213 protein-coding genes and 3 rRNA genes (2 of these 216 only partly in view) are annotated in these 228,153 nt (G+C 71.5%); 104 read left to right on the forward strand and 112 right to left on the reverse strand.

From position 1 onward, the window contains the following. The 5 genes from FHU36_RS40345 to FHU36_RS40365 form a co-directional block, all read left to right on the forward strand. Positions 1-638: the 3' portion of an NADP-dependent oxidoreductase gene (locus tag FHU36_RS40345; protein ID WP_185089729.1), read on the forward strand. It extends 298 nt beyond the left edge of the window; only the last 638 of its 936 coding nucleotides appear in the window; the start codon falls outside the window, past its left edge; the stop codon is at positions 636-638. A 329-nt stretch (positions 639-967) separates the two neighbouring features. Further along, complete coding sequence (locus FHU36_RS40350; protein ID WP_185089368.1) at positions 968-1,969, forward strand: sigma-70 family RNA polymerase sigma factor; 1,002 nt, start codon at positions 968-970, stop codon at positions 1,967-1,969. Between the two features lie 43 nt (positions 1,970-2,012). Next, positions 2,013-3,128 carry a steroid 3-ketoacyl-CoA thiolase gene (locus FHU36_RS40355; RefSeq protein WP_185089369.1) on the forward strand — a complete coding sequence of 372 codons (1,116 nt, stop codon included), beginning with the start codon at positions 2,013-2,015 and terminating at the stop codon, positions 3,126-3,128. A gap of 302 nt (positions 3,129-3,430) precedes the next feature. Next, positions 3,431-4,456, forward strand: coding sequence for an MBL fold metallo-hydrolase (locus FHU36_RS40360; protein WP_185089370.1), 1,026 nt, complete (start codon positions 3,431-3,433; stop codon positions 4,454-4,456). 25 nt (positions 4,457-4,481) lie between these two features. Then, positions 4,482-5,156 (forward strand): FadR/GntR family transcriptional regulator, encoded by a 675-nt coding sequence (locus FHU36_RS40365; protein ID WP_185089371.1) that lies wholly within the window; start codon positions 4,482-4,484, stop codon positions 5,154-5,156. Positions 5,157-5,270: 114 nt separating this feature from the next. Here FHU36_RS40365 and FHU36_RS40370 read toward each other — a convergent pair whose 3' ends face one another. Beyond that, positions 5,271-6,002, reverse strand: a complete 732-nt coding sequence (locus FHU36_RS40370; protein ID WP_221497295.1) for a YqeB family protein — start codon at positions 6,000-6,002, stop codon at positions 5,271-5,273. A 447-nt stretch (positions 6,003-6,449) separates the two neighbouring features. Between FHU36_RS40370 and FHU36_RS40375 the strand changes: the two genes are divergently transcribed. Then, positions 6,450-6,590, forward strand: a complete 141-nt coding sequence (locus FHU36_RS40375; RefSeq protein ID WP_185089372.1) for a hypothetical protein — start codon at positions 6,450-6,452, stop codon at positions 6,588-6,590. On the opposite strand, the gene FHU36_RS40380 is transcribed toward FHU36_RS40375, so the two are convergent. Both FHU36_RS40380 and FHU36_RS40385 read right to left on the reverse strand, forming a co-directional pair. Continuing rightward, positions 6,591-6,746 carry a hypothetical protein gene (locus tag FHU36_RS40380; RefSeq protein WP_185089373.1) on the reverse strand — a complete coding sequence of 52 codons (156 nt, stop codon included), beginning with the start codon at positions 6,744-6,746 and terminating at the stop codon, positions 6,591-6,593. Beyond that, positions 6,743-7,051: a hypothetical protein gene (locus FHU36_RS40385; RefSeq protein ID WP_185089374.1), complete on the reverse strand. Its 309-nt coding sequence runs from the start codon at positions 7,049-7,051 to the stop codon at positions 6,743-6,745. Before FHU36_RS40385 ends, FHU36_RS40380 begins: the two co-directional genes overlap by 4 nt. Before the next feature lie 112 nt (positions 7,052-7,163). On the opposite strand from FHU36_RS40385, the gene FHU36_RS40390 reads away from it, so the two are divergent. From FHU36_RS40390 to FHU36_RS40400, 3 genes are all read left to right on the forward strand, one after another. Next, complete coding sequence (locus FHU36_RS40390) at positions 7,164-7,655, forward strand: GNAT family N-acetyltransferase (RefSeq protein ID WP_185089375.1); 492 nt, start codon at positions 7,164-7,166, stop codon at positions 7,653-7,655. Positions 7,656-7,771: 116 nt separating this feature from the next. Continuing rightward, positions 7,772-8,530 carry an IclR family transcriptional regulator gene (locus FHU36_RS46665; protein WP_185089376.1) on the forward strand — a complete coding sequence of 253 codons (759 nt, stop codon included), beginning with the start codon at positions 7,772-7,774 and terminating at the stop codon, positions 8,528-8,530. Positions 8,531-8,644: 114 nt separating this feature from the next. After that, the gene (locus FHU36_RS40400) at positions 8,645-9,514 is read left to right on the forward strand and encodes an SMP-30/gluconolactonase/LRE family protein (RefSeq protein ID WP_185089377.1); all 870 of its coding nucleotides are present in this window, start codon (positions 8,645-8,647) and stop codon (positions 9,512-9,514) included. 34 nt (positions 9,515-9,548) lie between these two features. On the opposite strand, the gene FHU36_RS40405 is transcribed toward FHU36_RS40400, so the two are convergent. From FHU36_RS40405 to FHU36_RS40420, 4 genes are read right to left on the reverse strand one after another with little or no spacing between them, the layout of a single operon-like run. After that, positions 9,549-10,601 (reverse strand): amidohydrolase family protein, encoded by a 1,053-nt coding sequence (locus FHU36_RS40405; protein WP_185089378.1) that lies wholly within the window; start codon positions 10,599-10,601, stop codon positions 9,549-9,551. Beyond that, the gene (gene melA, locus FHU36_RS40410) at positions 10,598-11,890 is read right to left on the reverse strand and encodes an alpha-galactosidase (protein ID WP_185089379.1); all 1,293 of its coding nucleotides are present in this window, start codon (positions 11,888-11,890) and stop codon (positions 10,598-10,600) included. The genes FHU36_RS40405 and melA overlap by 4 nt, the downstream gene beginning before the upstream one ends. Before the next feature lie 2 nt (positions 11,891-11,892). Next, positions 11,893-12,849, reverse strand: coding sequence for a zinc-dependent alcohol dehydrogenase (locus tag FHU36_RS40415; RefSeq protein ID WP_185089380.1), 957 nt, complete (start codon positions 12,847-12,849; stop codon positions 11,893-11,895). After that, complete coding sequence (locus FHU36_RS40420; RefSeq protein WP_185089381.1) at positions 12,846-13,691, reverse strand: fumarylacetoacetate hydrolase family protein; 846 nt, start codon at positions 13,689-13,691, stop codon at positions 12,846-12,848. The genes FHU36_RS40415 and FHU36_RS40420 overlap by 4 nt, the downstream gene beginning before the upstream one ends. Positions 13,692-13,958: 267 nt before the next feature. On the opposite strand from FHU36_RS40420, the gene FHU36_RS40425 reads away from it, so the two are divergent. Next, positions 13,959-15,056 carry an alanine racemase gene (locus tag FHU36_RS40425; RefSeq protein ID WP_185089382.1) on the forward strand — a complete coding sequence of 366 codons (1,098 nt, stop codon included), beginning with the start codon at positions 13,959-13,961 and terminating at the stop codon, positions 15,054-15,056. Between the two features lie 46 nt (positions 15,057-15,102). Beyond that, entirely contained in the window at positions 15,103-15,867 is a 765-nt protein-coding gene (locus FHU36_RS40430; RefSeq protein WP_185089383.1) for an SDR family NAD(P)-dependent oxidoreductase, read from the forward strand. A gap of 48 nt (positions 15,868-15,915) precedes the next feature. On the opposite strand, the gene FHU36_RS40435 is transcribed toward FHU36_RS40430, so the two are convergent. From FHU36_RS40435 to FHU36_RS40450, 4 genes are read right to left on the reverse strand one after another with little or no spacing between them, the layout of a single operon-like run. Further along, entirely contained in the window at positions 15,916-16,734 is an 819-nt protein-coding gene (locus tag FHU36_RS40435; RefSeq protein ID WP_221497296.1) for a carbohydrate ABC transporter permease, read from the reverse strand. Further along, a complete protein-coding gene (locus FHU36_RS40440) occupies positions 16,731-17,660 on the reverse strand; it encodes a carbohydrate ABC transporter permease (RefSeq protein WP_185089384.1) in 930 nt (309 codons plus the stop codon). The genes FHU36_RS40435 and FHU36_RS40440 overlap by 4 nt, the downstream gene beginning before the upstream one ends. Continuing rightward, positions 17,657-18,946: an ABC transporter substrate-binding protein gene (locus FHU36_RS40445; RefSeq protein WP_185089385.1), complete on the reverse strand. Its 1,290-nt coding sequence runs from the start codon at positions 18,944-18,946 to the stop codon at positions 17,657-17,659. The genes FHU36_RS40440 and FHU36_RS40445 overlap by 4 nt, the downstream gene beginning before the upstream one ends. Then, the gene (locus FHU36_RS40450; RefSeq protein WP_185089386.1) at positions 18,943-20,232 is read right to left on the reverse strand and encodes an alpha-glucosidase/alpha-galactosidase; all 1,290 of its coding nucleotides are present in this window, start codon (positions 20,230-20,232) and stop codon (positions 18,943-18,945) included. Before FHU36_RS40450 ends, FHU36_RS40445 begins: the two co-directional genes overlap by 4 nt. A gap of 473 nt (positions 20,233-20,705) precedes the next feature. On the opposite strand from FHU36_RS40450, the gene FHU36_RS40455 reads away from it, so the two are divergent. Both FHU36_RS40455 and FHU36_RS40460 read left to right on the forward strand, forming a co-directional pair. After that, the gene (locus tag FHU36_RS40455) at positions 20,706-22,109 is read left to right on the forward strand and encodes an FAD-binding oxidoreductase (protein ID WP_185089387.1); all 1,404 of its coding nucleotides are present in this window, start codon (positions 20,706-20,708) and stop codon (positions 22,107-22,109) included. Beyond that, positions 22,106-23,221 (forward strand): (Fe-S)-binding protein, encoded by a 1,116-nt coding sequence (locus FHU36_RS40460; protein WP_185089388.1) that lies wholly within the window; start codon positions 22,106-22,108, stop codon positions 23,219-23,221. Before FHU36_RS40455 ends, FHU36_RS40460 begins: the two co-directional genes overlap by 4 nt. Here FHU36_RS40460 and FHU36_RS40465 read toward each other — a convergent pair. From FHU36_RS40465 to FHU36_RS40500, 8 genes are all read right to left on the reverse strand, one after another. Beyond that, entirely contained in the window at positions 23,218-24,141 is a 924-nt protein-coding gene (locus FHU36_RS40465; protein ID WP_312892174.1) for an aldo/keto reductase, read from the reverse strand. The genes FHU36_RS40460 and FHU36_RS40465 overlap by 4 nt on opposite strands. Positions 24,142-24,197: 56 nt before the next feature. Next, a complete protein-coding gene (locus tag FHU36_RS40470; RefSeq protein WP_185089390.1) occupies positions 24,198-24,503 on the reverse strand; it encodes an L-rhamnose mutarotase in 306 nt (101 codons plus the stop codon). Further along, positions 24,503-25,492 carry an ABC transporter permease gene (locus tag FHU36_RS40475; RefSeq protein ID WP_312892175.1) on the reverse strand — a complete coding sequence of 330 codons (990 nt, stop codon included), beginning with the start codon at positions 25,490-25,492 and terminating at the stop codon, positions 24,503-24,505. Before FHU36_RS40475 ends, FHU36_RS40470 begins: the two co-directional genes overlap by 1 nt. Next, positions 25,489-26,967, reverse strand: a complete 1,479-nt coding sequence (locus tag FHU36_RS40480) for a sugar ABC transporter ATP-binding protein (RefSeq protein WP_185089391.1) — start codon at positions 26,965-26,967, stop codon at positions 25,489-25,491. Before FHU36_RS40480 ends, FHU36_RS40475 begins: the two co-directional genes overlap by 4 nt. Next, positions 26,967-27,992, reverse strand: coding sequence for a sugar ABC transporter substrate-binding protein (locus tag FHU36_RS40485; RefSeq protein WP_185089392.1), 1,026 nt, complete (start codon positions 27,990-27,992; stop codon positions 26,967-26,969). Before FHU36_RS40485 ends, FHU36_RS40480 begins: the two co-directional genes overlap by 1 nt. 138 nt (positions 27,993-28,130) lie before the next feature. Beyond that, positions 28,131-28,868, reverse strand: a complete 738-nt coding sequence (locus tag FHU36_RS40490) for an SDR family NAD(P)-dependent oxidoreductase (RefSeq protein WP_185089393.1) — start codon at positions 28,866-28,868, stop codon at positions 28,131-28,133. After that, on the reverse strand, positions 28,865-30,166 hold the full coding sequence (locus FHU36_RS40495; protein ID WP_185089394.1) for an L-fuconate dehydratase: 1,302 nt from the start codon (positions 30,164-30,166) through the stop codon (positions 28,865-28,867). Before FHU36_RS40495 ends, FHU36_RS40490 begins: the two co-directional genes overlap by 4 nt. Next, positions 30,163-31,008: a fumarylacetoacetate hydrolase family protein gene (locus FHU36_RS40500; RefSeq protein WP_185089395.1), complete on the reverse strand. Its 846-nt coding sequence runs from the start codon at positions 31,006-31,008 to the stop codon at positions 30,163-30,165. The genes FHU36_RS40495 and FHU36_RS40500 overlap by 4 nt, the downstream gene beginning before the upstream one ends. Before the next feature lie 421 nt (positions 31,009-31,429). Between FHU36_RS40500 and FHU36_RS40505 the strand changes: the two genes are divergently transcribed. Continuing rightward, positions 31,430-32,620, forward strand: a complete 1,191-nt coding sequence (locus FHU36_RS40505) for a cytochrome P450 (RefSeq protein ID WP_185089396.1) — start codon at positions 31,430-31,432, stop codon at positions 32,618-32,620. A gap of 137 nt (positions 32,621-32,757) precedes the next feature. Here FHU36_RS40505 and FHU36_RS40510 read toward each other — a convergent pair whose 3' ends face one another. Beyond that, positions 32,758-34,305 (reverse strand): aromatic amino acid lyase, encoded by a 1,548-nt coding sequence (locus FHU36_RS40510; protein WP_221497298.1) that lies wholly within the window; start codon positions 34,303-34,305, stop codon positions 32,758-32,760. Positions 34,306-34,488: 183 nt separating this feature from the next. On the opposite strand from FHU36_RS40510, the gene FHU36_RS40515 reads away from it, so the two are divergent. From FHU36_RS40515 to hutI, 5 genes are all read left to right on the forward strand, one after another. Next, positions 34,489-35,373: a MurR/RpiR family transcriptional regulator gene (locus FHU36_RS40515; protein ID WP_221497299.1), complete on the forward strand. Its 885-nt coding sequence runs from the start codon at positions 34,489-34,491 to the stop codon at positions 35,371-35,373. 112 nt (positions 35,374-35,485) lie between these two features. Continuing rightward, positions 35,486-37,156 carry a urocanate hydratase gene (gene hutU / locus FHU36_RS40520; protein WP_185089398.1) on the forward strand — a complete coding sequence of 557 codons (1,671 nt, stop codon included), beginning with the start codon at positions 35,486-35,488 and terminating at the stop codon, positions 37,154-37,156. 272 nt (positions 37,157-37,428) lie between these two features. Beyond that, a complete protein-coding gene (locus FHU36_RS40525; protein WP_221497387.1) occupies positions 37,429-38,631 on the forward strand; it encodes an allantoate amidohydrolase in 1,203 nt (400 codons plus the stop codon). Beyond that, entirely contained in the window at positions 38,622-40,163 is a 1,542-nt protein-coding gene (locus tag FHU36_RS40530; protein WP_185089399.1) for a formimidoylglutamate deiminase, read from the forward strand. Before FHU36_RS40525 ends, FHU36_RS40530 begins: the two co-directional genes overlap by 10 nt. Further along, on the forward strand, positions 40,156-41,337 hold the full coding sequence (gene hutI / locus FHU36_RS40535; protein ID WP_185089400.1) for an imidazolonepropionase: 1,182 nt from the start codon (positions 40,156-40,158) through the stop codon (positions 41,335-41,337). The genes FHU36_RS40530 and hutI overlap by 8 nt, the downstream gene beginning before the upstream one ends. Positions 41,338-41,531: 194 nt before the next feature. Here the strand turns inward: hutI and FHU36_RS40540 are convergent, their stop codons facing one another. Together FHU36_RS40540 and FHU36_RS40545 are read right to left on the reverse strand one after the other, a co-directional pair. After that, positions 41,532-42,338: a type IV toxin-antitoxin system AbiEi family antitoxin gene (locus FHU36_RS40540; RefSeq protein ID WP_185089401.1), complete on the reverse strand. Its 807-nt coding sequence runs from the start codon at positions 42,336-42,338 to the stop codon at positions 41,532-41,534. 196 nt (positions 42,339-42,534) lie between these two features. Beyond that, positions 42,535-43,557, reverse strand: coding sequence for a GDP-mannose 4,6-dehydratase (locus FHU36_RS40545; protein ID WP_185089735.1), 1,023 nt, complete (start codon positions 43,555-43,557; stop codon positions 42,535-42,537). A gap of 254 nt (positions 43,558-43,811) precedes the next feature. Between FHU36_RS40545 and FHU36_RS40550 the strand changes: the two genes are divergently transcribed. The 6 genes from FHU36_RS40550 (at position 43,812) to FHU36_RS40575 (ending at position 50,180) form a co-directional block, all read left to right on the forward strand. Beyond that, complete coding sequence (locus FHU36_RS40550; protein ID WP_312892176.1) at positions 43,812-45,059, forward strand: glycosyltransferase family 4 protein; 1,248 nt, start codon at positions 43,812-43,814, stop codon at positions 45,057-45,059. 65 nt (positions 45,060-45,124) lie between these two features. Next, positions 45,125-45,841 carry a class I SAM-dependent methyltransferase gene (locus tag FHU36_RS40555; protein ID WP_185089402.1) on the forward strand — a complete coding sequence of 239 codons (717 nt, stop codon included), beginning with the start codon at positions 45,125-45,127 and terminating at the stop codon, positions 45,839-45,841. Then, positions 45,838-46,878, forward strand: coding sequence for a prenyltransferase (locus FHU36_RS40560; protein ID WP_312892177.1), 1,041 nt, complete (start codon positions 45,838-45,840; stop codon positions 46,876-46,878). Before FHU36_RS40555 ends, FHU36_RS40560 begins: the two co-directional genes overlap by 4 nt. Positions 46,879-46,968: 90 nt before the next feature. After that, on the forward strand, positions 46,969-47,994 hold the full coding sequence (locus FHU36_RS40565; RefSeq protein ID WP_185089403.1) for a DUF1702 family protein: 1,026 nt from the start codon (positions 46,969-46,971) through the stop codon (positions 47,992-47,994). Between the two features lie 34 nt (positions 47,995-48,028). After that, positions 48,029-48,910 carry an RNA polymerase sigma-70 factor gene (locus tag FHU36_RS40570; protein ID WP_185089404.1) on the forward strand — a complete coding sequence of 294 codons (882 nt, stop codon included), beginning with the start codon at positions 48,029-48,031 and terminating at the stop codon, positions 48,908-48,910. Between the two features lie 82 nt (positions 48,911-48,992). Beyond that, positions 48,993-50,180, forward strand: coding sequence for an NAD(P)/FAD-dependent oxidoreductase (locus tag FHU36_RS40575; RefSeq protein ID WP_185089405.1), 1,188 nt, complete (start codon positions 48,993-48,995; stop codon positions 50,178-50,180). Here FHU36_RS40575 and FHU36_RS40580 read toward each other — a convergent pair. Continuing rightward, positions 50,090-50,725 (reverse strand): class I SAM-dependent methyltransferase, encoded by a 636-nt coding sequence (locus tag FHU36_RS40580; protein ID WP_376774196.1) that lies wholly within the window; start codon positions 50,723-50,725, stop codon positions 50,090-50,092. The two genes, FHU36_RS40575 and FHU36_RS40580, sit on opposite strands and share 91 nt — an antisense overlap. A gap of 79 nt (positions 50,726-50,804) precedes the next feature. Between FHU36_RS40580 and FHU36_RS40585 the strand changes: the two genes are divergently transcribed. The 3 genes from FHU36_RS40585 to FHU36_RS40595 are packed head-to-tail and all read left to right on the forward strand — an operon-like array spanning position 50,805 to position 52,549. Next, positions 50,805-51,257, forward strand: a complete 453-nt coding sequence (locus tag FHU36_RS40585; protein WP_185089406.1) for a pyridoxamine 5'-phosphate oxidase family protein — start codon at positions 50,805-50,807, stop codon at positions 51,255-51,257. Then, positions 51,254-51,445, forward strand: a complete 192-nt coding sequence (locus tag FHU36_RS40590; RefSeq protein WP_185089407.1) for a ferredoxin — start codon at positions 51,254-51,256, stop codon at positions 51,443-51,445. The genes FHU36_RS40585 and FHU36_RS40590 overlap by 4 nt, the downstream gene beginning before the upstream one ends. Positions 51,446-51,463: 18 nt before the next feature. Further along, entirely contained in the window at positions 51,464-52,549 is a 1,086-nt protein-coding gene (locus tag FHU36_RS40595) for a zinc-binding dehydrogenase (protein WP_185089408.1), read from the forward strand. A gap of 379 nt (positions 52,550-52,928) precedes the next feature. On the opposite strand, the gene FHU36_RS40600 is transcribed toward FHU36_RS40595, so the two are convergent. Beyond that, on the reverse strand, positions 52,929-54,059 hold the full coding sequence (locus tag FHU36_RS40600; protein ID WP_185089409.1) for a cytochrome P450 family protein: 1,131 nt from the start codon (positions 54,057-54,059) through the stop codon (positions 52,929-52,931). Positions 54,060-54,256: 197 nt separating this feature from the next. Here FHU36_RS40600 and FHU36_RS40605 point away from each other — a divergent pair, with 197 nt between their 5' ends. Then, entirely contained in the window at positions 54,257-54,766 is a 510-nt protein-coding gene (locus tag FHU36_RS40605; RefSeq protein ID WP_312892179.1) for a MarR family winged helix-turn-helix transcriptional regulator, read from the forward strand. Positions 54,767-54,799: 33 nt separating this feature from the next. Here the strand turns inward: FHU36_RS40605 and FHU36_RS40610 are convergent, their stop codons facing one another. After that, complete coding sequence (locus FHU36_RS40610) at positions 54,800-55,990, reverse strand: MFS transporter (RefSeq protein WP_185089410.1); 1,191 nt, start codon at positions 55,988-55,990, stop codon at positions 54,800-54,802. An 82-nt stretch (positions 55,991-56,072) separates the two neighbouring features. On the opposite strand from FHU36_RS40610, the gene FHU36_RS40615 reads away from it, so the two are divergent. Both FHU36_RS40615 and FHU36_RS40620 read left to right on the forward strand, forming a co-directional pair. Beyond that, positions 56,073-56,951, forward strand: a complete 879-nt coding sequence (locus tag FHU36_RS40615) for a LysR family transcriptional regulator (RefSeq protein ID WP_185089411.1) — start codon at positions 56,073-56,075, stop codon at positions 56,949-56,951. A 142-nt stretch (positions 56,952-57,093) separates the two neighbouring features. Beyond that, the gene (locus FHU36_RS40620; protein WP_312892180.1) at positions 57,094-58,545 is read left to right on the forward strand and encodes a serine hydrolase domain-containing protein; all 1,452 of its coding nucleotides are present in this window, start codon (positions 57,094-57,096) and stop codon (positions 58,543-58,545) included. A 43-nt stretch (positions 58,546-58,588) separates the two neighbouring features. On the opposite strand, the gene FHU36_RS40625 is transcribed toward FHU36_RS40620, so the two are convergent. Then, a complete protein-coding gene (locus FHU36_RS40625; RefSeq protein WP_185089413.1) occupies positions 58,589-59,047 on the reverse strand; it encodes a MarR family winged helix-turn-helix transcriptional regulator in 459 nt (152 codons plus the stop codon). On the opposite strand from FHU36_RS40625, the gene FHU36_RS40630 reads away from it, so the two are divergent. After that, positions 58,998-59,714, forward strand: coding sequence for a haloalkane dehalogenase (locus tag FHU36_RS40630; RefSeq protein ID WP_185089414.1), 717 nt, complete (start codon positions 58,998-59,000; stop codon positions 59,712-59,714). The two genes, FHU36_RS40625 and FHU36_RS40630, sit on opposite strands and share 50 nt — an antisense overlap. A gap of 35 nt (positions 59,715-59,749) precedes the next feature. Here FHU36_RS40630 and FHU36_RS40635 read toward each other — a convergent pair whose 3' ends face one another. After that, entirely contained in the window at positions 59,750-61,099 is a 1,350-nt protein-coding gene (locus FHU36_RS40635; RefSeq protein ID WP_185089415.1) for an amidase, read from the reverse strand. Positions 61,100-61,242: 143 nt separating this feature from the next. On the opposite strand from FHU36_RS40635, the gene FHU36_RS40640 reads away from it, so the two are divergent. Next, complete coding sequence (locus FHU36_RS40640; protein WP_185089416.1) at positions 61,243-62,280, forward strand: LacI family DNA-binding transcriptional regulator; 1,038 nt, start codon at positions 61,243-61,245, stop codon at positions 62,278-62,280. A 41-nt stretch (positions 62,281-62,321) separates the two neighbouring features. On the opposite strand, the gene FHU36_RS40645 is transcribed toward FHU36_RS40640, so the two are convergent. Beyond that, positions 62,322-63,077 carry a helix-turn-helix transcriptional regulator gene (locus tag FHU36_RS40645; protein WP_185089417.1) on the reverse strand — a complete coding sequence of 252 codons (756 nt, stop codon included), beginning with the start codon at positions 63,075-63,077 and terminating at the stop codon, positions 62,322-62,324. A 90-nt stretch (positions 63,078-63,167) separates the two neighbouring features. On the opposite strand from FHU36_RS40645, the gene FHU36_RS40650 reads away from it, so the two are divergent. After that, the gene (locus FHU36_RS40650; RefSeq protein ID WP_185089418.1) at positions 63,168-64,313 is read left to right on the forward strand and encodes a MalY/PatB family protein; all 1,146 of its coding nucleotides are present in this window, start codon (positions 63,168-63,170) and stop codon (positions 64,311-64,313) included. 144 nt (positions 64,314-64,457) lie between these two features. On the opposite strand, the gene FHU36_RS47105 is transcribed toward FHU36_RS40650, so the two are convergent. The 8 genes from FHU36_RS47105 to FHU36_RS40685 form a co-directional block, all read right to left on the reverse strand. Beyond that, on the reverse strand, positions 64,458-64,718 hold the full coding sequence (locus FHU36_RS47105) for a DUF4143 domain-containing protein (RefSeq protein ID WP_512699258.1): 261 nt from the start codon (positions 64,716-64,718) through the stop codon (positions 64,458-64,460). Between the two features lie 337 nt (positions 64,719-65,055). After that, complete coding sequence (locus FHU36_RS40655; protein WP_221497302.1) at positions 65,056-65,604, reverse strand: ATP-binding protein; 549 nt, start codon at positions 65,602-65,604, stop codon at positions 65,056-65,058. Between the two features lie 376 nt (positions 65,605-65,980). Further along, positions 65,981-66,988 (reverse strand): sugar phosphate isomerase/epimerase family protein, encoded by a 1,008-nt coding sequence (locus FHU36_RS40660; protein WP_185089739.1) that lies wholly within the window; start codon positions 66,986-66,988, stop codon positions 65,981-65,983. Continuing rightward, positions 66,985-68,136: a Gfo/Idh/MocA family protein gene (locus FHU36_RS40665; protein WP_185089420.1), complete on the reverse strand. Its 1,152-nt coding sequence runs from the start codon at positions 68,134-68,136 to the stop codon at positions 66,985-66,987. Before FHU36_RS40665 ends, FHU36_RS40660 begins: the two co-directional genes overlap by 4 nt. Positions 68,137-68,147: 11 nt before the next feature. Beyond that, the gene (locus FHU36_RS40670) at positions 68,148-69,236 is read right to left on the reverse strand and encodes an ABC transporter substrate-binding protein (protein ID WP_185089421.1); all 1,089 of its coding nucleotides are present in this window, start codon (positions 69,234-69,236) and stop codon (positions 68,148-68,150) included. Continuing rightward, positions 69,233-70,273 carry an ABC transporter permease gene (locus tag FHU36_RS40675; RefSeq protein WP_185089422.1) on the reverse strand — a complete coding sequence of 347 codons (1,041 nt, stop codon included), beginning with the start codon at positions 70,271-70,273 and terminating at the stop codon, positions 69,233-69,235. Before FHU36_RS40675 ends, FHU36_RS40670 begins: the two co-directional genes overlap by 4 nt. After that, entirely contained in the window at positions 70,273-71,814 is a 1,542-nt protein-coding gene (locus FHU36_RS40680; RefSeq protein WP_221497303.1) for a sugar ABC transporter ATP-binding protein, read from the reverse strand. The genes FHU36_RS40675 and FHU36_RS40680 overlap by 1 nt, the downstream gene beginning before the upstream one ends. 14 nt (positions 71,815-71,828) lie before the next feature. Then, positions 71,829-72,986 (reverse strand): ROK family transcriptional regulator, encoded by a 1,158-nt coding sequence (locus FHU36_RS40685; protein WP_185089423.1) that lies wholly within the window; start codon positions 72,984-72,986, stop codon positions 71,829-71,831. Between the two features lie 209 nt (positions 72,987-73,195). Between FHU36_RS40685 and FHU36_RS40690 the strand changes: the two genes are divergently transcribed. Beyond that, complete coding sequence (locus FHU36_RS40690; protein WP_185089424.1) at positions 73,196-74,590, forward strand: alpha/beta hydrolase; 1,395 nt, start codon at positions 73,196-73,198, stop codon at positions 74,588-74,590. Between the two features lie 18 nt (positions 74,591-74,608). On the opposite strand, the gene FHU36_RS40695 is transcribed toward FHU36_RS40690, so the two are convergent. The 4 genes from FHU36_RS40695 to FHU36_RS40710 all read right to left on the reverse strand — a co-directional run bounded on the left by FHU36_RS40695 (position 74,609) and on the right by FHU36_RS40710 (position 78,547). Next, a complete protein-coding gene (locus tag FHU36_RS40695) occupies positions 74,609-75,481 on the reverse strand; it encodes an SDR family oxidoreductase (RefSeq protein WP_185089425.1) in 873 nt (290 codons plus the stop codon). 72 nt (positions 75,482-75,553) lie between these two features. After that, positions 75,554-76,621, reverse strand: coding sequence for an MBL fold metallo-hydrolase (locus FHU36_RS40700; RefSeq protein ID WP_185089426.1), 1,068 nt, complete (start codon positions 76,619-76,621; stop codon positions 75,554-75,556). A 61-nt stretch (positions 76,622-76,682) separates the two neighbouring features. Further along, positions 76,683-77,960 carry an MFS transporter gene (locus FHU36_RS40705; protein WP_185089427.1) on the reverse strand — a complete coding sequence of 426 codons (1,278 nt, stop codon included), beginning with the start codon at positions 77,958-77,960 and terminating at the stop codon, positions 76,683-76,685. After that, a complete protein-coding gene (locus FHU36_RS40710; protein WP_185089428.1) occupies positions 77,957-78,547 on the reverse strand; it encodes a winged helix-turn-helix domain-containing protein in 591 nt (196 codons plus the stop codon). The genes FHU36_RS40705 and FHU36_RS40710 overlap by 4 nt, the downstream gene beginning before the upstream one ends. 74 nt (positions 78,548-78,621) lie before the next feature. Here FHU36_RS40710 and FHU36_RS40715 point away from each other — a divergent pair, with 74 nt between their 5' ends. The 7 genes from FHU36_RS40715 to FHU36_RS40745 all read left to right on the forward strand — a co-directional run bounded on the left by FHU36_RS40715 (position 78,622) and on the right by FHU36_RS40745 (position 86,581). Beyond that, the gene (locus FHU36_RS40715) at positions 78,622-79,275 is read left to right on the forward strand and encodes a B3/B4 domain-containing protein (protein WP_185089429.1); all 654 of its coding nucleotides are present in this window, start codon (positions 78,622-78,624) and stop codon (positions 79,273-79,275) included. Positions 79,276-79,479: 204 nt separating this feature from the next. Continuing rightward, positions 79,480-83,160, forward strand: coding sequence for a multifunctional oxoglutarate decarboxylase/oxoglutarate dehydrogenase thiamine pyrophosphate-binding subunit/dihydrolipoyllysine-residue succinyltransferase subunit (locus FHU36_RS40720; protein ID WP_185089430.1), 3,681 nt, complete (start codon positions 79,480-79,482; stop codon positions 83,158-83,160). 127 nt (positions 83,161-83,287) lie between these two features. Then, positions 83,288-83,467, forward strand: a complete 180-nt coding sequence (locus FHU36_RS40725) for a DUF6104 family protein (RefSeq protein ID WP_101787787.1) — start codon at positions 83,288-83,290, stop codon at positions 83,465-83,467. A gap of 135 nt (positions 83,468-83,602) precedes the next feature. After that, a complete protein-coding gene (locus FHU36_RS40730) occupies positions 83,603-84,436 on the forward strand; it encodes a DUF4097 family beta strand repeat-containing protein (RefSeq protein ID WP_312892182.1) in 834 nt (277 codons plus the stop codon). Continuing rightward, positions 84,433-85,185 carry a PadR family transcriptional regulator gene (locus tag FHU36_RS40735; protein WP_185089431.1) on the forward strand — a complete coding sequence of 251 codons (753 nt, stop codon included), beginning with the start codon at positions 84,433-84,435 and terminating at the stop codon, positions 85,183-85,185. The genes FHU36_RS40730 and FHU36_RS40735 overlap by 4 nt, the downstream gene beginning before the upstream one ends. Positions 85,186-85,489: 304 nt before the next feature. Further along, a complete protein-coding gene (locus tag FHU36_RS40740; protein ID WP_185089432.1) occupies positions 85,490-86,095 on the forward strand; it encodes a TetR/AcrR family transcriptional regulator in 606 nt (201 codons plus the stop codon). 87 nt (positions 86,096-86,182) lie between these two features. Continuing rightward, the gene (locus FHU36_RS40745; RefSeq protein WP_185089433.1) at positions 86,183-86,581 is read left to right on the forward strand and encodes a hypothetical protein; all 399 of its coding nucleotides are present in this window, start codon (positions 86,183-86,185) and stop codon (positions 86,579-86,581) included. 7 nt (positions 86,582-86,588) lie between these two features. Here FHU36_RS40745 and FHU36_RS40750 read toward each other — a convergent pair whose 3' ends face one another. The 6 genes from FHU36_RS40750 to FHU36_RS40775 form a co-directional block, all read right to left on the reverse strand. Beyond that, on the reverse strand, positions 86,589-87,545 hold the full coding sequence (locus tag FHU36_RS40750; RefSeq protein ID WP_185089434.1) for a zinc-binding dehydrogenase: 957 nt from the start codon (positions 87,543-87,545) through the stop codon (positions 86,589-86,591). Between the two features lie 9 nt (positions 87,546-87,554). Continuing rightward, on the reverse strand, positions 87,555-88,433 hold the full coding sequence (locus FHU36_RS40755; protein WP_185089435.1) for a hypothetical protein: 879 nt from the start codon (positions 88,431-88,433) through the stop codon (positions 87,555-87,557). A gap of 42 nt (positions 88,434-88,475) precedes the next feature. Continuing rightward, positions 88,476-88,904 (reverse strand): type II toxin-antitoxin system VapC family toxin, encoded by a 429-nt coding sequence (locus tag FHU36_RS40760; RefSeq protein WP_185089436.1) that lies wholly within the window; start codon positions 88,902-88,904, stop codon positions 88,476-88,478. Continuing rightward, complete coding sequence (locus FHU36_RS40765) at positions 88,891-89,154, reverse strand: hypothetical protein (protein ID WP_185089437.1); 264 nt, start codon at positions 89,152-89,154, stop codon at positions 88,891-88,893. The genes FHU36_RS40760 and FHU36_RS40765 overlap by 14 nt, the downstream gene beginning before the upstream one ends. A gap of 98 nt (positions 89,155-89,252) precedes the next feature. Beyond that, on the reverse strand, positions 89,253-90,692 hold the full coding sequence (locus FHU36_RS40770; protein WP_185089438.1) for a TLP1 C-terminal extension domain-containing protein: 1,440 nt from the start codon (positions 90,690-90,692) through the stop codon (positions 89,253-89,255). A 201-nt stretch (positions 90,693-90,893) separates the two neighbouring features. After that, complete coding sequence (locus tag FHU36_RS40775; protein ID WP_185089439.1) at positions 90,894-91,151, reverse strand: SSI family serine proteinase inhibitor; 258 nt, start codon at positions 91,149-91,151, stop codon at positions 90,894-90,896. Positions 91,152-91,452: 301 nt separating this feature from the next. Here FHU36_RS40775 and FHU36_RS40780 point away from each other — a divergent pair, with 301 nt between their 5' ends. The 5 genes from FHU36_RS40780 to FHU36_RS40800 all read left to right on the forward strand — a co-directional run bounded on the left by FHU36_RS40780 (position 91,453) and on the right by FHU36_RS40800 (position 99,487). Then, positions 91,453-92,553 carry a trypsin-like serine peptidase gene (locus FHU36_RS40780; protein WP_185089440.1) on the forward strand — a complete coding sequence of 367 codons (1,101 nt, stop codon included), beginning with the start codon at positions 91,453-91,455 and terminating at the stop codon, positions 92,551-92,553. A gap of 205 nt (positions 92,554-92,758) precedes the next feature. After that, positions 92,759-93,925, forward strand: coding sequence for a trypsin-like serine peptidase (locus FHU36_RS40785; protein ID WP_185089441.1), 1,167 nt, complete (start codon positions 92,759-92,761; stop codon positions 93,923-93,925). Positions 93,926-94,359: 434 nt separating this feature from the next. Further along, complete coding sequence (locus tag FHU36_RS40790) at positions 94,360-95,889, forward strand: trypsin-like serine peptidase (RefSeq protein WP_185089442.1); 1,530 nt, start codon at positions 94,360-94,362, stop codon at positions 95,887-95,889. A gap of 433 nt (positions 95,890-96,322) precedes the next feature. Then, the gene (locus FHU36_RS40795; protein WP_185089443.1) at positions 96,323-97,822 is read left to right on the forward strand and encodes a trypsin-like serine peptidase; all 1,500 of its coding nucleotides are present in this window, start codon (positions 96,323-96,325) and stop codon (positions 97,820-97,822) included. A gap of 177 nt (positions 97,823-97,999) precedes the next feature. Next, complete coding sequence (locus FHU36_RS40800; protein ID WP_185089444.1) at positions 98,000-99,487, forward strand: trypsin-like serine peptidase; 1,488 nt, start codon at positions 98,000-98,002, stop codon at positions 99,485-99,487. An 83-nt stretch (positions 99,488-99,570) separates the two neighbouring features. Here the strand turns inward: FHU36_RS40800 and FHU36_RS40805 are convergent, their stop codons facing one another. Together FHU36_RS40805 and FHU36_RS40810 are read right to left on the reverse strand one after the other, a co-directional pair. After that, positions 99,571-100,929, reverse strand: a complete 1,359-nt coding sequence (locus tag FHU36_RS40805; protein WP_185089445.1) for an NsdA family TPR-like regulatory protein — start codon at positions 100,927-100,929, stop codon at positions 99,571-99,573. Positions 100,930-101,062: 133 nt separating this feature from the next. Continuing rightward, positions 101,063-102,259 (reverse strand): NAD(P)-dependent malic enzyme, encoded by a 1,197-nt coding sequence (locus tag FHU36_RS40810; RefSeq protein WP_312892184.1) that lies wholly within the window; start codon positions 102,257-102,259, stop codon positions 101,063-101,065. 282 nt (positions 102,260-102,541) lie between these two features. On the opposite strand from FHU36_RS40810, the gene FHU36_RS40815 reads away from it, so the two are divergent. The 4 genes from FHU36_RS40815 (at position 102,542) to FHU36_RS40830 (ending at position 105,643) form a co-directional block, all read left to right on the forward strand. After that, positions 102,542-103,405, forward strand: coding sequence for an ABC transporter substrate-binding protein (locus tag FHU36_RS40815; RefSeq protein WP_185089446.1), 864 nt, complete (start codon positions 102,542-102,544; stop codon positions 103,403-103,405). Positions 103,406-103,408: 3 nt separating this feature from the next. After that, entirely contained in the window at positions 103,409-104,236 is an 828-nt protein-coding gene (locus FHU36_RS40820) for an amino acid ABC transporter permease (protein ID WP_185089447.1), read from the forward strand. Then, a complete protein-coding gene (locus tag FHU36_RS40825) occupies positions 104,233-104,976 on the forward strand; it encodes an amino acid ABC transporter ATP-binding protein (protein WP_185089448.1) in 744 nt (247 codons plus the stop codon). The genes FHU36_RS40820 and FHU36_RS40825 overlap by 4 nt, the downstream gene beginning before the upstream one ends. A 235-nt stretch (positions 104,977-105,211) precedes the next feature. Next, complete coding sequence (locus FHU36_RS40830) at positions 105,212-105,643, forward strand: CGNR zinc finger domain-containing protein (protein ID WP_185089449.1); 432 nt, start codon at positions 105,212-105,214, stop codon at positions 105,641-105,643. Here FHU36_RS40830 and FHU36_RS40835 read toward each other — a convergent pair. Continuing rightward, positions 105,613-105,909, reverse strand: coding sequence for a S24 family peptidase (locus tag FHU36_RS40835; protein WP_185089450.1), 297 nt, complete (start codon positions 105,907-105,909; stop codon positions 105,613-105,615). The two genes, FHU36_RS40830 and FHU36_RS40835, sit on opposite strands and share 31 nt — an antisense overlap. A 90-nt stretch (positions 105,910-105,999) precedes the next feature. Between FHU36_RS40835 and sodN the strand changes: the two genes are divergently transcribed. The 3 genes from sodN to FHU36_RS40850 all read left to right on the forward strand — a co-directional run bounded on the left by sodN (position 106,000) and on the right by FHU36_RS40850 (position 107,749). Continuing rightward, a complete protein-coding gene (gene sodN / locus FHU36_RS40840; RefSeq protein ID WP_221497305.1) occupies positions 106,000-106,401 on the forward strand; it encodes a superoxide dismutase, Ni in 402 nt (133 codons plus the stop codon). A gap of 128 nt (positions 106,402-106,529) precedes the next feature. Then, the gene (locus FHU36_RS40845; RefSeq protein ID WP_312892185.1) at positions 106,530-106,952 is read left to right on the forward strand and encodes an anti-sigma factor; all 423 of its coding nucleotides are present in this window, start codon (positions 106,530-106,532) and stop codon (positions 106,950-106,952) included. A 17-nt stretch (positions 106,953-106,969) separates the two neighbouring features. After that, entirely contained in the window at positions 106,970-107,749 is a 780-nt protein-coding gene (locus tag FHU36_RS40850; RefSeq protein ID WP_185089451.1) for an RNA polymerase sigma factor SigF, read from the forward strand. Positions 107,750-107,984: 235 nt separating this feature from the next. Here the strand turns inward: FHU36_RS40850 and FHU36_RS40855 are convergent, their stop codons facing one another. Next, positions 107,985-108,368 (reverse strand): hypothetical protein, encoded by a 384-nt coding sequence (locus FHU36_RS40855; RefSeq protein WP_185089452.1) that lies wholly within the window; start codon positions 108,366-108,368, stop codon positions 107,985-107,987. Positions 108,369-108,683: 315 nt separating this feature from the next. Between FHU36_RS40855 and FHU36_RS40860 the strand changes: the two genes are divergently transcribed. The 3 genes from FHU36_RS40860 to FHU36_RS40870 all read left to right on the forward strand — a co-directional run bounded on the left by FHU36_RS40860 (position 108,684) and on the right by FHU36_RS40870 (position 110,688). Beyond that, positions 108,684-109,004, forward strand: a complete 321-nt coding sequence (locus FHU36_RS40860) for an alpha-amylase inhibitor (protein WP_185089453.1) — start codon at positions 108,684-108,686, stop codon at positions 109,002-109,004. A 153-nt stretch (positions 109,005-109,157) separates the two neighbouring features. Further along, positions 109,158-110,159, forward strand: coding sequence for a diacylglycerol/lipid kinase family protein (locus FHU36_RS40865; RefSeq protein WP_185089454.1), 1,002 nt, complete (start codon positions 109,158-109,160; stop codon positions 110,157-110,159). A gap of 274 nt (positions 110,160-110,433) precedes the next feature. Next, entirely contained in the window at positions 110,434-110,688 is a 255-nt protein-coding gene (locus FHU36_RS40870) for a WhiB family transcriptional regulator (RefSeq protein WP_101787762.1), read from the forward strand. Between the two features lie 259 nt (positions 110,689-110,947). On the opposite strand, the gene FHU36_RS40875 is transcribed toward FHU36_RS40870, so the two are convergent. Then, positions 110,948-112,456 carry a GAF domain-containing sensor histidine kinase gene (locus FHU36_RS40875; RefSeq protein WP_185089455.1) on the reverse strand — a complete coding sequence of 503 codons (1,509 nt, stop codon included), beginning with the start codon at positions 112,454-112,456 and terminating at the stop codon, positions 110,948-110,950. Positions 112,457-112,517: 61 nt separating this feature from the next. Here FHU36_RS40875 and FHU36_RS40880 point away from each other — a divergent pair, with 61 nt between their 5' ends. The 4 genes from FHU36_RS40880 (at position 112,518) to FHU36_RS40895 (ending at position 115,021) form a co-directional block, all read left to right on the forward strand. Then, a complete protein-coding gene (locus tag FHU36_RS40880; RefSeq protein ID WP_185089456.1) occupies positions 112,518-113,237 on the forward strand; it encodes an aminotransferase class I/II-fold pyridoxal phosphate-dependent enzyme in 720 nt (239 codons plus the stop codon). Then, on the forward strand, positions 113,234-113,953 hold the full coding sequence (locus FHU36_RS40885; RefSeq protein WP_185089457.1) for a GntR family transcriptional regulator: 720 nt from the start codon (positions 113,234-113,236) through the stop codon (positions 113,951-113,953). Before FHU36_RS40880 ends, FHU36_RS40885 begins: the two co-directional genes overlap by 4 nt. 172 nt (positions 113,954-114,125) lie before the next feature. Beyond that, entirely contained in the window at positions 114,126-114,848 is a 723-nt protein-coding gene (gene bioD, locus FHU36_RS40890; protein ID WP_185089458.1) for a dethiobiotin synthase, read from the forward strand. Next, positions 114,845-115,021: a hypothetical protein gene (locus FHU36_RS40895; RefSeq protein WP_185089459.1), complete on the forward strand. Its 177-nt coding sequence runs from the start codon at positions 114,845-114,847 to the stop codon at positions 115,019-115,021. Before bioD ends, FHU36_RS40895 begins: the two co-directional genes overlap by 4 nt. A gap of 254 nt (positions 115,022-115,275) precedes the next feature. On the opposite strand, the gene FHU36_RS40900 is transcribed toward FHU36_RS40895, so the two are convergent. After that, entirely contained in the window at positions 115,276-115,857 is a 582-nt protein-coding gene (locus FHU36_RS40900; protein WP_185089460.1) for a hypothetical protein, read from the reverse strand. 100 nt (positions 115,858-115,957) lie between these two features. Here FHU36_RS40900 and FHU36_RS40905 point away from each other — a divergent pair, with 100 nt between their 5' ends. The 5 genes from FHU36_RS40905 to FHU36_RS40925 all read left to right on the forward strand — a co-directional run bounded on the left by FHU36_RS40905 (position 115,958) and on the right by FHU36_RS40925 (position 121,304). Next, positions 115,958-116,926, forward strand: a complete 969-nt coding sequence (locus FHU36_RS40905; RefSeq protein WP_185089461.1) for a hypothetical protein — start codon at positions 115,958-115,960, stop codon at positions 116,924-116,926. 91 nt (positions 116,927-117,017) lie between these two features. Then, positions 117,018-118,178 (forward strand): sensor histidine kinase, encoded by a 1,161-nt coding sequence (locus FHU36_RS40910; protein WP_185089462.1) that lies wholly within the window; start codon positions 117,018-117,020, stop codon positions 118,176-118,178. Next, a complete protein-coding gene (locus tag FHU36_RS40915) occupies positions 118,169-118,825 on the forward strand; it encodes a response regulator (protein WP_185089463.1) in 657 nt (218 codons plus the stop codon). The genes FHU36_RS40910 and FHU36_RS40915 overlap by 10 nt, the downstream gene beginning before the upstream one ends. Further along, a complete protein-coding gene (locus tag FHU36_RS46670; RefSeq protein WP_185089464.1) occupies positions 118,822-119,595 on the forward strand; it encodes a DUF4097 family beta strand repeat-containing protein in 774 nt (257 codons plus the stop codon). Before FHU36_RS40915 ends, FHU36_RS46670 begins: the two co-directional genes overlap by 4 nt. Before the next feature lie 62 nt (positions 119,596-119,657). Further along, positions 119,658-121,304, forward strand: coding sequence for an acetolactate synthase (locus FHU36_RS40925; RefSeq protein WP_185089465.1), 1,647 nt, complete (start codon positions 119,658-119,660; stop codon positions 121,302-121,304). 7 nt (positions 121,305-121,311) lie between these two features. Here the strand turns inward: FHU36_RS40925 and FHU36_RS40930 are convergent, their stop codons facing one another. Together FHU36_RS40930 and bsaP are read right to left on the reverse strand one after the other, a co-directional pair. Further along, positions 121,312-123,039, reverse strand: coding sequence for a serine/threonine-protein kinase (locus tag FHU36_RS40930; RefSeq protein ID WP_185089466.1), 1,728 nt, complete (start codon positions 123,037-123,039; stop codon positions 121,312-121,314). A gap of 198 nt (positions 123,040-123,237) precedes the next feature. Beyond that, positions 123,238-123,462, reverse strand: coding sequence for a biotin synthase auxiliary protein BsaP (bsaP, locus tag FHU36_RS40935; protein ID WP_446685852.1), 225 nt, complete (start codon positions 123,460-123,462; stop codon positions 123,238-123,240). On the opposite strand from bsaP, the gene FHU36_RS40940 reads away from it, so the two are divergent. Beyond that, positions 123,422-123,802: a thioesterase family protein gene (locus tag FHU36_RS40940; RefSeq protein ID WP_185089468.1), complete on the forward strand. Its 381-nt coding sequence runs from the start codon at positions 123,422-123,424 to the stop codon at positions 123,800-123,802. The two genes, bsaP and FHU36_RS40940, sit on opposite strands and share 41 nt — an antisense overlap. Before the next feature lie 25 nt (positions 123,803-123,827). On the opposite strand, the gene FHU36_RS40945 is transcribed toward FHU36_RS40940, so the two are convergent. From FHU36_RS40945 to FHU36_RS40975, 7 genes are all read right to left on the reverse strand, one after another. Next, positions 123,828-124,040: a biotin/lipoyl-binding carrier protein gene (locus FHU36_RS40945; protein ID WP_185089469.1), complete on the reverse strand. Its 213-nt coding sequence runs from the start codon at positions 124,038-124,040 to the stop codon at positions 123,828-123,830. Positions 124,041-124,097: 57 nt separating this feature from the next. Further along, positions 124,098-124,427, reverse strand: coding sequence for a hypothetical protein (locus tag FHU36_RS40950; RefSeq protein WP_312892187.1), 330 nt, complete (start codon positions 124,425-124,427; stop codon positions 124,098-124,100). Between the two features lie 69 nt (positions 124,428-124,496). Next, positions 124,497-125,762 carry an HD-GYP domain-containing protein gene (locus FHU36_RS40955; RefSeq protein WP_185089470.1) on the reverse strand — a complete coding sequence of 422 codons (1,266 nt, stop codon included), beginning with the start codon at positions 125,760-125,762 and terminating at the stop codon, positions 124,497-124,499. After that, on the reverse strand, positions 125,759-127,114 hold the full coding sequence (locus tag FHU36_RS40960) for an HD-GYP domain-containing protein (RefSeq protein WP_185089471.1): 1,356 nt from the start codon (positions 127,112-127,114) through the stop codon (positions 125,759-125,761). Before FHU36_RS40960 ends, FHU36_RS40955 begins: the two co-directional genes overlap by 4 nt. Before the next feature lie 231 nt (positions 127,115-127,345). Continuing rightward, entirely contained in the window at positions 127,346-128,284 is a 939-nt protein-coding gene (locus FHU36_RS40965; protein WP_185089472.1) for an NAD-dependent epimerase/dehydratase family protein, read from the reverse strand. A 9-nt stretch (positions 128,285-128,293) separates the two neighbouring features. Then, on the reverse strand, positions 128,294-128,560 hold the full coding sequence (gene rsrA / locus FHU36_RS40970) for a mycothiol system anti-sigma-R factor (protein WP_185089473.1): 267 nt from the start codon (positions 128,558-128,560) through the stop codon (positions 128,294-128,296). Next, positions 128,557-129,162 carry a sigma-70 family RNA polymerase sigma factor gene (locus FHU36_RS40975; protein WP_185089474.1) on the reverse strand — a complete coding sequence of 202 codons (606 nt, stop codon included), beginning with the start codon at positions 129,160-129,162 and terminating at the stop codon, positions 128,557-128,559. Before FHU36_RS40975 ends, rsrA begins: the two co-directional genes overlap by 4 nt. Before the next feature lie 232 nt (positions 129,163-129,394). Here FHU36_RS40975 and FHU36_RS40980 point away from each other — a divergent pair, with 232 nt between their 5' ends. Further along, the gene (locus FHU36_RS40980; protein ID WP_185089475.1) at positions 129,395-130,138 is read left to right on the forward strand and encodes a class I SAM-dependent methyltransferase; all 744 of its coding nucleotides are present in this window, start codon (positions 129,395-129,397) and stop codon (positions 130,136-130,138) included. Between the two features lie 83 nt (positions 130,139-130,221). Here the strand turns inward: FHU36_RS40980 and FHU36_RS40985 are convergent, their stop codons facing one another. Beyond that, positions 130,222-130,554, reverse strand: coding sequence for a TraR/DksA family transcriptional regulator (locus FHU36_RS40985; protein ID WP_185089476.1), 333 nt, complete (start codon positions 130,552-130,554; stop codon positions 130,222-130,224). 159 nt (positions 130,555-130,713) lie between these two features. After that, positions 130,714-131,484: an SOS response-associated peptidase gene (locus FHU36_RS40990; RefSeq protein ID WP_185089477.1), complete on the reverse strand. Its 771-nt coding sequence runs from the start codon at positions 131,482-131,484 to the stop codon at positions 130,714-130,716. Between the two features lie 137 nt (positions 131,485-131,621). Between FHU36_RS40990 and aroA the strand changes: the two genes are divergently transcribed. Both aroA and rsgA read left to right on the forward strand, forming a co-directional pair. Next, positions 131,622-132,971 carry a 3-phosphoshikimate 1-carboxyvinyltransferase gene (gene aroA / locus FHU36_RS40995; RefSeq protein ID WP_185089478.1) on the forward strand — a complete coding sequence of 450 codons (1,350 nt, stop codon included), beginning with the start codon at positions 131,622-131,624 and terminating at the stop codon, positions 132,969-132,971. Positions 132,972-133,023: 52 nt separating this feature from the next. After that, on the forward strand, positions 133,024-134,058 hold the full coding sequence (gene rsgA / locus FHU36_RS41000; RefSeq protein ID WP_185089745.1) for a ribosome small subunit-dependent GTPase A: 1,035 nt from the start codon (positions 133,024-133,026) through the stop codon (positions 134,056-134,058). Positions 134,059-134,385: 327 nt separating this feature from the next. Here the strand turns inward: rsgA and FHU36_RS41005 are convergent, their stop codons facing one another. Beyond that, the gene (locus tag FHU36_RS41005; protein ID WP_185089479.1) at positions 134,386-134,832 is read right to left on the reverse strand and encodes a DUF4442 domain-containing protein; all 447 of its coding nucleotides are present in this window, start codon (positions 134,830-134,832) and stop codon (positions 134,386-134,388) included. 99 nt (positions 134,833-134,931) lie between these two features. On the opposite strand from FHU36_RS41005, the gene hisN reads away from it, so the two are divergent. Beyond that, complete coding sequence (hisN, locus tag FHU36_RS41010; RefSeq protein WP_185089480.1) at positions 134,932-135,732, forward strand: histidinol-phosphatase; 801 nt, start codon at positions 134,932-134,934, stop codon at positions 135,730-135,732. Here the strand turns inward: hisN and FHU36_RS41015 are convergent. The 4 genes from FHU36_RS41015 to FHU36_RS41030 all read right to left on the reverse strand — a co-directional run bounded on the left by FHU36_RS41015 (position 135,704) and on the right by FHU36_RS41030 (position 139,253). After that, the gene (locus tag FHU36_RS41015) at positions 135,704-136,498 is read right to left on the reverse strand and encodes a fructosamine kinase family protein (protein WP_185089481.1); all 795 of its coding nucleotides are present in this window, start codon (positions 136,496-136,498) and stop codon (positions 135,704-135,706) included. The two genes, hisN and FHU36_RS41015, sit on opposite strands and share 29 nt — an antisense overlap. Next, positions 136,485-136,958 carry a low molecular weight protein-tyrosine-phosphatase gene (locus FHU36_RS41020; protein WP_185089482.1) on the reverse strand — a complete coding sequence of 158 codons (474 nt, stop codon included), beginning with the start codon at positions 136,956-136,958 and terminating at the stop codon, positions 136,485-136,487. Before FHU36_RS41020 ends, FHU36_RS41015 begins: the two co-directional genes overlap by 14 nt. Positions 136,959-137,169: 211 nt before the next feature. Then, the gene (locus FHU36_RS45295; protein ID WP_246503242.1) at positions 137,170-138,336 is read right to left on the reverse strand and encodes a serine hydrolase; all 1,167 of its coding nucleotides are present in this window, start codon (positions 138,334-138,336) and stop codon (positions 137,170-137,172) included. 32 nt (positions 138,337-138,368) lie between these two features. Continuing rightward, positions 138,369-139,253 carry a phenylalanine 4-monooxygenase gene (locus FHU36_RS41030; protein WP_185089483.1) on the reverse strand — a complete coding sequence of 295 codons (885 nt, stop codon included), beginning with the start codon at positions 139,251-139,253 and terminating at the stop codon, positions 138,369-138,371. A 126-nt stretch (positions 139,254-139,379) separates the two neighbouring features. On the opposite strand from FHU36_RS41030, the gene FHU36_RS41035 reads away from it, so the two are divergent. Next, positions 139,380-139,832, forward strand: coding sequence for an Lrp/AsnC family transcriptional regulator (locus FHU36_RS41035; protein ID WP_185089484.1), 453 nt, complete (start codon positions 139,380-139,382; stop codon positions 139,830-139,832). Positions 139,833-139,898: 66 nt separating this feature from the next. Here the strand turns inward: FHU36_RS41035 and rrf are convergent. The 3 genes from rrf to FHU36_RS41050 form a co-directional block, all read right to left on the reverse strand. Further along, positions 139,899-140,015, reverse strand: a 5S ribosomal RNA gene (gene rrf, locus FHU36_RS41040). Between the two features lie 71 nt (positions 140,016-140,086). Continuing rightward, positions 140,087-143,195: ribosomal RNA gene (locus FHU36_RS41045) — 23S ribosomal RNA — on the reverse strand. A gap of 367 nt (positions 143,196-143,562) precedes the next feature. After that, positions 143,563-145,084 (reverse strand): 16S ribosomal RNA (locus FHU36_RS41050). Together the 16S, 23S and 5S rRNA genes form the textbook arrangement of a ribosomal RNA operon. 476 nt (positions 145,085-145,560) lie before the next feature. Here FHU36_RS41050 and FHU36_RS41055 point away from each other — a divergent pair. Then, positions 145,561-146,754, forward strand: a complete 1,194-nt coding sequence (locus tag FHU36_RS41055) for an AI-2E family transporter (protein ID WP_312892189.1) — start codon at positions 145,561-145,563, stop codon at positions 146,752-146,754. A 51-nt stretch (positions 146,755-146,805) separates the two neighbouring features. On the opposite strand, the gene FHU36_RS41060 is transcribed toward FHU36_RS41055, so the two are convergent. Together FHU36_RS41060 and FHU36_RS41065 are read right to left on the reverse strand one after the other, a co-directional pair. Next, positions 146,806-147,486, reverse strand: coding sequence for a helix-turn-helix domain-containing protein (locus tag FHU36_RS41060; protein WP_185089485.1), 681 nt, complete (start codon positions 147,484-147,486; stop codon positions 146,806-146,808). 311 nt (positions 147,487-147,797) lie between these two features. Further along, positions 147,798-148,649 carry a prenyltransferase/squalene oxidase repeat-containing protein gene (locus tag FHU36_RS41065; protein ID WP_185089486.1) on the reverse strand — a complete coding sequence of 284 codons (852 nt, stop codon included), beginning with the start codon at positions 148,647-148,649 and terminating at the stop codon, positions 147,798-147,800. Between the two features lie 267 nt (positions 148,650-148,916). Here FHU36_RS41065 and erm point away from each other — a divergent pair, with 267 nt between their 5' ends. Further along, positions 148,917-149,741, forward strand: coding sequence for an ErmE/ErmH/ErmO/ErmR family 23S rRNA (adenine(2058)-N(6))-methyltransferase (gene erm, locus FHU36_RS41070; RefSeq protein ID WP_185089487.1), 825 nt, complete (start codon positions 148,917-148,919; stop codon positions 149,739-149,741). On the opposite strand, the gene FHU36_RS41075 is transcribed toward erm, so the two are convergent. Further along, the gene (locus FHU36_RS41075) at positions 149,730-151,121 is read right to left on the reverse strand and encodes a hypothetical protein (RefSeq protein ID WP_185089488.1); all 1,392 of its coding nucleotides are present in this window, start codon (positions 151,119-151,121) and stop codon (positions 149,730-149,732) included. The genes erm and FHU36_RS41075 overlap by 12 nt on opposite strands. Positions 151,122-151,357: 236 nt before the next feature. Between FHU36_RS41075 and FHU36_RS41080 the strand changes: the two genes are divergently transcribed. After that, positions 151,358-152,839, forward strand: coding sequence for a molybdopterin-dependent oxidoreductase (locus FHU36_RS41080; RefSeq protein ID WP_185089489.1), 1,482 nt, complete (start codon positions 151,358-151,360; stop codon positions 152,837-152,839). A gap of 3 nt (positions 152,840-152,842) precedes the next feature. Here the strand turns inward: FHU36_RS41080 and FHU36_RS41085 are convergent, their stop codons facing one another. The 4 genes from FHU36_RS41085 to FHU36_RS41100 form a co-directional block, all read right to left on the reverse strand. Next, positions 152,843-154,489, reverse strand: coding sequence for a carbohydrate binding domain-containing protein (locus FHU36_RS41085; RefSeq protein ID WP_185089490.1), 1,647 nt, complete (start codon positions 154,487-154,489; stop codon positions 152,843-152,845). Between the two features lie 68 nt (positions 154,490-154,557). Then, a complete protein-coding gene (locus FHU36_RS41090) occupies positions 154,558-155,982 on the reverse strand; it encodes a carbohydrate-binding protein (protein WP_185089491.1) in 1,425 nt (474 codons plus the stop codon). A gap of 265 nt (positions 155,983-156,247) precedes the next feature. Continuing rightward, complete coding sequence (locus tag FHU36_RS41095) at positions 156,248-158,077, reverse strand: M14 family metallopeptidase (protein WP_185089492.1); 1,830 nt, start codon at positions 158,075-158,077, stop codon at positions 156,248-156,250. Positions 158,078-158,179: 102 nt separating this feature from the next. Beyond that, entirely contained in the window at positions 158,180-159,241 is a 1,062-nt protein-coding gene (locus tag FHU36_RS41100) for a glycoside hydrolase family 5 protein (RefSeq protein WP_312892190.1), read from the reverse strand. A 177-nt stretch (positions 159,242-159,418) separates the two neighbouring features. Between FHU36_RS41100 and leuE the strand changes: the two genes are divergently transcribed. Next, positions 159,419-160,090 (forward strand): leucine efflux protein LeuE, encoded by a 672-nt coding sequence (leuE, locus tag FHU36_RS41105; protein ID WP_185089493.1) that lies wholly within the window; start codon positions 159,419-159,421, stop codon positions 160,088-160,090. Positions 160,091-160,311: 221 nt separating this feature from the next. Beyond that, positions 160,312-160,941 carry a VC0807 family protein gene (locus FHU36_RS41110; RefSeq protein ID WP_185089494.1) on the forward strand — a complete coding sequence of 210 codons (630 nt, stop codon included), beginning with the start codon at positions 160,312-160,314 and terminating at the stop codon, positions 160,939-160,941. Here FHU36_RS41110 and FHU36_RS41115 read toward each other — a convergent pair. Both FHU36_RS41115 and FHU36_RS41120 read right to left on the reverse strand, forming a co-directional pair. After that, the gene (locus FHU36_RS41115) at positions 160,849-161,877 is read right to left on the reverse strand and encodes a hypothetical protein (RefSeq protein WP_185089495.1); all 1,029 of its coding nucleotides are present in this window, start codon (positions 161,875-161,877) and stop codon (positions 160,849-160,851) included. The two genes, FHU36_RS41110 and FHU36_RS41115, sit on opposite strands and share 93 nt — an antisense overlap. Positions 161,878-161,963: 86 nt before the next feature. Continuing rightward, the gene (locus FHU36_RS41120; RefSeq protein ID WP_312892191.1) at positions 161,964-163,115 is read right to left on the reverse strand and encodes a sensor histidine kinase; all 1,152 of its coding nucleotides are present in this window, start codon (positions 163,113-163,115) and stop codon (positions 161,964-161,966) included. Between the two features lie 401 nt (positions 163,116-163,516). Between FHU36_RS41120 and FHU36_RS41125 the strand changes: the two genes are divergently transcribed. From FHU36_RS41125 to FHU36_RS41155, 7 genes are all read left to right on the forward strand, one after another. Beyond that, positions 163,517-164,134: a DedA family protein gene (locus FHU36_RS41125; protein ID WP_185089496.1), complete on the forward strand. Its 618-nt coding sequence runs from the start codon at positions 163,517-163,519 to the stop codon at positions 164,132-164,134. A 36-nt stretch (positions 164,135-164,170) separates the two neighbouring features. Continuing rightward, positions 164,171-164,974, forward strand: coding sequence for a DMT family transporter (locus tag FHU36_RS41130; RefSeq protein WP_221497309.1), 804 nt, complete (start codon positions 164,171-164,173; stop codon positions 164,972-164,974). A gap of 121 nt (positions 164,975-165,095) precedes the next feature. Further along, positions 165,096-166,319: a glycosyltransferase gene (locus FHU36_RS41135; protein ID WP_185089497.1), complete on the forward strand. Its 1,224-nt coding sequence runs from the start codon at positions 165,096-165,098 to the stop codon at positions 166,317-166,319. Then, positions 166,316-167,017 carry a DUF998 domain-containing protein gene (locus FHU36_RS41140; protein WP_185089498.1) on the forward strand — a complete coding sequence of 234 codons (702 nt, stop codon included), beginning with the start codon at positions 166,316-166,318 and terminating at the stop codon, positions 167,015-167,017. Before FHU36_RS41135 ends, FHU36_RS41140 begins: the two co-directional genes overlap by 4 nt. 45 nt (positions 167,018-167,062) lie before the next feature. Then, the gene (locus FHU36_RS41145; protein ID WP_185089499.1) at positions 167,063-167,836 is read left to right on the forward strand and encodes an isocitrate lyase/PEP mutase family protein; all 774 of its coding nucleotides are present in this window, start codon (positions 167,063-167,065) and stop codon (positions 167,834-167,836) included. Between the two features lie 10 nt (positions 167,837-167,846). Next, complete coding sequence (locus tag FHU36_RS41150; RefSeq protein WP_185089500.1) at positions 167,847-170,834, forward strand: AfsR/SARP family transcriptional regulator; 2,988 nt, start codon at positions 167,847-167,849, stop codon at positions 170,832-170,834. Positions 170,835-170,868: 34 nt separating this feature from the next. Continuing rightward, a complete protein-coding gene (locus tag FHU36_RS41155; RefSeq protein ID WP_185089501.1) occupies positions 170,869-172,383 on the forward strand; it encodes an MFS transporter in 1,515 nt (504 codons plus the stop codon). 129 nt (positions 172,384-172,512) lie between these two features. Here the strand turns inward: FHU36_RS41155 and FHU36_RS46100 are convergent, their stop codons facing one another. The 8 genes from FHU36_RS46100 to FHU36_RS41195 form a co-directional block, all read right to left on the reverse strand. Further along, positions 172,513-173,487 carry a serine hydrolase gene (locus FHU36_RS46100; RefSeq protein ID WP_185089502.1) on the reverse strand — a complete coding sequence of 325 codons (975 nt, stop codon included), beginning with the start codon at positions 173,485-173,487 and terminating at the stop codon, positions 172,513-172,515. 105 nt (positions 173,488-173,592) lie between these two features. Then, positions 173,593-174,468, reverse strand: a complete 876-nt coding sequence (locus FHU36_RS41165; protein WP_185089503.1) for an alpha/beta hydrolase — start codon at positions 174,466-174,468, stop codon at positions 173,593-173,595. A gap of 64 nt (positions 174,469-174,532) precedes the next feature. Then, entirely contained in the window at positions 174,533-175,927 is a 1,395-nt protein-coding gene (locus tag FHU36_RS41170) for an NAD(P)/FAD-dependent oxidoreductase (RefSeq protein WP_185089504.1), read from the reverse strand. Between the two features lie 166 nt (positions 175,928-176,093). Further along, complete coding sequence (locus FHU36_RS41175; protein WP_185089505.1) at positions 176,094-176,885, reverse strand: ABC transporter permease; 792 nt, start codon at positions 176,883-176,885, stop codon at positions 176,094-176,096. Further along, on the reverse strand, positions 176,882-177,733 hold the full coding sequence (locus FHU36_RS41180) for an ABC transporter permease (protein ID WP_185089506.1): 852 nt from the start codon (positions 177,731-177,733) through the stop codon (positions 176,882-176,884). The genes FHU36_RS41175 and FHU36_RS41180 overlap by 4 nt, the downstream gene beginning before the upstream one ends. A 2-nt stretch (positions 177,734-177,735) precedes the next feature. Further along, on the reverse strand, positions 177,736-178,965 hold the full coding sequence (locus FHU36_RS41185; RefSeq protein WP_185089751.1) for a polyamine ABC transporter substrate-binding protein: 1,230 nt from the start codon (positions 178,963-178,965) through the stop codon (positions 177,736-177,738). An 8-nt stretch (positions 178,966-178,973) separates the two neighbouring features. Further along, positions 178,974-180,041 (reverse strand): ABC transporter ATP-binding protein, encoded by a 1,068-nt coding sequence (locus FHU36_RS41190; RefSeq protein WP_185089507.1) that lies wholly within the window; start codon positions 180,039-180,041, stop codon positions 178,974-178,976. A gap of 35 nt (positions 180,042-180,076) precedes the next feature. Next, entirely contained in the window at positions 180,077-181,510 is a 1,434-nt protein-coding gene (locus tag FHU36_RS41195) for a gamma-aminobutyraldehyde dehydrogenase (protein ID WP_185089508.1), read from the reverse strand. Between the two features lie 204 nt (positions 181,511-181,714). Between FHU36_RS41195 and FHU36_RS41200 the strand changes: the two genes are divergently transcribed. Then, entirely contained in the window at positions 181,715-182,209 is a 495-nt protein-coding gene (locus tag FHU36_RS41200) for an Lrp/AsnC family transcriptional regulator (protein ID WP_185089509.1), read from the forward strand. On the opposite strand, the gene FHU36_RS41205 is transcribed toward FHU36_RS41200, so the two are convergent. Genes FHU36_RS41205 through speB form a run of 3 tightly spaced genes read right to left on the reverse strand, consistent with a single transcriptional unit; the run spans position 182,188 to position 185,364 of the window. After that, positions 182,188-182,847, reverse strand: a complete 660-nt coding sequence (locus tag FHU36_RS41205) for a cyclase family protein (RefSeq protein WP_185089510.1) — start codon at positions 182,845-182,847, stop codon at positions 182,188-182,190. The genes FHU36_RS41200 and FHU36_RS41205 overlap by 22 nt on opposite strands. Before the next feature lie 46 nt (positions 182,848-182,893). Further along, complete coding sequence (locus FHU36_RS41210; protein ID WP_185089511.1) at positions 182,894-184,411, reverse strand: purine-cytosine permease family protein; 1,518 nt, start codon at positions 184,409-184,411, stop codon at positions 182,894-182,896. Then, positions 184,408-185,364: an agmatinase gene (gene speB / locus FHU36_RS41215; protein WP_185089512.1), complete on the reverse strand. Its 957-nt coding sequence runs from the start codon at positions 185,362-185,364 to the stop codon at positions 184,408-184,410. Before speB ends, FHU36_RS41210 begins: the two co-directional genes overlap by 4 nt. Before the next feature lie 70 nt (positions 185,365-185,434). Here speB and FHU36_RS41220 point away from each other — a divergent pair, with 70 nt between their 5' ends. Further along, on the forward strand, positions 185,435-186,898 hold the full coding sequence (locus FHU36_RS41220) for a PucR family transcriptional regulator (RefSeq protein WP_312892193.1): 1,464 nt from the start codon (positions 185,435-185,437) through the stop codon (positions 186,896-186,898). 24 nt (positions 186,899-186,922) lie between these two features. Here FHU36_RS41220 and FHU36_RS41225 read toward each other — a convergent pair whose 3' ends face one another. Genes FHU36_RS41225 through FHU36_RS41265 form a run of 9 tightly spaced genes read right to left on the reverse strand, consistent with a single transcriptional unit; the run spans position 186,923 to position 197,930 of the window. After that, positions 186,923-187,804, reverse strand: coding sequence for an RpnC/YadD family protein (locus tag FHU36_RS41225; RefSeq protein WP_185089514.1), 882 nt, complete (start codon positions 187,802-187,804; stop codon positions 186,923-186,925). A 37-nt stretch (positions 187,805-187,841) separates the two neighbouring features. Then, a complete protein-coding gene (locus FHU36_RS41230; RefSeq protein WP_185089515.1) occupies positions 187,842-190,589 on the reverse strand; it encodes a glycoside hydrolase family 38 N-terminal domain-containing protein in 2,748 nt (915 codons plus the stop codon). Continuing rightward, positions 190,586-191,674 (reverse strand): Gfo/Idh/MocA family protein, encoded by a 1,089-nt coding sequence (locus tag FHU36_RS41235; RefSeq protein ID WP_185089516.1) that lies wholly within the window; start codon positions 191,672-191,674, stop codon positions 190,586-190,588. Before FHU36_RS41235 ends, FHU36_RS41230 begins: the two co-directional genes overlap by 4 nt. Before the next feature lie 13 nt (positions 191,675-191,687). Beyond that, entirely contained in the window at positions 191,688-192,575 is an 888-nt protein-coding gene (locus FHU36_RS41240; RefSeq protein WP_221497405.1) for a TIM barrel protein, read from the reverse strand. After that, entirely contained in the window at positions 192,572-193,759 is a 1,188-nt protein-coding gene (locus FHU36_RS41245) for a CehA/McbA family metallohydrolase (RefSeq protein ID WP_185089517.1), read from the reverse strand. Before FHU36_RS41245 ends, FHU36_RS41240 begins: the two co-directional genes overlap by 4 nt. After that, positions 193,756-194,826 (reverse strand): ABC transporter ATP-binding protein, encoded by a 1,071-nt coding sequence (locus FHU36_RS41250; protein WP_185089518.1) that lies wholly within the window; start codon positions 194,824-194,826, stop codon positions 193,756-193,758. The genes FHU36_RS41245 and FHU36_RS41250 overlap by 4 nt, the downstream gene beginning before the upstream one ends. Then, positions 194,826-195,644: a carbohydrate ABC transporter permease gene (locus FHU36_RS41255; RefSeq protein ID WP_185089519.1), complete on the reverse strand. Its 819-nt coding sequence runs from the start codon at positions 195,642-195,644 to the stop codon at positions 194,826-194,828. Before FHU36_RS41255 ends, FHU36_RS41250 begins: the two co-directional genes overlap by 1 nt. After that, a complete protein-coding gene (locus tag FHU36_RS41260; RefSeq protein ID WP_185089520.1) occupies positions 195,641-196,567 on the reverse strand; it encodes a carbohydrate ABC transporter permease in 927 nt (308 codons plus the stop codon). Before FHU36_RS41260 ends, FHU36_RS41255 begins: the two co-directional genes overlap by 4 nt. Continuing rightward, positions 196,542-197,930 (reverse strand): extracellular solute-binding protein, encoded by a 1,389-nt coding sequence (locus FHU36_RS41265; RefSeq protein WP_185089521.1) that lies wholly within the window; start codon positions 197,928-197,930, stop codon positions 196,542-196,544. The genes FHU36_RS41260 and FHU36_RS41265 overlap by 26 nt, the downstream gene beginning before the upstream one ends. 232 nt (positions 197,931-198,162) lie before the next feature. On the opposite strand from FHU36_RS41265, the gene iolC reads away from it, so the two are divergent. The 6 genes from iolC (at position 198,163) to FHU36_RS41295 (ending at position 204,916) form a co-directional block, all read left to right on the forward strand. After that, a complete protein-coding gene (iolC, locus tag FHU36_RS41270) occupies positions 198,163-199,086 on the forward strand; it encodes a 5-dehydro-2-deoxygluconokinase (protein ID WP_185089522.1) in 924 nt (307 codons plus the stop codon). Continuing rightward, the gene (locus FHU36_RS41275; protein WP_185089523.1) at positions 199,083-200,024 is read left to right on the forward strand and encodes a Cgl0159 family (beta/alpha)8-fold protein; all 942 of its coding nucleotides are present in this window, start codon (positions 199,083-199,085) and stop codon (positions 200,022-200,024) included. The genes iolC and FHU36_RS41275 overlap by 4 nt, the downstream gene beginning before the upstream one ends. Next, positions 200,024-200,887, forward strand: coding sequence for a 5-deoxy-glucuronate isomerase (gene iolB / locus FHU36_RS41280; RefSeq protein WP_185089524.1), 864 nt, complete (start codon positions 200,024-200,026; stop codon positions 200,885-200,887). Before FHU36_RS41275 ends, iolB begins: the two co-directional genes overlap by 1 nt. Then, positions 200,884-202,761 carry a 3D-(3,5/4)-trihydroxycyclohexane-1,2-dione acylhydrolase (decyclizing) gene (iolD, locus tag FHU36_RS41285; protein ID WP_221497310.1) on the forward strand — a complete coding sequence of 626 codons (1,878 nt, stop codon included), beginning with the start codon at positions 200,884-200,886 and terminating at the stop codon, positions 202,759-202,761. The genes iolB and iolD overlap by 4 nt, the downstream gene beginning before the upstream one ends. A 322-nt stretch (positions 202,762-203,083) precedes the next feature. After that, a complete protein-coding gene (locus tag FHU36_RS41290) occupies positions 203,084-204,136 on the forward strand; it encodes an AI-2E family transporter (RefSeq protein ID WP_185089525.1) in 1,053 nt (350 codons plus the stop codon). A gap of 414 nt (positions 204,137-204,550) precedes the next feature. Then, the gene (locus FHU36_RS41295; RefSeq protein ID WP_185089526.1) at positions 204,551-204,916 is read left to right on the forward strand and encodes an HAD family hydrolase; all 366 of its coding nucleotides are present in this window, start codon (positions 204,551-204,553) and stop codon (positions 204,914-204,916) included. Between the two features lie 22 nt (positions 204,917-204,938). Here the strand turns inward: FHU36_RS41295 and FHU36_RS41300 are convergent, their stop codons facing one another. Then, the gene (locus FHU36_RS41300) at positions 204,939-205,493 is read right to left on the reverse strand and encodes a DivIVA domain-containing protein (protein ID WP_312892195.1); all 555 of its coding nucleotides are present in this window, start codon (positions 205,491-205,493) and stop codon (positions 204,939-204,941) included. Positions 205,494-205,578: 85 nt separating this feature from the next. Here FHU36_RS41300 and FHU36_RS41305 point away from each other — a divergent pair, with 85 nt between their 5' ends. Next, complete coding sequence (locus FHU36_RS41305) at positions 205,579-206,307, forward strand: ABC transporter ATP-binding protein (RefSeq protein WP_185089528.1); 729 nt, start codon at positions 205,579-205,581, stop codon at positions 206,305-206,307. Beyond that, entirely contained in the window at positions 206,304-206,975 is a 672-nt protein-coding gene (locus tag FHU36_RS41310) for a hypothetical protein (RefSeq protein ID WP_185089529.1), read from the forward strand. The genes FHU36_RS41305 and FHU36_RS41310 overlap by 4 nt, the downstream gene beginning before the upstream one ends. A 491-nt stretch (positions 206,976-207,466) precedes the next feature. Here the strand turns inward: FHU36_RS41310 and rlmN are convergent, their stop codons facing one another. Next, entirely contained in the window at positions 207,467-208,567 is a 1,101-nt protein-coding gene (gene rlmN, locus FHU36_RS41315; protein WP_185089530.1) for a dual-specificity RNA methyltransferase RlmN, read from the reverse strand. Positions 208,568-208,978: 411 nt separating this feature from the next. Here rlmN and FHU36_RS41320 point away from each other — a divergent pair, with 411 nt between their 5' ends. After that, complete coding sequence (locus FHU36_RS41320) at positions 208,979-210,001, forward strand: suppressor of fused domain protein (protein WP_185089531.1); 1,023 nt, start codon at positions 208,979-208,981, stop codon at positions 209,999-210,001. Between the two features lie 364 nt (positions 210,002-210,365). Here the strand turns inward: FHU36_RS41320 and FHU36_RS41325 are convergent, their stop codons facing one another. From FHU36_RS41325 to FHU36_RS41350, 6 genes are all read right to left on the reverse strand, one after another. After that, entirely contained in the window at positions 210,366-211,205 is an 840-nt protein-coding gene (locus tag FHU36_RS41325) for a phosphatidate cytidylyltransferase (protein ID WP_312892196.1), read from the reverse strand. A 56-nt stretch (positions 211,206-211,261) separates the two neighbouring features. Further along, positions 211,262-211,819 (reverse strand): ribosome recycling factor, encoded by a 558-nt coding sequence (gene frr / locus FHU36_RS41330; RefSeq protein WP_185089532.1) that lies wholly within the window; start codon positions 211,817-211,819, stop codon positions 211,262-211,264. A gap of 42 nt (positions 211,820-211,861) precedes the next feature. Then, a complete protein-coding gene (gene pyrH, locus FHU36_RS41335; protein ID WP_217709034.1) occupies positions 211,862-212,560 on the reverse strand; it encodes a UMP kinase in 699 nt (232 codons plus the stop codon). Positions 212,561-212,695: 135 nt separating this feature from the next. Next, positions 212,696-213,526, reverse strand: a complete 831-nt coding sequence (tsf, locus tag FHU36_RS41340; protein WP_185089533.1) for a translation elongation factor Ts — start codon at positions 213,524-213,526, stop codon at positions 212,696-212,698. 1,042 nt (positions 213,527-214,568) lie between these two features. Continuing rightward, complete coding sequence (rpsB, locus tag FHU36_RS41345) at positions 214,569-215,519, reverse strand: 30S ribosomal protein S2 (RefSeq protein ID WP_185089534.1); 951 nt, start codon at positions 215,517-215,519, stop codon at positions 214,569-214,571. Positions 215,520-216,191: 672 nt separating this feature from the next. Then, entirely contained in the window at positions 216,192-216,806 is a 615-nt protein-coding gene (locus FHU36_RS41350) for an ArsR/SmtB family transcription factor (RefSeq protein ID WP_185089535.1), read from the reverse strand. A 424-nt stretch (positions 216,807-217,230) separates the two neighbouring features. Between FHU36_RS41350 and FHU36_RS41355 the strand changes: the two genes are divergently transcribed. Then, positions 217,231-218,484 (forward strand): MFS transporter, encoded by a 1,254-nt coding sequence (locus FHU36_RS41355; RefSeq protein WP_246503348.1) that lies wholly within the window; start codon positions 217,231-217,233, stop codon positions 218,482-218,484. Positions 218,485-218,611: 127 nt separating this feature from the next. Here the strand turns inward: FHU36_RS41355 and FHU36_RS41360 are convergent, their stop codons facing one another. Continuing rightward, on the reverse strand, positions 218,612-219,085 hold the full coding sequence (locus tag FHU36_RS41360; RefSeq protein ID WP_185089537.1) for a GNAT family N-acetyltransferase: 474 nt from the start codon (positions 219,083-219,085) through the stop codon (positions 218,612-218,614). 479 nt (positions 219,086-219,564) lie between these two features. Between FHU36_RS41360 and FHU36_RS47010 the strand changes: the two genes are divergently transcribed. Then, positions 219,565-220,746, forward strand: coding sequence for a peptidoglycan DD-metalloendopeptidase family protein (locus FHU36_RS47010; RefSeq protein WP_185089538.1), 1,182 nt, complete (start codon positions 219,565-219,567; stop codon positions 220,744-220,746). Between the two features lie 221 nt (positions 220,747-220,967). Here FHU36_RS47010 and FHU36_RS41370 read toward each other — a convergent pair whose 3' ends face one another. The 3 genes from FHU36_RS41370 to FHU36_RS41380 all read right to left on the reverse strand — a co-directional run bounded on the left by FHU36_RS41370 (position 220,968) and on the right by FHU36_RS41380 (position 225,381). Beyond that, a complete protein-coding gene (locus FHU36_RS41370) occupies positions 220,968-221,852 on the reverse strand; it encodes a tyrosine recombinase XerC (RefSeq protein ID WP_185089539.1) in 885 nt (294 codons plus the stop codon). Between the two features lie 409 nt (positions 221,853-222,261). Next, entirely contained in the window at positions 222,262-223,530 is a 1,269-nt protein-coding gene (gene dprA / locus FHU36_RS41375; protein WP_185089540.1) for a DNA-processing protein DprA, read from the reverse strand. A gap of 555 nt (positions 223,531-224,085) precedes the next feature. Then, positions 224,086-225,381 carry a YifB family Mg chelatase-like AAA ATPase gene (locus tag FHU36_RS41380; RefSeq protein WP_246503244.1) on the reverse strand — a complete coding sequence of 432 codons (1,296 nt, stop codon included), beginning with the start codon at positions 225,379-225,381 and terminating at the stop codon, positions 224,086-224,088. A 103-nt stretch (positions 225,382-225,484) separates the two neighbouring features. On the opposite strand from FHU36_RS41380, the gene FHU36_RS41385 reads away from it, so the two are divergent. The 7 genes in view from FHU36_RS41385 to FHU36_RS41415 are tightly spaced (at most 11 nt apart) and all read left to right on the forward strand, a layout consistent with a single transcriptional unit that may run on beyond the window. After that, complete coding sequence (locus FHU36_RS41385; protein WP_185089541.1) at positions 225,485-226,075, forward strand: DUF6907 domain-containing protein; 591 nt, start codon at positions 225,485-225,487, stop codon at positions 226,073-226,075. Continuing rightward, positions 226,072-226,245 carry a hypothetical protein gene (locus tag FHU36_RS41390; RefSeq protein ID WP_185089542.1) on the forward strand — a complete coding sequence of 58 codons (174 nt, stop codon included), beginning with the start codon at positions 226,072-226,074 and terminating at the stop codon, positions 226,243-226,245. Before FHU36_RS41385 ends, FHU36_RS41390 begins: the two co-directional genes overlap by 4 nt. Next, on the forward strand, positions 226,242-226,568 hold the full coding sequence (locus FHU36_RS41395) for a hypothetical protein (protein ID WP_185089543.1): 327 nt from the start codon (positions 226,242-226,244) through the stop codon (positions 226,566-226,568). Before FHU36_RS41390 ends, FHU36_RS41395 begins: the two co-directional genes overlap by 4 nt. Beyond that, positions 226,565-227,527 (forward strand): DUF2637 domain-containing protein, encoded by a 963-nt coding sequence (locus FHU36_RS41400; RefSeq protein WP_185089544.1) that lies wholly within the window; start codon positions 226,565-226,567, stop codon positions 227,525-227,527. The genes FHU36_RS41395 and FHU36_RS41400 overlap by 4 nt, the downstream gene beginning before the upstream one ends. Positions 227,528-227,538: 11 nt before the next feature. After that, positions 227,539-227,757 (forward strand): hypothetical protein, encoded by a 219-nt coding sequence (locus FHU36_RS41405; protein WP_185089545.1) that lies wholly within the window; start codon positions 227,539-227,541, stop codon positions 227,755-227,757. Then, positions 227,754-228,140 (forward strand): TraA-like protein, encoded by a 387-nt coding sequence (locus tag FHU36_RS41410; protein ID WP_185089546.1) that lies wholly within the window; start codon positions 227,754-227,756, stop codon positions 228,138-228,140. Before FHU36_RS41405 ends, FHU36_RS41410 begins: the two co-directional genes overlap by 4 nt. After that, positions 228,140-228,153: the 5' portion of a hypothetical protein gene (locus tag FHU36_RS41415; RefSeq protein ID WP_185089547.1), read on the forward strand. The gene runs 2,002 nt beyond the window's last position; 14 of the gene's 2,016 nt are visible here — the first part of the coding sequence; its start codon is at positions 228,140-228,142; the stop codon falls past the right edge of the window. The genes FHU36_RS41410 and FHU36_RS41415 overlap by 1 nt, the downstream gene beginning before the upstream one ends.

A 228,153-nucleotide genomic window follows, 5' to 3' on the forward strand; every position in this document is an offset into this window, starting at 1 on the left:
ACGTCACCGCGCCGGCTCGGACGTTCGCCCGCAAGCCCGCCGCCGTCGACCACGTGCGGGCGGCGGCGATCCCCCTCGCCGCGCTCACCGCCTGGCAGGCGCTGGTGGACACCGCCGGGGTGCGGGCGGGCGACCGGGTGCTCGTGCACGCCGCCGCGGGCGGGGTCGGGCACTTCGCCGTGCAGATCGCCAAGGCGCGGGGCGCCCACGTCATCGGCACGGCCAGCGCCGCCAAGCACGGCTTCGTGCGCGGCCTCGGCGCCGCCGAGCTGATCGACTATCGCACCCAGGACTTCGCCGAGGTGGTGCGCGACGTGGACGTGGTGATCGACACCGTGGGCGGCGCGTACGGGCCGCGCTCGCTGCGCACGCTGCGGCGGGGCGGGACGATCGTCTCGCTGGTGCTCTCCGACCTCGCGGACGGCCTGCACGAGGAGGCCGAGCGGCTGGGCGTCCGCTCCCGGGCCATGCTCGTGGAGGCCGACCACGGCGGCATGCGGGCGCTCGCGGCCCTGGTGCAGGGCGGCGGCCTGCGGCCGGAGATCGCGGCCGTCCTGCCCCTGACGGACGCGGCCGAGGCGCACCGGCTGGGCGAATCCGGCCACACCACCGGCAAGCTCGTCCTCACGACCTCCTGACCACCCGTTACGCCCCCGCCCGCCTTCCACCCTCCGGACTCGGGCACCACAACGCACCACCCCAGACCGCGCACCACCCTCCGCGCGAGGCACCACCCTCCAGATTCCGCATCACACACCACCCTCCAGACCGCGGACCACCCTCCGCGCGAGGCGCCACGCACCACCCTCCAGACCGCGTTCCGTCCTCGCGTGCCACCGTCCGGCCCTCTGGCGGCGGGTTCCACGGGCGGCCGGGCGGCGGGGTGCCTCGGGCGGCCGAGCGGGCCGTCGACGGGCCGGCCGGGCCGCCGTCGGGTTCTGTCAGTCGCGACACGTATACAGGGGGTATGACCGACAGGCCATCGCCCGAGGACTTCCTCAAGCTGGCTGACCCGCTGCGGCGTGAGTTGCTGGCGCACTGTTACCGGATGCTCGGCTCGGTCCACGACGCCGAGGACCTGGTCCAGGAGACCTACCTGCGCGCCTGGCGCGGCTACGCCGGCTTCGAGGGTCGCTCGTCGCTGCGCACCTGGCTCTACCGCATCGCCACCACGGCCTGCCTCACCGCGATCGACAGCCGCGGCAGGCGGCCGTTGCCCACCGGGCTGGGCGCGCCGAGCGCCGAGGCCACCACGCCGCTGACCGAGCGGCCCGAGGTGCCGTGGCTGGAGCCGGTGCCCGACGTGATGGTGGGGGCGGGCGCCGACGATCCGGCGCAGATCGTCACCTCGCGCGAGAGCATCAGGCTCGCGCTCGTGGCGGCCCTGCAGCACCTGCCGCCGCGCCAGCGCGCGATCCTGATCCTGCGCGACGTGCTCAGGTGGCGGGCCGCCGAGGTTGCCGAGGTGCTGCAGACCACCACCGCGGCGGTCAACAGCGGCCTGCAACGCGCGCGAGCCCAGCTCAGCGAGGTGTCGCCGAGTCTCGACGATCCCGTCGAGCCGCTTCCGCCCGAGCAGCGCGAGCGCCTCGAGCGCTACGTCGCCGCCTTCGAGAGCTATGACGTGGCAGCGATCGTGGAGCTGTTCACCGAGGACGCGATCTGGGAGATGCCGCCCTACCCGACCTGGTATCAGGGGGCCGAGACGATCGGCCGGCTCATCGAGGCCAACTGCCCGGCCAAGCGGCCCGGTGACCTGCGGCTCGTGCCGGTCTCGGCGAACGGCCAGCCGGCCTTCGGGATGTACCTGCTCCGGGGTGAGGCCTACCACGCGTTCGCGCTGCCGGTCCTCACGCTGGCCAGGGAGGGGGTCAGCCATGTGGCGATGTTCTTCGACCTGAGCCTCTTCGACACCTTCGGTCTGCCCCGCACGCTGCCGACCCGCGACCGGGCTTTCGCAAAAAAGTAGAACGGGTTACAGTCTGCTCCGGAGCATAGTTCTGGAGGCGACTGTGGGCACACCGGTGATCGTCGAGGCCGTCCGCACCCCCATCGGCAAGCGAGGCGGCCGGCTGGCCGGGCTCAAGCCCCAGCAGGTGCTGGCCACCGCGCTCAACGGGCTCGTCACGCGTTCCGGCATCGACCCGGCGATCGTCGGCCAGGTGTTCGCCGGGTGCGTCACCCAGGCGGGCGAGCAGGGTGGGCACGTCGGGCGTCACTCCTGGCTGTACGCGGGGCTGCCGCACCAGACGGGGGTCACCACCGTCGACGCCCAGTGCGGGTCGTCGCAGCAGGCCGTCCACCTGGCCGCGGCCATGATCAGCGCGGGGGTGATCGAGGTGGGCATCGGGTGCGGCGTGGAGGTGATGAGCCGCGCGCCGCTCGGCAGCAACGTCCTGCCCGCCAACCCCCGGCCCGACGACTGGAGCGTCGACCTGCCCGACCAGTTCACGGCGGCCGAGCGCATCGCGGCCCGGCGCGGGCTGACCAGGGAGCGGCTCGACTGGTTCGGCGTGCGGTCGCAGCGGCTGGCGGCCAAGGCGTGGGCCGACGGGCGGTTCGAGCGGGAGATCGTGCCGGTCGGCGACGTCACCCGCGACCAGGGTCTGCGCGAGACGACCGCCGAGGGGCTGGCCGGGCTGAAGCCCGTCAAGGAGGGCGCCCTGCACACCGCGGGCACCTCGTCGCAGATCTCCGACGGCGCCGCCGCCGTGCTCGTGATGAGCGAACGGGTCGCACGGGCCCACGGCTTACGACCCCGGGCACGCATCCTCGCGCAGGCGCTGGTGGGCGCCGAGCCGTACTACCACCTCGACGGGCCGGTGGACGCGACAGCCCAGGTGCTCGGCGCGGCCGGGATGACGATGGGCGACATCGACCTTTTCGAGGTGAACGAGGCGTTCGCGTCGGTCGTGCTGTCCTGGGCGAGCGTGCACGAGCCCGACCTCGACCGGGTCAACGTCAACGGCGGCGCCATCGCCCTCGGCCACCCGGTGGGAGCCACCGGCGCCCGGTTGCTCACCACGGCGCTGCACGAGCTCGAACGCTCGGACTCGACGACGGCCCTAGTCACGATGTGCGCCGGCGGCGCCCTTGCCACGGCCACCATCCTGGAACGCCTCTCCTGACCACCCAGCCCCGCCGTCCACCCGAACCCCCTCCCGACGCAGCCCCCACCCGACGCCGATCCTGCACCCGCACCGCACCGAGAGCACGCGCTCGCCGGCCAGTCGGCTGCCGCCCGCCGGCTCGACCGCACACCACGCCCCAGCAACACGCCAGGCCCGCGATTCATCGACCGCACCCCACGCCCTGGCAGCGAGCCAGGCCCGTGACCCGTCAACCACACCTCCGCACGACCCCGCCAGCCGGCCGTCCACGGCAGGGCGCGCGGCTCGCACACGGACGCACACGTCACGGGGGACCATCCATGACCAGCAGCAGACGCAGGCCGTACACGGAGCAGCGTCCCCAGGACCTGGGCGGCGGGGTGTGGAGCGTGCCGGTGCCCATCCCGGGCAACCCGCTCGGCTACACGCTCGTCTATGCCGTCGAGTCCCCGCGCGGCCCGGTGCTGGTCGACGCGGGCTGGAATCATCCGGACGCCTGGGAGGCGCTGCGCGGCGGGCTCGGCTCCCTGGGCATCGACGTGGCCGGCGTGCGAGGCGTCGTGGTCACGCACTTCCATCCCGACCACGCCGGGCTGGCCGGCCAGGTGCGGGAGGTCTCGGGCGGGTGGATCGCGATGCACGAGGCCGACGCCGCGCTGGTTCGGCTCATGCGCGGCTTCTCGGACGGCGAGCAGCGCGGGTTCCAGGCCGACATGCTGCGGAGGGCGGGCGCTGGCCCCGGAGAGGTGGACGTCGCGACCGCGGACCGGCCCCGGCCGCCCGCGCAGCCGGACCGGGAACTGGCCGACGGCGATCTGGTGGACCTGCCGGGCCGCAAGCTCCGGGCCATCCATACGCCCGGCCACACCCCGGGCCACATCTGCCTGCACCTGGAGGACGCCGACCGGCTCTTCACCGGCGACCACATCCTGCCGGACATCACGCCACATGTGGGCATCTATCCCTTTGACCGGGACGACGTGGACCCCTTGGGCGACTTCCTGAGCTCGCTGGACCGGGTCGGCGAGCTGGGCCCGCTCGACGCCCTGCCGGCCCATGAGTGGATATTTCCGGATGCGGGGGCTCGGGCGGCTGTGATCCGGCGGCATCACGAGGACAAGCTCGACCGGCTCGCCGCCCTCCTCTCCGAACGGGCGCAGCCGCTGACCATCTGGGAGGTCGCCGCCATGATGACCTGGAACAGGCCCTGGGCCGACCTCGCCCCCGCGCTGCGCGGCATGGCGGCCGGCGAGGCCGCGGCCCACCTGCGCACGCTGGAGGCCCGGGGCCGGATCCGGCGCGTCAGCGGGCTCGATGCCGTACGCTTCGAGGCCATAGAATCCTAGACATCCGATGTTTAGGGAGAAAAGCGTGGCGGTCACCGACGCGGCCATCGACAAGATCAAGCACATGATCCTCTCCGGCGAGCTGGCTCCCGGAGCCAGGCTGCCGAAGGAGGCCGACCTGGCCGAGCGGCTGGGCCTGTCGCGCAACTCGCTGCGCGAGGCCGTCCGCGCGCTGGCGTTGATCAACGTCCTGGACGTACGGCAGGGCGACGGCACCTACGTCACCAGCCTGGAGCCCAGGCTGCTGCTCGACACCATGTCGTTCGTGCTCGACCTGCACCGTGACGACACCGTGCTGCAGTTCTTCGAGGTGCGGCGCATCCTGGAGCCCGCCGCCACGGCGATGGCCACCGAGCTCATGAGCGACGCCGACATCGAGGACCTGCGCGTGATCCTCGAGTCGCTGCCCGCCACTCCCACGATCGAGGAGCTCGTCGCCAACGACCTGGAGTTCCACGCCCGCATCGCCCAGGGGTCGGGCAACGCCGTGCTGTGCTCGTTCATCGAGAGCCTGTCGGGGCCGACCACCCGGGCGCGGATCTGGCGCGGCCTCACCCAGGAGGGCGCGATGGAGAAGACCCGCGAGCAGCACACCGCGATCTACGAGGCCATCGCCGCCCGGCAGGCCGACGTGGCCCGCTCGTGGGCCACCGTCCACGTGGCCGGCGTCGAGTCCTGGCTGCGCAAGGCCCTCGCCTGACACCGGGCACCGGGCACAGGGCGCCAGGCATCAGGCACCGGGCAAGCGGACGTCGAGCACCGGGGCGGGCCCGGTTCGGGCGGGATCAGGCGGTGAAGCGAGAGCGGGCCCGGGTCAGGCGGGGTCGAGGGCGTCCAGCTCGTCAGGGCGGTCCGTGCGCCTCCACCACTGCCGCTTCTTCTCCTCGCGCACCACGACGCCCAGCTTCGCCAGCTCCAGGCGCAGTTCCTCGGCGTCCTCGGCGTCGCCCTTCTCCAGCGCGCGGGTGCGGGCCTTGAGGATCGCGTGGGCGGCGGCGGACAGGCCGGGGTGGCCCTCCACCCAGCGCTGGAAGTCCTCCTCGTACGGGTCGCCGTCGGCCAGCCAGAGGTAGCCGTGGGCCAGGAAGGCGTCGGCGAGCCGTTCGCGGGAGGGCAGGTCGCCGCCCTGGCGGACCAGCTCACCCGTGTCGTGGCCGAGGATCACGAGGTGCTTGGCGTCGTGGAACACCCCGGCGACCGCCGAGCGCGCCACCTCCCGCCGCGAGTCGCGGCAGGCTACGGCCACCTCGTCCGCGCCGACGGTGACCTTCACGTAGTAGTGCTCGGCTACCAGGGCGAGCAGCAACCCCGCGACGACGCCGACGGTGACGGCGCCGATCGTCAGCGGCGTCGGCGGGATCGACTTGATCAGCCGCAGCGGCCCCTCGAACGGGGTCCACGGCAGCGACGACACCCAACCGACCAGGAGCTTCAGCAGCCACCCGGCTCCGGCGCCCAGGACCGGGGCTCCGAGCCAGAAGAACGCGCGCTGCCCCGCCGTCGGGCCGAGCACCGTCGCCCCCGGAGATGACACACCGGATGGCATCGTCCTGGCTCCCTTCAACCGCGTCCTCCTCCACCCGGAGCCCTCGCGGGCCGCGTCACGCCGCTCACACGATAGCCCCGGGCTTGGCGGCCACTCGTCGGCCGAAAGTAGCGGTGCCGCCGACTTTGGTCGGGCGGGGCTGAACCCGGGAAGCCGCCGCGGGGCTGGGTAGAAGGCCGGTGTGGCCGACCGACTCGAGCGATACCGGAGCAAACGCGACGCCACCACTCGTAGGGGACCAAAGCTGCGAATGGAGCGCCGTTGCGCTCGATGACGGTGACCTCGCCGAGGTAGTGGGCGGCGTTGACTCGGTCGCCGAGTCGTTGTCTGATTTCTCGAACACCCATGCGAGCATCGGTACACGATCCGCCGCGCGGCCCTGGAGGCGCTCGGCCTGTCGTCGGCCCGCTGGCAGACCGCCCCTCGTGGCCGGGGCAGGCGGCCCTGGTGCGGCAGGCGGCTCGCGAGCAGGGTCTGCCCGGCATCGTGGCCAAACGCCTCGACTCGCCGTACGAGCCGGGCCCGTCCGAGGCGTGGGTGCTCGTCCCCGCGCGGCCGTCACGCGGGCGGTCCGCCGGGACCCGCTGATCAGCCGGGCGGGAGAAGATGAGGCGGGGCCGCCCAGGTGGCCTCGGCGCAGCGGAGCCGGGCGGCCTCGGCCGGCTCGGCGTCGCGGACCAGGAACTTCCGGCCCTCCGCGCCCAGGACTGTCACGATGCCCGTGACGAGCACCGCGCCGCTCATGGTGTCGCCGCAGACCACCTGGCGGTCCACGCCGAAGGTCGGCCCGCCGGCGCGGTGTGGCTCCTCGGCGACTGAGCCCACGGTGACCAGCCGGTGCCGCCCTCGACGGTGGTGTCCTCGACCGGGGTCCACGGGTCGCCGGGGGCGGGCGGGGCGGAGTCCCACGCCTCCAGCCGGATCAGGGCGAGGTCGTCCTCATGGGCCGTCTCCAGGAGGATGTCGCCCTCGTTGCCCTCGAAGAAGACCGCCAACTCGCCGAATTGGACGTACACCTCGTCGTCCAGACCGCGCACCAACCGTGCCACCCGTCACCCCTTCCGCGCCGGAGTCCGTCGCCGGAGTCCGTCGCCGGAGCCTAGGGGACGGCGGCGACAAAACCGGATGCCGGCCGCCACGGGTTGCCGCGATACTCGTCGGATGCACATCACCGGCATCTCACCCCACGACGACCCTCTCGGCGGGCGGCTGCTCGGCCTGCAGCACGCCGCGTACGCCGTGGAGGCCGAGCTCATCGGCGACGACCGGATCCCGCCGCTGCGGGAGAGCCTGGAGGATCTGCGGGGTGAGCCGCTGACCTGGGTGGGCGCGTTCGACGACGGCGGGCGGCTGGTGGGGGCCGTGGCCTGGACGGAGTCAGCGGACGAAGTGGACCTCGACCGGCTCGTCGTCGACCCGGCGGCCCACCGGCGCGGCATCGGCCGGGCCCTGGTCGAGGAGGTGCTGGCTCGGGCGGGCGGTCGGCGGATCGTCGTGTCCACCGGCAGGGACAACAAGCCCGCCCGCGCGCTGTACGAGCGGCTGGGGTTCCGGGGGCGCGGCGAGCACGAGGTGATCCCGGGACTGTGGATCGCGAGCTATCTCTACGAGCGGCCCGCTCCGGGCCGCCCGCGAGGAGACGACGCAGGCTAGTCCCGTCTTCCGCCCGACGGGGTTGGTGAGGATCGTCGGCCCGCGCCCTCTCGATAGGTAGTGTTATTCCGCGTAACGCTATAGCATTCCATAGTCCGGAATATCGAGGAGGCCCCGTGAGCGGCACGCAGTCGCCGGTGACCAGCGTCGACCGTGCTCTGCTGATCCTGCAGGAGATCGGCAGACACAGCAGAGGGATGACCATCGACGAGTTGTCCGCCCGGCTCGGGCTGCCGAAGAGCTCCCTTCACCGCCTGCTCAGCGCACTCAAGCACCGCGGCTTCGCCGCACAGCCCGAGCCCGGCGGGCCGTACTTCCTCGGCACGGAGATGCTGGCCACGGCGTTCCGCTTCTACGAGACCATGGACGTGCGCGCCGTGGTCCACCAGTTGCTGCTGCGGCTGAGCAAGGAGTTCGCCGAGACCGTGCACATGGCCACACTCGACGGAGCCGAGGTGGTCTACCTCGACAAGGTCGAGACCGTACGGGCCATCACGATGACCTCCGTGGTCGGGGGGCGCAACGCCGCGCACGCCACCGGCGTCGGCAAGGCTCTGCTGGCGTGGACCTACCCCACCGACGAGGCGATCAAGGCGTGGGCGGAGCGATACGCCCCGCTCGCCGGGCCCACCCGCGCCACCATCACCAACCCGGCGAAGCTGGCCGCTCACATGGCGCAGATCCGCGAGCGCGGTTACGCGCTCGACCTGGAGGAGAACGAGCCGGGCGTGCGGTGTGTGGCCGCGCCGGTGTTCATGGGCAAGCCGACCCCGGTCGCCGCGGTGAGCGTGACGGCGCTCAAGGACCGCATGCCGCCGACCCGCATGGAAGAGATCGGCGCCGCCCTGCACAAGGCCATCGCCGAGCAGTTCTGACAACCCTTTCTCACTGCCGTGCGGGCGATCTGCGCAGCTCACCAGGAAATGTGTTCTGCATGACGGAATGGGGCGAGTGATGATCTCCAGTGGAAACTCCCTCGGGAGACGCCGATGATCAGGGTGTCCGAACTTGAGGTCGTCCCCGTGCCGGCGGCGCGGCTCGGAGAGGGCCCCCGCTGGGACGGGCGCACCGGCACGTTGCTGTGGGTGGACATCCCGGCGGGCCACGTGCACCGCCTGGACCCGGCCGACGGTTCGCACGCGGTGCTCGATGTCGGGCAGCCGGTCGGGGTGGCGGTCCCGCGCGCCGCGGGTGGGCTGGCGCTGGCCGCCCGCGACGGCTTCATGTTGCTCGCCGCCGACGCGTGGGAGGCGCCGGCCGTCCCGGAGCACCTCGTACCGGTGACCGCCGCCGAACCGCCGGGCAACCGGATGAACGACGGCGCCTGTGATCGCGCCGGCCGCTTCTTCGCCGGCACCAAGGCCGAGGACGACACCCCCGGAGCCGGTGGGCTCTACCGGCTCGGCCCCGACCGGCATGCGGAACGGGTGCTGGACGGCGTCACCATCTCCAACGGCATCGCGTGGAGCCCGGACGAGCGGCTGTGCTACTACGTGGACACCGCCACCGGCCGCGTGGACGTCTTCGACTACGACCCGGGCAGCGGGTCGCTCGGCGGGCGCCGGACGTTCGCCGAGATCACCCGCGGCCTGCCGGACGGCATCACCGTCGATGCCCACGGCCATGTGTGGGTCGGGCTGTGGGAGGGGGGCGCGCTGCTGCGGCTGCGCCCCGACGGGCAGGTGGACCTCACCGTCGAGGTTCCCGCCCGCAACGTCACCAGTTGCGCCTTCGGCGGGCCGGGCATGGACGAGCTGTACGTGACCACCGCGTGGGACGGCACGAGTGGCGGCGAGCTGCTGCGCTGCCGCACCTCCGTCGAGGGCCTGCCTGCCAACCCCTACCGCGAACTCTCCTGACGCGCGCCGCCGTCCGAGCCCGCCGTCCGCGCGTTCACGCCAGCCTCGGCACGAGGCGCAGCGCGTTGGCGGCATAGACCTGGCCGAGCACGTCGTCGGGCAGGTCGAGCCCGCTGATGGTCCAGCGGCCCATCAGCGGCGGGTCGTCCAGGGAGTGCGCGAACGCCTCGTCCGCGGTCTCCAGGAAACGGAAGTGGATCCGGTACACGCGCGGGTCCGGCGGGATCTCGTCGGTGCCGAACAGCACCCGGCCGGGGTGGCGCATCACGAGCGCGCGGGCGGCCCGGGGCGCCCGGCCCAGCTCGGCCAGCCGGGCGGCGATGTCGATGTGGAAGTGGGGATGCTCGTCGAGCATCCGGCCGACCCAGGCCAGGTTCTCCGGCCAGCAGCCGGCGTGCACGCCGATGACGGTGGTGGCCGGATGGGCGGCGATCATCCCCTCCATGGCCTCCATGAGCCGCTCGAACGGCGGGAACCCCGGTCCGGAGAACGCCCAGTCGGGCCGGGCGGTGAGCTGTTCCAGCCGCTCGTTGCGCTCGTCGACCGGCTCGAAGAAGGCGACCGGGTCGGCGGTGTGCAGCGCGATCGGGATGCCCAGCTCACCGGCGGCCGCCCACAGCGGCGCCAGCCGCTCGTCGTCGAGCATGACCAGCTCGCCGCGGTGGTCGCGGACGTGCAGGCCGACGTCCTTCCACACTTTCAGCCCGGCTGCGCCCTCGGCGGCCGAGGCGCGCAACTGGGCCGCCAGCCGCTCGCCGAAGCCGGGCTCGGCGGTCGCCGACCAGTCGACATGGCAGAACGTGGCGAACCTGCCGGGGTGGGCGGCGTCGTAGCGTTCCAGGTTCGCGGCCAGCTCCCGGCCCCAGCGACCGTCCAGGTTGACCATGCCGCGCAGGCCGAGCCGGTCCATCATGTCCACCAGTGCCGGCACGTCCTCGACCATCCAGCCGCCGTCCTCGGTGAGCCAGCGGCCGAGGTGGACGTGCGCGTCCACGGCGGGCAGGCGGGCCCGCTCGACAGGGGTGACGGGGACGCGCAATGCGGAGACCGGCCGGTAGCCCGACAGCGGGACACCGGGGGTGGTCATGCCCGGATGCCCTCGGGCAACAGGTCGCCGTGCGCGGCGATCAGCTCGTCGACCAGCTCGCGGACACGGTGGACCGGCAGCGTGGCGGCGGTGTTGGGGTCGAGCAGCGCCGCCTGGTAGACGTGGTCGCGGCGGCCCTCCAGGGCGGCGCGCACGGTCAGCTCGCCGACGTTGAGGGTGAGAGTGTTGAGCGCGGCGAGCTGGACGGGCAGCTCGCCGATCCTGATCGGCTGCACGCCCGCGCGGTCCACGTGGCAGGGCACCTCGACGGTGGCGTCGGCGGGCAGGTTCGCGATGAGGCCGCCGTTGCGGACGTTGCCGTGCAGCAGGCGGGGGGTGCCGGTCTCCATGGAGTGGATGGCCAGGCTGGCCAGCTCCTCGCCGCGCTCGATGGTGACGCCCTTGCCGTCGTCGAGGGACCGCTTCTGCTGCTCGTACTCGGCGTGGCCGTCGGCCAGCCAGTCCAGGTAGACGCCCACCGGGATCCGGTAGCGCTCGACCTGGTCGGCGTGCGGCAGGAACCAGGGCAGGTACTCCGCGCCGTGCTCGCTTGACTCGGTCGGGAAGTAGCCGAAGTTGCGGTAGATCTCGACCCGGACCCGGCGGCGCAGCTCGGGGTTGGCCTCGATGACCTCGTCCAGCCTGCGGTAGAGGTTCTCCCCGGCGCGTTCGAAGCGCAGCACCCACGCCTGGTGGTTGACGCCCGCGGTAGTGAAGGACACCTCCTCCTCGGGTACGCCGACCATCCTGGCCAGCGTGGACTGGGTGTCGCGGGCGGCGTGGCAGACGCCCACCACGTTGCGGAACGGGGTGCCCTCGTAGACCGCGCGGGGGATCATCGACATGGGGTTGGTGTAGGTGAACAGCGTGGCGTCCGGGGCCAGCTCGGCCAGGTCGTTGCCGATGCCCACCATCACCGGGATGGTGCGCAGCGCGCGGAAGACGCCGCCGATGCCGAGCGTGTCGGCGACGGTCTGGCGCACGCCGTAGCGGGCCGGGATGTCGAAGTCGCGCCGCACGGCGGCCATCCCGCCGACGGCGATCTCGTTGATGACGTGGTCGGCGCCGTCGAGCGCGGCCCGGCGGTCGGCGTGCGCCTCCACGGTGGCGCCGATCCCCAGCTCGGCGACCATCCAGGTGGCCATCGCCTCCGCGGTGGCCAGCCGCTCGGGGTCGATGTCGTGCAGGACGATCGTGGACTCGGACAGCTCGGGGAAGGTCAGCAGGTCCGACAGCAGGTTCTTGGCGAAGGTGATGCTGCCGGCGCCGATCAGGACGATCCGGGTCATGGCTACCTCGGTTCGGGGGTGGGATCGGGTACGAGCAGGGCCTTGACGGGGGTGGCACGGCCGTTCATCAGCGCGGTGAAGACCTCGGCGCCCTGGGCCAGCGGGAAGGTGGCGACCCAGCTCAGGTCCCACTGGCCGGCCAGGTCCACGGCCGCGGCGAAGTCGGCGTCCTGGTAGGCGAAGGAACCGAGCACCCGCTTCTCGCCGCGCACCAGGTGGGCCGCGTCGAACCCGGCGGTGCTGTCGGCCAGGCCCAGCCAGACCGCCACCCCGCCGGGGCGCAGGCAGGCCAGCGACTGCTCGTGGGTGGCGGCGGCCCCCACCGCGTCGAAGATCACGTCGTACTCGCCGGTCAGCTCCGGTGTGGCCGCGTCGGCGCCGAGCCGGGCGGCGATCTCGCGGCGTTCGACGGACCGGTCGGCGATCTCGATCCGGGCGGCCTTGCCGGACGCGGCGACGAGCATGCAGGCCAGGCCGATCGCGCCGGCGCCGATGACGCCCACCCGGGCGCCCGCGGGGGCGCCGGCCAGCGCCCAGGCGTGCACGGCGTTGGCCGCCGGCTCGACGATGCCGGCGGCCGTCCAGCCGAGCTCGTCGGGCAGCCTCACCAGCGCGCCCGCGGGCACGGCGACCCGCTCGGCGAACGCGCCGGGCGTGTGCACGCCGATGATGCGCCGCTCGCGGCACACGTTGCGGCCGCCGAGCGCGCACAGGTCGCAGCGCCCGCAGGACAGGATGGGGTTGACCACGACGCGCGTGCCGTCGTCGGTGCGGCCGGCGAACTCGTGGCCCATCACCAGCGGCGGCACGCGGAAGCCGGGGGTGCGCACGCCGTGCAGCTCGCTGCCGCAGATGCCGGAGGCGGCCACGTGGACCAGCACCTCGCCGGGGCCCGGCGTGGGCTCCGGCACCTCGCGCATCTCGACGGTGCCGGGCGCGGTGAACACCAGTGCCCTCACCGCATGGTCCCGGCGGCCACGACGGGATTGCGCAGGCCGCCGATGCCCTCGATGCTGACCTCGACGACGTCGCCGGGGTGCAGCGAGCGCGGCGGGTCCATGAACTCGCCACAACCCCACGGGGTGCCGGTCAGCACCACGTCCCCGGGTTCGAGGGTGAAGGAGCGGGAGCAGAACGCCAGCAGCTCGGCCACGCCGAAGAGCATCTCGGCGGTGGTGGAGTCCTGCACGGTCTCGCCGTTGACCACCGTGCGCAGCCGCAGCGCCTGCGGGTCGCCCAGCTCGTCGGGCGTCACGATGACCGGGCCGAGGGGGCAGAAGGTGTCCAGGCTCTTGCCCCGCGTCCACTGCCCGTCGGCGAACTGCAGGTCGCGGGCGGACACGTCGTTGGCCACGGTGTAGCCGGCCACGCCGGCCAGCGCCTGCGCCGGACCGGCGTGCCGCAGCGGCGTGCCGATGACGGCGGCCAGCTCCACCTCCCAGTCGACGCGCTCGGCCAGCTCGCCGTCGATGACGATCGGGTCGCCCGGACCGATCACGCTGGAGGGGAACTTGGCGAACATGAGCGGGCGCGCCGGCTTGTCCATGCCGGCCTCGCGGATGTGGTCCAGGTAGTTCAGGCCGATCGCGACGATCTTGCCGGGGCGCAGCGGCGCGACCGGCACGGCGTCCGGCAGCGGCCCGACCGCGCCGCGGGCCGCCCGCAGCGTCTCCTGCGGGCCCGCGGCCAGCACCGCCTCCAGGGCGGTCCCGGCCGGCACGTCCAGGGCGTGCCAGCGCCCGTCTCTCTCCACGGCGGCGAGCCTGGCGCCGTCGCCGACGCGGACCGTACCCAGTCTCATCTCTCACTCCATTCCGTATCGCGAAATGCTATTCTGAATCAGCGCTAGGACATCACCCGCATCCAGGGCCTGTCAAGACCGAATGGCGGCATACGGGCCGAAACGAAGGCCGCGGGACGGGCCGGGAGGCGGCCCGGCGACCCTTGGAGGGCTCGCCAGGCGGCCAAATGGAGCCCTCACCACATGTTCCGCATCATGGAATACTAGACCGTAAAACGGAACAAATGCTAGCTTCGAGCCGTATCCGCACGCGTCCGAGAGGACCCCATGTACCCCGAGCTGGACACCCCGGCCCTGCTGATCGACCTGGACGTGGTCCGCGCCAACGTGGCCGAGATGGCCAAGGTGGCCGCCACACACGGTGTGGCGCTGCGCCCGCACATCAAGACCCACAAGATGCCCGAGCTGGCACGCCTGCAACTGGAGGCCGGCGCGACCGGCATCACCTGCGCCAAGCTCGGCGAGGCAGAGATCATGGCGGACGCCGGCGTCGACGACATCCTGCTCGCCTTCCCCCTCTGGGGTGAGCCCAAGCTGCGCCGTCTGGCCGCGCTGCGCGAGCGCGCCCGGGTGCGGGTCAGCCTCGACTCCCCCGACGTCGCCGCCGGTCTCGGCCGGCTCGGGCTGCGGACCGGCTCGCCCGTCGAGGTGCTGGTGGAGGTGGACACCGGCCAGCACCGGCTGGGCCGTCCACCCGGCCGCCCCACCGCCGACCTGGTCGCCGAGATCGCCGCGATCCCCGGCATCGAGGTGGTCGGGCTGCTCACCCTGGCCGGGCACGCCTACCACGCGCGCACGCCGGACCAGCTCGCCGAGGTCTCCCGCCGCGAGGGGACCGACCTGGTCGCCACCGCCGAGCTGTGCGCGCGGGACGGCATCGAGTTGCCCGTGATCAGCGTCGGCTGCACACCCACCGCCCGGTACGTCGCCGCAGTCGCGGGGGTGACCGAGATCCGGCCCGGCACGTACATCTTCAACGACACCGCGATGATGCGGCTCGGCGTCGCCACGGAGGAGACGGCGGCCTCCCGGGTGCTGGCCACCGTGGTCGCCAGGCCGTCGCCGGACCGGGTCGTGCTCGACGCCGGCACCAAGTGCCTCACCTCCGACGGGGCCGGCACGCCCGCCTGGATCCGCGCCGCCGGGCTGCCGTGGCTGCGGATGGACTTCCTCAACGAGGAGCACGCGGTCGCCCGCCTCGACCCGGAGCACGCCCGTGACGGCGAGCTGCCCGTGGGGACGCGGGTGCAGCTCATCCCCGGCCACGCCTGCCCGGTGACCAACCTCTTCGACGTCGCCCACGGCGTGGAGGCCGGCCGGGTCACCACCGAGCTGCGCGTCGCCGCCCGCGGTGCCGTGCGCTGAGGCCGGAACCGGGCAACAGACCGATGACAAGGAGAAAGGGATCGTCATGCGAGGACTTGCGGGCAAGCGGGTGCTGGTCAGCGGCGGCAGCAGCGGCATCGGGGCCGCGACCGCCCGGCGCTTTCTGCAGGAGGGCTCCCGGGTCGTGATCGGCGGGCTCGACCCCGGCGAGGTGGACCGGACGGTGGCCGAGCTGGCCCCGTTGGGCGAGGTGAGCGGCCTGGCCGGCGACGTCAGCTCCGAGACGGGCGTGGACCGCCTGGTCGGCGGCGCGGTCGCCGCGCTGGGCGGGCTGGACGTCCTGGTGAACAACGCCGGCACCGCCTGGCGGGAGCCGTTCCTCGACATCACCGCCGAGCACTGGGACAAGATCATTTCAGTGAACCTGCGCGGCATGTTCCTCGTCGCCCAGGCCGTCGCCCGGCGCCTGGTGGCGCAGGGCGGGGGCGGGGTGATCCTCAACATGTCCTCCACCAACGGGATCGGCGGCGAGGCCGACTACGCGCACTACAACGCCTCCAAGGGCGGGGTGCTGCTGCTGACCAGGACCATGGCGGTCGAGCTGGGCCGGCACGGCATCCGCGTCAACGCGCTGTGCCCCGGCTACATCCGCACGCCGCTCAACTCCGCCATCGCGGCCGGTCTGGGTGAGGAGTTCGTCTCGGCCTACGAACGCGAGCACATCCCGCTCGGCCGGGCCGGCCTGGCCGAGGAGGTCGCCGCCGGGTACGCGTTCCTGGCCTCCGACGACGCGGCGTTCGTGCACGGCACGGAGCTGGTGATCGACGGCGGCCAGCTCGCGGTCATGTGACCGGCGCGGGCGGCGGCGGCCGCCCACGCCGGTCGGCGGGACGGCCCTTCAGCCCTTGACCGCCCCGGTCAGCGCCTGGATGAAGCGGCGCTGGCCGAACAGGAACACCCCGAGCACCGGCAGCGTGGTGAGCACGGTGCCCGCCATGACGGCGGGCCAGTCGGCCCGGTGCTGCCCCTGGAACGTGGTCAGCCCCACCTGCACGGTGTACTTCTCCTCGGAGTTGATCACGACGAGCGGCCAGAACAGGTCGTTCCACGCCGTGATGAAGGTGATCACGGCCAGGGCCGCCAGGGCCGGCTTGGCCACCGGCAGCACCACCCGGAAGAACACCGCGAACCGCGAGCACCCGTCGATCCGCCCGGCCTCCTCCAGCTCCTTGGGGAAGGACTGGAAGAACGACGTCATCAGGTAGATGCCGACCGCCGAGCTGAGCTGGGGCACGATGAGCGCGCCCAGCGTGTCGGTCAGCCCGGCCGCGTTGAAGATGAGGAACGCCGGGATCACGGTGAGCTGGAACGGGATCAGCGCCGTGGCGATGACCAGGACGAGCACGAGCCGGGAGCCGACGAAGCGGATGCGGGCGAAGGCGTACCCGGCCATGCCGCACAGCACCACCTGGGCCACCACGATCGCGCCCGAGACCAGCACGCTGTTGAGGAACCAGCGAGGGAAGTCGGAGCCCTCCAGGACCGTGCGGTAACCGCCCAGGTCGACGGCCTCCGGCCAGATCGGCGGGGGGAACCGGTTGAGCTCCGCCTGGCTCATCAGCGAGCTGAGCACCATCCAGACGAACGGCAGCACGGTCACGATGGACATCGGCACCAGCAACAGGTGCCATCCGCTGGGCAGGAAGCGCCGTCTCACCGCATCGCCCCCTTCCGGCGGGCCACCAGCAGTCCGGTGACGACGAGGAGCAGCGTGCCGGCGAACAGCGTGTAGGCGACGGCCGCGCCGTAGCCGGCGGTGAAGTAGGTGAAGGCGAGCTGCCAGATGTAGTAGACGATGGTGACGGTGGCGTTGGCCGGGCCGCCCTTGGTGGTCGTCATGACCAGGTCGAAGAACTGCAGCACGTCGATCACCCCCCAGATGGCGAGGAAGACCGTCATGTGCCGTACGGACGGCACGATGACGTGCCGGAAGACGGCCCACCGGCCCGCCCCGTCGATGGCGGCGGCCTCCAGGATCTCCCTGTTGATCTCCTGGAGCGCCGCCAGGTAGATCACCACCGTGAACCCGAACCGGGTCCAGAAGAAGATCACGGTCAGCACCAGCATGGCCTGTGACGGGCTGCTCAACAGGCCCTGCGCAGGCAGGCCGACCTTGACCAGCATGCCGTTGAGCAGGCCGAAGTCGCGGTCGAAGATGTAGCCCATGAGCAGCCCCGCCGAGGTGGCCGAGGCGATGTAGGGCACCAGGAAGCAGGTCCGGTAGAAGCCGATGCCGCGCACCTTCCGGTTCAGCAGCACGGCCACGAGCAGCCCGGCCACCAGCGAGGCGGGCAGGTAGAGGAACAGCAGCAGACCGGTGTTGCGCAGTGCCTGGTGGAAGACCGGGTCGGCGACCAGGGCCCGGTAGTTGTCCAGCCCGACGTTGCGGCCGCCGGACATGAGGTCGGAGTCGGTGAAGGACAGGGCGAACGCCCACGCCATCGGCACCAGCGAGAAGCCCAGGATGATCAGCGTCGCGGGGCCGGCGAACCCCCATCCGGTGAGGTTGTCGGCCAGCTTGCGCCGGTCCCGCGGCCGGGCCCGGCCGCTGGTGCGGCCGAGCGCCTGCGCGGTGCTCGTCATGATCCGGGTACGGCCAGCGCCGCGTCGGTCTTGGCCGCCGCCTCCGCCAGCGCCGCCTTGGCGTCGGCCTTGCCCAGCAGGGTCCTGGCGATGGCGTCGGCGACGAACGACGAGACGCGGGGATACTTGGTGGTCGGCGGCCGGACCCGTTTGGCGTTGGCCAGGTTGGCCGAGATGACGTCGATGCCGGGATACTTCTTCAGGTAGTCCTGGTAGCCGGGCAGCTCGCTGATCGAGGCCCGGATCGGCAGGGATCCGGTGTCGGTCATCCACTGCAGCTGCTGCTCGGCGGCCGTCAGCCAGGCGAGGAACGTGGCGGAGGCCTTCACCCGGCGCTCGTCGTGCTCGAAGACCACCCAGTTGTCGGGCCCGGAGATCGTCTCGTGGTTGCCGTTGGTGCCGGGGAGGGGGACGACGCCGTACTCCAGCCCGGCGGCCTGCAGGTCGGGCAGCACCCAGGGGCCGGACAGGAAGAACGCCAGCCGGCTGGACTCGAAGAGCTTCTGGCCCTTCTCGGCCGGGCTGGAGTCGAGGTAGACGGACTTGTCCTCCACCGCCATGCCGCGCAGCAGGCCGAGCGCGCGCTGCCCGGCGTCGCCGTGGAAGGCCGCCTTCTTGCGGTCGGGGGTGAGGATGTCACCGCCGGCCTGCCAGACCATCGGCCACAGGCCCCACACGGCCTCCTCGCCGCCGCTGATCGCCCAGGTGGTGCCGAAGACGCCCGCCTCGGCGTCGGTGGCCCGCTTGGCCATGGCGCGGAAGTCGTCCCAGGTCCAGTCGGGTCCGGGCGGCTTCAGCCCGGCCTTGGCCAGCAGCTTCTCGTTGTAGAGCACGACCATGTTGTCGACCACCGCGGGGAAGCCGATGACCTTGCCGTCGACGGTCACCGCCTCGCGCTCGCTGGCCCAGAAGTCGTCCCAGCGGATCGCGGGGTCCTTGACGTGCTCGGTGAGGTCGGCCGTCTTGGGGTTGCGCGCGATGTTGGGCGCCCAGGAACCGTACAGGTAGGCGATGTCGGGGTGGGCGTCCGAGGTCAGCGCTGCCGTGATCTTGGGCAGCATGCCGTCGGCCGTCACGCCGCCGGAGGTGGTCTTCACCCTGATGCCGGGGTGGGTCTCGTTGAAGCGGCCGACGAGCTTCTCGATGGACTTGGCGGAGGTGTCCTCCTGGCCGTGCCACATGACGATCTCGACGGGTCCGTCCGCCTGCTCCTGCGTGCCGCCGCCACAGCCCGCGGCGAGCAGGACCGTGGCGGCCACCGCCGCGGTCACGGTGCTGATTCTCATCGAATGCCCTCCGGAAGCACGTCGCCGTGGGCGGCGATCATGTCGTCGACAAGGTCGTGGATCTGCTGGAGCGTGAGGGTGGCCGAGGTGTTGGGGTCGAGCATGGCGGCGTGGTAGACGTGGTCGCGGCGGCCCTCCAGGGCGGCGCGCACGGTCAGCTCGCCGACGTTCAGGAACGTCTGGTTGAGCGCGGCGAGCTGCGGCGGCAGGTCGCCGACGCGCGTGGGCCGCACTCCTGCGCGGTCCACCAGGCAGGGCACCTCGACGCAGGCGCCGGGGGGCAGGTTGCCGATGAGGCCCGCGTTGCGGACGTTGCCGTGCACCACCCGGGGGGTGCCCGTCTCGATGGAGTGGATCACCTCCGAGGCCAGCTCCATGACGGGGGTGATCTCCACGCCCTGCCCGGCGGCCAGCCGTGCCCTGGTCTCCTCGAAGGTGTCGAGGTTCTCGCCGGACCAGCGCAGGTAGATCTCGACGGGGATGCGCAGGCGCGCCACCTCCTCGTCGTGGCGCAGGAACCACGGCAGGTACTCGGAGCCGTGTTCGCTGGACTCGGTGGGGAAGTGGCCCAGGCGGCGGTACATCTCCACCCGGACGGTCCTGCGCAGCTCGGGGTCGCGGGCGATGGCCTCGTCCAGGGCCGGGTAGAGGCTCTGGCCGCGGTGCTCGAAGCGCAGCACGAACGCCTGGTGGTTGACGCCGGCGGTGACGAACGAGATCTCCTCCTCCGGCACGCCGACGAGGGAGGCGAGCCGGGCCTCGGTGTCGCGCACCGAGTGGCACAGGCCGACGACCCGCTGGAACGAGGTGCCCTCGTAGACGGCACGCGGGATCATCGACATGGGGTTGGTGTAGGTGAGCAGCAGCGCGTGCGGCGCCAGCTCGACGAGGTCCTCGCCGATGGCCACCATCACCGGGATGGTGCGCAGGGCGCGGAAGATGCCGCCGATGCCGAGCGTGTCGCCGATCGTCTGGCGCAGGCCGTAGCGGCGGGGAACCTCAAAGTCGATCTCAGTGGCGGCGTGACCGCCGACGGCGATCTCGTTGATGACGTAGTCGGCGCCGTCGAGGGCGGCGCGCCGGTCGAGGCGGGCCTCCACCTTGGCGGGCCTGCCCAGCTCGCCGGCCATCCAGGTGGCCATCGCCTCGGCGGTCGCCAGCCGGTCGGGGTCTATGTCATGCAGGACGAGGGTGGACTCCCCCAGCTCCGGAAAGCTCAGGATGTCCGAGAGAACGTTCTTGGTGAATTCGACGCTGCCGGCGCCGAGGAACACGATACGTGCCATGGGGCTCTTCCCTTGCAGAGCACGGCGGGCTCGAAGCCCGCTGAACTGGCGAGTATAGCCTTATGTCCGTTTTTCCAACTGGCGTTCCGCTTGGCGGAACACTTGTCACAGAACGGCGACGCGGCACCCCGAACCGCCGCTCGCCCATCACGGTGCCGTCCACACCGAACCGCACGGGTCACCGCGGGCCCGCGAGGGGACGGCATCCCGTCCACCTCGGACCCGGCGGGCTGCCGCACGCCGCCATCCTTCCTCCATGAGGTTCTATTCCGCATCGCAGAATGTGGTTCTGAATCTGAAACAGGACATCATCTCGGCCTGGGTGTGTCAAGAAGCTGTTATGCCTGGTGCCGACGACCGGGGCGATGCTTGTGTTCCGTAGAATGGAATAGTAGACCGCTATAAGGAATATTGCTAGGTTTCCGGCACGTGTGCGGCAGCACCGCCGCGAGCGTTCCAGAGGAGACCCGCCCATGAAGACCGCCCCAGCACGAGAGCCCGTGGACGCCTCCGCGCTCCGCGAGCTGCGCGCCATCGTCGGCGCGGACCACGTGCGGCACGCCGACGGCGACGTGACCGCCTACGCCCGGGACGCCACCCCGCTCTTCCACGCCAGACCGGACGCCGTCGTCCACCCGGCCTCCACGGAGGAGGTCGCCGCCGTGCTCCGGCTGGCCGGCGCGCGATCCATCCCCGTCGTGCCGCGCGGCGCGGGCTCCAACCTGTGCTCCGGGACCGTCCCCCTCGCCGGCGGCATCGTGCTGGTGCTGACCAGGCTCGACCGCATCCTGGAGGTCAGCGGCGACGAACTGCTGGCCGTCTGCCAGCCCGGCGTGACCTGCGCGGCGCTCGCCGACGCCGCCGCCGCGCGCGGCCTGCTGTACGCCCCCGACCCGGGCAGCAGGAGCGTGGCCACCATCGGCGGCACCGTCGCCACCTGCGCGGGCGGTCTACGCGGCCTCAAGTACGGCGTGACCCGCAACTACGTGCTCGGCACCGAGACGGTGCTGGCCACCGGCGAGGTCATCCGCACCGGCGGCCGGCTGTGGAAGGACGTCGCCGGCTACGACCTGACCCGCCTGCTCACCGGCTCCGAGGGCACCCTCGGCGTCATCACCGAGGTGACGCTCGCCCTGCTGCCCGCCCCGGCGGCCGGCGGCAACGGCCTGGCCTACTTCCCCGGCCTCGCCGACGCCGGCCGCGCGGTCGCGGCCATCATCGCCGCGGGCATCGTCCCGGCGACGCTGGAGTTCCTCGACGCCAAGTGCGTCGAGGCGGTCGAGCGGTTCGCCGGGCTCGGCCTCAGGCGCGACGCCGGCGCGTTGCTGATCTTCGGGGATGACGGCGAACCGGCGGCCGTCGCGCGGCAGCTCGACCGCATGGCCGAGCTGTGCCTGGCCGCGGGCGCGATCGAGGCCACCGTGGCCGGCCGGGCGGCCGAGTCGGAGGCGCTGCTGGCCGCCCGCCGGTGCACGCTCCCGGCGCTGTCCCGGCTCGGCTCGATCACCATCCTGGAGGACGCCGGCGTGCCCCGGCCGCAGATCCCCGCCATGGTCGGCCACATCGACGCCATCGCCGAACGGTACGACCTCACCATCGCCACCTTCGGGCACGCCGGAGACGGCAACCTGCACCCGACCTGCGTCGTCGACGCGGGCGACGACGAGGCGGTCGAACGCGCCCACCTCGCCTTCGCGGAGATCTTCCGCACCGCGATGCGCCTGGGCGGCACCATCACCGGCGAGCACGGCGTCGGCGCGGCCAAGCTCCCCTACCTCGCCGAACGGCTCGGCACCGCTCAGGTGGACCTGCTGCGCCGGATCAAGGCCGCCTTCGACCCCGCCGGCGTCCTCAACCCCGGAAAGGTGGGCTCGTGACCGGATTCACCCCCGACCTGCTCAACCGCTGCATCTCCTGCGGCTTCTGCCTGCCCGCGTGTCCGACGTACGCGCTGACCAAGGACGAGACGTCCTCGCCCCGCGGCCGCATCAACCTCATGCGCGCGCTGGAGGAGGGCAGCCTGCCCGCCGACGACCTGCGGCTGGGCGAGGAGGCGAGCTTCTGCCTGGGCTGCCGGGCGTGCGAGACGGTCTGCCCGGCCGGCGTCCGGTACGGGGCGCTGCTGGAGGAGTGGCGGGACCGGCAGTGGCAGGGCGCAGCCCGGCCGCCGGTCGTACGGCTGCTGATGTTCGCGGTGAACGCCCGCTGGCGGGTGCGGCTCATGGGCCTGCTGCGCCGCCACGCCCGCACCCCGGACAGGCCGGCCGGGCCGCACCTGATGCTCGGATGCTTCGAACGGGCGCTCTTCCCGCGGGTCAGCCGGGCGGCGCTGCGGCTGCTGCCCGAGCTGGCCGTTCCCGCGGCCCAGGGCTGCTGCGGCGCGCTGCACGCGCACAACGGCGACTCCGAACGCGGCCGGGCGCTGGCCGCCGAGCTGGGCCGGCGGTTGCCCGGCGTGATCGTCACCACCTCCGGCGGCTGCGCCGCCCACCTGGCCGACGTCCTCGGCCGCGACCGGGTCAAGGAACTGTCGGAGTACGTCACCGGCCGGCCCGCCGCCGGCCCGCCGCCGGAGCCGCCCGCAACGGACGACGCCGGCCCGGCTCCCCTGCCCGCGCGACCGCTCCGGATCGCCCTGCAGGACTCCTGCCACCTGCGCAACGGCCTCGGCGTGTGGCGCGAGCCGCGGGCGCTGCTGGAGCGGATCGGCGAGTACGTCGAGCTGCCGTCGGCCGGCACCTGCTGCGGCGCCGCCGGCAGCTACGCCCTCGTCCGGCCCCGCGACAGCAGGCGCGTCCTCGACGCCAAGCTGGACGAGATCGAGGCCGCCGGACTCGACTGCGTGGCCGTGGTCAACCCCGGCTGCCACCGGCAACTCGACCAGGGCCTGCGCCGCAGGAAGTCGGCCGTGCGCGCTGTCCACCTCGCCGAGCTGCTGGCCGGCCCGATCGATCACCTCGAAGCCGCGCCGCGGCCCACGAACCGCTAGATCAGGCCCTCCGCCTCCAGCTCCCGCCACAGGTCGTCGGGCACCGGGCGACTCCAGAGGGCGGCGTTGGCCTCGACCTCCGCCGGCGAGCGGGCGCCCAGGACGACCGAGGCGACCGCCGGGTGGCGCAGCGGGAAGGCCATCGCCGCCTGCGGCAGCGCCACGCCGTACCTCTCGCACACCGCGGCGATGCGGCGGGCCCGATCCAGGACGGCGGCCGGGGCCGGCCGGTAGTCGAACGTCCCCGACGGCCGCGACGTGGCCAGCAGCCCGCTGTTGAAGACGCCCGCCGCCAGCACCCGCACGCCCCGTTCCAGGCAGGCGTCGAGCAGCGGCAGGCCCGACTGGTCGAGCAGCGTGTAGCGGCCGGCCAGCATGACCACGTCGACGCCGGTCTCCCGGACGAAGCGCAGCGGCGCCCGCCACTGGTTCATGCCGACGCCGATCGCCTGGACGACGCCCTGCTCGCGCAGCTCGGCCAGCGCCGGGTACGCCTGCGTGAGCGCCTGGTCCAGGTGGTCGTCCGGGTCGTGGATGAGGGCGATGTCCACGCGCGGCAGCCCGAGCCGCTCCAGGGACTCCTCCAGCGACCGCCGCACGCCGTCGCCCGAGAAGTCCCACACCCGTTCGTGGCCGGCCGGCACGTCGAAGCCCTCGTCGTCGCGCCCGCCCCGAGTGGTCGGCCGCAGCAGGCGGCCCACCTTGGTCGACAGCACGTAGCCGGTACGGCCGGCGAGCGCGGCGCCGAGGCGGCGTTCCGACAGGCCGAGCCCGTAGTGCGGCGCGGTGTCGAACAGCCGGACCCCGTGGGACCACGCGGCCTCAATGGTGGCGCGGGCCTGCTCCTCGCCGACCGCCTCGTACAGCCCGCCGATCGGCGCCGCGCCGAACCCGTGGCGGGGCAGCTCCAGCCCTCTCACGTCCGGCCTCCTCATGTCCGGCCCTCTCATGTCCGGCCCTGTCATGTCCGACCCCGTCACGCCATCTCCCAGACCAGGCGCAGCCCGCCGGATTCCTTGTCGAAGTCGCCGTCGAGCAGCCGGTTCATCCTCGCCTGCCACGCCCGGTCGGCGGGGTGGTCGCGCAGCGCGGCCTGCAGGGCGGCGTAGTCGTCCACCTCGACGAAGTGGAACAGGTCCAGCCCGTCGCGGTAGATGCGCCAGGAGTGGACACCGTGCTCGCGCATGGCCTGCTCCAGCTCGGCCGGGATCCGCGCGTGCTCGGCGTCGTAGATCTCCTCGCAGCCCGGCCGGAGCCGGGTGCGCAGCGCGAGCCGTTCCACTAGTCCTGTGCCTTTCCGCCCGCGACCCGGCTGATCATGAGCGCGATGAGGATGATGGCGCCGTAGACGACCGGCTGCCAGAACCCGGAGACGCCCTTGAGGGTGAGCAGGTTCTGCACCAGGCCGATCACGAGCACGCCGGTGAGCGCGCCGAGGATCGTGCCCTTGCCGCCGTCCATGCTGACGCCGCCGATGACCGCCGCGGCGAACACCATGAAGATCCAGCCCACGCCCTGGTTGGAGCCGATCGCGCCGAGCCGCCCGGTCTCCAGGATGCCGGCCAGCGCGGCGAGCATGCCGCCCAGGATGAACACGCCCCACAGCACCCGGTCCACCCGGATGCCGGCGGCGCGGGCCGCGTCGGCGTTGCCGCCGATGGCGTACAGCGAGCGGCCCACCCGGAAGTAGGCGAGCCCGGCGATGCCCGCCGCGAACAGCACGGCCGCGATCCAGATGGACGCCGGCAGGCCGAGCCACACGGCGCTGCCCAGGTAGAGGATCGAGTCGGGGAGCTGGAAGAGCGTCTTGCCCTCGGTCGGGCCGAGCTGGAGGCCGTGCACGATGATCAGCATCGCCAGCGTGACGATGAACGCCGAGAGCTGGAACTTGATGATCAGGAACCCGTTGAACGCCCCGATGGCCGCCCCGACGAGCAGGCAGAGCGGGATGACCAGCATGCCGGGCAGCCCGAGGCCGAACCCGCCGGCGGAGGCCGGGACCACCAGCATCACCGCGATGGCGGGGGCCATGCCGACCGTCGACTCCAGCGACAGGTCGAACTTGCCGGAGATGAGGATCATCGCCTCGGCCAGCACCACCAGCGAGATCGCCGCCTGCTGCTGGAGCACGTTCGTCAGGTTGCCCGCCGTCAGGAACGTCGGGTCCAGGAACGCGCCCACGACGAGCAGGAGCAGGATCACCGGGACGAGGGTCAGGTCCCGGAACCGGGCGAGCCGCACCCGAGGGGTGGGCGCAGTCAGTGTCGTCACTGTTCGATGCCTTCCATCACGGCCACGAGCTCGTGGTCGGTCCACCCGCGCGGCACGTCCTTCACGATCCGGCCGTGGAACATCACCAGCACCCGGTCGCAGATGCGCAGGTCGTCCAGCTCGTCGGAGACGACCATGGCTCCCGCGCCGCGTTCGACGGCGTCCTCGACGGAGCCGAGCAGCGCCTGCTTGGCCTTGACGTCGACGCCGGCCGTCGGGTTGATCACCACGAGCGCGGACGGGTCGTCCACCAGCGCCCGCGCGAACACCACCTTCTGGGCGTTGCCACCGGACAGGTCGCCGACGGGCTGGTCGGGTCCTTCGGTCTTGATCTGCAGATCCTCGATGAGCTGCAGCGCCTTGGCCCGCCGCCGGGCCGGCGACACGACGCCGAACCGGCCGAGCCTGCGCGCGATCGGGATCGTGGCGTTCTCGGCCACGGACAGGAGGGGGACGAAGCCCTCGTGGTGGCGGTCCTCGGGCACGAAGCCGAGGCCGGCGCGCAGCACGGCGGGCACGTCACCCGGCCTGACCGCGGTGCCGTTGACGGTCACCGTGCCGGAGTCCGGTCTGCGCAGGCCGACGAGGGTCTCGGCGAGGCCCACCTTGCCGCTGCTGGCGGACCCGGCCAGGCCCACCACCTCGCCCGACCTGACGGAGACGTCGATGTCGCGGTAGCGGCCGGCCAGCGACAGGCCGGAGCCGGCCAGCACCACCCGCTCACCGGCCGTGCGGGTGCGGGACTCGTAGGCGAGGGTGGCCTCACCCGTCATCGCGGAGACCAGCTCGTCGTGCGGGAGCCCGGCGACGGGCCTGGTGACGATGTGCCGGGCGTCACGGAAGACCGTGACGCTCTGGCAGATCTCGTACACCTCGTCCAGATGGTGGGAGATGTACATCATCGTCACGCCCTGCTCGCGCAGCGCGCGCATGCGGGTGAAGAGGCGGTCGATGGCCGGCCCGTCCAGCCGCGCCGTCGGTTCGTCGAGGATGATGAACCGCGCGCCGAAGGACAGCGCGCGGGCGATCTCCACGAGCTGCCGCTGCTCGACGCCCAGGTCGCCGGCCAGCGCCTCGGCGTCGACGTCCACCTCGTAGGTGGCCAGCAGCTCGCGCGCCCTGGCCCGCAGCTCCCGCCACCTGATCATCCCCCGGTCGGTCTGCCGGTTGAGGAAGAGGTTCTCGGCGACCGTGAGGGCCGGGATGATGGTCGACTTCTGGTAGACGCAGGCGACGCGCTGCCGCCAGGCGTCGCGGTCGGCGAGGGCGGGCGCCGGCTCGCCCGCGAACCGCACCTCGCCCTCGTCGGGCCGCTGGAGGCCGGTGAGGATCGACACCAGGGTCGACTTGCCCGCGCCGTTACGGCCGACGAGGGCGTGGGTCTCGCCCTCGGCGATCGCGATGCCCGCCCCGTTCAGCGCGACGGTCGGCCCGAAGCGCTTGACGATGTTCCGGGCTTCAACGTGGTAGTTCATCACTTGACCTGGTTGCCCCAGAGGTTCTTGTCATCCACGTTGTCCTTCGTCACCAGCGGGGCCGGAAGCTGGTCCTCCAGGCCGTTCGGGAGCTGGATGATCGTGCTGTCGTGGTCCGTCGCCCCGGGCTTGAAGGTCTTGCCCTCGACCGCCGCCTTGGCGTAGAAGAGCGCGTACCTGGCGTACAGGTCGGCCGGCTGCGACACCGTCGCGTCGATCTCGCCCTTGCGGATCGCCTCGAACTCCTGCGGGATGCCGTCGTTCGACACGACGAAGACGTGCTTGGGGTCGTCCGGCGGCACGAGCAGACCCTTCTGCTTGAGCACCTGCAGCGTCGGCGCCAGGTGGACGCCGCCCGCGTGCATGTAGACGCCCTTGACGTCGGGGTTCTGCTCCAGGCGGGTCTGCAGCATGGACGCGGCCTTGCTGCCCTCCCATTCGGTCGGCTCCTCGAAGACCGTGATCCCGGGGAACTTCGTCTTCATGCACTCGCGGAACGCCTCGGCCCGGTCGCGCCCGTTGATGGAGCTGAGCGCCCCCATGAGCTCGACGACCTTGCCCTTGCCGCCGAGCTTCTCGCCGAGGAACTCGCAGGCCTTCGTCCCGTACGCCCGGTTGTCCGCGCGGACGACCATGTAGACCTTGCCCTTGTCGGGCCGGGTGTCGACGGTGACGACCGGGATCTTCTTGTTCTCCAGGGTCTGCAGGGTGGTGGCGATCGCACCTGTGTCCTGCGGGGCCATGATGACGGCCTTGGCGCCCTGGCCGGTCAGCGCCTGGACGTTGTTGACCAGCTTGGTCACGTCGTTCTGCGAGTTGGTGGCCGGCATCAGGTCGACCTTGAGCTCGCCCGCGATCTGCGGGACGTACTTCATGTAGGAGTTCCAGAAGTCGGAGTCGGCGCGCGGGTGGTCGATGCCGACCTTGCCGCCTCCGCTCCCTTCGCTGGCTGTGGGTGTGCTTGAGCCGCACGCGGCGACGACCGCCAAGAGGGCCGCGCCTGCGACCGCCGGGCCGAGCTTCATCGTAGGGAGCTACCTTCCTCGGGCGGGCCTGGCCTGGTGCGGGCCGGCCCTGTTGTTGCCTTGGTTCAGTTCGCCTTGGTTCAGTTCGCCGGGGTTCAGTTCGCCGGGTTCACTTCTCCGGATTCACTTCTCCGGGGTTCACTTCTCCGGCCGGAGCCGGAGTCCTTGCATGCCGCCGTCGACCGCGAGCGCCGTGCCCGTGGTCGCGCCGGCCTCCGGGCCCGCCAGGTAGGCGATCGCCGCGGCGACCTCCTCGGCGCTGACCAGCCGCCCCATCGGCTGCCTGGCGTTGAGCGCCTGCCGTTCGGCCTCCGGGTCGTCGGCCGCCTCCAGCAGCCTTCCTACCCAGGGCGTGTCGGCCGTTCCGGGATTGACGCAGTTGACGCGGACGCCCTCGCGGATGTGGTCGGCGGCCATCGCCAGCGTCAGCGACAGGACCGCCCCCTTGGTGGCGCTGTAGAGCGCGCGCATGGGCAGCCCGGCGGTGGCCGCGATCGAGCACACGTTGACGATCGAGGCGTGGTCGGACCGCCTCAGGTGCGGCAGGGCCGCGCGGGAGACCCGGACCATGCCGAGGACGTTCACCTCGAAGACCCGCCGCCACTCCTCGTCCGGGTTGTCCTCGACCGTGCCCTGCGCGCCGATGCCGGCGTTGTTCACGAGCACGTCGATGCCGCCGAGCCGCTCGGCCGCCTCGGCGACGGCCGCCCGGACCTGGGCGTCGTCGGCGACGTCCACCTTGATCCCGACGAACGGCTCGGCCGTCGGGGGATTGAGATCGAGGCAGGCCACGCGCATGCCCCGTTCGGACAGGAGGGTCGCGGTGGCCAGGCCGATGCCCGAGCCGCCGCCCGTCACGATCGCTCTCAGAGTCATGCGTCCTTCCAGACCTCGCCGCCGGGGAAACTGTGGGCGGCGATCGACTTGGCGTGCATCTCGGCGCTGAAGCCCGGCGTGCTCGGGGCGACGTACCTGCCGCGCTCGATGACGACGGGGTCCACGAAGTGCTCGTGCAGGTGGTCGACGTACTCGATCACCCGGTTGTCCATGGAGCCGGTGACGGCCACGTAGTCGAACATCGACAGGTGCTGCACCAGCTCGCACAGCCCCACGCCACCGGCGTGCGGGCAGACCGGGATGCCGAACTTCGCGGCGAGCAGCAGGATCGCGATGTTCTCGTTGACGCCGCCGACGCGGGCGGAGTCGATCTGCAGGTACGAGATCGCGCCGGCCTGCAGGAGCTGCTTGAAGACGATGCGGTTCTGCACGTGCTCGCCGGTGGCGACGGCGACGGGCCTGATGCCCTCGGCGATGGCGGCGTGGCCGAGCACGTCGTCGGGGCTGGTCGGTTCCTCCACCCAGTGCGGGCGGAACTCGCTCAGCGCGTTCACCCAGGCGATGGCCGAGGCCACGTCCCAGCGCTGGTTGGCGTCGATCGCGATGGGGAAGTCGGGGCCGCACACCTCGCGGGCCACCCGGAACCGCCGCACGTCGTCGTCGAGGTCGGCGCCGACCTTGAGCTTGATCTGGCCGAAGCCCTCGTCGAGGGCCTCCTTGCAGAGCCGCCTGAGCTTGTCGTCGTCGTAGCCGAGCCAGCCGGGTGAGGTGGTGTAGGCGGGGTAGCCCTCGGCCCTGAGCCGGGCGATCCGCTCCCGCTTGCCGGGTTCGGCCGCGCGCAGGATCTCCAGGGCCTGCTCCGGTGTCAGGGCGTCGCTGAGGTAGCGGAAGTCGACCAGGCCGACGATCTGCTCGGGCGTCATCTCCGACAGCAGCAGCCAGACCGGCTTGCCCTCGCGCTTGGCGCGCAGGTCCCACAGGGCGTTGACCACGGCGGAGATCGCCATGTGCATGACGCCCTTCTCCGGCCCCAGCCAGCGCAGTTGCGAGTCGTCCACCATCTCCTTGTAGAGCGCGCCGAGGTCCTCGGCGTCCCTGCCGACCACGTACGGCTCCAGCGCGCTGATCGCGGCCGTCTGCACGTCGTTGCCGCGCCCGATCGTGAACGCGAACCCGTGCCCGGAGAACCCGTCGTCCGTCCTGAGCACCACGTAGGCGGCGGAGTAGTCGGGATCGGGGTTCATCGCGTCGGAGCCGTCGAGTTCGCGCGAGGTGGGGAAGCGCACGTCGTGCGTCTCCATCGCCACGATCCGGTACGGGGCCTTCGCCGCGGTCATGCCTGCCCCACCGTCTGGCGCTGGCGGCCCAGCCCCTCGATCTCCAGCTCCATCACGTCACCCGCGCGCAGGTACGGCTGGCCGGGGATGCCCAGCGCGACGCCCGCCGGCGTGCCGGTGTTGATGACGTCACCTGGCTCCAGCACCATGAACCGGCTGAGGTAGCGGACGATCTCCGCCACGTCGAAGATCATGTTCTTGCTGTCGCCGTCCTGGCGCAGCTCGCCGTTCACCCACAGGCGCATGGCCAGGCGCTGCGGATCGGCGACCTCGTCGGCGGTGACGAGCCACGGGCCGAACGGGTTGAACGTCTCGCACGACTTGCCCTTGTCCCACTGGCCGCCCCGCTCAAGCTGGAACTCCCGCTCGGAGACGTCGTTGGAGATCGCGTAGCCGGCGACGGCGTCGAGGGCCTCCTCCCGGCTGCCGAGGTAGCGTGCCGGCTTGCCGATGACGACGGCGAGCTCGACCTCCCAGTCGGTCTTCACACTCCCGCGCGGCACCAGCACCTCGTCGTACGGGCCGACCATGGTGTTGGACGCCTTCATGAACACGACGGGCTCGGCCGGCACCTCGGCCCCCGACTCGGCCGCGTGGTCGCTGAAGTTGAGGCCGATGCAGACGATCTTGCCCGGCCGGGCGAGGGGCGCTCCGACGCGCAGCCCCTCCGCTTCGACGATCGGCAGTTCGTCGCGTTCGAGCGCCTGGCGGACGCGCGCCACTCCCCCGGAAGCGAGGAAAGCCCCGTCGATCTCGGGCTCTCCGATGTCGCGCAGGTTACCGGCGCTGTCCATCACCACCGGTCGCTCCTGCCCGACAGGTCCTACTCGCAGCAGCTTCACACCGCATCCTTCACTCATACATCGGATGTCTATAGGTCCGATGCTGATAGGCATGGCAGGGAGATGTCAAGCCCCTCACACCCCCATACATCCGATCCGTGATGGGATAGAAACCCAGCAGGGGGCCACAACAGGCATGCCTGGGCGGCAAGAGATCGGAGGAGGTGGCGAGCGGAGCCGGTCCAGCCCGTGGGCCCCAGACCGGCAAGGTCATCGGAGGAGTCGCCGATTCCCCGCCGTGGACAGCCACCCCGCACGGACCCCTCACCGGACCCACGACGCCCACGACCGCAGCGATCACCAAACACCCGACGACTACTTCCGGCCTGCCCGGGGCGATTGACTGGCAGGATGTGCCGTAATAGAACAACGTTCACTAAGCTTTCTCGACCAAGCGCTTGATCGACCCCCTTCGAGGTGAATGGCTGTGCGGATCGACCTCGTCGACCAGGACCACTACGCGGACTCCGGTCCACCCCACGAGCAGCTTCGCTGGCTGCGCGAGAACGACCCCGTCCACCGGCACGAGGGCGAGCCCGCGTTCTGGGCGGTCACCCGCTACGACGACGTCGTACACGTCTCGCGGCACTCCGAGCTGTTCTCCTCGCACCGCAAGCTCGCCCTGTTCGACGAGATGCCGGAGGAGCAGCGGGCGCTCCAGCGGCTGATGATGCTCAACCAGGACCCGCCCGAGCACACCCGGCGGCGCTCCCTGGTCAACCGCGGCTTCACCCCCCGCACCATCGGCGCCCTCGAACAGCACATCCGCGAGATCTGCGACGACCTGCTCGACAAGTGCGCGGGCGAGGCCGACTTCGTCACCGACGTGGCCGCGCCCCTGCCGCTGTACGTCATCTGCGAGCTGCTCGGCGCCCCCGTCTCCGACCGGGACAAGCTCTTCAACTGGTCCAACCGCATGATCGGCGCGCAGGACCCCGACTACGCCCCCGCCTCCGAGGACGAGGGCGACCCGGCGATGGAGGTGTACGCGTACGCCAACCAGCTCGCCGCCCTGCGCAGGGAGAACCCCCGCGACGACATCGTCACCAAGCTCATCCAGCCCGACGACAACGGCGAGACGCTCACCGAGAGCGAGTTCGACCTGTTCGTGCTGCTGCTGGTCGTCGCCGGCAACGAGACCACCCGCAACGCGGCCTCCGGCGGCATGCTCGCCCTGTTCGACCACCCCGACCAGTGGGACCGCCTGGTCGCCGACCCGTCGCTGGCCCGCACCGCCGCCGACGAGATCGTCCGCTGGGTCTCGCCGGTCAACCTCTTCCGCCGTACGGCCACCCGTGACGTGGTGCTGGGCGGCAAGCAGATCAAGGAGGACGACAAGGTCGTCGTCTTCTACTCCTCCGCCAACCGGGACACCTCGGTCTTCCCGGACGCGGAGGTCTTCGACATCGGCCGCGACCCGAACCCGCAGATCGGCTTCGGCGGCGGCGGCGCGCACTTCTGCCTCGGCAACCACCTCGCCAAGCTGGAGCTGCGCGTCCTGTTCGAGCAGCTCGCCCGCCGCTACCCCCGCCTGCGCCGCACGGGCGAGGCGAGGCGGCTGCGTTCGAACTTCATCAACGGCATCAAGGAGCTCCCGGTCGTCCTGCGCTGACGCCACCGGCCACGACCGGCCACCACCACCTGCCCTGCCCGCCCTGGCCCGGGTGGGGCTGGTCAGGACCGCGCCGGTCAGGTCAGGGCAGGGCCGCGCCGGTCAGGTCAGGGCTGGTCAGGTCGGGGCAGGGCTGGTCAGACGGTGGCGAGGGCGTCCAGCAGGGCCACCGCCCGCTCGACGTCCGCGCTCAGCGGCCGGTCCTCGGTCCGCGGGTCGAGCTGGGAGGCCACCGCGGCGAACGCCGCCCCGACGGGCGTCGCCGGGTCGGGCACCGGGCACCCGGACCTCACGGAACCGGATGCCGCAGAACCGGACGCCACGGAACCGGACGCCGCCCGGCCGGGCTTCGCGGCCTCGGCCGGGTGGGCGCGCTGCCGTACGGCGCGGACGGCGGCCACCAGCTCGCAGGCCAGCACCAGCCGGTACGACTCGGCGGCCCGCAGCGTCTGGCGGGCCGACTGCGCGGCGAAGCCCGCGTGTTCCTCCACCCCCCGCGACAGGACGGCGTGCCCGAGCGCGGCCGGCTGGGCGACGCCCCGCAGGTCGGCCAGCGCCGAGTTGGCCGAGTACTCCAGGATCATCACCCCCGACGCCGCCGGCGCCCCGTCGGCGAGGAACGGGCGCAGGCCGGTGAACGCCGGCTCCACCAGGGTCGCCAGCCGGGCCGCTGACAGCTGGGCCGACTGCAGCAGCGCCACGCGCAGGTGGTCGAGGGCGAGCGCGAGCGTCGCCTGGTGGAAACCGCCGTGATGGTGGACGGACCCGCCTCCGGCGGCGCGGATGAGAGGGTTCTCGGCCGCCGCGTTGACCTCGATCTCCAGCACCCGTTCGACCCGCGCCACCGCCTCCACGGCAGGCCCGTGGACCTGCGGGAAGCACCGGTAGCCGAACGGGTCCTGGACCCGGCCCCCCCGCCGGGGCCCGCCGAGCAGGCGGCGCATCTCGGCGGCCACCTCCGCGATCCCGGGGTGCGGCCGGCCGGCGTGCACCTCCGCGTCGTACGGCTCGCTCCCGCCGTCCACGGCGTGCAGGGACAGGGCCGCGACCACGTTCGCCGCCCGCAGCGAGGCGGCAATGCGCGCCCAGGCGAGCGCGGCCTGCCCGATGGTCAGGGCGCTGCTGCTGATGAACGCCAGCGCGTCACCCGGCTCCAGCGTGACAGGCGCGGGCGGCGCGCCCCGGCCGCCGGTCCACGGCCGCTCGCCGATGAGGGTGAGCCCGGTCTCGGCCAGCGCGGTCAGGTCGCCGGTGCCGATGGCGCCGACCTCGTGCACCCGCGGGAGGTGCCCGGACCCGAGAGCCTGGACCAGCGCCTCGGCGAAGGCCGGCTGCAGCCCCGCCCCGCCGGCGAGGATCTGGTTGGCCCGCACGGCGAGCATGGCGCGCACCTGGTCGGCGGGCACGTACGGGCCGATGCCGCCCGCGTGGCTGCGCAGCAGGCGCAGACCGTGGGTGTCGCCGTCGGCGGCGGCGACGTCCTCGGTGCGGTTGGCGCCCACTCCGGTGGTGCGCCCGTAGACGGGGCGGTGCCGCGCGATCTCCTGAGCCGCCCGATGCGCCGCTGCGGCCCGGTCCAGCCCCGAAGGGTCCGCCCGGACGGCGACCTCGCCGTGGCTGGCCAGGTCGGCGATGTCGGAGGGCCGGACCCGGACCCCGTCCAGTGTGATCGCCCGCGACGCCACCGGCCCCTCCACGTGTTGACATAACAGTATTCAGCCACGATTCTGCATGAAGATATGCATGCCGAACAAGAGGCGAGAACCGGCGGTCCGTGGGCATGACCTGGGGAGCGGGTTCGACGCGGGCCAGGGCCGGCTCTCCGGCCAGGCCGGGGCCTGGCTGCCGGAACGAGGAGGAAGCGGACGGTGAGTGATCCGATGGCCACGGGCGTGGCGGTCGCATCCGACGACGCCTCGCGGGTGGCGGCCCGCCTGCGGGAGCTGGTCGAGGGCCACCGGCTCTCGCCCTCCCAGCGGCGGATCGCCCGCTACCTCCTGGACCGCCCCGAGCAGGCGGTGTTCCTGACCAGCGTGGACATCGCCGAGGCGGTCGGCATCAGCCAGCCGTCCGTGACGCGGTTCGCCTTCGCCCTGGGGTTCACCGGCTTTCCCGAGTTCCGCGACCACCTGCGCGCCGCGCTGCGCGACGGCCAGGAACCTGCCGCCGAGCCGGCGCTCAACCCCCTGCAGGCCATGGTCAACTCCGAGATCCGCAACCTGGAGCTGCTGCGTGACAGCCTCGCCGACACGCGTCTGGCCGAGGTCGCGGCGCAGCTCGCCGCCTCCCGGCCGCTGCCTGTCGTGGGGTTGCGCGTCTCGGCGCCGCTCGCCCACCTGTTCGGCTACCTCGCCGCCAAGGCCCATCCCGACGTCCGCGTGATCGACACTCCGGGTTCGACGCTGGAGGACCGGCTGAGCCGCGCCGCCCAGGCCGGGGCGTCGTGGACGCTGGCCTTCGGGCTGCCCCGCTACCCTCGCGAGCTGCGCGAGGGCCTGATCTGGGCCCGGCGGGCCGGACTGCGGGTGGCGCTCGTCACCGACCACTCCGTCGGCGCCCTCGCCGAGCACGCCGACGTCGTCCTCACCGCGCCCGTCAGCTCGCAGTTCGCCTTCGACTCCCAGGCCGCGCCCAGCGTGCTGTGCGCCGCCCTGGTCCATTCGATGGTCTACGCGCTGCCCACCGAGGAGCAGTCCTCGATCGAGGAGTTCGAGAACAGCGCCGCCGAGCGCAGGCTGTTCCTGCCCGAATGACGGCACCACCACGACCACGCAGCCACCACCGACCACGACAACGACCACGGACAACCACCACCCACAACGAGCACCGACAACGAGCACTGACAACGCAAGGAGATCAGCAGCGATGAGCGACGACGTCCGGCGGGTGATCCGCTCCCCGCGCGGCACGGACCTGTCCTGCCAGGGCTGGCAGCAGGAGGCCGCCTACCGGATGCTGCACAACAACCTGGACCCCGAGGTCGCGGAGCATCCGGACAAGCTCGTCGTCTACGGCGGCACCGGCAAGGCGGCCCGCGACTGGCCGTCGTTCGACGCCATCGCCCGCACACTCCAGGGGCTCAAGCAGGACGAGACCCTGCTCGTGCAGTCGGGCCGCCCGGTCGGCGTGATGCGCACGCACGAGTGGGCGCCGCGCGTCCTGCTCGCCAACTCCAACCTCGTCGGCGACTGGGCCACCTGGGAGGAGTTCCGCCGGCTGGAAGCGCTCGGGCTGACGATGTACGGGCAGATGACGGCCGGCTCGTGGATCTACATCGGCACCCAGGGCATCCTGCAGGGCACCTACGAGACGTTCGCCGCCGTGGCCGCCAAGCGGTTCGGCGGCTCGCTGGCCGGCACGATCACGCTCACAGCCGGGCTCGGCGGCATGGGCGGCGCCCAGCCGCTGGCCGTCACCATGAACGACGGCGTCGCCATCTGCGTCGACTGCGACCCGTCCCGCATCTCCCGCCGCATCGAGCACCGCTACCTCGACGTGCAGGCGTCGTCGCTGGACGAAGCACTGCGGCTCGCGGTCGAGGCCCGCGACGCACGCCGCCCGCTGTCGATCGGGCTGCTCGGCAACGCCGCCGATGTGCTGCCCCGGCTGCTGGCGATGGACGCCCCCATCGACGTGGTCACCGACCAGACCTCGGCGCACGACCCGCTGGCCTACCTGCCGCTCGGCACGGCGTTCGAGGACATGCGCGACGAGGTCGCCAAGGACCCGGCCGGGTTCACGCAGCGGGCCCGCGAGTCGATGGCCAGGCACGTCGAGGCCATGGTGGGCTTCATGGACCGGGGCGCCGAGGTCTTCGACTACGGCAACTCGATCCGCGGCGAGGCCAAGCTGGCGGGCTACACCAGGGCGTTCGACTTCCCCGGGTTCGTCCCGGCGTACATCAGGCCGCTGTTCTGCGAGGGCAGGGGGCCGTTCCGCTGGGCGGCGCTGTCCGGCGACCCGCGCGACATCGCGGCCACCGACCGGGCCATCCTCGACCTGTTCCCGGAGAACGAGTCGCTGGCCCGGTGGATCAAACTGGCCGGGGAACGTGTCGCCTTCCAGGGACTGCCCGCCCGCATCTGCTGGCTCGGCTACGGCGAACGCGACAAGGCGGGCCTCAGGTTCAACGAGATGGTCGCCTCCGGCGAGCTGCGCGCCCCGATCGTCATCGGCCGGGACCACCTCGACTGCGGGTCGGTCGCCTCGCCGTACCGGGAGACCGAGGCCATGCTCGACGGCTCCGACGCGATCGCCGACTGGCCGCTGCTCAACGCCATGGTCAACGTCGCCTCCGGCGCTTCCTGGGTGTCGATCCACCACGGTGGCGGCGTCGGCATCGGCCGGTCGATCCACGCCGGTCAGGTGGCCGTGGCCGACGGCACCGAGCTGGCCGCCCAGAAGCTGGAGCGCGTCCTGACCAACGACCCCGGCATGGGCGTGATCCGGCACGTGGACGCCGGCTACGACCGGGCCGCCGAGGTGGCGGCCGAGCGCGGTGTGCCGATCCCGATGGCGGGCGGCGACTCCCGGTGACGGACCGCACCCCTGACGGGCACGCCCTCCCGGTGACGGACCACACCCCTGACGGGCACGCCCTCCCGGCCACGGACCACACCCCTGACGGGCACGCCCTCCCGGCCACGGACCACACCCCTGACGGGCACGCCCTCCCGGCCACGGACCACACCACCGACCAACACACCCCACAGACCGAGCGCACCACCACCGACCAACACACCCCACAGACCGAGCGCGCCGCCATCGACCAACACGCTCTGCAGAACGCCGAGCGGACCGCCACCGACCTGCGGCGCCGGTTCGAGCAGGTCTGGGAGGCGCTCGCCCGGGTCGGCGACGGCGGGGCCGCCGGCTACCACCGCTTCGCCTGGACGCCGGTGGACCTCGCCCTGCGCGGCTGGTTCGAGGAGCAGGCGGCGCGGCGCGGCATGACGTACGAGCGGGACCGCAACGGCAACCAGTGGGCCTGGTGGGGCCCGCCGGGGCCCGGCGCGGTGGTGACCGGCAGCCACCTGGACAGCGTGCCGGGTGGCGGCGCCTTCGACGGGCCGCTCGGCGTGGTGTCGGCGTTCCTCGCCGTGGACGAGCTGCGCGAGCGCGGCGTCACGCCGGCCCGCCCGCTGGCCGTCGTGAACTTCACCGACGAGGAGGGCGCCCGCTTCGGCGTGGCCTGCGTCGGCAGCCGCCTGCTCACCGGCGTGCTCTCCCCCGCCGACGCCCGCGAGCTGCGCGACGCCGACGGCGTGACCCTGGCCGAGGCGATGCGCGCGGCCGGCGCCGACCCCGGCGCGCTCGGCCGCGACGAGGAGGCGCTGGCGCGCATCGGCGCGTTCGTGGAGCTCCACATCGAGCAGGGCCGCGGGCTCGCCGACCTGGACGCCCCGGTCGGCGTGGCCAGCGCCATCTGGCCGCACGGCCGCTGGCGCTGCACCTTCCACGGCGAGGCCAACCACGCCGGCACCACCCGCCTGGCCGACCGGCACGACCCGATGCTGCCCTTTGCCTCCACCGTGCTCGCCGCCCGGGACTCCGCCGAACGGCTCGGCGCGCTGGCCACGTTCGGCAAGGTCCGCCTCGACCCCAACGGCACCAACGCGATCCCGTCCCGGGTGGACGCCTGGCTCGACGGGCGTGCCCCCGACGCCGAGACGGTGCGGGCCATGGTGGCCGAGATCACCGCCGCCGCCCGTACGGCGGCGGCAGGGCACGGCGTGCGCGTCGAGGTCGTCGCCGAGTCCACCACCCCGGTCGTCCGGTTCGGCGACGAGCTGCGAGACCGGATCGTGGCGGTCCTCGGCGGGGTTCCGGCCCTGCCCACCGGAGCCGGGCACGACGCGGGCATCCTGTCGGCGTCCGTCCCGAGCGCCATGATCTTCGTCCGCAACCCCACGGGGGTGAGCCACAGCCCCGCCGAACACGCCGGCGTCGACGACTGCGTCGCCGGCGTGGCGGCCCTGGCCTCGGTGCTGGAGCAACTGGCATGCCGGTGACCCGCTACTACGCCGACCACGCCTGGCTCGGCGGTGGCCGTACGGTCGCCGGGGTGATCATCGAGGTCACCGGCGACCGCATCAGCGCACTCCACCCCACCACGTCCCCTCCTCACCCCGCGCCCGACCTAACCCCCCGACCCACCTCCCAGCCCGTGTCCCGGCCTGCCTCCCACCCCACCCCCCAACCCGCGCCCGAACTCTCCGGACTGCCGGCAGCACGCCGGGGAACAACCGGCCCGCCGCCGGGCACCGTTCACCTGCGCGGCGTCACCCTGCCGGGGTTGGCCAACGCCCACTCGCACGCCTTCCACCGGGCGCTGCGCGGGCGCACCCAGCGCGAGCGCGGCACCTTCTGGACGTGGCGGGAGCAGATGTACGGCGTCGCGGCCCGCCTCACCCCGGACGGCTACCACGCCCTGGCCCGCGCGGTCTACGCCGAGATGGCCCTGGCCGGGGTGACCTGCGTGGGCGAGTTCCACTACGTGCACCACGACACCGGCGGCCGGCCGTACGCCTCCCCCAACGCCATGGGAGAGGCGCTCGTCGCGGCCGCCGCCGACGCGGGCCTGCGGATCACCCTGCTCGACACCTGCTACCTGCGGGGCGGCATCGGCGCTGCGTTGGAGGGGCCGCAACTGCGGTTCGGCGACCGTGACGCCGAGGCGTGGGCCGAGCGGGCCGCCGGGTTGCGGGGCGGCGGGCACGCCAGGATCGGCGCCGCCGTCCACTCGGTCCGCGCCGTCCCCGCCGACCAGCTCGCCACGGTCGCGGGCTGGGCTCGCGAGCGGGGCGCGCCGCTGCACTTCCACCTGTCCGAGCAGGTCGCCGAGAACGAGGCGTGCCTGGCCGAGTACGGGCGCACCCCGGCGGCGCTGCTGGCCGAGCACGGCGCGCTCGGCCCGCTCTCGTCCGCCGTGCACGCCACCCACCTCACCTCACGGGACATCGCCCTGCTCGGTGGTTCGCGCACCACCGTGTGCCTGTGCCCCACCACCGAACGCGACCTCGCCGACGGCATCGGCCCGGCCCGCTCCCTCGCCGACGCGGGCGCCCCGCTCTCGCTCGGCAGCGACAGCAACGCGATCGTGGACCTGCTGGAGGAGGCGCGTGGCGTGGAACTGGACGAACGGCTCGCCACCCGGCACCGCGGGCACTGGCTCGCGGCCGACCTGCTGCGGGCGGCCACCTCGGACGGCCACGCCTCCCTCGGCTGGCCGGAGACGGGCCGCCTGGAGGTGGGGGCCCCGGCCGACTTCGTGACCGTGGGACTCGACTCGGTCCGGATGGCCGGTGCGCCCGTGGACGCGCTGCTGGAGTCGGTGGTGTTCGGGGCGACGGCGGCGGACGTCCGGGAGGTGGTCGTCGCCGGCCGGCCCATCGTGTCGGCCGGCCACCACCTCCTGGTCGAGAACGTCCCCGCCGCCCTGTCCGCAGCCATCACCTCCCTCACCACCTCCGGACCCCCGGCCTCGGGCGCAGGACGCTCCGGTGGTACCGCTTCGATCCCGACGGGGGACGCGCATGAGTGACTCCTTCCTCATCGACAACATCGGCTCGCTCGTCACCAACGACCCCGCGCTGGGCGAGGGGATTCTCGGCCTGGTGGAGGACGCGGCACTGGTCGTCGAGGACGGCCTCGTGACCTGGGCCGGCCCGAGGTCGCGGATTCCCGAGGGGGCCGCGCGGGAGCGGTTCGACGCGGGTGGCCGGGCGGTCGTTCCGGGGTTCGTGGACAGCCACGCGCACCTGGTGTTCGCCGGTGACCGAACCCGTGAGTTCGAGGCCCGGATGTCCGGCCGGCCGTACACCGCGGGCGGCATCCGCACCACCGTCGCGGCCACCCGTGCCGCCACGGACGACGAGCTGCGCGCCAACGTCCGGCGGCTCGTCGCCGAGGCGCTGCGGTCGGGCACCACGACCGTCGAGTGCAAGTCGGGGTACGGGCTGACCGTCGAGGACGAGGCCCGGAGCCTGCGCCTGGCCGGCGAGCGGACCGACGAGGTGACCTACCTCGGCGCGCACGTGGTGCCCCCGGAGTACGCCGAGAAGCCGGACGCCTACGTCGACCTGGTGCGCGGCGAGATGCTGGACGCGTGCGCGCCGCACGCCCGGTGGATCGACGTCTTCTGCGACCGCGGGGCCTTCGACGGCGACCAGACCCGGGCCATCCTGGCCGCCGGGAAGGAACGGGGCCTCGTGCCGAGGGTGCACGCCGGTCAGCTCGGGCCCGGCCCGGGTGTGGCGATCGCCGTCGAGCTGGGCGCGGCGTCGGCCGACCACGTGACACACCTCAGCGACGCCGACGTCGAGGCGCTGGCCTCCAGTGAGACGGTGGCGACCCTGCTGCCGGGCGCGGAGTTCTCCACCCGCTCCCCGTACCCGGACGCACGCCGCCTCCTCGACGCGGGCGCCACCGTGGCCCTGGCCGCCGACTGCAACCCCGGCTCCAGCTACACCACCAACATCCCGTTCTGCATCGCCCTGGCCGTACGCGACATGAACATGACCCCGGCGGAAGCCGTCTGGGCCGCCACGATGGGCGGCGCCCGCGCGCTGCGCCGCACGGACGTGGGCCGCCTCTCCCCGGGCGCACGCGCGGACGTGGTGCTGCTGGACGCCCCCTCCCCCGTCCACCTCTCCTACCGCCCCGGCGTGCCGCTGGTCGCCCAGGTCTGGCAGAACGGCACCCCCCGACTCCCTTGACCCGTGAACGGCAGAGCCCTCGCGAGGGGCGCGCTCGGCGCGACTACGCGGGCTTCGGCGGCTGTTCGAGGACGGCCTGCCCGCGTCGTCCTGGTCGCTCACCGACCTGACGGCGGCCGGACCGGAGCCGCCCGCCTGGTCCATGACCGCATCCGACGACGGAGGCGAGATCTCGGCGGACCGCCCGGTGGCGCTCACCGGCGCCTGCGGCGGACGGCGCGGATGCGGGACAGGATGCGGGTCGTCTGGGCCGGGTCGGGTCGCCAGCCCCGGGCGATGAGGGCGTTGGCCACGTGCTCCAGCAGGGCGGCCGCCTGGCCGGGGATCACGTCCTTGCGGACGGGGATGACGTGCCACCCGCGCCGCTGCAGCTCCTCCCGGCGGGCGCCGTCGTGGCGCTGGTCGGCGGCCGAGGTGTGGTGGTCTTGGCCGTCGTATTCGACGGCCAGCCGATAGGGCTCCCAGCCCAGGTCGAGGTAGGCGGAGCGGCCTGCGGTGAGCGGCACGTGGATCTGGGTGCCGGGTCTCGGCAGCCCGCCGTCCACGAGGATGACGCGCAGCCAGCTCTCTCGTGGCGATCTCGCTCCCGGGTCGGCCAGGGACAGCAGGTCGCGCAGATGCCAGGAGGGCGCCCGGCGCCACAGCGCCTCCAGGTCCACTCCGCGCCGGGCGAACTGGTCGAGCGCGGCCACCGCCTCCAGACGCGGCAGCCATCGGGCGCAGTCGAGCGCCGTGCGCTCGGGTGTGGTGACGCGGACGCCCCGGTGCTCGGTGGCGTCCTCGGCGGGCAACGGTGCCGGGTGGGTGACGCAGCCGGGCAGCGCCAGGTGGCCGGGCGCGATCAGCTCGACGGGCCAGTCGGTCTCGGGTGTGCCCTGGCTCAGCACGTGCAGACCCCACACGTGCGCGGCCGTCTGGCGGCAGGCGACGGCCTGCGGCACCGCCCGGGTGACGTGCCGGGCGCGGTCCAGCAGGGTGACCGGGGAAAGGAGCGGGTTCACGTCGCCCAGGGTGACGCGCCGATGCGGCCACCCGGGTCACCGAACGCGGTTCTGTGGATGACTGCGGGGTATCCACAGACTGCCGGGTCACATGCCTACCGCAGGTGGTGGGAGCCGGGTGCGCACGGCGCGTCGGGTATGGAGCGCTGACCGCCGGACGCGTCCGGCCCACCCGCACGCCGGCGCGGGGGCCGGGTCACGGCCAGGAGCTGTCCTGGTCGGGGTCGCCGCCGTCGGACAGCAGCCGGACGTCCGACTCGACCATCATCGACACCAGTTCGTCGAACGACACCGTCGGCTCCCAGCCGAGCTGCATCCGGGCCTTCTTCGGGTCGGCGCACAGCAGGTCCACCTCGGCCGGCCGGTGCAGGGCCCGGTCGGTCACGACGTGGCGCTCCCAGTCGAGCCCCGCGGCCGAGAACGCCGCCTCCACCAGTTCCCTGACGGACTTCATGCGACCGGTGCCGATCACGTAGTCCTCGGGCCGGTCCGCCTGCAGCATGAGGTGCATGGCCCGCACGTAGTCGCCGGCGAACCCCCAGTCGCGCCGCGCCTCCAGATTGCCCAGGCGCAGCTCGGTGGCCAGCCCGAGCTTGATGCGGGCCACGCCGAGCGACACCTTGCGGGTGACGAACTCGGCCCCGCGCCGCGGCGACTCGTGGTTGAACAGGATGCCGGACACGGCGAACATGCCGTAGGACTCGCGGTAGTTCTGGGTGAGGAAGTGCCCGTACGCCTTGGCCACGCCGTACGGCGAGCGGGGGTGGAAGGCGGTGCTCTCCGTCTGGGGCGTCTCGCTGACCTGGCCGAACATCTCCGACGACGACGCCTGGTAGAAGCGGATCTGGCCGTTCGGCGTCCCGCCCCGCGACACGCCCGAGCAGACCCTGATGGCCTCCAGCACGCGCAGCACGCCCATGCCCGTGACCTCGGCGGTCAGCTCCGCCTGCTCCCACGACATCGGCACGAAGGAGATGGCCCCGAGGTTGTAGACCTCGTCGGGCTGCACCCGCTCGACGGCCGAGATGAGCGAGCCCTGGTCGAGCAGGTCGCCGCGGACCACCTGCACGTCGGCGAGCAGCTTGCGCATCCGCGACACGCGCGGGTTGGCCTGGCCGCGCGCCAGCCCCCACACCTCGTAGCCTTGCGCGAGGAGGTGTTCCGCCAGATAGGAACCGTCCTGGCCGGTGATGCCGGTGATCAACGCGCGCCTGGCCAACCGGTCCTCCATCTCGCTACCGCGTCCGCTTGGGAGGGAATGTACAACCCTGCCTCCCGGCCCAGCACCACGACCACCTAGAACTTGTTCTACCGAATCACGCTCGGTCACGCCAACGTCGCAGTTGGCACGGCCTACGGCGGAGGTGAGGAACAATTCTCGGCAATCTACCGGATGGTAGCCTTTCGCATTAAGGTCATCTTTCACGGTACACGCCCGTCTCGTGGGCCTACCGGGCGGAGAAAGGGGTGTCCGTGGGCGACCCAGACAACACCTTGCGGATCGCGCTGCTGTCGTACCGCAGCAAGCCGACCTGTGGAGGGCAGGGCGTCTACCTTCGCCATCTGAGCCGGGAACTCGTGGCCCTGGGCCACCACGTCGAGGTGTTCTCCGGCCCGCCGTACCCGGAGCTCGACGAGGGCGTGATCCTCAACGAGGTGCCGAGCCTCGACCTCTACCGCGACGAGGACCCGTTCCGCACCCCGAAGCTGAGCGAGTACCGCGACTGGATCGACCTGCTGGAGGTCGGCACCATGTGGACGGCCGGCTTCCCCGAGCCGCTGACGTTCACCCTGCGCGCCTACCGCGAGCTGAAGAAGCGCGTCGGCGACTTCGACGTCGTCCAGGACAACCAGACCCTCGGCTACGGCCTGCTCGGCATCCAGAAGCTGTTCCCGGTGGTCGGCACCATCCACCACCCGATCAGCGTGGACCGCCGCATCGAGCTGGAGGCGGCGACGGGCGCCAAGAGGCTCACCATGCGCCGCTGGTACGGCTTCGTGAAGATGCAGGCCAAGGTCGCCCCCCGGCTCAGCCCGATCCTCACGGTCAGCGAGTCGTCGCTGGCCGACATCCACCGCGACTTCAACGTGCCCCAGGCCAACATGCGGCTGATCCCGCTCGGCGTGGACACCCGCTACTTCCACCCGCGGCCGGACAAGCCGCGCCGCAAGGGCTCCATCGTGGCCGTGGCCAGCGCCGACTCGCCGATGAAGGGCGTCGCCACGCTGCTGCGGGCCGTGGCCAAGCTGGCCACCGAGCGCGACGTGAACCTCACCGTCGTCAGCAAGCCCACCCCCGGCGGGCCGACCGAGCAGCTCGTCCAGGAGCTGTCGCTGGGCGAGCGGGTGCGGTTCGTGCACGGCATCTCCGACGACGAACTGGGCGAGCTGATCGCCACCTCCGAGATCTCCGTCGTGCCGTCGCTGTACGAGGGGTTCTCGCTGCCGGCCGTCGAGCACATGGCGTGCGCCACCCCGCTGGTCGCCAGCCGGACGGGCGCCCTGCCGGAGGTCGTCGGCGACGCCGCGATCCAGGTCGCGCCCGGCGACCCGGAGGAGCTGGCCGCGGTGCTGCGCCGGCTGCACGACTCGCCCGAGGAGCGCGAGCGCGTGGGCCGGGCGGGCTACGACCGCGTCATGGAACGCTTCACCTGGCACGTGGTCGCCAAGCGCACCGTCGAGGCCTACCGCGAGGCCATCGCCGCCCGGCGCGGCCGCTAGCCGGCCGCCGGACGACCGCCAGAGTCCGAAGAACACCCCGCCCGACCCTCAAGGAGACCGATCAAGTGCTGACGGTGGACTTCGCCCGGCTGCCCGTCGGACCCGGCGTTCGCGTGCTCGACCTGGGCTGCGGCGGCGGCCGGCACGCCTTCGAGGTGCTGCGCCGCGGCGCCGACGTGGTCGCCTTCGACATGGACCAGGCCGAGCTGGACGGCGTGGCCGCCATGTTCACGGCGATGGACAAGGCCGGCGAGGTCCCCGCCGGCGCGAGCGGCGAGACCGTCCAGGGCACGGCGCTGGACATGCCGTTCGAGGACGGCGCCTTCGACCGGGTGATCGCGGCCGAGGTGCTGGAGCACATCCCGGACGACATGGCCGCGATGCGGGAGATCTACCGGGTGCTCAAGCCCGGCGGCACCGCCGCGGTCACGGTGCCGAGCTTCCTGCCGGAGCGGATCTGCTGGGCGCTCGACGAGGACTACCACACCGCGCCGGGCGGGCACGTGCGCATCTACACGCTGGCCGAGCTGTCGGCCAAACTCAAGTCGACCGGCTTCGTGGTCGGCCCGCACCACCACGCCCACGGCCTGCACGCGCCCTACTGGTGGATCAAGTGCGCCGTCGGCGTCAACAACGACGACCACCCGCTCGCCAAGGCCTACCACGAGCTGCTCGTGTGGGACATCATGAAGCGCCCGGCCGCCACCCGCGTCGCCGAGGCGCTGCTCAACCCGCTCATCGGCAAGAGCGTGGTGCTGTACGTCAGGAAGCCCGCGGCGTGATCGGCCGCGAGGAGGCCGTCCGCACGGCCTTGAGCATCGCGGCGATCCAGCAGGACGACGGCGGCGTGCCGTGGCCCGAGGGGCACGTCGACGCCTGGAACCACGTCGAGTGCCTGATGGCCATGACGGTCGCCGGGCTGGCCGAGCCCGTGCGGCGTGGCTACGAGTGGCTGGCCAGGCACCAGCGCGACGACGGCTCCTGGCCGATGAAGGTGGCCGGCGGCGTGGCCGTCGAGCGGGGCGGCGAGTCCAACCACGCCGCCTACGTCGCGGCCGGGCTCTGGCACCACCACCTCGTGACCGGCGACCAGGACACCACCGAACGGCACTGGCCGATGGTGAAGGCGGCCCTCGACTACGTGGTCGGGCTGCAGACCGGACGCGGTGAGATCGTCTGGGAGCGGGACGCGCGGGGCCGGGCGGCGGCGTACGCGCTGCTGACCGGCTGCTCGTCGATCCACCAGGGGCTGCGGTGCGGTGTGCTGCTGGCCGAGCACCTGGGTGACCCGCAGCCGCACTGGGAGCTGGCCGCCGACCGCCTGGCGCACGTGCTGGCGGCCCACCCGGAGGCGTTCGCCGACAAGAGCCGCTACTCGATGGACTGGTACTACCCGGTGCTCGGCGGCGCGGTGCGCGGGACGCAGGCGTTCGAGCTGCTGGAGCGCGAGTGGGCGACGTTCGTCGTGCCGGGTCTGGGGATCAGGTGCGTGTCGGACCAGCCGTGGGTGACCGGGGCGGAGACGTGCGAGCTGGTGCTGGCCCTCGACGCGCTCGGTGACCGTGAGCGCGCGGCGCGGCTGTTCGCCGACGCGCAGCACCTGCGGCACGAGGACGGCTCGTACTGGACGGGCTGGCAGTTCGCCAACGGCAGGCACTTCCCGCACGAGCGGTCCGGCTACACGGCCGCGGCCGTCGTGCTGGCCGCCGACGCGCTGCAGGGCCTGTCGGGGGGCTCGGCGGTGTTCCGCGACATCTGCGCGCCGTCCGTCTCTCCCTCCGACCCCGGCCTGTGCGGCTGCACCCCGGCCCGCGCCTGACCCGCCGCGCGCAAGCGGTTTTGCGGCTTCTTTGCCGGGGAGGGCGGAGCGGCTCCCCCGCGGGCGTCTGAGCGGTCACTAGCTTCGAGGATGGCCGTACGGGGCGTCTTCGGGGGAAGCGTGGGCGACACGGGCACATCATCGTACGTTGACCGGGTACGCCGGTCGGGTGGACCGGCCCGCGGGTGGCGCAGGCTGCTGGCGCGGGACCCGGGTGAGGCGGATCTGGCGCGGCGCAGGTTCCGCCTCGGGCCCGGCCCGGCGCAGGCGGCCTTCGAGACCGCCGAACGGGCGTACGTGTCCGGCTTCAACGCCGCGCTCACCGGCGGGCCGGACGCGATCGACGCGATCGACGCGATGCCGCCGGAGCGTCAGCCGTTCGCCTACGAGGGCACGGGGGCCGCGTGCACCGTGCTCGACCTGCTCACCCTGGCCCGGGGCCGCCGCCTGCGCGAGCTGCTCGACGGTCCCGCCGGCCGCCACTCCCACGCCGTCCATCTGGGGGCGGGCCGCGGGTACGCGCTGCTACGGCTGCGCCCGGTGCGCGGCGCCGGGCGGGCCCACCCGCTGCTGCGGTGGCTGGCCGTCGACGGGTACGGGTTCCAGCGGAGCCTCGACGGGACCGACCGGATGGTGGGCGAGCGGACCATGCCCGACCTGCTGACCCGGGCCCACTGCGCGACCTTCGACCAGGGCCTGGGGCGCCTGCTGTGGTACCACGACGGCGCCTGCCCCGACGGCGTGGCCGCCGCGATCGCCGGCTACCCGGCGGGCAGGCGGGCCGACCTGTGGAGCGGGGTGGGCTTCGCGGCCACGCACACCGGCGGGGCCGAGCCGGACGAGCTGGCGCGGCTGGCCGAGCACGCGGGGGCCGAGGGGTTCCGGGCCCACCTGGCGCAGGGGTGCGCGTTCGCCGCCGCCGCCCGCGTCCAGGCCGGACCGCTGCCCGGTCAGGTGGCGCGGGCCGTGCCGGTGCTGGCCGGGGCGACGGCCGACGAGGCGGCCTCCTGGGCGGACCGGGCACTGCTGGCGCTCGGGCACGACCCGCACACCCACGACGACTTCCTCACCTGGCAGGCCGACACCCGGCGGTCCTGGTCGCGCCGCGGCCGCTGACCGAGTGTCTCCTGCCGTCTCCTATGATCGGCCGGTGGCGACGAACCGGGACGTGACCGTCGAGTTCGAACAGCAGCGGTCGCGGCTGTTCGCGCTGGCCTACCGGCTGCTCGGCTCCGCGGGCGAGGCCGAGGACGCGGTGCAGGACGCCTACCTGCGCTGGCACGCCGCCGACCACTCCGCGATCGCCACCCCGGCCGCGTGGCTGACCAAGGTCCTGACGAACCTCTGCCTCAACCGGCTCGCCTCGGCACGGGCCCGGCGCGAGGCGTACGTGGGCATGTGGCTGCCCGAACCGGTGCCCACGGGCGACGGCGCGCTCGGCCCGATGGAGACGGCCGAGCAGCGCGAATCCGTCTCGATGGCGGTGCTGGTGATGCTGGAACGGCTGACCCCGGCCGAGCGGGGGGTGTTCGTGCTGCGCGAGGCGTTCGGCTACGGCCACCGGGAGATCGCGGAGGTCCTGGACATCACCGAGGCCGGCTCCCAGCAGCTCTACCGGCGGGCCCGCGCCCACCTCGACGCGAGACGCACCCGGTTCGAGGTGTCCGGCGAGCACGCGCACCGGGTCGCCGAGCGCTTCCTCGCCGCTGCCCGCGCCGGTGACCTCGCGGGGCTGGAGCGCCTGCTGACCGCCGACGTGGTGTCGTGGGCCGACGGTGGCGGCAGGTCCGCGGCGGCCCGCAACCCGGTCCGGGGCGCCGCCCGGGTCGCCCGCTACCTGGCCGGCCTGGCTTTCCGGCAGGAGCCTGGCACGGAGATCGTCGTCACCGAGGTCAACGGCCTGCCCGGCCTGGTGGGGAGCGCCGGCGGGCGCGTGTACGGAGTGATGGCGCTGGAGGTGACCGGCGACCGGGTCAGCGCGGTGCGCATCGTGGTGAACCCAGACAAGCTCACCCGCTTCCAGCAGGTGTGATCGAGCTCACGCCGCACCCTTGTCAGGATTCGCCGGCCTCGCCGGTTCAGGAGGTGACTCCATGACCGGAAGGGGACGTACAGTGACCCACCATATCGTGATCATCGGCGCCGGATACGCGGGCCTCATGGCGGCCAACCGGCTGACCCGCCGCCTCTCCCCCGGCCGGGCCCGGGTGACGCTGATCAACGACGGCGCGACCTTCGTGGAGCGCGTGCGGCTGCACCAGGTGGCGGCCGGACACGCCGTACCGGGGGCCGCCGTGCCCGACCTCCTGCGGGGTGCCGGGTTCGTCCAGGGCAGGGTGACCGGCATCGCGCCCGATCGTCGCGAACTGCGTCTCGGCTCCACGACCATGACCTACGACACGCTCGTGTACGCGGCGGGCAGCGTCGCCGGTCTGGAGGGGGCGGCCGAGCACGCCCTCACGGTGTCCGGCGCCGACGACACCGGCCGGCTGCGGGACCGGGTGTCGCGGCTCGGAGCCGGTGGCGTGCTCGCCGTGGTGGGCGCGGGACCGACCGGCATCGAGGTCGCCACCGAGCTGGCCGAGCGCCACCCGGGGCTGCGGGTGCGGCTGCTGACGGGCGAGGAGCCAGGCGTCCGGTGGTCGCCCCGCGCCCGCGCGCACCTGCGACGGGTCTTCGACCGGCTGGGCGTCGAGGTGGTGACCGGGGCGAAGGTCGTCGAGGCGGACGCCTCGGGCGCCCGGTTGGCCGACGGCCGGTTCGTCTGCTCCGACGCGGTGGTGTGGACGACCGGGTTCCGGGTGCCCGCGCTGGCCCGCGAGGCGGGACTCGCCGTTGACGGCCACGGCCGCGTCCTGGTGGACGAGACCGCGCGCTCGATCTCCCATCCGGACGTCTACGCGATCGGGGACGCGGCGGCGGTGCGCGGCCCGGGCGGGCGAGAGTTGCGCATGGCGTGCGCGACCGCGCTCCCCGTCGCGGGCCAGGCGGCCGACGCGATCGTCGCCCGCCTCGGCGGGCGCGAGCCCGCTCCCCTGCGGTTCGCGTACGTGGTCCAGTGCGTGAGCCTCGGACGGCACGACGGCCTGATCCAGTTCGTCCACACCGACGACCGGCCGCGCGCGGTGACGCTGACGGGCCGGCCCGCCGCGCTGGTCAAGGAGCTCGTGGTGCGCGGCGCGTTCGGGTTCGCCCGCCGGGGGGTGTTCCCTCAGCTGCCGGGCGCCACCCGTTCGAGCACCCGCAGCGAGCCCTCGGCCGCCACCTCGGCGAACGCGCCCGAGGCCAGCGCCCGCAGGTAGACCCGGTAGGGCGCCTGCCCACCGTCGGCCGGGTCGGGGTAGATGTCGTGGAACACCAGCGCGCCGCCCGGCATCACGTGCGGCGCCCAGCCCTCGTAGTCGCGCGTCACCGGTTCCTCCGAGTGGCCGCCGTCGATGAACAGCATGGCCAGCGGCGTGTTCCACAGCCGGGCCACCCGCTCGGAACCGCCGACGACGGCGACGACCTCGTCCTCCAGCCCGGCGGCGGCGATCGTGGCGCGGAACACCGGCAGCGAGTCCATCCGGCCGGTGGCCGGGTCCACCAGAGACGGGTCGTGGTGCGGCCAGCCCGGCTGGATCTCCTCCGAGCCGCGGTGGTGGTCCACGGTGACGACCACCGAACCCGCCTGCCGGGCGGCCGCGCCCAGGTAGATGGCCGACTTGCCGCAGTACGTACCGATCTCGCAGATCGGGCCCCGCCCGCCGTAGCGGAGGGCCGTCTCGAACAGGGCGAGTCCCTCCTTCGGCGGCATGAAGCCCTTGGCGTCCTCGGCGGCGGCCAGCAGGTCGGGCGGCATCGTCATAGGCCAGACCCTAACCGAACCGAACAACATTCCGGCGACCTCTTGCCCCGGCAATCTGCAACCTGTTCTACTTGGCAGCGTGAATCAGCGCGCTCGCATCGCGATGTCCGACGACGACGTGACCGCCCTCCTCCAGGAGGCACGCAAGCTGCAGCTGGCCACCATCAACCCCGACGGCACCCCTCACCTCGTCACCATGTTCTACGGGCTGGACGAGGGCCGCGTCACCTTCTGGACGTACGCCAAGGCGCAGAAGACCCGCAACCTGGAGCGCGACCCGCGCGTGACGTGCCTCATCGAGGCCGGCGACGACTACGCCGAACTGCGCGGCATCATGGTGTACGGCACCGCCAAACGGGTGGACGAGCCCGAGCACGTCATGGCCGTCGGCATGCAGGTGGCCCGCCGGATGACCCCCGGCGTGCCCGACGACCTCCTGCTGCCCTACGTCGAGCAGACCGGGCGAAAACGCGTCGCGTTCATCGTCGAGCCCACCAAAGTGGTGTCATGGGACCACAGGAGGCTCACATGAAGATCAAAGTTGACTATCTTGTCTGCGAGGCCAACGCCGTGTGCATGGGACTCGCGCCCGAGGTGTTCGACGTGGACGACGAGGACCAGCTCCACGTCCTGCTGCCCGAACCACCGCCCGAGATGGAGGACCGCGTCCGACACGCGGTCCGATCGTGCCCCAAAGCCGCCCTCTCCCTAGAGGAATAGCCGGAGGAGGTCCCCCCTATGCGCGCCGCGCTCCTGCACGCAGTAGGCGACGACAAGCTCGACATCCGTGACGACGTCACGCTGGCGCCCGTCGGTCCCACCGACGTCCGGGTGCGCGTCAAGGCGACCGGGGTCTGCCACTCGGACCTGTCGGCCATGTCCGGCGTGCTGCCGCAGCCCGTGCCCCTCGTCCCGGGGCACGAGGGCGCCGGGGAGGTGGTGGAGGTGGGCGAGCACGTCTCCTCCCTCCGGCCCGGCGACCACGTCGTCGTCAACTGGCGTCCCGCGTGCCAGGAGTGTGACCTCTGCCTGGGCGGCCAGCCGTACCTGTGCATGAAGTTCATGATCGAGTCCTTCAGCAAGGGCAACTTCCGCTACGGCGGCGACAACACGGCCTTCGGCATGGCCGGCTGCGGCACCTGGGCCGAGGAGATCGTCATCCCGTGGCAGGGCGCGATCAAGATCGACGCCGACGTGCCGTGGGAGGCGGCGGCGCTCATCGGGTGCGGCATCACCACCGGCGTGGGCGCCGCCGTCAACACCGCCCGCGTCCGGCCCGGCTCGACCGTCGCGGTCGTCGGCTGCGGCGGCGTCGGCCTGTCGGTCATCCAGGGCGCCCGCGTCTCCGGCGCCCGGACGATCCTCGCCGTCGACCCCCTGGAGTCCAAGCACGCCCTGGCCAAGAAGGTCGGCGCCACCCACGCCGTCACCCCCGAGCAGGTCCCGGACGCCCTGAACGAGCTGACCGGCGGGGCCGGGTTCGACTACGGCTTCGAGGTGGTCGGCAAGTCCGCCACCATCCAGAGCGCCTGGCAACTCACCCGCCAGGGCGGCGACGTCGTCGTGGTCGGCGCGGGCGCGATGGACGACATGGTGTCGATCTCGGCGTTCAGCCTGCTGTTCGAGGGCAAGAACCTGCTGTCCAGCCTGTACGGCGAAGCGGACGTCCGCCACGACTTCCCGTACTTCGCCAACCTTTACAAGGCGGGCAAGCTCGACCTCGACAGCATGATCAGCGCCCGGCTCAGGCTGTCGGACCTGAACGACGCGGTGGCCGCGCTCAAGGGCGGCGAAGTCCTCCGCCAGATCATCCTCATGGACTGACCAGACCCACGCCCCCGAAAGCGCACTCGAAAGGCACGGGACCCGCTCCGCCCGAACGCCCGGGCGGAGCTCGGATCCTTACATCGCGAGCCGCCTACCACGACGAGTGGCTGGAACGCCATCGACGGTTCCGCGAGTCTCATGGACTGCGGCCGGCGCCACGGGCCGGCTCGGCGGTCGCGCGGCTGCTCGACCTCCTGCCCGCAGTGCCCCTGGTGACCGCGCGTACGGTGCAAGCGCCAACCGAACACCGCCTGGCCAGCACCCGGTGGGACACACGCGAGTCGGCGCCCAGGAGGGTCGTACCGGCCAGGCCGCGACGGTGACAGGTGCGCTCAACCTGCTCGCCGACGCGGCGCAAAGCCGGCATCCAGGCGGGTCAACCCCGCAGCCGCACCGGCAGGGCGGTCAGTCTGCCGCCCTGGATGCCGCCGAAGTCGCTCTGCCGGAGTTCGGCGTACGGCACGGCGAGACGCGCGTCCGGGAAGTGCGTCCGCAGGACCTCCACGACCACGCGCAACTCCAGTTGGGCGAGGTGCGCGCCGGTGCAGTAGTGGGGGCCCGCGCCGAAGGTGAGGTCGGGCCCGATCGATCGGGTGGGATCGGTGTTGATGCCCTGGATGTCGATGAGGATCGCGGATCGGGCGGGGATCCGCAGTCCGGCGAGGTCGATGTCGGCGGAGGTGAAGCGCCAGAGGGTGAAGGGCGCGGGCGGGTGCTCGCGCAGCGTGTCACGCACCAGTTCGTCCGCCGCGGTCCGGTCGCCGCCGAGTACGCGGGCGAGCAGGAAGCCCAGCGCGGGGTCGGTGGTGAGTTGCCCGGCGTAGATCAGGGTGAAGATCAGGTAGTGCAGGTGTGCCTCGGTGATCTCGCCGGGGACCCGGTCCCGCAGTCGGACGGCGAGGCCGTCCCGGCCCTCCTCCAGCGCGGCGGCGGCCAGGTCCGCGAAGGCCGCCATCGCCGCGCCGATCTCCTGCGGGTCGTCGCTGTGCATGCGCCGGCAGGCGGCGATGGCCTGGTCGATGCGGCCGGGCGGGACGCCGAGCACGTCGCAGACCACGGCGAGCGGGAATCGGGTGGTGAAGTCGGCCGTCAGGTCGACCGTCTGGCCGGTATCGGCGAGGGCGGTGAGCAGATCGCGGGCGAGCGTCGTGATCCGTTCGGTGTGGTCGCTCATCCGCCGGGCGGTGAAGAGCGGCGCGTGGGCCTGGCGCAGCCGGGTGTGCGCCAGACCGTCGAGGGTGGTGAGCGACGGTTGGTCGGCGGCGGTCGGTTCGAGCCCCGCGACGCGCGGGTCCCAGCCGGCCGGCGCGTAGGCGGGGTCCTTGACGATGCGGGGGTGGACGAGCACCTGGCGGGCGAGCACGTCGTCGGTGATGATCCACACCGGGCCACCGGCCGGGGCCTCGGCCCGGACGACAGGGCCGGCGGCTCGCAGGGCGGCCCGCGCGGGATGGGGATCGGCGATCCCGCGGGTGGCGGCGGCGAAGGGATCGGGCGTGGTGGTCATCGGCTCCCCTGGGAGTGGAGTGGGACGGAAGGACGCGCTGGCCGGCCTCGGCGACAGAGGGCGGGCGGGGTCGCTCGCGGGTGGTCAGGCCGTCGCCGCTGCGCTAACATTGCTGCACTGCACAGCAACTGCGCGGCGCAGCTAATGTAGCGCAAAAATCGCTGCGTCGCGCAGCAATTTGAAGGGTGGGTGTCATCGTGACGACGCCGGACCAGGACAGGCCGGCGCTGCTCGACGAGATCATCGGCGCCGCGATACCCGGCTGGGCGATCACGGTCGTGCAGCTCAACAACGTCGTGGCCACCCGGCTGGGCGTCACCGACACCGACGTGCAGTGCCTGCACGCGCTGGGCCGGCACGGCCCGGCCACACCGGGGGTCCTGGCCAAGCGCGTCAACCTCACCACCGGATCGGCCTCGCGCATGATCGACCGGCTTGTCGCCGCCGGCTGCGTCCGCCGTGTGCCCGACCCCGACGACCGCAGGCGGGTCCTCATCGAGCCGACCCAGGAGGGCCTCGACCGGGTCGGTGCCGCCTACGCCGGGCTGATCGACCGTACCCGGGACGACCTGGAGGACTTCACCGATGAAGAGCTCCGCGGCGTCCTGCGCTTCATCCGGGCAGCCGAGCGCAGCACCGCCGCCGAGATCCACCGGCTCCGGTCCGCCCCCGACGACCGCGAGCCTCGCCCGGACACCCACCCGTAGGTGCGCCGTCCGCTCACCGGGCGCCGGGGGCGCTCAGCCGGTGTCGAAGCGGCGGGCCAGGATGACGAGCAGGCCGGCGGCCAGGGCGAGGGCGGCGCCGGCGGCGATCACGGCGGGCCAGCCGGCCGTCTGCCACTGGTAAGCGGCCAGCGCCCCGAAGACCGAGCTGCCCGCGTAGTAGGCGAGCAGATAGAGCCCGGCGGCCTGGCCGGCGCCGACGCCGATCCGCTGGGCGCGGTCGGACACCCAGCCGCTCACCAGGGAGTGCGTGCCGAGGAAGGCGAACGTCAGCAGCCCGAGCCCGGCCACGATGGCGGGCAGGGCGGCGGCCAGGGTGAGCAGGACGCCCGCCAGCAGCAGGGCGACGCCCACGAGGGCGGCCGGGCCGCGTCCGCGCAGCGTGGCCAGGCGGCCGGCGGCGAGCGGGGCGGGGATGCCGACCGGGTAGGCGAGGAACGCCAGCGCCGCCGCGCCGCCCAGCAGGAAGGGGGCGGCCTCCAGGCGGAAGGCGAGCGCGTTGCACAGCCCCACGAACGCGCCCATGGTGGTGGCCCCGACCAGGCACAGCGCCATCAGGGTGGGGTCGCGGACGGTCCGTGCGGTGTTGCCGAGCAGGCTCCCCCACCGGGGCGGGGCCTTGGCGAACCGCCGTGACGGCGGCACCAGCACCCACAGGCCGGCCGCGCTGAGCAGGGTGATGCCGCCGACGGTCGCCGTGGCGCCGGTCCAGCCGCCCAGCTCGTGCAGCGGGCCGGGCAGCAGCCGGCCGGCCGCGCCGCCGAGGGCCGTCCCCATGATGTAGGTGGCGTTGGCGCGGACGTGGGCCCGCGCGGGCGTCTCCTCCCGCAGGTACGCCAGCGCGACGGCGGGCAGTCCCGCCAGCGCGACGCCCTGAAGGCCCCGCACCGCCAGCAGGCTGTGCCAGGTGGGCGCGAACGCCGCGGCGACGCCGAGCACGCCCGAGCCCACCAGCGACAGCCGCATGATCATCACCCGGCCCGCGATGTCGGACAGCGGGCCGACGACCAGCAGGGCGACGGCCATGGTGATCGTGGCGACCGACAGCACGGCCGTGGACTCCGACGCCGAGACGCCGAAGCGGCCGGCGACGGCGGGCAGCAGCGGCTGGACGTAGTAGAGGGCCAGGAAGTTGGCGAGTCCGCCGGACATCAGCCCGTACCTGATCCTGCGGGAGGCGCGGTCCGCCGCGGTGTGGTGGCTCACCTCTCGCATCCTGCCGGAGCAGCAGTGATGCACAAAATGCAGCTATTGACGAAGCTGATGCGTTCTGAGCATCATGGCCGGTGTGGACGTGCAGACCCTGCGCTGGTTCCTGTCGCTGTGCGAGACGGAGAACATGCGCGACACCGCCGCCGTTGAGGGCGTCAACCAGTCGACGCTGTCGCGCGCGCTGGCCCGGCTGGAGGCCGACCTGGGGGTGGAGCTGTTCCACCGGCACGGGCGGCGGCTGGCCGTCAACAGGTTCGGCGCGCTGCTGCGCGAGCACGCCGCCCGCGCGGTGGGCGAGCTGGACGTCGCCCGCCGGCGCGTCGAGGCGCTGGCCGACCCCGACACCGGGCTCGTCAGGCTGGGATTCCTGCACTCGGTGGGGCGCTGGCTGGTGCCGGAGGTGCTGCGCGACTACCGCGCCGTCACGCCAGGCGTCCGGCTCGAACTCCGCCAGGGCTTCGCCCGCGAGCTGTTCGCCTGGCTGCACGCGGGTGACATCGACGCCGCCCTGGTCACCCCGCCGCCGGAGGGCGACACCGCGCGCTGGCACCGGCTGCGCGAGCAGCAGCTCTGCATCGCCCTGCCGACCGACCACCCGCTCGCCGCCGTCCCGCGCCTGACGCTCCGTGACGTACGCGGGGAGCCGTTCGTGGCCTTCGCCCCCACCACGGACCTGCGGCGGGTCATCGACAAGCTCTGCCAGGACGCGGGGTTCGAGCCGGTCATCGCGTTCGAGAGCGAGGAGATCGCCACCGTGCGCGGCCTCATCGGCGCCGGTCTCGGCGTGGGCATCCTGCCGCGGCCCGCCACGATGGAGCACGACGACCCCGCCTACCGCCCGCTGGCGCCGGCCCAGGTGCGCCCCATCGGCCTGGCCTGGATCTCCCTCGCCCGGCCCACGGCGGCCGCCGCCCGCTTCATCGGCCACCTCACGCGGCACGCGGCCGCGCCGTAGGATCCATCGCCCCGGCCGACAGTGGCGGAAGGCGGAGGCGAGGGACCTGCCTTTCGTCAGGGTCCCCGCCCGACCATCGACCGATGTGGCGGCCTCGCGCGCTCCCTACATTCAGCGGCGTCCCCGCGAAATGGAGCACGTTGTGAAGACCGCCCTCATCGGCCTGGCCCTCGCCCTCGGCCTGTCCCCCGCTGTGGCGGGGGACAGGCCGGCCACCTCCGGACGGGCCGCCGAGCTCACCCCCGCCGCCGTCGACGCCTACCTCACCCGGGCCCTCGACGAGACCGGCCTGCCCGGCCTGTCCGCCGTCGTGACGCGGGGCGACCGCGTCGTGCACGCCGCCGGCTACGGCCACGACTCCGACGGCAGGCCGGTCACCGCCGACACCCCGATGCGGATCGCCTCGGTGAGCAAGTCGTTCACCGCCATGGCCGTGATGACGCTCGTGGACAAGGGGACGGTGGCACTGGACGATCCCGTGGCCGAGCACCTGCCGGAGGTGCGCCTGGCAGATCCCCGCGCCGGGCGGATCACCGTACGGCACCTGCTGAACCAGACCTCCGGCCTGTCCGACACCACCACCGACATCGGCGCGCTGGAGGACGCCACCTCGCTGCGCGACTACGTCGGCAGGCTCGGCGCCACCACGCTCAGGGCCGACCCCGGCACCCGCTGGGAGTACTGCAACGTCAACTACAACCTCGCCGCCCGGCTCGTCGAGGTGGTCAGCGGCCGGAGCTTCGGCGACTACCTGCGCGAGCGGGTCTTCGGCCCGCTCGGCATGCGCTCCAGCGCCGTCAGCGACCGGGAGGTACGGCCGGCCGACGGCTACAACTCCGTGTTCGGCCTCTGGCGGCCCCGCCCGGAGCTGCCCGCCTTCCGCGACGGCGGCGGCAGCGGCGGGGTGGTCACCACGGCCGCCGACATGGGCCGATGGCTGATCACCCAGACGGGCAACGGCCGGCGGCTGGTGCGCCCGGAGAGCCTGGCCGTCATGCACGCCCCGTCCGAGGTGCACGCCTACGGCATGGGCTGGGGCATCGACGACGAGACCAAGCGGCTCACGCACTCGGGCAACCTGTTCACCTACACCGCCGTCCAGGTCATCGTGCCCGAAACGGGGTACGGGTTCGCCGTCATGACGAACAGCGCCGCCCTGCACGACGACACCTTCGACATCGCCACCGGCCTGGCGGAGCTGAGCGAGGGCCGGACGCCGGAGGCGCCGGGCGGCGGCAGACAGCTCTTCGAGCTGGCGCTTGGGGCGGTCACGCTGGGTGCGGCGGGGCTGGGGATCCTCGGGGTGCTGCGGTCGCGCCGCTGGGCGGCCCGGCGGGCGGGCCGGCCGCGGTGGCGGGCAGGGGCACGCCTCGTGCCCGTCCTGCTGCCGGTCGGGGTGCTGGCGGCCTACCCGGACCTGCTCTCGTTCCTCATGAACGGCCGGACGGTCACCTGGGAGCAGCTCACCTACTTCCCCGCACCGATGACGATCACCGTGGCGGTCGCGGCGGCGGCGGGCGCGCTGACGACCGGGTTCCGCGTGGCCGGGCTCCTGCGCGGCCGGGGAACGCGAGAGGCCGGAGCCCGCCGGTGACGCGGCGCCGGTGGGCGTCCTCGGGCCGGCGCCCCGGCCGGGTTCAGCCGCCCGGTTCGGGGGGCGTCGCGCGCGCGTGGTGCTCGACCAGGCGGGTCAGCAGCTCGACGAGCTGCCGCCGCTCCGGCTCGGCCAGCGGGGCGAGCAGGTCGTCCTGCAGCGAGGCGAGCAGGGCGTCGAGCCGGTCCAGCAGCAGGCCGCCCTCGGCGGTGATCGTGACGACGTTGCGGCGGCGGTCGGCGGGGTCCGGCGCCCGCTCTACCAGGCCGCGGCCGGCCAGCTCGTTGATCACGCCGACCAGGTCACTGCGGTAGATGCCGGTGCGGCGGCTCAGCGTCGCCTGGCTCGCCGGACCGGCGTCCCTGAGCGTGACGAGCACGGCGTAGTGCCACTTGCGCGCGTCCGCGCCGGCCAGCCCCGCGCTCACCAGCCGGTCGGCGTGCGCCGCCGCGATGGACAGCAGCCTGCTGGGCAGGCCGCGCAGCTCCGGCAAGCCCGACATCGACTACGGCTTCGCCGACCACGCCCGCTACCTCGACGCCTGGTTCGACGCGCTCGGCCTGGACGACGTGGTGCTCGTCGGTCACGACTGGGGTGGCGCGCTCGCGTTCGACTGGGCGGCCCGGCACCCCGGCCGGACCCACGGCGTGGCGTTCATGGAGACCTTCGTCCGGCCGCTCGCCTGGGCCGAGCTGACCGACGCCGCCCGCGCCCGCTCCGAGCGGATCCGCACGTCCGACGGCGAGGCGCTGGTGCTCGACCAGAACTACCTCGTGGAAACGGCCTTCACCGGAGGCGTGCTGAAGCCTCTCACCGAGGAGGAGATCCAGCCGTACCGCGCCCCCTACCCCAGCCGCGACAGCCGCCGCCCGCTGCTGCGGTGGGCGCGCTCGATCCCGCTCGACGGCGACCCCGCCGACGTGGCGGCACGGCTGGACGACTACGGGAAGTGGCTGGCCGCCAGCGACGACGTGCCCAAGCTGCTGCTCACCTTCGACTCCTCCCCCACCCTGCTCATCGGGGACGAGCAGGCCGCGTGGTGCGCGGCGAACATCGCCGCCCTGGACATCGAGCACTGCGGCCCGGCCGGCCACCACGCGCCCGAGGATCGGCCCGAGGCCATCGCCACGGCGATCTCCGCATGGCTGGACCGCCACGGTCTCCGGTGAGCCCGGCTCGACGCCGACCCCTGTCCCGGGCCTCCTCAGGGGGTGGGCGTCGAGGCGCCGAGGCGGTGCGCGACCACCGCGGCGACGTCGAACAGCAGGCGCTCCCTCCCCGGCGGGCAGACGAGCTGCAGACCGACCGGCAACCCGCTGACGGTCCCGGCCGGGATGCTGAGGGCTGGGTGGCCGACGACGTTCCAGGGGCTGGTGAAGGCCAGCAGGGTGTCGCGGACCGGATGCTCGGCGCCGTCGACGGCGACGACCCGCTCGCCCAGCAACGGGGCGGTGACGCCCACGGTGGGCGAGGCGAGCAGGTCGAACCGCTCGAACAGCGCGTCGAGCCGCGCGCGGTGCCGGTCCCGGGCCGCCATCGCCCGCACGTAGCGCCAGCCGGGCACGCGGGCCGCCGCCTTGAGGCGGTCGAGCACCTCGGGATCGTAGCGGTCCGGGCGGTCCGCGACCCGGTCCGCGTGGATCGCGTACGCCTCGCTGCTCTGGATCGCCACGAAGTCGTCGCGCAGCTCGTCGAGGGGCGGCTCGACCGGCTCGGGGGGCGCGGGGAGCGCCCGCTCGGCCACGGCGGCGACCGCCTCCGCGGCCGGCCGCCGCGACGACGGCGCCACCCATCCGATGCGGGCCCGCGAAGCCCGGCCCGCCCGCCGGCCGGGGGGCGGCGAGCCGATCGCGAGGTACGCGGTCAGGCAGTCCTCCGCGGTCGTGGCCAGCAGGCCCACGTGGTCGAGCGACTGCGCCAGCGGGAAGACGCCGGCGTCGGCGACCGTGCCGGCGGCCGGCTTGAAACCGGCCACCCCGCACAGGGCGGCGGGGATGCGGACGGAGCCGCCGGTGTCCGTCCCCACCGCGACGGGCACCATGCCGGCCGCGACCGCCACCGCGCTGCCGCTGCTGGACCCGCCCGCCATCCGGGCCGGGTCCCACGGGTTGCGGGCCGGGCCCTGCAGGCTTCGGTCGCCGGTGGGACCGTAAGCGAACTCGTGGGTGGCGGTCTTGCCGACGATGACGGCGCCCGCCTCGCGCAGCCGGCGCACGCAGGCGGCGTCCTCGGCCGCCACGTGGCCGGCGAAGTGCGCCGAACCCATGGTCACGGGCAGCCCGGCGACGTCGATGAGGTCCTTCACCCCGACGGGGATGCCGTGCAGCGGCCCGCGGTCCGTGCCGGCCGCCAGCTCGGCGTCCGCCGCCGCCGCCGCGGCCATGGCGCCCTCGGCGTCCACGGCGACGAACGCGCCGAGCGCCGCGTCCCGTGCGGCGATCGCGTCCAGGGACCGCCGGGCCAGCTCGCGCGCCGACGCCCTGCCGGAGCGCAGAGCGGAGCCCAGCTCCGCGACGGAGGGCAGGTCGCGGCTCATGCGCGCGGCGTTCGCCATGGATGGCTCCTTTCGCCTGACCAAACGTTTGGGTTTGCGCCCCAAACGTTTGGCCCAATCGTTTGGGGTATCCTCCGTTACGCCAGGCGACAGCGTCAAGCCCCCATCCCCGCAGGGTGGGAGAGCGAAACGAGAGCAGAGGATTGACGGCGAACACCCCACGACCGACGCTGCAGTCGATCGCGCGGCAGCTCGGACTGCACGTCTCCACGGTCTCCCGCGTGCTGAACGGACCCGAGGGAGAGGGCGCCCGCGCGGCCTCGGGCGAGACCGGCGAGCGCATCCGGCGGCTGGCGGCCGAACTCGGCTACCGCCCCAACCCGCACGCCACCAGCCTGCGCACCCAGCGCAGCAACCTGATCGGCGTCATGGTGCCACGGCTGTCCGACGTGGTGCTCGCGACGATCTACGAGGGCATCGAGGAGGCCGCGGCCGAGCTTCGGCTGTCCACGTTCGTCACCAACACCTGGGACCGGCCGGAGACCCAGCGCGCCCGCACGCAGATGATCCTCGACCGCCGGGTCGACGGCCTCGTCTTCGGTGACGCCCACGCCGACGGCCGCCTGCTCGACGAGGTCGCCGCCCGGGGCACGAAGTTCGTGCTGGTCAACCGGCGCGCGGGTGACTACCCCGCCGTCACCTGCGACGACTACCTCGGTGGCCGCCTGGTAGCCGACCATCTCCTCGGGCTCGGGCACGAGAACGTCGCCGTCATCGCCGGCCCGCCGTACGCCAGCACCGGGCTCGACCGCGCGGCCGGCTTCGCCGACCGCTACCGGGAGGCGGGAATCGCCCTGCCGGCCGAGAGGATCGTCCCGTCCGGGTTCGACACGGCGGGCGGCCGTGCGGCGGCCCAGCGGCTCCTGTCCGCGCCGGCCCGGCCCACGGCGCTGTTCGCGGTCAACGACTTCACCGCCATCGGCGCGGCCGGCGCCGCCCGCGATCACGGCCTGCGCATGGGCGAGGACATCGCGATCGCCGGTTTCAACGACATCCCGCTCGCCGCGGAACTGCCCGTTCCGCTGACCAGCGTGCGGTCCGACATGCACGAGATGGGCCGGCGAGCCGCCCGGCTGCTCGCCGGGATCATCGCCGGCGAGGGTCCCGTCACGTCCGAGCGTCTCGCGCCCACCCTGGTCGTGCGCTCGTCCACGTGCCGCCCGCCTGACTCCCCCACCTGAGAAGACCTGCCCGAGAAGACCCATCAGGGGAGACCCGGCAGTCAGGCGCCTGCGTGGCGGGCCCGATGGGCGCCGGGGGTATGGCCGAACGCCCGGCGGAAGACGTCGATGAAGGCGCTGCTGGACGCCCAGCCGCACCGGTGGGCGACCGTCGTGACCGGGAGGCCCTCGGCCAGCAGGCGCAGGGCGTGGTGCAGGCGCACCTGGGTGCGCCACTGCGGGAAGCTCATGCCGAGCTCCGCCCGGCAGAGCCGGCTCAACGTGCGATCGCTGACGCCGGCGACGGCCCCGAGCTGCGCCAGGGTCCGGTCGTCGGCCGGGTCGTCGCGCAGGATCGCGCACACCGCCGCGAGCCGCGAGTCTTTGGCGGCGGGCACGTGGAGGGGCTGCTCGGCGGACAGCCGCAACTCGTCGAGCAGCACGGCCAGGAGGCGGCCGCGCTCGGGGCCCGCGCCCGCGGGCCGCCGGGTGTAGGCGACGATCAGCTCGCGCAGCAGCGGCCCGACGCCGATGACCGCGGGCCGCCCCAGGCGCAGCGGGTCGGCCGTCACCGGCAGCCCCACCAGGTGCAGGTCGGTGTCACCGTAGGCACGATGCTCATGGACGGTGCCGGCCGGGATCCAGATCGCGCGGTTGGCGGGGGCGACCCAGGTGCCCGCACCGGTGGTCACGGACAGCACGCCGCGCCCGGCGTGAACGATCTGGTGCTCGGCGTGCCGGTGGGCGCGGACCGCGGCTCCCCCGGGCAACGGGCGGACGCCCGTCAGCACGCGCGGCGGGTGGCGGTTTTCCGGCATCAGTTGTCAATTTATCGGAAGCGGAACGGCCCGCACGGAGCCGACCATGAAGGGACACCCGAACGCAGCCGTCCCCCAGGAGTTCCGCCCATGTCCGACCTCTCGATCCCCCCTCTCGCCGAACTGCGCAAACGCCGCAGCGCGAAATGGCGGACCTTCCCGGACGACGTCCTGCCCCTGCCGGTCGCGGAGATGGACTTCCCCCTGGCCCATCCCGTCGCCGAAGCCCTGCGCGAGGCGGTCGACCGGTCGGACACCGGCTACGCGGCACCGACCGGCGACCTCGCGGACGCGGTCAGCGGCTACGCCCGGCGCGCGTGGGACTGGACGATCGACCCCGGCCAGGTGCGCACCGTCGCCGACGTCGGGATCGGCATGGTCGAGATCCTGCGCCGCGTCGTCGGCCCCGGGGACCGCGTGGTGGTCAGCCCGCCGGTGTACGAGCCGTTCGCCTGGTGGATCGGCGAGGTGGGGGCCCAGGTCGTGGAGGCGCCGCTGGCCGGCGGGCCGGGGGCCTGGCGGCTCGACCTGGACGCCCTGGAACGCGCCTTCGCCGGCCACGCCGCGGCGTACCTGCTGTGCAACCCGCACAACCCCGTCGGGCTCGTCCACCGCCGCGAGGACCTGGTCGCCCTCGCCGAACTGGCCGACAGGTACGGCGTCCACGTGCTGTCCGACGAGATCCACGCCCCGCTCGTCCTCCCGGGCGCGACGTTCGTGCCCTTCCTGTCGGTGTCGGCCGAGGCGAGGCGCTGGGGGTTCTCGTTCCTGTCCGCCAGCAAGGGCTGGAACCTGGCCGGGCTCAAGGCGGCCGCCGTCGTCACCGCCGACCCGGCGCCGAAGCGGTACGTGGACCGGCTGTCGCCGCACTCCCTCTACCGCACCGGCCACCTCGGGGTGATCGCCACGGTGGCGGCGTTCACCGAGGGCGGCCCCTGGCTCGCCGGCGTCGTGGCGGCCCTCGACCGCAACCGGACGCTGCTGGGCGAGCTGCTGGCGCAGTCGCTGCCCGGCGCCCGGTACGGACGGCCGGAGGCCGGCTTCCTCGCCTGGATCGACTTCCGTGCCCTCGGCTGGGGCGACGACCCGGCCGCCCGCATCCTCACCGCCGCCAGGGTCGCCCTGAACTCCGGCCACCGCTACGGCCCCACCGGGGCCGGCTTCGCCCGGCTGAACTTCGGCTGCGCGCCCGAGACCCTCACCGAGGCCATAACCCGCATCGCCGCCTCCCGCTGAGACCGCCCCCTCGCGCCGGCCCTCGGCATGCAGGTGACCCGCCGGATCACCCCCGGCGTGCGACCGCGAGGACGCCGACGGCTCCGATCTGGTCGCCGGGCGCGCGGAGGGAGTCGTCGACGACGTACGCCCCGGAGCGGCATATCACGGGGTGGCAGCCGCTTCCCACAGCGTCGCCAGCGGAAGAGCGCGCATCCGGTCACCGAAGGGGAGAGTTTCCTGCCCGGCGTAGAGGACGTAGCCAGCGAAGAACCGGTCACCGAGTCTGCGGGCCAGATGCCGAAGCCCTTTGAAGTCATCGGCGCGTACGGTCTCCGCCGCCTTGACCTCGATGCCGACGACCTCGCCGGAAGCTCGCTCCAGTATGCCGTCGACCTCGACCCCGTCTCGATCTCGATCGAGGATGCCGGGCGCGGACCCCTGGCTTCAGCCATGGGGGTAAGCCCGGCGCGGGAGTGCCCGCCAGGGCGTGAGCGTGCATCGACGGGAACGGACTGCGGTAGCGCGCCCGGCACCGGTATGATGGGTCGTGGTCGAACACGTGAGTGATATCCAAGCTCGCGGGGGAGGCCGAGGCAGGATCTCCTCACCGCCGGGAGGGCGGAGTTCGCGCGGCCCGGACCGGGTGTGCGGGCTGGGGCGTGGAAACCCGTGGGAGCGGGGCCGGAAGGTGAATCGCCAAGCGACAGCGTCGCGACCATGCGCGTGGCCGCACGGTTGGGACGGCTGGAATCCCCCGGATTCATCGCGTGGGGAGCGCTTCAAAGTGATACAGACGGACGGGCTCCTCCGACCAGGTCAGCTGGCGGGCCAGCTCGCCAAGGACGAAATTCTCCAGCAAGGGCCCCACAGGCGCCGTGACATTGGCGGCACGGGATGGGGAGAGACCTGCGAGGTGTCCTCCAAGGCCGGAGTCGACGACCAGGAGATTGGGCGTCGCGACAGCGCGTGTGGTCACGTTGGAGGACCAGGCCGGTATGCGTCGGATGACGTACACCAACTCCAGGAGGTCGATGTACCGCTTCACGGTGCTACGAGGCAACCCAAGACCTTGGCTGATGTTGTCGATGACAACCAGGCTCCCCATCCTTCCGCAAAGGACGTTGAGCAGACGGCGCATGTCGGCCGGGCGTTCGATGTCGGACACCTGCTTCACATCCCGATTGATCAAATCAGAGATGTAGGACTCGAAAAAACGGGCTCTTCTCCGATGCGAAGGACGGCGTACCGCTTCGGGATAGCCGCCTCGAAGTGCGCGATCAAGATAGTCGGGACGGCGCAGACGGGACACGCCCAGGGTAGTCACCGAAGACCCGCCCGTGGCGGCTCTGCCGCATAATGTGTGGTGGATCTGCCGCATAGTACGTGGTGGATCTGCCGGCGACCGATTCTCATGTCCGCCGTGGAGGCCCGCGGATCCAGCGCGAACTCACCGCCTACACCCGCGCCGCGCCCGATGCCCTCAGCGAGGCGTTCCTCGCCATGCTGACCACCACGTCCGGCGAGCGCCTGTTCCCCCTCCCCCGTTTCGTCGCCCGCCACCGGGACGCCTTCGGGGTGAAGCGGCTGCGCCGCGGCGAGCGCCGTGGGGCAGAGCCTCTGGGGCGCCCGTGCGTCACAGCGCGCCGAGCGCCCCCTCGCGGAGACCTCTCCGAAGACCGGCCCGGTCAGGCGGTGGAGAAGGCGGCGTCGAAGGACGTGGCCGGCGGGGTGATGGAGTTGAGCTCACGGATGTAGCCCAGCGCCTCCCGCGCCCCGTCGAGCCGGTCCATGCCCGCGTCCTCCCACTCGATCGAGATGGGCCCGGTGTACCCGATGGAGTTGAGCGCCCGGAAGCAGTCCTCCCACGGCACGTCGCCGCGCCCGGTGGAGACGAAGTCCCAGCCGCGCCGCATGTCGGCCCACGGAAGATGGGAGGACAGGCGACCTCTCCGGCCGTCGCCGACGCGGACGCGGGTGTCCTTGCAGTCCACGTGGTAGATGCGGTCGGCGAAGTCGAGGATGAACGCCACCGGGTCGAGGTCCTGCCACACCATGTGGGAGGGGTCCCAGTTGATGCCGAACGCGGGCCGGCGCCCGATCGCCTCCAGGGTGCGGACCGTGGTGTGGTAGTCGTAGGCGATCTCGCTCGGGTGGATCTCCAGCGCGAACCGTACGCCCACCTCGTCGAAGACGTCGAGGATGGGGTTCCAGCGGTCGGCGAAGTCCTGGTAGCCCGCGTCGACCATGGAGGCCGGCACCGGCGGGAACATGGCGACGGTGTGCCAGATGGACGAGCCGGTGAAGCCGACGACCGTGTCGACGCCCAGCAGGGCGGCCGCGCGGGCGGTGTTCTTCATGTCCTCGGCCGCCGCCTGCCGCACCGACTCGGGGTCGCCGGAGCCCCAGACGCGGGCCGGCAGGATGGCCTTGTGCCGCTCGTCGATGGGGTGGTCGCAGACGGCCTGGCCGACGAGGTGATTGGAGATCGTCCACACCTTCAGGCCGTGCTTGTCGAGCTGGGCGTGCTTCTGCTCGACGTACGACGGGTCGGCGACGGCCTGTGCCACGTCGAAGTGGTCGCCGGAGCAGGCGATCTCCAGGCCGTCGTAGCCCCACCCGGCGGCGAGCCGGCACACCTCCTCGAACGGCAGGTCGGCCCACTGGCCGGTGAACAACGTAACCGGTCTCATCAGTCCTCCACGAGGGTGTAGCGGCTGGCGTCAGCCGCGCTCTGCTCGACGGCCGCCAGCACGCGCTGCACCCGCAGCCCGTCGGCGAACGACGGCGTGGGGTCGCTGCCCTGGGCGACGGCCTCCAGGAAGTCCTTGATCTCGTGGGTGAAGGTGTGCTCGTAGCCGAGGCCGTGTCCCGGCGGCCACCAGGCGCCCACGTACGGGTGGTCGGGCTCGGTGACGAGGATCCGGGTGAAGCCGCCGCCGCCCTCGCTCACCCACAGCTCGTTCATCGCCTCGAAGTCGAACGCGAGGCTGCCGCGCGAGCCGTTGATCTCGATGCGCAGCGCGTTCTTGCGGCCGGTGGCGAACCGGGTGGCCTCGAACGAGGCGAGCGCCCCGCCGGACATCCGCCCGATGAACAGGGCGGCGTCGTCCACGGTGACGGGGCCGGTGGCCGCCCCGCCGGTGGCGGCGAGCCCGGCCGAGTCGGCGGCCAGCGGACGTTCCCTGACGAACGTCTCGGTGAGCGCGGAGACGCCCACGACGTGCTGGCCGGTGACGAACTGGGCGGTGTCGATGATGTGCGCCCCGATGTCGCCGAGCGCACCGGAGCCGGCCTTGTCCTTCTGCAGCCGCCACACCAGCGGGAAGTCCGGGTCGACGATCCAGTCCTGCAGGTACTGGGCGCGCACGTGGCGGATCTCGCCGAGCCGGCCCTCCTCGACGTAGCGGCGGGCCAGCGCGATGGCGGGCACCCGGCGGTAGTTGAACGCCACCATGGTCCTGCCGGGCGCGGACGCGGCGGCGCGGACCATGGCCTCGGCCTCGGCGACGGTGTTGGCCAGCGGCTTCTCGCAGATGACGTGCTTGCCGGCTTCGAGGGCGGCGATGGCGATGTCGGCGTGGCTGTCGCCGGGCGTGCAGATGTCGACGATCTGCACGTCGTCGCGCCGTATCAGCTCCCTCCAGTCCGTCTCGACGTCGGCCCAGCCCATCTGGGCCGCCGCGGCGGACGTGCGTTCCTTCGACCGGCCGGCCAGCACCCCCATGCGCGGTGCCAGCGGCAGGTCGAAGAAGGCTCCCACGTTCCGCCAGGCCTGGGAGTGGACGCGGCCCATGAACGCGTAACCGACCATGCCCACGCCGATGGTGGTCTTGTCTGACATGCAGCCCCCGATCAGGACTCGAACCCGAGTGGCAGGTACTTCTCGACGTTCTCCTTGGTAATGGTCTCCGAAGCGAGCGTGATGGACTGCGGAACTTGGTTCTCCACGAGGTCACTCATGCCCTTCCCCTGGGCGATCAGCCGGGCGAGTTTGATCGCCGAAGAGGCCATCGTGGGACTGTAGGTGACCGTGGCCTGCAGCACGGAGGAGCCCGACTGGATCTCCTTCATGGCGTTCAGCGAGCCGGCCCCGCCGACCATGACGAACTCGTTGCGCCCGGCCTCCTTGATGGCGGCGAGCACGCCGACGCCCTGGTCGTCGTCGTGGTTCCACAGCGCGTCGATCTTCTTGTGCGCCTGCAGCAGGCTGGCCGCCACCTGGTTGCCGGTCTCGACGGTGAACTTGGCGTCCTGCTTGGCGGTGACGCTGAAGCCGTACGTCTTGAGCGCGTCGGCGAAGCCCTTGCTGCGGTCCTGGGTGAGCGGCAGGGTGGCGATGCCCTGGATCTCGACGATGACGGGGTTCGCGACGCCCTTGTCCTTGAGCTGCTTGCCGATGAAGTGCCCGGCCGCGACGCCCATGCCGTAGTTGTCGCCGCCGATCCACGTCCGGTACGCCAGCTTGTCGGGGAAGACCCGGTCCAGGTTGATGACCGGGATGCCGGCGTCGGTGGCCTGCCGGGCGACCTGGTTGAGCTGCTGGCCGTCGTTGGGCAGGATCACCAGCGCGCCCACCTTGGCCGCGATCAGCGACTCGACGGCGGAGATCTGCTGGTTGATGTCGTTGGTCGGCTCGACCGGCTTGAACTCGACGTCGGTGTACTGCTTGGCGGTGGCCTCGGCGTTCTTGGCGATGGCCGCGATCCAGCCGTGGTCGGCGGCCGGCGCGGAGAAGCCGATGACGACCTTGGTGCCGGGCTGGTCGTTGCCGCTGGCCGCGGGGGCGGGCGCGGGCGCCGCGCTGCCGGGCGCGGCGGACGGCTCGTTGCTGGTGCAGCCGGCCGCCAGCAGGGCGGCTCCGCCGACGAGGAATCCCCTGCGCGCCACCTTGTCGGCCACCCTGTCGGTCGCCTGGATGCCGGTCGCCTTGTGGTCGGTCATAGTGCTCTCTCCTTCAGGTTCCGCCGCTGGAGAAGGACGGCGACGACGATGATCAGGCCCTTGGCGATCAGCTGGTCGCTGGTGTTGAGGCCGTTGAGGATGAAGAGGTTGGTGATCAGCGTGAAGATCAGCAGGCCGAGGATGGAGCCGATGATCGTCCCCCGGCCGCCGGTGAGCAGGGTGCCGCCGATGATGACGGCGGCGATGGCGTCCAGTTCGTACAGGTCGCCGTGGGTGGAGGAGCCCGTCGTGGTGCGGGCCATGATGAGGATCGCCGCGATGCCGCAGCACAGCCCCGACAGGGCGTACAGCAGCATGGTGTGGCGGCGCACGTCGATGCCGGCCAGCCGGGCGGCCTCGGGGTTGCCGCCGACGGCGTACGTGCGCCGGCCGAACGTGGTGCGGTTGAGCAGCACCCAGCCGAGCACGACGACGAGCGCGAAGATGTAGACGAGCAGCGGGATGCCGAGCACCCGGGTGGTCGACAGCTCCACGATCGCGGAGTTGCCGGTCTGGATGAGCTGCGTCTTGCGGTCGGACATGCGCTGGGCGAGGCCGCGCGCCGCGACCAGCATGGCGAGTGTGGCGATGAACGGCACCAGCCGCCCGTACGCGATGAGCAGGCCGTTGACGAGCCCGGCCCCGGTGCCGACGAGGATGGCGCAGAGCGCCATGACGAACGGCCCGAACTCCAACGACCCGAACTCCAACGGCCAGAACTCCAACGGCCAGAACTCCTGGGTGGCGACCGTCGTCGCCCACACGGACGCGAGGGCCATGATGGCGCCGACGGACAGGTCGATGCCGCCGCCGATGATGACGAACGTGGCCCCGACGGTGATCACGCCGATGGTGGCGGCCAGCGACAGGATGCTGACCAGGTTGGAGGCGGTGGCGAAGTTGTCGGGTTTGGTGATCAGGCCGACGAGCACGAGCAGCGCGAGCGCGACCAGCAGGCCGAGGTGGCGCATCTCGCCGAACCGGCGTAGCGCGCCGGGTCCCGCCACGACCGCGGACGTGTTTCCCGAGTCTGTCATCAGGCGGCTCTCCCATCCATGATCATGTCGAGCACGCGGTGCTCGTCCAGGTCCTGCGCGTCGCCCTCGTGGATGACCGAGCCCTCGCGCAGCACCAGGACGCGGTCGGCCAGACCGAGCACCTCGGGCACCTCGCTGGAGACGAGCAGCACGCCGATACCCTGGTCCGCCAGGCCGCGGATCACCGCGTAGAGCTCCGCCCGCGCGCCGACGTCCACTCCTCTGGTCGGCTCGTCGAGCAGGAGCAGCCGGCGCCCGCCGAGCAGCCAGCGGGCCAGGACGGCCTTCTGCTGGTTGCCGCCCGACAGGGTCTTGATCGGGCGTTCGGGATCTCGGGGCCGGATGTCGAGCGCCTCCACCAGCCGCCGCGCCTCGGCCTTCTCGCGGCCGCGGTCCAGCCAGCCCAGCCGGGCGAACTCCGGCAGGCTGCCCAGGGTGATGTTGGCGGTGACGCTCTGGTCGAGGAGCAGGGCCTGCGCCTTGCGCTCCTCGGGGGCCAGGCCCATGCCGCGCCGTACGGACCGGACCACGCCGCCGCGCCGTAGCGCCCCCGGCAGGTCGCCCCGCCGGACGGCCCGCAGCGGGCCGCCCGGGTGCAGCGGTTCGCCGCCGAGCACGACGCGGCCGGCGGCGTCGCGCGCCCCGTACACCGCCTCCAGGATCTCCGAGCGGCCGGAGCCGACGAGCCCGGCCAGGCCGACGATCTCGCCCGCACGCACGGAGAACGACACACCCGCGAACGCGCCCGGCGAGGTGAGGCCCTCGACCCGCAGCACCTCCTCGCCGGGTGGGCGCGAGGCGCGGGGCGGGAAGACGTACTCCACGTTGCGGCCGGTCATCAGCGAGACGATGTCGTTGGTCGGCGTGTCGCGGGCGGGCAGGCCGACCGCGACGGTCCGGCCGTCCTTCAGGACGGTGACGCGGTCGCCGATCTCGCGGATCTCCTCCAGCCGGTGGGAGATGTAGACGACGGCGACGCCCTGGGCGGTGAGCTCGCGGATGATGCGGAAGAGGTTGGCCACCTCGTCGTGGGCGAGGGCGGCCGACGGCTCGTCCATGACGATCAGCCGGGCGTCGTGGGACAGGGCGCGGGCCATCGAGACCACCTGCTTGGCCGCCGGGGAGAGCCGCCCGACCTCGGTGGCGGGGCGGATCTCGGGATGGCCGAGGCGGGCCAGCACCTCGTGGGCGGCGCGGTTGCCGGCGACGCGGTTGGTGAAGCCGAGGCGGGCGTGCTCGTGGCCGAGGAAGATGTTCTCGGCCACGCTGAGCCCGTCGACGAGGTCGAGCTCCTGGTAGATGGTGGCGATGCCGAGCCGGATCGCGTCGATGGGGCTGGCGGGGCTGACGTGGGCGCCGTTCAGCTCGATGGTGCCCTCGTCGGGGGGATGGGCGCCGGCCAGTACCTTGATGAGGGTGGACTTGCCGGCGCCGTTCTGGCCGAGCAGGCAGTGCACCTCGCCGGCCTGGACGTCGAGGTCCACCCCGTCGAGCGCGCGGACGCCGGGGAACTGCTTGACGATTCCCCGCATGACCAGCATCGGGGCCTCCCTTGTCAGGTGGTGACGAGGCGGTTGACGTTGTCGGGTGACAGGTAGTGCTCGATCGCCAGGATTCCCGCGCCGAGGGCCGCGGCGTTGATCCCGGTGCGGCTCGGCACGATCGACAGGTGGTGGGTGGCCAGCGGCAGCGACCTGCGGTAGACGGTCTCCTTGATGCCCGCGAGCAGGTGCTCGTGGACCCGTGACAGGGCGCCGCCGATGACGATGACCTCGGGGTTGAAGAAGTTGACCAGGCCGGCGAGCACCTCGCCGACGAGCCGGCCGGCCTCTCTGACCAGCCGGAGCGCCTGGGTGTCGCCCGCCTGCACCAGGGCGACCACGTCGGCGCCGGTCTCGGCGGGCGTGCCCAGTTCGGTGAGCCTGCGTGCGACGGCGGCCCCTCCGGCGACGGCCTCCAGGCAGGCGCTGTTGCCGCAGCGGCAGCCGGCGTCCTCGTGGCCGGAGACCCGGATGTGGCCGATGTCGCCGGCCGAGCCCTGCGCGCCGCGGTGCAGCCGGCCCTCGGCGACGATGCCGCAGCCGATGCCGGTGCCGATCTTGACGAACAGCAGGTGCCGGGTTCCGGGGAAGGCGTTGCGCTGCTCGCCGAGGGCCATGACGTTGACGTCGTTGTCGACGAGGACGGTGCAGCCGGCGAAGTGCTCGGGGATCGGGTAGTCGTTCCAGCCGGGCATGATCGGCGGGTTGTTGGGCCGGCCCGTCGCGAACTCCACCGGTCCGGGCACTCCCATGCCGATCGCGCGCAGCGCCGTACGGGGGCGGCCGGCCTCGGCGAGCAGCCGGTCGAGCCGGTCGTCCACGTGGGCCAGGACCACCTCGGGCCCCTCGGCCACCAGCAGCGGATCCTCGCACTCGGCCAGGACGCCGCCGGACATGTCCATCAGCGCGACCCGGCAGTGGGTGGCGCCGAGGTCGACGCCGGCGAACGCGTGGCCGTCGGTGTGCAGGCGGAGCTGGCGGGGCGGGCGGCCGCCGGTGGACTCACCGTTCTCGGTCTCCTCCACCAGGCCGCTCTCGATGAGCGCGTCGACGCGCTGGGAGATCGTGGACCTGGCCAGTCCGGTGAGCCGCGCCAGATCCGAACGGGTCGTCGCCGAACCCGCACCGATCAGGGTGAGAACGTCTCCGGGTGAGCCCGGGGTGGGGGTCATGCCGCCGACAATAAGATCGCCAATAGGACAAATCAAGACCTTGGAACGGACGAACTTCCCTCAGTTACGTCGATGCTCGAACAAAGGTCGCTTTCTATCGACATCAACGATCCGCATGATCACGGCTTCGTCCCGGTACGGCGGCGAGGCGTGCGGAACGTCCCCGGCCTGTGGTCAGATGTCCCCTCAGCCGGTTCTGACGAGGTGAGATGACCCGCCGCTCGACTCTCGTGCTGACGGTCGTCGCGGTCGCCGTCCTGGCGGCGGGCTACCTGGTCCTGACCCGCCAGTCCGACGCCGTCCTGCGAGCCCAGCGCCCCGCCTGGACGGACTGCTCCTCCGGACTGCAGTGCGCCACCGTGAGGGTCCCGCTGGACCACGACAACCCCGAGGAACGCACGCTGAACCTCGGGCTCACCAGGCTCCCGGCCCGCGACCCGGCCCGCCGGATCGGCTCGCTGCTGGTGAACTTCGGGGGCCCGGGCGTGTCCGGACGAGAGTCGCTGGCGAAGAACCGGGCGATGTTCGACCGGCTGTCGTCCCGCTACGACGTGGTGGCCTTCGATCCGCGTGGCACCGGCCGCGGTTCCCCGCTCGACTGCGGCCCCGACCCCCTGCTGAACACCGACCCGACCCCGGACGACCGGCGGGAGCGCGATGCGTTACGCGCCGCGTACGCGACGCTGGCGGCCGGGTGTGAGAAGCGGGCGGGCCGGCTGCTGCCGTACCTCGACACCGAGTCCACCGCGCGGGACCTCGACATCCTCAGGTCGGCCCTCGGCGACGGGCGCCTGCACTACCTCGGCTTCTCCTACGGGGCCGCACTCGGTTTCGTGTACACGCAACTGTTCCACGAGCAGGTGGGGCGCATGGTGCTCGACGGCCCGCCGGCCGGCGCCGACACCCTGATCGCGGTGGCGGACATGGGCGTGGAGGCTCTGGAGAAGGCGTTCGCCGCCTTCCTGAAAGACTGCGTCGGACGCGCGGACTGCCCCCTGGGGCGCGATTTCCGCTCGGCGAAGAAGAAGGTCACCCAGCTGGTCTCGGACCTCGACGACGGCCATGCCGTGGCGGGCATCGTCTTCCATCTGTACTCCGAGACGTCGTGGCCCAGGCTCCGCGAGGCGCTGAGCGGAGACGGCGGAGCCCTGATCGAGGCCGGCAGGCGCCTGCGGGGCGAGCACGACCCCACCTTCAACCAGGGCGCGTACACCGCGATCACCTGCGCCGACGGTCCCGACCGGCCGTCCGTGGACGACGCCGGGGTCACGGCAGAGGTCCTCAGCGACGGCAGTCCCGTCTTCGGCGCGTGGGTGGCCTGGGGCGCGCTCTCCTGCCACGGCTGGCCACGTCGCCCGGAGCCGCTCTGGGCGAGGATGCCGCCCCCCATCACCGAGCCGGTCCTCGTCGTCGGCACGGTGGGCGACCCGATCACCCCCTTCAGCGGCGCGGAGGATCTGGAGCTCATGATGCCGGGCGCCGAGCTGGTCACGGCGCGGGGCTACCATCACACCGCCTACGGCCGCGGCGACGCCTGCGTGGACGAGGCGGTGGAGACCTACCTCCTGGACGGGGACGCCCCCACCGCCGTGGTGACCTGCTGAAGCCCTGCTAGAGCCCTGCTAGAGCATCGCCTTCATCGAGTCGGCGGCCGTGAGCACGTACGGCTGCTCGGCCATGACCGCCGCCCAGTTGTCGGAGATCGCCTCCGGGGTCGGCTCGTCGGAGCTCCAGCCCGGCCCCTCCGCCACGAACACCCGCGCCACCCGGCCGCCGCCGACCGTGAACACCTCGCCGCTCGCCTCGCACGAGTCGTGCACGAGGTAGGCGACCAGGGCGCTGACCCGTTCGGGGGTGAACTTCGCCTCGAATTCGGCCGGCAGCAGCGACTCGGTCATCCGGGTCCAGGCGACCGGCGCGATGGCGTTGGCCTTGATGCCGTTGCGCGCGCCCTCGATGCCGAGCGTCTTGGTCAGGCCGACGAGGCCCATCTTGGCCGTGGAGTAGTTGGCCTGGCCGAAGTTGCCGAACAGGCCGGCCGGGCTGGAGGTGTTGACGACGCGGCCGTAGCCGGCCTCCTTCATGTACGGGTAGGCCGCCCGGCTGACCAGGTAGGAGCCGCGTACGTGCACGGCCAGGACGGCGTCGAACTCCTCGACCGTCATCTTGCCGAACGACTTGTCGCGCAGGATGCCCGCGTTGTTGACGACGATGTCGACGCGGCCGAACGCGTCGAGCGCGGCCTGGACGATCGCGCCGGCGCCCTCGGGGGTGGCGACGTTGTCGGCGTTGGCGATCGCCTGGCCGCCGTTCTTGGTGATGAGCTCGACCACCTCGGCCGCCGGACCCGCCGAGGCGCCGGAGCCGTCGAGCGCGCCGCCGAGGTCGTTGACGACCACCTTGGCCCCCCGCTCGGCGAGCAGCAGGGCGTGCGCCCTGCCGAGGCCGTGCCCGGCCCCCGTGATGATCGCGACCCTGTCATCGAACCGAAGCATCGAACCTCCATCGCAGGAGAACAACGTTCTAGTACGAGCACCATAACCCGGCGGCAGTGGTCCTGCCGATCGTCACGGCAGGCCGGGGAACCACAGGTCCGGCTCGCCCGGCACCCGGATCGCCCGTCCCCGGTCCTCCAGCCAGACGAGGTGCGCCAGCGTCTCGTTGGTGGCGGCGCGGCGCATGAAGGGCGGGAACGTCTCCCACTCCCGCGACCAGGTGAGCCGGGTGGCCACGTCCCAGCAGGTGATCCCGTCGCCGACGGCGGCGACGGTGGCCTCGATCTCCGCCAGGCGCTCCTCGTGGTGCGCCACGACGTAGCCGACCCGTCCCGCCAGGTCGGCGAACCGGTACTCGTGCGCCGGCAGCACCTCCTCGACGTCGAGCTTGCCCACGGCGGCCAGCGAGTCGAGGTAGTCGGCCAGCGGGTTGGGCCGCGACTGCGGGTGGACCGCCACGATCGGAGTGATCTTGGCCAGGACGTGGTCGCCGGAGAAGAGCAGCCGGCGCGACGGCGACACGAAGCACAGGTGACCCGGCGAGTGGCCGGGGGTCCACAGGGCCCGCAGGTCCCATCCGGGCAGGCCGAGCGGGTCGCCGTCCTCGACCAGCCGGTCCGGCTTGGCGGTCGCCACCAGATGCCTGATCATCATCGACGCCCCGGCCAGCTCGTCCAGCGTCCCGGCGGGCACTCCGGCCCGGCCGAGCTGGGCCCGTTCCCTGCGCACGAGGGAGTCGATGGCGTCGTCGTCGTAGCGTTCGTGGACGAGCGCGGCGTCGGCCGGGTGCAGCGCGATCCAGGCACCCGACATCTCCCGGACACGGCCGGCCAGGCCGTAGTGGTCGGGATGGATGTGGGTGACGAGCACGCCCTTGACGTCGGTGATCGCGAACCCGGCGACGCCCAGCCCGGCGACGAGCGCGTCGTACGCCTCGTCGGTGTTCCAGCCCGCGTCCACGATGGCCACCCCGTCGGGCAGCTCCAGCGCGTAGACGAGGACGTAGCGGAGCGGGTTGACCGGGATGGGCACCGGGATCGACCACAGTCCTGGCCGCACCCGCTCCACCTCCGGGACAGCGCCGCTCCGCCACGCCGCGTGCTGCGTCTCGCTGGACGGGGTCACCACGTACTTCACCATGACCCCGATTGTGCACGTAATTCCCGAACGATGTTCTATTGGGGCGCGCGTTCCGTCTCTCTCAGGACGCGGCGGCACGCTCCCCGTCGCGCCGCCCGGTCCCTTCACCTCCCGGCGCCCGGACGAACACCAGCGCCGAGGCGCCCGCCAGCCCGGCCGCCAGCGCCCAGGCCACGGCCGTGCCCGCCTGGGCGGCCAGCACGCCGAAGCCCAGGTTGGACACGGCGCCGCCCGCCTGCTGCGCCAGCGAGCCCGCAGATGAGACCGTGGTCCGCTGCGCGGCGGACACCGCGTTGTGGGTCATCTCCAGGCAGAGCACGAACGTCACCGAGATCCCCACGAACATGACGACGTAGGCCGCGCCGGCGCTCGCCAGCCCCGCCGCGCCGCCGAGCCCGGCCGTGGCCGCCAGGGCGCCGACGGACAGCGCCGCCAGCCCCACTCCCGCGGCCGCGCCGCGCGCCGAGCCGCCGGCCAGCCGGGCCGCCCATGGGGCCAGCGCGCTGCCCGCCGCGCTGCCGGCGAAGCCGAGGGCCGCGACGACGGCGTACGCGGCGCTTCCCAGCTCCGCCGTACCGGCGAGCCGGGCCAGCCTGCCCGGGGTGAGCAGCTCGACGGCCGTCAGCACCATGCCCGAGGCCAGGTAGAACACCAGCAGGCGGCGCAGCAGCGGGTGACCCGTCGCCAGCCGCACGCTTCCGGCCACGGTGGCGGGCACCGCGCGCAGCATCTCGCCCGGCGACATGCGGGCGTGGGACGGCTCGGGCAGCGCGAGCACCACCACGACCAGCAGCGCGGCCGCCGCCAGCGCGCCCAGCATCGGCGGCACCGCCAGCGGGAACACCAGGTGGGCCGGCGCCACGACCGGCACGAACCCGCCCGCCAGCACGCCCACGCACAGGGCCACCGACTCCAGCGCCCCGCCGCGGGCCAGCCCCGGCTTGAGGTCGGCGCCGGGTCCCTCCAGGTCGTGCAGCGTGTCGACGTACCAGGCGGTGGCGGGGCCGCTGGACAGCGCCCGGGCCACCCCCTTGAGCACGCCGGTCAGCAGGAACATCCAGAACGTCGTGGACACGGCCATGAGCGTGAGCGCGGCGACGGTGAAGCCGGCCGACACGGCCAGCACCACCCTCCGGCCGACCACGTCGGCCAGCCCGCCCGTGGGCAGCTCCAGGCAGACGGTGACGAGCGAGAAGACCGTGAACACCAGGCCGATCTCGGCGAGGCCGAGGCCGCGCTCGGCCATCAGCAGCACCATCGTGGTGAGCATGAGTCCCGTCGGCAGCCAGGTCAGGAAGCAGACGAGCAGGTAGCGCCGTAATGCCGAGCGCGCGGTCACCTCTCCTCCTCCTTGCGCCGGGCGGCCTCGATGACCTGCTCGCGGGGGTAGGCGGCGCGCCAGACCTGGACGAGCACGGCGTCGGGACGGCCGGCGTGGCGGGCCGCCACCTCGTGCACCAGCTCGCCCATCCTGTCGCTCAGCTCGCGCAGCCCCTCGACCGGGAGCTGGATCATGTCGTCGCTGATCCCCGCCACCGTGAGCCACTCGGCCGGCCAGCCCGTCTCGTCGAAGGACCGCATCGCCTGCACCAGCACCTCCACCTGCCGGGCCTGCATGATGCCGACCGCCTCCCGGCCCTCGGGGGTGGCGTGCATCCGCCGGTTGTCCCACGAGGTGTAGCGGTGGCGGGCCCGCCAGCGCCGCTTCCTGCCGTCGCGCCGGTCCGGGTCCTCCTCGATGAAGCCGTACCTGGCCAGCTCGCGCAGGTGGTAGCTGGTCGAGCCGGAGCTCTCACCCACCGCACGGCCCAGCTCGCTGGCCGTCGCCGGGCCGTCGGAGCGCAGCAGGCCGAGCAGCCGCACCCGCAGCGGATGGGCCACCACCTTCAGCACCCGCGGATCGCTGATGTCGTAGGACTCCTCCATGCGTCCACCGTAAACCGCAAAGACAATTTTGCAAATAGAATTTTGCGGTTGTCCGGCCTCACTAAACTGGCCGCATGCTTGACGACATCCAGGTGGACGACTCGATCCATGCCCTGCGCCCCGACTTCGCGGTGCTGCTCATGACGGCGCACGGCCTGCGCAACGGGCCCACGGACGAGCGGACCCGGGCCTGGCTGGCCGGCGCCGCCGACGCCGTCGCCCACGAGACCCAGACGGCCAAGATCGAGGCGTGGCGCGACGCCTACCGCGCGTTCGGCGCCAAGCCCTCGCGCACCCGCCCCTCGGTCGACGCCCTCACCCGGCGCCTGCCGCTGCCGGAGATCAACCAGGTCGTCGACGCCTACAACGTCATCAGCGTCAGGCACGCCCTGCCGATCGGCGGCGAGGACCTCGACCGCTACTCCGGGCCCGCCCGGCTGGTGCGGGCGGCGGGCGACGAGGTCTCCGAGGAGGCCCTCGGCACTCCCGAGCCCGGCGAGGTGATCTGGCGCGACGACGTGGGCGTCACCTGCCGCAGGTGGAACTGGCGCCAGGTCGCCCGCACCCGCATCACCGAGGAGACGGTCAACGCGCTGTTCATCCTCGAACGGCTGGAGCCGATGACCATGGAGGAGCTCAAGGCCGCCGGAGAGGAGCTGGCCGACCTCCTGACCGAGCTGGCGCCCGAGGCCCGCATCACCACCAGGCTGCTGTCCGGCGGGAAATAAACCTCCTCCCCCGGCGTTGATACCAAACAGCAACCAACGCCATATCACCCTGATTGACTAGGGGGGCGTGACCTCTTTGGACAGTCCTGAGAGGATCGAAAGAGGCCACACGCCTACCCCGGCGCGCGTTGCCGAGCAAGACGAGTAACCTTGGACAGGTTCTCTTACATCAACGCCGATCTGCGGAAGAGGGCGATTTCCGCCGTGTCGTCTGAGTCGTCGCGGACAAACCCGCTGGCAAGCTTTGGCCAGAACGAGTGGCTTGTCGACGAGCTGTACCAGAAGTACCTCCAGGATCCAGAGTCGGTCGACAAGGCCTGGTGGAACTTCTTCGCTGACTACAACCCCGACTATGGACCAGGCCGCACCCCTGCCAAGGAGGCGGCGAACGGCACTGTGACCGCGCCCCCTCCCGCCGCACCGGCCCCGAAGGCCGGCCGGCCGCCGGCTCCCGCCGCGGCACCGGCCGCGGCGGCCGACGGGCAGGCCGCCAAGCCGAAGCAGCCTGCCGCACCGGTGCCTAAGGGCGCCGAGGAGGTCAAGCTGCGCGGCGCCGCCGCGCGCACGGCCGCCAACATGGACCTGTCGCTGTCGGTTCCGACCGCGACGAGCGTCCGGGCCATCCCGGCCAAGCTGCTCATCGACAACCGCATCGTGATCAACAATCACCTCAAGCGCGGCCGCGGCGGCAAGGTCTCCTTCACGCACCTGATCGGTTTCGCGATCGTCAAGGCGCTGAAGGCCATGCCGGAGATGAACTACTCCTACGCGGAGGTCGACGGCAAGCCCACCCTGATCAAGCCGGAGCACATCGGCTTCGGGCTGGCGATCGACGTCCAGAAGAGCAACGGTGAGCGCCAGCTCCTCGTGCCGTCCGTCAAGGGCGCCGAGCAGATGGACTTCCGGCAGTTCTGGATGGCCTACGAAGAGGTCGTGCGCAAGGCCCGCGGCGGCAAGCTGGGGGTCGACGACTTCGCCGGCACCACGATCTCGCTGACCAACCCCGGCACGATCGGCACCGTCCACTCCGTGCCCCGCCTCATGCCCGGCCAGGGCACGATCATCGGCGTCGGCGCGATGGAATACCCGGCCGAATACCAGGGCGCCTCGCCCGACACGCTGTCACGCCTGGCCGTCTCCAAGGTCATGACGCTGACCAGCACCTACGACCACCGGATCATCCAGGGCGCCCAGTCGGGCGACTTCCTGCGCCAGATCCACCGGTTGCTGCTCGGCGAGGACGGCTTCTACGACGAGATCTTCGAGGCGCTGCGGATCCCGTACGAGCCGGTCCGCTGGGTCCAGGACATCTCGACCTCCCACGACGACGACGTGGCCAAGTCGGCCCGGGTGCTGGAGCTCATCCACGCCTACCGGGTGCGCGGCCACCTCATGGCCGAGACCGACCCGCTCGAGTACAAGCAGCGCAAGCACCCCGACCTCGACATCCAGTCCCACGGCCTGACCCTGTGGGACCTGGAGCGCGAGTTCGCCACCGGCGGCTTCGGCGGCCGGCCGCTGATGAAGCTGCGCGAGATCCTGGGTGTGCTGCGCGACTCCTACTGCCGCACGGTCGGCATCGAGTACATGCACATCCAGAACCCCGAGGAGCGGGCCTGGATCCAGGCGCGGGTGGAGAAGCCGCACGCCTCGCCGGAGCGCGCCGAGCAGCTCAACATCCTGTCGCGGCTCAACACCGCCGAGGCGTTCGAGACGTTCCTGCAGACGAAGTTCGTCGGCCAGAAGCGCTTCTCGCTGGAGGGCGGCGAGTCGCTGATCCCGCTGCTCGACTCGGTGATCAGCGACGCGGCCGACGAGGACCTCGACGGGGTCGTCATCGGCATGGCCCACCGCGGCCGGCTCAACGTGTTGGCCAACATCGTCGGCAAGTCCTACGCGCAGATCTTCGGCGAGTTCGAGGGCAACATCGACCCGCGCACGGCGCACGGCTCCGGCGACGTGAAGTACCACCTGGGCGCGAGCGGCGAGTTCACCGCGCCGAGCGGCAAGACCATCACCGCCTCGGTCGTGGCCAACCCCTCCCACCTGGAGGCGGTCGACCCGGTGCTCGAGGGCGTCGTCCGGGCCCAGCAGGACCTGCTGGAGCGCGGCGAGGAGGGCTTCACCGTCCTGCCGGTGCTCATCCACGGCGACGCGGCCTTCGCCGGCCAGGGCGTCGTGGCCGAGACGCTCAACCTGTCGCAGCTGCGCGGCTACCGCACCGGCGGCACCGTGCACGTGGTGGTCAACAACCAGGTCGGCTTCACCACCTCGCCGGCCTCGTCCCGGTCGAGCGTCTACGCGACCGACGTGGCCCGGATGATCCAGGCGCCGATCTTCCACGTCAACGGCGACGACCCCGAGGCCGTGGTGCGCGTGGGCCAGCTCGCCTACGAGTACCGCCAGGCGTTCCGCAAGGACGTGGTCATCGACCTCATCTGCTACCGCCGCCGCGGCCACAACGAGGGCGAGAACCCCGCCTTCACCCAGCCGCTGATGTACGACCTGATCGACGCCAAGCGCTCGACGCGCAAGCTCTACACCGAGGCGCTGATCGGCCGGGGCGACATCTCGGTCGAGGAGGCCGAGCAGGCGCTGCGCGACTACCAGGCCAAGCTGGAGCAGGCCTTCACCGAGACCCGCGAGGCGGCCAAGAAGCCGCACGAGGCGGGCGAGATGCGGGTGCCGCCCACCGAGGTCGTCAAGTGGTCGCACGACGACACGCCCACCGCGATCAGCGACGAGACGCTCAAGCGCATCGTCGACACCCAGCTCAACCTGCCCGAGGGCTTCACCCCGCACCCGCGCCTGGCGCCGATGCTGCAGCGGCGCGGGCAGATGGTCGAGCAGGGCGCGATCGACTGGGCGATGGGTGAGACGCTGGCCTTCGGCTCGCTGCTCATCGACGGCCACCCGGTCCGCCTGGTGGGCCAGGACTCCCGGCGCGGCACGTTCACCCAGCGCCACGCCGTCCTGGTCGACCGGATGACCGGCGCCGAGCACACGCCGCTCAAGACCTTCAACCAGGGCACGACGAAGTTCTACGTCTACGACTCGCTGCTCAGCGAGTTCGCGGCGCTCGGCTTCGAGTACGGCTACAGCGTCGTGCGTCCTGACGCCCTGGTGTGCTGGGAGGCGCAGTTCGGCGACTTCGTCAACGGCGCCCAGACGATCATCGACGAGTTCATCTCGTCCGGTGAGCAGAAGTGGGGCCAGAAGTCGGGCGTCGTGCTGCTGCTGCCGCACGGCTACGAGGGGCAGGGTCCCGACCACTCCTCGGCCCGCATCGAGCGGTTCCTGCAGGTCTGCGCGCTCGACAACATGACGGTCGCGCAGCCCACCACCCCGGCCAACTACTTCCACCTGCTGCGCTGGCAGGTCGAGTCGGGCCGGCACCGCCCGCTGGTGGTCTTCACGCCCAAGTCGCTGCTGCGGCACAAGGCGGCCACGTCCAAGGCCGAAGACTTCACCTCGGGCACCTTCCAGCCGGTGCTGTCCGACACGAAGGTCGACCCGGGCAAGGTCACCAAGGTGGTCCTCAGCTCCGGCAAGATCTACTACGACCTGGCGGCCAAGCGCGACGAGACCGGTCGCGACGACGTCGCGCTCGTCCGGCTGGAGCGGCTCTACCCGTTCCCGGCCGACGAGCTCGCCGCCGAGCTGGCCCGCTACGGGTCGCAGGTGGAGCTGGTCTGGGTGCAGGACGAGCCGGTCAACATGGGCCCGTGGCCCTACCTGACGCTCAAGCTCGCGGAGGACCCGCAGCTGCTCGGCGGGCGTGCGCTCCGCCGGGTCTCGCGGACCCCCAACAGCTCGCCCGCGGTCGGCTCGCACGCCGCCCACGACGCCGAGCTGCACGAGATCCTCAGCCAGGTGTTCGGCTGATCGCAGCACCTGAAGACCCCCGCCGGCCCCGGCCGCGCGGGGGTCTTCCCGTTTGCGGGGCCGCCCTCGGGACGGCCTAGAGTGAGGCGTGGACGCGCCGGTCCACGATGACCTGAAACGGAGCACGATGTACTTCACCGACCGGGGGATCGAGGAACTCGTCGAGAGGCGGGGCGAGGAGGAGGTCAGCCTCCTCTGGCTCGGCGAGCGGCTGCGCGAGTTCGTCGACCTCAACCCGGAGTTCGAGGTCCCGGTCGAGCGGCTGGCCACGTGGCTGGCCCGCCTCGACGACGACGAGGACGAGTGACGCCCCCGCCGCCCGCCGCGCGGTGAGCATCCGGCGGGCGAGGTCCCGGTAGGCGGGCTTGCCCTCAGGAGCCCACCCGATCACAAGACGCGATACATCTTGAGCTTTCGACAGTCGCGACATATCGTGTCTTATGTGACGGTAGTCCGGGAGGAAGGGACGGGGATCATGCGGCACTGGACGATCGAAGGGCCCGAGCAGCTCACGTTCGGCCCGGTGGCCGCGCTCGACGTGCGGATCGTGGCCGGCAGGCTGGCGGTGCTCGCCAGCGAGGGCCCACCGTCGCTGGAGGTCTCCAGCATCGACTCCGCCCCGCTGATCGTCACCTACGACGAGGACGCCCGGGAGCTCAGCGTCGCCTACAAGGACCTCACCTGGGAGGGTGTCCTGAGCTGGCTGCGCAGCGCCCGGCGCGAGACCGTCGCCACGCTCACCGTGCCGCGGGGCTGCAGGGTCAACGCCGGCGTGGTCTCCGCCTCCGCCGTCGTCGCCGGGTTCGAGAACGTCACCCGCGTCAAGAGCGCCGCCGGGGAGATCGTGCTCGACGGGGTGAGCGGCGAGGTGAACGCCACCACGATCTCGGGCGGCGTCGAGAGCCGGGCCATGGAGGGCGACCTGTCCTTCCAGAGCGTCTCCGGCGACCTCACCGTGGCCGGCGGCGTGCCGCGGCGCCTGCGGGCCAACACCATGTCCGGCCGCATCACCGCCGACCTGCGCCTGAGACCGACGGGGCACGTGACGCTCAACAGCGTCTCAGGTGACATCCTGGTCAGGCTCCCGGAGGGGGTGGACACGGACGTGAACATCCGGTCCACCTCCGGCCGTCTGGTGAGCGCGTTCGAGAAGCTGTCCGACGAGAACGGTCCCGGCACCAGGTCGCTGTCGGGCCGGCTGGGTGGCGGCATGGCCTCGCTGTCGGCCATCACGGTCTCCGGCGACGTCACGCTGCTCAAGGGGGAGAACGAATGAGCCCTGTCTTCGGTCACGGCCGGCTCAGGCTGTACCTGCTGAAGCTGCTGGACGAGAGCCCGCGCCACGGATACGAGGTGATCCGGCTGCTGCAGGACCGCTTCCTCGGCGTCTACTCCCCCTCCCCCGGCACCATCTACCCGCGCCTGGCCCGTCTGGAGGAGGAAGGGCTGGTCACCCACGAGGTGATCGACGGCAAGAAGGTGTTCTCCATCACCGACAAGGGCCGCGAGGAGCTCGGCGACCGCCTCGACGAGCTGGCCGAGCTGGAGCAGGAGATCTCCGCCTCGGTGCGCGACATCGCCCGCGAGGTGAAGGAGGACGTCCGCGACACCGTCAAGTCGCTCCGCGAGGAGCTGACCAGGATGGCCAAGGACGTGCGCGTCGGCGCCAAGACCGACGGCAGGCGGCACCGCGAGCAGCAGAAGGCCCACTTCGAACGGCTCAAGGAGCAGCAGAGGCACCAGTGGACCGAGCACGCCTCCCAGTGGCAGGGCGAGAGCCAGCGGCTGGCCGGGGAGTGGCGCAGGATCTGGGCCGACATCTGGTCCACGCTCGGCGGCCCGCCCGCCGGCCACCCGGACCAGGACGCCGACCTCGACGCCGAGCTGGGCGCCATGCTGGCCGACTTCGTGGCCAGGGTCCGCGAGGAGGCGTCGGAGTCCCGCCTCACCCCGCAGACCGTCGATCGGCTCCGCACCGTCCTCGACGAGGCGTCCGACCGCATCCGCGACACCCTCCGGCCATGATCCGGTACGGCCTCCGCTCCCCGGCGCAGCGTCTCGCCCCGCGCCCACCCCCCGACCGGTCACCCACCGCGGACCACCCTGCGGCGCCACCCCCCACCCCGGACCACCCGGCGGCGCCGCCCCCCACCGCGATCGATCCCGCCGCGGACCCGGCGCGCTCGGCCCCCGCCCGGAAGCGCCGCCGCCCCTCCCCCACGCCTGGGGCGGCAGCCCGACATCACTGAGAGCCCTGACGCTCCCCTCACCCTCCAGGGCAACACTATGGCAACATAGTGTCGCCATTGGACATCGGAAAGGAGCCGTCATGGCATCACCGTCCCGCCGAGGCGATCCCCAGCGGCGCACGCGTCCCGGCGGGCGCAGCGCACGGGTCAACGAGGCCATCCTCAGCGCCGCACTCGACGAGCTGATCGAGTCGGGCTACTCGAAGCTGAGCTTCGACCGGGTCGCCACCCGCGCACAGGTGCACCGGGCGACGCTCTACCGGCGGTGGGCCTCCAAGGAGGAACTCGTCGCCGAGGCACTGCTCGCCCAGACCCGGCAGGCGGTGCCGATGCCCGACACCGGCTCGCTTCGCGAGGACCTGCGCCGGCTCGCCCACGCGATCGTCGCGAACCTCTCCGAACCGGACGGACAGGGCCTGCTCCGCACGCTCGTCTCCGACGCCGGACAGGTGCCGGAGATCTCCGTGGCCGGCCGGGCGTTCTGGGGCGAGCGGTTCGCCCTGGCCGGCGCGATCGTGCGGCGCGGGATCGAGCGGGGCGAGCTGCCGACCGACACCGACGCCGACTTCTTCATCGAACGGCTCATCGCGCCGCTGTTCCTGCGGCTCCTGGTCACCGGCGAACCCATCGACGCCGCCTACGCCGACCGGATCGTCGATTCCCTCCTCGACACAGCCCACCCTTAAAGCGACATCTTGTTGCCGAAAGGCGCCGGCGTATGCCATGCTCTCCTTAAGGCGACAGAATGTCGCACAGTTTCTTCAGGAGGAAACATGGCACCGCTCGCCGTCGAGACCGCTCGCCCGAACCGGTGGTTCCAGGTCGGGCGAGGGCTGCTGATCCTGGCCGCGCTGGCCGCCGCCGCGGCGGGCGCCGGCGCGATCGGCGAGGTGGCCGGCGCCGGGCCCGAGGCGTTGATCGCGCAGACCTGGCGCATGTACGGGCTGTTCCTGTGTGCCGGCCTGTTCGGCGTGCTGGCCTGGCGGCCGGACACCCACGTCTCGGTGTGGACGCTGCTGATCGCCAACAAGGCCGCGCTGACCGTCACGGCCGTGGCGTACCTGGCCGCCGGCGGCGCCCCCGGGGCTGCGGAGACGGCGGCCTGGGACGGAGCCCTGACCGCCGTCCTCGTTCTCGCCTTCCTGACCACCCGGCGGCGCACCTCCGGCTGAGGCACTCTCAGGGCGTGAAGACGATCTTCCCGAAGACGTCGCCCTGGTTCATCGCGGCGAACCCGTCGCGGGCCAGCGCGAGCGGCATCGTCCGGTCGATGACCGGCCGCACCCCCGTCTGCTCCAGGAAGACCGCCAGGCGCTGGAGCTGGTCCCGGGAGCCCATGGTCGAGCCGACCACCGAGAGCTGCAGGAAGAAGACGCGGTTGAGGTCGGCGGGCGGGACCGCGCCGCTGGTGGCGCCGGAGACGACGACGCGCCCGCCCGGCCGGAGCGACCTGAGCGAGTGGTCCCAGGTGGCCTGCCCGACCGTCTCCATCACCGCGTCCACCCGCTCGGGCAACCGCGCACCCGGCTCGAAGACCTGGTCGGCGCCGAGCTTGAGAGCCTGGTCGCGTTTGTCGGCCGACCGGCTGGTCGCCCAGACGCGGTAGCCGCCCGCCCGGCCGAGCGCGATCAGCGCGGTCGCGACCCCGCCGCCTGCCCCCTGCACCAGCACGGTGGACCCCGGCTCCAGCGCCGCCTTGTCGAACAGCATGCGGTACGCCGTCAGCCAGGCCGTCGGCAGGCAGGCCGCCTGCTCGAACGTCAACGCGGCAGGTTTGGGCACCAGGTTGCGGCGCGGCACGGCGACCCGTTCGGCGAAGGTGCCGTCGTGCACCTCCGACAGCAGCGAACGCTTCGGATCCAGCGTCTCGTCGGCGCCGGTGCCGATCACGGCGTGCACGATGACCTCGTTGCCGTCCTCGTCGACGCCGGCCGCGTCGCAGCCGAGCACGATCGGCAGCCGGTCCTGCCGGATGCCGACCCCCTTGAGCGTCCACAGGTCGTGGTGGTTGAGGGCGGTCGCCCGTACGGTGACGGTGGTCCAGCCGTCCGGAGCCTGCGGTTCCGGCCGCTCGCCGAGCGTCAGCCCGGCGAGGGGATTGTCGGGATCGATCTGTGTGGCGGTTACGGCGAACATGGCCGCACCCTACTTCAGCGTGATCCGGATCCCCTTGACGGCCCGCTCGACGAACTCCCGCTCGCCGGTGGCCGCGACCTGCACCCCGTCGCGGCAGGCGGCCTTGGCCGGGCGGCCGGCCCGCTCCATCATCTCCGGCACCCGCGACCCCTTCGCGCAGCCGGGCAGCGGGATGACCGCCACCATGTCGTTCACCACGCTGCCGAACCACAGTTGCGGACCCACCGGGTCGCCCTGCGCGTAGTCGCCCGGCTCGGCCAGGCGCACCGGGCCACCACCGGACAGCACGAGGTAGCCGTCCTTCGTCACCCGGCCGCGTAGCCGCTCGGCCACCGCCATCCGCTGCTCGAACGTCAGCCCGTCGAACCGGTCGTACAGCGCCAGCCGCCACGGCCCGAACGCGAACAACAGCACCTGCCCGAACGCGCCGCTGCCCGGCTGGCGCGGCCAGAGCTGCACGTCGGGGGTGAGGTTCCTGATCGGCTGGCCCCCCTTGGACACCTCCACCTCGCCCCCGTAGGGCGCGGCGAGCCGGCGGTACGCCCCGTCGATCCAGACACCCCGGAACGGGCGCACCCCGAGCGCGTCGAGACCCAGCTCGGCGGGATAACGCACCTCGCCCCGCGTCCCGTCGGGGAAGACCACCCGGACGGTCTCGTCGTCACCCTTGACCCTGGCCTTCGGGTAGAGGGCGTTGGGCGCGTTGTTGAGCGTGCGCATCGACCGGATCGGCTCGGGCACGGCCCCGGGTTGCACCGGCGGCTCGGGCTCGCGGCTGACCACCAGCCCGGCGACGGGCACCACGACGAGGACCGCCACGACGATCAGCCCCACCCACTGCCGACGCCCGCGCCGGCCCGACTCGATGACATCGAACTGATCGGCCACGACGACCTCACCCGGTGGAGTGGCTTGCGCCCTGTCACCAGTTCAGTTGAGCGGTGACCGCCAGCGCAAGCCCTCGAACCTGGCGAAGTCCTTGTCGCAGGTCACAAATTCACAACCGTGCTCGATGGCCAGCGCCGCAAGGTAGGCGTCGGGCACGAGGTTGCTCCTGGCCTGGGTCTGGCGGCACAGCTGGGTGAAGATGTGCCAGTGCCGCTCACCAGGCTCAAGGACGATGGCGTGGGGCTGATTGCGGATCTGCCCGGCGAAGGCGAGGATCTCGTCCATCGTGGGCGGGTCCTCGTGCAGGAAGGGGTGGCGGAGAATTCGCACGACTCCATTGATCACGTAGTCGCTCACGGCATAGGCCGAGTCTCCGTTGACCATGCCGTCCACCAGGCGCCGGCAGACCTCGTGATCATTCGCCCGCCGACGGAAGGCGTTGATCAGGACGTTGACGTCACTCAGCAGCATCCGACACCGTCCTGGTGTAGCGCTCGATCTCCTCCTGGTCGATCAGCTCTTTGATGAACTCGGGAGTGAGCTCGATGCCGGGCCTCAGTCGGGCGTCCGACATCACGAGCTCCACATGGGGGCGGCGGGCCGCTTCCGTGGAGCGGTTGAGTAGTTGTCGCAAGGCGTCCTCCATCACCGAGGTGAGACTGCGTCCGTTTCGGGCCGCGTACGCCTTCGCCTCGTTGAGGAGTGCTTCGTCGATCCGCACCGTGGTCCTCCGCATGACTCCAGCGTCCGCTCGTGACATAAAAATGTCAAGAGCTCACAGTAGTCACCCGATCACAATCTTTGCATGGCCTTTGAGTATCACCACCGCGCCACATTGACCTGGCCATTGGAGGAGAGCCGCACCAACTGTCCGACCAGCTCCCGCGACTCCGCCTCGGCCAGGAGGTCCGGCTCCACCACGTGGGCGTGAGCCCGCCCGCCGCCGGGCAGGTCCACGACGAGGATGCCCCGCTCGGCCACCCCCTCGCGGTCGTGCGCCACGGTATACCCGGCCACCACGGCGGGCCCGTCGTAGGCGGGCACGATCGGCACGGGTTCGGCCGTAAAGACCGGGCGGGCGTCGCCCGTCGCGCCGCCCGGCTCGGTGGACCACACGGCGTAGGCGTGCTTGGTCAGGTGCATGCCGACCCCGGTGACCAGACCGTGGCCGCCCCGCTCGCGCAGCACCCCGGCCATCGCGGCCGTGGAGTGGAGCACGTAGTCGCTGGCGGGCCCGCCGGCGTACGGCAGGCCGCCGGTGACCGTGAGGCCGCGCGGGTCGAACGGGTCGAGGCCGATCGCGTCGCAGGCCTGCCGGAGCGCGATGGCGAAGCAGCTGTACAGGTCGATCGCCCCCATGTCGCCGAGCGTGACCCCGGCCCGCCCGAACGCGGCCGCGGCCGCACTCGCCATGGCCTGCGAGGCGTCGAGCGCGGGCCTGGCCGCCACCTCCCAGGTGTCCTCGGCGTACGCCCATCCGCGCAGGTGGACACGCCGGTCGTCCGGCACGCCGAGCCGGTCGGCCAGTGCGGCGCTCACCAGCACGACGGCCGCCGCCTGGTCGACCTCCATGACGGCCACGGTGTCCCGCGTGTACGGCCAGCCGACGAACCGGCCCCCGTCCGCCAGGTCCTCCGGGGTGCGCGGGGTGCGCCGCCAGGCGTACGGGTTCGCGGCGGCCACCCGCGTCATCGGCGCCATCATCCGCGCCCGGTCGGCCATCTCCTCGTGGATGGTCCAGCCGCGGGCCGCCCGCCGGGCCGTCTCCAGGATCGCGTACGTGTGCACCGGCAGGAACAGGTCGTGCGCCAGCTCGGCCGGATGCGGCCCCCGCTCCCAGCCGTACGGCGGCTTGGGCACCGCCGGATGGCTCCACGGCGCCCGCTCGCCCGCCTTCCGGTACGCCCGGCGCGTGGCCAGCGCCTCGGCACCGGCGACCAGTGCGCAGTCGAGTTCGCCGGCCGCGATCCTGGCGGCGGCCTCGCCGATGAGCAGGTGCGGCGCGGTGCCGCCGACTCTGGAGTAGGCCTGGTGACGCGGCGTGGCGCCGAGCCGTTCGGCGAGCCGGCCGGTGGGCGAGTCGTACTGCCAGGAGTCGGTGTAGACGATCTGGATCGAGTCGAACCGCCCGGCGGGCAGCCGGGCGTCGCCGGCGGCCTCGCGCGCGACCTGCTCCCAGAGGTCGAGCGGCTCAGGGCCGGGTTGCTGACGGACGGTGCGCTGGGCCACGCCGACGAGGCAGGGGGTACGTGGATCCATATCGCCATCTAACCAGAACAATGTTCCAGCGAAAGGGGGCGGACGACAGGCCTTACCCGGGGGCCTCCACCTGGGGCGACACCTTCTTCCACGACATCAGGGACGTACGACCCGGCGCCGTTCTCGGCCTCCGGAACGCGGCTCCGCCGCACACGCGACGGCCCCGGCCCGCGACAGGCGGACCGGGGCCGTCAGGCGGGATCAGAGCCGGAAGACCGGCCCGGTCGAGGCACTCAGCTCGCAGCCGTTGGAGAACGTCTGGTCGTAGTCGTGCCGCTTGCCGTCCCAGATGCCCATCGCCTTGACGTGCACCGGGTTGTACTCCATGGTGCAGGCCGTGCCCGCCGCCCGGGACAGCCTCGACGGGTCGCCGCCCACTCTTTCGAGAGCGGTGCAGGCGGGCGTGCGGGCGCGCCGGGAGCAGGACAGGACTCCGGTCTTGTCCCCGACAGTGATCAAGAAAATCCGCATCCCCCTGCCGGGAGCGTGCGTGTCGGCCACGGCGGGAGCGACACTGAATGCCGTACAGGAAAGGACGGCCAAGCAGAGAAGTCGACGCATGGATACCACCTTTCCTGGCGCCCTGACCTGCTGCAACGACCGACACGAGGGATCAGTTACGCCTATGCGGATGGATGCCTTGACGGCTTCCTTATAGGACACAAGTCACGCTTGATCGGATAACGAATCCCCCACCCGAGCTGCAATACATAGGAGCGATCTGTAAGAATCCTCCCTTACACCCCAAGAAAGGCTTTTCATGATCCCCCGGGCCAGGCATCTGGCAGCCGTCGCGCTGAGCGCGCTGCTGATGCTGCCTGCCTTCGGGGGCCACGCCGCCGCCTCGGCCGCCGGCTTCGTCTACTCGGTCACGCTGACCAAGACCGCGACGGACGTCCAGAAGGTCGCCGAATACTGGAAGCCCGAGCGCCTCAAGCAGGCCGACAGCTACAGCCCCGCCACACCGGGCTCCCGGTCGGAAGGCTCCACCGCCGCCGGGGCCAGCCTGGGCGGCATCCAGACCGCCGCGACCACCGCTGCCGCCACCACCGCCGCCTCGAAGCGCAAGGCCGTCGTCAGCGTGGCACCCGCCCTGCCCCAGAAGGGCACGGCCGCGAAGACCATGGGCAAGGTGTTCTTCCGTTTCGGCGACAAGGAGTACTGGTGCTCGGCCAGCGCGGTGGCCGCCAGGAACCGCAGCGTGGTCGCCACGGCCGCGCACTGCGCCTACGACCCCCGCCAGGGCAAGGCCGCCCAGTACTGGATCTTCGTCCCCAACCCCGGACCCGACGGGGCGACGCCGGACGGCATCTACGTGGGCTCGTCGATCAGCATGCACGAGCACTGGCCGGGCAAGGGCGACTACGACTTCGACTACGCGTTCGTGACCGTGAACCGCGGCTTCACCTGGGCGAGCAAGGACGGCAAGCTCGTCACCCAGGACGTCGGCAGGTTGCAGGACAACGTCGGCGGCCAGGGCCTGGCCCTCACCAAGGGGCTCGGCAACACGATCCACGCCTTCGGCTACCCGGCCGGCCCGCAGCCCGACGGCAGCCGCCCGTTCGACGGCCGCACGCTGCGGACCTGCATCGGCACCACGCGCAAGACCGTGGCGCCCAGCCTGGACCTCCAGTTCGGGGTGCAGCTGCAGCCGTGCAACTTCAGTGCCGGCGCGAGCGGCGGAGCCTGGCTGATCGACTACCGGTCCTCCCAGCAGCTCGGCGGGCTGAACGGCATCAACAGCCTGACCTGGAACCGCGACGCCAAGGAGGGCTACGACGCGGTGTCCTCACCCCCGTTCACCGTCACCACCGGCCAGGTGTACCAGCGCGCTGCCACCCTGAACACGCCACAAATGTGACGCAAGTTACACGGAGCGTTGTCAACCACCCGATGATCAGGCAATATCGGATCTCGAAACGATCACGGCCCCTCGACGGCCGCTTTACCTGATCTTCCGCAAATTCACAGGTCCAGAGCCAGACCGGTAGGTTCCGGGCTGACCGTTTGCTGCTTACGGGGTCCAGTTGCCCCGCGTCAGCACAAAGGCAAAGCCTGGAGTTACCTTGAAGCGAATCCTTGTCCCGGCCGGCGGCGCCGTACTGGCGACCGGCCTCCTGGCCAGCGGCATGGCGGGCACCGTGCAGGCCCGCGCCGACGTCGCCAGCGACCCGATGGCCCGCAACACCGCCCAGGCGGCCTCGGTCGCCTCCTTCTGGCTCGCGTCGAACGGCGCGGCGCTGCGTGCCGCCTCCGCCTACCCCTGGGACTCCAAGGAAGTCCGGAAGGTCGTCTCCAAGGGCGGCGCCAGCCCCGACGGCAGCCCCGGCAGCGCCGCGCCGATCGACGAGGAGAAGGCCCCGATCAGCAGGGCCCAGAACGTGAACATGCCGAAGACGACCGGCAAGGTCTTCTTCGTCGACGCCTCGGGCAAGTACCGCTGGTGCTCGGCCACCTCGGTCCAGTCCAACTACCGCAACCTGGTCGCCACCGCCGGCCACTGCGTGTACGACACCGACGGCAACCGCGACGTCCTGGACCGGTGGGTCTTCGTGCCCGGCTACTACCAGGGCAAGGCCCCCTGGGGCATCTACGTGGGCAAGCAGGCCTTCACCCACTACGACTTCGACGTCTACGAGGACTACGACCGCGACTACGCGTTCGTCACCGTCTACAACGGCATCGGCTTCACCGGCGTCAAGCAGGTCAGCCGCAAGGACTACGAGCGCTTCACCGGTCCGAAGCGCAGCTGGGGCGGACGCAACTACATCCTGCTGTCCAAGGACGTGGGCCGCCTCGGCGACAACGTCGGCGGCCAGGGCGTCTCCTGGAACCAGCCCATGGGCAAGGTCGTCCGCGCGTTCGGCTACCCGGCCGGCCCGCACCCCGACGGCAACCGGCCGTACAGCGGCGTCACGCCGAAGACCTGCTACGGCAAGACCACCGGCAAGGCCGTGGGCGCCTCGTGGCTGAAGATCGAGGAGCACATCGGCCTCAAGTGCGCGGTGACCCCGGGCTACGACGGCGGCCCCTGGCTCGCCAACTACAGCAACGGCAAGCGTCTCGGCTACGTCAACGGCGTGACCAGCACCTTCGCCGACCAGGACGGTAACGACCGCATCGACTACATCACCTCGCCGTACTTCGACGGCGAGACCGCGTCGGTCTACAACTCGGCCAAGAACGTGTGGTCCGGCAAGATCGTCGGCCCGAACGGCGAGCTGTACAAGTAGGGATCACCTTCCCACACGGGGTCCGGCTTCGGCCGGGCCCCCTTTTTTCGTGTCCGGCAGGCATGGCCGCGGTCGCTGAGGGGAGGGCTGAAACCCCAGCCTGAAGATCATTAAGGCGCGGGAGCGAGATTAGACGGAGTTGCCCCCCGATTTGGTTCCTGTGATCTGAGTCACATTCGCTCGCTCACTCACCGCGACGAGGTCGTCACCGTCACTTTCCGCAACCTCGGCATGCCCTGCGAAGACGCGCCCTCCCGATCACCGTCAGCGAAGATCACTGACTGGTAACGGAAAGGTCACGGCGGTAAGGCCGCATGCCGAAAGGGGCAAACCGGCTTCCACCTGCAAAGATCAGCGCGCTATGTTCCTTGCTATCCCTTTACTGACGCATGGGACGCAAGTTGCGACCCACGACAGACCAAGGAGCAGTCCCCTTGAAGCGCATCCTCATCCCCGCCGGTGGCGCCATCCTGGCTACCGGCCTTCTGGCCGCCGGCCTCGCCGGCACCGCCACGGCCGCCAGCGACGTCGCCAGCGACCCGATGGCGAAGAGCGCGGCCGCGGCCAAGGCCATCGCCCAGTTCTGGGCCGAGTCCAACGGTGCGGCTCTCAAGGCCGCCACCCAGTCCAACATCTGGGACAACAACGACGTCGCCAAGCTCCAGAGCAAGGGCGGCTACAGCCCCGACACCAAGCCCGGCTCCGCCTCGCCGATCGGCCAGGAGAAGAAGCCCGCGGTCAAGACGCAGAACGTCAACTTCCCGAAGACCATCGGCAAGGTGTTCTTCGTCAACAGCAAGGGCGAGAAGAAGTGGTGCTCCGCCACCTCCGTCCAGGCGCAGTACCGCAACCTGGTCGCCACCGCCGGCCACTGCGTGTACGACACCGCGGGCAACACGGACGTCATGTCCAAGTGGGTCTTCGTGCCCGGCTACTACCAGGGCAAGGCTCCCTGGGGCATCTACGTCGGTAAGCAGGCGTTCACGCACTACGACTTCGACGTCTACGAGGACTACGACCGCGACTACGCGTTCGTCACCGTCTACAACGGCATCCACGTGGGCGGCGGCAAGGCCAGGCGCGTCTCCGAGGCCGAGTTCGACAAGTACCAGGGCATCAAGGAGGCCAAGGAGATCGAGATCTCCGAGGCCGAGTACAAGAAGTGCTCCCTCGACCCCACCGAGACCGACTCGTGCTTCGTCAAGAAGGGCGACGAGGCCCAGCCGACCGGCCCCGACTACCCCGGGGCTCAGGTCGCCAAGGTCGAGGTCGGCAAGGCCAAGTACGAGGCCGCCAAGGTCGGCAAGGGCAACGGCTACAAGTTCGGTGAGCCGGTCACCGAGATCGTGACCGACGCCGAGGCCGCGGCCTACAAGAAGAACCAGGAGAAGGACGCCGAGAAGTACCCGGCGACCGTCGTCAAGGACGAGCGCGGCAACTGGACCATCACGCACTACTACGTGCAGCAGTGGTTCAAGCCCGGCACGGCGACCAAGTACTACAAGGTCTCCTTCTACATCATCGAGGGCTTCGTCCGGGACGCCGGCCGCCTCGGTGACAACGTCGGCGGTCAGGGCGTCGCCTGGAACCAGCCCACGGGCAAGTACGTCCGTGCGTTCGGCTACCCGGCCGCCCCGCACCCCGACGGCAACAAGAGCTACACCGGTGTCACGCCGAAGTGGTGCTACGGCAAGACCACGAAGAAGCTCGTCGGTTCGGCCGCCAAGAAGATCGAGGAGCACGTGGCGCTCAAGTGCGCCATGACCGAGGGCGCCGACGGTGGCCCCTGGCTGCTCAGGTACAGCAACAGCAAGCGTCTCGGCTACGTGAACGGTGTCACCAGCACCTTCAACGACCAGGACGGCAACAACCGCGTCGACTACATCTCCTCGCCGTACTTCGACGGTGAGACCGCGAGCGTCTACAAGGCCGCCGCGAAGGTGTGGTCCGGCAAGATCATCTAAGTGACGCACCGCGACCGGTCCTGAGCCGATCGTTGACGCGTTGACCCGCGAAGGGCCCGGCGACCGCCGGGCCCTTCGGCGTTTCCGGGAATCTGTGGGGCGTTTTGACGCATGCCACGCCCAGACGGTGCCATCAAGACGATGTGATCTGCGTCACACTGCGCCGATCGGCCGCGCCGGCAATCGAGTTACGCACCGCCAGTCACACTGACAACTTCCTTATGTTGATCTGCGAAAACGGGCGCGTCAGGCACTTCCGGCAAGTCGCTCACATATGCCGCTTAAACATCACAGAACGATCACGGCCCCCAAAGCGGATCTTTTCTATGCGAAGTAGCTACCCGAGTCCAAGATCCACACTGTAGATTCCTGGTCATACCTTTACTGACGCATGGAACGCAAGAAGCGTTCCACGACAGCGCAAGGAGTCACCTTGAAGCGCATCCTCCTCCCCGCCGGTGGTGCCGTTCTGGCCACCGGTCTCCTGGCCGCCGGCCTGGCCGGTACCGCCCAGGCGCAGAGCGACGTCTCCAGCGACGTTCTGAACTCCGAGGCCAAGGCCGTCGAGACCGTCGAGTTCTGGTCGGCCTCGAACTACCTGGCCCTCAAGCAGGCCGTGGCCTTCAACCCCGACTCGCTCGAGGTCTCCAAGATCCAGAGCGGCGGCGGCTACAGCAGCGACACCAAGCCCGGCGAGGCCAAGCCGATTGGCGAAGAGAAGAAGACGGTCGCCAAGACGCAGAACGTCAACTTCCCGAAGACGATCGGTAAGGTCTTCTTCGTCGCGAAGGACGGCAAGCCTTACTGGTGCTCCGGCACCTCCATCCAGTCGCAGTACCGCAACCTGGTCGCCACGGCCGGGCACTGCGTCTACGACATCGCCGGCAACGACGAGGTCGTGTCCAACTGGGTCTTCGTCCCGGGCTACTACCAGGGCAAGGCTCCGTGGGGCATCTACGCGGGTAAGCAGGCCTTCACCCACTACGACTTCGACGTGTACGAGGACTTCGACCGCGACTACGCGTTCGTGACCGTGTACAACGGCATCGGTGGCTCCGCGTACACCTCCAAGAAGGTTTCCTGGGAGGAGTACAAGGCCTACAACGGGCCGAAGGAGGTCAAGGAGGTCGAGGTCACCAAGGACGAGTACACCAAGGGCAAGCTCGACCCCAAGACCACCGAGTACTACGAGGTCGACCCCGGTTCGGCTGCCGAGCCCACGGGCCCGGACTTCCCGGGTGCGGTCGTGGAGCGCGACGAGGTCAAGAAGGCCAAGTACGACGCTGCTCCGGTCGGCAAGGGCAACGGCTACAAGTTCGGTGAGCCCATCACCGAGGTTGTGACCGAGGCCGAGTACAAGGCCTACAGCGGCCCGGGCACCAAGGCCAAGGACGCGGCCGGCAACCACACCATCACGCACTACTACGTGCAGCAGTGGTACAAGCCCGGCAAGGTTGAGCGTTACATCCGTCTCGACCCGTTCATCGTGGGCCACGTCCTCAAGGACGCCGGTCGCCTCGGTGACAACGTCGGTGGCCAGGGTGTGGCGTGGAACCAGAAGGGCGGCACCGCTGTCCGTACCTTCGGTTACCCGTTCGGCCCGCACCCCGACGGCAACAAGCCCTTCACGGGCGTCACGCCGAAGTGGTGCTACGGCAAGACCCAGGAGAAGGTGCTCAAGATCCCGGCCCGCCGGGTTGAGGAGCACCAGTCGTTCCGTTGCGCTGTGACCGCCGGTTACGACGGTGGCCCCTGGCTGACCCGGTACAGCAACGGCAAGCGCCTTGGCTACGTCACCGGTGTCACCAGCCTCATCGTCGACACCGACAACAACAAGCGCTACGACACGATCACCTCCGCCCTGTTCGACGGTGAGACCGCGTCGATCTACAAGGCCGCTGCGGCCGTGTGGTCCGGCAAGCTCATCAAGTAGTACCGGCGGACCGAACGACGACCCCGGTCGGCGTTCACCCCATGCAACACCCGAAGGGCTCGGCATCCAGCCGGGCCCTTCGGCCTTTTCTGGGTGCTTTGTGGCGGGGGTTACCAGAGTGACCAGAAGATCGATAGGGTTCCGACACGCCCTTTGTAAACTTCGTGGAGTTCCTCAGTGAAGCGCCTGCTCGTCCCCCTCGCCGCAGCATGCCTCGGCGCCACCGCACTCGCCCTGCCCGCCACCGCGGAGCCGAGCTGGATCAGCGATCCCCTCGCCCCCAAGCCCGCCGACGCCTACAGCGACGCCCAGTTCTGGCTCGACGCCAACGGCGCCGCGCTGAAGAAGGCGACGCAGTACCGGGTCGACGCCAAGGACGTTCCCAAGCTCGTCCGCCCCCAGACGCAGACGGGTGACGGCAAGCCCGGCGGGGTCGCCCCCACCGGCACCACCCCGCCGTCCGCCAAGAGCAAGAACGTCAACCTGCCGAAGACGATCGGCAAGGTGTTCTTCCTCGACCGTGCCGGCCAGCCTCGCTGGTGCTCGGCCACCTCCATCCAGTCGCGTCACCGCAACCTGGTCGCCACCGCCGGCCACTGCGTGTACGAGCACGGCAAGGACGTCTTCCGCAAGTGGGTCTTCGCGCCCGGCTACTACCAGGGCAAGGCCCCCTTCGGCGTGTACGTGGGCGCCTACGCCTTCACCGCCTATGACCTCGACACCTACGACGACTACGACGGCGACTTCGCCTTCGTCGCGGTGCACAACGGCTTCCGCCTCGCGGGCGAGAAGAAGGTGACCAAGGCCGAGTTCGACAAGTGGGCGGGCGACAAGTGGGTCAAGCCGCGCCCGATCACCGCCGAGGAGTACGGCAAGTGCCTGCTCAACCTCGGCGACTGCTACAGCGAGGGCGAGGACAAGCCCGCCGACAAGGTCGGCCCCGACTACCCGGGCGCGGTCCTGGAGCGCGAAGAGGTCGGCGCGCAGGCCTACAAGGACGCCAAGACCGGCAAGGGCAACGGCTACAAGTTCGGCGAGCCCGAGACGGTGCCCGCCACCAAGGCCGAGCACGAGGCGTACAAGGGGCCGGGCACGAAGGGCGACGACAAGCGCGGCAACTACACGATCACCCGCTACTACGTCCAGAAGTGGGTCAAGCCCGGCACGACCCGCAAGTACTACATGGCCGAGTACATGATCGGCATCGTCAAGGACGCGGGCCGGCTCGGTGACGTGGTCGGCGGGCAGGGCATCGCCTGGAACCAGCCGATGAATCAGCGCGTGATCGCCTTCGGCTACCCGTCGGCCCCGCACCCCGACGGCGACCGCCCGTTCTCCGGCCTGACGCCCAAGTGGTGCTCCGGCAAGACCGGCACGAAGACGTACCAGATCAACACCTTCCGGGTGGAGACCCACCAGGTGCTCAAGTGCTCGATGACCCCGGGCGCCGACGGCGGCCCGTGGCTCGTCAGGTACGACAACAACAAGCGCACCGGCTACGTCAACGGCGTGACGAGCCTGTTCGTCGACGAGGACGGCAACGACCGCGTCGACCACATCACCTCGGCCTACTTCGACGGCGAGGTGGCCGACGTCTACAACAAGGCCAACTACGCGGAGACGAAGAAGATCGTCGGCCCGAACGGCGAGCTGCTCCCCGGCTGACCCACCGACGACGAGCCCGTCTCCGGCGACCACGCCGAAGACGGGCTCTCGCCGTCACACAGGCGCCGTCGCACGCCCTTCCGTCACACCGCCGCCAGCTCGCGGGTGCGCTCGCGCAGCGCCGTGACCACCGGCTCGCGCTTGTACGGCTCCAGCCGCCTGCGCAGGTCGGCGGCGTACGAGCGGGACCGGACCGACTGCAGCTCGCCCGCCAGGTCGAACGCGTGGGCGGCCACCCGGCAGGCCTCCTCCAGCTCGCCGCACTGCGTCAGCCCGGCCGCCAGCAGCGACAGGTTGAACATCCGCCCCCGCACGAAGCGGCCGTCCATGTCGAGCGAGCGGCGGGCCTGGCGGACCGCCTGCACCCCGTCGCCGAGGTCGCGGAAGCAGTGGGCGAACTTGGCCGCGAGGTAGGCCTCGTCGAAGTAGCTCAGCCAGGCGGGCTCGTGCCCCGGGACGCGCCGGTCGAAGGCCAGCTCGGCGTCGTGCAGCGCGGCGGCGCAGGACCGGGCGTCGCCGAGCCCGGCGTGGGCGTGCGCCTCCAGCACGTGGCAGGAGGCCATCAGCGTGGCCACGCCCGAGCGCGCGGCCGAGAGCTGGGCGGCCCGCGCCAGGTCCAGGGCGTGGGCCGGGCGGCCCATGTAGATGGCCTGGTGCGCCATGCCGGCGAGGATCTCGCCGCCGAGCGCGTCGTCGCCCGCGCCCCGGGCCAGGCGCAGCGCCTGGATCAGGTAGCGCTGGGCCAGGCCGTGCTGCTCCAGGTCGTAGGCCATCCAGCCGGCCAGCCGGGTGAGCTCGGCAGCGGCCGCGGCCAGTTCCCTGCCGGTGCTCTCGCCGTACGAGCCGTCCTTGAGCAGCGGCGTGACGGCGGTGTCGAGGTACTCGACCACGGCGGCGCGGACCCTGCCGCTGCCGAAGCGGTTGTCGAGCTCACCGAACGAGCGGGTGACCTCGCGGATGGCCGCGACGTCGGCCCGGCCCACGCGTCGCGAGCCTCCGCCGTCGAGGCGTTCGTCCGGTGGGGACGTCAGCCAGCGCACGGCTCCCACGGAGCCTGCCCCTATCGCGAACGTGGAGTCGATCAGGAACCGTCGTCTCTCCACATCGGCTCGCCACAGCGCTGTCACGGTAGCGACCCCCTCCTGCCACGTGTGCGTGAACACCTGCCCGAGATCGGGGGGTGAAACGATGGCCGGCATCCCGAGGTCTTCAGGCGTGACGGGTCTGCCGAGCCGTAGGGCGAAAATCTCGGTAAGGAGGGACGGCACCGGATCTCTGGGCCGCTGGCCCCCGATCCATCGCAGCACGGAGCTGTGGTCGTACTTCAGGCCGGGCGTGCCGCGAGCGGCGCCCAGGTCGTTGAGCCGCCTGGCCAACCCCTTGTGGGAGAGGCCCGCTTCCGCGATGAGCAGCTGAAGCAGGCGGTTGGGCTCGCGTCGCATCGTTCTCCTCGCCCCAGGAGTCGGAGCCGGCATCCTTACAGAGGGCTCCTGTTATAGCACGCTGAGTAAAGGGAAGCCCAAGACTTCCCTTTACTCGGGTGGACTTGTCGGGGCTGAGGGCGACCGGGCCCGGTCAGCCCGGGATGCGGGCGACCCCGTCACGCCGTGCCTGGGCGGCCACGGCGGCGGTGACGGCGGGGGCCACTCGGGCGTCGAACGGACTCGGGATGACGTAGTCGGCCCGCAGGTCGTCGCCCACCACGGCGGCGAGCGCGGTGGCGGCCGCGACCTTCATGTTCTCGGTGATCGTGGTGGCCCGCACGTCGAGCGCGCCGCGGAAGACCCCGGGGAAGGCGAGCACGTTGTTGATCTGGTTGGGGAAGTCGGAGCGGCCGGTGGCCACCACGCGGGCGTGCCTGGCCGCCACGGTCGGCGACACCTCCGGCGTGGGGTTGGACAGCGCGAAGACGATCGAGTCGGTCGCCATGGAGGCGATGGCCTCCTCGGCGACGGTCGAGCCCGACAGGCCGACGAACACGTCGGCGCCCGCGAGCGCCTGCTCGGTGGAGCCGGTGTGGCCGGCCTTGTTCGTGTCGCGGGCCAGGGCCTCCTTGACGGAGTTGAGCCCCTCGCGGCCCGGATAGATGATGCCCTTGGAGTCGGCCACGGCGATGTCGCCGATGCCGGCTTCGAGCAGGATGCGGGTGACCGCGACGCCGGAGGCGCCGGCGCCGGCCACGACGGCACGCAGGTCGCCCAGGGACCGACCGGTCAGGCGGGCGGCGTTGGTCAGGGCGGCCAGGACGACGATGGCGGTGCCGTGCTGGTCGTCGTGGAAGACGGGGATGTCGAGCAGGTCGCGCAGCCGGGCCTCGACCTCGAAGCAGCGCGGGGCGCTGATGTCCTCCAGGTTGATGCCGCCGAACGAGGGCGCGAGCCGGACCACGGTCTCGACCAGCGCGTCGACGTCGGTGCAGGCCAGGCAGAGGGGGACGGCGTCAACGCCGCCGAACTCCTTGAACAGCAGCGCCTTGCCCTCCATCACGGGCATCGCGGCGGCGGGGCCGATGTCACCGAGGCCGAGCACGGCGGTGCCGTCGGAGACGACGGCGACCACGTTGGAGACCCAGGTGTAGTCGTTGACCAGCGACGGCGTGTCGGCGATGGCGTTGCACACCCGGGCGACTCCGGGGGTGTAGGCCAGAGACAGGTCGTCCGCGTCACGGACGGGGATGGTGGAGCGAACCTCCAGCTTGCCCCCGCGGTGCAGGGCGAAGGCCGGGTCCTGGTCGAGTGATTCGAGAGAGGGAGAAGCAGGAGTGGCAGTCACAGAGAGACCCCAGTAGGCATCGGACGGACGATGGAGACCTTCGGCAGACGGCGCGAGAGGCCTGGCTTCGGTAGCCGCCAGGGTCCCCTCCCGATCGTCTCGTGAGGGGTTACGGGGGTCACCCGTCGCTCCATAGTGCCACATGGTGAGACGGAGTCCGGTGTCCAGGGTGACGCTGTTCTGTTGACGCATCGTTAAATCCCCGATGGCGGATCGTCGCTCGGGGCGATTTAAGCTTCACAAAACGCAACTTTCATGACATAGCACTTGAGGAGGCCTGACATGGCCCTCTGGTCCACGAGCCGCCGTGGTTACACCATCAGCGCGCTCACCTTGGCCGCCGCCCTGGGGCTGTCCGCCTGCGGCGGTGGTTCGGGCAGCGGTGACACCACCGCCACTGCCAGTCCGGGCGGGGCGACGGCCGCGAGCGAGGCCAAGCTGGTGACCCCCGGCAAGCTCACGACCTGCACCAACATCCCGTACGAGCCGTTCCAGTTCAAGGACGCGAGCGGCAAGATCGTCGGGTTCGACGTCGACGTCGTCGACCTGGTCGCCAAGAAGCTGGGCGTGGAGCAGCAGATCGTGGACATCGACTTCGCCGTCATCAAGAGCGGCGCGGCGATGGCCACGAACAAGTGCGACGTCGCGGCGGCCGGCATGACGATCACCGACGAGCGCAAGCAGAACATCACCTTCTCCGATCCGTACTTCGACGCCACGCAGGCGCTGCTGGCCAAGAAGGGCACGGGGGCCACCTCGCTGGAGGACATCAAGGCCAAGAACCTCAAGCTGGGCGCGCAGGCCAGCACGACCGGCCTCGACTACGTCAAGAAGCAGGGCTTCAACCCGACCGAGTACGCCGACTCCGCCAAGGAGCTGCTGGCCCTGCAGGCCGGCCAGGCCGACGTGATCGTCCAGGACCTGCCGGTGGTGCTCACCTGGCTGAAGAAGCCGGAGATCGCCGAGAAGTTCGAGATGATCGCCAGCCTCGACACGGGTGAGCAGTACGGCATCGGCCTGAAGAAGAACGCCGACCCGGTGCTGCTCAAGACCATCAACGAGACCCTCACCGCCGCCAAGTCCGACGGGACGTACGAGCAGATCTTCGTGAAGTGGTTCGGCAAGAAGCCCGGTGAGCTGAGCTGATCCATGTCGGACCAGTCACTGGCGGCTGAGCCGGGCAAGGCCCGGCTCAGCCCGCGTAAGAAGCAGCGCATCAGCCGCGCCATCCAGTACGTCCTGCTGGTCGCCGCGCTCGTCGGCGTCGTCCTGTACGCCGACTGGCCCAGCCTGGCGCAGAACTTCGCCAAGCCGGACGTGGCCGAGAAGGCCCTGCCCGAGCTCTTCACGATCGCGCTGAAGAACACCCTCATCTACACGGCGGGCGGGTTCGTCTTCGCGTTCGTGGTGGGGCTCGTGCTGGCGCTCATGCGGCTGTCCACGGTGCGGCCGTACCGGTGGATCTCGGGGCTCTACATCGAGATCTTCCGTGGCCTGCCGGCCCTGCTCATCTTCCTCCTGATCACCTTCCTGCCGCTGGCGCTGCCCGGCTTCGCGGTGCCCGGCGGCACGTACGGGCAGGGCATCCTGGGGCTCGGCCTGGTCGGCGCGGCCTACCAGGCGGAGGTGTTCCGGGCCGGCCTGCAGGCGGTGCCGAAGGGACAGACGGAGGCGGCCAGGTCGCTCGGCATGTCGGCGACCAGGGCGCAGATCACCGTGGTGATCCCGCAGGCCATCAGGATCGTCATCCCGCCGACGACCAACCAGTTCGTGGCACTGCTCAAGGACTCGTCGCTGGTGCTCTTCCTGGGCATCTCCGGCGAGTACGTGGAGCTGGCCAAGTTCGGCAACGACCTGGCCTCCCAGTACGCCAACGCCACACCGATCATGGTGGCCGGCCTGACGTACCTGCTCGTCACGGTTCCGCTGGGGCACCTGGCGGCCAGACTGGAGAAGCGCAAGGTGAGGGCCCGATGACGCCGGCCATCGAGATCAAGGACCTGCACAAGCACTTCGGCAAGAACGAGGTGCTCCGGGGCATCACCTGCACGGTGGAGGCCGGCCAGGTGGTGTGTGTCATCGGCCCCTCCGGCTCGGGCAAGTCCACGTTGCTGCGCTGCGTGAACCTGCTGGAGCAGCCGACCCTCGGCAAGATCCTGGTGGAGGGCGTCGAGGTCACCGACCCCGACGTGGACATCGACGCCGTCCGCCGCCGCATCGGCATGGTCTTCCAGCAGTTCAACCTGTTCCCCCACATGACCGCGCTGCAGAACGTCATGGTCGCCCAGCGGCGCGTGCTCAGGCGGGGCCGGAAGGAGGCCGAGAAGGTCGCCCGCGACAACCTGGAGCGGGTCGGCGTCGGTGAGAAGGCCGACGCCTACCCCGCGCAGCTCTCCGGCGGGCAGCAGCAACGCGTGGCCATCGCCAGGGCACTGGCCATGAACCCCGACCTGATGCTGTTCGACGAGCCGACCTCGGCGCTCGACCCCGAGCTGGTGGGCGACGTGCTCGCCGTCATGCGCAAGCTGGCCGAGGAGGGCATGACCATGCTCGTGGTGACCCACGAGATGGGCTTCGCCCGGGAGGTGGCCGACCGGGTCGTGTTCATGGACGGCGGCGTCGTCGTCGAGGACGGGCCACCCGCCCAGGTCATCGGCGACCCGCAGCACGAGCGCACCCGCGGCTTCCTGCATCGCGTCCTCCACCCCGAGGGCTGAGGTCACGGGGCCCCCGGTGGTGCCCGCCGGGGGTCTCCCCGACGAGCACCACCGGCGGGGCGCCCCCTCCAGCGCCCCGCGCACGGCCCTCCGCACGGCCCCTCCGCACGGCCCCTCCCCCACGGTCCGGGCCACGCCCTTCCGACCGTCCTGAACCGCGCTCCCGCACCGCGTCGGCCCCTCCCCCGGCCGCTCCGGACCACCCCTCCCCCACTCAGCCGTGTAATACTCCGGCATGGACATGACCTCTTACGCCGAGTGGGCGGTCCGTCTCGTGAACGACCCCGACGCACCCCCCGCGCTCCGAGGACTGCGCGACGAGCTGGCCGAGGTCTTCGCGGCCGCCTCGGCCGGCGACGAGGATGCCGTGGCCGCGCTGCTCAACGCCCTGCTCGCGCGCTATCCGGTGCACCCGCGGCTGTCGGCCCACGACGGACAGCGCTGGCATCTGCACCTGGCCGAGGACGAGGCGGCGAGCGCCGTGATGGGCCTGGCCGCCGTGGTCGCCGAGCTCGGTGCCGACCGCCTCGGCCGCTGCCAGGAGCCGCGCTGCTCGCGGGCGTACCTGGACACCTCCTCCAACCGTTCGCGCCGCTACTGCTCGGCCCGTTGCGCCAGCCGCGCCAACGTCGCGGCCTACCGCGCCCGCCGCCGCGGCGGCCAGTAGCGCAGCACGACCCGGCCCACGATGTCGCCGACCGGCCCGAAGTCCCAGCTGTCGCGCCGCCCGGCGGCCCGCTGGTTGTCGCTCTCCAGCCACCACCCGTCATCACCGTGCCACCGGGCCCGTTTGACGATCAGCCGGTCGGGGGCGCCGGGCAGCCTGGCCACCACGATGTCGCCCGCCCGGACCCGGGCGCCGCGCCGCACGAGGAGCCAGTCTCCGGGCAGCAGCGCGGGACGCATCGAGTCGCCCTCGACACGCACTCTCATAGGCCGAGACCCCCAACTCCGCAGGCCCTGGGACCCGAGTAAGGTCGGTTAGTGGACCAAGCTGACTCAGCATCAAGGAAGGACTTTCTGATGCTCGCACGACTGCTGCGACCCAAGCATGTCGCTTCGGCTCACTGCGATCTGCCCTGCGGCGTCTACGACCCCGCCCAGGCACGGATCGAAGCCGAGTCCGTCAAGGCGATCATGGAAAAGTACGCGGCCAACGAGGACCCGGTCTTCCGCGCCCGCGCGCTGACCATCAAGGAGGAGCGGGCCGAGCTGGTCAAGCACCACCTGTGGGTGCTGTGGACCGACTACTTCAAGCCGCCGCACCTCGAGACCTACCCCCAGCTCCACCAGCTCTTCTGGGAGGCCACCAAGCTCGCGGGCGCGGCGGGCGCCAAGGGCACGGTGGACGCCGCCAAGGCGGAGGACCTCCTCGGCAAGATCGACGAGATCTCCAAGATCTTCTGGGAGACCAAGGCCGCGTAAAACGGCACATAAGGCTCTGTGTGGCGACGAGCCGCACAGAGCCTTTTCCGTTGATGGCGAGTCTGATTCGTCCAAGCACCGCTCAGGGGCGGTAAGTTGCAGTCAGCGTCATATACGCGAGGAGGAACGTGACCGAGGAAACCGAGACGCGCATGGAAGAGGCCGGCATCCGTGACGTGGTGAGCATCAGGCTCCCCGCGGCGAGCGCTTACCTGTCCGTGCTGCGTACGGCCACGGCGGGGCTGGCGGCCAGGCTCGACTTCACGCTCGACGAGATCGAGGATCTGCGGATCGCGGTCGACGAGGCGTGCGCGATGCTCCTGGGCGAGGCCGTGCCGGGCACCGACCTGACCGCCGAGTTCGAGCTGACCGGGCTGGAGATGCAGGTCAGGGTCGAAGTCGTGACGGTCGGCAGCTCCGCGCCCAAACGCGACGACTTCGCCTGGATGGTCCTGACCGCTCTGGCCGACGACGTGGAAGCGGTGACCGACTCTCCGGACCGTATGGCGATCGTCCTGCGTAAGCGCCGAGGCGCGGCGAGGCCGGCGTGACGGAAAGGACTGGAGCCATGGCCACCAGCGATCACGCCGTGCCCGACAGGGTCCGCGCCCGCATGCTCTTCGCCGAGCTGGCCGAGCTGGGCCCCGAGGAGCCGCGTCGGCAGCGCATCCGGGACGAGCTGGTCGAGCTTCACCTTCCGCTGGTCGAATACCTCGCCCGCCGGTTCCGCAACCGGGGCGAGTGGCTCGACGACCTCACCCAGGTCGCCACGATCGGGCTGATCAAGTCGATCGACCGGTTCGACCTCAACCGCGGCGTGGAGTTCTCCACGTACGCGACGCCGACCATCGTGGGCGAGATCAAGCGGCACTTCCGCGACAAGGGCTGGGCGGTCCGCGTGCCGCGCCGGCTGCAGGAGCTGAAGCTCTCGCTGACCAAGGCGATCAGCGAGCTCTCGCAGCGGGAGGGCCGCGCGCCGACCGTGGCCGAGCTGGCCGCCTTCCTGAAGATGACCGAGGAAGAGGTCCTGGAGGGCCTTGAGTCGGCCAACGCCTACTCGACCGTCTCGCTCGACGCCCCCGACTCCGGCGACGACGACGCGCCCGCCGTGTCCGACTCGCTCGGCATCGTGGACGAGTCGCTCGAAGGCGTCGAATACCGCGAGTCGCTCAAGCCGTTGCTCGAACGGCTGCCGCCGCGCGAGAAGCGCATTCTGCTGCTGCGGTTCTTCGGCAACATGACCCAGTCCCAGATCGCCACCGAGCTGGGCATCTCGCAGATGCACGTCTCGCGGCTGCTCGCCCGCACGCTGGCGCAGCTGCGCGAGGGCCTCACCGCCGACGACTAGCGCGGGACACGGCCGTCGTCTCACGTACGGCCGTCCGTCCCGTACTTCCGTGTCCGGCACCTCCGCGTCCCGTGCCGCGCCGTCCCGTTCACCGGCTCGCACGCCCACCGGTCCGGCCGGATCGTCACGGCCGCACGACCGTCAGTCCCTGTACGGCCGTCACGTCCGTACGCCCGTCAGCCTCGCCCGGCCGTCACGTCCGTACGCCCGTCAGCCTCGCCCGGCCGTACGGTGGTCAGTCCTCGCCGATGAGGGCGTGGGTCGTCGGCGGCGCGAGCAGCGACACGAGACCGACCAGGGCCACCACGAGCAACGGGATCCCCAGCTGCGGCTGGTCCGACTGGATGAGCGTCACGGAGACGGGGATCATGAAGATCTGGGTCAGCACGGCGGGAGCCCTCCCCCAGCGCTCGGCCCTGAGCAGCCCGCCCCAGGCCACCCAGAGCAGCCCGGCGCCGATCAGCAGCCCGAACACCGCCTCCGCGATGGCCGTGGTGACGTCGCCGGCCGCCCCGCGGAGCGTCTCCACCACGACGTAGCCGCCGAGGCCCACCGCGACCAGCCCTTCGAGGGCGACGACGACGGCGGCGACAACCAGGCTGAGCGGGCGCTTCGACACAACCCGCACCCTATCCGCCCGCCGCGCCGGTCGCTGCGCCGACCGGGACGCGGATGCGCCGCGGCCTCTCGGAGCCGGCACACCCCTCGGGACCTGGCAGGTCGCCCGAAATATCCAGATCTGCCGCGATTTTGCTGCGGCAGCCGCTAGCGTAGCGACCTAGATCGTCGATGTTCCGGCGCGGTGTCGATCGCCCGCCCGCCATCCGGCGTTCGCCGCCCCCATCGCACGGCGGCTCGAACCCCTCATGAACCGGCAGGGCCGCCCTGCGCAGTCATGCGGCCCTCGGTGCCGGAGATCAGAAGAAGGAGATACATGTCGGTCAAGAAGCGTACGGCCAGCCTGTTCCTCGTCGCGGCCCTCGGCACCGCGGGCCTGGGCGCGGCGAGCACCGCCGCCTCGGCGCAGACCGCCCTCGCCCCCTGCACGGGCAAGAGCGGGCTGCACATCAAGGACAAGGGCGAGACCGGCGGCAAGGCGTGGGCGGACGTGCTGAACTGCGGCTCGACGAGACTCGTGACGCTTGACATCAACAACGGCCCCGACCCGCTGTGCCGGACGATCAACAAGGGGAACTGGGCCCGGATCACCGCTCCCACGATCTTCGGCAGCGTCCGCAAGGCGAAGTACTGCTGATCCCCGCCGCACGGCACCGCGCGCACCTCGCGGGCATCCTCGCGCGCCGCGGAGGATGCCCGCGGTTCTGCCGGCCCGCCTGACATCACCCCGGGTCCGCAAAATCGGAAATCTGGCGACAAGATAGACAACGATCGCGGCTACGCTGGCCCCATGCGCGCAATGCTGCTGGTCAACCCCAAGGCGACGACCACGAACTCCCGTACCCGGGACGTGCTGATCCGCGCGCTCGGCGCGGCCGTGGACCTGACCGTCGAGGAGACCGGCTACCGGGGCCACGCGGCCACGCTGGCCGCCACCGCGCGGGCCAAGGGTTACGACGTGGTGGCCGTGCTGGGCGGCGACGGGACGATCAACGAGACGGTGAACGGCCTGCTCAACCCCGTCAACGGCCGCCCCTCCCGGCCCGCGGCACCCGCCCCCGCGGCGGCCGGCCAGGTCCCCGCGCCCACGGCGGCCGCCGGGCGGCCCTCCCTGATCGTCATCCCGGGCGGCAGCGCGAACGTGTTCGCCCGCGGCCTCGGCCTGCCCAACGATCCGGTGGAGGCCACCGGAGCGGTGCTTGAGGCGCTGCGGGAGGGGCGCCACAGGACCGTGGGCCTGGGCCAGGCCCTCTGGAACGGCGAAAGCCGATATTTCACCTTCTGTGCGGGGATGGGGTACGACGCCGAGGTGATCCGCGCGGTCGAGGGGCTCCGCGGCGCGGGACGCAAGGCGACACCCTCCCGCTACGTCAACACCGCGCTGCGCCACTACCTGCTGACCGACAAGCGGCACCCCGCCATGACGCTGACCGGCCCCGGCATCCCCAAGGCCGAGGGCGTCTTCATGGCGATCGTCTCCAACACCTCGCCGTGGACGTACCTGGGCCCCCGGCCGGTCCGGCCGACTCCGTGGGCGAGCTTCGAGACCGGGCTCGACCTGCTCGGGCTCCAGCGGCTGGGACCGCTGGCGCTGCTGCCGGTGATCCGGCAGATCCTCACCGAGAGTGACGCGCTGCCCTCGGGCAGGCACCTGGTGCAGCTCCACGACGAGCAGGAGTTCACCCTCACCGCGAGCCGCCCGGTGGCCTTCGAGCTGGACGGCGACTACCTGGGAGAGCGGGAGTCCGTAACGTTCCGGTCTACCCCGGATGCGTTACAAGTGCTGGTCTAGCTCGTTACATTCGGTCATTGTGTGACGCATACGACATCCATTACGGCCAAAACTTCGGCCCGACCCCTTGCGTGCACTCAGCGTGGCTGAAAGGCTCAACACTGACGTCGGAACGTAGGACGTTTGACCCGAACCCCGAGGTCGTTCCGCCCGTCGGGGGAACAAGCCCGGTCCAACTCAAGGGATCGGGTCCCTGTTCGCCCGCGTTAGTGAAACTCTTCACAAAGTAGTGGCCGCACGGAGCACACAGGCTCCATCTACTAAGGAGTGACGCATGGACTGGCGCCATGTAGCCGCCTGCCGTGACGTGGACCCCGAGCTGTTCTTCCCGATCGGCAACACCGGCCCCGCACTCATGCAGATCGAGGAGGCCAAGCAGGTCTGCCGGTCGTGCCCGGCCGTCGACGCCTGCCTGAAGTGGGCCCTCGAGTCCGGCCAGGACGCCGGCGTCTGGGGCGGCCTGAGCGAGGACGAGCGCCGCGCGCTCAAGCGCCGCACGGCCCGTGCCCGCGCCCGCGCCTCCGCCTGACCCGCACCGCCTGACCCCACTGCTTGACCCCACTGCTTGACCTCATCACCTGACCCCATCGCCTGACCCACGGTCCGGCCTCCACCGGCCAGACCTGCCCGGCGCCTGGCCCGTCCCGGCCCGAGCCACCCGCTGATCCAGTCGGCCACACCTGAAGATCCAGCAACGACCAGGCCCGCGCCGCGTCCGGCGCCCGGACGCGGCGTCCAGCCCTCTCGGGCGACCCGGAACCGCCCCGGCGCGCGAGGCCGGGCGGGCCTCACGAGGCGGGCAGCGGGATCGACAGCGTGACCTCCGTGCCGCCGCCCTCGCGCCGCTCGATCGCGAGCTTGCCCGACAGCTCCCCCACCACCAGCGTGCGCACGATCTGCAGGCCCAGGCTCGTCGTGCTGTCGAGGTCGAAGTCGTCCGGCACGCCCTGGCCGTCGTCCCAGACGACCACGTTGAGCCGGTCGGCCTCCGGCTGGACCACCACCTGCAGCCGCTTCGGATGCCCGTGCTGCAGCGCGTTCTGCAGCAGTTCGGTGAGGGCCATCGCCAGCGGCGTGGCGATCAGCGACGGCAGCACCCCGAACGCGCCCACCCGGCGCGGCGTCACCGCCGCCTCGGCCGACGACACCTCACCGGCCATCGCGATCACCCGGTCGGCGATGTCGTCGAAGTCGACGAACTCCTCCGGCGCGTGGGACAGCGTCTCGTGCACGATCGCGATGGAGCCGACCCGCCGGACGGCCTCCTCCAGCGCCTCGCGCCCCTCGGGGACGCGCAGCCGCCGCGCCTGGAGCCTGAGCAGGGCGGCCACGGTCTGCAGGTTGTTCTTGACGCGGTGGTGGATCTCGCGGATCGTCGCGTCCTTGGTCATCAGCTCGCGTTCGCGCCGTCGCAGCTCGGTCACGTCACGGATGAGCACCAGCGCGCCGATGCGCCCGCCGCCGACGATCAGCGGGATGGCCCGGAGCTGGACGATCGTGCCGCCGGACTCGACCTCGGTCTCCTTGGCCGCGCGCCCGCTGGCCACGATCATGAGGTCCTCGTTGATGGGCTCGTCCGAATAGCAGAGCTGCGCCGTGACGCGGCCCAGCTCGGCGCCCACCAGGTCGGCGTGCAGCCCCAGGCGCCGGTAGGCCGACAGGGCGTTCGGCGAGGCGTACGTCACCCGGCCGGCCCGGTCGAGCCGCAGCAGGCCGTCGCCGACGCGCGGCGAGCGGACGAGGATCGGTTCCTCGCCGGAGAACGGGAAGCGGCCCTCGGCGACCATCTGCGCCAGGTCGGAGGCGCTCTGCAGGTAGGTCAGCTCCAGGCGGGACGGGGTGCGGGCGGACGACAGGTTGGTGGAGCGCTGGATGACCGCGAGGAAGCGGCCCTCGCCGCCCGGCAGGGCCCGCCGTACCGGGATGGTCTCCTCGCGCACGGGCACGCCCGTGGACCAGTCGGGGTCGCCCTCGCGGCAGATGCGCCGCTCGTTCCAGGCGGTGTCGATGAGCTGGCGCTCGCCCCGGGCGACGACCGTGCCGACGACGTCGTCGTGGTAGACGGTGGGGCCGGTGGTGGGCCGCATCTGCGCGATCGCGATCCACCCGTCGCCGTGCTCCATGTCGCAACCGCCCGCGGGCTCCTTCGACGAAGGCAGCAACGGCGCCCACAGGACGAGGTCGGCGAACGACAGGTCGGCGAGCAGCTGCCAGTCGGAGACCAGCGAGTGCAGCCATTCGAGGTCCGCCGCGTCGAGTGAGGTGTGGCGGACGACGAGGTCGCTGAGTGTGGGCACGAGTGCATCATGCGTGGTTCTCCCCTCAACGACCAAACCGGCCCCCTGATTGAATGCGCACATGGATCCCCTGGCAGGGCTTCGCGAGGCCACCGCGGACCGGCAGGCCGCGGGGCTGCGGCGCGTGCTCCGGCCGCGCACCCCCGACGGCGACCTCGCGCCGGTGGCCGAGCCGGCGGAGGCCGTCGGGCGGCACGGCGCCCTGCTCGTGGTGGCCGAGGCCCACTCCCTCGGCGTCGTCGGCGAAGATGGACGCGGCCTGGTGCACTCATCCGGACTTTTCGGGGCATCTCACATTGTGAGAACCGTCACACTGTCCACATCCCTGGGATCGCAGGGCGGGGCCGTGCTCGGCGAGCCGGAGGTGATCGACACGTTGATCGACACGGGCAGGTCGTTCATCTTCGACACCGGTCTGGCACCCGCCTCGGTTGCCGCCGCATCGGCCGCTGCGGATATCCTTCAGCATCAGCCTGAGCTGCCTGGACGCGCGCGTCTGAGGGCGGGCGAGCTGGCCGCCATGGTCCGCGAGCTCGGCCTGGAGACGAGCGAGCCGGCGGGCGCGGTCGTGCCCGTGGTGCTCGGCCCGCCCGAGACCGCGCTGGCCGCCGCCGCCACCTGTGCGGAGCTGGGGGTACGCGTGGGTTGCTTCCGCCCGCCCTCGGCGCCGGAAGGCCGGTCTTGCCTGCGGTTGACCGCTCGGGCCAATCTGAGTTCCGATGATCTCGCGGTGATCAGACACGCCCTCACCGCCGTGGCAGAAGTGAAGGTGAGAGCGTGACCGACGACGGCCCTCGCGTACCGAAGTACTACGACGTGAAGCGGAGCCTGCTGGAGCTCACGAAGAGCCTGCCCGCCGGCAGCGCGCTGCCTCCCGAGCGGGCGCTGGCCGTACGGTTCGAGACCTCCCGCACCACCGTCCGCCAGGCCCTCACCGAGCTGGTCGTGGAGGGGCGGCTGCTGCGCATCCAGGGCAAGGGCACGTTCGTCGCCCAGCCGAAGGTCGCGCAGGTGCTGCAGCTCACCTCCTACATCGGCGACCTGCGCACCGCCGGCCTGGAGCCCGACACCAAGATCCTGGAGATCGGCTACATCACGGCGGACGAGGCGCTGGCCCGCCGCCTGGCCATCAACCCGGGCGGCCGCGTGCTGCGCATCCACCGGCTCAGGCTGGCCAACGGCGAGCCGGTCTCGATCGACACCACCCACCTGTCGGCCCGCCGCTTCCCCCGGCTGCGCCGCGAGCTGGAGGTGCACTCGTCGCTGTACGAGACGCTGCACAACGCCTACAACGTGCGGCTCACGGACGCCGAGGAGATCATCGAGACGGTGCTGGCGACCCCGTACGACGCCAAGGCCCTCGGCGTGGACGTCGGCCTGCCGATGCTGCTGCTCACCCGCCATGCCTTCGACGCCGACGGCAACCCGGTCGAGTGGGCCCAGTCCCTCTACCGCGGCGACCGCTACAAGTTCGTCACGCGTCTGCGCCGTCCGTGACCCGTCTCCTCCCGTCACGGCACGGCCGGCGGCACCGCCACCCGCCGCACGGGGCTGAGGGCCTCCAGGAGGACGCCCGCTGACCGGATGACGTCGGGCCCGCCGTCACGGCGTCCCGCGGGCCGCAGGAGCCCTCCAGGGGGACCCGGGCCGGGCCGCCTAGGCTGGGCGGGTGAGCGTCCTCATCGTCACCGGCACCGACACCGGGGTCGGCAAGACCATCGTGACCGCCGCCGTGGCGGCGCTGGCCAGGAGGCCCGGTTCGAGCGTGGCCGTGGTGAAGCCCGCCCAGACCGGGGTGACCCCCGGCGAGGCCGGAGACCTGGACGAGGTCATCCGCCTGGCCGGGGTGACGACGACGTTCGAGCTGGCGCGCTACCCCGCGCCCCTCTCCCCGGCCGCCGCCGCGCGGGCGGCCGGGCTGCCGCCCGTGTCGCTGCCCGCGGCCGCCGAGCGGATCGGCGAGCTGGCCGAGACCCACCGGCTCGTGCTGGTGGAGGGCTCGGGCGGGCTGCTGGTGCGCTTCGACGAGGACGGCGGCACACTGGCCGACCTGGCGCGGACGCTCGGCGCGCCGGTCCTCGTCGTCGTCCGGGCCGGGCTGGGCACGCTCAACCACACCGCGCTCACGCTGGAGGCGATGGCCCACCGCGGGCTGTCCCCTGCGGGCCTGGTGATCGGGTCGTGGCCCGGGAAGCCGGGCGAGGCCGAGCGGAGCAACGTGGCCGACCTGGAGATGCTGGCGGCGCGCCCCCTGGCGGGGGTCCTGCCGGAGGGCGCGGGGGCGCTCGGCGCCGAGGAGTTCGCCGACGCGGCCCGGCGGGGGCTGGGGGCCGCGCTCGGCGGTTGCTTGGACCTTGCCACGTTCAGGCGGAGCTTCAGGCTGTCGGCGTGACCGACATCCTGGAGATCGCCCGTGCGCAGGCGCTCGGCGAAGGCATGGGGTTGGACAGGGAGCAGGCGCTGCGATGCCTGCGCCTGCCGGACGTCAGTCTGGGCGAGCTGCTCGCCCTCGCCCACGAGGTGCGCTGGGCGGCATCAACGCGATCATCGTCGGCACCTACCTGACGACGCTGGGCCGCTCACCCGAGCGTGACCTGGAGCTGCCGGACGAGCTGAAGAGGCCGATCAAGGCGCTCTCCCGGACCCTCTGACCCGCGCGGGCGCGCGGCTGCGGCCCCCGCGCACAGCCGCGCGCCCCTCACGTGGACGTGCCCGCCCCCGCGGGCAGACCCGATCCCCCGGCACGAGCCCCTCCCCAAGGGCGCCCGTCCCCCGAGACGCGCCCCTCCCCCCGGCCGGGCGCGCCGGTCAGGCCCGGCTCAGCAGGCCGCTCGCGGCAGCCCGCACACCTTGGCGGTCATCCTCTCCGCCTGCCTGACCAGTCCACGGAAGTACGACATGGGCAGGCTCCTGGACACCCGCCCCGACTCCCCGACGACGTAGACCGCGGCACCCCGCCGTACGACGACCGACCTGGTGGCGTCCTCGAAGTGCAGCGCCCCCACCCGCAGCGCCTCGTCCCCCACGGCGAGCGGCTTGGTGAAGAAGCGCGAGCGGTGGTAACCCCTGCCCGCGTCCGCGCAGCGCGCCAGCTCGGCCCGCAGCCCGCGCACGGCCTTCCTGGCGTGCGCGACGTCCTTGTAGAGCACGAGCTGCTCGTCGCGCAGCTCGTTCTCCGACGTGTGGACCATCGTCCTGGCCGCCACCCTCCCCGTGTCCCACGCCTTCGGCCGCGTGCACGGGTTGACCCGCAACGGGCTCCCGAGGGAGTCGGACGTGTGGTAGCTCTCCCACGCCTTCGCCGGCGGATGCGACTCCATGAACAGCGTGCCCTTCGGCAGCCCGCCCGGGCCGGCCACGACCGCCGCGGCGGCCAGTGCGGCCATCCCCATCTGCAACACCAGAACCTCCCCGTGTGAACGACAACAGATGAGATGCCGCATACCGCCATTTGGTTCGGATGGTCGGGACGTGGGGCGAATACGGGGTGATGATGCAGGCATGGCAAAGGCGATCGAACAACCCGTCCCCGGCATCACGGTCGGCCATGGCCTGCTGGCCCGCCGCAACGGCGTGGCCCAGCCGGTGGACAAAATCGTGCACGACGGCGACACGATCAACATCGCCGCCGACGGCAACTTCGGCGTGCGCCTGCTCGGCGTCGACGCTCCCGAGGTCAGCTTCGAGCTGCCCAGCAACCCCGGCCTTCCCGACTTCCCCCGCGGCTTCGTCCGCATCGAACACCCCGCGTGGACGACGTTCCTCACCGACCCGTTCGCCGCCGGCTTCCCGCCGCTCGTGCTGCGCAGCGCCCTGCACCGCGACCTGCTGGCCCGGCTGGGGCCGGAGGCGGCCGCCAACCACGCCCGCCACGCGGCCCCCGCCACCCGGGCGCTCAAGGACATGATCGCCGGCGACCTGGCCGAGCAGGGGCACACCGAGGCCACGTTCAAGATCCGGCTGGCCTTCGCGCACGAGGTCCTCGACCGGTACGGCCGGCTGCTCTGCTACGTCAACCGCGAGCAGCGCGAGAAGCCCCGGCCCGACCCCTACAACGAGCGCCTGCTCGCCGCCGGCCACGTGGTCCCGTACTTCATCTGGCCGAACGTCGACCCGTTCGTCCGCCAGGAGGGACGGGTGGCCGACGCGGTGCCGCCGCCCGGCGCCGGCCGGGCGGTCGGCGAGGCGGGCGCGCTGGGCCGGGCCCGGGAGGCAGTCCGCGCGGCCCGGGCGAGCGGGCTGGGCCTGTGGGACCACGCGGCCCCGCTGGCGGTCCTGCCGTTCGAGCTGCGCTTCCTGGCGCAGCGCCGGGCCCCCGACCGCTACGTGCTGGACCTGTCGGACGACGCCAGGGAGCTGCTGCACCCGCAGAGCTACTTCCGCGTCCCCGCCCCGGAGGACCGGCTGTTCGTCAACCCCGAGCACGCCCCGCTGTTCCGTGAAAAGGGCTGGTCGGTGCCGCCCCTGTAGCACCCGGCCGCGAAGGTGGGGCTAGCCCCACCCCGCACGCGCACAGCAGACCCATGTCGCGCGCTCCCCCGTCGTCATTACCGTGGTGGTCATGAGAGTCCCCCGCCCGTGGTCGGCACGGGCCTGGCTCGACACGGCGCACGTGATGACCGGGGTTCTGGTCTCGGCGGTGCTGTTCGAGCTGACGCTGGTGATGGTGGTGGCGCCGCCGCTGCTGCGCCGTGGCATGCCCGTCCTGACGGGGGTCCAACGGTCCCGGTTCGCCGCCTTCCTCGGCGCGCGCATCCCACCGACGACGGCGCCCGCCACCTGGCGCCATGCGGCAACCTGGCGGCAGGCCGGCTACCACCTGCTCTCGCCGCTGGTGAGCGTGGCGTGCGCGCTCCCGGTCGCGCTGGTCTGGTCCGGCGCCCTGGTGGGTTTGACCGCGTTCCTGCAACCGCATCTGCAGCCGCCGCCGATGGAGTTCCCCCTCGACCTGCGCAACCCCGTCATGGCCGGCGCGTACGTCGCCGTCGGCGCGGCGCTGCTGGTGCTCGCCCCGATCCTGGCGCGGGCCACGGCGAACCTGGACCTGGCGGTCGCCCGCGTGCTGCTCGGCCCGAGCCGCGACGAGCTGGACCGGCGCATCGAGACGCTGACCGAGAGCCGCGCCGGCGTGATCGACGCCGCCGACGCCGAGCGCCGCCGCATCGAACGCGATTTGCACGACGGCGCCCAGCAGCGGCTGGTGTCGCTGGCGATGAACCTCGGGCTGGCCCGCGCCACCCTCACCGACCTGCCCGAGCCCGCCCGGGACGCGATCGTGCAGGCCCACGAGGATGCCAAGCAGGCGCTCAAGGAGCTCCGCGACTTCGTCCGCGGCCTGCACCCGGCCGTGCTCAACGACCAGGGCCTCGACGCGGCGCTGTCCGGCGTCGCCGCCCGCGCCCCCATCCCCGTACGGCTCCGCGTCGACCTCGACCGGCGGCCCTCCCCGACCATCGAGGCGGTGGCCTTCTTCATCGTGTCCGAAGCCCTGACCAACATCGCCAAGCACGCGGCGGCCACCAAGGCCGAGGTGAGCGTGACGCGCGAGCGCGACCGGCTGCGCGTGTCCGTCTACGACGACGGCCGCGGCGGCGCCGACCTCGCGGGCGGCACCGGGCTGCGCGGCCTCGCCCAGCGGATCGGCGCGGTCGACGGCACGCTGCGGCTGAGCAGCCCGTTCGGCGGCCCGACGACGATCGAGGTGGAGCTGCCATGCGAGTAGTGCTCGCCGAGGACTCGGTCCTGCTGCGCGAGGGCCTGATCCGGCTGCTGGACGCCGCCGGCCTGCACGTGGTGGCGGCCGTGGCGGACGCCGAGGGGCTGCTGCGCGCGGCCGAGGAGCACCGGCCCGAGCTGGTGGTCACCGACGTGCGGATGCCGCCCACCCACACCGACGAGGGCCTGCGGGCGGCACTGGTGCTGCGCCGCCAGCGGCCCGACCTCGCCGTGCTGGTGCTGTCGCAGTACGTGGAGGAGCGCTACGCGGCCCAGTTGCTCGCCTCCGCGACCGGCGGCGGCGTCGGCTACCTGCTGAAGGACCGGGTGGCCGACGTGGCCGAGTTCATCGACGCGCTGCGCCGGGTGGCGGCGGGCGGCACGGCCCTGGACCCCGAGGTCGTCTCCCAGTTGCTGCTGCGCGGCCACAGCGACCCTCTCGACCGGCTCACCCCGCGCGAGCACGAGGTGCTCAAGCTGATGGCAGAGGGCCGCTCCAACGCGGGCATCGGCCAGGAGCTCGTGCTCAGCGAGGGCGCGGTGGGCAAGCACATCGGCAACATCTTCGCCAAGCTCGACCTCTCCCCCGCCGAGGGCGATCATCGACGTGTGCTGGCCGTCCTGCGGTTTCTCAAGGTCAGGAGCCTGCCGTGAGAAGACTCTGGCTCATCCTGGGGACGGTGGCGACGGCGCTCGCCCTGACGCTGACCACCGTGGGCCTCTACCACGGCCTCGCCGACGCCGACCCGCCGACGGAGACCTCCCGCAGGTCCATCGCCGTCGACCAGGCCGTGCTGAGCCTGCAGGCCGGACCGGGCGTGCACGCCCTCGCCATCGAGGCCGGCGAGGCGGGCGAAATCGTCGTGGAGCGGTGGGTGCGCTGGAGCGAGCGCAGGCCGACCGTGACCGAGGAATGGGACGGCCGAGCCCTGCGGCTCGGCGCCGGCTGCCCCGGCCTGCGACACGGCACCCCCATCTGCGAGGTCGACTACGTGCTGTTCGTGCCGCCGGAGGCGACCATCGAGGCCGGGACCGTGAGCGGTTCCCTGTATGTGGGCGGCGTCCAGGGCAGGGTTCGCGCCACCTCGGTCTCCGGCGACGTACGGGTGAACGAGACCCTCGGCGACGTGCACGTCAGGAGCGACTCCGGCGACGTCCGTGGCATGGAGCTGAGCGGCGGGCGCACCGACGTGGAGGTGGGGTCCGGCGACGTGGAGCTGGGCTTCCGGCAGCCGCCGACGGACGTGCGGGCGAAGGTCCGCGCCGCCGGCGAGGTGAACGTGATCGTGCCGGACGACCGGACCTCGTACGACGTGACGACCAGCGCGACCGCCGTGGACGTGCGCGTTCGGCACGACCCCGACTCCCCCAGGAAGATCACCGCCGAGACGGGCGCCGGCCACGTCCGCGTCTGCTGCGGCTGACCGGGCCGAGGACGAGCGTGGAAGCGCTGTTTACTCGTGTGACTCGTTGGTAAGTTCCCGGCATGGAGTCTGCGAAGCACGCCGGTGACGCCGCCGTCGCCGTGTCCAAGGCCTATGGCGTCGAGACCATGTTCACCCTGTCGGGAGGTCACGTCTTCCCGCTCTACGACGGGGCCGTGCACGAGGGCATGCGCATCCTCGACGTACGCCACGAGCAGAGCGCGGTGTTCGCCGCCGAGGCGACCGCGCGGCTGACGAGAAGACCGGGCCTGGCGGTGCTCACGGCGGGCCCCGGCATCACCAACGGCGTCAGCGGCGTCGCCACGGCCCACTTCAACGGCTCCCCGGTGGTGGTCCTCGGCGGGCGTGCGCCGCAGTCGCGCTGGGGCAGCGGCGCGCTTCAGGAGATGGACCATCCGCCGCTGCTCGGACCGATCACCAAGCTGGCGTTCACCGCGAGCGACGCCGAGTCGGTGGGCCAGGACGTCGAGATGGCCTTCCGCACCGCCCTCGCCCCGCACCGCGGCCCGGTGTTCCTCGACATCGCCATGGACCACCTGTTCGCGCCCTCGCCGGTCCACGACGTCGAGACGCAGACGCCGTCGCCGCTGGAGCCCGACCCCGAGGCGCTCGTCTCGATCGCCCGGCTGATCGCCGAGGCCGAGCGGCCGGTGCTGGTCCTCGGCTCCGACGTGTGGATGGACCGCGCCGAGGAGGCGGCCCGCGACTTCGCCGAGACCTGGCGGCTGCCCGTCATCCTCAACGGCCAGGGGCGTGGCATCCTGCCCGCAGGCCACGAGCTGCTCGTCACCCGGGCACGCGGCCTCGCCTTCGGCCAGGCGGACCTGGTCATCGTGATCGGCACGCCGCTCGACTTCCGTCTCGGCTACGGCTGGTTCGGCGGCAAGGACGGTGCCCCGCTGGCCAAGGTGGTGCACATCGCCGACGCGCCGTCGCAACTCGCCACGCACATGCAGCCGGCCGCGTCGGCCGCCGGCGACCTGTCCGTCGTGTTCTGGAGCCTCGGCACGGCCTGCGGCGAGGCCGGCGTCAAGCCCGACCGCCACGCCGCCTGGCTGGCCCGGCTGTCGGAGGCGGCCGCCGCGGCCGTCGCGGGCGACGCCGGGCTGCTGGCCGCCGACAGCGACCCCATCCACCCGATGCGGATCTACGGCGAGCTGAACCGGGTGCTCGACGACGACGCCGTGGTCATCGGCGACGGCGGCGACTTCGTCTCCTACGCCGGCAAGTACGTCGAGCCCAAACGGCCCGGCAACTGGCTCGACCCGGGCCCCTACGGCTGCCTCGGCACCGGGCTCGGCTACTCGATCGCGGCGCGGCTGGCCAGGCCCTCCTCCCAGGTGGTGCTGCTGCTGGGCGACGGCGCCGCCGGCTTCTCGCTGATGGACGTCGACACGCTGGTGCGCCACAACCTGCCGGTGGTGATGATCTGCGGCAACAACGGCATGTGGGGGCTGGAGAAGCACCCGATGCAGCTGCTGTACGGCTACGACGTGGCCGCCGAGCTGCAGCCGAACTGCCGCTACGACCAGGTGGTGACGGCCCTGGGCGGAGGTGGCGAGCTGGTCACCAGCCCGTCGGAGATCGGGCCGGCGCTGCGCCGGGCGTTCGACGCGGGCGTGCCGTACATGGTGAACATCGCGACCGACCCCCAGATCGCCTACCCCCGCAACACGACAGGCGTGTGAGCTCTCCCTACTGCCTGTTCGCCGTATAGGTCGGCGTGGGCGTCGGCGAGAGCAACGGGCACGACGCGGCTTCGATGAGCACCAGCTTGACCGGCTTCTTCAGCTCCAGCATCGCGCCGCCGCCCGGGATCGACTCGCCGACGCGCAGGCACGGCGGCGGGTAGGCGCCGCGTGTCTGGTCGTCGGTCCTGACCGTGAAGCCGGCCTGCTCGATGACGTTCTTGGCCTCCGGGAAGAGCATGTCGAGCGTGTGGGGCACGGCCTTCTTCGGCTGCTTGGTGACCGACGGCGTCGGGGACGGCGACTTGCTGGTGGTCGGCGTCGGCGACTTGTCCGGTGTCGGCTTCCTGGTGGGTTCCTCCGTAGGCTGCTGCGACCGCTGCGTCGGCCTGATCTGCTCACGTGTGGGCGTGGGCGTCTTCGTGGGTCTGGGCTTGGCCGGCTTGGTCGTCTTGTCGGGTGTGGGCTCCAGGGCCGCGTTGGACGTGGTGACGGTGGGATGCGGCCCCGGCAGCACGTCCATGCCCGACACGGCCACCGCGCCGGCGCCCGCGCCCAGCACCACCGCGACGGCGATGCCGGCGACCAGGCCGCCCCTGCGGCGCGCCTTGCCCGCGGCCCGGCCGCCCTGCCGCTGCCCGGCGACCAGGGTGTCCTGGGAGGCGGCCAGGTGGGCGCCCGTCTGGTGCGCATGCTGCTGCTGCGCTCCCGTCTGGTGCGGGTGCTGCTGCTGCGCTCCCGTCTGGTGGGGGTACTGCTGCTGGGCGCCGGTCTGGTAGGACTGCTGGGCGCCCGTCTGGTAGGGGCCCTGCTGGTGGACGCCCGGCTGCTGCCCCTGTGGGTACGGCTGCTGCGGCGCCGCCATCGTGGCGCCCGTGGACGGCGGCAGGGCGGGCGACGCGCCCGTGGCGGGCGGTATCTCGCCCGCAGCGAGCCGGCGGGCCGTCTCGCTCATCGCCTTGGCGCTCGGGAAGCGCCGCGCCGGGTCCTTGGACAGCGCCTGCTCCACCAGCGCCCCCACCGGGGGCGGGATGTCGGCGGGCAGAGGCGGCGGGGCCTCGCGGATGTGCTTGAGCGCGATGGTGACCGCGCTGTCGCCGTCGAACGGCCGCTGCCCCACCAGGCACTCGTAGGCCACCACGCCCAGGGCGTAGATGTCGACCGCCGGCGTCACCGGAGCGCCCTCGGCCTGCTCCGGCGCGCAGTAGGCGGCGGTGCCCAGCACCATGCCGGCGTCGGTGAGCCGGTTGGCGAGATCGGACCGGGCGATGCCGAAGTCCGTCAGCACCAGCGTGCCGTCACGCTGCACCATCAGGTTGCCCGGCTTCACGTCACGGTGCACGATCCCCTGCTCGTGCACCGCCTGCAAAGCCGCGGCGGCCTGCGCGATGAGCTCCATCGCCGCCCGCGGCGGAATCCGGCCCAGCCGCGTCAGCAGCCTGTCGAGCGGCTCGCCGTCGACGAACTTCATCACCAGGTAGACGGTGTCGCCGCTCACGCCGTAGTCGTAGACGTCGACCACCCCGGCGTGGTTGATCGTCGCCATCGCCCTGGCCTCGGCCTGGAAACGCGCGACGAACCCCGGGTCGTCCATCCGGCCCGGGAGCAGCACCTTGACGGCGACGGTGCGGGCCAGGACGATGTCCTCGCCCCGCCACACCTCGCCCATGCCACCGGCGCCGATGCGGGTATCCAGGCGATACCGCCCCGCCAGCGTCGTCCCTTGGGCCACCATGACTCCCCCGTTACCCCCCTACCTCGGCTACCTCGCGCACCCCAGGGCTCTCCAACAAAGCGGACCCGTGTCGCGGAGAGGTCACACCAAGGTCACGAAATCCTGAGCGCGTACGACTCATTCGTCTCACCCGCCACATCAATGCCATAAGCCGTACAAACCCTATCCTGGAGCCAGATGCCGGTAGTTGTCCGGGTTTTACGAGATCAGCATGCCGTGCTCCACGCAGTGCGCCGACCAGCCGGTCGGCGTCACCTGCACGACGAGCCGGCGACGGCAAGCCGAGCGGTGGCGCGGCGGCTCCGGCTCGCGCGCGGCCACGCACGCGGCGTGTCCGCCCTCGCTCACCGGCCGGCCACAGTGATCGCAGTAGGCTGAGGTCATGACGCTCGCCCCAAGTCTCCGCTCACGGCTGCTCATCATGGTGGAGAGCTCCGACACGGCCCAGAAGGTCGGCAGCGGCGACGTCCCGGTGCTCGCCACACCCCGGCTGCTCGCGCTCGCCGAGCAGGCCAGCGTCGAGGCCACCCGTGCCCACCTGGGCCCGGGCGAGACGTCGGTCGGCACCCGGGTCGAGCTGGAGCACCTCGCCCCCAGCCCGGTCGGCACCCACGTCGAGGTGACCACCGAGCTGACCGAGGTCGACGGCAGGCGGCTCGTCTTCGCGTTCGTGGCCCGCGACCGCGACAAGGTCGTCGGCCGGGGCACGATCGAGCGGGTGGTGGTCGACCGGGCCCGATTCGTCGAGCGCGCCAGTCGCTGACCCGCCTCGGCCCCCACGCGATGCCCTACTCGATGACCGCGATGAGGTCGCCCTCCTGGATCACGTCGCCCTCGCTCACCTTGAGCTGAGCCACGACCCCGTCGTCCTCGGCGAGCACCGGGATCTCCATCTTCATCGACTCGAGGATGACCAGCGTGTCGCCTTCGGAGACGGTGTCACCCTCCTGGACGACGACCTTCCACACGTTCGCCACCATCTCGGCGCGTACCTCAGCCACCGCGGCTCCCCTCTTCCGAACATCAACAATGCCATGCGAGCGGACCACGCGCGCCGGTCAGGCGCAATCGGCCCGCACCCGCCCGTGCCGTGGTGGCCGGTGGCGAACCCCGGCTCGTCCAGCAGCTCGGCACAGAAGGGCAGGTTGTCCCCCGGCCCCTCGACGGTGAAGACGGCGACCGCCCTGCACCCGAGCGTCGACGCGGATGCCGTCACCGTCGGGCTCCACCCACGTGGTGATCCTGCCAGGTCCGCGGAGGAAGCGCTCGGGATCCTCGGCGTAGACCCGGAACTCGATGGCGTGCCCCCGGACGGCGCGACTCCACCGCGGGCGTCTCACCGGCCGCGACCGGGCCGGGGCCGAGCAGCACCGCCTCGTCCGCCTCACGGACAATCGCCGTACACCCCGAGGGTGAGGCGTCCGCGACCCCCGGATGCAGGCCGGACCGTCCGCCTCCTACAGCCGGTTGACGGCGTGCAGCCGGTCAACCACGCGCGCCGCCGCCTCGATGACGGCCGGGTCGTAGGCGGTGCCGGCGGCCAGACGCAGGCGTTCGAGCGCGGCCCCGGCCCGGTCGCGGTCGGTGGAACCGCCCACCAGGTCGTCGTAGGCGTTGGCCACCTTGATGATCCGGCTCGACAGCGGCGGATCGTCGCCGATCGGGTCGCACTGGTGGCGCACCACGTCGGCCACCCGGTCGAGCACACCGGTCTGCCTGATCACCTCTGCGCCCAGCTCGGCGATGCGGCGGGCCTGCTGCGGGTCGGTCAGCACGGTCGCCCCGCCCGGGATGGGATCGCGCAGCGAGAGCTGGCCGATGTCGTGCATGAGGGCCGCGTACTCCAGCTCCAGCAGCTCGGGCTCGGCCATGCCCAGCTCCCGTCCGACCGCCACGGCCAGGCGGCTCACCCGCCGCGAGTGGCCGGGCTCGACGTAGCCGCCGACCTCGGTGACCCGCGACAGGGCCCGTACGGTCTGCAGGTAGGTGGCGCGGATCCCCGCGTACTTGCGGAAGGCCACCTGGGTGACCAGCAACGGCGCGGCGAAGACGAGCAGCGCCACCAGGTCCATGCTGTGCGTGGCCAGGGCGAGCAGCACACCGGAGGCGGCCACCGCGGCGCCCAGCGGGAAGGCCATGTTGAGCTCGTCGCGCACCGCCACCCTGAACGCGGTGCGCACCTGCTCGGCTCGCAGCATCGCCGCCACGAGCACGTCGATGAGTAACGCGAGCGTGGTCAGCACCACCATCACACCGAGCGCCGGCCACCAGGTGCGGGTGGGCTCCTGGGTGAGCTCGTAGAGCGGACCGGCCAGCGGGCGGAAGGCGAAGGCGAGCAGCGCCCCGGTGAGCAGGCGGCGCGCCATCGCGTCGAGGCGCGGCGGCCGGCCGACCGCCAGGTGGGGCAGCGCACCGGCGATCATGCCGACCGCGATCACCGCCACCACCTGCAGCGCCGAATGGTGCAGCCGCTGGTTGCTGAGGTCGAGCAGCAGCGTGTAGCCGAGCGCGGCGGCGGCGCCGATGGGCGCGACCTCCCGGTTGCCCGGCATGGTGAGCCGGGCCAGCTCACCGATCGCGATCAGCGCGCCGAATCCGATCGCGATCTCGGGATGGTCGAGGCCGCCGGCGGCCGTGTGCGCCACCCCGGCCACCGCGACCAGGCCGGCGCCGCAGATGAGCAGCAACTGCCCCGAGTCGAGGCCCTGCCAGGCGCGTGTCACGGCCCGCTCACCACTTCGATCGGCATGGTCGGGTCGTCGTGGTCCTTGATGGGGGTCTCGTCGGCCTCGGGCGGCGGCGGCTCGACGCGCCGGGGCGGCTGCCACGGCGCGCGTTCGAGCGCCTTGACGAACGCCGTCACCATCACCGGGTCGAACTGCGTGCCGGCGCCCTTGTGCAGCTCCCGCACGGCCACCTCCACCGGTCGCGCCCCCCGGTAGGAGCGGTCGGAGGTCATCGAGTCGAACGCGTCGGCCACCGCGATGATCCGGGCGAACTCCGGGATCTCGTCACCGGCCAGCCCCATCGGGTAGCCCCTGCCGTCGTGGCGCTCGTGGTGGTGCATGATGCCGGCGTACGCCTCGTCGAGAAAGTCGATGCCGCGCACGATCTCCAGCCCACGCATCGGATGGAGCTGGATCGCGGCGAACTCCTCCTCGGTGAGCGGCCCGTCCTTCTGCAGCACCTTGGTCGGCACGCCCAGCTTGCCCACGTCGTGCAGCATGCCGGCGTAGCCGATGGCCCGCAGCCGCTCCCGGCCCATGCCGATCTCCTCGGCGATCATGGTGGACGCCCTGGAGACGCGGGTGCAGTGGCCCCGGGTGTAGTAGTCCTTGGTCTCGACGGCCTGGCACAGGGCCGCGATCGTGGCGTCGTACGAGCGCTGCTGCGCGTGGTACTGGCCGAACGCCCAGCGCGCGACGAACAGCGGCAGCAGCACCAGCACCGCCGAGATCGACTGCACGGTCGCCCACAGCCCGGCCACCAGCAGCCCGAACGTGCCGTATCCCAGGTAGGACAGCAGGAACTGGACCATGCCGCGCATCGGCATCGCCGTCGTGCCCGACCCGGTCGCCAGGCGGATCATGGTGAGCGTGAGCACGATGTTCAGCGGCACGAAGACGGCGGTGGCCGCGGCGTAGGGGCCGATCAGCTCGTCGAAGGCGTTGGCCGCCGGCACGCCGGTCTTGCCGCCGAGGTGCAGGTAGACCCAGCCCGCCACGGTGCCGCAGATCGCGAACTGCGCGCCGTTGAACAACCTCTTGACCAGCGGCAGTCCGGGCCGCACGCTCAGCACCGCCGTGAACCCCACCAGCGCCGTGCCCTCGGGACCGATCAGCACCACGGCGGCCAGCGCGGCCGAGAAGCTGACCGAAACCGCGAACTGCTCCACGTTGAGCAGCGTCGGCATCGACTCGCACACGAGGAACAGCAGGACGAGCACGAGCAGCGTGCCGATCCGCTCCGGCGCCAGCAGGTCCGCGCGGGTGGACAGGCCGTGCCACAGCATCAGCGCCGCCGCGCCGATGACGGCCAGCAGGTAGACCCTCGCCGGCCACGACAGATCACGCATTGCGGCCCCTCACGGGTCGGTCAGGTCCAGGACACCCCGGGCGGGAAGAGCCCCCCGTCGCCGGTCATCAGCAGCGCGACAGGAGCGATCAGCGTCAGGGCCGCGAAGAGCCGGGCGAGCATCACTGTGGACATCTGGTGCCTCCCCATCGAATCCTGCGGCTCACGCTACAGAAGACGGCGTCGCCGCACCGGCGGAGCAGCGAATCGCAAGCAAAGCGTAATCAAGCCACTACCTGCGGCGACTCCGGGCCCATTCGACGGTCTGCTTGAGCCCGGTGGCGAGGTCGGTGCGCGGCTCCCAGCCGAGCCCTTCGACGGCGGGCACCGGATCGACCGCCATGGCGGGCAGGTCGCCCATCCTGGGCTGGGCGAACCCCGGCTTGTCGGGGCTGCCGGCCGCGTCGGCGACGAGCGAGTGGAGCCGGCGGTCGGTGGTCTGGATGCCGGTGCCGAGGTTGAAGCGGCGCCCGTCGCCCCGCGAGCCGCACGCCCTGACGAAGCCCTCGACCACGTCGTCGACGTAGACGTAGTCGCGGGTCTGCGTGCCGTCGCCGTAGACGACCGTCGGCGTTCCGCCGATCATCGCGTCGGTGAAGATGGCCACCACCCCGGCCTCGCCGTCGGGCGACTGGCGCGGGCCGTAGACGTTGGAGAGCACGAGCGTGGTGTACTCGATGCCGTGCAGCGCGCGGAAGGTGGCGAGGTAGGTCTCGCCGCTGAGCTTGGAGGCCGCGTACGGCGAGCGCGGGTCGGCCGGCGCGTCAGCGGGCACGGGGATCGTGGCGGGCCTGCCGTAGACCGCGACCGAGGAGGCGAAGACCACCTTGCGCGTGCCGCCCCGATGGGCCGCCATCAGCACCGACGCGGTGCCCTCGACGTTGACCCGCGCGTCGCGCATGGGATCGGCGACGCTCCGGCGCACGCTGATCTGCGCCGCCAGGTGGCAGATCACCTCGGGACGCACCTCGGTGGCCAGGTCGGCCAGCGCGGGATCGCAGATGTCGAGCACCCGCAGCGCGAACCTGTCGCTCTCGGCCGCCCGGGCCAGGTTGTCGCCGTTGCCGGAGGACAAGTCGTCGACCGCCACCACGTCATGGCCGTCGGCCAGCAGGCGATCGACGAGATTGGACCCGATGAAACCGGCACCCCCGGTCACGAGCACGCGCATGGGGGAATCCTAGTCGGACAGGTCCGCCCGCACCTGCTCGATACGCGCCAGCACCTTGGACCGCAGGTCACCGGGCAGCGGGTCGCAGCCGCAGTGCTTGGCCACGAGCTGCTTGACGACCTTGTCGAGGTCGTACTCCTTCAGGCACGGACTGCACTCGTCGAGGTGCACCCGGATGTCGACGCAGTCACCCTCCTCGAGCTCGCCGTCGAGGTAGGCGTAGACCTTGTCGAGCACCTCACGACAGTCCGTGTCGTGCGGGTTGCCACAGCTCATTTCGATCCCTCCGCCGGGACCAGACCACGCTCGCGGGCGTAGTCCTCGAGATGCGCGCGCAGCTGCCTGCGGCCGCGGTGGAGCCTCGACATCACCGTGCCGATCGGGGTGCCCATGATCTCGGCGATCTCCTTGTAGGGGAAGCCTTCGACATCGGCGAGGTAGACCGCGATCCTGAACTCTTCGGGAAGCGCCGCCAGCGCCTCCTTGATGTCACCGTCGGGCAGATGCTCCAGCGCCTCCACCTCGGCGGACTTCAGGCCGGTCGAGGTGTGCGACTCCGCCCGCGCGAGCTGCCAGTCCTCGATCTCCTCGGTGCCGGACTGCTTGGGCTCGCGCTGCTTCTTGCGGTAGCTGTTGATGAAGGTGTTCGTCAGGATCCGGTAGAGCCACGCCTTGAGATTGGTGCCCTCCTGGAACTGGTGGAAGGAGGCGAATGCCTTGGCGAACGTCTCCTGCAGCAGGTCCTCGGCGTCCGCGGGGTTCCGGGTCATCCGGAGCGCGGCCGAGTAGAGCTGCTCGAGGTAGGGCATCGCTTCGCGCTCGAACCGCTCGCTCCGCTGTTCCAGAGTCTCCGCGCCTGTCGCGGGCACTGGACCCACCCCCCTAAGATCACCGGTGGCCGAACGTCGCGGGACACCGTACTCAGGGGAGAATACCCGCTCGTCAAGCACCGGCCGGTCACCGGGGAGGGGGTCGAGCAATGTGAGCATGCTCGTCGCAACACGCCCGAGCCCTCGTCTGTTCCCGCAAGATAGAAGGTGACGAACGACCCGGTGCGGGGAAAACCATACGTACCGGCTGGTAGCCATTTCCGGAACCCAGGAGTCGCGTGTGCTGCCCATTCCGGCCGAGGAACTGAACGGCTCAGGGACGCTCGGACCATACTGGACCTTCTATCGAGCCGTGGTCGAAGAGCAACTGAGCCGATGGCTACCCGGCGAACCCTCCGTGGTGCTCGACCTGTCCGGCGGCCGGGGACGCTGGTCGGGTCAGGCGGCCAGGGCCGGCCACCAGGTGATCGAGGTGCTCGACTGGCGGCGCGCCGCCGACGCGCAGTCGCGGCTGCGTGACGCCGAGCGGGTCCGTTCGGTACGCGCCGACGACCTGGCGTTCCTGCCCGACGCGAGTGTCGACGCGGTGCTCGCCGAGGAGCGGGCGATGTCGATCGAGCTGATGGCCGAGTCGGCGATGAGCGACGTGGCGCGGGTGCTGCGGCCGGGCGGGCGGGCGCTGGTCTGCGTCGACTCGCTGGTGCTGGGCATGGCGATCCTGGCCGAGCAGGGCCAGTGGCAGCACCTGCGGCAGACGGGCGAGGTGATGCTGGTGCCGTGGCCCGACGGCAGCATCACGCGCTGCTTCAGCGGCGGCCAGCTCCGCGAGCTGCTCATGGGCGCCGGCCTGGAGGTCGAGTGGGTACGGCCGCGCACGGTGCTGTCGCCGTCCACGGTCGACCACGTGCTGGGCTCCGGCACCCGCGCGCTCAACTGGCTGGTGCGCACCGAGCTGGAGGCGCACCCCGACGACGACGACACGGTCGGCATCCACCTGGTCGCCAGCGCGCGCAAGACGTCCTGAACCCGGCCCGAGCGCGGCCCGAGCGCGGCCCGAGCCCAGCCCGAGCGCGGCCCGAGCCCAGTGCGAGCGCGGACCGCGTCGGGTCAGCGGCGCCTTTCGCGCTTGCCCTGGCACTGCACGCACCGCGCGGCCTCCGGCCTGGCCTCGAGCCGGCCCTCCGGCACCGGCGTCGCGCAGTCGACGCACCTGCCGTAGTCGCCTTCGTCCAGTCGTTTGAGCGCGTCGAGCACGGCCCGCCGGTGCGCGGTCGCGACGGTGAGCATGGCCTGGGCGCGGTCGGCGTCGCTCAGGTCGGACCCCGAGTCGGCCGCGGAGCGCTCGCGCACCGCGACGGGATCTCCCCGCAGCACCCCGATCGACCGGTCGAGTTCGGCGAGCATCTGCTCCAACCGCTGACGAGCGGACGTGGCATCCACGAATCCGCACCTCCGGGTGAATGAGGGCAGTCCGCGGCGAGGACTCCCCGGATGTCCCGCGCGGTGCTAATGAGGGGGCGATACGTATGGCGGCGAGCCCGGGCGAACAGGCCCACCGCCTTTCTCACCGGATGCCCACTTGGCATTGTTTTTACACATTCAGAAAAGTCCGCTTTCCTCATCCGGTGAGACAGGTTTGATGAGATCCGGACCGTTGTTGCGGACATTGTTGACGGCCGTGGAGACGGGCACGGCCGTCAGCCGCCCGGCGTCGGCCGGCACCAGCAACCGCGAGGCGTCCTCGCTGTCGGTGAGCTTGGGGTCCAGCCAGTCGGCCCAGCGGTCACGCTCGATCATCATCGGCATCCGGTCATGGATGCGACCGAGCTCGTCCTCGGCGTCGGTGGTGATGACCGTGCAGGTGACCAGCCACTTGAGCGGGTCGTCGTCGGCGCGTGTGGGGTCCTTCCAGAACTCGTACAGGCCGGCCATGGCCAGCACCCCGCCGTCCTCGGGCCGGATGAAGTAGGGCTGCTTCTTCTTGCCGCCCTTTCCGCCTTTGTCGCCCTTGTCGCCCTCGACCGGCATCCACTCGAAGTAGCCGTCCGCCGGCAGCAGGCATCTGCGCTTGGCGAACGCCTGGCGGAACGACGGCTTCTCCGCCACCGTCTCGATCCTGGCGTTGATCATGCGCGAACCGATCGACGGGTCCTTGGCCCAGGCGGGCACCAGGCCCCACTTCACGATCCGCAACTGCCGCACCGCCCGCTCGGCCTCCTTGGGCACCCGGCTGAGCACGGCGTAGACGTTCTTCGTCGGCGCGACGTTGTAGTCGGGCCCCAGCTCCTTGTCGGGGTCACCGTCGAGCTCGACCTGGAACTCCTCCAGCAGCTCGTGCTTCTTTCGCGCCGAGGCGTATCTACCGCACATGACCCCACACTGCCACGTACGGCTTTCGCTCGCATGTGCGAACGGCCGTAAACCCCCCGCGAGCGGCGCGAAGGCGCCCCGACCTTGCCGCGAGCGGCGCGAAACCGGCCGGGCCGGCGGGCAAGTAGGCTTTGACCATGCCCGCGACCGAGCCCACGCCCGCATCCGGACCCACGACCGCCGGCGCGCCCGCGCCCGCCGCCCACTGGCCCGCCCCGACGGCCAAGGGCCCCGTGTCCGCGTCCGTCACGCTGCCCGGCTCCAAGTCAGTCACCAACCGCGCCCTGGTGCTCGCGGCGCTCGCCGGCGGCCCGGGCACCGTACGACGGGCGTTGCGCAGCCGCGACGCCGACCTGATGGTGGCGGCGCTGCGGGCCCTCGGCGCGCGCCTGGAGCCGGCCGGCGAGACGGCCGCCTCCGTCGACTGGCAGGTGACCCCCGGCCCCATCAGGGGTGGCGCGAGCATCGACGCGGGCCTGGCGGGCACCGTCATGCGCTTCGTCCCCCCGGTGGCCGCGCTGGCCGACGGGCCGGTGTCGTTCGACGGCGACCCGCACGCCCGCAAGCGGCCCATGGGCCCCATCCTCGACGGGCTGCGCGCGCTCGGCGCCCGCGTCGACAACGACGCGCTGCCGTTCACCATTCACGGGCCGATCACGGGCGGCGAGGTCACCATCGACGCCTCGGGCTCGTCTCAGTTCGTCTCGGGGTTGCTGCTCGCAGCCGCGCGATTCGACAAGGGCGTCACGGTCCGCCACTCCGGGCCGCCCGTGCCGTCCCAGCCGCACATCGAGATGACCGTGCAGATGCTCAGGGCCGTCGGCGTCCGGGTCGATGACGGCGAGCCCGACGTGTGGCGGGTCGAGCCGGGCCCCATCGCCCCGCGCGACCTGACGGTCGAGCCCGACCTGTCCAACGCGGCGCCGTTCCTGGCGGCCGCCATGGTGACCGGCGGCACCGTCACCGTCCCGGGCTGGCCGCACCAGACCACCCAGCCGGGCGACGCGCTGCGCGACCTGCTCACCGGCATGGGCGCGACCGTGCGCCTGGACACCTCCGATCCCGCTTCCGGCTGCGGCGATCTGACCGTCTCCGGCACCGGCCGGATCGAGGGCATCGACGCCGACCTGCGCGAGGTCGGCGAGCTGACGCCGACGATCGCCGCCCTCGCCGCCCTGGCGGCCTCGCCCAGCCGCATCCGCGGCGTCGCCCACCTGCGCGGCCACGAGACCGACCGCCTCGCCGCCCTCGTCACCGAGATCAACCGGCTCGGGGGCGACGCCGAGGAGACCGACGACGGTCTCGTCGTCCGCCCGCGCCCGCTGCACGGCGGCCTGTTCCACAGCTACGACGACCACCGCATGGCCACGGCCGGAGCGGTGATCGGCCTGGCCGTCCCCGGCGTCGAGGTGGAGAACATCTCGACGACGGGTAAGACGCTGCCGGAGTTCACCGGCATGTGGGCCGCGATGCTGGGCACACGATGAGCCTGCCGGAGCGAGGGGTGCCGTGGCACCGCGGACACATGGGAGCAGACCGCTGAAGAAGCGGCAGTACGACGAGGAAGACGTACGGGTCCGGCCGGGCAAGGGCTCGCGGCCGCGGACCCGCATCCGTCCTGCCCACGAGGACGCGGTCGAGGGTTTCGTGGTCGCGGTCGACCGTGGCCGCTACACGACGCTGGTCCAGCCGGAGAAGGGCTCGGCCGCCAGGCGGCGGCAGGGCGCCCGGCTGGTCGTCGCGATGAAGGCCAGGGAGCTCGGCCGCAAGGGCGTCGTGGTGGGCGACCGGGTGGCGCTGGTCGGCGACGTCTCCGGCCGCCCCGACACGCTCGCCCGGGTGGTGCGCGTCGAACCGCGCACGTCGATGCTGCGGCGTTCGGCCGACGACACCGACGACACCGACGGCATCGAGCGCCCGGTCGTGGCCAACGCCGACCAGCTCGTCATCGTCACCGCCCTCGCCGACCCGCTGCCGCGGCCGCGCATGATCGACCGGATACTGGTGGCGGCGTTCGACGCCGAGATCGACCCGCTGCTCTGCCTCACCAAGCCCGACCTCGCGCCGCCCGACGAGCTGGTGGCCCTCTACGAGCCGCTGGGCGTGCCGCACGTCGTCGTGCACAGGGGCGGCGCGCTCGACGAGCTGCGCGACCACCTGCGCGGGCGCATCAGCGTGCTGGTGGGCCACTCGGGGGTCGGCAAGTCGACCCTGGTCAACGCCCTGGTCCCCGACGCCAATCGCGCCGTGTCGCAGGTCAACGCGGTGACCGGCCGGGGCCGCCACACCTCGACGTCGGCCGTCGCCCTGGAGCTGCCGGATGGCGGCTGGATCATCGACACGCCCGGCGTGCGCAGCTTCGGCCTCGCCCACGTGTCGGTCGAGACGGTGCTGGCCGGCTTCCCCGACCTGGTCGAGGGCACCGTGCCCTGCCCGAAGGGGTGCACCCACCTGAGCGACGGCTGCGCCCTGGACGCCTGGGTGACGGACGGCCACGCCGACCCGGCCCGCCTGGAGTCGCTGCGCCGCCTGCTGTCCAGCCGCGAAGGCGCCCCGGACGACCCGACCCCCTGACGACCGCCGCCCACGCACCGGCCGCACACCCCGTCCGGCACCCCACGAACGAGCCGCACACACCCGGCACTCTACGAACCGGCCGCACACCCCATCCGGCACCCCACGAACGAGCCGCACACACCGCCCGGCACTCTACGAACCGGCCGCACGCGCCGCCCGGCACCCACGAACCGCGCACCCTCCGGGACCCCGGTCCTCCGGGTCGCGGTCGCGAGGCAGGCGGACGCGCGGACAAGGCGCCCGACTGCCCGCCCGCCCGACCACGGGCACGGGGGCGGGGGCGGGCACGGGCACGGGCACGGGCACGGGTGCGGCGAAGAGGGCTCAGGTGCGGTTCGGGCGCAGGGTCCACGTCACGGTCAGCGAGCAGACCACGACCCCGTCGGCGTTGCTGATGTCCACCGCGACATCGAACTCCGGCCGCCTGCCCGCGTCCAGCTCCGCGATCACCTCGTCCCGCGAGACGAGCATGCGCCCCTCCGCGACGACCTCGCCCATGGCCAGCTTGCGGTAGTGGACGGTCGCCGTGGTGGCCAGCGGCACGGCCCGGGACAACTGGTCGCCGAGCGCCGAGAGCATGGCCGCCCCAGAGGCGGACTCGGCCAGCGTGAACAGCGCTCCGGCATGCGGCCCGGCCACGTGGTTGTGCAGGTCGGCCCGGTCGGGGAGCCGGCAGGCGGCCCGACCGTCCGCGGCGTGGTCGAAGGTGATGCCGAGAGTACGGGCGAAGGGCACGGTCTGGAGCAGCAGAGCCCCGGCGTCGAAGGACATCCCCCAATGCTACCGACCAGTAACCCAAGAGGGACCTACCAGAAAAGGCTCGGAGGCCTACTGATGCCCGGCGCGTCCGGCACGGTAGCGTGGCTGACCGTGCAGAGTTACAACGACGATCTGCGCCTCGCCCACGTCATGGCGGACACCGCCGACGACCTGACGATGCGGCGGTTCAAGGCGGTCGACCTCAAGGTCGAGACCAAGCCCGACCTGACGCCGGTCAGCGACGCCGACCGCGCCGTCGAGGAGGCGATCCGCAGTACGCTGCGCCGCGCCCGGCCGCGGGACGCGGTCGTCGGCGAGGAGTTCGGCAGCACCGGCGGCGGCGCCAGGTCGTGGATCATCGACCCCATCGACGGCACCAAGAACTACGTGCGCGGCGTGCCCGTCTGGGCGACGCTGATCGCGCTCATGGAGTACGGCAAGGTCGTCACCGGCGTGGTGTCGGCGCCGGCGCTGGGCCGGCGGTGGTGGGCGGCGACCGGGGGCGGCGCGTGGACCGGCAAGAGCCTGGCCAAGGCCACCCGCATGCAGGTGTCGTCCGTCACCAAGCTGAGCGACGCGTCGTTCTCCTACTCCAGCTTCGGCGGCTGGGAGGAGAGCGGCAGGCTCGACAACTTCCTCTCCCTCAGCCGTTCCTGCTGGCGCACCCGGGCCTACGGCGACTTCTGGTCGCACATGATGGTCGCCGAGGGGTCCGTGGACGTGTCAGCCGAGCCCGAACTGTCGCCGTGGGACATGGCGGCGCTGACCGTCATCGTCGAGGAGGCCGGCGGAGTCTGGACCGACCTCGCGGGCGTGCCCCGCCTGGAGGGCGGCAGCATGGTCTGCACCAACGGCGCCCTGCACGACGAGGTGCTCAAGCGGCTCAACACGCCGAAGACAGCACCCGACTGACCGCCCGCATCAGGCCGTCCCGGTACGACCCGCCGAACAGGACGACGTGCACGAGCAGCGGGTGCACCTGGTGCAGCGGCACCCGCTCCCGCCAGCCGTCCGCGAGCGGGCTCTCCTCCTGGTACACCGCCAGGATCCGATCCAGGTACGGCGCGCCGAACAGCGCCAGCATGGCCAGGTCCGTCTCCCGGTGGCCGCCGTGCGCCGCCGGGTCGACCAGCACACCGGTGCCGCCCGACCACAGCACGTTGCCGCTCCACAGGTCGCCGTGGATGCGCGCCGGTGGCTCCGGCGGTCCCGCCACCTCCGGAAGGCACTCGACGACCCGCTCGATCAGCCGCACGTCCTCGGCGGCCAGCCGTGCCCGCCGGGCGAAGGGCAGGACCCGGCGAGCGGCGTAGAACGACGGCCAGTCGTCCGCGGGCGCGTTGTCCATCGGCAGGTCGGCGATGAACCCCGGCCACGGCGCGCCGAAGCCGGGCGCCCCGGCGCGGTGCATCCGGGCCAGCTCACGACCGAACCGTTCGGCGGCGGCCGGAGTCGGCTGCTCGGCCGGCACCCATGCCAGCACGAGCCGGTCGTCGGCCACCTCGATCACCTCGGGGACCGTCGCCACCTCGCCCAGCCAGCGCAACCCGGCGGCCTCCGACCTGAAAACCTGCGAGGCGCCACCGCCCGCCTTGACGAAGACGTCACGCCCGTCGTCCAGCACCGCCCGCCGCAATCGATGGCCGTGCGACGAGCCGAGGTCCTCAGCGAATCTCATCGACGATGTGCTTGGCCACACCTTCGGCGGCGGCCTCGACCAGCTCCAGAACCTCGTCGAAGCCGTCCTGGCCGCCGTAGTACGGATCGGGCACCTCGGCCCTGTCGGGCGACGCCGGGTCGAAGGACCTGAACAACCGCACCTCGACGCCCTCGGGCGCCATCCCCTGCAGGAACGACAGGTTGTCGCGGTCCATCGCGAGCACCAGGTCGTAGCGGTCGAACCAGTCGTCGGTGAACTTCCTGGCCCGGTGGGCGGACCCGTCGTAGCCGCGGCCCACCAGGGTGCGCAGGGCCCGCTCGTCCATCGGCGCGCCCGCATGCCAGCCGCCGGTGCCCGCGCTCTCCACGATCACGTCGTGATCCAGCCCGTGGCGCTCCAGGACGTGCCGCAGCACGACCTCCGCCATCGGCGAGCGACAGATGTTCCCCATGCAGACCAGGCACACGCGATACGTCATATCCCCATGATGAGGGGCACCCGGCCGTGCCCTCTACGGGGGCGTCCCTGTGCGCGGATGAACACCCGGCACGGGTGGCCACATCTTCTCGGGAGTCCCCCTGCCCGCGGCCGCTCCCATCTTCGCGCGATACCGCGTACACGGACACCTCGCGAGTCGCCCTGCCGGAGGGCGGTCACACCCTCCGGTATGTGCACCTGCACGCGGCCGGTCAGATCTTCGTGCACGCCCGGAACGACTTCATGATCCGCGTGGTGACGCCCTCGACCGTCGCGATGCCCTGCCCCACCTCGGCACTCCCCTCCGTCAGCACGGCCACCGCGTAGTCGTGGCCACCCCCGCGGATGAGCCCCGCGCTGACCACGGCCCAGCGCTTGGTCGACACCCGCTTCAGCCAGCCGTTCTTCAGCGCCACCCGATCCCCTTCGCAGGCGGCGGCGCTGATGCCCCAGTCCTGCCCGCGCACGACCTCGCCCATCAGACTGAGGACCTTGTCACGGTCGGCGGCGGGCAGCGGGCTCCGGCCGGAGACCAGCGCTCCCATCAACCGCACCTGGTCCTCGGCCGAGGTCCTGGTGATGCCCCAGCAGTACAGATCCAGGCAGTCACCGGGCACGCCCTGGGTGTGCCGCAGCCCGTACCGCCTGCCCGCCTTGGTGAAGCCCTGGGCGCCGCCGATCCGCAGCCAGAGCCGGTCGGCGGCGTGGTTGTCGCTGTAGCGGATCATGAGATCGGCGTCGCGGCGCGCGGCCTTGGAGAGCTTGCGCCACGGCGTGTCGAGCAGGAGCGCCATGAGGATCTGGACCTTGGCGGTGCTGGCGGTGATGAGCCGCTCGCCCCGGTGGTACCGGTAGAGGCGGCCGGTGGTGAGGTCCTTCACCATGGCGGTGACCGGTCCGGGCCGCCCCGCCAGGTAGCCGGCGAGGCGGCGGTCGATCTTCTTCACAGGCACGGGGTCGGCAGCGGCCCGCTTCGCCCCCGCGCCCTCACCGGCGGTCCGCCCCGGCGCCACCACCTCGCCCCCGAGCCTCGGTGTCCTCACCGGCTCACCGGCAATCCGCCACGGGCCGACGCGCTCACCCGTAAGCCAGTGGGGCCCGACCAGCTCGCCCGCAAGCCTCTTCGCCGCTACAGGTCCGGCGGCGAGCCGCCCCTGCGTGTCCCGCCCGTGGACGAGGTCCCCACCCCGGGCGGCCAGGACCCGCACCCCCTCACCCGCCGGCTCCCCCGGCAGCGGGCTCCGCACATCCCCTACAGGCCCCTGCGCCCCATCGCCCCACCACGGCACCCACGCCGTCCGGGGCGTCGGCCAGATCGTCAGCGGCGGCAGGAGAAGGGCGAGCACCACGATCCCCCATGCCGCCCTCCCCGCAGCCATGCTGAATTATCACGACAAAGCGGTTATCCCCGCTAGGCGTCGGCCAGCAGTTTCGCGATGGACTCGTCGTCGCAGGTCTCCCAGAACCCGCCGACCACGTCCTCCAGGTGCTGGAGCGACTCCGCCCGGAACAACACATCCTGATACTTCGTGATGTCGTAGTCGGTGGTGCCCATGTCCCGGATATCGAGCGGCCTGATACTCATGCCACGGAACTCCTCGATCTCCCCGTACGAGGACAGGATCCCGGCCCCGTACGCCTTGAGCTCCGCTCCCTCCCGCATCACGCCGAACTCCAGCGTGAACCAGAAGATCTTCGACACGAACTCCAGCGCCTCCTCCGACTCCACCCGGCGCGCGGCTGCCCCGGCCAGGCGGTAGAGGGCGGCGTACCGGTCGTGTGCCAGCGCGTTGGCGTGCCCGATCACCTCGTGGATGACGTCCGGCTCGGGGGTGTAGAACGGGACAGAGTGGTGGCGGATGTACTGGGTGGAGTGGAAGTAACCATCGGCCAGGACCCCGTAGAAGTCGCGCAACGGCACCAGCCCTGCGGCCGGCAGATACCGGAACCCGGTGAGGGGCTCCAGCAGCCGGCTGACCTCCTCCAACTGCGGAATGCGCGTCTCCGGCAGCCCGAGGCGCTCAGCACCCACCAGATACTCGGCCGTGGCGAACTTGGCGTGCTTCACGGCCAGCTCCCTGGTCACCAGGGTCCAGATCTCGTGCTCCTGCTCGGTGTACTCCGCGGCCGGGATCGGCGTCCCCCGCCGATGGTTCACCGCCAGCCCAGCGATCGCGTTACGCCTGGCCCGGTAGACCGGGTCGGCGAACCCCGGATGGGACGCGGCCAGCTCCACCACGACCGAGCCGTCGTCGTGCGCCGCGATGGGCGCGAAGTACTGCGCTTCCTCGAACATGCCCCAAATGACAGCAATTCGCCCGCCACCTGGCAAGAGCGACCAATCCTCCTGCGCGATACGCTCGCTTTCGTACGGCAATGTCGGTCTTGACTGGTCGAATCGCACAGTCACCCGGAGGTGTGCATGGACGATCTGGACGCACGGTTGCTCGTGACCATGCGGGCTCATCCCCGCATCGGCCTCACGGAACTGGCCCGGCTGCTCGGCGTCGCCCGGGGCACGGTCCAGGCCCGCGTGGAGAAGCTGACGGCCCGCGGCGTGATCGAGGACTTCGGTCCGACGGTCTCACCGGCACGGGCCGGCTACCCGATCATGGCGTTCGTCTGGCTGCAGATCGCGCAGGGCCGGCTGGCCGAGGCCGTGCAGGCGCTGAACGGCGTCCCGCAGATCCTGGAGGTCCACGGTACGAGCGGACAGCACGACCTGCTCTGCCGGGTGGTGGCGAGGAGTACGGAGCACCTGCAGGAGATCATCGCCCATGTCCTCACGTCGCCGGCCATCCAGCGGACGGACACCACGATCGCCCTCTCGACCCAGATCCCGTACCGCATCGAGCCGCTCTTGACAGCGGACTGACGGCTGCCTTCCGGGCATACGAAAAAGGGGCCCCACCCGAAGGTGAGACCCCCTAATCAAAAAATTGTCCGGCGGTGACCTACTCTCCCACACCCTCCCGAGTGCAGTACCATCGGCGCTGAGAAGCTTAACTTCCGGGTTCGGAATGTAACCGGGTGTTTCCTTCCCGCCATAACCGCCGTAACCCCACGAGACCACACAAACACAACTGTTTGCTGTCTCAGAATTGCCTAGTGGACGCAAGCAAAAACCTTGTGGTCAAGTCCTCGGCCTATTAGTACCGGTCAGCTCCACACGTTACCGTGCTTCCACCTCCGGCCTATCAACCCGGTCGTCTACCGGGAGCCTTACCCACTCACGTGGTGGGAGACCTCATCTCAAGGCGAGCTTCCCGCTTAGATGCTTTCAGCGGTTATCCCTTCCGAACGTAGCCAACCAGCCGTGCACCTGGCGGTACAACTGGCACACCAGAGGTTCGTCCGTCCCGGTCCTCTCGTACTAGGGACAGCCCCTTTCAAGTCTCCTGCGCGCGCAGCGGATAGGGACCGAACTGTCTCGCGACGTTCTAAACCCAGCTCGCGTACCGCTTTAATGGGCGAACAGCCCAACCCTTGGGACCTACTCCAGCCCCAGGATGCGACGAGCCGACATCGAGGTGCCAAACCATCCCGTCGATATGGACTCTTGGGGAAGATCAGCCTGTTATCCCCGGGGTACCTTTTAGCCGTTGAGCGACACCGCTTCCACACGCCGATGCCGGATCACTAGTCCCAGCTTTCGCTCCTGCTCGACCCGTCAGTCTCACAGTCAAGCTCCCTTGTGCACTTACACTCAACACCTGATTACCAACCAGGCTGAGGGAACCTTTGGGCGCCTCCGTTACCCTTTAGGAGGCAACCGCCCCAGTTAAACTACCCACCAGACACTGTCCCCGATCCGGATCACGGACCAGAGTTAGACGTTCAAAACGACCAGAGTGGTATTTCACCAATGACTCCACCCGAACTAGCGTCCGAGCTTCCCAGTCTCCCACCTATCCTACACAAGACGCTCCAAACGCCAATGTCAAGCTGTAGTGAAGGTCCCGGGGTCTTTCCGTCCTGCTGCGCGTAACGAGCATCTTTACTCGTAATGCAATTTCGCCGGGTCTGCGGTTGAGACAGCGGGGAAGTCGTTACGCCATTCGTGCAGGTCGGAACTTACCCGACAAGGAATTTCGCTACCTTAGGATGGTTATAGTTACCACCGCCGTTTACCGGCGCTTAAGTTCTCACCTTCGCCAACCGAAGTCAGCTAAGCGGTCCCCTTAACGTTCCGGCACCGGGCAGGCGTCAGTCCGTATACATCGTCTTACGACTTCGCACGGACCTGTGTTTTTAGTAAACAGTCGCTTCCCCCTGGCCACTGCGACCCCCACCAGCTCCAAGCGCAAGGCCTATCACCAGCAGAGGTCCCCCTTCTCCCGAAGTTACGGGGGCAATTTGCCGAGTTCCTTAACCACAGTTCACCCGATCGCCTTAGTATTCTCTACCTGACCACCTGAGTCGGTTTAGGGTACGGGCCGCCACAACACTCGCTAGAGGCTTTTCTCGGCAGCATAGGATCATCCACTTCGCCACAATCGGCTCGGCATCACATCTCACCCACAAGTGTTGCGGATTTGCCTACAACACGGGCTACATGCTTACCCCAGGACAACCATCGCCTGGGCTGGACTACCTTCCTGCGTCACCCCATCGCTTACCTACTACCCGATCGGATCGAGCGTTCAGCCTCACCCACACTCCGAAGAGCGTTAGGGACTTAAGGACTCTTAGCATCACGAGGTTCAATATGGGCGCGTTGAAGCGGGTACGGGAATATCAACCCGTTGTCCATCGACTACGCCTGTCGGCCTCGCCTTAGGTCCCGACTTACCCTGGGCGGATTAGCCTGCCCCAGGAACCCTTGGTCATCCGGCGCGAGGGTTTCTCACCCTCGATTCGCTACTCATGCCTGCATTCTCACTCGCACACCCTCCACCACTCGATCACTCGGCGGCTTCACCGGATGCACGACGCTCCCCTACCCACCAACAGATCCAAAAACCTGTCAGTGCCACGACTTCGGCGGTGTACTTGAGCCCCGCTACATTGTCGGCGCGGAATCACTTGACCAGTGAGCTATTACGCACTCTTTCAAGGGTGGCTGCTTCTAAGCCAACCTCCTGGTTGTCTCTGCGACTCCACATCCTTTCCCACTTAGCACACGCTTAGGGGCCTTAGTCGGTGATCTGGGCTGTTTCCCTCTCGACTACGAAGCTTATCCCCCGCAGTCTCACTGCCACGCTCTCACTTACCGGCATTCGGAGTTTGGCTGACGTCAGTAACCTTGTCGGGCCCATCGGCCATCCAGTGCTCTACCTCCGGCAAGAAACACGCAACGCTGCACCTAAATGCATTTCGGGGAGAACCAGCTATCACGGAGTTTGATTGGCCTTTCACCCCTACACACAGGTCATCCCCCAGGTTTTCAACCCTGGTGGGTTCGGTCCTCCACCCAGTCTTACCTGAGCTTCAACCTGCCCATGCGTAGATCACTCCGCTTCGGGTCTACAGCATGCGACTCAAACGCCCTATTCAGACTCGCTTTCGCTACGGCTCCCCCACACGGGTTAACCTCGCCACACACCATAACTCGCAGGCTCATTCTTCAAAAGGCACGCAGTCACATCACAGCCGCTCCGAAGAACGACTACGCTCCTACGGCTTGTAGGCACACGGTTTCAGGTACTATTTCACGACCCCTCACCGGGGCACTTTTCACCTTTCCCTCACGGTACTCGTGCACTATCGGTCATCAGGGAGTATTTAGGCTTACCAGGTGGTCCTGGCAGATTCACACAGGATTCCTCGAGCCCCGTGCTACTCGGGAACACCCCAAAGAGTCCATCCGATTTCGTCTACCCGGCTCTCACGGTCTACGGCGCCCCTTCCCAGAGGCTTCAACTATCGAACAGATTTATCACTCTTCACAGTCCCGGCAGAGACTGAAAGGAGGTCCCACAACCCCGAACATGCAACGCCTGCCGGCTATCACACACGCCCGGTTTAGCCTCATCCGCTTTCGCTCACCACTACTCACGGAATCACTATTGTTTTCTCTTCCTACGGGTACTGAGATGTTTCACTTCCCCGCGTTACCACCAACCGCCCTATACATTCAGGCGGAGGCAACACCACATGACTGGTGCTAGGTTTCCCCATTCGGACATCCCCGGATCAACGTCTGGTTGGCGACTCCCCGAGGCTTAACGCAGCCTCCCACGTCCTTCATCGGCTCCTGATGCCAAGGCATCCACCGTGTGCCCTAAAAAACTTGGCCACAAAGATGCTCGCGTCCACTATGCAAATCTCAAACAACAACCAGCGACCAACCCACCCCACCACCAGCTGCACACCCCAACAGGATGCACACGGTATGACAGGAGGCCGGCCCTGACTGAGGACCAACAAACCACGAGCCCGCCGAAGCAGGCCCGTCGCATGTCCGTTCCCTCAGGACCCAACAGTGTGTTCAGACCCAGACCCAACCCCCGAAACCCCGTTCCCACTCCCCCGAAGGGGCGGTACTAGCGGCCCGGCAACCCGGTCCAGCTGACTAGCCAGTGCTCCACTAATGAGCTGCCGAGCGTGAGACGTTCGCTCACGACCTCGACGTGGACTCTCCGAAGAGAGTCTGTGCTCCTTAGAAAGGAGGTGATCCAGCCGCACCTTCCGGTACGGCTACCTTGTTACGACTTCGTCCCAATCGCCAGCCCCACCTTCGACCGCTCCCCCCAGCAAGCTGGTTGGGCCACGGGCTTCGGGTGTTGCCGACTTTCGTGACGTGACGGGCGGTGTGTACAAGGCCCGGGAACGTATTCACCGCAGCGTTGCTGATCTGCGATTACTAGCGACTCCGACTTCATGGGGTCGAGTTGCAGACCCCAATCCGAACTGAGACCGGCTTTTAGGGATTCGCTCCGCCTCACGGCTTAGCAGCCCTCTGTACCGGCCATTGTAGCATGTTTGCAGCCCAAGACATAAGGGGCATGATGACTTGACGTCATCCCCACCTTCCTCCGAGTTGACCCCGGCAGTCTCCCATGAGTCCCCGGCCGCCCGAAGGCGCCGCTGGCAACATGGAACAAGGGTTGCGCTCGTTGCGGGACTTAACCCAACATCTCACGACACGAGCTGACGACAGCCATGCACCACCTGTCACCCAGTCCGAAGAGGGCTCCATCTCTGAAGCTTTCCGGGTGATGTCAAACCTTGGTAAGGTTCTTCGCGTTGCGTCGAATTAAGCAACATGCTCCGCCGCTTGTGCGGGCCCCCGTCAATTCCTTTGAGTTTTAGCCTTGCGGCCGTACTCCCCAGGCGGGGCGCTTAATGCGTTAGCTCCGGCACGGAGATCGTGGAAGATCCCCACACCTAGCGCCCAACGTTTACAGCGTGGACTACCAGGGTATCTAATCCTGTTCGCTCCCCACGCTTTCGCTCCTCAGCGTCAGGTAAGGCCCAGCAAGCCGCCTTCGCCACCGGTGTTCCTCCTGATATCTGCGCATTTCACCGCTACACCAGGAATTCCACTTGCCCCTACCTACCTCTAGCCGGCCCGTATCCACCGCAGACCCGCAGTTAAGCTGCGGGCTTTCACGGCAGACGCGACCAGCCACCTACGAGCTCTTTACGCCCAATAATTCCGGACAACGCTTGCGCCCTACGTATTACCGCGGCTGCTGGCACGTAGTTAGCCGGCGCTTCTTCTGCAGGTACACGTCAACTTCGTCCCTGCTGAAAGAGGTTTACAACCCGAAGGCCGTCATCCCCCACGCGGCGTCGCTGCGTCAGGCTTTCGCCCATTGCGCAATATTCCCCACTGCTGCCTCCCGTAGGAGTCTGGGCCGTGTCTCAGTCCCAGTGTGGCCGGTCGCCCTCTCAGGCCGGCTACCCGTCGTCGCCTTGGTAGGCCACTACCCCACCAACAAGCTGATAGGCCGCGAGTCCATCCCCAACCGAAAAGACTTTCCACCAGCATCTCATGCGAGAGCCGGTCGTATCCGGTATTAGACCCAGTTTCCCGGGCTTATCCCAGAGTCAGGGGCAGGTTACTCACGTGTTACTCACCCGTTCGCCGCTCGAGTACCCCGAAGGGCCTTTCCGCTCGACTTGCATGTGTTAAGCACGCCGCCAGCGTTCGTCCTGAGCCAGGATCAAACTCTCCAAAAAAGGTCTGATCTAGCTATAAAAGGAATCCGTCACCGAAATGACGGGGTTGTGCATCATGCACTGGCTTTTAACACACTGTTGAGTTCTCAAGAAACGGACGCGTACTTCCTTACTCGAACCCTTCCAGGTCCTCGCTCGGAGGCGTTCATTTCGTTTTCCGTGCCCTTATCTTTTCAGCCCCCCAAGTTCGTGTCAAATTGACTCGAACCCGACCGACTTCCAAGAATCGAACACCACCCCGTCTCCAGGGCAACCCTCTTAACCTACCCAAGCTTTCGACTGATGTCAAAGCCGCTCGTTCACAGGCGTGAGCCCGTGCACGGGATCGGATCAGGAGGTGGCCCCCGAGTGAGTCCGGCGGTCACCGCCGTCCTCGTGGGACTGGTGAACTCTATGCAGCACTCCCGCAACCGTCAAATCAACCGGATTCCCCGGCGGCACCGGTGTTCCCTGCGCTGTCAGGGTAGGAACAGGACGTGCGCGATCAACCCGTACCCAGAGCGGTCATCGTCCTGATGGGGATCGCCGGCGCGGTGGTCGCCCTGTTCGGGATGCGTGAGGTGGCGTCCATCCTGGGCCCCGTCTTCCTGGCGCTGGTGCTGGTCATCGCGGTCGCACCCGTGCGCGGCTGGCTGGACGGCCGGGGGGCGCCCGCCTGGCTGCAGGTGGCGGTGCCGTTCCTCATCGTCGTGCTGGTGCTGCTCGGCATGGTGGCGGTGCTGACGTTCTCGGCCACGCAGCTCGCCTACCTCCTCCCGACGTACGCCGAGCAGTTCCAGCGGTTGCTGGCCGACGCCCAGAGCTACGCCGGCTCGCTCGGCATCGGCAGCGAGCAGATCAACCAGGCGATCCAGGCCATCGACGTCGGGCGAGTGGTGGGCGTCGCGCAGAGCCTGCTGTCGAGCCTGGTGGGTGTGCTGTCCAGCCTCTTCCTCGTCGTGGTGCTGCTGCTGGCGATGTGCCTCGACGCCCCGGTGACCGGCCGGATCCTGGCAGGCCGGCTCGACAGCAAGGCGGGGATGGTGACGGCGCTGACCACGTTCGCCCACAAGACCCGTCGCTACCTGATCGTCTCGACGGTCTTCGGGCTGATCTGCTCGGCGCTGGACGTGGCGGCGCTGTCGTTCCTCGGGGTGCCGCTCCCCGTGCTGTGGGGCGTGCTGGCGTTGATCACCAACTACATCCCGAACGTCGGCTTCGTGCTCGGTCTCATCCCCCCGGCGCTGCTCGCCCTCCTCGACGGCGGGGTCAAGCAGATGCTGCTCGTCATCGGCGCGTACTGCGTCATCAACGTGGTGGTGCAGTCGTTCATCCTGCCGAAGTTCCTCGGTGACGCGGTGGGGCTGTCGACGACGATGACGTTCCTGTCGCTGCTGGTCTGGACCTTCGTGCTGGGGCCGTTGGGGGCGATCCTGGCGATCCCGCTGAGCCTGTTCGCCCGGGCGGTGCTGGTGGACAGCGATCCGAGCGCGACATGGACGGCGGCACTGATCTCCGGGACGCAGGCCGCTCCGGAGGCCGCGCCCTCCACCGGCGATGCGAAACAGCCCGCCGAGCCGCCACCGGCACCGGCGTCCGCTCCCGAGCACGCGTCCCCTGACCCGGCGTCATCCGGGCAGGCGAACGACCGGTCCGCCGGCGACGAGTCGTCGGCGGAGCCGCGACGCTGAGCAGCCACCCCCGAGGCCCGCACTGACCCCCGCGCCGAACCCCGCAGGCCGTCAGCCGGCCAGGTGCCGGAGTGACACACCGCTCAGCCGCTTGACGTCGTGGGACAGGTGGGCCTGGTCGGTGTAGCCGGCCCTGGCCGCCACCTCGGCGAACGGGACACCCGAGCGGGCCAGCCGCAGGGCCCGCTGGAAGCGGACGATGCGCTGCAGGGTCTTGGGCGGGTAGCCGAAACCGGCCACGGCCCTGCGGTGGAGCTGGCGCTCGCTGTAGCCGAGGTCTCGGGCGACCTCCCGCACCGTGCGACCCGCACGCAGGGCCGCGACCAGGGCCGTCGTGGTCCGGTCGACCGGCGTCGTCTCGCGCAGCCGGCCGATGACCGCCTCGCGGACGGCCGCGAGCCGGTCGCCGGGCTCGGACTCGGTCAGCTGCCGCATGACGTCGAGGCTCGCCAGCGGGACGCGCTGGTCACGCAGCCAGTCGAGCGGCACGCCGAACACCTCGCCCACGGCCCCCGGCTTGAACCGGATGCCGGTGAACGCGTCGCCGGGACGCATGGGCGTGGGAACGGGGCCCGTGTCGGGACCGGCGACGAAGAGGCCGCCGGGGCCCCAGATCAGGTCGACGCAGCCGTCGGGCACCACGAGCAGGGTGCCGCCGACGTCGCTCACACTCGACCACTCGCAGGCGATGCGGTCGGCGAACGCCGGCGCGGGTGGCCGTTCCTCGTACATGCCTCCACGCTAGGCGACGCCACCGACAGAATCGCGGGCAGGCGATGGCGGTGGGGCGGCGGTGGGCGGTGGACAGGCGCGGCCGTGCGTGCGTGGCCGCGCTGATGCCGGGCGCCGCAGGTGCCGGGCCGCCGTTGCCGACAGCTGGCGCCGCGCCGCCGGGGACGGGCCCGGGTGGGGAGGGGCCTGGGTGGGGACGGGCCGGGTGGGGACGGGCCCGGGTGGGGACGGGCCGGGTGGGGACGGGCCGGGTGGGGACGGGCCCGGGTGGGGACGGGCCGGGCGGGGGCGGGCCGGGCGGGGAGGGAAGGTCAGAGGCGGCCGTAGGCGCGCAGGGTCTGCAGGCGCGCGACCGTGAGGTGGCCGCCCCACTCGTGTTCCACCAGCGGCGTCCACATCGGCCAGTTGGGGGCCCAGCCTCCCTCCGGGGTCTGGGCGGCCACCACCGCGTCGAGGTGGGTGTCGAGCGTCGCCGCGTCGAACAGCGGCAGCCGCAACGGCTCCGGGGCGAAGTCCAGGGGGAAGTGCGCGTCCCCGGAGGCGGCCGGGTCGAAGGTGACGTTGGCCAGGACGGCGTCGCGGAGCCGGGCGAACTCCGCCTCGGCCCGCGCCCGGTCGGGCACGTGTTCCAGGAACGGGATGACGGCGCGGGCGTGGTACGGCGTGGTCTCCTCGACGAGGGCGATCCGCGACCAGCAGAAGTCGGTGGCGGGCCCGAGCCACGCGTGCTCGACGCCGTGCTTGTGGAGCAGCGCCACGAGGGTGGCGGTCGGGACGAGGTCGCCCGGCGGGTCGTCGGAGGCGGGCTCCCACCAGACCGCGTGCGCGGTGCCGCGGACGCTGGGCAGCACGAACGGCACCCCGCCGTCCTTGGCCGTCACGGAGAGCAGGTAGTCGCAGGCGGCCGGCACCATCGGGTCGTCGAAGGCGTCGAGGGAGTCCAGGACGTGGAAAGCCACCTCGACCGGCTCAGGCTGGCTGCCGGCGCCGCGCAGGTCCGGTTCGAGGGCGTGGCCGAAGCCGCCGTCGGGGTTCTGGTAGCAGCGCAGCGCGTCCAGCGCCCGCTGCCGCGACCCGTCCGCGAACAGGGCGGCGAAGGTCAGCCTGTCGATCAGGCGGCCGTGCAGTTCGAGATATGCGGCCGCCCGGGTGAGGATGTCCATGCCGCTGACGCTAGCGGGCAGCCGGGGCGCGTTCTTGTAGGAATCGGACGCCCCTACGGGGAGAAGGCCGGCGGTAAATGCGTTGCCGTCCGGCGCGGGCACTGCCTAACCTGGCCGGCATGCCAGGTATCTCCTTCATGCGTCTGCGTCACAGCCGGGCTCTGGCCCGCTAGCGGACGCGTTCTCCAGACTTCTCCACGCGGCCGCGGGCGCGCCCAGGGCCCTCCGAGACCCCTTTGATCTCGAGGACCCGAAAGGGCTGCAGCTGTGGCGAAAGACTTCGCGCACGGAAATCATTCACACAAGCAGAACAAGGCCGTCAGGAGCGGCGGCGGTCGCACGCCCGCGGATCGGGCGAGGCGCACGCTGTCGCAGAACTTCCTGGTGGACAGGAACGCCCTGGAGCTGGTGGTCAAGGCCGCCGCCCCCGAAGGGCTCGTGCTGGAGCCCGGCTCCGGCGAGGGCGTGCTGACCCGAGCCCTGGCGGAGGCCGGGGCTCGGGTCGTCGGTTACGAGATAGATCCGCGGCTGGCCGGCCGGCTCGCCGCGCGGACCCGCGACGATCCCCGGATCGACGTGGTCAGGGGCGACTTCGCGGCCGCCCAGCCACCGCGTGAGCCGTTCGCGGTCGTCGGCAACATCCCCTACTCGGCCACGTCCAGGATCGTGGACTGGTGCCTCGGTGCGCCGGCCCTCACCTCGGCGACGCTGCTCACGCAGCTCGAGTACGCCCGCAAGCGGTCGGGCGACTACGGGCGCTGGAGCCTGGTGACGGTGCGGTCGTGGCCGTGGTTCCGCTGGCGGCTGGGCGACCGGGTCGGCCGGCACAGTTTCCGGCCGGTGCCGTCGGTCGACTCGGCGATCCTGCGGATCGACCGGCGCCCGGAGCCCTTGGTGCACGCCGGGCGCGCCTATCGGGAGCTGGTCGAGCTGGGGTTCGGCGGGGTGGGCGGCACGCTGCGCGCCTCGCTGCGGACCAGGTACGACGGTGTGGACGCGGCGTTGGCCGCCGCGGGGATCCCCCGCGACGCCGTGGTGGCGTTCGTCCACCCCGACCAGTGGGTGGTGTTGGGGGAACGGCTATGCCGCTGACGTGACGCGCGGCCTGCCCGTCACGTCGGCGGCCAGGCCGTCCAGCGGGCCCGTCGCGACGCGGCGGGCCCACGGCATGGCGAGGGCGAGGATCGGCAGCAGCACGATCGACGCCCGCGACCAGTAGGAGTGCAGCTCCCACCAGGTGTTGACGTCGAACTGGGTCATGTAGAGGTAGCCGTAGGCCGCCCAGAACGACACCCCGATGATCGCCGGCCAGGCGAAGCGGGTCGGCCGGGCGATGAGGAACGGCATGAACCACAGCAGGTACTGGGCGCCGAGCCGTGGTGTGACGACCATGAAGGCGAGCAGGATGGCCGTGGTCATGTCGATCGGGTCGGCCCGCCGCCACGCCCAGATGCAGCCCAGCACGCAGGCGTAGATGAGGTAGGTGCCGAGTTTGGCCGCCCAGGGGATCAGCGCCCAGTCGCCGCCGGTGAGGTGCGGGGTCCAGCCCCATTCGCCGACGATCGGCCGGATGTCGCGGATGGTGTCGATGACCTCGGGGATCTGGCTGAACGAGGTGCCCGCGAAGACGGGGAGCGTGACCAGGAAGAACAGCGGCACGGCGCCGGTGGCGAACAGGGCGGCGATCCGGGCCCGCAGGTTGGGCAGGAGCAGCAGCATGCCGGGGACGAGCCAGATGGGCCAGCTCTTGGCGCTGAGCGCGAGGCCCATCAGCAGGCCGGCCAGGGCGGCGCGCTTGAGGTGGGCGCGGTCGTCGGGGCCGGGGCGCAGCGCCCGGGCGAGCATGCCGCCGGGGCCGGCGATCCGCTGGAGCGAGGCGCGCCAGCCGTAGGCGGTCATGCCGTGCCGCACCCGGGCGACGACGTCGGTCGTCATGCCGGCGCGCTGCGGCGAGCCGGGGCCGCGCGCGACGACGAAGGCCGCCACGCCGAAGACGAGGGCCACGGGTTCGACCTGGCCGTGGATGGAGGCGACGAGGAGGGCGAGCGGGCTGAGCGCGTACTGCAGGGCGCGCAGCGTGGCCCTCGGTCCTCCGGCCAGCTTGGCGACCAGCGGGATCAGCGCGATGTCGGCGACCACGGTGACGAGGCGGCCGGCGTACTCCCACGGCAGGCCGGTCCACAGCAGGATCCCGTACACGTAGGGGATCATCGGCAGGAAGTGCCAGCCGCCCTCGCTGGCCAGCACCGGGTCCTGGCCGTTGAGGATGGCCACGCCCGCCGGTTTGAAGCTCTCGACGTAGTCGACCGGTTGCCAGGCGTCGTCCGCCGCGGTGAACAGCAGCAGGACACGGACGACCACCCCCACGAGCACCGCGACGAGGAGGGATGGCCGCCAGTCGCGCCACTGGGCGACGAGGGCGAGCATGATTCCGGCGACGAGGACGATCCCCGTGAGAACTGCGTATTCCATGGCGGCATCTAGCCTGCCGTACTCCCCTGGGTCCTGCCACTTGACCTGACGTACCGCGTACGATTCTTATCCCCGACATGGCGGGTCGTACCGCGATAGACCATGACCGTCTGTGCTGAACTCTTTCCATGGGGGGATCGCAGGTCAACCAGGCACTGGTCAGACTCTACTTTGAGGTGAAAGACGGGCTTCGTGACCCGGTGGCGGCCTGGGCGAAACTCACAGGAAACTCTGAGGTGTACCGCCAGGCGCGCGGCGGGCGGCGGGTGCCGCTGGACGACGGCACGGCCGCGGAGCTGACCGCCGCCGCCCTCGTCCACACGGTCGCCGAGCACGGCGCCGGGCACGTGGCGGCGCTGTCCACCTCGTCGCTGGCCGGGGTGGTGGGCGGGCTGGGCGGCGCGGTGCTGACGGAGCAGCCGAGCGCTCCGGAGCAGATGCTGGGCCGGGGCTTTCGCGGACCGCAGGGCGACGACTGGGCCAGGGCCGCGCACGTGATGCTGTGGGGCGAGAACAACCGGCTGGCCCGCTCCCCCGAGACGCCGTGGGTGATCGCCGGGCGGTACAAGGGGCAGAAGGTGGTGGCCATCGGGCCGCACCCGACGAGGCTGTCCGACGAGACGCTGGTGGTCCGGCCGGGCACCGACGGGGCGCTGGCGATGGCGATGGGGCACGTGCTGCTGAAGGAGTTCTATCTCGACCGGCCGGCGTTCGCCGCGCACGCGATGGAGCGCACGGACCTGCCGTTCCTGGTGCGCCTGCGGGAGCGCGGGGGCGCGTTCGTGGCGGGCGGCGGGCTGGGCGAGCCGGCGGACGGGTTGAGCGTGTACGGCGGTGAGGCGGTGGAGGTGCTGCTGCCGCGCTTCGACGACGGGCCGGGGGTGCTGCGGCGCGGGGTGCCGGTGGTGCGGGACGGCGAGCAGCTCGCGACGACGGTGTTCGACCTGCTGCTGGCGGTGTACGGGGTGGCCCGCGCGGGGCTGCCGGGCTCCTGGCCGGACGGCTACGACGATCGGTCCGAGCCGTACACGCCGGCCTGGCAGGAGGCGTTCACGGGGGTGCCGGCGGCGCGCACGGTGAAGATCGCGCGGGAGCTGGGGACGACGGCCGGGCGGACCGGCGGGCGGTGCGTGATCGTGCCGGGCCGGCTGGAGACGTCGCACTCCGACACGGCCTACCGGGCCATGCTGGCGCTGCTGGTGCTGGCCGGTTGTGGCGACGGGTGGGTGCGGCAGGGGCCGGTGAACGGGGTGCCGCTGGTGCCGTACCTGTGCCTGCACGCCTGCGGTGAGGACGGGACGAACGTCGGCAGGTGGTGCTGGCCGCTCGCGGACGGGGTGCTGAGCGGGCGCTCAGCGCGCTCGGTGCTGCTGGACGCGGTCGGCGAGGGGCTGCCGATGGCGCCCTCGCCGAGGGTGCTGGCGATCCCGCGGCCGATCTACCCGCTGCCCCCGGACGTGGAGCTGCTGATCGGTCCGGACGACCGGTGCGATCTGGCGCCGCCGGACGCGCGGCTGGTGGCGGACGCGGTGGCCAAGCTGGCGGTGGACCGGGCCGCACCCGTCCCGGTCGAGGCGGAGCCGCCTCGGGCCGGGGGGCGGATGCGGCTGCTGCTGGACCATCCGTGGATGCACGAGTACGGGGAGGCGCTGCCGACGTATCGGCCGCCGGGGCCGGGCCTGCCGGTGAAGCCGACCCAGCTCATCCCGACGACGTGAGCCTCACCCGGTGAACCCCTTGAAGATGCCGGTGAACTCGTAGGGGGACTGGGCGACGCCGCTGCACGTCGGTGAGAGCGTGCCGCCGGGGCAGCCGCCGTTGTCGCGGCCGGTGGACCAGAAGCCGACGAAGCCGATGTGCTGGGCGTTGGCCCAGTCGCGCAGCTTGCGGGCGTCGGCCTGGGTCGTGGTCATGCCGGTGTCGTTGCGGCCGATCATCGGGGTGACTCCGAGCATCCTCCTGAGCTGGGCGTCGGATTTGGCGGGCCAGACGGTCCGCATCTGGTTCAGGGTCGCCTGGGCCGCCGCGATCATGGCCTCGCCCCAGTTTCCGGTGTATCCGAAGTTCATGAGCATCGGGTTGACGACGACGTCGAGGCCGCGGGCCGCGGCGTCCTGGAGGATCTGCAGGGAGAACGGGTCCACGCCGTAGTCCTGGCCCTGCACCCGCAGGGTGTAGCTGACGACGGTGCCGCGTTCGGCCTGGAGCTGCTTGAGCGCGGTGTTGACCTTGGCGATGTCGATGGACGCCTCGACGTCGACGTCGAGGTGGTCGGTGCCGACGGTGTCGAGCACCTTCTTGTACGCGGCGAGCAGCGCGGCGCTGCTCGCGCAGGTGTGCTCCAGGTAGGGGCCCATGGCGCCGCCGCTGGCGACGACGACCTGGCCGCCCTGGGCCTGCAGGGCCTTGACGTCGCCGATGATGCGGGAGTCGGCGAGCGGGATGGTGCCGCCCCAGGCGGGGTTGCAGCCGGTGCTGTCGCCGAGGACGAAGGCCAGGGTGTAGTTCTTCACGCCCGTGGCGGCCGCGGCGCCGGTCAGCGAGGGGCTCGGCATGGTGATGTCGATGTACGGGGCGTACCTGATCTCGCCGGTGGGCGGCGGGGTGGTGTCGCCGGCGGTCCGGCCCTGGGCTGGTGGGCTGTAGGCGGAGCAGTTGCCGGCGGCGTCGCAGGCGCGCACGCGGAAGCCGTAGGCGGTGTCCGGGGTCAGGCCGGTGGCGGTGTGGGTGGTGCCGGTGACGGCGACCGGGGCGGCGTCGTCGCGGGAGACCTCGTAGCGGGTGACGGCGGTGTCGTCGGTGGAGGCGGCCCAGGTGACGGTGAGGCTCGTGCCGGTGGGGTTGCCGGCCGACACGTTCGCGGGGACGGTCGGGGGCCGGGTGTCGGGGGCGCCGCCGGGGCCGTCGAGCACGACGTCGTCGGCCAGGTAGGCGGGCTGGCCGTACCAGCCGTTGACGTGGACGGTGACCTGGCGGGTGCCGGCGGGGGTGGTGAAGGAGGTGGTGAGCCGGGTCCACTGGGCGCCGGGGGTGGCCCACGTGCTGGCATCGACTCCGGTGCCGGTGGCGCCGAGGAAGACGTGGCCGCCGCGCACCCAGGCGGAGAGCTGGTAGGTGGTGCCGGGCTGGACGGTCAGGGTCTGCGCGCAGCGGGCGAGGTCGTTGCCGGCCGGCGTGGCCTGGAGCGCCCGGGCGCCGCCGTGCACGGGTGAGGTCACGGTGGTGGCCTGGCCGGTGCAGGTCCAGGCGTCGAGGCCGGTTTCGAAGCCGGGGTTGGCCAGGATGTTCGCGGCGGAGGCGGGGGCGGCGTGGAGGGCGGTGAGGCCCAAGGCGATCGCGGCCGCCGCCGCGAGTCCTCGTAGCTTCATGGGGGGTGTCCTTTCGCGGCGGGGCGGGCCACCGGTGCGGTCGGCGGCCCGCCCCGTCGGGGAGGGGGTCAGAAGCCCGCGGTGATGCGGGTGAACTCCCACTCGCTCTGGGAGATGCCGCTGCAGTTGGAGACGACGCCGCCGCCGGGGCAGGGGCGGTCGCGGTTGACGGCCCAGTAGGCCAGCCTGGTCAGGCCCTTGCTCCTGGCCCAGTCGCGGATCTGTGTCCAGGTGGCGGGGGTGGTGAGTTCCTGCTGGTCGGACAGGCCGTTCATGCCGGAGATGCCCATCTTCGCGTACGCCTGGGCGTCGCTCCAGCCGAAGGCGTTCTTCAGCGCGTTCTTCAGGCCCTCGGAGGCGTTGACGGTGTCCTGGTAGATGTTGGAGCTGCCGAAGTCGAACGGCATGATCGTGTAGTTGTCGATCGGGACGCCGAGCGCCTTCGACTGGTTGATCAGGCGGATGCCGTGCGCGTTGGGGCCGGTCCTGGTGGTGCCGAAGGTGACGACCACCTTCACGCCGGGGTTGTTCTGCTTGACGATCTTGAGGCCGTTGAGGATGCGGTCCTGGACGGTGTAGTTCTCGAACTCGTCGGTGTTCTCGATGTCGAAGTCGACCACCGCGGGACCGACGGCGTTGATGACCTGCTGGACGGCGCCGGCGAAGGCCTGCGGGGTGGAGCAGTTGGGGCCGAGCTTGTTGCCCTGCCAGCCGCCGAAGGAGATCTGCACGTTGCCGCCGGCGGCCTTGATGGCCGAGATGGCCTGGGCGTCGGCGCCGCCGGTCAGCGGGCGCTGGCCGTCCCAGGCGGGGGTGCAGCCGCCGCTCGACAGGATGAAGGCCATGGTGAACGACTTGACGCCGGTGGCGTTCATGACCGTGGCGGGGGCGGGCGGGTTGCCCCAGCCCATGTAGAGGTAGGGGGCGCCGGCCATCTTGCCGCCTCCGCCGGTGCAGCCGTTGGTGGTGCCGGTCGCGGAGGCGCTGGCCGGCGACTCACCGGCGGAGTTGTAGGCCTTGACCGTGTAGGTGTGCGTGGTGCAGGTGCCCAGCGAGCCGATCGTCGCCGAGGTGCCGCCGACCGTGGCGCGGACCGTGGATCCCTCGTAGACGCGGTAGCCGGTGACGGTGCCGGTCGAGGCGCCCCATGACAGGCTGATCGAGGTGTTGGTGGTGCCGGTGACGTTGGGGGCGCCGGGGGCGGAGGGCGCTCCCGGGTCGCCGCCGCCGCTGACCGCCTTCCACAGGGCGGGCACGTTGGGCGGTTCCCAGCCGGTCAGGGAGGTGTGCGACTGGATGCACTCGTAGTCCTGGCCGTTGTAGGTGACGCGGGTGCCGGCGGTGTAGGCGGTGTTGGGCTGCCACTGCGGGGCGGCGACCGTCACGGCGCCGTGCGCGGCGGCGGGGGCGGTGGTGGCCAGTCCGGTGACGAGCACGGTGGCGAACATGGCGAGGGCGGCCAGTAAGGCGAGAAACAGGCGACGGGGTCTCATGGCGTTCCCTGGGGTCTGGGGGGTCGGCTGTGCTCAAGGGCTGTGCTCAAGGGGTGTGCTCAAGGGGTGTGCCGTACGGCTCGCGCCGGGGGGTGAGAGCGCGAAGCCGTACGGCACGGTCACGCCGCGGCTTCTTATAGGAAAGTTTCCTAAGAGTTGTCGCGATCGTAGCCTTGACAGCCGGCCCTTACAAGACCCAAAGAAACGGGAATGTCACCTGCCGTCGGCGCCCCGCCGGCGAGGCGGGGCGCCCTGGTGCCGGCTGTCAGGGTGTGCGGGTGATGCGGACGTCGTCGATGCCCGCCTCCACCAGGGAGGCGCCGGACGCGTCCGCCGCGTCGACGACGATGCGGACCGTCTGGCCCGCGTGGGCGGAGATGTTCGCCGTGGTGACGGCCCAGGCGCCGTTGCGGTTGGTGGCCGCGCCGGCCTGCTGGAGCACGGTCGTCGTGGTGCCGCCGACGACCCTGACCCGCAGGTAGTCGGCGCTGGAGGAGTTGGAGCCGTGCGCGAGGTAGGCGGACAGGGACAGGGACAGGGTGCCGCCGGCGGGCAGCGTGATCGGCGGCGACTGGATCGAGGTGACGCCGCCGTCGATGTCGTGGACACCGGCCGAGGCCCCGGCGAGGCGGCCGGTCACCAGGTCGTTGCTGCCGCTGACCGTGGTGCCGAGCTGCTTGGCCCCCGACGAGGTGGTGGCCTCGGGGTCGCCGCGCTCCCATTGCCCGGCGGTGGCGGTGTCGGTGCCGCCCGGGTTCGCGGTCCAGCCGGTGTCGGACTCGAAGGTGTCGGAGTAGACGGTCTCGGGCGGGTTGCCGGTGCCGCAGTACTGCGCCTCCTTGCCGATGATCCGATAGACGCAGTCGGCGTACTCCAGGAAGCGGAGCACCGCCTCCCGGTTGCGGGTGGTCTGCGGGACGATCTGCTCGTCCGGCGGGTAGAAGCCGGGGCTGGCGCCCCTCGGGTACATCTCGAAGGTGAAGCTGAAGATCTTGTGCGCGCCCCACAGCCAGTCGTCGATGGTGCCGTCGGTGATGTAGAGGTCGCTGGCCTGCTCGGGGGTGTAGTCGTTGGTGCCGGCCATGTTCTGGCCCAGGACGGCGTGCGCGTCGCGGTCGTCCTGGGTCAGTCCGGGCGCGGTGTCGTTGTAGGTGTAGCCGTACGGCCACAGGATCAGCTCGCTGTAGGTGTGCCAGTCGATGTGCGCCCTGAGCTGCTGGACGCCGCCGACGACGCGGCCGCGCACCCAGTCGGCCACGGCCTTGACCTCGGGCGCCGACTCCGCGGAGGCGCCTCGGTAGGTGTCACTGGAGGGCGAGCCCGAGGAGCCGCCGCAGCAGCCCCACTGGTAGGCCCAGTTGCGGTTCATGTCGGTGCCGACGGCCGAGGAGCCGCTGTTCGGCTGGCGGTTCTTGCGCCACGAACGGTAGGAGCCGGTCGCGATGTCGTACTCGCCGCCGTCCGGGTTCAGGTCCGGCATGATCCAGATCTCCCTGGTGTTCACCAGGTCGGTGATCCGGGCGTCGGTGCCGTAGTTGTCGGCGAGCAGGTGCATGATGTACAGCGCCATCTCGACCGTGAGGTGCTCGCGGGCGTGCTGGTGGGCGGTGAAGAGCACCTCCGGCTCGGCCTCGTCGGTGCCGACGTTGTCGCTGATCTTGACGCCGACGAGTTGCCGGCCCTCGTGCGAGGTGCCGTAGACGAACTTGCTGGCGATGTTCGGCCGGGCGGCGACGAGCGCGTTGATGTTCGCGTTCATCTCCGCGTAGTTGTGGTAGCCGGAGTCCGACGGCGGGAAGTCAGCGATCCCGGCACCGGACGGGAGTAACGGGCGCGGCACCTCCGCGACCCGGTAGCCGAGCTTCGCGATCGCGGCGACCTCGGCTTCCGTGGCGGTGACGAGGACCGAGTCCTTCGTCACCTCGTCGATCGCCGCGCCGGTCGCGGCCACCGCGCTGCGCTGCTTGGCGTCGGCCGGCCCCTGAACGCGGTACTGCCTGTTCGGCGGCGGCTCGGCAGCGGCTCCCGCGCCGGTCGCGCCGGTCAGGCAGACCAGTCCCAGGACGGCCAGCAGGATGACTAATCGGCGTTTCACCAGGTCCTCCTCAGGCGCGCGAGTCGGGGGTTTGACACGCGCCTGAACCGAGAGTGAAGACGAAGCGTGCCGCGGTGAAGGCCCAAATCCGCGGGCCGGGGCTCAGAAGTCGTCGGGGGTGCGGATCCGGTCGCGGACCCAGACGCCGGCCGGCTTGAGCCGGGAGGTGCCGGCGAACGGCCCGCCGGGGCAGGTGCCGGTGGTGAAGACGGCGCCGGAGCGGTGGTCGTCGGAGAAGTTCCAGTTGACCCAGCTGATCTTCTTCTGGGCCATGAGGTCGAGGTACTGCTGCGACCGGGCGAAGTTGTTCGCGCCGTCGCCGGAGGCGGTCTGGGTGCCGAACTCCGTCACGAACACGGGGATGCGGTCGGCGGCCCGGCGCAGGGTGTCGAGATACGGGCCGTCGTGCGTGGCCGCGTAGAAGTGGAAGGTGTACATGATGTTGGCGGCGTTGACCGGGTTGTTGACGACCTCGCTCTCGGTGGCGCCGTCGGACACGCCCAGCGACGACCAGGCGCGGGTGCCCACGAGGACGGGGGCGTCGGGGTCGTGCTGCCTGATGGTCGGGATGATCTGGTGGGCGTAGTTCCTGATCGCCGACCAGGAGACGCCGTTGGGCTCGTTGGCGATCTCGTAGAGGACGTTGTTCTTGCCGTTGTGCCGCCGGGCGATCTCGGTGAAGAACGTCCTGGCCCGCGACAGGTTGACGTTGGGGTCGCCGGGGGTGAGCATGTGCCAGTCGACGATCGCGTACATGCCGCGGGCGGTGGCCTGCTCGATCAGGTTGTGCACCCGGTCGGTGAACAGGCGCGGGTTCGTCTCGTAGCCGCCTTCCTGGATGTACATGGAGATGCGCAGGACGTCGGCGCGCCAGTCGTTCGCCAGGGCGTCCAGGGAAGCCGTGTTGAGGCACTGGTGGTACCACTGCAGGCCGTGCGAGCTCATGCCGCGGAGCTGGATCTGCTTGCCGTTCTGGTTGCACAGCCGCAGGCCGCAGACGCGGAGCTGACCGTTGGCCTGGACGGGCGTGACGGCCTGCTGGACGGCCTGTTCCTGGGCGGCCGGCTCCTGGACCGGCTGCGGGGTGGCGGCCTGGGCGAGGGGTGTGTGCAGGCAGGCGGCGGCGAACGCGGCCGCGGCGGCGAGGGGGGCGAGTCGGGGCACGGGGGCGTCTCCTCGTTTATTAGGAAACTTAACTAACGAGCAAGCGTGAGCGTAGGCGGATGTCTGCCTACGGACAAGACCCAAATCTGACTCACTCCGTCAAACCGCGGGGGTTTGCGCCGGCGGCCCCGCCGCGAGATAACGTGACATGTCGCCATCTGTGTGGGGAGGTAGGGCGTGTTCTTCGGGATCACCGACATCTGGACGTACGTCGTCGGGGCGTTCTTCATCATCCTGCTGCCCGGCCCCAACTCCCTGTACGTCCTGAGCCTGGCCGCGCGGCAGGGGGTCCGGCAGGGCTACCGGGCGGCGGCCGGCGTGTTCGTGGGCGACACGGTGCTGATGGCGCTGGCCGCCGCGGGCGCCGCCTCGCTGCTGCGCTCCAACCCGGTGCTGTTCACGATCGTGAAGTACGCGGGGGCCGGCTATCTGGCGTGGATCGGGTTCCAGATGATCCGGGGCGCCTTTCGGGCCTGGCGCAGCGCGTCCGCCCCGTCGTCCGAGACCGATGGGCCGCAGCCGGACGCCGTGGGGACCCGCAGGTCCCGGCCGTTCGGCAAGGCGCTGACGATCAGCCTGCTCAACCCGAAGGCGATCCTGTTCTTCGTCTCGTTCTTCATCCAGTTCGTGGACCCGGGCTACGCCACGCCCGCGCTGTCGTTCCTCATCCTGGGCGCGATCATCCAGGTGTTCAGCTTCCTCTACCTGACGGCGCTGATCTTCGGCGGGACGTTCCTGGCCAGGCAGTTCAGGGCGCGCCGCCGGCTGAGCGCGGGTCTCACCTCGGGGGTGGGGGCTCTGTTCGTCGGGTTCGGCGCCAAGCTGGCCACCGCCTCCCTGGGCGGGTGACCCGGACACCACCCGGACGGGTGGTCCTGGGACCGGAACGTGGCAAAAGACGCAGTGGCATCCCGGGCGGGCGGGTACCGTAAGCCACCGGCGCGCCGCCCTCGGGGTGCGCCGGGGTAAGCACGGAGTAACCCCGACCCGGTCGCCCGGCAGGCCTGACCGCCCGAAACGCGGGTAGGCGCCGGGAGTCGACGGCCGTCCGGCCTATCTGCGGAGCAGCCTTGAACCATCCTGCGGTAACCCTGCCACGCCTCACCTCTCTCGCCCGCCAGGCGATCCCCCGGCTGCTCGAAGGAGTGGTGGCGCCGCTCGCGGTGTTCTACGCGGCCCTGGCGGTGCTGGGGTTGACCGGGGCGCTCATCGCGGCCGTCTCGTGGGTCTACCTCGGGGTGGCCTGGCGGCTGGTCAGAGGTGTCCGGGTGCCGGCCACGATGTTCCTGGCGGCGATCGCGGTGACGATCCGGGCGCTGGTGGGGTTCTGGACGGGGAGCTGGGTGGTCTACTTCATCCAGCCGGAGCTGGGCACGATCTGCATCAGCATGGCGTTCCTGGCGTCGGTGCGGCTGAACCGGCCGCTCGTGCAGAAGCTGACGCTCGACTACATCCATCTGCCGTCGGCGGTGCTCAAGCACGAGCGGATGCGCCGCTTCTTCGCGCGGATCACCCTGCTGTGGGCCTTCGTGCTGCTGGCGAACTCGACGGTGAGCATCTGGCTCGCGCTGCACGAGTCGCTGGGCACGTTCATGCTGCTGAGGACGTCAGCGGTGGCCGTGATCAGCGGGTGCGCGATCGCCTTCTCGATCCTCGCCTTCAAGCGGGTGCTGGGCCGCCTGCACGTGACGCCCGCCTGATCCGCCGGCGGCCGGGCGCGACCGTTCGGCCAGCAGGAACGCCCCGCACATCCCCATCACCAGGCCCGTCAGCGTCTCGAACAGCTGCACCACGCCGAGCACGCCGGGCGCGTTCCCGCCGAGCGGCCCGCCGGCCGCGGTGACGATCATCGCGTACAGGCCCCAGCCGAACATCGCGCCCGCGCCCAGCCACGCCACCACCAGCGGCTTCCAGAACGCCGTGCGGCCCGTGCCGGTGACCATGGCCACCAGGGCCGCGCCGGCGCCGATGGCGAGCAGGCCCTTGAGCCCGTCCTGGAACGCCGACGACGGCGAGTAGGCGTCGGCCATGCCGCCGGGCAGCCCGGCGGTGACGCCGAACGCCCAGGCGAGCCGGATGCCGCCGAGCAGCAGGGTCACCAGCAGCGCGCCCCTCGCGACCACGATCTGGAACGGCGTGGTGAGGGTGACGGGCCGGTCGGTCACGGCGGTGGTGAACACGTGCGGCCAGCGGTCGCGGGCGTAGAGCGCGAAGGAGACCATCAGCCCGACGCCCTGCGCCACGAACCCGCTGTACACCACCGCGAACACCCACGGCTGGATCGGCCCGGCGGCGGGCAGGACGTCCGCGCCCTCGACGAGCACGCTCAGCGGCGTCGTGGCCACCACGACGGACAGCAGGCCGGTGCCGACCCACAGGGGCAGCAGCACGAGCCAGGCGGGCAGGCGCATCCCCCACCGCATGATGAACCCCAGGGCCATGACCAGTCCCACGGCGTCCATGCCGAACGTCATCGCGTTGAGTGCGACCACGGTCGGGTCGGCCACGAACGCCTGATCGAGGCCCAGCGGATTGCCGGCCATCCAGAGGATCTTGAGCGTGAGGTAGGGCAACATGGCGGCGATCGCCACGATCGCGGCGGTGACGCGGCCGATGGACGGTGTCGTGCGAGTCATGCCTCCACGCTCGTCCGCGGGGCGCCGCGATCCCTCCCGCCCGGAGGGGAACCTCCTCCCCCGTGCAGGGGAGCTTCGGCGAACTCTCAGGGGAGCTCGACGGCCAGCTCGTAGCCGTCGCCGCTGGGGCCGGCGGTCATCGTGCCGCCCGCCAGCCGTACGCGCTCGTCCAGGCCGGTGAGGCCGAGGCCGCCCGGCACGGCTGCCGGGCGGGAGCGGGGCGGGCCGTTGCGCACGACCACCCGGCGCGGCGAGAGCAGGACGGTGACGGGCGCGCCGGGCGCGTGCTTGGCCGCGTTCGTCAGGCCCTCCTGCACCACCGCCCGCGCCAGCGCGGGCGCCGGTACGGAGGGGTCCCGGCGCAGCGTGACCGGCATGCCGGACGCGCGGGCCCGCTCGACGAGGGCGGCCACGTCCTCCCCGACGGGGGCCAGCGGCGGCCCGGCGTCCGCGTCGGCGCCGGCCTCGTCGTCATCGCGGAGCAGGCCGATGATCTGGCGCAGCCGCTCGGTGGCCTCGGCCGCCGCCACCCTGAGCTCCCCCGCCGCCCTGACCTGCGCCGGGTCGAGGCCCGGCGCCATCTCCAGCCCGGCCGCGCGGACGGCGATGAGGGCCAGGTCGTGGCCGAGGGAGTCGTGCATGTCCCGGGCGATCCTGGCCCGCTCGCGCAGCCTCGCGCGGGCCGCCGCCGACAGCCTGGCCTGCTCGCGCTGCTGCAGCAACCGGCGTCGCAGCAGCCCCAGCAGGTACGGCACCGCGTACACGGCCAGCAGCCCCGTGGTCACGGTGATCCACAGGCCGAGGCCGGCGCCCCGCGCCACCACGAGTCCCGCGCCGATGACGACGAGCAGCGCGAACGCCGCCAGCGCCGGGCCGGTGCCCCTCATCCGCCGGCCGGCGAGGTAGGCGTACCAGACGACGAACAACGTCACCGGCTGGAACGGGATGATCTTCACGTGGGGAAGGTGCTCCGGCCAGACGAGTGTGGACGTGGCGAGCCCCATGTCGAACCGCCACGGCCCGAACGGCAGCAGCAGCAGCACCGCGGCGAGCGGCCACGGCCGGCCGGCCAGCACGGCCGCCCCGGCGAGCGCGACCAGCGGCCCGGTCCGCACGGCGAACCCCGTGGCGTCGGTGACCGGGTCGGCCCCCATGGCGGCGATCACGGCCGACAGCAGGAGCCACAGCAGGAGGTCACGGGTCCACTGGGCGCGGGTCCGGCGGCGCAGGTGCTTCACGGGGCGACGCTACCCCGCCCGCCGGAGGGCGCGGTCCTGCCGGAGGTAAGGCCGTGGCCCTGACGAAAGTGAGGTCACGGGCGTGCCGGTGGGGTGAGGCCCCGTGGCGTGGTGGGGCTACCCCTACCGCGAAGTCGGATACGTGCACTCCTGTCTCGTGAGCCGCCGGCCGGTTGGATCGAGGTGTGGTCATCGGCGGTCGCGGTCCGGCCCCGACGAAAGTCGGGGGTGGTGCGTGCCGATCGTCCGATGTGCCGTGGCCTGCGGAGTTCCTACCGTCCAGGGGTACGGGCCCTGACCCCTCTCGGGGCAGGGCCCGCGTTCGACCCGGGGTTTCCCCGATGTCCAACGTCACCTCCCGCCGTCAGGCTTCGGGGTGTCCCAACGATCGGAGTACACGTATGTCGCACGCCATCCTCGACCTGGTGCACCAGGCGATGTCGTCACCCTGGTTATACGTGGCGATCCTCGCGCTGGCGGTGCTCGACGGGTTCTTCCCGATCGTGCCCGCGGAGACGTCGGTCATCACCGCGGGGGTGTTCGCCGCGTCCGGCGACACGAACCTGGCCCTGGTGATCCTGGTCGCCGCGATCGGCGCGTTCGCCGGAGACCACATCTCGTACCTGATCGGCAACAAGTCGGGGGCCCGGCTGCGGGACCGCAAGGCGTTCGTGTGGGCCCACGGGGCGCTGGCCGAGCGGGGTGGGCTGGTCCTCGTGGTGGCCCGGTACATCCCCGGCGGGCGGACGGCGACCACCCTGACCATGGGCGCGGTGCGCTACCCGCTGCGCTCGTTCACGTTCTTCGACGCGATCGCCGCCTCCTCGTGGGCCGTGTACTCCGGGCTCATCGGCTTCTTCGGCGGGATGGCGTTCGAGAACGACCCCGTCAAGGGGCTGCTGCTCGGCCTCGGCATCGCGCTGTCCATCACCGGGATCGTCGAGCTCGTGCGCTGGGTCAGGAAGCGGCGCGCCACCCAGGCTTCCGCCGAACGACAGCCGGTGGACATGTCCGTTTGACCCTGCCCGGTGACCATCCCTGTGAGAGGAGACGGCATGAGTGTGCTGGCCGCGGTCGTGGCGCTGGTCGGTTCGCTGTTCTTCGCGCTCGGCGCCGCTCTGCAGCAGTTCGAGGCGGTGGGCGCGGCCCGGCCCGGCCTGCTCGCGCTGCTGCGCAGGCCGCGCTGGCTGATCGGCGGAGCGTCCATCCTGGTGGGCGGCGGCCTGCACATCGTCGCCCTCGGGCTCGGGCCGCTGACCGTCGTGCAGCCCATGGGCGTGGCCAGTCTCCTGTTCGCGCTGCCGATCGCGGCCACGCTGCACGGCCGCCGGCCGTCCCGCCGGGAGCTGGCCGCCGCGGCCGTGGTGGCGATGGGACTCGTCGGGCTGGTGCTGCTGGTGCCGGAGTCCGGCGGGCCGACCCGGCTGGCGCCCACCGGGGTGCTGACGCTGCTGGGCGTCTCCGGGGTGGCGGCGGTGCTGCTGTGGGCGGGCTCGCGGATGGCGTCGCCGGCGGGCCGGGCCGCGCTGCTCGCGACCAGCTCCGGCGTGCTCTACGGGGCCACCGCCACGCTCGTCCGGGTGCTGGTGGACGGCGCCTGGGACTGGTGGTACCTGCTGGCGCTGCCGGTGCCCGCCCTGCTCGCGCTGATGATGCTGCAGCGGGCGTACGCCGTCGGCCACTTCGGCGTGTCGTTCGCCGCCCTGCAGATCGCCGACCCGCTCACGGCGGTGGCGTTCGGCGCGCTGCTGCTCGGCGAGCCGCTGCCCACGGGCGTCGTGCCGATCGCCGCGGCGGCGCTGACGGCGGCCGGGACCGTCGCCCTGGCCCGGACCTCCCCGCTGGAGGCCCGCCACTGACCACGGACCACCAGTCGTCCCCGTCCCCGTCCCTGTCCCCGTCCCTGTCCCTGTCCCTGTCCTAGAGCGTGCCGGCCCTCCCCACGCCGGTCCGCGACCACCCGCGAAACGGAGTCTCCCCATGGCCGTACCGCTGCACCGCATCAGTACCAGCACCGTCACCGACGCCGCCCTCGCCCCCGTGGCGGCGCGGCCACGCCGCGTCCTGATCTCCACCGACACCTACCCGCCGGACGTGAACGGCGCCGCCTACTTCACCCACCGCCTGGCCACCGGCCTGGCCGAGCGCGGCAACGACGTGCACGTCGTCTGCCAGTCGGACACCGGGCCGGCCACCGCCGACGTGGTGGACGGCGTGGTGGTGCACCGGCTGCGCTCCGCCCCGATCCTGGTCCACCCGACCATGCGGGTGACCGTGCCGACCCGGCTGGACCGGCTGGTGGCCGCCATCGACCCGGACGTGCTGCACACGCAGGGACACTTCGTCGTCGGCCGGGCCGCCATCGCCGCCGCCCGCCGCCGCGGGGTGCCCGTCGTCGCCACCAACCACTTCATGCCCGACAACCTCTTCCAGTTCGGCCACATCCCGGAGCGGCTGCGGGCCGGGGCCGGCCGGATGGCCTGGCGGGACTTCGCGCGGATCTACGACCGCGCCGACCGGATCACCACGCCGACCCCGCTGGCCGCCAAGCTGCTGAGCGATCAGGGGTTCGGCCGCGAGGTGGAGCCGGTGTCCTGCGGCATCGACCTGGCGCGGTTCCGCCCGCACGCGGAGCCGAAGGCGTGGGCGCGCAGGCTGTTCGGCCTGCCCGACCGGCCCACCATCCTGTTCGTCGGCCGCCTGGACGAGGAGAAGCACCTGACGGAGCTCGTCCGCGCCCTGCCGTACGTCCTGAACACCACCGACGCGCAGGTCGCGCTGGTCGGCCAGGGCAACCAGCGGGCCGAGCTGGAGCGGCTGGCCGGGCGCATCGGCGTGGCCGAGCGGGTGTCGTTCCTCGGGTTCGTGCCCGACGAGGAGATGCCGCAGACGTTCGCCGCGGCCGACGTGTTCGCCATGCCGGGCGTCGCCGAGTTGCAGAGCATCGCCACGCTGGAGGCGATGGCCAGCGGCCTGCCCGTGGTGGCGGCCGACGCGATGGCGCTGCCGCACCTGGTGGACGGCAACGGCTACCTCTTCGCGCCGGGCGACGTGATGGGCCTGGCCGGGCATCTGACCGCCATCCTGACGGACGACGCGCTGCGCGCCCGTCTCGGCCGGGTCAGCCGCGAGCTGGCGCTGACGCACGACCACCAGACCTCCCTCGCCCGTTTCGAGCAGATCTACGACGAGGTGACGCGATGACGGAGCACGCCGCGGTGCCGCCGCGCGGAATGGTCGCCGGTCCGGTCGCCGGTGTGCTGGTGACGGTCGCCGCGCTCGGCTACGCGCAGGTGGCGCTGCCCGAGCAGCCGCTGCTCAGCGACTACGCGCTGGTGCCCGGCGGGATGCTGCCGGTGATGATCGGCATGCTGGCGCTCGCGGGGGCGTGCCTGTGGCTGGCGTACGGGCTGACGGTCCGCGAGCCCGCCCGCACCGCCGCGACCCGGGTGCTGCTGGTGGCCACCGCGGCGGGTCTGGCGCTGTGCGCCATCTTCCCCACCGATCCCGGCCTCTCGCAGATCAGCACCCTGGAAGGGGAGGTCCACCGGTGGGCCGCCGCGGTCGTCTTCACCGCGCTGCCCCTGGCGGGATGGACGCTGGCCAGGCGGAACACGTCCCTGCCGTGGGGCAACGCGGTCCGGGCGCTGAGCGTGACGTCGGCGCTGGCGCTGGGCGGTTTCCTCATCACGCATCCGGCGTCGTTCACCTCGTCGCCGATCAACGGCGCCGCCTACTACGGCCTGCTCGAACGCGGCGTGGTGCTGGCCGAGATCGCCCTGCTGACCGCCATGGCGCTGGCGTCCGCCGGTGGGCGCAGGCACCCCGCGGCGCTGGAGCCCCCCGCCTCTTCCGGGCCCGCCGCCGAGGCCGGCGCGCGGCCGGAGCGGCTCGCCGCCTGACATGCTTCGCCGCCCGTCGAAACGATCCGCGCCTAGCGTGGTGTCATGACCGGCTCTCCGCTCCCCCGCGCCGTGACCTTCCGCGACCTGCACCGTCCCGGTGACCCGCTGCTGCTGCCCAACGCCTGGGACTACGGCTCCGCCGCGCTGCTGGCCGCCCACGGGTTCCCCGCGATCGGCACCACCAGCCTCGGCGTGGCCGCCGTGTACGGCAGGCCCGACGCCGCCGGCGCCACCCGGGCCGAGACCATCGAGCTGGCCGCGGCCATGCGCGACCTGGGCGTCCTCGTCACCGTCGACATCGAGGGCGGGTTCAGCGACGACCCCGCCGAGGTGTCCGACCTCGTCGCGGCCCTCGCCGCGCTGGACGTCGCGGGCGTCAACCTGGAGGACGGCCGCCCCGACGGCACCCTGCGACCCATCGGGCTGCAGCAGCGGATCATCGCGGCCGCGCTCGGCCACGGCGTGTTCGTCAACGCGCGGACCGACACCTGCTGGCTGCGCACCGGTGACACGCTGGAGCGGGTGCGCGCCTACGGGCACGCCGACGGCGTGTTCGTCCCCGGCCTGACCGGCCTGCGCGAGATCGAGGCGGTGGTCGCGAGCACCCCGCTGCCGCTCAACGTACTGCACCAGCCGGACGGACCGGCCATGGGCCGGCTCGCCGCCGTGGGCGTGGCCAGGGTCAGCACCGGGTCGCTGCCCTACCGGGCCGCGCTGCGCGGAGCGCTGGCAGCCGTGCTGGCCGTACGGGGCGAGGGAGCCCCCGTGCCGCTGCCCACGTACGGACAGATCGCTGATTTGCTGCCGAAAGCCTGATAATCGGGGTATGCGCTTCGAGATCCTTGGCCCGACGAGGGTCGTGGGCGAGGACGGGAAGCCGGTCCCCCTCGGCGGCCCCCGGATGCGGGGTCTCCTCACGCTGCTGGCGCTCGACGTGGGCCGCGTCGTCCGGTCCGACGTGCTCGTCGACGGCCTGTACGGCGAGCAGCCGCCCGAGGGCGTGGCCAACGCGCTTCAGGCGCAGGTGTCGCGGCTGCGCAGGGCGCTGGGCCGCGACCGGGTCGAGTTCCACCCGGCCGGCTACCGGCTGGCCGCGGACGCCGCCGACGTGGACGCCCACCGGTTCGAGCGGCTGGCCGCCGAGGGCGGGCACGCGCTGCGCGCGGGCGACGCCCGCCTGGCCGCGACACTGCTGCGGGAGGCGCTGGCGATGTGGCGCGGCACGGCGCTGGCCGACGCCCCGTTCGCGGCGGCCGCGGCGGCGGGGCTGGAGGAGCGGCGGCTGGCGGCCACGGAGGACCGGGTCCAGGCCGACCTGGAGCTGGGCCGCCATCGCGAGCTGGTGGCCGAGCTGCGGCAGCTCACCGCGGCCCACCCGCTGCGCGAGCGGTTGCGGGTCCAGCTGATGCGCGCCCTGTACGGCAGCGGCCGGCAGGCGGAGGCGCTCAGCGCGTACGAGGAGGCCCGGCGGGCGCTCGACGAGGAACTGGGCCTGGCCCCCGGCCCCGAACTGGCGGCAGCCCACCTCGCCGTGCTGCGCGGCGACCCGGCCCTGGGCACCGCCGCCCCCGACGTCCCCGCCCGCGAGCCGGAGGGTGGGCGGCCGCGGCGCCGGACGGGGGTGCGGGCCCAGCTCACCAGCTTCGTGGGTCGCGACGAGGAGTTGGAGCAGGTGGCCGCCCACCTGCGGCGGGCACGGCTCGTCACGCTCATCGGCGCCGGCGGCTCGGGCAAGACCCGGCTGGCCCTGGAGGCGGCCGGGCGCTACGCCGGTGACGTCTGCTTCGTGCAGCTCGGGCCCGTCGCGGGCAGCGGGGGTGACGCAGGCGGCGGGGGTGACGTGCCGGGCGCCGTGCTGGCGGGGCTCGGCATCCGTGAGAGCCTGCTCGCCGGCCCCGAACGGCTCGCGCTCGATCCGGCCGCCCGGCTGGTGACCGCGCTCGCCGAGCGCGACCTGCTGCTGGTGCTCGACAACTGCGAGCACGTCGTGGCGTCCGCCGCCGAGCTGGCCGACCTGCTGCTGGCCGCCTGCCCGCGGCTGCGGGTGCTGGTGACCAGCCGCGAGGCGCTCGGCATCACCGGCGAGCGGCTGCTGCCGGTGGCGCCGCTGCGGATGCCCCCGGCCGACGCGCCGAACCCGCTCGACTACCCGGCCGTGCGGCTGTTCGCCGACCGGGCGGCGGCGGTGCGGCCGGGATTCGCCGTCGATGAGGACACCGCGGCGCAGGTGGTGGCCGTCTGCCGGGCACTCGACGGGCTGCCGCTGGCCATCGAGCTGGCCGCGGCCCGGCTGCGCACGCTGACGGTGGCCGAGGTGGCGGCGCGGCTGGACGACCGGTTCCGGCTGCTGGCCAAGGGCAGCCGCACGGCGCTCCCCCGGCACCAGACGCTGCGCGCGGTCGTCGCGTGGAGCTGGGACCTGCTCGACGAGGACGAGCAGCGGCTGGCCAGGCGGCTCACCGTGTTCGCCGACGGCGCCACGCCAGGCGCGGCGGAGCGGGTGTGCGGGCTGCCGGAGGAGGTGCTGTTCGCGCTGGCGGACAAGTCGCTGGTGGAGGTGGCCGGCGGCCGTTACCGGATGCTGGAGACGATCAGGGCGTTCTGCGCCGAGCGGCTGGCCGAGGCGGGCGAGAGCGAGGCGCTGCGCGAGGCGCACGCCGCCTACTACCTCGACCTGGCGATGACCGCCGACCCGCACCTGCGACGGGCGGAACAACTGGAGTGGCTGGCCCTCCTCGACGAGGAGGACGACGACCTCGACGCGGCCCTGCGATGGGCGGCCGAGACGGGCCGGACCGAGCTGGGCATGCGGCTGCTCGCCCATGCCGCCTGCTACTGGTGGATGCGCGGCCACCGGGTGACGCGCGCAGCGCTGGCGCGGAGGCTGCTGGCGGGCTCGCCCGTCAACACGCCGGCCGGGCTGGAGGAGGAGTACGCGATCTGCGTGCTCGTCGCGGCCTGGGGCGGCGAGCCGAGCCCGGAGCTGCGAAACCGTCTGGCGGATCTGCAGCGGCGGCACCCGGTCGGGCACATGCTGGCGCGCCTGGAGTTCCTCTCGATGCTGCTGCCGATGTTCACGGGGCCGCCGGGTGACATCGAGGCGGTCCGGGCGTTGCAGGCCCAGGTCGCCGGCACGCTGCCCGCCTGGCCCGACGCGCTCAGCCAGGCCGGCGTCGCGTTCGTGCTGCAGGGCATGGGCCGGTTCGAGGAGGCGAGGGCCGGGTTCGAGCAGGCGCTCGTCTCGTTCGGGAAGCTGGGTGAGCGCTGGGGCACCACACTGGCGCTGACGGGGCTGGGCACGCTGGCCTTCGACCAGGGCCGCTTCGCCGAGGCGTACGAGCTGGCCGGGCGGTCGTTCGCGGTGGCCGAGGAGCTGGGGTCGGTGCCCGACATGGCGGAGAGCCTGTGCAGCCGGGGCGACGCCCGTGCGCGCCTGGACGACCTCGCGGGGGCGGAGGCCGACTACCTGCTCGCCGCCGACCTGTCGCGCCGGGTGGGCCACGGCGAGACGATGGCGCTGGCGCATGCGGGGCTGGGCGAGGTGGCGATGCGGCGCGGCGACGCCGGCACGGCCCGCCGGCGTCTGGAGCAGGCGCTGGCGGAGTGCCCCGACGGCTGGTACAGCGCCGTGGACATCCGCCACCGCATCGTCGCCGACCTGCGCGCCCTGGCCGGCGGCCCCAAGGACGGCCGGGGTGACGGGCCGAGTGACGGACCGAGCGACGGACCGGATGACGGACCGAGCGACGGGCCGGATGACGGGCCGGCGGGCGCGGCCGATGCGGCGGCGGGCGGGACGGTCAGCGGGCGGTAGGCGGGCGGTCAGCGGCGTCGCCGAGGGTGGCGGCATGACGAAACGATGGGCTTCCCTGGTGATCGCCTGCCTGGCGACCCTGCTGCTCTCCCTGGACCTGACCGTCCTGCACCTCGCACTGCCGCGCTTGGTCGGTGATCTCGGCGCCGGCGCCACGCAACTGCTCTGGATCGGCGACGTGTACGGCTTCGCGCTGGCGGGCCTGCTGGTCACCATGGGCAACCTCGGCGACCGCATCGGTCGCAAGCGGCTGCTGCTCATCGGCGCAGTCGCGTTCGGCGCGGCCTCGGCGGTGACCGCGTACGCGCCGACCCCCGAGCTGCTGATCGCGGCGCGTGCGCTGCTCGGCGTGGCCGGTGCGACGATCATGCCGTCCACCCTGTCGATCATCCGGAACGTCTTCACCGACGCCCGCGAGCGCACCACGGCGATCGGCATCTGGAGCGGGATGAGCGCCGCCGGCTTCGCCGTGGGCCCGGTGGTCGGCGGGCTGCTGCTCGACCACTTCTGGTGGGGCTCGGTGTTCCTCATCAACCTGCCGATCATGGCGCTGGTGTTCGTCGGCGGCCTCCTGGTGCTGCCGGAGTCGCGCAACCCGGACGCGGGCCGGATCGATCTGCTGAGCGTGGCGCTGTCGTTCGCCGGCGTGGTGGCGGTCATCTACGCGGTCAAGGAGGCGGCCCACACGGGCGTCGAGCACGTGGACGTGCCGGTGGCGGGTGTGCTCGGCGTGGTCTGCCTGGCCTGGTTCGCGGGGCGGCAGAGCAGGCTGGCCGAGCCGCTGATCGACATGCGGCTCTTCCGGCGGCGGGCGTTCACCGCGTCCATCGGCACCAACCTGCTGGCCATCTTCACCATGATGGCCATGTCGCTGATCTTCGCCTGGTACTTCCAGCTCGTGCTGGGCTGGTCACCGCTGCAGGCGGGGCTGGCGGGCCTGCCGGGCGGGCTGAGCGGCGCGATCGGCGGGATCCTGGCCTCCCGGCTCATCGGCGTGATCGGCCGGAACGGCGTCGTGGCGCTGGGCCTGCTGATGAACGCGGGGGCGTTCCTCACCTACAGCACGCTCGGCCAGGACCCCGACTACCTGGTGATCCTCGCCGCGATGCTGGTCGGCGGCGCGGGGATCGGGTTCGCGTTCACCGTCAACAACGACAACGTGCTGGCCACCGTGCCGAAGGAGCGCGCGGGGGCGGCGGCCGCGGTGTCGGAGACGTCGTTCGAGCTGGGGGGCGCGCTCGGCATCGCGGTCCTCGGCACGGTGCTCAACAGCGCCTACAGTTCCGGGCTGCGCCTGCCGGCCGGGCTGCCCGCCGACGGGCCCGCGCGGGAGTCGATCGCGGGGGCCATGGAGGTGGCGGCGACCCTGCCGGCGGAGCAGGCGGCGGTGCTGGTGCAGGCGGCGCGGGCCGCGTTCGTGGCGGGCGTGCACGTCACAGGGCTCGTCACGGCGGCGCTGCTGGTGGTGGCGGCGGTGTTCGCGCTGGTGGGGCTGCGGGGCGTGCCGAAGGTCATCCCCGAGGAGGTCCTGGCCCGCGCCCACTCGTGACCCGCCGGAACCGGGCCCCACGTTCGGGCCGGACCGGCGGGCCGGACGGGCGGGGCGGACAGGCGGGACGGACAGGCGGGACGGACAGGCGGGGCGGACAGGCGGGCGGGCCGGACGCGAGGGGTGGGGTCACGCGGTGGGACGGGCGGCGCAGGGGCGGGAGCGAACCGGGGCCAGCCCGTCGAGACGGGTGCCGATCAGCCGGGCCAGCCCCTCGATGGTCTGGATGCCCTGCCCCTCGCCGGCCTGCTGGTCGGTCTGCACCGACAGCAGCAGGTCCCGGCCGGGCCCGGTGATCCGCCCGTAGCTGGTGACCGCCCAGGTGTTGCGGACGAACGGCCGCGGCGTCCAGCCGTTCTTGACCGCCACCCGGTCGCCGGGCCGGGCGGCGGCGCTGACCCCCCACGCCTGTTCGGGCCGGACCCGGCTCATGAGGTCGAGCACCAGACGGCGGTCGCCGGCGCTCATCCCGGCCCCGCCCCTGACCAGCACGGTCAGCAGCCTGATCCGGTCGGCCGGGCTGGTGGTGGTGCCGCCCCAGAACCTGCTCGGCCCCGGCGTGGTCTCCCGCATCGCCGCCCGGCGGTAGAAGTCGCTCATCCCGCCGCCCGCGCCGACCCGCCACCACAGCGTGTCGGCCGCCGCGTTGTCGCTCTCCCGGATCATGCGGGACGCCAGCTCCCGCTCCCCCGCCCTCAGACCGGTACGGCGGAGCAGCAGCAGCCTGGCCAGGATGTCCACCTTGGCGCCGCTGGCCGTGATGATGCCGCCATCGTGCGCCCCGCGGCCCAGCCGGACTCCGGTCACCAGGTCGTGCGCCCCGAAGACGACCCTGCCGGGCCGCCCGGCCAGGTAGCGGTCGAGGTCGCGCAGCAGCCGGGTCCGGGCGGCCCGGCCGGCCCGCGGGTCGGCCACCTTGAGCACGCAGGGCGCCACCGTGACGCGCGGCCGCGCGGACGTCACCGGCGAGGGCGGCCCCACCGCCCGCTCGGTGCCGCAGCCCGCCACGCACCCCAGGCCGAACCCCAGCCCGAGCCCGAGCCCCACCTTGAGCCCGACCCTGAGCCCCAACCCGAGCACCGGAACGAGCACCGGAACAAGCACCGCACCACGTCTTGTCGCACGCACGCCGCAACCCCCGAGATGTCACCGGGGGTCACGACGATCCATCCCCTCATGCCCGCCTTGTCACACCTCAGGGCGGGTGCGTCAGAGATGTTCGCGCAGGAAGGCCGCGGTCGCCTCGACGGCCTGCGACACGTACGGTTCGGCGTCGTAGAGGTCGATGTGCCGCTGGGCGTCGAGCCAGACGAGCCGCTTGGGCTCGTCGAGCCGCCGGAACACCTCCTCGGCGCCCTCCGGCGAGCAGAACCGGTCGACCACCCCGTGCACGATGAGCGCCGGCTTGGGCGACAGGAAGTCGGCGCCCATCATGTTGTCCACGGTGATCAGCTCGCGGATGCTGGCGCGGGTCACCTCGTTCGCCCAGGAGGCCGAGGCGGCGCGCTCGGTGCCGTAGTAGGCGTACGGCTCGTCGCCCGGCATGGCGGCCTCGCCCTCCTCGGCCACGGCGGGGAGGTACTCGACCGGCCCGCCCAGGTCCTGACGTTCCAGCACCTCGCCGAGGCCGGCCAGGGCGGCCTGGTAGTCCATGCCGGCCCGCATCGTGTAGGGGTTGTTGTAGGCCCCGGCGATCCCGGCGAACACCTTCACCCGAGGGTCGAAGGCGGCGAACCTCAGCGCGTAGCCGCCGCCGAGGCAGATGCCGACGGCGCCGATCCGCTCGCCGTCGACCTCGGGCCTCGACCGCAGCACCGACACCGCGGCGCGCAGGTCGTGCAGCTTGCCCTGCGGGTCCTCGTGCCGGCGCGGGGTGCCCGCCGACTCGCCCCAGTTGCGGTGGTCGAACGCCAGCGTCACGTACCCCTCGCGGGCGAGCCGCTCGGCGTACAGCCCGGTCACCTGGTCGCGTACGCCGGTGAACGGCCCGGTGAGCACCAGCGCGGGCAGCGGCCCGCGTCCCCCGGCCGGCACCCGGAGGTCGCCGGCCAGCCCGACTCCGTCGGCCTCGAACTCGATCCTCATGCCACCAGTCTGGTGGCCGCGGCGGCCGTCCGGCACCCGGCCGCCGCGGCCGGTCGGCAGGTGATCAGGAGTCGAACCCGAGGCCCATCCGGTCGAGCGTGCGCAACCACAGGTTGCGCCGGCCCTGGTGGCGGTCGGCCTGGGCGATCGACCAGCGGGTGAACTGGATCACCCCCGACCGCACCGGCTCGGGCGGGAACGGGACCGGCTTCTCCTTCACCATGCGCAGCTCGGTGCGCTCGGTGTGCTCGCCCGACAGCAGGTCCAGCATGACGTTGGCGCCGAAACGGGTGGCGCCGACGCCCATGCCGGTGTAGCCGACCGCGTAGGCCAGGCGCCCGCCGTGGGCCCGGCCGTAGAAGGCGCTGAACCGGCTGCACGTGTCGATCACGCCGCCCCAGCGGTGCGTGAAGCGCACGTCCGGGAGCTGGGGGAAGGTGGCGGCGAAGTGTCCGGCCAGGGTGACGAACGTCTGGTCGCGCTGGTCGTACTCCGGCTTGACCAGGCCCCCGTTGTAGTAGACGGCGTCGTAGCCGCCCCACAGGATCCGGTTGTCGTCGGTCAGCCGGTAGTAGTGGAACTGGTTGGCCGAGTCGCCGACGCCCTGCCGGTTGTGCCAGCCGATCGCGCCGAGCCGGTCGTCCGACAGCGGCTCCGTCATCAGCGCGTAGTCGTAGACCGGCACCACGAAATGCTTGAGCCGGCGCAGCAGCGGCGGGAACACCCCCGTGCCGAGCGCGACCCGGCGCCCGGAGGCCACCCCGTGCGGGGTGCGCAGGCTGATGGTGGTCCCGTCGTCGTCGAGCGTGCGGACCGGGGTGCGCTCGTAGACCCGCACGCCGAGCCGCAGGCACGCCTCCCGCAGGCCCCAGGCCAGGCGGGCCGGGTCGAGCATCGCGCAGCCCCGGCGGTCCCAGAGGCCGCCGAGGTAGGTGGGCGAGTCGATCTCGGCCCGCACCTGCTCCCGATCCATCACCTGGTAGTCGAGGCCGAGTTCGGTGATGAGGTCGAGATGCTCGTTCAGTCCTTCGAGCTGCCACGGCTCGGTGGCGACGTTCAGCTCGCCGGTGCGCTCGAACGAGCAGTCGATGCCGTAGCGCTCCAGGGTCCGTTCGATCTCGTCGAGGTTCTGCACGCCCAGGCGTTCGAGCCGGTCGATCTCGTCCGGCCAGCGTTCCAGGCCGTTGGCCAGGCCGTGGGTGAGGGTCGCCATGCAGAACCCGCCGTTGCGGCCGGAGGCCGCCCAGCCGATCCGGCGCCCCTCCAGCAGGACGACGTCCTGCCCGGGGTCGCGTTCCTTGGCCATCAGGGCGGTCCACAGCCCCGAGAAGCCTCCGCCGACGACGACCAGGTCGGCGCTCGTGTCTCCGATGAGCCGCGGTCGCGGCTCGGGTCTGGCCGGGGTGTCCAGCCAGTACGGCTTGCGCTCCGCGTCAGCAAGCGCCTTCAGCGGATCCACAAATCCCACTTCCCTACAGTGTCTTGTCAGTGATGTGATTGCGAAATCTCAAGGATGTTGACCTCGCGCGGGTTCCCCCCGCCGGTATCCGATCTCGCCTCCCTGTTCTTTGCCGGAGTACGCGTAACCCCCCGCGGGGGCGCGGGGGGAAGCAGGTGTGGGGGTGCTAGGTGCGACGGCGCGCCACGACCGCGTTGGCGATCGCGATGAGCACCCCGATACCGAAGATGAGCGTTCCCATGACGTTGACCTGCGGCGGGATGCCCGTCTTGACGGAGCCGATGATCCACAGCGGGAAGGTGATGGTCGAGCCGTTGACGAAGCTGGTGACCACGTAGTCGTCGATCGACAGGGCGAAGGCCAGCATCGCGCCCGCCGCCACGCCCGGCATGATCGCCGGCAGCGTCACCTGGCGGAACGTCCCCCAGCCGGTGGCGCCCAGGTCGCGGGCCGCCTCCTCCAGCGACGGGTCGAGCGTGACGACGCGGGCCCGTACGGTCACCGTGACGAACGACAGCGAGAACAGCACGTGCGCGATCGTGATCGTCAGGGCGTCGCGCGGCAGGTTGGCGGAGACGAACAGCGACAGCAGCGAGGCGCCCATGACCAACTCGGGCGTGGAGATGGCGGCGAAGACCAGGAAGTTGGTCACGCCCCGGCCCTTGAAGCGGTGCCGGCCGAGCGCCAGCCCGAGCATCGTGCCGATCACGACGGTGACGACCGTGCTGGCCACCGCGATGTAGATGGAGTTGAACAGGGCCGTGGTGAGGTCGGAGATGCCGAACAGCTCCTGGTACCACCGCAGCGTGAAGCCCTGCCAGCTCGTGTTGGACTTGCTCTTCTTGTCGTTGAACCCGAACAGGATCATCACGGCGATCGGTGACGACAGCCAGGCGATGATCAGCCAGGTGTAGGCGTGCAGCAGCCGGTCGCCGAGTTTCCCGCGCAGTCTGGTCATCGCGCCGCCGCCTCCAGCACGTTCTCGGTGCCGAGCGCTCTGGCGTAGGCGAAGATGCCGACGAGCAGCATCGCCATGAGCGTGAACGACAGCGCCGAGGCCGTCGGGTACTGCAGGTTCGTCAGGTAGGTGGTCTGGATGATGTTGCCGATCATGGTGTTGGACGTGCCGCCGAGCACCTGGGCGTTGACCGGGTCGGCCGTGGCGGGCACGAAGGTCATGAGCACCCCGGCGAACACCCCGGGCAGCGACAGGGGCAGCACCACCCGCCGGAAGGCCGCCGTGCGGGAGGCGTACAGGTCCTGCGCCGCCTCCACGACGCGCGGGTCCACCCGCTCCAGCGCCACGTAGATCGGCAGGATCATGAACGGGAGCCAGTTGTAGGTCAGCCCCGCGATCACCGCGAACGCCGTGGCCAGCACGTGGAAGTCGGCGGGCAGCACCCCCCAGCCCTTCAGCGTCCCGAACAGGATGCCGTCGTCGGCCAGCAGGAAGCCCCACGAGATCGTCCGCAGCACGAACGACACGAAGAACGGCAGCAGCAGCAGGAACAGGTACATCGACTTGCGGTGGCCGCCCTTGAAGGCGATCCAGTAGGCCACCGGGTAGCCGATCAGCAGCATCGCCACCGTGGCGGCGCCGCCGTACACCAGGGAGCGCACGAGCTGGGTGCTGTAGCGGCTCAGCGTGTCGGTGTAGTTGGAGACGCTGAAGGTCATGGCGAAGCCGTCGATGGCGTTGCCGGTCTGCAGCGACACCGAGGCCATGGCGGCCATCGGCACCACCAGGAAGATCGCCAGCCACATCCAGGCCGGCAGCGCCAGCAGGTACGGGGTGAGGCGCCTCATACCTACGCCTGCGTGATCGACTGGAAGATCGGGTTGAAGACCTGCTCCTGTGCCGTGGTCAGCTTGGTGTAGCTGTGCAGCTTGGCGTAGTCGGCCTCGGTCGGGAACATGAGCGGGCTGGAGACCATCTCCTCCAGCGCCTTCTTGTCCTCGCCGGTGGCCTTGGCGGCCTTCTCCCTGAGGATGTCCTGCACGGCCGGCACCGGGGTGATGAACTGGATGAACTCGTCCAGCTCGGCGGCGATGGCCGGCTTGTACAGGAAGTCCATGAGCATGAGCGCGTCGACCGGGTTCGCGGCGCCCTTCGGGATGAGCATGTTGTCGGTCCAGATGGTGCCCCCCTCCTCGGGCACGTAGAACTCGACCGGCTCGCCCGCGAGCTGGCGCTGGAAGACGTCGCCCGACCACGCCATGCTGATCCAGATGTCGCCCTTCGACACCGCGTCGATGTACGACTGGTCGTAATATTTCCGGACGATTCCGGCGTCGCGCTGGGCCTTGAGCTTCTCCCCGGCCTTCTGCCAGTCGGCCTCGGTCGAGTCCTCCGGCGCGACCCCGAGCGCGATCATGCCGAAGTTCGCGATCTCCTGGGCGTCGGCCATCATCCCGACCCGGCCCTTGTACTTCGGGTCGAAGAGCGCGTTGATGCTCTTGAGGTCGTCCTTGACGTACTTGGTGTTGTACGCGATGCCCGTCACACCCGAGGTGTAGGGGATCGTGTAGGTGTTGTTCGGGTCGTAGGCCCGCTTCTTGTACGCGGCCCCGGCGTTGGCCGCGAAGTTCGGCAGCTTGGAGTGGTCCAGCGGCACGCAGTAGCCCAGCTCGATCATGTGCTGGAGCTGGATGCCGTTGGTCATGACGACGATGTCGTAGCCCAGCGACTGGCCGGCGCGGAGCACGGGGTCGGCCTTGCCGAAGAACTCGGCGTTCTCCTGGATGACCTCCTTGTACTCGTAGGCGATGCCGGTCTCCTTCTGGAACTGCTTCAGCGGCGCCTGGTCCTCGGGCATGTACTCCGGCCAGTTGGCGAAGACCACCTTGCCGTGCTTGGTCTGCTTGGCCCAGAAGTCCTGCACCGCGTCGGTCTTCGGCGGCGCCGCCTTCTGCCCCTCCACACCACAGGCGGCCAGGGCCAGGCCCGCGGCGGAGAAACCGGCGATCCGGAAGGCCTCGCGGCGGGTGCGGGGCTGCGTCATGCCCCGCAGCAGAGCGGGGTCGTGCTGGTGGTTCATGTGCTCGGTCAACTTCCTAGTGCGTAGGAGTGCTGCGCCTGCCACGACAGCCACACCGCGTCGCCTCGCTCCGCGATGTTCCTGGCGTCGTGCGCGTTCTGCTGGAACACCATCACCTCCGTCCCGCCCGCCAGGTTCACGGCGTAGCTGGTGTAGGTCCCCAGGTAGACCACCTCGTTGACGGTCCCGGGCACCACGCTCACCTCGCCGTCCGGCTTCTCGGCGGAGATCGTGATCTTCTCCGGGCGGACGGTCAGCGTGACGTCGCCCTCCCGCTCCGGCACCAGGACCCGGCCGCCGCCCATCTCCAGCACGCCGCCGCTCGCGACGCCGGTCAGGAGGTTGGAGGTGCCGATGAAGCCCGCGACGAAGGCGCTGGCCGGACGCTCGTAGATCTCGCGCGGGCCGGCGAGCTGCTCCACGAGACCGTCCTTCATGACGGCGATGCGGTCGCTCATCGTCAGTGCCTCGCCCTGGTCGTGCGTCACGTACACGAACGTGATGCCGACCTCGCGCTGGATCCGCTTCAGCTCGATCTGCATGGCCTGGCGCAGCTTCAGGTCGAGCGCGCCGAGCGGCTCGTCGAGCAGCAGCGCCCGCGGCCGGTTGACCAGGGCGCGGGCCAGCGCGACCCGCTGCTGCTGACCGCCCGACATCTCGCGCGGCCGGCGCTTCTCCCGGCCGGTCAGGTCGACGATCTCCAGCATCTCGCCGACCCGCCGCTTGATCTCCTCCTGCGGCGTCCTGCGCTGCCTGAGGCCGAAGGCCACGTTGTCCCACACGTTCATGTGCGGGAACAGGGCGTAGGACTGGAAGACCATGTTGACGTCGCGCTTGTTCGGCGGGACGTTCGTCACGTCCTGCCCGCGCAGCCGCACCACGCCCTGGGTGGGCTCCTCGAAACCGGCGATCATCCGCATGGTGGTGGTCTTGCCGCAGCCGGAGGGGCCGAGGAGGGAGAAGAACTCCCCCTCGGCGATGTCCAGCGTGACACCCTTCACCGCCTGGACCGCCTCGCCGTGCGAGACGTACTCCTTGACGACGCCTTCGAGTTCGATCGCGTTCAGCTCGGCCATGTCCAGGTTCTGTTCCTTGTCGTGCCGTTGTCGCGTTATTCGCCGATGTAGTGCATGACGTGCTTGACGCGGGTGTAGTCATGCAGCCCGAACACCGACAGGTCCTTGCCGTAGCCGGAGTGTTTGAAGCCGCCGTGCGGCATCTCCGAGACGAACGGGATGTGAGTGTTGACCCAGACGACGCCGAAGTCGAGCCGGTTGGACATCCGCATGGCGCGGCCGTGGTCGGAGGTCCACACCGAGCTGCTCAGGCCGTACTGGACGTCGTTGGCCTTGGCCAGCGCGTCGGCCTCGTCGGAGAAGGTCTGGACGGTGATGACCGGGCCGAAGACCTCGTTCTGCACCATCTCGTCGTCCTGGCGGAGCCCGTCGACGACGGTCGGGGCGAAGAAGTAGCCCTTGTCGCCGACCCGGTGGCCGCCGGTGAGGACCTTGGCGTGCGAGGGGACCCGCTCGACGAAGCCCTGGACCTTGGCGAGCTGGTTGGCGTTGTTGAGCGGGCCGTACAGGGCGTCCTCGTCGGACAGGTCGCCCGTGACGGTGGCCGCCGCGGCCTCGGTGAGCGCGGCCACGAACTCGTCGTGCACGCTCTCGTGGACCAGCACCCGGCAGGCCGCGGTGCAGTCCTGGCCCGCGTTGTAGTAGCCGGCGACGGCGATGTCGGCCGCGGCCTTGCCGAGGTCCTTGACGTCCTCGAAGACCACGACGGGCGCCTTGCCGCCCAGCTCCAGGTGGACCCGCTTGAGATCCTCGGCGGCGGTCCTGGCCACCGACATGCCCGCGCCGACCGAACCGGTGATGGCGACCATGGCGGCCGTCGGGTGGCCGACCACGAGCGCGCCGGTCTCGCGGTCACCGGTGACGACGTTGAAGACCCCGGCGGGCAGCACCTCGCCGAGAATCTCGGCGAGCTTGAGCGTGGCGGCCGGCGTGGTGTCGGAGGGCTTGAGCACGACCGTGTTGCCCGCGGCCAGCGCCGGGGCGATCTTCCACACGGCCATCATCATCGGGTAGTTCCACGGCGTGACCTGCCCGACCACGCCGATCGGCTCGTGCCTGATGACGCTGGTGTGCCCGGCCAGGAACTCTCCGGCCGTCGGGCCCTCCAGCGTGCGCGCGGCGCCGGCGAAGAAGCGGAAGTGGTCGGCGGCCACCGGGGTCTCGTCCTCGGCCATGCGGGCGCGCGGCTTGCCGGTGTTCAGGCACTCCGCCTCGTTGATCTCGTCGGCCCGCGCGTCGATCGCGTCGGCGACCTTGAGCAGCAGGTTGGCCCGCTCCCCGGGGGTGGTCCGGCCCCATGACTCGAACGCGACAGCCGCGGCGGCGTAGGCAGCGTCGACATCCTCCTGGCCGGAGATCGGGGCCTCAAGGTAGGCCTCGCCGGTGCAGGGATCGATGATGTCGGAGAATCGGCCGCTCTTGGCGTCCACGAACTCACCGTTGATGAAGTTCTGCAGACGGGTGGTCAAGGCAATGACCTCCTGGTGAGGTGGCTGAGATGCCGCGACTCTTACAGAGCACATGCATCTCGACAAGGGATTTCGTGGCGAAGATATCAAATTGCTACGAAATCGCTTGACAGGACCGCCAGAACTGACAACATGTCGCACCAGGACGGCAATGAGACGGGAACGCGCCCGTAACGGCGCGACCGGCTGGGAGGACTCCGCGCAATGACGACGCCGCCGCGCGTGCGCCGCACCAACGCCGCAACGCCCGGGCCATTCGTGCTCGACGATTTGTCCAAGCAGATCATCGAGCAGCTCCAGGCCGACGGGCGCATGCCGTACGCGGCGATCGGCAAGGCGGTCGGCCTGTCGGAGGCCGCGGTGCGCCAGCGCGTCCAGCGCCTGCAGGAGGCGGGGGTCATGCAGATCGTCGCGGTGACGGACCCGCTGACGCTGGGCTTCCCGCGCCAGGCGATGATCGGCGTCAACTGCGAGGGCGATCTCGACACGGTGGCCGACGAGCTGGCCGCGATCGAGGAGATCGACTATGTGGTGCTCACGGCGGGCTCTTTCGACCTGATCGTCGAGGTGGTCTGCGAGGGGGACGGCCATCTTTTGGAAATTTTGAGCAAAATTCGCGCCATCCCGTCGGTGCGGACCACCGAGTCCTTCGTCTATCTCAAGTTGCGCAAGCAGACCTACTCCTGGGGCACCCGCTGACCGAGCCGCGCGACGGCTCTGACGGGCGCCCCGTCCGCCGCCCCCAGCCGGAGCGGCAGCATCGACACCTCCACCGCCCGTCCCTCCTCCTGCGCGGCGACCAGCCGGTCGAGCCCCGTGAGGTTCTCGGCGATGACGGCGTGCGCGCCGCACAGCACGCGGTGCGCGGGAAGCTCCTCCGCCGGGGTGGGGTCGACGCTCAGCGCGTCGATCCCCACCGTCCTGACGCCCCGCTCCACCAGGAGCGTGGCGGCCTCCTCGGTCAGGTACGGGTGCTCCAGGTACGCCTGGCTCCCCCAGTGCGCCGACCAGCCGGTCGCCACCAGCACGATCATCCCGGCCGGGACCGCCGCGAACGCCTCCGGCCCGATGGGTGAGCGCGGCCTCAGCCCGCGGCGGTCGACGACGACGGCCGGTCCGGTGAAGCGCTCCAGCGGCAGTTCCTCCAGCGTGGGCAGCGCGTCGTCGATGTGGAACGGCGCGTCCACGTGCGTGCCCGATTGGGAGCCCAGGTGTACCGACAGCACGTTGACGCCGTCGCGGGCCACGGTGAGCGCCGCGGCGAGGGTCACCTCCGGGTCGCCGGGATAGACCGGCATCCCGGTGGCGATCGGCACGGACAGATCGACGAGTTCCATGCCGGACATCATGCCGGGCAGGATGCCGGACGGTGTGCTGGGCACGTCACACGGCCGGCTCGGCCGCCGCGTCCACGATGGGCGGGACCGGGGTGTCCGCGGTGCGCACCAGCCGCGGCCCCGCCGGGCCGTACACCTCGCGCGGCTCCGGGAAGATCGCCAGCAGCGCCAGGTAGAGCAGCGCGGCCACGGCCAGTCCGACCGGCAGCGACACGTCCACCCCGCCGGCCAGGTCGCCGAGCGGGCCGACGAACTGGCCCGGCAGGTTGACGAACATCAGCGCCAGGCCCGCCGAGGCGAGCCAGGCGGTCATGCCGCGCCAGTTCCAGCCGTGGGCGAACCAGTAGCGGCCGCCGCGCTGACGCCGGTTGAACACCTGCAGCGCGTCCGGGTCGTACCAGCCCCTGCGGGTCACGTAGCCGAGCATCATGATCACCATCCAGGGGGCGGTGCAGGTGATGATCAGCGTGGCGAACGTCGAGATGCTCTGCGTCAGGTTGGCGGCGAAGCGGCCGACGAAGATGAACGCGATCGCCAGCGTGCCGATGAACACCGTGGCCCGCACCCGGGAGAAGCGCGGGAAGACGCTGGAGAAGTCCAGCCCGGTGCCGTAGAGGGAGGTCGTGCCGGTGGACATGCCGCCGATCAGCGCGATCAGGCACACGGGCACGAAGTACCAGGTGGGGGCGATGGCCAGCAGGCCGCCGACGTAGTTGGGCGCGGCGGGGTCCACGTACTGGGCGGCCCTGGCGGCGATGATCGAGGCCGTGGCCAGGCCGAAGAAGAACGGCAGGATGGTGGCGATCTGCGACAGGAAGGCGGCCGCCAGCACCTTGCGCCGCGGCGTGCCGGCGGGGATGTAGCGGGACCAGTCGCCGAGGAAGGCGCCGAACGACACCGGGTTCGACAGCACGATCAGCGCCGCGCCGATGAACGACGGCCAGAACAGCGGGTCTCCCGGCGACAGCGCGCCCGCGTAGGACGGGTCGAAGTCCCCGGCGAAGGCGAACGCCCCCAGGACGAACAGCAGCGACGCCGCCACGACCGCGATCTTGTTGACGAACAGCATGAAGCGGAACCCGTACACGCACACGACCAGCACCAGGCCCGCGAAGATCGCGTAGGCGGCGGCGTAGGCGACGTCGGACTCCGGCAGGCCGACCAGCCGGTGCGCGCCGCCGACGAGCGCGTCGCCCGACGACCACACGGAGATGGAGAAGAACGCGACGGCGGTCAGCAGCGCCAGGAACGAGCCCACGATCCTGCCGTGCACGCCCAGGTGAGCGGAGGAGGAGACGGCGTTGTTGGTGCCGTTCAGCGGGCCGAACAGGGACAGCGGCGCGAGGATCAGCGCGCCCACCACCAGGCCGAGCCCGGTGGCGGCCAGGCCCTGCCAGAACGACAGCCCGAACAGGATGGGGAAGGAGCCGAGCACGCAGGTGGCGAAGGTGTTCGCACCGCCGAAGGCCACCCTGAACAGGTCGAACGGCCGGGCGGTGCGGTCGGCGTCGGGGATGCGCTCGACGCCGTAGGTCTCGATCTCGGTGATGGGGGCACTGGTCATGACATCTCCCGCGACTGGTCTGACGGTGTCTGCGACAGGGCGAGCAGGCTGACGAGGTCGTAGGCGACATGGGAGGCCGCGATCGAGGTGATGTCGGCGTGGTCGTAGGCGGGGGCGACCTCCACCACGTCGGCGCCGACGATGCGGCACCCGGCCAGGCCGCGCAGGATCTCCAGCAGCTCGCGGCTGGTCAGGCCGCCCGCCTCGGGGGTGCCGGTGCCGGGGGCGTGCGCCGGGTCCAGCACGTCGATGTCGATCGACACGTACAGCGGCCGGTCGCCGACGCGCCGCCGCAGCACGTCGGTCACCTCCCGCACGCCGCGGTACAGGACGTCGGCCGCGGTGAGGATGCCGAACCCGAGCCGGCGGTCCTCCTCCAGGTCCTTGCGTCCGTACAGGGGGCCGCGGATGCCGACGTGGCTGAGCGCCTCGGTGTCGACGACGCCCTCCTCGACGGCACGCCGGAACGGGGTGCCGTGGGTGTACTCGGCGCCGAAGTAGGTGTCCCAGGTGTCGAGGTGGGCGTCGAAGTGCAGCACCGCCACCGGGCCGTGCCGCCTGGCGACCGACCGGAGCAGCGGCAGCGCGATCGTGTGGTCGCCGCCGATGGTGACCAGGCGGGCGTCGATCGCGTCCGCCGCCTCCTCGATGCTCTCGATCGCCTGGGCGATGTCGAACGGGTTGGCCGCGATGTCGCCCGCGTCCGCGACCTGGACGCGCTCGAACGGGCTGACGTCCAGCCCCGGATGGTACGGCCGCAGCAGCCGGGACGCCTCACGGACGGCCGCGGGCCCGAACCTCGCGCCCGGCCGGTAGGACACGCCGCTGTCGAACGGCACTCCCACGACGGCCACGTCCGCCCGGCCGACCTCGTCCAGGCGGGGCAGGCGGGCGAAGGTGGCGGGACCGGCGAAGCGGGGGACCTGTGCGGAGTCGACGGGACCTCTGTTCATGCCAGGCAGTTTTCGCCAAGCCTCTGACCTGCGACAATTGTCCACACCACGAACCGTTACGGTGTGTGTTGTGGCTGACCACAAGGTGACGGTCGAGGACCTCCTGCGTTCCCCTGCCCTGCAGCTGCGCCTGCTGGCCGGGGAGGCGGGGCTCGGGCGGTCGGTGTCCTGGGCGCACGTGAGCGAGCTGGACGACCCGACCCCGTGGCTGCTCGGGGCCGAGGTGATCATGACGACGGGCATCGGCGTGCCGCGCTCCGCCGCCCGGCAGCGCGCCTACCTCGAACGGCTGGACGACGCCGGGGTGTCGGCTCTCGCGCTGTCCGCGCACCTGCACACGCCGCCGCTGCACCCGGCCTTCTTCGCCGCAGCCGAGGAGCGCGGCATGCCGGTGCTGGAGGTGCCGCTGGCTGTGCCGTTCATCGCCATCGCGCAGGAGGTCGCCGCGGCGGTGCAGGAGGACGCCCGGCACCGGCTGGGCGCGCAGTTGCAGGTGTTCGGCGCGCTGCGGTGGCTGGCGGCCGAGGCGCTCGACGCGGCCACGCTGTTCAAGCGGCTGGAGCGGCTGTCGGGCTACGCGGTCTACCTGTGCACGCCCCAGGGGCGTCCGCTGCTGCCCGGTGTGCCGGTGCCGCCCTCGCCGGACGTGCTGCCGTCGGAGCCGGACGCGCCGCCGACCGTCCCCGGCGGGTTCGTCCTGGCGGTGCCGGCGCCGGGCGGGCCGGCCGGTTTCCTGGTGGCGTTCGAGCGGGAGGGCGCCCGCCCGGCGGGGCTGGCCGTGGTGCAGCACATCGCCACCGTGGCCGCCCTACAGGTCGCCATGGCCCGCCACGAGCGCGAGACGCTCCGCCGCGAGGGCGCCGAGACGCTGGCCGAACTCCTCCAGGACGTCCTCGACCCGCCCGCCGCCCGCCGCCGCCTGGCCCGGCACGGCCTCCCGCTCGACGCGGGCACCGTGCTGCTGGTGGTGCGCGACGTCGCGGACGACGCCCTGCGCCGGGCCCTGGACGACCACCCGCACCTCGTGCTGCGCCGCGGCGACGGCCACTACGTGCTGGGCGGCCCAGCGCTGGCCCCGGCCGTCGCCGCCGTGCCGGGAGTGGCAGCGGGGATGAGCCGCCCCTTCCCGCCGGGCGAGTCGATGCGGGTCGCCCAGCGCGAGGCCGTCTGGGCGGCGACCCGGGCCGCGGAGTCAGGCCGGGCGATGGTGCACTACGGCGACGACACCACCGGCCGCTGGCTGCCCGACGATCCGGCCGTCCTCGCGGCCCTGGTGCGCGCCGTGCTCGGCGAGGTGCTGGCCTACGACGAGGCCCACGACTCGCACCTGCTCACCTCGGCCCGCACCTGGATGGAACGCGACCGCCGCACGGACGACGCGGCGACGGCCCTGCACATCCACCCCAACACGCTGGCCTACCGGCTGCGCCGCTTCGCCGCCCTCACGGGCCGCGACCTGTCGTCGAGCGCCGCCTTCGCCGAGGTCTGGCTGGCCATCCAGGCCGCCCGCAGCCTCGGCCTCCACGACCAGTGACGGCTCCGCCCGGTCGTCAACGACCTAGGCGAAAAGCTCCTCCACCGACTCGACGGCGGGCGCCCGCAGGACCCACTTCCGCAGAACGTCCAGGTCGGTGGTGGACATGATGCGCGCCCGGTCCGCCTCGGTCAGCGGAACCCGCCGGTGGTCGAGCAGCAGCAGCACGGCCTCCGCCTCGCCCTCGGCCTTCCCCTCGGTCTTCCCCTCGGCTCTTCCCTCGGCCTTGAGGCTGCGTGCGTACTCGCCCTGGTAGAGGTGCGTCTGGGTGGCCATGAGTCGCTCCATCTCCTTCTGAGCATCGTCTCTCAGCGACACGAGGACGTACTCAGCGTAACGTGTGGCGATCGGAAGGTCGACGGATGCCAGTGCCTCGGTCAGGGTGGCGAGGATGGCGTTGACCTGCGGGTCGTAGTTGTGGGTGATCGCCGAGACAGCGGCGAGGCCGATGTTGCCGATGGCCTCCGCGACGTCGGTGATGACGGGCGTGTTGTCGGGGCCGATCACGAGAGGCGTCAGTGTCAGCCCCGGGTGTCCGGTCTCGATGGGAGTGGCCGCCCACCTGGCCGTGGCCCGGTCGGGGCAGATCACCACCAGGCAGACCGGACACTGGTCGCGGGCCCTCAGGTTGGCGATGTAGGCCGGCCAGGAGAAGCGTTTCGCCTTGGACGGCCGCAGTTGAACCTCGGCGATGACGCCGAGTCTGGCCTCGGCGCCGTCGCCGTAGAGCAGGGCCGCGTCCGCCCGGTACTCGACCGGTACGCACTCGGACAGGTCGCACGAGACCACCTTGGCCTCGGCCGATTCGGGGATGGGCAGATCGAAGAGGGCACGCAGCATGTGCGCGGTGTGCTCGGGCACGAGCGTAGTGATCTTGACCAGCCCCTCATGGAGGGGGGTAACCATGGCCGAGATATTACTCTACGCGAGCACGCCGCAACGCTCAGTCGGCGAGTTGGACGGTGGCGATCTCCCAGGGGTTCAGGGGGAGGCGGAGGGTTCCGCCGGTGACCGGCAGGGCGGTGCCGGCGCGGCCCCGGAGGTCGGCGTGGCAGGCCCGGGTGAAGGGGCCGGTGATGACCGCTTCCGTGGCCGTCGGGGTGAGGGCCACGACGCGGAGCTCGCGCCGGTCGTCGCGCATCCGCAGCGAGGTCATGACCACGCCGTCGCCCGTCACCGACAGGCCAGCCGCCGGCGGGGGCAGGGGCAGCGACGGATCGCCCGCGCCGGGGACCGGCAGCAGGTCGTGCCGGAACGTCTCCGCCGCCGGCGGCACCGCGGACCAGGTCCCGCTGTACGGCATGAGCGCCAGGTCCACCGAGCGCGGGCCGCGCGACTGGGCGGCGGGTGTGGGCAGCTGGGGGCCGGCGGGCTCGGGACGCAGCGCGTGTCGGTTGCGCGACAGGTAGCCGACCGAGCGGAGCAGGGTGAGCGCCAGTTCGCGGCCCTCCTCCACCAGCTCGTACTCGGTGACGTGCTCCAGCAGCGCCGCCACTCCCCCGGCGGCCACCCACGAGGCGGCCGGGAACGTGGGCAGCGGCTCCTCGCCGCACCCGCCCTCGGCGGTCAGGCCGCGGGTGACGACCGCGAACTGGCCCTCGGCGTGGGAGGCGGTCGCCTGTTCGGGCAGCGGCACGTGCAGGCGGACCCGGTGGTCGGCGCAGCGGTTGTCGAAGGCGACGCGCAGCCGGACGAACGGCTCGTCCGCCCGCAGCTCGACCCTGGTGTCGACGACGATCTCCTCGGTGGCGTCCGTCCTGGCCGCGGCGGGCAGCTCGGGGGTGCCCTCGATCCCGGCGCCGGCCGCCGGCCAGCGGTAGACGCGGCGCACGTCGAGAGCGGCCACGAGCGGGCCGGAGCAGACGAGGTCCACCTCGACGCTCTCGGGTTCGCCGACGAGCCGGTCGGTGGCCGGTGGGACGTGGTTGTAGGTGTCGCCGACGTCGCCGCCGTCGACGATCCGGCCCGCGCCGGTGAGCGTCACGCCGTCGGCGCCGGTCAGCGAGAGCGTCCCGTCGGCCGCCACCTCGACTCGCAGCAGGCCGTTGTCGAGCACCTGCCCGTCCGCCCGGACCGGGATGATCGCCCTGAAGTCGGCGGGCCGGGGCGCGGTGGCGCCGCCGGCGGTGGCGCGGCCGTGGACGCCGTCGTCCGGGGCCGGGCGCAGGCTCGTGTGGCCGAGCGGCGGCACCTCGACGAGCGCGGCGACCGTGCGGCGCGGCTCGGCGACGATCCGCACCCGGGTCACCCCGTCGAGCCTGCCGCGCAGCTCCGTCACCGTGAACGCGGCCGCGGTCTCGCGGGCCACGGTGAAGGTCAGCACGCCGTCCTCGACGGACCAGCCGGTGATCTGCTGGCCGTACAGCTCGGTGCCGTGAATGAACGTCAGCGCCGTGGCCGGGTCCATCTCCTCGTCCAGCAGCAGGGTCGGCGCGTACTCCAGCGGCTGGAGGGGCACGGCGTCGCCCGCGGCGTCCACCAGCGGGTCGTGCCCGGCGACGTCGACGAGGACCACGCTCCGCCGGGCGGCGGGCGTCGGGTTCACCACGAGCACGCCGTCGGAGGGCACGGCGGCGGCCAGCCTGGCGGTCACCATGTCGCGGACGGCCTGCCCCAGGTGCTCGGCCTCGGCGATGCGGGCGGCGACCTGCTGGGCGGTGTCGTCCACGCCGCAGCCGGTGACGGAGTCGTGGCCGCTGGCGTCGACCAGCCGCCACCAGGCCATGTCGAGGAAACGGCCGGGCCACTCCTCGCCCCAGAGCGCGGCGAGCGGCTCGGCGTACCGTTCGACCATGCGCTCGGCGCGGCCCATGGCCTGCTTGACGTGCGCGCGGACGGAGATGACGCCGGGCAGGATGTTCGCGCGGGCGTGGGAGCGCAGCTCTCCGGTGACGCGCGGCAGGCCGTCCACGGCCCCGCCCTGACCGTTCGCCGCGATGTATCCGGACAGGGTGTCCATGCGGGCGCCGATCGCGGCCACCATGCCCGGCAGGCCGCGCACCGGCGCCGAGTGGTCGGTGCCGTACATCGCGAGCAGCGGCCCCTCCGGGCCGTGCCACCGGCGCATCCGCCCGGTGAACTCCGCCGCCCGCTCGGCCAGCCGTCCCGGCTCCTCGAACAGGTGGGCGCCGTTGCCGTAACCGCCCGCCGGGAGGTATTGGGCGCGCACGGCGGTCCCGTCGGGCGCCACCCAGGCGAAGACGTCGGTCACCACGGCCGACGGCACCCCACGGTAGACGCAGGCGTGCAGCAGCCCGGCCTTGCGCAGGATCTGCGGCATCTGCGCCGTGTGGCCGAACATGTCGGGCAGGTAGCCGACCGGCATGGCCCCGCCGAGCTTGTCGGCCCGGTCCATGCCCAGTTCGAGGTTGCGGACGATGTTCTCGCCCGAGCACAGGAACTCGTCCAGCAGGATCTGCCACGGCCCCACCGCGAGCCGTCCCGACTCGACCAGCGCGGCGATCCGGTCACGCTGCTCGGGCCGGACCTCCAGGTAGTCGTCCACGCAGGCGAGCTGCCCGTCGAGGGTGAAGTGGTAGGCGGGCTCGCGCTCCATCGTGTCGAGCACCTCGTCCAGCAGCGCCACCAGCCGCAGCCGGAAGCGCTGGAACGGCTCGTACCACTCGCGGTCCCAGTGCGTGTGCGGGACGACGACGATCTCGGCGGGCCTTTCGGTCTGCTCGGCGCTCACGCGGCTTCCCCTCCGATGGGCAGGTCGTGCTGTACGGCGTAACGGGCGGCCACGCGCTGGGCCGTGACGATGTCCTCCAGGGCGCCGGCCAGGCAGGTGAGCGGCGGCTTGCCGTCGGTGACGAAGGCGTGGAAGGCGGCGAGCTGCGTCTCGAACGCCTCGGTCACGTCACGCCACTCGGTGCGGCTCTCCCCGCCGGAGCCCGGGGACACGACGGTCAGGGTCGTGGGCGCGTTCATCAGGTAGGGCGCGGGGAAGGCCAGCTCCAGCGTGCCCCGGTCGTGGTGGATCGCCACGGTCTCGCGGTAGGCGGGGTAGTCCTCCAGGTAGTGCCAGCGGATGGAGAACCGCCCGGCGGCGGGCAGCGGGCCCGAGACCTCGACCGAGCCCGGCCCGGCCCCCCACGTCTCCACGTGGGAGATCTCGACGGGCGACCCGGTGAACCTCCGCAGCAGCGACAGGTCGTGGCAGATCGACCCGAGCGCCACCGCGTACAGCGCCCGCACCGGCTGCGGCGCGGACTCGCCGAGAGCCCGGGAGACGAGGGCGTCCTCGGCCGCCCGCAGCGAGGCGAGCAGGCCGGAGTCGACGTCGCGGGCCTGGGTGAGGTTGGCGAAGGCGAGCTGGGACTCCCCGCTCGGATGCAGCACGGTCACCTCGACCGACCTGACGGCGGCGGGGCCGCCCAGCTCGGCCAGCAGCTCCTCGGCCCGGCGCACGGCCGGGTCGTACTGCTTCATGTAGCCGACCATGAGCCGGCCGGCCGGCAGCGCGGCCGCCTCGGCGCGGGTCAGCGCGAGCGGCTTCTCGCACAGCACGGCGTACCCGGCGGCGAGTGCCTGCCGTACCGGCTCGCCGTGGGAGCCGGAGGCGAGGACGAGCACGGCGTCGAACCCGCCGGCGGCCAGCATCGGCTCCAGGGCGGTGTACCGGCCGGCCACGCCCAGCCGGTCGCCCACGGCCTCGGCGAGCGCGCGCGACAGGTCGCAGACGGCGGTCACCTCGAACAGGTCGCGGCGGCGCGACAGCAGCGGCACGTAGACCGCCTGCGTGACGGCGCCGCACCCGAGCAGCGCGATCTTCACAGCGAGCTCCTCATCACAGTCCCAGCTCTTTCAGCTTGTCGCGGTTGGCGGCCTGGTCGGCGATGTTCCGCTCGACGGAGCGGCGGCCCGGCAGCGTGTCCTGCTCGATGACGACCCACCCCTGGTAGCCGGTGTCGCGCAGCGCGGCGACCACGCCCGGCAGGTCCAGCTCGCCCTCGCCGAGTGGGGCGAACCCGCCGCGGCCCATGAGCTCGCGCAGGTCGGCCCCGTCGGCGAGCGCCTGGTCGAGGATCTTGGTGTCGCCGTCCTTGACGTGCACGTGGCCGACGCGGCCCGCCCAGTCGCGCAGGGCGGTGACGGGGTCGCCGCCGGCGAGCAGCAGGTGGCCGGTGTCGAGGCAGAGCGGCACGTCGGTCAGCTCCAGGAGCCGTTCGACGTCCTGCGGCGTCTCGACGTAGGTGCCGAGGTGGTGGTGGAAGACGGGCTCGAAGCCGCGCTCGCGGCAGCGGTCTGCGGTCTCCTGCACGCGGGCGGCGTACCCGGCCCAGTCGCCGGGGGCGAGCCCGGGAGCGTTCCCGCCGGGGCGGGCGAAGCGCTCGGGCGACCCGGAGCAGCCGAGCGTCGGGCGCGGCGCGAACGGCCCGTCCGCGGCGGGCGCCGCCGCGAACACGTCCAGGGTGGCGTCCAGCTCGGGCAGCTTGGCCCGGAAGCCGTCGGGGTCGCCGTAGGGCAGGTCGGCCCAGCCGCCGGCGAGCAGCAGCCCGCCCAGCCGGCCCGCCAGGTCGGTGGCGGTGCCGAGGTAGCCGATCGGGCCGAGGTCGATGCCGTCGTAGCCGGCGCCGGCGATGGCGGCGACCATCTCGGCGGCCGTCAGCGGCGGCGGGGCGTCGCTCAGCTCGAAGACGCCGAAGCTGACCGGAGCGTTGGCGACCTTGATCATGCGCACAGCGCCATCACCTCGTTCTCGTGGGTTTCCAGACGGTGCCGTCCCTCCCCGGCCGGCACCAGCACCCGGTCGCCGCGGATCACCTGGCGGGCGCCGCCGGGGCGCACCAGGACCAGACCGTCGGCGTCCAGGGCGAGCAGTTCGTCGCCGAGCCTGACGAGCAGTGGCGCGTCGGGCCCGGCCGAGATGGCGGTCCGGCCCGCCGCGACCGCGCCGAAGGCGGCGCCGGGGTCCTCGGCCAGCACCCAGGTGGTGGGCGAGCCGGGCAGCCCGTCGGAGCCCTCGCGGTGGAAGTCGCTGGCGCCGATCGCGACCAGGTCGTCGCGCCAGGCGTCCGCCCAGGCCAGCGGGGCGCCCCAGCGGCGGTCCCACCAGCCGGAGTGCCAGACCTCGGCCACCCGGGGGCGTTCGGCGAGCGGCTGCAGCCAGGCGCAGTCGCCGCCCAGCGGGTGGTTGATCGACATCAGGCCGCCGTGGTCGTGGGCGTGCCGCAGCCAGGAGTCGGCGCTCTCGCGGAAGTCGACCCAGCCGACGTCACCGAAGACGTTGGCGTGGCCGCGGTCGGTGGTGACCTCCTGGCCGGGCAGCAGCGCGATGCCGCGGTCCAGCGCGGCCAGCTCGGGGTGGTGGCTGACGGTGTTGTGGTCGGTGACGGCCAGGAAGTCCAGGCCGCGGCCCCTGGCCAGCGCGGCCAGCTCGCCGACGGTCAGCGTGCCGTCGCTGTGCAGGGTGTGCGCGTGGAAGTCCCCGGCGTACCAGCGCAGGCCGTCGAGGGCGGGGATGTCGCGGCGCGGCGGCCGCTCGGCGGCTGGCGGCTCGGCGACGGCCGGCCGTTCGGGGGCCGCGGTCTCGGCGCGGATGTCCAGCGTGTAGTCGAGGCCCTGGGGCGGCACCCGGTGCAGCCGCAGCCACACGTGCCAGGTGCCCGGTTCGACGGGCCCCGGCAGGTATCCGGGCGTCGCCCAGTCCTCGGTGATCGTGTAGGTGTCGCGGGCCCCGCCGGACCAGCCGCGGAACCCTTGAGGGGAGGCGCAGCCCAGGTCGAGCACGCCCTGCGCGCGGTCGTAGCCGAGCCGCACCGTCACGGCCGCGGCGCCCGGCGGCACCTCGAAGGCCACCTCGCGCAGCATCCGCTCCAGCCGGTCGTCCAGGCTCCAGTGGCCCCGGATCACCGTCATCCCGCCACCAGCTCGCCGTCGCGGTAGACGAGCGCCCGGTCGCGGCGGGGCACCGCCCAGCCCTGGTCGCCGATGGCCGGCTCGCGGCCCTCGGGCACGATGGCCTGCACCATCACGTCGTTGACGTCGAGCGTCACCAGGTGGGAGGCGCCCAGGTTCTCCATGATCACCACCTTGCCGCCGAGCGCGTCGGCGGCGGGCTCGGCCGCGTAGGCGTTGTACTCGGGCCGCACGCCGTACACGATCTTCTCGCCGTCGGCCAGCAGCCCCTCCGCCGACGTGGGGACGGGCAGCGCGCACCCGGCCACCTCCAGCGTGCCACCGTGCGCGACGCCGTCGAGGAGGTTCATGGGGGTGGAGCCGATGAAGCCGGCCACGAACGTGTTGGCGGGCCGCTGGAACACCTCGGCGGGGGTGCCGATCTGCCGGATGTGCCCGGCCTCCATGACGGCCATCCGGTCGGCCATGGCCAGCGCCTCGGCCTGGTCGTGGGTGACGAACACGGTGGTGACGCCCAGCTCGCGCTGCAGCTTCTTGAGGAACGTGCGCGCCTCCAGGCGCAGCCGGGCGTCCAGGTTGGACAGCGGCTCGTCGAACAGGAACGCCTGGGCCTGCGTCGCCATGACGCGGGCCAGCGCGACGCGCTGCTGCTGGCCGCCGGACAGCTGGCCGGGGCGGCGGTCCATGAGGTGCTCCAGGCCGAGCCGGGCGCCGACCTCGGCGGCCTTGGCCTGCCGGGTGGTCTTGGCGACCTTCTTGATGCGCAGCGGGTAGGCGATGTTGTCGGTGACGTCCATGTGCGGGAACAGCGCGTAGTCCTGGAAGACCATGGCGACGTCCCGGCCGCCCGGCTGCACGCCGGTCACGTCGCGCTCGCCGATGACGACCGAGCCGCCGGTGGCGGTCTCCAGCCCGGCGATCGTGCGCAGCAGCGTCGTCTTGCCGCACCCGGAGGGGCCGAGCAGGGCGAAGAACTCGCCGTCGGGGATGACCAGGTCGAGCGCGTCGAGCGCCCGCACCCCGCCCGGGTAGACCTTGGTCAGGCCTCGCAGTTCGATGGCGGCCATTAGCGCTTGATCCCTCCGTGGAAGCGGAAGCCGTACTTCTTGCTGACGATCAGATACATGACCACCACGGGCACCGAGTAGAGCAGGCCGAACGTGGACAGCAGGCGCAGGTTGGCCTGACCGCCCTCGGTGTACAGGGTGTACATGATCACCGCGGCGGGCTGCTTCTCGACGTCCCGCAGCAGCAGGAACGGCATGAGGAAGTTGCCCCACACGTTGGCCACGGACCACACCGCGATCGTCGCCAGGCCGGGCCGCACCAGGGGGACGACGACGTGGCGGACGATCTGCAGCGGGGTGGCCCCGAAGACGCGCGCCGACTCCTCGTACGACTTGGGGGTGGCGTCCATGAAGTCCTTGAGCATGAAGATCGCCGCCGGCAGCAGGCCACCCGACAGGATGAGGATGAGCCCGAACTGCGAGTCGATGAGCTGTAGATCCACGGCGAGCTGGAACAGCGGCACCATGGCCGCCGTGCCGGTGATGATGGACGACAGCAGCAGCAGGACGTACAGCAGCACGTCGCGGCCCGGCAGGTGCACCCGGCTGAGCGCGTACGCGGCCAGCGCGGCCAGCAGCACCACGAGCAGGGCCGTGCCGACCGACAGCACCAGCGAGTTGTACAGCGACGGCAGCGCGTACGGGTGCTCCAGGATCGTCTGGAAGTTCTCCCAGGTGAAGTCCGGCACCGACACCTTGTACGTCGGGTCGGTGGTGAGCGGCGCCGACGCCAGCCACAGCAGCGGCAGCGTGAAGAACGCCAGCAGCACCGCGACCAGCGTCGAGAAGCCGATCCGGCCGAGCACGAACCGCGTCATCGCTTACTCCTGAGCAGGCGCAGGTAGAACACCGCCACGACCAGGTTGATCAGCAGGATGATCGTGGAGATGGCCGCCCCGTAGCCGAGCGAGCCGTTGCGCACCGCCTCGTTGTAGACGTGCACGGCCAGCACCTCCGACTTGCCGTCGGGTCCGCCCGCGGTGAGCATGAACGGCGAGAAGTCGTTGAACGTCCACAGGCTGATCAGCAGCAGGTTGGTCAGGACGTGCCCCCTGATGTGCGGGAAGACGACGTCCCGGAGCTGCTGCCAGTTGGACGCACCGGCCAGGCGGGCGCTCTCCAGGTGGGAGGGCGGCACGTTGCCGAGGGCGGCGGCGTACAGCATCATCGAGAAGGCGGTGCCGCGCCAGATGTTGAAGACGATGATGGACAGCATCGGGTGGTCGAGGAGCCAGGCGAAGTCGGTCAGGCCGAGCACCGCGTTGAGCGTCCCGTCGCGGGGGTCGAGCAGCGCCACCCACAGGAACGCCACCACCGCGCTGGGCAGGATCCAGGCGAGGATGACGATGCCCTCGACGATCCGGCGCAGCGGGCCGCGCCGGTCGCGCAGCACCCAGGCGATGGTGAAGCCGAGCACGGCCTGGCCGATCACCGCCGAGCCGGCGACGAACTCCACGGTCAGCCAGGTCGAGTTCCAGAACCTGGGGTTGGCCAGCGCGGTGAGGAAGTTGTCGATGCCGACGACCTTGGGGTCGGCCGCGGCGATCCCGGTCAGCCGGTAGTTGGTGATCCCCAGGTAGAGCACCCACAGCGCCGGGAACACCAGGAACACCGCGATGAGCGCCAGCGCGGGCGCGGTGAAGGCGCCCGCGCGCAGCCTGCCCAGGCCCGCCGCGTCCTCGCTGTAGCGGCGGGCCGGCTGCTCCTCGGTGGTGTCAGGAAGCGATGTTGCCTGCGCCACCGACGATTCCTTCGAGCTTCTTCTGGTAGTCGGCCGCCGCCTGGTCGGGCGTCGTGCCGCCGACCACGGCGGAGGTGGCCTCCTGCAGCGCCACCGACACCTGCGGGTAGACGGCGACGGGCGGGCGGTAGGCCGTCAGCGGCAGCACCTTCTCGGAGATGAACGTCAGCAGCGGGTCGCCGGCGAGCAGTTCCTTGTTGACGTCGGTGCGCGGGGTGACGCGCACGCTGCCGTTCTTGGCCTCCTCCTTCAGCGCCTCCGGCGACAGGGTGAAGGCCAGCAGTTCGAACGCCTCCTTGGGGTGCTTGCTGTGCGGGTTGACCGTGCGCAGCGCGCCGCCGGACATGCTGACGAAGTCCTGGCCGCGGATGCCCTTGCCCGGCTCGATCGCGGGGATGAGAGCGTAGCCGACGCTCTGATCGCGGTCGTCCATCTTGGCGATGCCGTCCTTGGGGTTGACGACGCCGCGCCAGAAGTAGTCACCCTCCATGAGGATGCCGACCTCGCCCTCGGCGAAGCGCTGGAACGACTTGTCGCGGCCCTTGGCGTCCTGCTGGAGCCTGGGGTCGCCGAGCCCGCCGCCGTAGATCTTCTGGTAGAGGCCGAGCGCGTCCTTGAGCGGCTGGGAGGCGCCGGTCCACTTGCCGTCCTTCTGCACCTCGCCGCCCGCGCCCGCCAGCAGGGGCAGCACGCCCTGCATGGAGGTGGCCTCGCCCATCGCGGTGCCGGCGTTGATCTGGATGGGCACCGGAACGCCCGCTGCCTTGAGCTTGGCGCCGGCGTCGAGCACCTCCTGCCAGCTCTTCGGCTGCCAGTCGGCGGGCAGTCCGGCCTTGGCGAAGACCGGCTTGCTGAAGTAGAGGACCCGGCCGTCGGTGCCGACGGGCAGCGCGTACTTCTTGCCCTCGTAGGTGGCCATGCCCTGCACGGCCTCGGGGATCTGCTGCCAGCCGTCCCAGGAGTCGGCCTCCGGGCCGACCAGCTCCGACAGCGGCTTGATGTATCCGGCCTGGGCGAACTCGCCGGCCCAGATCCCGTCGATGTCGATCACGTCCGCGCCCTTGCCCGACTTCAGGTCGAGGGAGAGCTTGGTCTTGTACTGCTCGTCGTCGACACCGCTGGGGACGAACTTGACCTTGACGTCCTTGCCCTTGGCCTTCTGGGCCTCCTCGAACTTGGGGATCACCCAGTTGGCGATGAACTCCGCGGCCGCGGCGTTCTTGCCGCCCGCGATGGCGTTCTGGGCGATCGTGAGCTCGATCGTGTCCCCGCCGCCTCCCGATGACTGGCCGCAGGCGGCCAGGGCCAGCCCGGACGCGGCCAGGACCGCAGTGAAACCTAACGACCGCTTCCGCACTCCCATGCGTACCCTCCGACTGTTCTCTTACGGAGCAAACGCCAATATGTCATGACATTCATATGTCGTAAAGGCCTGGCTATATTTCAGGAACGTGTCGGACCGGTGACCGGCGGGAGTCGCGGCCCCCTACCCGGCCCGTGCCCGGCGATGTGTCGCACCCCGAGCAAACGATAACGGACATGCTAATGTCAGGACATTACGTCGTACTGGGGGACCAGAGCCCTCTGGAGGTGCGTTGTTCGACCTGATCACGATCGGACGCTGCGGCGTCGACGTCTACCCGCTCCAGACCGGCGTGGGGCTCGCCCACGTCGAGTCCTTCGGCAAGTTCCTCGGCGGCAGCCCCACGAACGTCGCCGTGGCGGCGGCCCGCCACGGCCTGCGCTCGGCGGTGATCACCGCCACCGGCGCGGACCCCTTCGGTGAGTACGTCAAGCAGGCGATCCGCGGATTCGGCGTCGACGACTCCTTCGTGGCCACGGTCGACGGACCGGCCACCCCGGTCACCTTCTGCGAGATCTTCCCGCCCGACCACTTCCCGCTCTACTTCTACCGCGGCGAGCATCCACCCGACCTCCAGGTGAGCGCGCAGTCGCTCGACCTCGCCGCGATCCGCGACGCCCGGGTGTTCTGGTTCACCGCGACCGGCCTCAGCCAGGAACCCAGCCGCTCCGCCCACGCCGCCGCGCTCGCCGCGCGCACCTCCGGCTGGACCGTCTTCGACCTGGACTACCGGCCCATGCTGTGGGAGTCGGCCGAGGCGGGCCGGCACTGGGTGCGCGAGATGCTCCCGCACGCGAACGTGGCCGTCGGCAACCTCGACGAGGTGGACAACGCCGTCGGCACCCGCGACCCCGAGGCCGCCGCGCAGGCGCTGCTCGACGCCGGGATGCGGGTGGCGATCGTGAAGATGGGGCCCGAGGGCGTGCTGGCGCGCAGCGCCACGGAGAGCGTGGTGGCCGAGCCGGTCAAGGTCGAGGTGGTCAACGGCATCGGCGCGGGTGACGCGTTCGGCGGCGCGGTCTGCCTCGGGCTGGTGCGGGGCTGGTCGCTGGAGCGCACGATCCGCTTCGCCAACGCGGCGGGCGCGTTCGTCGCCTCCCGCCTGGCCTGCGCCGACGCCATGCCGACGACGGACGAGGTGCAGGCGCTGCTATGAACGAGACGACCCTGCCCCCGGCGCCCGCCTCGGGCGCCGCCCGGCACCCCTCCCCCGCCGCCACCTCCTACGAGCACCTCACCCGCATCCGCGCCACCAACCCCGGCGGCATCGCCGAGGCGGCCGCCCGGCGGCAACGGCGCGAGCTGCCCGGCGACGGCGACCGGCTGCTCGTCATCGCCGCCGACCACCCGGCCCGGGGCGCGCTGGCCGTGCGCGACCGGCCGCTGGCCATGGCCAGCCGCACCGACCTGCTCGACCGGCTGCGCATGGCGCTGGGCCGGCCCGGCGTCGACGGCATCCTCGCCACACCCGACGTGCTGGAGGACCTGCTGCTGCTCGGGGCGCTGGAGGGCAAGCTGGCCTTCGGCTCGATGAACCGGGGCGGCCTGCAGGGCGCGGTGTTCGAGGCGGACGACCGGTTCACCGGCTACGACGCGGCCACGATCGACGCGATGGGCCTCGACGGCGGCAAGATGCTCTGCCGCATCGACCCGGCCGACCCGGGGACGGCCTCGACGCTGGAGTCGTGCGCGCACGCGGTGACCGACCTGGCCCGCAGGCGGCTCGTCGCCATGGTCGAGCCGTTCTGGTCGCGCCGCTCCGGCGCCGGGACGCTGCGCAACGACCTGTCACCCGACGCCGTCATCAAGGCCATCAGCATCGCCCAGGCGCTCGGCGTCACCTCCGCCTACACCTGGCTGAAGATCCCGGCGGTCGCCGAGATGGAGCGGGTCATGGCGGCCACCACGCTGCCCGCCCTGCTCCTGGGCGGCGACCCGCCCGACATCGACACCGCCTACGCCGACTGGGGCCGGGCGCTGCGGCTTCCCGGGGTGCGCGGGCTCGTGGTCGGGCGCGCGTTGCTCTACCCTCCCGACGACGACGTCGCCGCGGCCGTGGACGGCGCGGCCGCCCTGGTTCGAGAGGTTCAGTGATGACATACCTTCCGTACGGCAAGGCCGCAGCCGATCCCTGGTCGGTGGAGATCACCCCCGAGACGGCGGGCTGGACCTACTCCGGCCTGCGGGTGGTGGAGCTGGACGGCGCGCCGGTGTCGTTCGGCACCGGCGAGGAGGAGATGGTGATCCTGCCGCTGGCGGGCTCCTGCACCGTCCGGTGCGCTCCTTCCTCCGGTTCGCCTGACGAGACGGTCGGGTGGGAGTTGCGGGGCAGGGAGTCGGTGTTCGACAGCCCCTCCGATTTCGCCTATGTCCCGATTGCTTCCCAGGTGACGCTGGAGGGCCGGGGCCGCATCGCGCTGCCGGCCGCCAGGGCCACCCGCCGGCTCGAACCCCGCTACGTGCCCGCCTCCGAGGTGCCCGTGGAGATCCGGGGCGCCGGGCAGGCCACCCGCCAGGTGAACAACTTCTGCGCCCCCGGCGTCTTCGACTGCGACAAGCTCGTGGCCGTCGAGGTGCTCACCCCCGGCGGCAACTGGTCCTCCTATCCCCCGCACAAGCACGACACCGCCGGCGAGGGCGAGGCGGTGCTGGAGGAGATCTACTACTTCGAGGTCGCCGGAGAGGGCATGGGCTACCAGCGGGTCTACTCCTCCGAGCGGGGCCGCATCGACACCCTCGCCGAGGTGACCTCCGGCGACGTGGTGCTCGTCCCCTACGGCTACCACGGCCCGTCCATGGCCACGCCCGGCTACGACATGTACTACCTGAACGTCCTGGCCGGCCCCGCCGAGGAGCGCACCATGGCCTTCTGCGACGACCCCCGCCACGCCTGGATCCGCTCCTCCTGGGAGGACCAGGCCCCCGACCCCAGGCTGCCGTTCGGGAGGACCCGATGACGATGACGACCCGGTTGACCGTCGCCCAGGCCGTCGTCCGGTTCCTGGCCGCGCAGTGGACCGAACGCGACGGCGCCGAGCACCGCTTCTTCGGCGGCTGTCTCGGCATCTTCGGCCACGGCAACGTGGCCGGCCTCGGCCAGGCGCTGGCCACCTCCCCCGGCGACCTGCCCTACCGCCTGGCCCGCAACGAGCAGGCGATGGTGCACACCGCCGCCGCCTACGCCCGCGCCGCCAACCGCCTGTCGACGCTGGCCTGCACCACCTCGATCGGGCCCGGCGCGACCAACATGGTGACCGGAGCGGCCGGGGCGACGATCAACCGGCTGCCGGTGCTGCTGCTGCCCGGTGACGTGTTCTCCACCCGCGTGGCCAACCCGGTGCTGCAGGAGCTGGAGGACCCGCGCTCCTACGACGTTTCGGTGAACGACTGCTTCCGGCCGGTCTCCCGCTACTGGGACCGGATCAACCGGCCCGAGCAGCTTCCCGCCGCGCTGCTCGCCGCCATGCGGGTGCTCACCGACCCGGCCGAGACGGGCGCGGTGACGCTGGCCCTGCCGCAGGACGTGCAGGCAGAGGCGTGGGACTGGCCGGAGGAGCTGTTCGCCCGGCGCGTCTGGCACATCGCCCGGCCGCGCCCCGAACGGGCCTCCGTCGCCCGCGCCGCCGAGCTGGTCAGGTCGGCCCGGCGGCCGCTGATCATCGCCGGGGGCGGGGTGCTCTACAGCGAGGCCACCGACGCCCTGGGCGCCTTCGCCGAGACGCACGGCGTCCCGGTCGCCGAGACGCAGGCGGGCAAGGGGGCGCTGCCGCACGGCCACCCTCTGGCGGTCGGCGCGGTCGGCGCGACCGGCACGACCGCCGCCAACGCGCTCGCCCGCGAGGCCGACGTCGTCATCGGCGTCGGCACCCGCTACAGCGACTTCACCACGGCCTCCCGATCGCTGTTCGCGGCGGACACCCGGTTCGTCAACCTCAACGTCACCGGCTTCGACGCGGCCAAGCTGTCCGGCGTGCAGCTCGTCGCCGACGCCCGCGAGGGCCTGGCCGACCTGTCGCAGGCGTGCGCGGGCTGGGCCGCACCCGACGCCCACCGGGCCAGGGCCGCCGAGCTGAACCGCGCCTGGGACTCCGCCGTGGACGCCGCCTACGCCGCCGACGCCGCCGGCGGCTCGCCCCTGCCGCAGCCGGCCGTCATCGGCGCCGTCAACGCCGCCGCGGGCGATGACGGCGTGGTGGTGTGCGCGGCCGGCTCCATGCCCGGCGACCTGCACAAGCTCTGGCGGCCCAGCGGGCCGGGCAGCTACCACGTCGAGTACGGCTACTCGTGCATGGGCTACGAGATCGCCGGCGGGCTCGGCATCAAGCTGGCGGCGCCCGAGCGCGAGGTGTTCGTCATGGTGGGCGACGGGTCCTACCTGATGATGGCCCAGGAACTCGTCACGGCCGTCGCCGAGCGCGTCAAGCTGGTCGTCGTGCTGGTCGACAACTCGGGGTTCGCCTCGATCGGCAACCTCTCCGAGAGCGTCGGCGCCGAACGGCTGGGCACCTCCTACGCCTACCGCGGCGGCGGCCGCTACGACGGCGGGCCGCTCCCCGTGGACCTCGCCGCCAACGCCGCCAGCCTGGGCGCCTCGGTGTTGCGGGCCGACTCGCTGGACGGCCTGCGCAAGGCCCTCGAGACCGCCCGCGCCGCCACCGAGACCACGGTGATCTACGTCAGGACCGACCCGACGGTCTCGGCGCCCTCGTCCGAGGCGTGGTGGGACGTGCCGGTGGCGGAGCTGTCCACCACCGACGCGGGCCGGGAGTCCCGGCAGGCGTACGAGGCGGGCAAGAAGGAACAGCGCCACCACCTCACCCCGCCAGGCTGACCACCTCCACGGTGCCCGGGCGGCGTCACGGCGGCCCGCCGCCACCCGGTCAGCGGGCGTCTTCCTGGAGGCCCCCCGCCCCGTGCGGCGGGTGGCGGTGCCGGCGGCCGTGCCGTACGGGAGGGATGTACGACGGGAAGACGCGTCACACGGCACGGTGCGGCGGGAAGACGCGTGACACGGCCAGGTGCGGCGGGAAGACCCGCGGCACCGTCCGGCGTGTACGGCAGGGTACGGCTGGAAGACCCGCGGCGCCGTCCGGGGTGTACGGCAGGGTACGGCGGGAAGGCTGCTCACCAGACACGACGTCGGGAGGGCCGGGATGAGGGCGTGGCGGGCGCTCGGATGGATCGCGATCATCGCGGTCGGGCTGTTCCTGTTCCAGGTCCTGCGCACCGTGGTCATCTCGGTCATCGTCGGCGTGTTCATCACCGCGCTGCTGCTGCCGCCCGCCCGGTGGCTGATGCGGCGGGGGCTCAACCGGGCGCTGGCCACCGCCGTGGTCTTCGTGAGCGGGCTGCTCGTGGGCGGGGCGTTCATCGCGCTGCTCGTGCCGCCCACCATCGCCAGCGTCTCCGATCTGAGCGCCAGCCTCGGCAAGGCCGTCACCGACCTCAACAGCCTCGCCGCCGGGTTCGGCCTCAACGGCGCGGCGGTGGTCGATCAGGTCGGCGACTACCTGTCGAAGCAGGGCCAGACGATCGCCACCGGGGCGCTCACCGGCGTGCGGACCGCGGGCGAGATCCTCGTCGGGACCGTGCTGGCCCTCATCCTGGCGGTGTACTTCGTGCACGGCGGTGACCGGTTGTTCCGGTGGCTGGTCGAGCTGACCCCCGTCCAGGCGAGGCGAACCCTCGTCGACAGCGGTGAGCTGATCTTCACGGTCATCGGCCGCTACATCCGTGGCGTGGCGCTCGTGGGGCTGGTCGACGGCTTCTTCATCGGGCTGGCGCTGTGGATCATGGGGGTGCCGCTCGCGCTGCCGCTGGCCGTGCTGACGTTCGTGGGGTCGTTCCTGCCGGTCGTCGGGGCGTTCGCCGCGGGGTTGCTGGCCGCGGTGGTGGCGTTCGTGGCCAAGGGCTGGCTGGTCGCGCTGATCGTTGTGGCGGTGACCGTGCTGGTGCAGCAGCTCGAGGGGCACGTGCTGGCCCCCCAGATCTACGGCCGGGCGCTCGACCTGCCCGGCGCGGTGATCATCCTGGCCATCGCCGTGGGCAGCCTGGTCGCCGGCATCATCGGTGCGTTCCTCGCGGCGCCCGTCACGTCGGTGGTCGTGGCCCTGCTCCACCGCAACGTCACGGCGGCAGAGGGAGCTCCAGCTCCAGCTCGTGCCGGTCCGGGATCCCATCCGCCTGCGAAGGAATCCCCGGCTTGAGCTGCCGCGCCCGGTCCACCCCGTGCCGCCGCCCAGCGGACCGCGTGGAGCAGCCTGCGGCCGACGTCCCTGCCGGGGACGACCGCGTCCAGCGTGACGACCTCGACGGACCCGTCGCCCTCGGCGTAGGTGACGACTCCGGCGCCTCACCCTCGAACGCGACCAACCCGGGCAGCGCGCTCGCGTCGACAAGCTCGCCCCGCCCGTACGCCACCGGCCTCGACCTGATCCTGCCGGGGCGGGGCGAGCGGCTGCTCGACGGCCACGTCCGCCACGAGTTCGCCGTGCAGACCGAGGCGCCGGTCGCTACCGCGAGGTCCTCGCCGAGTCGCTGCGCCGCGCCTGCGCCGAGACCGGGACGGCGCTCCGGCCGGACGACGCGTCCGTGCCGGCCGCCACGCCGGTCTCCCCGAGGTGCGCGAGGAGCTGACCATGCTGCGGGCCGCCGGGTGGCGCCTGGCACTGCTCACCAACTGCGACCGCGACCTGATCGCCGAGACGCGGCGACGGCTGGAGGTGCCGTTCGACGCGGTGGTGACCGCCGCGAACGTGGGCGCCTGCAAACCGGCCGACGCGCACTGCACCGCGTACCGGGAGTCGTTCGAGCCGGATCGGTGGGTGCACACCGCACAGAGCAACGTCCACGACATCGTGCCCGCCCACCGGCCGGACATCCGCCGCGGGTGGATCAACCGCCGGGCCGAGCGGCCCACCGACCCGGCGATCGTGCAGGACGAGCTGCCCGCCCTGCACGGCCTCCTGAACGTCCTCGGCCCCTGACCGCGCGCCCGCCCGCGTGGCGTCAGCCGCGCTGGTCCAGGACGTCGGCGATGCCCGCGAGGAAGGCGTCCACGTCGGCGATGAGGTAGCCCGACCGCAGCAGCACGGTCGAGAACCTCGCCTCACGCACCTCCTTGGCCGTCACCGGATAGTCCGTCGTGCCGCGCAGCGTGGCCACGATCCGGTCGAGGAAGGCGTCCACCTCGTCCTCGTTGTAGCCGGTGCCCATCCGGCCGGGCCGGAACGCCACCCGTTCGACCCGCGCCGCCTGGGTCTCGAACCACTCCTCGCGTAGCATGTCGCCGGTCGGTTCGGCCATCGCCAGCCGCATCGGCGCGGTGGCCTTCGTCTCCAGCGCCACGACGAACGCCTCCAGCGCGAAGTCCACGGCCGTCTCGTGGTAGCCGCCGCGCTTGGCCCGGAACGTGGCCCTGCGCACGTCGTCGGCCGTGACCGGCTCCAGGTCGCGCGCCCCCCGGCCCAGCGTCGACTCGATCCGCCCGATGAGGGCGTCGACCTCGGCCGGGTCGTAGCCTGAACGCATACCCATGACGCGCGGAAAGCGGTTCAAGCCCACTCCTTCGGGGTTGTGCCGGGGGGTTCGTCTCTATTGTGGGGTTCTTTATCGTGACAATGCGAGTCGTGCTCTACGGTTACCGCACATGCGGCTCTCACAGGTCTCGTTCCGCTACCGAAGGCGTGAGCGTTATGTCATCCGGGAGGCGGAGGCCGGCCTCAACCCCGGTGACGTGATCGAGCTGGCCGGGGCGAACGGCGCCGGCAAGTCGACGCTGCTGCGTCTGCTGGCCGGGCTCACCCCGCCCACCTCGGGAACGGTGACGGACCGGCCGGCCGTCGTGGGCTTCGCCCCCGACCGTTTCCCCGCCGGGCAGCCGTTCACCGTGGCCGGCTACCTGCGGCACATGTCCCGGGTCCGCGGCGGCGCCCGCTGGGAGCCGTGGGCGGAGCGCCTGAACATGACACACCTGCTGAACGTGCGGCTGCGGGAGTTGTCCAAGGGCAGCGCGCACAAGGTGGGGCTCGCCCAGGCGCTGATGGCCGAGCCGGGGCTGCTCATCCTCGACGAGCCGTTCGCCGGGCTGGACCGGGACACCCGCGACGAACTGCCCTCGATCGCGGCGGAGGTCGCCGCCCGGGGCGGCATCGTCGTGGCCAGCGACCACCAGGGCGGCCTACGCGACCATGCCGCGCTGCGCCACTGGACGCTGCGGGACGGCCGCCTCGCCGAGGTCGCCGCCCCCGGCGGGCCGCGCGAGGATCACGTGACCGTGGAGGTGCGGGTGCCGGCGGGCGAGCTGCGGGCTTTCCTGGACAGGGTCCGCGACGAGAGGTACCCGGCCCGCGCCGTGACCCCGGAGGAGGTCGGATGATCGCCCTGGTGGTCTTCCGCGTCACCGCCTACCTGCGCTCCCACCGAGCCTTCCAGGCCCTGCTCCCCGTGCTGGCCGTGCTCGCGATCGTGCACGGCAACAGCGCGCCCGTGGGTTCCGAGGCGACCGCGCTGGCGGACTCGGCCGTGCTCGTCCTGCCGTTCCTGGCCTGGGCCGCGAGGAGCGTTCTCGACACCGAGCCCGACCAGCAGCGGGTCATCTCCGCCACCGGTGCCGGCGGCGGAGCGCGTGAGGTCGTGGCGGGGTTGCTGGCCGCTCTGACGGCGTGCGTGGCGTTCGCGGCGCTGGCGTTCGGGTGGGGCCTGACGCTGGGGCTGTCGGCCCTTCCCTCCCCGGCGGTCACCGGGGCCGCCGCCACGCTGCACGTCCTCGCCGCCCTGGCCGGTGTCGTCCTGGGCGCTCTCACCAGCCGCGTGATCGTCCCGTCGCCGGCGCTCTCGATCATGGGATTGCTCGCCGGCTATCTGGCGATGCTGCTGGTCAGCGCCTCACCGCTGTACTGGCTGACGGTGCCGGTGACGGCCTGGATCAAGGCCGCCACCGCCGGCGACCTGCCCGCCCGACTGCCCGCGCTGGCCACCGTCTCGCTGGTGTGGTGTGTCGCCGGCCTCGCCGCGTACGCCGCCCTGCGCCGCACCCGTCCGTGACATACGGCCGGTCACTCGGACGGATCACTCCAGCAGGTCGCTTCGCAGCGGAGCAGATCACTCCGACCGGCCACCCCCCACCGGACCAGGCACTACGGCCAGTCACTTCCCGCCGAAGCGGGCACTCCGGCGGCCCACTCCGACCGATCGCTCACGCCGGACCAGGTCATTCCAGCAGGTCACTCCAGCAGACCACTCCGGGCCGGGTGCCCCGGGGCGGGCCGGGTGCCTCGCTCCGGGCCGGGTGCCCCGGGGCGGGCCGGGTGCCCCGGGGCGGGCCGGGTGCCCCGGGGCGGGCCGGGTGCCCCGGGGCGGGCCGGGTGCCCCGGGGCGGGCCGGGTGCCCCGGGGCGGGCCGGGTGCCCCGGGGCGGGCCGGGTGCCCCGGGGCGGGCCGGGTGCCTCGGGGCGGGCCGGGTGCCTCGGGGCGGGTCACTCCGTCGCCGACTTGAGTCACTCGGCGACGGGACGAGTCATTCTGCGGCGGGACGGGTCATTCTGCGGCGGCGAGCTGGCCGCAGGCACCGTCGATCTCGCGGCCGCGCGTGTCGCGGACCGTCACCGGCACGCCGTGGAACTGCAGGCGCCGCACGAACGCCCGCTCGTCCTCCGGGCGGGAGGCCGTCCACTTCGAGCCCGGCGTCGGGTTGAGCGGGATCAGGTTGACGTGCACCAACTTGTTCTTGACCAGCTTGCCAAGCAGGTCGGCGCGCCACTCCTGGTCGTTGACGTCCTTGATGAGGGCGTACTCGATCGACACGCGCCGCTTGGTCCGCGCCGCGTACGCCCAGGCCGCGTCGAGCACCTCCGACACCTTCCAGCGCGTGTTGATCGGCACCAGCGTGTCGCGTAGTTCGTCGTCGGGCGCGTGCAGGGACAGGGCGAGCGTCACCGGCAGGCCCTCGTCGGCGAGCTTGCCGATCGCGGGCACCAGACCGACCGTGGAGACCGTGACACCGCGCGCAGAGATGCCGAGCCCGTGCGGAGCCGGCTCCACCATGCGGCGGACGGCGCCGATGACCTGCTTGTAGTTGGCCAGCGGCTCGCCCATGCCCATGAACACGACGTTGCTGACCCGGCCCGGCCCGCCCGGCACCTCGCCGGCGGCCAGGGCGCGGGCGCCCGAGACGACCTGCTCGACGATCTCGGCCGTGGACATGTTGCGCGTCAGCCCGGCCTGGCCGGTGGCGCAGAACGGGCAGTTCATCCCGCAGCCCGCCTGCGACGACACGCACATCGTCACCCGGTCGGGGTAACGCATGAGCACAGACTCCACCAGCGCGCCGTCGAACAGCCGCCAGAGCGTCTTGCGCGTGGTGCCCCCGTCGGTGGTGAGCTCCTTGACCGGGGTGAGCAGCGGCGGCAGCAGCGTCGCCAGCCTGTCGCGGGAGGCGGCGGGCAGGTCGGTCATCGCCTGCACGTCGGCGGTGAGCCGCTCGAAGTAGTGGCGCGACAACTGGTCGGCGCGGAACGCCTTCTCGCCCAGCTCGGCGACCGCCGTGCGGCGGTCCGCCATCGACAGGTCGGCCAGGTGCCTGGCGGGCTTGGCCCGGCGCGGCGCGACAAAGGTGAGCTGGCCTGGCTGCTGGGACACGGGACTGCCTTCTGCTAGAGGGTTACCGACCAGGGTAGTGAACGCTCGGGCCACCCCGCGCCATTCCACCGTGACGGTTGCAGCGGCACCGCCCCGCCGTCCGAGCCACCCACCCTCAGGCCGCCCGCCGTACAGACGCCCCCGTACAGACCACCCCGCCCCACAGCCAGTCCGCCTCGCCGCACAGACGGCTCGCCGCACAGACCGCCCCCGCCGTCCGGACCATGCCCACCCCACGGACCACCTCGCCGCGCAGACCACCTCGCCGCGCAGGCCGCCCCCGCCGCACGCCACACCCCGCCCTACAGATCGCGCCTCGCCGTACGGACGCCCCTCCGCGCGCCTCCCGCACAGGCCGCCCTTGCCGTACGGGTCGCCTGAGGTCATCGGCCGTTCTACAGTCATTGTCGTATGGCGATTTTCCGGTCGGCGTCTGGCGAGGGGCGGACCGAGGTCGTCCTCACCGCCGGCAACCCGTACGGCAGCCGGACACTCGTGGTCGAACGAGACGAGGACGCCTCGGCGGCCTACCTGTGCTCTCCCGACGGCACCGTGCACGGCGCCGTGTGGCTCGCCAACCACCGGCCCGCCCCGGCGACGATCGATCCGGCCAGGGTCTCCGCCGGCCTGCCGCCCGTGATGCACGCCCCCGCCACGACGCACCCCGACGGCCGCCGCCCGCTCGGGCCGCTGACCGCGTTGTGGTTCGAGGAGGGCGACGGGGTCGCGATCTACGAGGACGACGACCTCCTCGCGGTGATCCCCGGCTGGGCCGACATGAGCAGGGGGATGCCCGGCTACGCCCGTGACGCCGTGGGTGAGACGCCGTTCGCCTGGGCGCTGTCCGAGGCGCTCGAAGGGCTGGGGCCGCGCCTCGCCAACGCCCGCTCCTACTGGCGGTGGCGGCACTCGCCGGGGTCGTGGCCGTCGTTCCAGCAGTTCGTGCTGGGCCATCTCGACCGGGTGCTCGGACCGGCGGGCCGCTACTGGGACGTGAGCGGCGAGCGGCTGCCCACCGTCGGCGTCACCGAGCGCCCCCCGCACGCGGGCCGCGCGGTCACGGTGCTGTCCACCGTGGGCATGAGCTGCCAGCGCATGCCCACGGTCGAGCAGTGGATCGACAAGCCCGACGCCTACGCCCGCATCGAACTGGCCGTGGCCACCCGCGACGACCCGCGCGAGGCGGCGCTGCTGCTGGTGTGGCTGTCGCAGTATCCGTGGCACTCGGTCACCTGGCTCGGTCACGGGCACACGGCCAAGTGGTATCACGAGCCGTCGACGTTCCCGCTGGGGCCGCAGTACGCCGGGGTGCTCATGCTGGCCGATCAGCCGGGTATGCCGCACATGTCAGGGTTCACGTTCGGCGGCGAGGGCGTTCGCTGGCTGTGGCTCGTACCCGTGACCGCCCAGCAGTTGGAGGAGCACCGCCACTAGCCCCACCCGGTGGCGGCCGGGAGTCTCGCCGGTCACCAACGCCTCGCGGAGATGCTGAACCCGAGGCCACCGAGATGATGTCCGCAGCACCGCGGCGGTCAGCCGGACGCCGAGCACGCGGATCTCGTGTTCCCCACCTCGGGACGACCCCGACATGTCGGCCGCGCTGCACGAACCAGGCGAGGAAACCTTGACGACGCTGCGACACTCGAAGACTCCGCGGCCGGGGGCCGCCACCGTCCCGTCCCGCAGGTCGGCCCGCCCTCCCCCGGACGCCACCCACCGACGGCATCCGCCGCCGAAAGCATCCGGCGTCAGACAGCCCCCGCCACCGGGAACACCCCGTGGCAGACTGCTCCCGGCGTCAGAAGAACCACGACAGCAGCAACCAGACCGGCACCAGCGTCGTCACCAGCGAGTCGAGCCGGTCCATCAGCCCGCCATGGCCCGGCAGGATCGAGCCGAGATCCTTGATGCCGAGATCCCGTTTGATCATCGACTCGATCAGGTCGCCCGCGGTCGCCAGCATCGCGGCCAGCACACCGATCAGCGCACCCTGCCAGATCGCCCCGTCGAACAGCCAGACGACCAGCCACGCCCCCACCGCCATGCACGCGATGACGGACCCGGCGAACCCCTCCCACGTCTTCTTCGGGCTGATGACGCTCATCTTGTGCCGCCCGAACAGCACACCCGCGATGTAGCCGCCGATGTCGCTCGCCACGGTCACCGCGATGAACACGACCACCCGGCTCTTCCCGTCCGGCGGCGCCAGCAGCAGCGCGACGAACCCCGCCAGCAAGGGGGGATAGGCCAGCAGGAACACCGACGCCGTCGCGTCCCGCACGTAGCCGTCCGTGCCGTCGCTGAACATCCGCCAGATCAGCAACACGAAGGTGAACACCACGAACGTGCCCAGCAGCCAGACCGGCCCACCCCAGTAAGCCCCGGCCTGCATGGCGGCCAGCGCCGCCAGCACCGGCACGACGGGCACCCGGATGCCACGCGTCGCGAACGCCCGCACCAGTTCCACCGTGCCGACTCCGACGGCCGCCACGACCACGAGCAGGAAGAGCTCCTTGATCGTGTAGAGAGAGGCGATGACCAGCGTGCCCAGCCCCACGCCCACCGCGATCGCGGCGGGCAGGTTTCTCCCGGTACGGCTGCCGCCGCTCGGGCTGCTGCCAGCCGTACGTTCTTCCACTGAGACTCTCCATGTGCCACGGCCCTCGCCGCGAGGCGAGGGCCGTGCGGCGCCGCTCAGACCTCGAGCAGCTCGGCTTCCTTGTGCTTGAGCAACTCGTCGATCTTGGCGACGTGCTTCTGCGTGATGTCGTCGAGCTCTTTCTCGGCGCGCCGGACCTCGTCCTCGCCGGCGTCGCCATCCTTGATCATCTTGTCAAGGATCTCCTTGGCCGTACGACGGATGTTGCGCACCGACACCTTGGCGTGCTCGCCCTTGTTCCGGGCGACCTTGATGTACTCCTTGCGGCGCTCCTCCGAAAGCTCGGGGAACGAGACCCGGATCACCGCGCCGTCGTTGCCCGGGTTGACGCCCAGGTCGGAGTCGCGGATCGCCTTTTCGATCGCGGCCATCGAGCCCTTGTCGTAGGGCTGGATGATGACCATGCGGGCCTCGGGCACGTGGAACGAGGCCAGCTGCTGGATCGGTGTCGGCGAACCGTAGTACTCGGCACTGATCTTGTTGAACATGGAGGGGGTGACACGACCCGTGCGGATGCCCGCGAAGTCCTCCTTCGCGACCGACACGGCCTTGTCCATCTTTTCCTCGGCTTCGAGGAGAGTTTCGTCGATCACAGCGGCTCCCTGTCTTCTAGCTGGCGGATCGGGCTCGCTCCGTCATTTCCCTGCGGGACTCACCAGCGTGCCGATTTTCTCACCGCGGACCGCACGCAGGATGTTGCCCTCACCCATCAGGTCGAAGACCACGATCGGCAGGTCGTTGTCCTTGCACAGGCTGATCGCGGTGGCGTCCATGACCTGCAGGTCGCGGATCAGCACCTCTCCGTAGTCGAGGTGGTCGAACCGCACCGCGTCGGGGTTCTTCCGCGGGTCGGAGTCGTAGACGCCGTCCACCTGGGTACCCTTGAGCAGCGCCTCGGCGCCGATCTCCAGCGCCCGCTGCGACGCGGCGGTGTCGGTGGAGAAGAACGGCGAGCCGAGCCCCGCACCGAAGATCACTACGCGGCCCTTCTCCAGGTGCCTGATCGCCCGGCGCGGCAGGAACGGCTCGGCCACCTGCTGCATGGTGATGGCGGTCTGGACCCTCGTCTCAACGCCGCGCCGCTCCAGGAAGTCCTGCAGCGCGAGGCAGTTGATGACCGTGCCCAGCATCCCCATGTAGTCGGCGCGGGCCCGGTCGATGCCCTGCTCCGACAGGGCTGCGCCGCGGAACATGTTGCCTCCGCCGACCACCACCGCGACCTGCACGCCTTCGCGTACGGCTTCGGCGATGGAGTCGGCGAGATGATCGACCACCAGCGGGTCGATGCCCAGCGGGTCGCCACCCGCGAACGCCTCGCCCGACAGCTTCAGCATCACCCGCTTCCACCTCAGCGGACTCTGGGGCGGACCCGGATGCGAAGAAGCCGCCGGCGTGGCTGGCTCCTGGTTGTCCTGCACGGCGGCGGCCTCCTTCTTAGGCGGTGCGTGGGGCTGGGGGTTCGCTCAAGCCTAAGCCTGACCGACCTTGAAGCGAACGAACCCGAGTACCTCGACGCCGTTCTCCTCCGCGTACTTGCCCACGCTCTTCTTGTTGTCCTTGACGAACGCCTGCTGGAGCAGAGTGAAGTCCTTGTACCAGCCGTTGACGCGGCCTTCGACGATCTTGCCGATGGCGGCCTCGGGCTTGCCCTCCTCGCGGGTCATCTCCTCGAAGAGCTTGCGCTCCTTCTCGATGACCTCGCCCGGCACGGCGGCGGCGTTGAGGTACTGCGGGGCCATCGCGGCGGCGTGCTGCGCGATGTCCTTGGCCACGTCGGCGTTGGGCTTGTCGAGCTGCACGAGCACGCCGACGGCCGGCGGCAGCGCCGGGTCGGTGCGGTGCATGTAGGCGCCGATGTAGCCGCCCTCCAGCACCGCGAAGCGGCGGACCTCGATCTTCTCTCCGAGCGCGGCGTTGGCGATGTCGAGGTGCTCCTTGACGGTCTTGCCGTCGAAGGAGGACTCCAGCAGGGACGCCACGTCGGCCGGCTTGGTGGCCAGCACGTGCTCGACGACCTGGGCGGCCAGTTCCTGGAAACGCTCGCCCTTGGCGACGAAGTCGGTCTCGCAGTTGAGCTCGACCAGCGCGGCGGCGTCGCCGTCCTGCTTGAGCGCGACCAGGCCGTTGGAGGCGGTGCGCGTCTCGCGCTTGCCCACGTCCTTGGCGCCCTTGAGACGCAGCAGCTCGATGGCGCGGTCGAAGTCGCCGTCGGCCTCCTCGAGCGCCTTCTTGCAGTCCATCATGCCGGCAGCGGTGATCTCGCGAAGCCGCTTGACGTCGGCCATGTTCACGGAAGCCATTGCTTTTTCCTCGTGGGATTTCGTCGTGGATCGGGTGGGCGCCGAGGGTCCGGCGCTCATCCTTTGTCGTACGGCCGGCGGGCGCCGTACTGGAGCTTGGCTTGCTCGGTCACTAACCCGAGCCGGTGGCCGCCCACCCGAGCCGTCGGGCTCTGGCCGGCGACCGTGATGTGCGGTCCGTCGATGTACGTGCTGTCGATTCGTAGTCCGTCGGTAGGCGGCCCATCGGCACGCGGCCCGGGGATCGGCGACCCGTCGGCACATGGCCTGTCGGAACGCGCTCCGTCGATCGGCGGCCAGCCGGTACGCGGTCGGTCGGCACCGAGTCCGACGCCTCGCCCGGTGCCGGCGGCCGAGAGCCTTCGCCCCGGCCCCGAGCTACCGCCCCAGGCCCTGACCTCAGGCCGACTACCCAAGCAACCGCCCGGAGCCCAGACCCCGGACCGGCTGCTCAAGCCACCACCCTGAACCCAGACCTCAGGTCGGCCGGCCAGGCCACCACACCAAGCCCAGACCTCAGGTCGGCTGCTCAAGCCACCACCCCCAAGCTCTGGCCCCAGGCCGGCCACCCGGACCACCACCCTGAGCCTCGACTCCAGGTCGGCCACTCTCGCCACCGCCCCGAGCCGACAGCCCCGAACTGCTTCGGTCGATCTGAGCCCTCAAGCCCACCCATCGGGCAGACCCCGGACCCTCCACCGGCCGTCAGCCTGGGCCTTCAGCACCTGACCTTCGGCCCAGCCTCACCAGTCACGAACCTTCACTACGAACGCTGCGACCCTGACCCCTCGGACCAGGCCACCAGCCCCGGCCTCTACCGAGACCCTGGACCACGGCCCCTGCCCCGAAGCGCCGGAGCCTCACCCGGGCCGCGCTCCCAGCCCCGGCCGTCGGGGTTCTGGCCCTCACACCTCGCGGCGAGGGGCCAGAACCTCCGGTCGTGAGCCGGAGCCAAGAGCCAATCGTGCCTCCTGGCCGCCGGCCCGACGCGGTCGGGCCGGAAGCTCGGAGCCGGACCAGGACGGACCCAGCACCTGACAGGTCAGGCCTGCTGCTGCTCGGCCTCGGCGGCGGGAGCGGCCTCGGCCTCAGCAGCCGGAGCAGCCTCGTCGACCGGCGCAGCCTCGGTCTCGGCAGCGGCGGTCTCCGGAGCAGCCTCAGCCTCGGCGGCCGGAGCAGCGGTCTCCGGAGCAGCGGCCTCGCCCTCGCCGGTGGCACCCGTGCCCTGCTCGATCAGCTCGCGCTCCCACTCGGCCAGCGGCTCGGCGGCGGCGGGCTTCTCGTCGCCGCGAGCGGCGCCCGAGCGAGCCATCAGACCGGCGGCGACACCGTCGGCGACCACCCTGGTCAGCAGGCCGACGGCGCGGATGGCGTCGTCGTTGCCCGGGATCGGGTAGTCGACCTCGTCGGGGTCGCAGTTGGTGTCGAGGATCGCGACGACAGGGATGCCAAGCTTCTTGGCCTCGCTGATCGCGATGTGCTCCTTCTTCGTGTCGACGACCCACACGGCGCTGGGCACGCGGCCCATGTCCCGGATGCCGCCGAGCGTGCGCTCCAGCTTGTCCTTCTCACGCCGGCGCATGAGGAGCTCCTTCTTGGTGAGCCCCGAGCCCGCGACGTTGTCGAAGTCGAGCTCCTCCAGCTCCTTCAGGCGCTGGAGCCTCTTGTGCACGGTGGAGAAGTTGGTGAGCATGCCGCCCAGCCAGCGCTGGTTGACGTAGGGCATGCCGACACGAGCGGCCTGCTCGGAGATGGCCTCCTGCGCCTGCTTCTTGGTGCCGATGAACAGGATCGTGCCGCCGTGGGCGACGGTCTCCTTGACGAAGTCGTAGGCGCGGTCGATGTAGGACAGCGACTTCTGCAGGTCGATGATGTAGATGCCGTTGCGCTCGGTGAAGATGAAGCGCTTCATCTTCGGGTTCCAGCGGCGAGTCTGGTGACCGAAGTGAACGCCGCTCTCGAGCAGCTGTCGCATGGTTACGACGGGGGCCATGTGCTGGTCCTCCAGGTCTGGGCGCCGTGGCGGGCAGGGCGCCATTCTCGGTTGTGTCGCGGCAGCCCGGCGGCTACCGCCCTGATGCCCCGAACCGCTCCAGCCGAGCCGAAACCCGGACCGATGGTGCGATCCGCGATGGGGCATGCGAAGTCGGCCTGTGGTGACAGGCCACCGGAAAGTCTACCTCCCGCGCCGCCCCCACCTGACCGCCTGAGGTCAACACTCCCCTGCCGTCAGCCACCCCGCGAGCCCCACAGCCTGCAGCAAGAGATCACCAGTCGCCACGAGCCCGCGGTCGGCACATGGTCCGGCCCACCGCTGACGCCGAGCCCACGCCGGCGACCACATCGACCCTCGAGGTCGCAGCTCCCTTCGACAACCCGCACATTGCCGGACCCGCCTTCCGGCAAGCCCACCCCAGCATGCCCACATCACCAGAGCACACGTCCCGCAGGCCCCACACCACCAAGGCACACATCCCATAGCCCACACCACACGGGGGGCACATCCCATAGCCCGCACCACACAGGGCACACATCTCTCAGCCCAGACCACCAGGCCGAACCGTCCAGGAGCCCCACACATCAACCCACGACGGGGCCGCACCCCGGTACTCCCGCCTCGGTGCCCCCACATCGATGGTCAACCCGGAAGCCCCGACACGACGGGTCACCTGGCGTCATGGTCCTCGGTGGGCAGACCCGGCACAGGTCTCGGCACCTGCGGGAAGAGGTTGACCTGCGCCTCCGCGATCCTGGCACCACTCGGGGCGTCTTCAGCGCTCCGGTGCTGAGCGACGTACGGCCGGAGCAGCTTCTCGATCTCCGTGTTCAGCCACGCCAACTCGGCCGCGTCGACCCGGAGCGACGTACGGCTGAACCGGGTGGCGTCACGCCACTCTTTCGGCAACTGGTCGATGCCGGCCAGCGCCCGCTCCCCCTCTTCGTTCGCCGCCCTGCGGACCGCCTGGATGAGCAGCCCCTTCGCCTCTCGCACCTCCGGCTGGTCGTCGGGGCGCACACCGACGCTGAAGGGCCGGTCCACGGCGCGCCACAGACGCTCCCTACCGTCCCCGCGTGGCTGCGCATCTTCCACGAATCCGTACTTCGCCAGCATGCGCAGGTGATAGCTGGCGGCGCTCGGGGTGATGCCGGCCACCTCGGCGACCTCGGTAGCCGTCGCAGACCCTCCCATGCCGAGCCTGTTCAGGATGGCGAGCCTCGCCGGATGCGCCAGTGCCCGCATCGCCTTGGGATCGCTGAGGCTCTCCCGTTCCTGCGTCATGCGCCCCAAGGTACCCCGATCACGATACGAAGCATTGCTTTCATAACTATGAAGCAATACCTTCACGCTTATGAAGCGAATCCTTCAGAGTTTGTCTCCCCAGAAGCAGGCGCCCCTGTTCCAGCAGAACCCAGTGCCCCCCTCCCGGCACGGACCAGCGGCCCCGTCCCACCGCATAGCCGTTGACGCTCCCCCACCGCAGGAGGCCATCACCTCACCGACACAACGGGGCGGCGCCTCGCCCCACCCTCCGCACAGCGGAACCAGCGCCTTCGAGCCTCACCACACCACTCCCCAAAGTCACCACCCCACCGCTGCAGACGACCGCGCCGCTGCCCCAGATCACCGCACCCTGCTCCTTGATCACTCCGCCAGCCCCACAAGACCCACCAGCACCACCGACTCCAGCGGCTCGATCGCGTCCCTGCCGGCCCCGTCCGCGGCCCCTCTCCACAAACAACGCGACTATCGGCTCCTCTGGACCGCCCGCACCATCTCCATCACCGGCTCCGAGGTGTCGAAGCTGGCCGTCCCTCTCACCGCGGTGACGTTACTCACCGCCTCCCCCGCCGAGATGGGCCTGCTCACGGCCGCCACCTCCGTACCCGCTCTGCTCTTCGGCCTCCAATCGGGCGCGATCGCGGACCGCCTCACCAGGCACCGCCCGCTCATGATCGCTTGCGAGCTGGCCTCCTGCGCCGCCGCGCTGACCGTCCCTCTTGCCTGGTGGCTCGGCTTGCTCAACCTCACCCTTCTGATCGCGGTCGCCCTCACCATCGGCGCGGCAGGTGTACTGTTCCGGGCCGCGAACTTTCCGCACCTAGCCGCCGTCGTCTCCCCCACGCAACGGACGGAAGCCATGGCCGGCCTGAACGCCTCCTATTCGGTCGCCTCAGTGGGTGGCCCAGGCCTGGCCGGTGTCCTTGTACAGCTGCTGACCGCTCCCATCGCCGTGCTGGCGGAGGCACTGACGTTCCTGGCATCAGCCCTGCTGCTGCGCTCCATCCGCACTCCCGAGCACTCCGAACCCGCCGCGTCGCGGGGCATGTGGCGCGACGTGGCCGAAGGGCTCCGTTACAGCCTCACCCACCCGATCTTGCGAGCCCTCCTGGGCGCGGGAGTCACGATCAACTTCTTCGCAATGACGTACACGGCCGTCTACATGCTCTACATGGTCAACACTCTGGGCATCCCTCATGGGCTGATCGGAGTACTCATCGCCCTCAGTGGCCTGGGCGGTGTCCTCGGCGCATGGGCCACCTCGCGCCTGGCGAAGCGAATCGGGGAGGAACGAGTGATGCTCTTCTCCGTGCTGCTCTTCCCCATCGAGATCCTGGCTGTGGGCCTGCTCTCCGGTCCGCTCTGGTGGAAACTGGCGGTGCTCGCCCTCATGGGCACGATGACCGGCAGCATCGTGGTGGCGTACGCCACCTGCATGGGCGCGATCACGCTGCGAGAAACCTCCCCGGAACTTCGTGGCCGCGTCAACGCGACCATGACGTTCGCCGTACAGGGCGTGATGGCCCTTGGCGGGCTGATGGGCGGCCTGCTGGCCGAGCTCGTCGGCCTGCGCCCGGTCATCATCATCTCCGCGGCCGGGATCGCACTCAGCACCATCTGGATCTGGTCGTCCCCGCTACGCGTCGCATCCCATGCGCCGACTGCCGAGCGTGGATGACTGGCTGACGACGACAGGGACGTCCACGGGGCAGCCACTCGTAGACCGTCACCCCACGAACCCATCCATGCATGGCCCGGGTACCTCCGAGTCGCGTGGCCGCCGGGCTTCCGCACACGGCCCGCCGTCAAATCAGCTCGTCCGCCAGCAAATCCATCAGCAGCCCGTCATGGAACCGCTTGGTCCCCGGATCCCGCTCATACGCCCGCATGATCCCGACTCGCCGGAACCCAACTCGCTCATATGCCCTGATCGCCGTCTCGTTGTGCGCTGCGGGATCGATCGTCAACCGGTGATGCCCACGTTCCTCGATCAACCACCGCGCCAGGATCCGGATCGCCTCCTGCCCGTATCCCTGACCATGGCACCGAGGGTCAAGAAAGATGTCGATCCCCGCGCTGCGGTACATCGGGTCCTCGACCTCTTCGTACTGGATCGCGCCGATCACTTCGCCGCCGCGCGTGATGGCGAGCATGTCGTCGAACTCGTCTACCGGGCCCCACCACTTGGCCACTTCCGGCGTCTCGAGGATCTCCCGCAACCGCGCCACATCGCCCTCAACAGCGTCTCGTAGCACCAGCCGGTCCCCGCGCAACTCCATCTTGCACCCTCCCGAACCCCGCTGCAGCCAGATGCGAGCGGTTGTCCACAGCCTTGCGCAGCAGGGCCGCGTTATCCACAGAATTTCGTTCAGCCTCACGCCACAACCCGCCCGCTGCCCAAACTCCCGGCATGCCACGTCCCCACCACCCGGCCCCCGTTCACGACGCACCGGCCGGCCCCGACCAGTCCACCGCGATCCCCGCGCCGACCAGCCCACCGGCCATCCGCGCACATCCCAAGCATGTCGACCTCATCCGTGCTGGCCTCATCGCAGCTGGCCTCATCGCCGCTGGCCTGATACGCGCACACGCCCTGCGCGCACACGCCATTCGTGCCTGTCTCATCCGCGCGCACGCCATCATCACGGGCCTCATCCGTGCGCGTCCGGCCGTTTCCGCACGTCCGATCGTTCGGGCACGTCGCCGGCACAGGCTGGCATCCACGCCCACCGCGGCGGCATCGACAGTGATCCTTTTCATGACCGCCGCCCCATTGCTCTGCCCCAGCCCAGCCTCAGCCGAGCCGGAATCCTGGCGTTGGCCTCTGGACGGTCGTCCGCGAATCCTGCACCGCTACGCCCCTCCTCCCGAGCGCTGGCTGGCGGGACACCGCGGGGTCGATCTCGCCGCCCCACCGGGCACACCGGTCCTCGCCGCAGGGCCGGGCGTTGTCCGCTATGCCGGGCCTCTCGCCGGCCGTGGAGTGGTGTCCATCGAACATCTCGGCGGACTCCGCACCACGTACCTCCCTGTAACGACCTCGGTACAACCAGGGCAGCACGTCACTCAAGGAGATCACTTGGGGGTCGTCGCGGCGTCGCCGTCGCACTGCACGGAATCCTGCCTGCACTGGGGACTCGTACGCGAGCCTTTCTACCTCGACCCCTTGCTACTGCTGGGCAGATCCCGTGTCCGCCTCCTCCCGTTCTGGCCCGAGGAGCAGACCTCTCACACAGCCACCCCCACAATGGAGCCAGGCCCGGCCCCTCCCCTTCCCACCCTCGCCATCCCGCCACATCTCCCGGCGCTCACATCCAGCAGCGCGCCGTCGGCCTTGCCTCCGAGCATGAGGCCGGCCCTGATAGCAGCGTCACCGTTCGCGCCGGGGCGTACGCCGCCTCCCGACCCCACGCCCACCGGCCACGGTCCTCATGACTGGATGACCAGCCACGGCCCATCCCCGTTCGCTCCCCGCCTCACACCACAGCCGGCAATGCCTCCAGCCCCAGACGGCTTCCGCACGGCGCGAGCAGGCCCCACCATGGCGAGACCGGCCCCCACCACGCCGAGCAAGCAACGGCCTGCCCAGAGCACCCACCCCCGCCCGCACCCGAGCACGCATAGCCCGCCAAGCCCCGACGTCGGCTCCACGTTCGAGGTCTCCTCATTCGCCGACGGTAGAGCCCGAGGGTGGTCCACACCGGCCTCCGAACGCACCGCTCTCCGAAGCCAAGGCTCCGACCGCTCGCCCCCGAATCTCACACCGCGCTCGATCGTCGTGTCCGCGGTCACCGGCGTCGGCACCACCGCGGTCTTCGGCGTCCTCCTCCTTATGGCCCTGCGCAACCGCCGAACCGGCCCACGCCGAGTCGACACCCCAAGAGGCCGTCACAGAAGAGGACGCCACAGACGACCAGCAAGCCGCCACCGAGTCGCGTAGAGCCGGACATCCGCACAGGGCCAGCTCCTGGTGACAACAGGCGGGCAGCTCGCGGAGCGCCTCATGGCGCAGCTTGAGAGGCGCACCTAACACAGCGCTGCTTGCAAAGGGCATCTCTCAGCGGAGCTTGCAGGCAGGCGGCGAGCCCATGTAGCGCAATTCAGTTCGCAGCCCACATAGCTCCGCTAATGGGTCTTACGTCCTCGTCACTTGCCGGGGAGTCACGCTCTCGGGTGGGCCTGCCGGTACGCGGTTCGCAGCCGCTCGATCGAGACGTGGGTGTAAATCTGGGTCGTGTTGAGCGAGGCGTGCCCCAGCAGTTCCTGAACGCTTCGCAGGTCGGCACCACCTTCCAGCAAGTGGGTGGCCGCCGTGTGTCTCAGCCCGTGGGGCCCCAGGTCAGGAGCTCCTTCGACATCGCGCAAGCAACCGTGAACCACCCGCCGCACAGTCCCCGGGTCGATACGTCCGCCCCGCACCCCCAGGAACAACGCCGCACCGGAGCCAGGTTTGATCCACAACGGCCGCCCATGAACACACCACGTGTCCAGGGCCCGTAGGGCGGGCGTCCCGAGCGGCACGGTCCGCTCCTTGCGCCCCTTGCCCAGCACCCGGATGACGTGGCGATCCCGGTCAACGTCGTCCACATCGAGGGCGCACAGTTCGCTCACCCGGACGCCCGTGGCATACAGCAGTTCCAGGATCGCCTGATCCCGTAGCTCCTTGGGTTCACCGGTCGATGACCCATCCAGCGCGGTCCGCGCCTGCTCCTGATCCAGTACGGCCGGCAGGGATCGTGGCGCCTTGGCACTTCCTAGCAGGAGGCCCGGATCATCCGGCAGCCTGCCCTGGCGATGGCAGAACGCGGTGAACGTGCGTGCGCAGGCGGTCCGCCGTGCCAGAGTGGCCCGCGACTTGCCTTCGGCGTGCTGCTCGGCCAGCCACTCCCGCAACGCGCTGATCTCCAGGCCGTCGATCCGCCCACCCAGATGGTCCAGCAGAGCCCGGACATCCGACAGGTAAGCCCGCACGGTGTGCGGTGACAGGTCCCGCTCGAACCGTAGGTACCGTTCGAACTCGCCGACCACCTCGTCGGCATCGGCCATGCCGTGGCCGTCTCCACCCGTCACAGCACATCCTCACCCATCACCGCGGGGCCGCAGCCACAGTCGCCATGGAACAGGCACCCTCTCCACCACTCCGCCTGTCCGAACGCCCCTCGTTTCTACCATTCGACATGCACCGAAAATTCGCTGCGCAACCGCTCAATACGCGCACGGCAACCGCCCACCGCTCATTCATCCTTCCCCTGAGCAGGCGGCGACAGTCCCCCGAGCCAAAGCCAGGACCGTGGTTCCGGTGGATAGGCGTCCTGCATGATCGAGCCGTATCCGCTGCTGGCCATGACAGGGCCGCGCTCGGCACAGCCCGTGGCCCACATGGGCTCGGATGCACAACACGACCCCGACCTCCGCGCCTCACCTCGTCCACGCATGCGTGCCCGGTACGCGTATGTCATCCCGACCCGGAGAAGGGTGCCGTCTGATCATGAGGCCCTGGGGGTTCGTTGAAGGCGTCCGCTCCGGAGGAGTCCACAGGATCCGGCAGGACATCGTGCTTGCGGTAGGCGGCTGACGCCGGCTTGCGGAGGCGCCATCCCTTGTCCACGCGTTCGACGTAGCCCGCCGCGGCGAGGCCTCCCAGCGAGCTGAGAGCGGCGTCCAGGGGCACACCCGCGGCCAGCGCGATCGATGCGGGCCCGGCACCGCCTCGGGACGGCACCGCGTCGAGGACCTTGCTGGTGACCTCGTTGAGGGCGTCCCGGGGAACCACGGGGCTTCGGGGCGACGGGGAAAGGTCGTCACCCAGGACGCCCACCAGGTCGATCATCTCCTCTGGTGTGGCGACGCAGACCGCCTTGCGCTCGCGCAGGAGCCGGTGGCAGCCGGCCGACATGACGGAGGTGACGGGGCCGGGGACGGCCGCCAGGTGGCGGTTCAGGGCGAGGGCGTGTGTGGCCGTGTTGAGCGCGCCACTGCGCAACGCCGCCTCCACGACGACCGTGCCTCGTGACAGGGCGGCGATCAGACGGTTTCGGATGAGGAACCGGGCACGGGTGGGATGGACGCCTGGAGGGCACTCGCTGACGACCACGCCCTGGTCACGTACTGCGGTGAACAGATCGAGATGGCCCCGTGGATAGGCGATGTCGACGCCGCATGCGAGCACCACGACGGTGGGCGAGTCGGCGGCCAGAGCGCCACGGTGCGCAGCCCCGTCCACACCGTAGGCACCGCCCGAGACCACGGTCCAGCCGGCCTCACTGAGGCCGATCCCGAACTCGGCCGCCACATGGGTGCCGTACGAGGTGGCCGACCGTGCTCCCACGACAGAAACGGAACGCAGGCAGGAGAAACGCAGGTCAGCGGAGCCGTGCAGCCACAGTCCGAGCGGACGGCTCGGGCCGAGCTGATCGAGCTGGCTCGGCCACTCAGGGCTACCGGGGATGATCAGCCTCGCTCCGGACCGCTCTCCGGCCGCGATGTCGGTCGCTGGGTCCGCAACCGACATTCTGGCGTGCCAGGTGTTCAGCCTCTGGTCGAGTTTGGTGGCGCGTTCCTGTCGCATCTCCTGGGCGACGAAGGCGGGTGGGAGCATCCGGCCGCGTACGGCGTCTACGGCCGCGATCGCGCCGCAGGAGGCCACGAGCCGGCCCATCGTCGTGTCACCCGTGTCGGCGACGCGCATGAGCGCGGCTCGGGCCTCGAGTTCGAAGCTGCTCATTGTGACTCCTAGAGGTTGAGGTGGGTGTCCCGGACCTGCCTGCACCACAAGGACTCCGTCGGCATCCGCCGCCCTTCCCAGAGGACCGAAGCACCCGACCTGCCTGCACCACCGGAACTCCGTCGGCATCCGCCGCCCATCTCAGGGGACCGAAGCGCCCGGACCCGGATCGCCGGCCGAGGTGGTCACGGCCGACGTGACGATCGGCTCTGACCACCCGAGGGGGGCGGGACCAGGCATCGATGGCCGCTTCGGCTCCCGGAGTCCGCAATCAGGAGCCAAGGAACTACAGGACGATCGGCCCCGACCACCCAAAGGCACGGGAACCAGGCATCGATGACAGGCTCGGCTCCCAGGGCCACGTTCAGGGGCGAGGGCCTACAGGGCGATCGGCGCGGAGCAGCGTCTCGTTCCCGTTGTCGCCCCGTGGCGCGCGGGCCGGTTTCCGGCACCCGAGCCGGCCGCAGCCGACTACCCCGGTAAGGCAACAACCGGCGGCAGGTCTGGATGGGCCGCGGTCTGGCGTCTGTGTGGGTCGGCTGAACGCGGGGATGGTCATGTGTTCACGCCCAGCCATAGTGCGAGTGCCGTGCCGGTCTCATCTTGTCCTGGTGTGTCCTTTCCGGCCAGGTCCGCAATCGTCCAGGCGACTCTCACGACCCGATCGAGGCCGCGAGCACTCAGCGCGCCCGAGTCGAGGCAGGCGGTCACCGGCTTCATGGCTTCGCCCGACAGCCGGTAGTCGGCGTGCAGGGCGGAGGACGGGATCTCGGCGTTGGTGCGCCAGAGGGTGCCGGAGAGCCGGTCGGCCGCTCGCTTTCGCGCTTCGAGGACCCGTTCGGCGACGACCTTGCTCGACTCGACGAACTGGCGGTCGGCCATGAGTTCGCGTCTCGAGGAACGGGCGACGGTGACCTTCATGTCGATGCGGTCGATGAGCGGGCCCGAAAGCCTGCCGAGATAGCGGCGCCTGAGCGTGGGGGTGCACTGGCAGGTGTCGGTGTGGTCCTGGGGCTGGGCGCAGGGGCAGGGGTTGGCCGCCAGCACCAGCATGAACCGCGCCGGGAACGTGACCGAGCCCGCAGACCTGGACACGGTCACCCGGCCCGACTCCAGTGGCTGGCGCAGCGAATCGAGCACGTGACGCGGGAACTCCGGAGCCTCGTCCATGAACAGCACACCTCTGTGAGCCAGGGAGACCGCGCCGGGGCGGACGACAGTGCTGCCGCCGCCGATGATGGCGGCGGTGCTGGCCGTGTGGTGTGGGCTGACGAACGGTGGTCTGCTCACCATGGGACTGTTGGGCGGCAGTGCACCCGCGACCGACTGGATTGCGGTCACTTCGAGCGCGTGATCGAGCTCCAGGTCGGGGAGGAGGGTCGGCAGCCGTTCGGCGAGCAGCGTCTTGCCCGTGCCGGGCGGGCCGAGCATCCAGAGGTTGTGGCCGCCGGCCGCGCAGATCTCCAACGCGCGGCGCGCCACCGGCTGGCCGACCACGTCCGACAGGTCGACCGCGGGATGGGTGGCGGGTGGGGCCGGGGCGTCGAGATCCGGTGCCAGGGGCTCCGGCGGGGCGTCTCCCCGGCGTAGCCACTCGACGAGCTGCCGCAGGTCCGCCACCGGCACGACGCGCACGCCAGGCACCAGGGCCGCCTCGGCGGCATTCGCCGATGGGATCACGACGGTGGCGTCGCCGTCGCAGGCCGCGCCGAGCACGGACGGCAGGACGCCTCGCACGGGTCTGAGGCGTCCATCGAGTCCGAGCTCACCCAGGAAGAACGGCTCGGCGATGCGCTCGGCCGGGACCACACCGGCGGCCCCCAGGATCGCGATGGCAATGGCGAGTGCCAAGGGCAGGCTATGGCTTAGCTAGAAAGCAAGACGGACGGGCCAGGTGTGCGACCACCGGACCCGTCCTTGATCCCCAACCTGTCCTAGCAGGAGGAGACCCAAGGTGAATTTCACCACGCCTAACCACGGTCCCGCGAGGCCCCAGCTCCCGCCCACCGTCCGCGAGCGTGCCCTTGAGGCCGGCCGCCGGGCCGTCGAGGACTACGAGCGCACCTACCAGGCGGAGATGCGCGCCCACCGGAACGCGGCCCACGCCCGCCAGTCCGGTACGGCGCAGCCCGCCCGTTGGCTGGCCGACGACCCGTGCCCCGACTGGTGTGTCGGCGGCATCGACCACGAGGACGGCACACACCCCGACGACCGCGCCCACTTCGGCCCCACGCACATCGTGGAGCTCGTCACGATGGAATCGACCGTGTCCGGACACGACCGCTGGGAGCCGGTCGAGGCGCAGATCGCCATCGACAAGCGGTACCGCGAGCGGGAGGCGCGCGTCATCATCGGGACCGGCGACGACACGCACATCTGGGCGACCCTCAGCGAGGCCGAGGAGATCGCCACGACGATCCTCGACATGGTGCGGCAGGCCCGCGGCACGTGGACGCCGGTCGTGCTGCCGTTCGACCCGAACGGCGGATGCCCCGACGCGACGTGCAAGAACTGCCACCCGCTGCCGGGCGAGGTGTCCGCGTGATGGCGGGCAAGGTCACGCTCGACCTGCTGTTCGACGTACAGGAAGTGCTTGAGCGGCACGGCTTCGCCCTGCCCAGCGACGAGCGGAAGCGGCACCTCGCGCACGCTGACACGGCGCTGGCGCTCGTGGCGCTGGTCGAGGCGTTCGAGGGACGGGGGGCGTCCTCGTGACCTTCCCCCGCACCGCGGGTTGCCCCTCCTGGTGCGCTGAGCCGCACCAGGAGCCGGGCAGGCCCCACTTCGCGAACCTCGACCTGATCGAGCACCTGGACGACTCCGACTGTCTCGTCGAGGTGAACGTCCGGCAGCTCGACGGCCAGGGCGTCGTCTTGGTGCTGTTCACCGACCGGGACGGCGAGAGCACCCGCGTGGAGATGTCGCAGGAGGCGGCCGGCGTCGTCGGCTACATCCTGCGCGAGTTCGACCGCCGCGGCGCCAAGGAGTTCGGGCACCTGCTGTTCGAGGCCGCGCAACTGCTGGAGGTGACCCAGTGAAGCGCGATTGGGTTCTCATCGTCTCCGTGGTGCTCGTGGCCGCGTCCACGGTCATCGCCTCGTTCACCGCTCAGGCCGGCCTAGGTCTCCTGGCCGGATGGAAGACGAGCGTCGACGCGTTCGGCGTGGAGCTGCGGCTGTCGTGGCTGCTGCCGTTGACGGTGGACGCGTACGGCATCGGCGCTACCCGGATCGCGACGAACAAGCGGGCGTACTCGGCGGAGGTGCGCCGGCACGCGTTCGGTCACGCGCTCGCCGCGGTGGCGGTGTCGGTGGTCGCCAACGCGGTGTTCCATCTCATCGAGGCCGGCGTGATCGTGCTCGGCTCGTCGGCCTGGCTTCTGGTGGTCGCGGTGAGCATCGTCCCCCCGGTCGCCCTGGGCGGTCTGGCGCACCTGCTGAGCATCGCGGCCCGGGATGAGATCGAGTCGGCAGATGGACCGCACACAACAACTGTTGTGCCCCGACCAACGGTTGCCACCGTTACAGATGTAACGCCCGTACCTGAGGCCGTACCTGGCGTACCTGCAACCGTGGGCGAGAGCCCCACAGTTGAGGTCGAGAGAGTCGGCTACTCCTCCGCGATCAGTTCCCCAATTGGGGAAAGCGAGCCGTTCGCGGAGCGGGAGATCGCCGTTCCCCTTCGCTTCCCTTTCGTCGTACCTGCCGTGTACCCGCCTGTACCTGTGCAGGTCGCGCCAGTTCCCGATGCCGGGAAGTCGAACACGAGCGAGCCTGTCGAGCACGCTGGAACTGAGGGTCAGGTACACGCCGGTACGGCCGTACCGGAGCACCCGCCGATCGTGCAGAAGGCCGTCGAGGAGTTCGCCGAGACGCTGCGCGGCGGGCAGACGCCGCCGGTCCGGGAGATCAAGGCGAGGCTCGGCGTAGGTACGGACCGGGCCCGCGAGGTACGCGTGTACCTCGACCGGCTCGCCACCTCGGGGGCGTCGTCATGAGGACCGCCTACGTGATCACCACAGCGCGCAACCGGCGGGCCGTCCGCCGTGTCCTGGCCACCGTCGTGGCCGCCGTCATCACCGCGGTCACCTGGCTCGGCCACGTCCTGGCGCTCCTGGCCGGCGCCGTCGACGCCCTGGTGACCGCGCTGCTCGGCGTGCCCCGGATGGCGTACGGGGCCCGCCGCTTCGCCGACGTTATCCGCGAGACCTGGAAGGAGGACCTGTGAGCGAGCAGCAGGGCCGCAGCCGGATCCCCGAGCTGTCGGCCATCCCCTGGGAGGGCCCACGGGCCATCACCGACTACGCCCGCATCAGCCGGAACCTGTGCCGGGACCTGGGCGAGGAGCTCAACATCGGGTCCGACGAGCTGTACGCGGTGCTGATCCGCAGCTTCAAGGGCCACCCGGTGCTGAGCGTGTTCGGCGCCCTGGACGTCCGGCTGCGGGCCCGCCGCGTCGTTAAGCGGCTCAAGAGGGCCGCCGAGCTGCAGAGGGGCGCCGGTGTGGAGCTGGTGAAGTTCCACGCCCAGTTCCGCAAGGAGTTCGTCGACATCTTGCCGGCCGCGAAGCCGGAGAAGCGGCAGAAGACGTTCAACTGGGATGACGTGTGATGGCCGGGCGTAC

Source organism: Nonomuraea muscovyensis (assembly GCF_014207745.1).
In the GTDB taxonomy this organism is placed as follows: domain Bacteria; phylum Actinomycetota; class Actinomycetes; order Streptosporangiales; family Streptosporangiaceae; genus Nonomuraea; species Nonomuraea muscovyensis.

Excerpts from the sequence above, each read along its gene's own strand:
- FHU36_RS40690 (WP_185089424.1), top strand. The coding sequence starts at position 73,196 with ATGACCCGCCGCTCGACTCTCGTGCTGACGGTCGTCGCGGTCGCCGTC.
- FHU36_RS40715 (WP_185089429.1), top strand. The coding sequence starts at position 78,622 with ATGCTTGACGACATCCAGGTGGACGACTCGATCCATGCCCTGCGCCCC.
- FHU36_RS41240 (WP_221497405.1), bottom strand. The coding sequence starts at position 192,575 with ATGATCAAGGTCGCCAACGCTCCGGTCAGCTTCGGCGTCTTCGAGCTG.
- FHU36_RS40990 (WP_185089477.1), bottom strand. The coding sequence starts at position 131,484 with ATGTGCGGTAGATACGCCTCGGCGCGAAAGAAGCACGAGCTGCTGGAG.
- FHU36_RS40635 (WP_185089415.1), bottom strand. The coding sequence starts at position 61,099 with ATGGCGAACGCCGCGCGCATGAGCCGCGACCTGCCCTCCGTCGCGGAG.
- FHU36_RS40815 (WP_185089446.1), top strand. The coding sequence starts at position 102,542 with ATGGCCCTCTGGTCCACGAGCCGCCGTGGTTACACCATCAGCGCGCTC.
- FHU36_RS40420 (WP_185089381.1), bottom strand. The coding sequence starts at position 13,691 with ATGAGACTGGGTACGGTCCGCGTCGGCGACGGCGCCAGGCTCGCCGCC.
- FHU36_RS40685 (WP_185089423.1), bottom strand. The coding sequence starts at position 72,986 with ATGACCCCCACCCCGGGCTCACCCGGAGACGTTCTCACCCTGATCGGT.
- FHU36_RS40370 (WP_221497295.1), bottom strand. The coding sequence starts at position 6,002 with ATGCCATCCGGTGTGTCATCTCCGGGGGCGACGGTGCTCGGCCCGACG.
- FHU36_RS40670 (WP_185089421.1), bottom strand. The coding sequence starts at position 69,236 with ATGACCGACCACAAGGCGACCGGCATCCAGGCGACCGACAGGGTGGCC.
- FHU36_RS40870 (WP_101787762.1), top strand. The coding sequence starts at position 110,434 with ATGGACTGGCGCCATGTAGCCGCCTGCCGTGACGTGGACCCCGAGCTG.
- FHU36_RS40590 (WP_185089407.1), top strand. The coding sequence starts at position 51,254 with ATGAAGATCAAAGTTGACTATCTTGTCTGCGAGGCCAACGCCGTGTGC.
- FHU36_RS41150 (WP_185089500.1), top strand. The coding sequence starts at position 167,847 with ATGCGCTTCGAGATCCTTGGCCCGACGAGGGTCGTGGGCGAGGACGGG.
- FHU36_RS40495 (WP_185089394.1), bottom strand. The coding sequence starts at position 30,166 with ATGACCGCGGCGAAGGCCCCGTACCGGATCGTGGCGATGGAGACGCAC.
- FHU36_RS40695 (WP_185089425.1), bottom strand. The coding sequence starts at position 75,481 with ATGCTTCGGTTCGATGACAGGGTCGCGATCATCACGGGGGCCGGGCAC.
- FHU36_RS41245 (WP_185089517.1), bottom strand. The coding sequence starts at position 193,759 with ATGACGGTGATCCGGGGCCACTGGAGCCTGGACGACCGGCTGGAGCGG.
- bsaP (WP_446685852.1), bottom strand. The coding sequence starts at position 123,462 with ATGATGAGCAGCCGTGAGCGGAGACTTGGGGCGAGCGTCATGACCTCA.
- FHU36_RS40380 (WP_185089373.1), bottom strand. The coding sequence starts at position 6,746 with ATGAGCGGCGCGGTGCTCGTCACGGGCATCGTGACAGTCCTGGGCGCG.
- tsf (WP_185089533.1), bottom strand. The coding sequence starts at position 213,526 with ATGGCTTCCGTGAACATGGCCGACGTCAAGCGGCTTCGCGAGATCACC.
- rpsB (WP_185089534.1), bottom strand. The coding sequence starts at position 215,519 with ATGGCCCCCGTCGTAACCATGCGACAGCTGCTCGAGAGCGGCGTTCAC.
- FHU36_RS41005 (WP_185089479.1), bottom strand. The coding sequence starts at position 134,832 with ATGTCCTTCGACGCCGGGGCTCTGCTGCTCCAGACCGTGCCCTTCGCC.
- FHU36_RS41190 (WP_185089507.1), bottom strand. The coding sequence starts at position 180,041 with ATGGCCGAGCTGAACGCGATCGAACTCGAAGGCGTCGTCAAGGAGTAC.
- FHU36_RS40565 (WP_185089403.1), top strand. The coding sequence starts at position 46,969 with ATGGCCGTACGGGGCGTCTTCGGGGGAAGCGTGGGCGACACGGGCACA.
- FHU36_RS41210 (WP_185089511.1), bottom strand. The coding sequence starts at position 184,411 with ATGACCAGTGCCCCCATCACCGAGATCGAGACCTACGGCGTCGAGCGC.
- FHU36_RS41090 (WP_185089491.1), bottom strand. The coding sequence starts at position 155,982 with ATGAGACCCCGTCGCCTGTTTCTCGCCTTACTGGCCGCCCTCGCCATG.
- speB (WP_185089512.1), bottom strand. The coding sequence starts at position 185,364 with ATGAACAGAGGTCCCGTCGACTCCGCACAGGTCCCCCGCTTCGCCGGT.
- FHU36_RS40710 (WP_185089428.1), bottom strand. The coding sequence starts at position 78,547 with ATGGAGGAGTCCTACGACATCAGCGATCCGCGGGTGCTGAAGGTGGTG.
- pyrH (WP_217709034.1), bottom strand. The coding sequence starts at position 212,560 with ATGCTGAAGCTGTCGGGCGAGGCGTTCGCGGGTGGCGACCCGCTGGGC.
- FHU36_RS40505 (WP_185089396.1), top strand. The coding sequence starts at position 31,430 with ATGGCTGTGCGGATCGACCTCGTCGACCAGGACCACTACGCGGACTCC.
- FHU36_RS40780 (WP_185089440.1), top strand. The coding sequence starts at position 91,453 with ATGATCCCCCGGGCCAGGCATCTGGCAGCCGTCGCGCTGAGCGCGCTG.
- FHU36_RS40650 (WP_185089418.1), top strand. The coding sequence starts at position 63,168 with ATGTCCGACCTCTCGATCCCCCCTCTCGCCGAACTGCGCAAACGCCGC.
- FHU36_RS47010 (WP_185089538.1), top strand. The coding sequence starts at position 219,565 with ATGACCGCCGCCCCATTGCTCTGCCCCAGCCCAGCCTCAGCCGAGCCG.
- FHU36_RS41085 (WP_185089490.1), bottom strand. The coding sequence starts at position 154,489 with ATGAAGCTACGAGGACTCGCGGCGGCGGCCGCGATCGCCTTGGGCCTC.
- FHU36_RS40595 (WP_185089408.1), top strand. The coding sequence starts at position 51,464 with ATGCGCGCCGCGCTCCTGCACGCAGTAGGCGACGACAAGCTCGACATC.
- FHU36_RS40860 (WP_185089453.1), top strand. The coding sequence starts at position 108,684 with ATGTCGGTCAAGAAGCGTACGGCCAGCCTGTTCCTCGTCGCGGCCCTC.
- FHU36_RS41275 (WP_185089523.1), top strand. The coding sequence starts at position 199,083 with ATGAACGAGACGACCCTGCCCCCGGCGCCCGCCTCGGGCGCCGCCCGG.
- FHU36_RS41265 (WP_185089521.1), bottom strand. The coding sequence starts at position 197,930 with ATGGGAGTGCGGAAGCGGTCGTTAGGTTTCACTGCGGTCCTGGCCGCG.
- FHU36_RS41370 (WP_185089539.1), bottom strand. The coding sequence starts at position 221,852 with ATGGCCGATGCCGACGAGGTGGTCGGCGAGTTCGAACGGTACCTACGG.
- FHU36_RS41200 (WP_185089509.1), top strand. The coding sequence starts at position 181,715 with ATGACGACGCCGCCGCGCGTGCGCCGCACCAACGCCGCAACGCCCGGG.
- FHU36_RS40905 (WP_185089461.1), top strand. The coding sequence starts at position 115,958 with ATGGCAAAGGCGATCGAACAACCCGTCCCCGGCATCACGGTCGGCCAT.
- FHU36_RS41140 (WP_185089498.1), top strand. The coding sequence starts at position 166,316 with ATGACGGAGCACGCCGCGGTGCCGCCGCGCGGAATGGTCGCCGGTCCG.
- FHU36_RS40700 (WP_185089426.1), bottom strand. The coding sequence starts at position 76,621 with ATGGTGAAGTACGTGGTGACCCCGTCCAGCGAGACGCAGCACGCGGCG.
- FHU36_RS41350 (WP_185089535.1), bottom strand. The coding sequence starts at position 216,806 with ATGACGCAGGAACGGGAGAGCCTCAGCGATCCCAAGGCGATGCGGGCA.
- FHU36_RS41250 (WP_185089518.1), bottom strand. The coding sequence starts at position 194,826 with ATGGCCGCCATCGAACTGCGAGGCCTGACCAAGGTCTACCCGGGCGGG.
- FHU36_RS41155 (WP_185089501.1), top strand. The coding sequence starts at position 170,869 with ATGACGAAACGATGGGCTTCCCTGGTGATCGCCTGCCTGGCGACCCTG.
- FHU36_RS40830 (WP_185089449.1), top strand. The coding sequence starts at position 105,212 with ATGGACATGACCTCTTACGCCGAGTGGGCGGTCCGTCTCGTGAACGAC.
- FHU36_RS40390 (WP_185089375.1), top strand. The coding sequence starts at position 7,164 with ATGCACATCACCGGCATCTCACCCCACGACGACCCTCTCGGCGGGCGG.
- FHU36_RS40825 (WP_185089448.1), top strand. The coding sequence starts at position 104,233 with ATGACGCCGGCCATCGAGATCAAGGACCTGCACAAGCACTTCGGCAAG.
- FHU36_RS40805 (WP_185089445.1), bottom strand. The coding sequence starts at position 100,929 with ATGCGACGCGAGCCCAACCGCCTGCTTCAGCTGCTCATCGCGGAAGCG.
- FHU36_RS40450 (WP_185089386.1), bottom strand. The coding sequence starts at position 20,232 with ATGGCACGTATCGTGTTCCTCGGCGCCGGCAGCGTCGAATTCACCAAG.
- FHU36_RS41030 (WP_185089483.1), bottom strand. The coding sequence starts at position 139,253 with ATGTTCGAGGAAGCGCAGTACTTCGCGCCCATCGCGGCGCACGACGAC.
- FHU36_RS41015 (WP_185089481.1), bottom strand. The coding sequence starts at position 136,498 with ATGAGATTCGCTGAGGACCTCGGCTCGTCGCACGGCCATCGATTGCGG.
- FHU36_RS41320 (WP_185089531.1), top strand. The coding sequence starts at position 208,979 with ATGGCGATTTTCCGGTCGGCGTCTGGCGAGGGGCGGACCGAGGTCGTC.
- FHU36_RS40760 (WP_185089436.1), bottom strand. The coding sequence starts at position 88,904 with ATGCTGCTGAGTGACGTCAACGTCCTGATCAACGCCTTCCGTCGGCGG.
- FHU36_RS40850 (WP_185089451.1), top strand. The coding sequence starts at position 106,970 with ATGGCCACCAGCGATCACGCCGTGCCCGACAGGGTCCGCGCCCGCATG.
- FHU36_RS40915 (WP_185089463.1), top strand. The coding sequence starts at position 118,169 with ATGCGAGTAGTGCTCGCCGAGGACTCGGTCCTGCTGCGCGAGGGCCTG.
- FHU36_RS40965 (WP_185089472.1), bottom strand. The coding sequence starts at position 128,284 with ATGCGCGTGCTCGTGACCGGGGGTGCCGGTTTCATCGGGTCCAATCTC.
- aroA (WP_185089478.1), top strand. The coding sequence starts at position 131,622 with ATGCCCGCGACCGAGCCCACGCCCGCATCCGGACCCACGACCGCCGGC.
- FHU36_RS40680 (WP_221497303.1), bottom strand. The coding sequence starts at position 71,814 with ATGCTGGTCATGCGGGGAATCGTCAAGCAGTTCCCCGGCGTCCGCGCG.
- FHU36_RS41135 (WP_185089497.1), top strand. The coding sequence starts at position 165,096 with ATGGCCGTACCGCTGCACCGCATCAGTACCAGCACCGTCACCGACGCC.
- FHU36_RS41020 (WP_185089482.1), bottom strand. The coding sequence starts at position 136,958 with ATGACGTATCGCGTGTGCCTGGTCTGCATGGGGAACATCTGTCGCTCG.
- FHU36_RS40400 (WP_185089377.1), top strand. The coding sequence starts at position 8,645 with ATGATCAGGGTGTCCGAACTTGAGGTCGTCCCCGTGCCGGCGGCGCGG.
- FHU36_RS41035 (WP_185089484.1), top strand. The coding sequence starts at position 139,380 with ATGGACGATCTGGACGCACGGTTGCTCGTGACCATGCGGGCTCATCCC.
- FHU36_RS40480 (WP_185089391.1), bottom strand. The coding sequence starts at position 26,967 with ATGAACTACCACGTTGAAGCCCGGAACATCGTCAAGCGCTTCGGGCCG.
- FHU36_RS40910 (WP_185089462.1), top strand. The coding sequence starts at position 117,018 with ATGAGAGTCCCCCGCCCGTGGTCGGCACGGGCCTGGCTCGACACGGCG.
- hutI (WP_185089400.1), top strand. The coding sequence starts at position 40,156 with ATGAGTGACTCCTTCCTCATCGACAACATCGGCTCGCTCGTCACCAAC.
- FHU36_RS40750 (WP_185089434.1), bottom strand. The coding sequence starts at position 87,545 with ATGTTCGCCGTAACCGCCACACAGATCGATCCCGACAATCCCCTCGCC.
- FHU36_RS40360 (WP_185089370.1), top strand. The coding sequence starts at position 3,431 with ATGACCAGCAGCAGACGCAGGCCGTACACGGAGCAGCGTCCCCAGGAC.
- FHU36_RS45295 (WP_246503242.1), bottom strand. The coding sequence starts at position 138,336 with ATGGCTGCGGGGAGGGCGGCATGGGGGATCGTGGTGCTCGCCCTTCTC.
- FHU36_RS40405 (WP_185089378.1), bottom strand. The coding sequence starts at position 10,601 with ATGACCACCCCCGGTGTCCCGCTGTCGGGCTACCGGCCGGTCTCCGCA.
- sodN (WP_221497305.1), top strand. The coding sequence starts at position 106,000 with ATGCTCGCACGACTGCTGCGACCCAAGCATGTCGCTTCGGCTCACTGC.
- FHU36_RS40735 (WP_185089431.1), top strand. The coding sequence starts at position 84,433 with ATGAGCCCTGTCTTCGGTCACGGCCGGCTCAGGCTGTACCTGCTGAAG.
- FHU36_RS41255 (WP_185089519.1), bottom strand. The coding sequence starts at position 195,644 with ATGACGCGGTTCGTGCTCGGCCGGATCGGCTTCTCGACGCTGGTCGCG.
- dprA (WP_185089540.1), bottom strand. The coding sequence starts at position 223,530 with ATGAGCAGCTTCGAACTCGAGGCCCGAGCCGCGCTCATGCGCGTCGCC.
- FHU36_RS40770 (WP_185089438.1), bottom strand. The coding sequence starts at position 90,692 with ATGGATCCACGTACCCCCTGCCTCGTCGGCGTGGCCCAGCGCACCGTC.
- FHU36_RS41180 (WP_185089506.1), bottom strand. The coding sequence starts at position 177,733 with ATGAGGCGCCTCACCCCGTACCTGCTGGCGCTGCCGGCCTGGATGTGG.
- FHU36_RS40725 (WP_101787787.1), top strand. The coding sequence starts at position 83,288 with ATGTACTTCACCGACCGGGGGATCGAGGAACTCGTCGAGAGGCGGGGC.
- FHU36_RS41290 (WP_185089525.1), top strand. The coding sequence starts at position 203,084 with ATGAGGGCGTGGCGGGCGCTCGGATGGATCGCGATCATCGCGGTCGGG.
- FHU36_RS40440 (WP_185089384.1), bottom strand. The coding sequence starts at position 17,660 with ATGACGAGCACCGCGCAGGCGCTCGGCCGCACCAGCGGCCGGGCCCGG.
- FHU36_RS41145 (WP_185089499.1), top strand. The coding sequence starts at position 167,063 with ATGACCGGCTCTCCGCTCCCCCGCGCCGTGACCTTCCGCGACCTGCAC.
- FHU36_RS40580 (WP_376774196.1), bottom strand. The coding sequence starts at position 50,725 with ATGACGATGCCGCCCGACCTGCTGGCCGCCGCCGAGGACGCCAAGGGC.
- FHU36_RS40865 (WP_185089454.1), top strand. The coding sequence starts at position 109,158 with ATGCGCGCAATGCTGCTGGTCAACCCCAAGGCGACGACCACGAACTCC.
- rsrA (WP_185089473.1), bottom strand. The coding sequence starts at position 128,560 with ATGAGCTGTGGCAACCCGCACGACACGGACTGTCGTGAGGTGCTCGAC.
- FHU36_RS40930 (WP_185089466.1), bottom strand. The coding sequence starts at position 123,039 with ATGGTGGCCCAAGGGACGACGCTGGCGGGGCGGTATCGCCTGGATACC.
- FHU36_RS40880 (WP_185089456.1), top strand. The coding sequence starts at position 112,518 with ATGGATCCCCTGGCAGGGCTTCGCGAGGCCACCGCGGACCGGCAGGCC.
- FHU36_RS41075 (WP_185089488.1), bottom strand. The coding sequence starts at position 151,121 with ATGGAATACGCAGTTCTCACGGGGATCGTCCTCGTCGCCGGAATCATG.
- FHU36_RS40425 (WP_185089382.1), top strand. The coding sequence starts at position 13,959 with ATGTACCCCGAGCTGGACACCCCGGCCCTGCTGATCGACCTGGACGTG.
- FHU36_RS41360 (WP_185089537.1), bottom strand. The coding sequence starts at position 219,085 with ATGGAGTTGCGCGGGGACCGGCTGGTGCTACGAGACGCTGTTGAGGGC.
- FHU36_RS41165 (WP_185089503.1), bottom strand. The coding sequence starts at position 174,468 with ATGAGGATCGAGTTCGAGGCCGACGGAGTCGGGCTGGCCGGCGACCTC.
- FHU36_RS41125 (WP_185089496.1), top strand. The coding sequence starts at position 163,517 with ATGTCGCACGCCATCCTCGACCTGGTGCACCAGGCGATGTCGTCACCC.
- FHU36_RS40530 (WP_185089399.1), top strand. The coding sequence starts at position 38,622 with ATGCCGGTGACCCGCTACTACGCCGACCACGCCTGGCTCGGCGGTGGC.
- FHU36_RS40675 (WP_185089422.1), bottom strand. The coding sequence starts at position 70,273 with ATGACAGACTCGGGAAACACGTCCGCGGTCGTGGCGGGACCCGGCGCG.
- FHU36_RS40645 (WP_185089417.1), bottom strand. The coding sequence starts at position 63,077 with ATGCCGGAAAACCGCCACCCGCCGCGCGTGCTGACGGGCGTCCGCCCG.
- FHU36_RS40665 (WP_185089420.1), bottom strand. The coding sequence starts at position 68,136 with ATGTCAGACAAGACCACCATCGGCGTGGGCATGGTCGGTTACGCGTTC.
- FHU36_RS41225 (WP_185089514.1), bottom strand. The coding sequence starts at position 187,804 with ATGGTTACCCCCCTCCATGAGGGGCTGGTCAAGATCACTACGCTCGTG.
- FHU36_RS41065 (WP_185089486.1), bottom strand. The coding sequence starts at position 148,649 with ATGGACATCCTCACCCGGGCGGCCGCATATCTCGAACTGCACGGCCGC.
- FHU36_RS40490 (WP_185089393.1), bottom strand. The coding sequence starts at position 28,868 with ATGACTCTGAGAGCGATCGTGACGGGCGGCGGCTCGGGCATCGGCCTG.
- FHU36_RS41185 (WP_185089751.1), bottom strand. The coding sequence starts at position 178,965 with ATGAACCACCAGCACGACCCCGCTCTGCTGCGGGGCATGACGCAGCCC.
- FHU36_RS41310 (WP_185089529.1), top strand. The coding sequence starts at position 206,304 with ATGATCGCCCTGGTGGTCTTCCGCGTCACCGCCTACCTGCGCTCCCAC.
- FHU36_RS41305 (WP_185089528.1), top strand. The coding sequence starts at position 205,579 with ATGCGGCTCTCACAGGTCTCGTTCCGCTACCGAAGGCGTGAGCGTTAT.
- FHU36_RS41130 (WP_221497309.1), top strand. The coding sequence starts at position 164,171 with ATGAGTGTGCTGGCCGCGGTCGTGGCGCTGGTCGGTTCGCTGTTCTTC.
- FHU36_RS41115 (WP_185089495.1), bottom strand. The coding sequence starts at position 161,877 with ATGACTCGCACGACACCGTCCATCGGCCGCGTCACCGCCGCGATCGTG.
- FHU36_RS40925 (WP_185089465.1), top strand. The coding sequence starts at position 119,658 with ATGGAGTCTGCGAAGCACGCCGGTGACGCCGCCGTCGCCGTGTCCAAG.
- FHU36_RS40445 (WP_185089385.1), bottom strand. The coding sequence starts at position 18,946 with ATGAGAATCAGCACCGTGACCGCGGCGGTGGCCGCCACGGTCCTGCTC.
- FHU36_RS40625 (WP_185089413.1), bottom strand. The coding sequence starts at position 59,047 with ATGTCGGGCTTGCCGGAGCTGCGCGGCCTGCCCAGCAGGCTGCTGTCC.
- FHU36_RS40820 (WP_185089447.1), top strand. The coding sequence starts at position 103,409 with ATGTCGGACCAGTCACTGGCGGCTGAGCCGGGCAAGGCCCGGCTCAGC.
- FHU36_RS41205 (WP_185089510.1), bottom strand. The coding sequence starts at position 182,847 with ATGGAACTCGTCGATCTGTCCGTGCCGATCGCCACCGGGATGCCGGTC.
- iolB (WP_185089524.1), top strand. The coding sequence starts at position 200,024 with ATGACATACCTTCCGTACGGCAAGGCCGCAGCCGATCCCTGGTCGGTG.
- iolD (WP_221497310.1), top strand. The coding sequence starts at position 200,884 with ATGACGATGACGACCCGGTTGACCGTCGCCCAGGCCGTCGTCCGGTTC.
- FHU36_RS40745 (WP_185089433.1), top strand. The coding sequence starts at position 86,183 with ATGGCACCGCTCGCCGTCGAGACCGCTCGCCCGAACCGGTGGTTCCAG.
- FHU36_RS41175 (WP_185089505.1), bottom strand. The coding sequence starts at position 176,885 with ATGACCAGACTGCGCGGGAAACTCGGCGACCGGCTGCTGCACGCCTAC.
- FHU36_RS40940 (WP_185089468.1), top strand. The coding sequence starts at position 123,422 with ATGACGCTCGCCCCAAGTCTCCGCTCACGGCTGCTCATCATGGTGGAG.
- melA (WP_185089379.1), bottom strand. The coding sequence starts at position 11,890 with ATGACCCGGATCGTCCTGATCGGCGCCGGCAGCATCACCTTCGCCAAG.
- FHU36_RS40485 (WP_185089392.1), bottom strand. The coding sequence starts at position 27,992 with ATGAAGCTCGGCCCGGCGGTCGCAGGCGCGGCCCTCTTGGCGGTCGTC.
- FHU36_RS40430 (WP_185089383.1), top strand. The coding sequence starts at position 15,103 with ATGCGAGGACTTGCGGGCAAGCGGGTGCTGGTCAGCGGCGGCAGCAGC.
- FHU36_RS40835 (WP_185089450.1), bottom strand. The coding sequence starts at position 105,909 with ATGAGAGTGCGTGTCGAGGGCGACTCGATGCGTCCCGCGCTGCTGCCC.
- FHU36_RS40960 (WP_185089471.1), bottom strand. The coding sequence starts at position 127,114 with ATGCGTGATCTGTCGTGGCCGGCGAGGGTCTACCTGCTGGCCGTCATC.
- FHU36_RS40455 (WP_185089387.1), top strand. The coding sequence starts at position 20,706 with ATGAAGACCGCCCCAGCACGAGAGCCCGTGGACGCCTCCGCGCTCCGC.
- hutU (WP_185089398.1), top strand. The coding sequence starts at position 35,486 with ATGAGCGACGACGTCCGGCGGGTGATCCGCTCCCCGCGCGGCACGGAC.
- FHU36_RS40630 (WP_185089414.1), top strand. The coding sequence starts at position 58,998 with ATGGACAGCAGCCTGCTGGGCAGGCCGCGCAGCTCCGGCAAGCCCGAC.
- FHU36_RS41060 (WP_185089485.1), bottom strand. The coding sequence starts at position 147,486 with ATGTACGAGGAACGGCCACCCGCGCCGGCGTTCGCCGACCGCATCGCC.
- FHU36_RS40350 (WP_185089368.1), top strand. The coding sequence starts at position 968 with ATGACCGACAGGCCATCGCCCGAGGACTTCCTCAAGCTGGCTGACCCG.
- FHU36_RS40740 (WP_185089432.1), top strand. The coding sequence starts at position 85,490 with ATGGCATCACCGTCCCGCCGAGGCGATCCCCAGCGGCGCACGCGTCCC.
- FHU36_RS40600 (WP_185089409.1), bottom strand. The coding sequence starts at position 54,059 with ATGACCACCACGCCCGATCCCTTCGCCGCCGCCACCCGCGGGATCGCC.